Source organism: Rufibacter roseus (genome assembly GCF_001647285.1).
Taxonomy (GTDB): Bacteria; Bacteroidota; Bacteroidia; order Cytophagales; family Hymenobacteraceae; genus Nibribacter; species Nibribacter roseus.
The window spans coordinates 288,358-519,043 of sequence record NZ_LRML01000001.1 but is presented as its reverse complement, the minus strand read 5'-3'; the positions used below and the strand labels follow the sequence as shown (position 1 = coordinate 519,043).

The following is a 230,686-nucleotide window of genomic DNA, read 5'->3' as shown; positions in this document are numbered from 1 at the left end:
CTGTTTTGGGGCTGTTTTCCAGAAAACAGCCCAAAACAGCGGGACTTGGTTTTTCTAGCGGTAGCTGGTTTCCTGTTCAACACATTTCTCTACATTTGCGCCGCAATTGTCTCTCATGAACCGGATTTTCCTTTTGTACCGAAACGCGTTTGGCGGTCTCTCTAAAGAGGCTTGGTTGCTGGCGGCGGTTATGTTCATTAACCGGAGCGGGGCCATGGTGGTGCCTTTCCTGAGTGTGTACCTGACCGAATCTTTAGGTTTCACCTTAAAACAGACAGGTATTTTGCTTAGTTTGTTTGGCGCGGGTTCTATGTGCGGCACCTTTCTGGGCGGCTGGCTCACTGACCGCATCGGACATTTTAAAGTGCAGCTCTTTAGTCTGATATTTGGCGGAGCATGGTTTTTTGTGATGCTGCCCCTGCAGCGGTTTGAATTGTTTGCCGGGGGTATTTTCATCTTAAGTGTGCTCACCGAATGCCTCCGTCCAGCCAATGCCTCCTCAGTAAGTTCCTACGCCCGGCCAGAGAATGTCACCAGAGCGTTTTCGTTGAACCGGATGGCCATTAACTTGGGCTTTTCCCTAGGCCCTGCCTTGGGTGGATTATTGGCTTCGGTTTCTTATCAGTTCCTGTTCATGGCCGATGGTTTTACCTGTCTGGGCGCGGGGGTTATCTTCTACTTCTACTTCCGGAACCGAAAAGGAAATACACCTACTTCCACCGCCACGGCACCTCCACCTACCATAGGTGACTCCCGTTCGCCCTACAAAGACGGTTTGTTTATTTTATTTGTGGTGCTGTGCTGCCTTTATGCCGTGGCTTTTTTCCAGTTTTTCTCCACCATGCCCCTTTATTGGCGGCAGGTTTACCAGCTGTCAGAGCTTCAGATTGGTGCTTTATTAGCGTTTAACGGCTTAGTGGTTTTCCTGCTGGAAATGATATTGGTGTATCTGTTTGGAGAAAAATTCGCGCTCTGGAAAATGCTGGTAACTGGGCTGTTACTGTTGGCTTTGGCGTTTGCATTGTTAAACCTGGCAGAAGGGTTTATTGTGCTGGTGCTGTCTGTTTTGCTCATGAGCCTCTCTGAGATCTTCGCCATGCCGTTTATGAGCACGCTCACGGTGCAGCGGTCAGGCCCGAAGAACCGTGGGTCTTATATGGGGCTCTACAGCCTGTCCTATTCCGCTGCCCATATAATTGGACCATATGTAGGCACCTCTACTATTGCCCAGTTCGGGTTTGAGACGTTATGGTGGGGTGGAGTAGCGCTTTGTCTGGTAGGGGCCGTTGGGTTTTATATGGTCATACAGCGGCTGCAGGCATAAGTTTGCCTTCTTACCTACTGCAACCCGCTCCTTCTGAGCGTAATAAATGACTTGTTTTAAGGCTGGTTTTCAAAAAACTAGCTTAAAACAACCCAGCGTTTCAATTCTTTTTGGCATCTTCAAACATTGGTAAACCTCTACATCATGAAAGCATTAAATCTGTTTCTTCTTTTTCTGGGCATAACCCTTGCCGCCTGTACTTCCGTTAAAAAGAATGAACCAACCAAAGAACAGATGGTGTACGTAGGCACTTATGCAAAACCAGACGCTGAAAGCATTTTTGCATTCTCTTTGAATGAGAAAACTGGCGAATTGACCAAAGTTTTAGGCATAAAAGGGGGCGAGAATCCTTCTTTCTTGGCATTAGACGCTGACCGAAAGCATTTGTATGCCGTCAATGAAACCACCGAATACCAAGGTCAGAAGAGCGGCTTTATCAGCGCTTTTGCGGTAGACCAGCAAACCGGCAACCTCACCAAATTGAACGAGCAGCCAAGCCACGGCGGCGCCCCTTGCTACATCAGCCTTGACCACAGAAACAAGGTAGTGTTGGTAGCTAATTATGTGGGAGGCAACGTGGTAGCCAACTTGTTAAAAGAAGACGGCAGCCTGGGCGTCACCACCGCCTCAGACCAGCACCAAGGTTCTGGCCCAAAAAAACAGCAAGACGCCGCACACGCCCACTGCATTATTCCAGACCCCAACAACAAATTCGCCTTGGCAGTAGATCTGGGTGTGGATAAAGTGTATGCCTACGCGCTGGAAGCAGACCACACCGAATTGACCCGTACCCCTAAAATAGCCTACAGCACCAAGGCCGGAGCCGGGCCAAGGCATCTGGTATTTCACCCGAATAAGAAGTACGCGTACCTGATCAATGAGCTAAACTCTACCATGGTGGCGCTTACCTACAACTCAGAAAATGGCACGTTTACAGAGAATCATACCGTCTCTACGCTGCCAGAAGGCTTTACAGGTGAGAGTTTCTGCGCCGATGTGCATGTCTCTAAAGACGGGCGTTTTGTGTACGGCTCTAACCGCGGACACAACAGCATTGTAGTATTCGCCATTGACCAAAATACAAACAAACTAAGCCTAGTACAGCACATTGGCACCGAAGGAAATTGGCCACGTAATTTCGGGTTTTCCCCTAGCGGCAAAACCATGTTAGTGGCAACCAGCGATCTAACAACATCACTACTTACAAAGTGGACACTAACTCCGGAAAACTGACTTACACCGGCCATTCCACCGAGGTATCGCAACCGGTTTTTGTAAAGGCCATTCCGGCGTTTCCTCAATTCGGAAACAAGTAGTTACATTACTTATGCCAGTGCTGTTTTAGGCTTGTTTTTCAAAAAGCAGGCCTAAAACAGCCTTTTCTTTCTACAACTATCTCATTAAGAATTCTGACAAGATGAAAGCAGTTGTGATCACAGCTCCCGGTGAGCCAGAGGTGCTACAGATTCAGGAGCGGCCAACACCTTCCCCAGAGGCACACCAGGTACTTGTAAAAGTGTATGCCGCCGGCATTAACCGGCCTGATGTGGCCCAGCGCAAAGGCCGCTATCCCGCTCCTGCCGGTGCCCCCTCTGATATTCCAGGTCTTGAGATTGCCGGAGTAGTAGAAGCCTGTGGTGATGCCGTGAGCCAATGGAAAACCGGTGATGCCATATGTGCTCTTCTGCCCGGCGGTGGTTATGCCGAATACGCTGTGGTTGACGCCCGTCACTGCCTGCCTCTGCCCCACGGCTGGAGCTTTGAAGAAGCCGCCTCTCTGCCTGAGACGGTTTTCACCGTGTGGCACAATGTTTTTCAGCGCGGTCAGCTTAAGGCTGGCGAAACACTTTTGGTGCACGGTGGCAGCAGCGGCATAGGCATTACCGCTATTCAACTAGCCGCCGCCCTAGGAGCCCGCGTTTTTGCCACGGCAGGCAGCCAGGAGAAATGCGCCGCCTGTGAAGTCTTGGGTGCAGAGCGCTGCATCAATTACAAAACCGAAGATTTTGAGGAAGTCCTGAAGGAGGAAGGTGTAGACGTTATTTTGGACATGGTGGGCGGCGAATATATTCCCAAGAACCTGAACCTGCTCAAGCCCGACGGGCGCCTGGTGTTTATCAATGCCATGCACGGCGCCAAAGGAGAATTCAACGCACTGCAGGTGATGCAGAAGCGGCTCACTATTACGGGCAGCACCCTGCGCCCCAGAGATGGTGACTTCAAAGCTTCCCTCACCGCGGATATTCTGAAGCACGTTTGGCCACTACTAGAAGATGAAAAATTCAAGCCAATACTGTACAAAACATTCCCACTAACTGAAGCCGCCCAAGCACATACGCTCATGGAAAGCAGTCAGCACATTGGCAAAATTGTGCTGCGGGTACGGTAATTGAGTCACTTTTTCACTCCTAAAACAGAAGCGCGGCTGTTTTAAAAAGCTTATCTTTCGTTCTCTTTCCGGATTATGAAAAAGCTGCTCCAAAAATACACAGGGTTTCTGCGGACGTTGAAAGCCGTTTATGTTGCCAACAATCTGTTACACCTTAGCCAACTACAACATAACAAGCCGCTTTACCGCAAATTTGGGGTGAAGAAACCAGTCTTCGCTCCTATTTCCAGCACTGATTTTGCAAGCCTCCCGCCTCAGCCTTCGCCGTGGCTAGACCAACCTAACGCGCTTCAGAAACTGCAGAGTACTCCTGAGCTTTCAGCTTTTCCTGACCAAGTGCGGGAGCAGATTCAAGAGTGGCCCAATAATGGCTACTTGATGTTAGATAAATTTTTCTCAGAAGAAACGGTTGATGGCATCAACCAAGAAATTGACGACATGCTGCAGAGCAGGCTGGTGGATTTTAACTACACCAACCGCAAAATCATGTTCGCTTTCCGGCAGTCTGAGAAGATCAAGGAAGTGGTGTTTAACTCAGACTTGGTAAAGGTGCTGGAATTTATTCTGGGCAAAAAGGTGATACCGTTCCAGACCATCAATTTTTTGAAAGGCAGCGAGCAGAAAGCGCATTCAGACACCATTCACATGACCACCTATCCGCTGGGCAACCTCATTGCTGTCTGGATAGCGTTGGAAGATATCACTTCAGATAACGGTCCGTTGTTCTATTACCCCGGCAGCCATAAACTGCCCTACGTGCTCAACCCACAGTTTGACAATGGCGGCTCTTTCTTCCGGATTGGCGACGATGCGTACCCCAGCTATGAGAAAAAGATTGGGCAAGTGATTGAGGAAAACCAGCTGGAGCAAAAAATATTTTATGCCAAGAAAGGCGATGCTTTTGTGTGGCACGCCAACCTGCTACATGGCGGCTGCCCTATTCTTGACCCAGAAGCAACGCGTAAAAGCATGGTGATTCACTACTACGCCCAAGACGCTATCTGCTACCATGAGATCACCCAACGCCCTGCCCTTTTCCCGAAAGACCTGCAGCATCAGTTCAGCCTCCGTGATGATGATTAGAGGCTTACTACCAATTATAGCTACTAAATCTTATTAGTATATTCAAAATATCTTTCTGGATGCGCCTTCTGCTTTTTACGCTCTTTTTTCTCTTTTCCCTCACCTCTTTCGCTCAAGAGGAAAGATACTTTTCCAGAAATTTTCAGACCCATGAAAAAAAGCAGACCCCTAACAAAAGGGTTTACTATCTAGAAGATACCGGTATCAGAATAGAGGACTATGGTAATGGGAAATTAGAGCGGAAGGGATTTATAAAAGGCACCCGCTCTTTTGACCAGGCAGATGCCTATATCTGGTACACAAAGACTTGGCACACAGGCTTAGAAACTAACAAAAGGGAATACTTTCCTCAATTATCAGGCACTTTTTCTACCTATAATGCCAAAGGCAACTTGGAAGAGGAACTCTATGCGAGGGGATTTACTGTAAGAATCGGACAGCTTTGGAGCCGCGACAACACCCCGCTTCTTGAAAATGGAACAGGATCTAACCATACTTTTAGTAATAATAATACTGAGAAGGTTTACTACCTCTACAAAGACTCCATCATGGTAGCAGGTTACTCAGTCCGGCTAAAGCAGAAAGACACAATTTATGTGTATGCTGATAAAATGGCCATGCCGAAAGAAGGGATGGCTCATTTCACGACACATTTGGCCACCACTGTGCAGTACCCTGGCTTAGCGGGTATACTTGGCAAAGAAGGGGTAGTATATATTAGCTTTATTGTCAACGAAGAAGGAAAGCTGGTTGAATTTATCCCCCTGAACCGCCCAGGCTCCAATTTCCACAAGAAAGCTATCGAGAAAATGGCCGATTATCCGGCTTGGGCCCCAGCTGTAGTTAATGGCAGACCAGTCAAGATGCGGTACAGCATACCTTTCCGGTTTCAGATGGAAAGGTAAGGCAAGTATATAAAAGCAGACGCCTCTCCAAATGTTGTGGAGAGCGTCTGCTTTATTGCGGTTCTGGGGCAGTTTTAGCCAAAACAGCCTCAAAACGCATTTGAATTATTAATTCCTAATTCTCAATTCCTAATTGACTAAGAAACTCCCCCTCCGTTTACAATAGGTTTTGAAGGCTGCATGAAAGCAAGGGAACCATCGGCGTTTTCGGCCATGAGCAGCATGCCTTGGCTTTCAATTCCTTTGATCTCGCGCGGCGCCAGATTCACCAGCACGCTTACCTGCTGCCCAATAATTTCCTCCGGAGTAAAGTATTCGGCAATACCGCTCACAATGGTGCGTTGGTCAATGCCGGTATCTACTTTCAGCTTCAGAAGCTTTTTGGTTTTGGCTACTTTCTCAGCTTCCAAGATGGTACCAATCCGGATGTCTATTTTAGAGAAATCCTCAAAAGAGATGTTTTCTTTGGCTGGCGCGGCTACAGCATTAGCAAGCTCGTTTGCTTTTTTGGTATCCAGCAACTTCTGAACCTGAGCATCAATTACCGCGTCCTCTATTTTCTCAAATAACAGAGCAGCTTCACCAATAGTGTGACCAGCAGGCAGCAAATCTACTGAACCGGCCACGTCCCATTTGCCAGGGGTATACTGCAGCATGTTCGCCAACTTCTGGGCAGTCTGCGGCAGGAACGGCTCAGACAAAATGGTCAGGCTAGCCGAAATCTGCAGCGCAATGTTCATTATGGTTTCTACACGCGAGGCATCGGTTTTAATCAATTTCCAGGGCTCAGTGTCTGCCAAATACTTGTTACCGAGGCGAGCCAGGTTCATGAGTTCACCCAATGCTTCTTTGAAACGGTATTGCTCTAGTGAGGCTGCAATCTTCTCAGGGAAGCCTGCTAATTGCTGCAGCACTTCCTGATCAAAGTCGGTTAACTCCCCACGCTGCGGAACAGCGCCGTTGTAGTATTTGTGGGTAAGCACCACCGCCCGGTTTATGAAGTTACCGAAAATGGCCAGCAACTCATTGTTATTACGGGCTTGGTAATCTTTCCAGGTGAAGTCGTTGTCTTTGGTTTCTGGCGCGTTGGCACACAGCACGTAGCGTAACACATCGGCTTTACCGGGCAGATCCTGCATGTACTCGTGCAGCCACACCGCCCAGTTACGAGAGGTAGAGATTTTGTCGCCTTCCAGGTTCAGGAATTCATTGGCTGGCACGTTGTCTGGCAGCACATAATCTCCGTGGGCCTTGAGCATGGCCGGGAAAATGATGCAGTGGAACACAATATTGTCTTTGCCGATGAAGTGCACCAACTTAGAATCTTTGTCTTTCCAATAGGTTTCCCAGTCAGGAGTCAGGTCTTTGGTGGCGGAAATGTATCCGATAGGCGCATCGAACCACACGTATAATACTTTACCCTCGGCACCTTCCACCGGAACGGGCACGCCCCAGTCCAGATCTCGGGTTACGGCACGAGGCTGCAGGCCTTGGTCAATCCAGCTTTTGCACTGGCCGTACACGTTCGTTTTCCAGTCGCTTTTATGCCCTTCCACAATCCATTCGCGTAGCCAAGCCTCGTATTCATTCAGTGGCAAATACCAGTGCTTGGTTTCACGCATCACGGGTGGCTCACCGCTCAGGGTGCTTTTAGGGTTGATCAGATCGGTGGCATTGAGTGAAGTACCACAGCTCTCGCACTGGTCGCCGTAAGCATTCTCGTTGCCGCACTTGGGGCAAGTGCCTACAATGTAGCGATCGGCCAAAAACTGCTGCGCCTTCTCATCATAATACTGCTGGGTGGTCTGCTCTATGAACTTGCCCTCCTCGTAGAGTTTCTTAAAGAAACCAGAGGCAACCTCAGCGTGTGTTTTAGACGAAGTGCGTGAGTAGATATCAAAGGAGATATTGAAATCTGCGAAAGAGTTCTTGATCAACTCGTGGTACTTGTCTACAGCCTGCTGCGGCGTTATGCCCTCTTTCTTGGCCCGAATGGTAATAGGAACACCATGCTCATCTGACCCGCACACAAACTTGACATCACGCCCGCGCGAACGCAGGTAACGGGCATAAATATCGGCGGGAATGTATACACCAGCCAAATGGCCAATGTGTACGGGGCCGTTGGCGTACGGAAGCGCCGCGGTAATGGTATATCTTTTTGGATAAGTAGTCTCAGCCATGTTGTTTCTTTAAAACGCAAATATAGCGAATTGCAGACAGCTTTGGCTTTAGCTCGCTTTGATATCATGAAAGCGTTTTCAGGCTGTTTTTGTAAAAAGAGGCCAGAAACAACTAATGCCTTATTGACTTTCCCGCTTTGGAAGATGATGTTTTGAAAGATTCGTTTGATGCCTCTGAAGTATTCACAACGGCTGCTGTAGTACTGCTCTACCTATTCAAGATGGCAGCATTAACAAATTCCTGCCAAGCAAAGAAGCCATCTGCCATCAATTATTACTGATGACAGATGGCTTCTGTTTTAAGGCTACTTTTTAAAAAACAGGCTAAAAACGCCCGTTTACTCACGTCTTGTTGTGTCAGGGCGGGGGCGGCGGGTACTCACGGTGTCAACGTACAAAGGCTGACGGTTCGGCAATACCCGCTGGGTCCGTTCACCCGGTGGGCGCATGGCCGCATCGTGCGGTTGGGCCTCTATGTTTATTTTCCGGTTGACGGTACTAGACTGCTGGTTCATTTGCTCTACCGTAGGCGTGGCTCTATACACACGCACGGGTGCAGTTTCTTCCAACGCCGGATTGTCTCTTGACGAGGTACAGGCAGCACCCACACCTACCGCTACACAGCAAAAAATCGTGCTAAACGTTTTCCGCCCCTTTTTCCCAAAACTCCTCCAAAACGTTTCCATGACCGTGCTTATTCAGTATGTGAACCTTGTGTTAAGTCCTTATCATCAAGCTCCTGTACTGCCTGGTACCCGACAGGGGTCAGGCGCAGGCCGGCAGGGTCTGGAGTAGCATAGCCTTGGTTCCGCAAGTGCTCTTCGGCGCGCTTTTGCACGTCTTTATAGTGGTAGTTCTCGTCTTCCTTATGTAGAAACGGGTAAATATCAGTCCAGGCTAATACTTCCTCTGCCTGGGTGCCTTTGGCTTTGAAGGCTTTTAAGATGAGGTAGCCAGTATTTTCAATGTTCTCGCTGTTTGAGCTCAGGTTATCCATAGTCTGTCGTGTTAAGGTCTGTGCCTCTACAGTACGACAAGACTATGGCAAAAGATTTAACTTGCGGCTCTACGTTGAAAACTAGCCAGTATACTATCCCAAAGGTGCAGGCGCATTTTGTGGCAGGCTACCGCCTCTTCGCGGCATTCCTGCCATTTCTGCTCATCGTCTCCGCACAAAACAGACACCATTTGCATGGCCAGCGGGGAATGCACCTCATCGTCTAGCTGAATGTGGCGGTCCATGTAATACTGGAAAGTATCTAACGTGCCAGGGTAACGGCGGCCAATGTCACCAACCAGACACCGGAACATATCAGGAATTACGTCTTCACGGCCAAAAGTGAAGGCGGCAGCAATACGGTGCGGCTGCCCACTTTGTATGATTTGGAAGGTATGCTTTACAAAGTCCTGCACCGATGCCGGAACTGGCAGATTCTCCAGTTGCGTATAAACGGCTTTGCCATGCTGCAACCCATCCATAAAATCATGCATAAGTTTTGTGTTGGCACCACATTCCTCCATAGCCCTCATGTACAATTCAAAATGGCTGATTGGCTGCCCATCAACATCTACATCGGTTTCCTCTTCCAGCACAATCTCATTAATCAAGCGGCGGTTGGCGGGGTTTCCGTGGGGGGTCCAGGGAACTTCTACGCAGGTAAGGTAGCGCTGCAGGCTTTTGAGCAGGCTCATAAAGTCCCAGACCGCAAAAACATGATGCTCCATGAACACCCGAAGGTCAGCCAGATCATACAGGTTTTCATACAGCGGGTGCTCCATCAACTCTTTGCGGTACGGTTGAAGCTCCTTTTTAAGCCACTGAATTTTTTCTTGATTAATGGGCATAGGAATAGGTGGAATAGGTTAGGTAGTAGACCTGCCAATTAGCAGATGTTTAGGAATGAAGTATTAAATATAAAGGATTCCAGTTGGCATCCAAAAAAGTTCTTCACCACCTAAAACTTACGCTAGTTTTCCATTAAAGAATCAGCAGGGAAGAAATCATACGAAATTCAGTTTAAATCGTTTCTTCTGTTCAGGTCTTTTTTAATTGTAAGCTTCTGGCAGAGAATTGTAGAGCTTAATACACTTTGGTTAAGTATCTTTTTCCCGAAGTTAAAAATCCGCCTTTTTATTTGCCCTCTACTTCCCTCTGTCAAAAAAACTACACCCAACTTACTCTTATCCTTTTACTTAACCCTTTTACATTTCATTGTACTTTACATAACTTATCAAAGAACCCACACCATTAACCAATAAGCCTCTTTCTAAGTTTTTTCTTATTTAACATAAGAGCAATGGGTGCTAAATAAATTTAATAAAATATATAGGTCTATATTTAAATTAGTACTTATATTTATCAGAAACAGGCAAATAAGACTTAAAAACAGTGTTTATAGCCTATATTATAAGACAAATTTATAACTACAAATACTATGATAACATAATTTATATAACTAATCAAATATCAAGTTATCTCTATAAATCATTATAGTTACATGACTTATTATAAATAATACAATTTAACTGTTTGTTATAAAATTTTATCTTGAACAAATATGACTATTCTCAAACACCCCCGAGTTTGCTTAGTCTATAAGTCAACTTTAGCAACAGAAGAATTAATTCAGAAGCGGCTCCACCTGATTCTACTACGCGCGCTCAGCCTTGAATGGTAATCTTTCAGCGCACCTCATTACAGATTTGAACAGGATCAAAAACTCTTCGCATATGGAAAGAACCTTTACTCAAAAAATAACTTACGCATTTCCTCTCCTCCTACTTTGGATGCTTTATATGGCTCCATTGCAATTGCATGCGCAAGGGAACAGTGTACCGGTACATGAAGTTAACCTTACAGGTCAACCCAATGGCATCTGGAATTCAGGAGATCTAAGCCGCAATGGCAGCATTTGTGGCGCTAAAGGCAACGAAAACTGCATTCAGTTCAACATAACCCTTGACAAAAATGCGGGAGGGCTGGAGTTCAGCATTACGGGCGGACCAGTACCTTCCGGCGCCATGGCCTATCAGATAGATTGCGGACCACCCGTACCAGTAGGGCAACCCATCTGCGTATCTGGTGTTGGCCCCCATGTGCTCACCATTTGCATGCCTGGCGGTGCCAGTAATAGCTTTCAGGTAAAGTCCATTGCCGCTTTTACTCCTGTCCCAGACGTAAAAATTTCAGGTGGATGTTCTTCTGTTTTACAGGCTCCCATAGCGTTTGAAGAAGCATCCATCACCTGGACAGATATAACAGGCGGCGGTGCCTACAACAAGTATTTGAGTTGCACCTCAGGTTGCGCTACCCCAACCATAACCCCAGACGACAACGCTCCTGCGTTTGTTGACTACGTGGTGTGCGGTAGTTCAGTAGCTTCACCCTGCTCAGATCTCCCTTTTTGTGACACGGTGCGGGTTTACTTTTTCCCTGCCCCAATAGTTTCTATCAGCCCCACCCCTGCCATTATTTGCCCCGGCTCAACAGGCGTTGAGTTAACCGGAAATGTTACTGGCGGCAGCGGAAACTTCAGCTACTTCTGGACAAATAAAAGTGGGCAGCTATTGGCCACTACAAAAAACTATATAGCTCCTACGGTAGGTGAATATTTTCTCGAAGTTAGAACTGAAAACTACCCTAACTGTAAAAAGTTTGAGGCTTCTGTTACGGTTGTCACAGATTTGTCAGTGAATGCAGGTCCAGACCAATTAATTTGTACCACAAGCCCAGTGTCGTTAACAGGTTCTGTTACGGCTGCCACTGGCGGCATCTGGAGTGGGGGTGCAGGTTCTTTCTCCCCAAATAACACTTCATTGAACGCCACCTACACCCCTACTGCCAGTGAATTGGCGGCAGGCAAGGTAAAACTTACCCTCACAACCACTGTCAACGGCACCTGCTCCCCTATTTCAGATGAAGTACTGATTTCCTTTTACCAATTTAACCTTACCTTCACAGGCCCAGCAGTTATTTGCGCAGGCTCTACGGCCACCATCACAGCTGCAACTACAGGAGGGCAGGCGCCTATCACCTATCAATGGAACACCGGCGAAACCACTGCTACTGTTTCAAACAAAGCTGCCGGCACTTATACAGTGACCGCTACCGATGCGAAAGGATGCTCAATTCAGAAATCATTTACAGTAAGCGAGGAAGCAGGCCCATCAGCTGTTACAATCACCTCCACCCCTTCTACCTGTGGTAACAGCAATGGTTCACTGCAAATAAATGGTGTTACCGGAGGACGAGCTCCTTATTTGTACAGCTTGAATGGCTCAGAATTCAAAAGTGCCACTAGTTATACCGCTCTTTCTGCTGGCACCTACTCCATCAGCGTGAAAGACGCCAATGGCTGCGTGTACAGCAACACGTATATTTTACAAAATATTTCGGGCCCTACCGGTTTTACCACTTCCACCACCAGTACTACTTGCGGCAACAGCAACGGAAGCATTACTGTTTCTAACGTTATAAATGGCCAGGCACCCTTTACTTACAGCAAAGACGGCGTAACTTTCCAAAGCACTAATACTTTTTCCGGAGTAGCCTCTGGGTCTTATACTATTACAGTGAAAGATGCGAACGGCTGCCTCTTCACCAAAACAGTAGTGGTGGGCAGTGCACCAGGTCCCACTACCTTCGCTTTCAACACTTCTTCCAGCACCTGTGGCGCTAGCAATGGCGGCATCACCGTCACCTCAGTGACAGGCGGAACTGCACCTTTCACCTACAGTAAGGACGGCGTTTCTTTTCAGGAGACGGGCACTTTCACAGCGCTTGCCGCCGGCACTTATACGATCACAGTGAAAGATGCGAACGGTTGTATCACCTCCCGCTCCATAGTCATTGGTAACATAGCTGGTCCTTCTGACCTCACTGCCTCCATTACGTCTTCTACTTGCGGAAACAGCAACGGAACGCTAAGCATTGCCGCTACTGGTGGTACTGCGCCCTATACCTATAGTTTGAACGGAGGAGCATTCCAGACAGCTTCCTCTTTCCAGGCTTTAGCAGCAGGCACTTATTCTATTACTGTCAGAGACACCAACGGCTGTAGTTTCTCCAAGGCTTTTACAGTTAACAATATTGCTGGCCCTTCAGACGCTGCCCTCACTACTAAAGCCACTACTTGCGGAACCAAAAACGGAACTATAGCAGTAGCTAGCGTCACTGGCGGAACGGCACCATATACCTACAGTCTAAACGGAGCTGCCTTTCAAAGCTCTGCTTCTTTTTCCGGGTTATCCGCTGGGCAACATTTACTAACTATCAAGGACGCCAATGGGTGTACTTTTGTTAAAACAGTTTTACTGGAGAACATTGCAGGCCCTACTGAGATAAGTTTAACAGCCGCTTCATCTACCTGTGGCTCCAGTAATGGAAGCGTTACCGTCACGTCTGTAATAGGTGGCACAGCCCCTTACTCCTACAGCACCAATGGCACTACTTTTCAGGCATCGGCTACTTTAGCAGGTCTGTCTGCGGGCACTTATACTGTCACCGTAAAAGATGCGAACGGCTGTACCATTACCCGCCAGGTTTCTGTTAGGGACGTGGCAGGGCCATCGGGTTTTACCGCCAGCCTCACTCCATCAACCTGCGGCGGCAACAATGGCTCCATTAACATCGGTAATGTTTCTGGCGGGACAGCTCCTTTTAGTTACAGCAAAGATGGCATCCACTTTCAGGCTTCTGCCACTTTCACTTCCCTAAAAGCAGGATCTTACATGTTCACTGTGAAAGACGCCAACGGTTGTGTTTATGCCAAAGAAGTAAGGTTATCTGACATAGCTGGCCCAACAGCAGTAACGGCCTCTACTGCATCTGCCAGCTGCCTGAACAATGACGGGGAAATAAAAGTGACAGGAGTAACGGGTGGCTCTGCTCCTTATTCCTATTCCATAGATGGTACTGCTTTCCAAACCGGAACCGCTTTTACAGTCCTTGCTTCCGGCAACTACACCGTTACTGCAAAAGATGCCAACGGTTGTTTAGTTACCACGGCTGTTGTTGTTAAAAAGAACGTACCTACCGGCTTTACCACTTCTACAGTAGCATCTACCTGTGGCCGCAACAATGGCACTTTTACTGTTGTTTCAGTTACCGGAGGCACGGCTCCTTATTACTACAGCCAAGACGGCATAAATTTTCAAGCCTCCAGCACTTTCAGCAGTCTAGCCGCCGGCACCTACACCATCACGGTGAAAGATGCAAAAGGCTGTACGTTTACTAAATCAGTAGTTTTAAACAATGTAGCTGGCCCTACTGAGGCAAATGTTTCCACCAGCTCTTCTACCTGTGGTTACAGCAATGCAGCGCTAACAGTAACAGAGGTAACAGGCGGAACTTCTCCTTATACCTATAGCCTTGACGGAACGAACTATCAAACTTCCGCTACATTCAATCAGTTACAGGCAGGCCAGCACACAGTGGCAATTAAAGACGCCAACGGTTGCACATATACAAAATTAGTTGTTATTGAAGATGTGGCAGGCCCTCAAGGTGTAGAATCCACTGTCGTTGCCTCAACTTGCGGCGCCAGTAACGGCAGGGTGATGATTGAATCTGTCAATGGCGGAACTGCTCCCTTTACCTATAGCAAAGACGGAGTTCAGTTTCAGGCTTCAGCCACCTTTGAGAACCTCATCGCCGGCACATATTCTATCTTGGTGAAAGATGCCAATGGCTGCCTCTTTTCGAAAACCATTGAGGTAACAGATCAGGCTGGGCCACGTGACATTGCTATGTCAAACCAAGCTTCCACCTGCGGTGCCAGCAACGGGTCTATCAAAGTGGAAGGGGTAAGCGGAGGAATGGCACCCTACACCTACTCGCTCAACGGACAAGAATTCCAAACGAATGCCACCTATACGGGAGTTCCGGCAGGAGAGCACACTGTTACAGTAAAAGATGCGAATGGCTGTTCCTTTACAAAGAAAGTAAGAGTAGAAAACCTGTCTGGCCCAACCGCACTGGCTTCCACCACTGTTTCCTCCTCTTGCGGAAGAAGCAACGGTGCCTTGAGCGTGAATAGCGTTACGGGTGGCACAGCGCCTTACAGCTACAGTAAAGACGGGGTAAATTTCCAAGCTTCCGCCACCTTTACTGAACTGGCTGCTGGCACCTATACCATTTATGTTAAAGATGCCAATGCCTGCACATTTGCTCAGCAGGTTGCCGTACGAGATGTTCCAGGCCCATCAGCTATCACAGCAGTTTCTAGTTCTGCCAGCTGTTTAAATAACGACGGAAGTATTTCAATCTCCGGCGTGACAGGCGGCACTGCTCCTTACACCTACTCCATAGGCAATACAAACTTTCAGACAGAAATCATTTATGCAGGTATATCTTCAGGCACATACACCATCACCGCCAAAGATGCCAATGGATGCCTTGTTTCTACACAAGTAACGGTAGGGCAAAATGTGCCAACTGCCTTTACGTTCTCCACCACTGAAACTTCTTGCGGGCGCAATGATGGAACCATCACTGTTGGAACTGTTACCGGTGGCACCGCTCCCTATCAGTACAGCATTGATGGCGGTGTCTTCCAAAGCAACTCTACATTTACTGGTTTATTAGCTGGCACACACACCATCAGTGTTCGGGATGCGAAGGGCTGCACTTACAGCAAAGGCGTATCGGTGAGCAACACTGCTGGGCCTGCGTTTACGGTTACAGCTACTGCCAGCACCTGCGGCAATACCAATGGAGCCATTACAGTAAAAGGAGTAACAGGAGGCACCGCTCCTTATCTCTATAGCATAGACGGTACTAATTTCCAATCATCTGCCACATTCATGACAGTGGGCGCGGGTGTGTACCTGATCATGGTAAAAGATACCAAAGGCTGCTTATCATCAGAGGAAATAGAGGTAAAAGACATTGCCGGACCTTCTGATCTAACGTTGGCAGTATCTTCCTCTACCTGCGGCAGTAGCAATGGCAGCATTAACATCAGCTCAGTAGCGGGAGGCACTAGCCCATACACTTACAGCATAAACGGCGCTGCTTTCCAAAACTCTGCAGCCTTTACATCTTTACCCGCAGGCAACCACACCATCACCGTCAAAGACGCCAACGGCTGTACTTTCAACAAAGAAGTGCAACTAGAAAATATTTACGGGCCAACTGATCTGGCGTTGGCAACGGCAGCTTCTACCTGCGGCGCCAGCAACGGCACCATCACCGTAAGAGGAGTAACCGGTGGAGTAGCTCCTTATTCATTTGCACTAAATGGTGGCTCTTTCCAAAGCAGTACTGCCTTTGCCCCTATTACGGCCGGAGAACATACTGTCACTGTGAAAGACGCAAACGGTTGTGTCTTCACTAAAAAAGCTACCGTTACCAACGTAGCCGGACCTACTGACCTGACCGCTGAAATAAGCGCTTCTATCTGCGGAAACAGCAACGGTGCCCTTACCCTAACCAAAATAACAGGTGGAACTGCCCCTTATAGCTACAGCAGAGACGGAGTGAACTTCCAACCCTCTCCTACTTTTACCGCTTTAGCTGCAGGCACCCATACCTTGTTTGTGAAAGATGCGAACGGATGTACCTTTAACAAGTCATTTGTCATCAACAACATCAATGGTCCGGCAGCAGTAACAGCCAGTTCTTCTCCGGCCACCTGTGCTGACAATGACGGCAGCATTATCGTTGATACTGTAACAGGAGGCACTGCTCCTTTTGTTTATTCTCTGGATGGAGTTACTTTTCAGGAATACAACCGCTTTACAGCACTTTCAAGTGGCACGTACACAGTAACTGCTAAAGACACCAACGGATGCCTCGTCACCGCCTCTGTTAAAGTTTCTAAGAACATTCCTACTGCTTTTGACGCTACAACGGTAGCCTCTACTTGCGGCAATAGCAATGGAAGTATTACCATTCTAAATATAACTGGTGGCACGAGCCCTTATTCGTATAGCCTTGATGGTAAAAACTTCCAATCTTCTGCCACTCTTACTGGCTTGGTAGCGAGCACTTACACTATCACAGTAAAAGATGCCAATGGCTGTACTTTTGCTGGCCAAATTCAGATTACCAACACCCCTGGCCCACAAGATTTCACCTCTTCAGTACAGGCGTCAACCTGTGGCAATAGCAACGGCAGTATTTCCATTCGCAACGTTGACGGCGGCACGGTTCCTTTCACCTACTCCCTCAACGGAACTGTCTTTCAAAATTCTTCCACATTTACTGGGTTACGTTCAGGCACTTTTACTGTAACCGTGAAAGACGCTAACGGATGTTCTTTTGTGAAGCAGGTGTTACTGGAAGACATTGCCGGTCCAACTGAAGTTAGAATAGCGTCTAAACCTGCCATCTGCGGCACCAACGGACAGCTTGAAGTAAGAGAAGTAACGGGAGGAACCGCTCCGTTCAGCTATAGTGTAGATGGTGTCCAGTTCCAATCATCTGCTTCTTTCTCAGCTTTGGCTGCCAACACCTACACCCTTACCGTGAAAGATGCCAATGGCTGTACCTTTAGCCAAACAGCAGAAGTGGAATATGTGACTGGACCTGCTGCCTTAACTCTTACAAGCTCTCCTTCTACCTGCGGCGGTGCCAATGGCGGCATCACTGTAAACGGAGTGAACGGCGGCACAGCACCATACACCTATAGCATAGATGGCGTAAACTTTCAGACATCTGTCACTTTCACGGCACTTGCAGCCAATACCTACCAAGTTTATGTGAAAGACGCCAACGGTTGCACCTACACGCAGAAAGCAGAAGTTTCAAACATTGCCGGACCAACCACAATGACAACTGCTGCCCAACCTGCTAACTGCACCAACAGCGACGGCAGTATTACGGTAAGCAATGTAACCGGCGGAACTGCTCCTTTTACCTACTCTATCAATGGCTCCACTTATCAGGAGAGCGGTTCGTTCTCAGGATTGGCAGCAGGCTTGTACACCGTCACGGTGAAAGATGCCAATGGTTGTCAGTTTGCATCGGGGGTAAGAGTTGGGCAAAATGCACCAACGGCATTTACTGTTTCCACCACCGAAACAAGGTGCGGAAACAGTGACGGAACAATCACCATTCTTTCGGTTACTGGAGGAACTGGACCATATACTTATAGCCAAGATGGACAGCGCTTCCAAGCTTCTGCTACTTTTCAGAATCTGAGCGCAGGCTCGCATATCATCACAGTGAAAGATGCGAATGGCTGCACCTATTCAAAGGCAGTTGCTGTCAACAATGTTGCCGGACCAGCTTTCACCGCAACGGTAGTACCAAGCACCTGCGGAAACAGCAACGGCAAAATAACAATCGCTGAAACAAGAGGCGGCACTGCTCCTTATTCATTCAGCATAGACGGCGTTCACTTTCAAACTTCTGCTACGTTCACGGCACTCACTGCGGCAACGTATTCTATTACCGTAAAAGACTCCACTGGCTGCATGTCAACTGAGGTGGTGGTAATAGAAGACAAGGCTGGCCCTACTGACTTTATTGTCTCTGCACAAGCAAGCACGTGCGGATCTGCTAATGGACAGCTTCAGGTAGCTACTGTAACAGGAGGCACTGCTCCGTACACGTACAGCATTAACGGTTCTGTCTTTCAGGATGCTATTGTATTTACTGCCTTAACTGCAGGCACCTACACCATCACGGTTAAAGATGCCAACGGCTGCACCTTTTCCAAACAGGCTTCAGTAAATGACATTGCGAGCCCTGCTGGTTTAGAACTGGCGAGCACTACTGCTACCTGCGGAAGCAACAACGGCACCGTAATGGTAACTACAGTGAAGGGCGGAACAGCACCATTTACCTTCTCTTTAGACGGTAAAGAGTTCAAGGACGAAACCACCTTTACCGCGGTAACTGCCGGAAAACATGTGGTGACCGTGCGCGATGCCAATGGTTGCACTTATGCAGAAACCGTAACTGTAACTGATGTCACTGGACCTACTGGTATTACCGTCAGCACCCAACCTTCTACTTGCGGGGGGAACAACGGAAGTTTAACGGTAGAATTAGTAACCGGAGGCGTTGCTCCTTACACCTACAGCATTAACGGAGGACCCTTCCAACACTCTACTTCCTTTCCCGCCTTACAAGCTGGCACACACACTTTATCAGTGAAAGACGGCAACGGATGCACCTTCTCTAAAGAGATGCTTCTGCAAGACTTGGCCGGACCTACTGCGGCAACAGTAGACACCACTCCTGCCAGCTGTTCTGACAGAGATGGTGCCATTACAGTGAAAGAGGTAAGCGGAGGCTCTGCCCCTTATGCCTATTCTCTTGATGGTCTTTCTTTCCAGAGTAGCGCTTCCTTTACAGGTCTTGCTTCTGGCACCTACAGTGTAACTGTTCAAGACGCAAACGGGTGTTTAACCACGGAAGTAGCTACTGTCGCTAAAACGGCTCCGTCTGCTTTCACCACCTCCGTAGCACCTTCTACCTGTGGCAATGGCAACGGCAGCATTAGTATAACCACCATCAATGGAGGCACCGCCCCTTATAAATATTCAATAGACGGATCTACATTCACCTCTTCAGCCTCTTTTGACAATCTTTCTGCAGGCACTTACAAAGTGACCGTGCTAGATGCCAAAGGATGTGAGTTTGCAGACCAGGTGCAGGTAAAAGATTTGAAGGGCATAGAAAGCGTGGCCGCGGCGGTTACTGGTACTACCTGCAACAACAGCAACGGAACGGTAACGGTAACAGCGGTTATTGGCGGCACAGCCCCTTACACCTACAGCAAAGACGGGGTCAACTTCCAATCAAGTGCTTTCTATAGTGGCCTTACAGCAGGCGCATACGCCATTACCGTGAAAGATGCCAATGGCTGCACATACTCAACTGAAGTCACTATATCAGGTACTGAAGGGCCAACAGATATTACGCTAACTCAACTGTCCTCCTCCTGCGGACAGGCCAACGGGCAAATTACTGTAACCAATGTGGTCGCGGGCGTAGCACCTTATACCTACAGCAAAGACGGCGTTAATTTCCAAGAAACCGGCACCTTCACGGCGCTGACAGCCGGCTCCTATACCATTGTAGTGAAGGATTCCAACGGCTGCACTTACTCTAAATCCATTGAAGTAGAAAGTATTAGCGGACCAACTGATTTCGCTTACACCACTACTGCCTCCACCTGTGGCAACCGCAATGGCAGCATCAGTATTGGAGAAATAAGTGGTGGCACAGCACCCTTCATTTACTCACTTAACGGAGCAGCTTTCCAAAGCCAAACCACATTTAATGAGGTAGCGGAGGGACTTCATACCCTTACCGTGAAAGACGCCAGCGGATGTACCATCACCAAGGAAGTGTCTGTTTCCAACTTGGCAGGTGTCACCGCTATTACCACTTCAACCACACCGGCTACTTGCTCTGAGAAAGGATCTTTCAAAGTAACTTCCACTACCGGCGGCAAGGCGCCTTATGCTTATTCTCTTGATGGAGTCAGCTACCAAACCTCCAGCACCTTCACAGTTCTTTCGCCGCAGGCCTATCAGGTGTTCGTGAAAGATGCGAATGGCTGTGTGTTTACCTCTAGTGTAACTGTAACAGAAAACAAAATAACGAAGGCAACACTTTCTTCTGTTTCAGCTAACTGCGCCCAGAACAACGGATCTATCAACGTAGAATCTGTAACGGGTGGTACACTTCCACTTGCCTACAGCATCAACGGAATTAGCTTCCAATCTGCTGCGGTATTTAGCAACTTAGGTACTGGCAACTATACCATCACCATCAAAGATGCAGCAGGTTGTACCTTCACCCAAAGCCATGAAGTGAAAGGCAGCGGGGGAGCGGAAAGCTTCACCTTGACCAACACAGACGCCACTTGCGGGACTAACAATGGCACTATCATAGTTAGTCAGATAAGCGGCGGCCGAAGTCCTTACACCTTCAGTATTGATGGCAGTAACTTCCAGACTAACCCAGAGTTCACTAGGTTGGCCTCAGGCAAGCATGTGGTAACTGTAAAAGATGCCGCGGGTTGTGTGAAGACAAAGGAAATTAACCTTGGCAACAGCTCCGCCATCACGGGAGTAATCTTCACTACCCAGGCAGCAGGCTGCAGCCAGACCACCGGCCAGGTAGTTGTGAAAGAAGTAACTGGCGGCACTGCTCCTTACACGTACTCCACAGACGGCACTCGTTTCTCTGCTTCAGCTACCCTTACTGGGTTGGCACCTGGCACCTACCAACTAACGGTGAAAGACGCCAATAACTGCACCTACTCCACCTCGGTTCTGATCAAGAAAGTAGAAAGCAAAATAGCTTTAGTGCAGGATGCACTCTGCTCAGGTCAGGCCAATGGTTCCATTTCAGTAACTACCAAAGGCGGAGAAGGCAAAGCAGAATTCAGCATTGACAACGGCCGTACTTTCCTGAAAGATTCTGTGTTTACAAACTTGGCAGGCGGCAGTTATCAGGTTCTTGTCAGATTCTCTCCAGAGTGTACAGTTAACCTTGGCACAGTAGAGATCAAAGAGCCTAAGCCTATTCAAGTAAAAGTAACCGCCTTATCTAATACCGTTGCCGCCAGCTCAACAGGCAGCGCTGCGGTTACTTTTGTTGGCGGCGGTACCGCTCCTTACACCTACCAGCTAGACAAGGGAAGATTTACCACTGACTCTGTCTTTCACAACCTGAGTGAAGGTACCCACCTGCTAGTGGTGAAAGACAAAAACGGTTGTACTACTGAGGTCAACTTCACTATTGAAGCCAGCCAAGACTTTGAAATCCCTACCGGTTTCTCTCCAAACGGTGATGGTTTGAATGACCTGTGGGAAATCAAGAATATCTCCACCCTATACCCTAACTGCAAAATCACAGTGTACAACCGCTGGGGAAGCCCAGTGTTTGAATCGAAGGGATATAGGAAACCATGGGACGGAACTTACAATGGCCAGCCGTTGCCAAATGGCACCTACTACTGCACCATTGATCTGGGGAACGCCCAACCCCTGCTTAAGAAGTCAATAACCATAATGCGCTAGTTTTTTCTCAAAACACCTTAACCGCATCTTATGAAAAAGTATATATCAATCATTTTACTTCTGCTGTGTAGCCTTATGGCAACAGCCCAACAGCAGCCCTTGTACAGCCAGTACATGACCAATTATTATCTTGTTAATCCGGCGGTGGCAGGCTTTGAGAAAGACCTGAACCTAAAGGCTGGGTTCCGAAACCAATGGGTAGGATTTGAAGGAGCCCCTAAAACTTTTTACCTAAGCGCAGAAACAGCCCTGTTCCAAAACCAACGCAAGAAAGGCAGGAGAGGCGTTCAGGCATACCACGGCGCGGGCGGCTACGCGTATACTGACAACACCGGCCCCACCACCCGCACCGCTGCTCTCTTGTCTTATGCCTACCACATTCCCCTGAACCGGGAAATCTATTTTTCATCGGGTGTTTTTGCGGGGTTTCAGCAGTTCCGGTTTGATCCCAACAAAGTAGTAATGGCAGATAATTCTAATGGTATTGATCCTGTCACCAGAAATGGAGTATTAAATGCCTTCGTGCCTGACTTAAGCGTGGGCACCTATTTACACAGCAACAGGTTTTATGTGGGTATTTCCCTTTTTCAGCTCCTGGACAACAAATATGTTAGTGCCGAAAACGCTGATGCCGCAAGTTATCTTTCTAAACATTTGTTTATGTCGGGTGGCTACAACTTTGATGTGAGAAGAAACATTACCCTCACTCCCTCCGTCTTGCTCAAGTATGCGGGGCCAGCCCCGTTGCAGGCAGACCTGAACATGAAGGGCACCTACTACTTTACCAAACGACGCCGTACTGCCTATGATGACCACGTGTGGACAGCTGTTTCTTACCGCACCCAAGACGCGTTGGTAGGACTAGTTGGCTTGCAGTTTAAGGAACAGTACCAATTTTCTTACTCTTATGACATTACAGTATCACCACTAAGACACCATAGCGCTGGCTCACATGAGTTGATGCTGGGCTTCAGAATTAAGAAAACGAAAGGCTATAAGTGGCTTGGGCAGAACACGGCTTCCTCTCCTGATCAGATGTAGTTTACATTTTCACCTTCTTGAGTTATAACTCTCTAGCCGTTTTAGAGCCGTTTTTCAAAAAGCGGCTCTAAAACGGCTAGAGTTTTTTGCTTAAACGCCATCTATATTAGCTGCTCTCCTACCAAAAGCCGCGTCTGTCACTTCGTTTTCCACCTACATCAGCGTTGTGAAAATGCGGTTTAGGAACTTAGCTAAGGGGCTTTCTGTTAGCCCTTCACAATAAAATGACCGTAAGTTATTGGGTTCAAGGCTTTTTTATTATTTAACATAGAAAAGCATAAGAAAAACCCTACCTTTGCGGGCTGAAAACAACCTCTGAATGCAAAGTATCCGCAACATCGCGATTATTGCCCACGTGGACCACGGTAAAACCACGCTGGTAGACAAAATCATCCACGCCTCAAAGATATTTGACGCGCACCAACAGTTCGACGACCTTATCCTGGATAACAATGACCTGGAAAGAGAACGCGGCATCACCATCGTTTCTAAAAACGTATCGGTGCGTTACAAAGACGTTAAAATCAACATCATTGACACCCCTGGTCACGCTGACTTCGGAGGTGAAGTTGAGCGCGTTTTGAAAATGGCCGACGGCGTTCTTTTGCTGGTAGATGCCTTTGAAGGCCCTATGCCACAGACCCGCTTCGTGCTAGGAAAAGCTATCTCTTTAGGCCTTAAGCCAATTGTGGTAGTAAACAAAGTAGACAAAGAAAACTGCCGTCCGGACGAAGTACACGAAATGGTGTTCGACCTGATGTTCAACCTTGATGCTACCGAAGAACAGTTAGACTTCGTGACCATCTATGGTTCCAGCAAGCATGGCTGGATGAGCACTGACTGGCAGAAACCAACTGACAACATCATTCCGTTGTTAGACGCCATCATTGACGTAATTCCTCCGGCTCCTTCAGAAGAAGGAACACCGCAGATGCAAATTACTTCATTAGATTACTCTTCTTTTGTGGGCCGTATCGCCATTGGCCGTGTAAAACGCGGAACATTGAAAGAAGGTGCCCAAATGAGCCTTTGCAAGCGTGATGGCTCTATCAAGAAAGTAAGAATCAAAGAACTTCAGGTTTTTGAAGGCTTGGGCCGCGTAAAGGTAGAGTCTGTTTCTGCTGGCGAGATCTGCGCCGTAACCGGTATTGAAGGTTTCGAGATTGGCGATACGCTTGCCGATTTTGAAAACCCAGAGCCATTGGAGCGCATCGCCATTGATGAGCCTACCATGAACATGTTGTTCACCATCAATAACTCTCCTTTCTTCGGGAAAGAGGGCAAATTTGTAACATCTCGTCACCTGCGTGACCGCTTGTTCAAAGAGATGGAGAAAAACCTAGCTCTAAGAGTGGATGAAACCGACAAAGAAGACACCTTCTTGGTGTACGGACGTGGTATCCTTCACTTGTCAGTTTTAATTGAAACCATGCGCCGCGAGGGCTACGAATTACAGGTAGGCCAGCCGCAGGTAATCTTCAAAGAAATTGACGGACAGAAATACGAGCCGGTTGAGCACCTGGTAGTGGACGTTCCGGAAGAATCTGCCGGTAAGGTGATTGAACTGGTAACACAGCGTAAAGGTGACCTGACTATTATGGAGCCGAAAGGTGACTTGCAGCATTTGGAATTTAACATTCCAGCGCGTGGTTTGATTGGCCTTCGTAACAACGTGTTGACAGCTACTGCCGGTGAAGCTATCATGAACCACCGCTTTGTAAGCTATGAGCCGTTCAAAGGTGCTATCCCAGGTCGTATCAACGGTTCATTGATCTCTATGGAGACGGGTCCTGGTACTGCTTATTCTATTGATAAATTGCAGGACCGCGGTGTATTCTTTGTTGATCCAGGTGAGGATGTGTACATGGGCCAGGTAATTGGAGAGCACTCTCGCCAGAACGACCTGACCGTAAACATTCAGAAAGGAAAGCAGCTGACCAACATGCGTGCTTCAGGCTCTGACAACAACGTGAAGATTGTACCTAAAAAACAATTCTCGCTGGAAGAAGCCATGGAATACATCCAGAAGGATGAATTACTGGAAGTAACGCCAAAGAGCATTAGAATGCGTAAGATTTATTTAGATGAGAACGAGCGCAAGCGCTACGGAAACTCTCAAGGTTAATTCTTAGTAATTTCCATAAACAAAATAGCCCGACCAAATGGTCGGGCTATTTTGTTTATGGGTGTTTTGGAGCTGTTTTTGAAAAAATGAGGCTAAAAACAAGCTTTTATTCTTACTTCAGATTGACTTAAATATCAGAAACAGATATTTAGCGCTTCTTCCCTCTTAGTGCGTACTCCTCCAACTCCTTTAATTCATCTCGAATCTTTTTATCCCATTCCGCCTGCTTATCTTTCTTATTTGCTCCCGAGGTTTCTAAATCATACTGATCTTGAAGGTCAAATAACATTTTTTAATATCTGTTAAAAATTTCGGTGGCCACCTTTTTACCAGAATTGACTTTTTGCTGATTTATAAAGATTTTTAAGCGTTTGGCCACTAGTTCTGAAATATCGAAATGTAGTTGTTCATGGTTCAGCGTGTAATCATCTTTATATTCTTTCTTCACCCATGAATGCCTTGGAAACATAATTCCCCAGGCTGAATAGGTTGTACTCCCTGTCCAAATATTTACTTTGCCAGCTTTCATTTGAATGGTTGTAGAGATTCTTGCTCCTGCTGAATCAAATTTTGGAGGCTCCCCTTTGAAGTCTGCCCACACCAATTTCGATTCGCTCTCATAAACAAGCAAATCTTGAGCCTGCACTGAGCAAACAAAAAGAGAAAGAAAAAATAATAACGATCCTATTTTCTTCATGGCCATGTGACTATTATCCTTATTCTTCTTTTACTGTAAGCTATATAGTCTTGGTGAAATTACAATAACTGCTGCCCTTGTTAGTGTATTCACAATAAACCTGTTTAGGATTAGAAACACCATGACCCGCAGATGTGAACATCCCTCATTGCCTTTCTGGGTAGCATAGGCAGATGAGGCTGATCTTATTGAGACTGTTTTCGGTCTCCTTTTTCAAAAACAGGCAAGAAACGGCAAAGCCAGCGGGTACTCTCCGCTGGCTTTGCCGTTCAGAACAAATTTTAAAACTACTGAACCGAGAACTGATACGTGGCACTTCCTGCTTTTCCGTCATTAGTGATGCCTTGCAGTACTACCTGATAACGCCCCTTCTGGTCTGAAGAGAAAAAGCGTACCTGCTTCTTGCCATCGTCTCCTGTCTGCACATAAGGCTCCCAGTGCAAGAGCGTTCGCAAATCAGGTATTCGGCTATTTTGCTGCTCTTGGGTTTCGTAGACAGGGCTGTAGAATTCACGGTGCATCTGCAGGCCTTGGTATTCTACTAGTAAAGCTCTAGGATCTACCGGAAATCCTTTTAGGTTACCGGCATAGGTGCTGAACGAGACAATGCCATGAAAGGCCATTGGCCCCAAGTAGTATTTTCTCGCTACCACATCAAGCTTCCGAATGTTTTTAGGGTCATAGGTCATGATGGAGTCTGTGTTGAAAATAGGCACCCCATCTAGCAGCACCAGCGGCTCTTCACGATAAGATTCTTTCCGGAACTGGTCTACCACCGCAAACTGAAATCTTTTACCCCGCTTACGAACCTGTACATTTGGCACGTACTCCCGCAGCACATCTTCTACTAGCGGGAAGCGGGTAAATTCATCTAACAAAAACTGCCTGTCTGGTTGACCATAGAAAGCGACACTATCTAAAACAGGACCGGTAAAGCTATACGCCGAAGGAGGAGTATGATAGCTCTGCACCTGTAAATGAATGTTGTTTGACCCCAGTTTATGAAGCAACGAAGGCTGAAACTGTAAAGGTTGTGGCCTTAGCACCGGAGGTTCTGTAGAGAACGGGTCAATGATTTCAAACTGGTACGTGCTGTCTTGGCGGGTATCAGTTTGCAGTACTAAATCACGGGTGCCGTAAAAGTCTTTCACGTCGTAGAGCACTCTACCGTTGGCATCAGACCGCGACCCGTACAGCGCTACTTTTAAAGATGGAGCCGATAAATATGTAAGCACATTTTGCGCAGGCTGTCCTGTCTGGCGGTTCATTACTTTCGCCAATACTAAATGACCTCCAATTTCGGGCAGATGGGCTACTTGGGCGAAAGATGGTTGCAGCACATCTTGCCAGGTAAAGCGCCGCCAGCCGTGGGTGAGCATTAGATTATCTGTGGCCGTTTCTACATCAAGACTAGGAGAAGACACGTAATACTGCGGATTCTCCACCTGCCCTTTTAAGTCTGAGCTTAGGAAAAGGTAGCTAAGTATATCCTCGGCCTCCGGGGTCTGAAGAGAATCTAACCGATACACCGCCATGGATAAATTTGCCAGTGCTGGAGCTCCTTTGAAATCCTGCGCCTGTACCTCTACATTTACCTCGGTACGTGGTGAATATTGCCGCTGTGCTGTGGTAGCTTTTAAATGAAATGTCTGTTGCTGCGGGCGTTTAAAATACAACCGTTCGCTCACTGGCTGGCGCTGGTCATTAAAGACCGTGAAGTGAGAAATACCTTCTCCCAATATCTCTTTAGCCAAGGTAAAGACGGCTTGGCCATTTGCATCTACTGAAGCAGCTTGAGCCAACTTGGCATCTTGCCGCGAATGCACCAGCAGATACACCCGCTGCGTTCCAGTACCTTTTGTCTGCACATTCACCCGCACCTGCTCTGGCTCGGTGTTGGTTACCTGCATTACAGTGCCTATCTCCTGCGCGGTGGGTAAGGAGCGGGTGAAAATTTGTCCGTTGGGACCTTTAAAGATAGCACGGTAGGTACTGCCGGAGGCTGGGGTAAACAGAAAGCTACCTATACCAAACTTGTACGTATAGAACCTGGCCACCGTATCATTCTTCTGGTCTATCACAGTCCCTACAAAGCTGCCGCCCTGACCTGTTTTGTCTACCGCCTTAAACGCCACTTTGCTTTGCAGACCATTTACCAATTGCCCGCCTTCCGGGAAGAACTGAATATCATACTCCACTGATGGCTCCACCTTCTGCGCATTCAACTTCTTGAAAGTGTTGACAATAGAGAGAGGTTTCTCAAAAAAGAACCCTTCGCCGGCGTTCTTCATCCAGTTGGTATAGGCTCGTAAAACATAATTACCAGAATTCAGCGAAGTAGGCAGCTCCAGATAGCCATTTCCGGTTCCAGCTTCTACGTCAATTTTAGCCTGCGCCATAGGCACTTGCTCGTTGTTCAGCAGCTCTACATACACCACCTTGCTCAGTTCAACCGGCTGGTGATGCATGGCGTCTACTTTGTACACTTTAAACCACATGGTTTCGCCCGCCAGATAAGAAGAGCGGTCGGTGTGCAGGTAGACTTTTTCCTGCAGGTGTAGTTGCGAGTAGGTGCTAACACTTTGGGCTAGTGCCTTAGCACCCTCAGATTGACTTTGGCCCCGGAAAGAAAGTAGAAGGCAAAGCCCTAACAGGGGCAAAACTCTTCTGAATAAATTATACCTCATGTTACAGGTTTTACCAAAATGCAGGTTTCTTGCCGGTACCGCCCATCTCACGGCAATCTGAGCAACTAAAAGAAAGCATCCACGGGTTGTTCGGAGCCTTAGCCGGATTATCTTCAAATTCATCTTTCCAGTCTACTACTACATATCTGGCATGAACAAAGCTGTACAAAAAGCCTGAATCAATAACACCATCAGCTGAAATGGGCACCTTTATAAATGGACAGTCTTTCTGGAACCTGAAATTCCACTGTGCCAGTTGAGCTTTGCTAAGGAAAAAGCGTTTAGTGGTAACAGAGCGGACACTAAAATACCCAAGCACCGGCTCATTAGGGTCGTTCAGGTTGCTAACATTTCCTTTTATTTCCGATGGCTGCGCATCAAAGAGTGAGCCTACTTCTTCGGTGTTTTTTCTCAAAATTTGCCAGTATTGGTGTTCTTCACGGCTAATAGCGTGCTGTTTTACTAACATGCTGTACCGCATGCTTAGCTTCTGAGAGTTACCGTTAATGGTGGCAATTCTTACTTTGTTCACCACGGCATTCTCTAGCTGAGTGGTAGAGCCTACCAGAATGTTTGAAGATGCACCATATTTCCAGCAGTTCTGATAGGTACTGTCAGATTCAGTGCGTACTTTAAGCTTTCCGTTTTCATCCAGAATGTAGCGCGTAAAATAGGGGACGCTGTACTCGTACGTGTCTTCAAACTCCCAGCGGTAGTATCTGGCGGCGTTGGTAGGGTCATGGGTGGTTACTCTAATATTCACATTCTCGCCTTCCACATCCCAAGTGATCTCATCAATAGGCGGAGTTTTAACGGTAGACACTTCGGTAGAAGCGTATTCTTTGCCCACTTTGGTTTTGATGCGGAGCTTATACTTAGTACCATAGTCCAGAGAAAGTCCGTTGGCCGAGTACATACCGCTGCTGTTGCCCGTCAGATTTATTTTAGCGCCCTGGCCGTACTCAATCCAAACATTGGCTCCTGTTTCAGGTTTAGGGGGCGTTTTATCCGCTAAGCTTTGGCTACGGGTCAGCTTCACCTGGGCAGTACCCTCCTCCACGTTCATCCCTCCGTCTACCACCAGTAAACCTTCTCCGTTGGCGGTTTCTGGCAGCTCATATTCCTCCACACAGCTGGCCATAGCCCACAGGCTCAGGCAAAGCCATACATTCAGGCAGAAACGTTTCATCAGAATTTAAAATTATAAGTGACAGTTGGAATAGGGCGGCCAAAAACTGACATCTTGTAGCCTTTAATCACGCCTTCTTCTGATTTAAAATAGATGGAATAAGGGTTCCTGCGACCCGTCAGGTTGTACACTGCCAGTGTCCAGGAGCTGTGCGCCAGCTTTTTGGCCTTATGACCACCTTCCAGGTTCAAAGAGAAATCTACACGGTAATAATCGGGCACTCGGAATTGGTTGCGGTCTGAGTAGTAAATCCGTTTGCCGCCGCCCACTTCATAAATAGACAAGGGCAGCGTGATAGGGCGACCCGTGCTGTACACAAAATTGAGAGAGGTGCTAATTCGGCGGCTAAAGCGGTAGTTACCCACCATGGTTAAATTGTGCGGCTGGTCAAAGTTGCTGGGGTAGAAGGCTCCTTCATTTATTTTCTGCTCATACTCCGCACCATTACTTTGCAGCAAAGAACGCGAATAGGTGTAGCTTAGCCAGCCGTTGAGTTTGCCTTCCTGCTTACGGAGCATGGTTTCTATGCCATATGCTTTGCCTTTGGAGTTGATCACATCGGTTTCAATGTGGTGGTTGAGCAGCAACTGCGCTCCGCTCTTGTAGTCCAGCATGTTCTGCATGGTTTTGTGGTACACCTCCACACTCGCCTCTACGGTGTTGTTCTTGAAGTTCTTGAACAAACCTAGTGACACCTGGTCACCTATCTGCGGCTGAATGTGCGAATCACTTAGTTTCCAGATATCAGTAGGCGAAATCATGGCGGTGTTGGTGAGCATGTGCAGATATTGGCGGGTGCGGTTATATCCGGCTTTCACTGAGAAGCTTTCTGTAAAACTGAACCTGGCTGATGCCCTGTACTCTGGTCCGTGATAAGTTTTGATAACATCTCCGGCACCAAATTCTCTGGTCTCAATCTCCGTTGTTTCATCTTTCGGCACTCCCTCGGCATAGGTAGTTACGCTTTTACTACCCAAGTACTGGAAAAAGGAATAACGCAAACCAACCGACACCGAAAAGCGGGGTGAAACCTCATAGGTGTCACTCAGGTACAAAGCGCTCTCCAGCCCCTGCTCCTGCTCCACCTCGTCAGGAATCACCAATGACTCTTCGCCTAAAGGTTTATAAGAACCAGGGCTCATCTGGTGTAGCATTGTGCTGCCACCAAACTCCACCGTGTGCTGGTGGTTGTAGTTGTACGTGAAGCCAGTTTTCATGCTGACTTGCTTTTGGTCATAAGCTAACTCATAAGCGTTCACCTCATTTTTATCGCTGGTTACATTGTAGTTGTAGCCGCTGTAAGAAGCTGTCAGCACATTGTACAGTTTATCTGTGAAGGCATGCCCCCATTTAGCTACTAAACTCTGATTCTGATACTTGTAGAGCGTATCACTGGCCAGTTTAAAATTATCGTTGCTGAAGTAGCCAGTTAAACTGAGGGTGTTGTTCTCATTAATGGTATGGTTAAGGCCCAGGTTCAGGTCATAGAAAGAGGCTTTGCTTCGGCTTAGGTTTTCGTTAGGCAGTTGCGCCAGGAGCCAATCAGAATACGAAGCCCTGCCGCCAATCAAAAACGAAGTTTTGTCTTTGACGATTGGCCCCTCCAGCATCAGGCGACTGGCAATAAGACCGATTCCACCGGCTCCGGCAAACTTTTGCTTGTTGCCCTCACGGGTAGAAATATCCAGCACCGAAGCCAGTCTGCCGCCGTATTTAGCCGGAATAGTACTCTTGTACAGCTCTATACCCTTCACCACATCTGGGTTGAAAGCTGAGAAAAACCCGAACAGGTGCGAAGGGTTAAAAATGGTGGCATCGTTCAGCAGAATCAGGTTTTGGTCAGTGGCACCGCCCCGCACGTTCAGACCGGTAGAGCTCTCGCCTACTGACTTCACCCCGGGCAGCGTCAGCACCACTTTCAGCACATCGGCTTCGCCGAAGGCCGTGGGTACTTGCTTGATGGTACTTATACCCAGTTTCTCCACGCCCATGGCGGTACTCGCTACGTTACGGTCGCGGTTGCCTTTCACCAACACCTCATTCAACGACACAATGCTGCTGATCAGGTCTACCGACAGTCTGCCGTCTGAGTAAAGCATTAGTTGGCGCTTGGTCTCGCGCATTCCCACACTCCTAATCTTCAGGGTATGCCGGCCTTTGGGTAAGCTAATGGCGTAATTTCCGTTCTCATCGGTATTGGTGGCCGTGAGTGGGTTTTCAATCATGACCACCGCACCAATCACAGGCTCACCAGAAGCTGCATCACGTACAGTACCTCTCAACGTGGCATTGCCGGGAGTGATTTTATTCGTCTTGATGCCGATTTCATATAGTTTGGTCTCAGACCCCACCGCTTGCGTTTTTTGCCTGTTTCCGGAAATATAGCCCGGAATCACCTCATCTCCGGAATCCTCGCCTTCTACATTCAGAAAATCAGCCGGAAGTTTCGCCTGCAAAGGAGCACCTTTTGTAACGAAAACCCGCTGCTCCCCATCAATGGCAAAGCGATAGTCAGTGTTTCTGAACAACTGCTCCAGTACTGTTGGCAAAGGCTGCTGGTTTGCTTCTAAAGAAACGGTCAGGCTATCGGTCTGGGCAGGGTTGAAATAGAAACGATAGGTTGTCTGGGCCTCCACTTGTTTCACAAACTGCTCAAAAGAGATTTTTGAGAAACTACCAGAAACTGTTTGGGTAGCTGATGTTTGGGCAAATACTGAAGTGAATGGTAATACTAGCAGGGCCAGCATCAGGCATAGTAACGCGTACTTTCTCATTGTCCTTTCGTTAAGGAGTCGTACACCTGCGCCATGGTCACCAACGCCAACTCACGGTTCTGCCCGAAACTGATGGAGCGCTCTTTCAGGCTTTTGTTCAGTTCGGCTTTCTGGTCAGACAACACCTTCAGCACCGAACCTTTGCTTTTAACCTGATGGTATTGTCCGTCTTTGAGGATGTAATAAGTATTTTTATCTGAAAAGGAAATTTCTGCGTTCTGCTTCAGAGAAGTCTTTTCGCGGCGGGCCAAGACCTGCACGTTGCCGCTGTACAACACCTCGTAGAACCCAGATGCCAAATTCTCAGCCTTATTTACTTTCATAAACCTATGCCCTTGCAGTGTAAACTGGCTCACTCTACTGGCATCGATCTGAGTTTTGATGGGAGTGCCTTTCTCGTCGGGACGTACCACTATCAAGGCTTGGTTGACAATGTCATACATGAATGGAATGCCGCTGTAGGCAATACCATCATAGGTAACTACGGCATCTGCCCAGACATCTGAACCGAAGAACTGGTGCCCTTTGGTGCGTAGCGTGTAGCCAAAATACTCGCTGCCATTAAACACATGGGCCTGCTGCCCCATGGCAGCATGGTAAAGCGCAGCAATAGGCTGAAGTGATATTTGAGAGGAGTCTGCTGGGGGAACCGCTGGGGTACTACTTGCCTGGGAGTTGGCAGCCTCTGATATGAGCATGAGCCCTGAGACTACCAAAAGCAAGAAAAAGCCTCTGGCCATTACTTTTGACTTTTAATAATTATTCCGCAAGTTCATATAATTTTCTACAGAACCAACTCTTTATACACCCAGATAGAAAATATTTTTAATATTTTTTAATAACCTGTTTTTCTTAAAGTTAAGCATACCTCATTCCCCAATGCCTGCATAACTAACAAAGACACTACTCCTTTCTTTTTAGGTAGTATTTTTCAGGAATAAATTGCCTAGGGCAGATTATATTCTTCAACAAAGCAATGGCCTCAGATACACCACATTACTCACATGAACAACGTGGCTAATCTGAGGCCATTGCCTTGTTTTAGACCTGTTTTTAGAAAAACAAGCCTAAAACAGTTATTGGAAAACTACTCTCTTTTTCTCTTGGCTGCTCTGCATGATTAACTCCACCACCTTTATCACATTTCGGGCTTGTTCAGGCTTTACTGCCAGCGCCCCTTGCCCAGAAATTGCTTCATACACATTCCGGTAGTAGTCACGGTAGTCGCCGCGCTCGCTTTCAATTTTTCCCTCAAAATGCAGGCCTTGTAGTTCTGTATTTAAGTTACCATACATACTCTCCGGCTCTACGCCCCAACTCGGGTTCTGGTCTGGGAATTGGCCGTTCTTAAGAGCTTCTTCCTGCACATCCATGCCGTACTTTAAAAACGAACCTTTGTCGCCGTGCAAGGTGTAGCGGGGGCTAAGTTCGCGCACCAACAATCCAGCCGATAAAGTGACGGTGAGGTTGTCATAATACAAAGTGGCTTCAAATTTATCTGCAATCTGACTATTCGGCCGCTGCACCCGCACATCTGCGGAGACTTCCTGTGGCAACCCAAACAGCACCAGCGCCTGGTCAATGAGGTGCGAACCTAAATCGAAGACAATACCGGAGCCGGGAGCGTCTTCTTCTTTCCAGGTGTTTTCGCGCAGCGCCGGCCGAAAGCGATCAAAGTGGGCTTTGTATTCCACCAGTTTCCCCAGCACCTCACCCTTCACTATTTTCTGTACAGTTTTGAAATCACTGTCCCAGCGGCGGTTGTGGTACACAGTCAGTACTCTGCCCTTTTCCTGCGCCAATTGAATCAGCTCATCTGCCTGGGCTGAAGTGGCAGTGAAGGGCTTCTCCACCACCACGTGCTTGCCGGCCTCCAAGGCTCTTTTGGAAAGTTCGTAGTGCGATGCATTCGGCGTAGCCACTACCACCAAGTCAATCTGCGGATCAGAAAATATGTCTTCTACCTGGGCAGTGAAGGTGGCGTTTGGGTACCGGCTTTGAGCTAAGGCAATATTGGGCGCTCTTGATTCCCGGATTCTGGTTAGCTCCAGCCCCTCTACACTATGAATGAACGGACCATGGAAAACCTGCCCCGCCATACCATACCCAATAAGTCCTACTTTAAAAATTTTGTCTTTGCTTTCAATCATTACCTCTGGTTTGCGTCTGCCTTAAACTTACAAAAAAGGCTTGAGCCGGTCCGAAAATAACTCAGAAAAGGGTCTTTTGCCGCTGCGCCTTTTCCCTGAACAAATACGGATTTAATAACAGAGAAATACCGCATAACTCAGTTTTTATTTGAATTAATACTGATTAACAGCAGGTTACAAGGCTTTTTTTTACCTATATTTTAAAATAAATATTATGGAAAGTGTAGGCCATATGGTTTATTCCTGTACCTTTGACTATCTATTAACATCACATAATGAAAAACGGTAAAGTAAAATTCTTTAACGATTCCAAAGGTTTTGGTTTCATTAAAGACGCAGAAACAAACGAAGAGTATTTCGTACACGTAACTAATTTGGTTGACGAAATCAGAGAAAACGATGACGTAACTTTTGAGCTGAAAGAAGGCCGCAAAGGTTTGAACGCTGTAAATGTGAAACTTGCTTAAGTTTTAATATACATCAGTCCTCATGAAAGGGCCTCACTAACATGTGAGGCCCTTTTTGTTTTAGGGCTATTTTTAAAAAATCAGGCCGAAAACTGACATACGGTAATCTGTTTTTCAGTAGATTAGATGCAGGGAAAACTTCTCTGTCTCTTACTACCCTTTATCTTTCGCAGTACATGAATTTCCGCCGTTGGGCAGCACCACTGTTGGTTGCCGCATTTAGTTTCAGCTTTTCTTCCTGTTCCTCCTCAGACCAGACCGAAGCCCAAGCCGCCAAGGTAGCTTCTTCTGAGGCTACTACCGCTGCTGCGCCCCCTGAAGAAGCTACGCCCGCTCCAGAGCCTGGCCCCGAAGCACCAGTTTCCCTTACCACTGCTGATTTAGCCAACGTAACTGCGGCAACGGTGCTGGCCCGTAAGCAGGTGCCTATTCTGTGTTACCACCAGATCAGGGAGTGGACTGCCAAAGACGGCAAAGTGGGAAAAGACTACATTGTGAAGCCCGAGGAGTTCATAGCCCAGATGAAAATGCTGGCCGACAGCGGCTACCACACCATTCTGCCCGACCAACTCATGGCTTACCTGGTGAAAGGCACTCCCCTACCCTCTAAGCCTATCATGCTCACCTTTGATGACACCAAACTGGATCAGTACACCGTTGCCAAGCCTGAGCTGGACAAATATGGTTTCAAAGGCGTGTTCTTTATCATGACCGTTTCCATTGGCCGGCCCAACTACATGACTAAAGAACAAATAAAAGAACTGTCAGACCAAGGGCACGTCATTGGCTCGCACACTTATGACCACCACAACGTGAAGAAGTATCAGGGAAAAGACTGGGTACGGCAGATTGAGAAGCCCACGCAGCAACTGCAGGCCATAACTGGTCAGCCGGTAAAGTACTTCGCTTACCCGTTCGGGCTCTGGAACCCGCCTGCCATACCGGAGCTAAAAAAGAGAGGGTTTGATGCTGCCTTTATCTTAGCCACCAAACGAGACGAGCAAGATCCACTTTTTACCATCCGGCGCATAATAGCCAGCGGCTACTGGAGCACCAAAGGCTTATACAATAGTATTCAGAATAGCTTTTGATTTCAGTGTTTAGTTGGTAGTGTTTAGTGTTTAGAGAAAAGGCTGTTTTTAACCTGTTTTATAAAAAACAGATTAAAAACAGCCTTTTATGTTGAAGGAACAACCTTTGTAATGTTTAACCACCGCGGTAGGGAAAGTCACATAAGGTGCCCTTACTTTTCCAATCTCTAAAAACTAACCACTAATCATTATTAACTACCCCTTTAGCACTTCTCCAGCGCCTGCAGAATATCGTTCAGAATATCATCAGCGTACTCAAGGCCTACAGAAATACGAATTAGGCCGGGAGTAATACCGACAGCTTGGCGCTCTTCTTCGGTAAGTTTGGCATGGGTGGTGCTAGCGGGGTGCGAGGCGATACTGCGGGTGTCTCCCAAGTTAGCGGTGAGCGACATCAGCTGCAGGCTGTCCAGGAACTTACGGCCGCTCTCCAAGCCGCCTTTCAGCTCAAAGCAGAAAAGCCCGCCGCCGTTCTTCATCTGTTTCTTAGCTATCTCCACGCTGGGGTGCGTAGGCAGGAACGGATATTTCACCCAGTTCAGCTTAGCGTGGTCTTGCAGTTTGGTGGCTAGCCCCAGCGCATTTTTGGCGTGACGCTCCATGCGCACATCCAACGTCTCCAGGCTCTTGCTCAGCACCCAAGCATTGAAGGGTGATAACGCAGGGCCGGAGCTGCGGCAGAACAGGAAAATCTCCTTTACCAGTTCTTTCTTGCCCACTACCACACCGCCCAACACGCGGCCTTGCCCGTCAATCCATTTGGTGGCGGAGTGCACCACAATGTCGGCACCATATTCTATAGGGCGCTGGTTCACCGGCGTGGCGAAGCAGTTGTCTACGTTCAGGATGAGGTTATGCTTTTTAGTCAGCTTACCGGCCGCCTCCAGGTCAATGATATCTAGTCCGGGATTGGTAGGCGTTTCGAGGTAAAACATTTTGGTGTTAGGCTTAATGGCCGCCTCCCACTCCTCGGGCTTGTCTGCCGCCACGTACGTGTACTCAATGCCGTACTTGGGCAAATACTTCGTGATGATGGTATGCGTGCTCCCGAAGATGGAGTTACAAGCCAACAAGTGGTCGCCTTTCTTGAGCAGCGCCATAAAAGAAGCGAACACCGCGCTCATGCCCGAGGCCGTGGCATGCCCAGCCTCCGCTCCCTCTAAGGCACACATTTTATCCGTAAACTCCTGCACGGTTGGGTTGCTGAAGCGGCTGTAAATATTGTCATCTGTTTCATCGGCGAAGGCCGCACGCATGTCCTCGGCGTTCTCAAACATAAAGCTGCTGGTCAGGAACATGGGCGTGGAGTGCTCCATCTCACTGGTGCGTTCCGTTTGTATTCTAATAGCTTGGGTAAGCGGGTTGTATTCCATAATGTTAATGTGCTAATTTTTTTCAAGGTGCTGATGTGCTATCAATTGCTCATCAACTTTATTTTCTGTCCCTCCCTTACAAAAGAAGATACTCCCCCTTTGAAGGGGGCGAAGGGGGATGTTTACACGAGTAGATCCACTCTTTCCTGATTCCTCTCTTTTGCGGTCATCCTGAGCCTGCCGAAGGATCTAACGAAGACGCATTTCTTCTACCAGCACTTTTACTCCCGCTGTACCCCCCGCCGTTGTTGTGTGTTCTCACGGACAACCTATAATGCCTTCTGCTCCCACCACTGCTTCTGTCTTATTCCAGTCTGCCTCTCTCCTTGCTTAGGTTTGTCACTTTTCTCCTTGATGAGAAAAGTAACCAAAAGAATCAAGAAGCCCTTAAACTCGCTGCCGCTCAAACAGTAAGGGCTTCATTAAATTTACCACCTGGCCACCGTGCGCTGTTCCATAGCTTCTGTGGCTACTACTAACTAGAACCTGCGTCTCGTGCTTCCGCTAAGCGCCTGCGTGCCCTTGGCACTACGTTGCCCGCTCCCGCAGGAAACGCCAAGGAGGAGGATGTGGTCTTTATTTAATTTAAATGATTCAAGACTCGCGACTCAGAACTCAGGACTAAATCACTCTGTGATTCTCACTTCCCAAGTAATCTCCGCACCGGCTCTGCGTAAGGTCTCGGCTACGGAACAGTATTTCTCCATTGACAGCTCACAGGCGCGTTCGGCTTTGGCGGGGTCAATGTTGCCTTGCAGTTCAAACACCACGTGTACCTGCTTCCAGAGCGATGGCTCTTTGCCAGATTCGCGTTCGCCGGATATGTCCATCTTGAAGCCCAACAACTCCTGCCGTTGCTTCTTTAAAATCATCACCACATCTATACCGCTGCAGCCGCCTAAAGCCATCAACAGCATTTGCATAGGGCGTACGCCAAAGTTTTGGCCGCCGCTTTCGGGGCTGGTATCGGTACCTATCACATGTCCGTTGGCGTCTCTGGCCTCGAAGCCATAGTCGCCACCCACGCGGTTCATCTCAATTCTTATCATTTTTATTACGGTTTTACGCCTCTAGCTATTTACTTTGCAAAAGATAAAGGTACTACATGAATTATTTTCAATATACCCAGCCTTTTTTATTAGAGGGGGGGCAAACACTTCCAGAAATTACTATTGCTTACCACACGTTTGGGCAACTGAACGCAAAGAAAAGCAATGTGGTCTGGATTTGCCATGCCCTAACTGCTAATTCCAATGTGCTGGACTGGTGGGACGGTATAGTGGGGGAAAGTAAAGTCATAGACCCTGAAAAACATTTCATTGTCTGCGCCAACATTTTGGGCTCCTGCTACGGCAGCACCGGCCCCCTGAGCATAAACCCCGAGACCCAACAGCCTTATTACAATACCTTCCCGCAGGTAACCATCAGAGATATGGTGAAAGCGCATAAGTTGTTGCGCGAACATTTGGGGTTGGAGAAAATCCATATCCTGGGAGGCGGCAGCTGTGGCGGCTATCAGGTTCTGGAATGGGCCTATACCGAACCTGATGTGGCAGAGAACCTTTTCCTGTTGGCTACCTCCGCCGCAGAAAGCACTTGGGGCATAGGTATTCATACCACGCAACGCCTCATGCTGGAAGCAGATGGCACCTGGGGCGAACCTAGCCCTGCCGCCGGTAGCAAAGGCTTAAAGGCAGCCCGTGCCTTGGGTATACTCACTTACCGCAATTACCAGATCCTGGCCCAAAACCAGACCGATCCTGACCCGGAGAAGCTGGACAATTACCGCGTCTCGTCTTACCTCAATTACCAGGGAGATAAGTTGGTGGCCCGCTTCAATGCCTACAGCTATTGGTTCCTGACCAAAGCACTGGACAGCCATCACCTTGCTCGGGGCAGGGGCGGACGTTTAGAGGCTGTTTTGGAAAAAATAGCCCAGAAAACGCTCGTCATCGGTATCAGCAGTGATATTCTGTGCCCCGTACAGGAGCAGCAGTTTCTGGCCCAGCACCTCCCTAATTCTACTTACGTGGAAATTGACTCCAACTACGGGCACGACGGGTTCATTATTGAGGGCGAGGAAATCTCCAGACACTTCACCAGTTGGTTGGCCGAGGTAGAGAAACGTAATTCCGTTTCAGGCAAGTTTCTGTCTGTTTAAGCTTTTTAGTGTAGGGACAGGTGGCGTCCTGACCAAAGTTTTTGGCGCAGAAGACTGCCCCAGCTATGGAAAGATTCCATAGGCTCTCTTCCCCAGCTGAGAGGAGATTGGTTCCGGCAACCGCATCAGGACAGGTCGCGACCTGTCCCTACTTGCCTTTTAATGCCAGCTCCACCACCACCGGATAATGGTCTGAGGGCAGTTTGCCAGAGCCGTAGGTATAAGTGAGAATACCGTATTTCTTCACCTGAAACTGCTGGGTCAAGAAGATGTGGTCAATGCGCTGGTCTGAGTTACGGGTCACGTCAAAGCCATTGAATGTGCCCTTAGGGGCAAACTTAATCGGAGCCAAGTCAAAGGCGTCCTTCACAAGGACAGACTGATTCAGCAGCGCATAGTTCTCGTGGTTCTGGTCGAAGTTGAAATCACCCATCAGCACCACAGGTGTTTTAACAGCCTTTGCCTTAATCAACGCTAACAGTTGCTTGGAGCTTTCTTTTCGGGCCTCTATCCCACGATGATCAAAGTGGATGTTGTACACCAAAAAGCTTTTACCAGTAGTTTTATTTTTAAAGTGTCCCCAGGTACAGACTCTGTTCAAGGCAGCATCCCAACCCTTGCTGGGCTTTTCGGGTGTGGGCGATAGCCAGAACGTGCCCGATTCCAGCAGCTGAAATTTGTCTTTCCGGTAAAAGATGGCGGCAAACTCCCCTTTCTCTTTTCCGTCATCGCGGCCAGCACCTATATAGGCATACTTCTCCAGAGCCTTATCTAAATCCTGCAGCTGGTGGTGCAGCCCCTCCTGCGTGCCCACAATATCCAGCTCATGAAACTGAATTAAATCAGTTATGTACGGCAAGCGGTTAACCCAGGCATTTGCAGTATCGCGCTTTTCATCATACCTGATGTTGTAGGTTGCAATTTTAAGAGTTTGGGCCTGGGCAACGCCCACGGTTACAAAAAGGCAGACAAACAGTAGAAAGCAGAAGAACCGCCGAAGAGAGAGAAGATTATACATAGGTACGCAGGAGCCTTTGGTATACAATTGCCCCTAAGTTACAAATCTTCTTATTGGTGCGCGGTAAAGAAATAGTTAAAACGTCATCTGTTTGTTTTGGAGCTGTTTTGGAAAAAGCAGCCTCAAAACAAACAGACAGACCAACATCAATATGGGTGAGATACTCAGTGTGAAATTAAAACAGGCCTACCGCTTTCAGCAGAATCCTGAGGCTCCAGATGATCACCAGCGAACCTACTGCTATGAACATAGTTTTCACAGGTAATTTACCAGCCAGGCGGGCAGCTATGGGAGCCGCAATAACACCTCCTATCACCAGGCCCAGAATGATATGTAAGTGGCTCAATCCGAGCATTACAAAGAAAGTTAGGGAACTAGCCAGAGCCACAAAAAACTCAGTGATGCTAACCGATCCTATCACGAAGCGCGGAGTACGGCCTTTTGAAATAAGAGTACTAGCCACCAATGGTCCCCAACCGCCGCCGCCAAAGGAATCTAAGAATCCACCAGCGCCAGCTAGCCAGCCTGCTTTTTTAATCTTTTTACGGGCTTTGGTTTTCCGGAAGGCTGCGTAGAAAATTCTAGCCCCCAACACAAGCGTATAACTCGCTAAGAAAGGGCGCACAGAACTACCGTACTCCTCGCCCACCACACTTAGCAAATACGCGCCCAGAATAGCCCCAATCACCCCTGGAATGAGCAGCACCTTGAACAGCTTCTTGTTTACATTGCCATACTTGTAGTGGCTGTAGCCCGAAGCCCCGCTGGAAAAAACTTCAGCGGTATGGATACTCCCGCTGATGGCCGGCAAGTTCACGCCCAATGACATGAGAATGGTGGTGCTGGTAACGCCGTAGCCCATACCCAAGGCTCCATCTACCATTTGGGCCACAAAACCGGCCAAGATCATCCAGTAAAACAGTTTGTCAATGGACTTTCCGTATTCCTGGGCCTGCACCAAAACTTCCTGCACAGGCGCAAAAGAAGAGAGTACTACACCCAACAAGGTGAAGACAACAGCCAGAAAAGCATAAAAAAGAACAGATTGCTTTTTCTTTGCTGCCTTTTTCTTTTCTGGGGCAGAGGTCACTAACACTTTGGTAATATCATTTAGTTGGGTCACTTTGGAGGCGAAATCACCTTTCAGGCGGTTCCGGATTTGCTGCAGATTGTCCAGCACCTGATCTAGCTCATCGGGCAGCACCTCATTAAAAGTCTCTTTCAGGCGCTTGGCCATGGTAGGTGACTTGCCGTTGGTAGAGATGGCAATTTTCAGGTTGCCCTTGCGCACTACTGAGCTCAGGTAGAAATCGCAGAGGTCAGGAGTGTCAGCTACGTTTACCAGTTTGCCCTGCCGTTTGGCCTCTAGACTGATAGCGCGGCTAGCCTCACGGTCATTTACGGCCACTATGACTATATCAGAACCAGCCACATCTTCCGGGTTGAACGCTTTGGGCACCAGCGAAATGTTGTCGTGGTTCAGAGCCAGTTGCAGCACCGCCTCGTTGAACTGTATAGCCACAACTTTTATAGTTATAGTAGGAGAGTTTTGCAGCAGCGCCGTCAATTTCTCCAGTCCCACGTTGCCGCCGCCCACCACCAGCACACGCAGGTGCTCCAGTTTCAGGAAAACCGGAAACAGCTCATTTTGCTCTTTAATTACAGCGGCAGCAGGCATTTTAGAATGGCTGATTGTTGATTGATGATTGTTCTTTTATCAGTATGATTGAGCAAGACAGAAGCTTCTTGCCCCCTAGCGCTAAACGTTCTGTAGACCTGAGCTAGCAAAATTAATGCGCTGCTGTGTTACTATGTTTTGAGCCTGCTTTTTGTAAAACAGGCTCAAAACGCTTTTCAGAATTCTCCGTGGCTGGGGGTAAGATTTAGTTCAGCAGCACGCGGTTAGCGAAATCACCGAAGCGTTCGCCCGCCAGACGGTTCTCTTTGAAGTTGGCGAATGCCAGATCAAGCTCCTGTAGAATAGTGGCTTCGTCGATGTTCTCTCTGTAAATTCTGTTCAGGCGCTCGCCCTCATGATCACCGCCCAGGTTGAGGTTGTAGTGACCGGGAGCGGTACCAATAAAGCCAATCTCTGACAGTACCGAACGGCCGCAGCCGTTGGGGCAACCGGTCATTCTAATGATGATTTCCTCGTCTTGCAGGTCGTGTTTCGCTACTACTTCATCTACCTTAGTGATGAGCTCCGGCAGATACCGCTGGGCTTCGGCCAGGGCCAGTGGACAGGTAGGAAGCGCCACACAGGCCATGGCATTCTTACGTAGCAGAGAGGCAGCCTCAGTGTGCGGAATCACATTGTGCTTCACCAGAATCTGCTCAATTAAAGCTTTATCCTCTGGGGTGATATCGCTCAGGATCACGTTTTGGTTACAAGTAAACCTAAAGTTGGCTTTGCCCGTTTCGGCTACCTCTAAGAGGGCGGTTTTCAGTGCGGCTCCGTTCTCCAGATCCAGCACGCGACCGTTCTCCACAAACACGGTGTAATGCCAGGCCCCATTATCGGTCTGCACCCATCCGTAGTGATCTTTGCGAGTGGTCAACTGGTACGGACGAGCCTCTTCCAGCTCGAACCCGATGCGGCTTTCCAGCTCTTTCCGGTAACCCTCAACGGTCAGGTTGTCAATGGTGTATTTCACGCGGGCGCGTTTGCGGTCAGACCGGTTCCCGAAATCGCGCTGTACGGTCAGCACCTCATAAACTGTTTTAAACAGCTTTTCATCAGACTCCTCGGTGCTCACAAACCCAAGAATAGAGGCCAGACGTGCGTAGGTATCAGGGTTACCGTGGGTGAAGGAAAGTCCTCCGCCTACGGCGATGTTAAAGCCTTTCAGCTCGTTGTTCTCAATGATGGCAATTAAGCCCAAATCCTGCGCAAAAACGTCAGAATCATTATTGGGCGGAATCACCAAACCTATCTTAAACTTGCGGGGCAGGTACCGGTCTTGGTACAGCGGATCTTCCTCTTCTACTTTGTCGTAGATTTTCTCCTCGTCCAGCCACACATCATAATACGAGCGGGTTTTGGGCAGCAGGTATTCGCTGATGCGGTCGGCGTACTGGTAAATGCGCTCGTGCAACGGCGACTCCAGCGGATTGGCCGTGGCCACCACGTTGCGGTTCACATCGCCGCAGGCAGCAATAGAATCCAGCCCCACCTGGTTGAACGCCTTAATGGTAGGCTTGGTCTTCGACTTCACAATGCCGTGCAACTGCAGCGTCTGGCGCGTGGTGATTTTGATCACGCCCGTAGAATTCTCGCCGGCAATGTGGTGCGTAGCCACCCACTGCTCCGGAGTCAGGAAACCACCTGGCAGGCGCAACCGGATCATGAACGAATAAAGGCGCTCCAGTTTTTTGGCAGCTCTTTCCTCGCGGCGATCGCGGTCGTCTTGCATGTACATGCCGTGAAACTTCACCAAGTTGGTATCATCCTCGCGGATGGCGCCGGTGATTTCGTCTTTCAGGCTGTCTTTTAATGTTCCCCGTAACCCTTGGCTTGTTTCTTTGATGCGCTCTACCGGCGACAGGTTCTGTTTCTCAGTTGACATGTGAACTGGTCTTAATATGTTGGGCAGGATCTCTCCTGTTCTATTTTTATATTCTGTTTCGGGGCTATTTTTCAGAAAACAAGCCTAAAACAGGTGCTTTTGTTTTATCCCCTACCCCCTTCAAAGGGGGACGAAATGCGTGCAAAACACTACATCTCCGCTTTTCTAGTTCGCTCACAAGATCCTTTCAGGATGACAAAGCGGAGAAGAGTATAATTACTTAATACACATCTTTCAGGTAACGGCCCTCCTCTTTCAGCTGCTCTAGGTAAACGGCAGCTTCTTCAGGGCTTGAGCCGGCACCCAGGCCAATGATCTGCAGCAGGGTGTTCTCCACGTCCACGCTCATAGGTTCTTTGGCACCGCACACGTACACGTAGGCTCCTGAGTTCAGCCACTCGTAGAAGTCTTTGGCGTTCTCCAGCATTTTGTGCTGCACGTACACTTTCTCCTTTTGGTCTCTTGAGAAAGCTGCGTTGAACTTGGTCAATACGCCCGTCTCAAACCAGCTCTGTATCTCAGTTTGGTACAGGAAGTCGGTTACAAAGTGCTGGTCTCCGAAGAAGAGCCAGTTGCGGCCATCGGCACCCACGGCGTCACGCTCGGCCAGGAATGAGCGGAACGGCGCCACGCCCGTACCCGGTCCGATCATGATCACATCTTTATCAGCGGCCGGTAACTTGAATTGGCTGTTCTTGTGGATATAGAATTCCACGGCAGTTCCCTCGGGCAGCTCTGACAGGTAATCTGAGCAGTGGCCGCAAAGCAGTTCTTCGTTTATTCTGAACTCGTCCCGCGCCACGGTCACGTGTATTTCACCGGAATGGGCCTCCAGAGACGAAGAGATTGAATAAAGCCTGGGCGCAATGGGCTCCAGCACTTGCAGCACTTCTCTGAACTGAGCCGCGTCTTTGACTGGATAGATTCTCAACAGGTCCAGCAAATCAATGCGGGTAGCCGGAATGTCTTGCTCCACCACCTCGGCGTATTTCTTCACCACGCGCTCCGGCAGGTAAGTGATGTTCAGCTTGTCCTGCAGCAGCTCCTGCACCGTGGCCTCGCTGTTGCGGTGCGTCAGCTTCTCCTCGGCTGAGATGCCGGTTATTTTCAGGATGGCCTCTACCGTGGCTGGTCTGTTTTTAGGCACCACACCCAAAGCATCGCCGGGCTCGTAGGCCAAGTCTTCGGCCTCTATTTCTATGTGGTGCGTTTTTTTATTGGAGCCAACATCATTCAAAATAATGTTGGTGAGAATGGTACCGGAGTAGATTTTCTTGCCCGTTTTTTTAGCTGCAGCTGGCGCGGCAGTTGGTGCAGCTGCTGCAGAAGAACCGGCGCTGGTCAGGGTTTGCATTACGTTCTGGAACCAGGCATTGGCCTCGTCTTCGTAATCAACATCGCACTTCTGGATAGGCACCAGTGGGCTGCCGCCTAAACGCTTCAGCTGGGCGTCTACGTCTTCACCGGCTTTGCAGAACAGCGGGTATGAGGTGTCCCCCAGAGCCAGTACGCTGTATTTCAGCTTTGGCAACTGCTTATCGGTTTGGTGCACGTAATCATAGAACTTCTGGGCACCCGCTGGTGGATCTCCCTCGCCCTGCGTGCTGATCACGGTTAGGAAGTATTCTTCCTTTTCCAGGTCTGTCACCCGGTACTGGTCCAGGTTGACTACTTTGGCGTTGATGCCGGTTTTCTTCGCTTTGCTAGCCAAGTCAGTAGCCACGCGCTTGGAGTTGCCGGTCTCGGTGCCGTAGGCAATGGTAATGCGCCCCACGGCGGGCTTTGCGGCCTCAGCCACTGCTGGCGCAGCGACAGTGCCGCTCTGGTGCGCCGCAAGGCCGGCCAAGTAGCCGCTCATCCAAATCAGGTCTTCTTTAGATGACTGACTTACCAGTTCCTGTAGGGTCTTTAACTTAACTTCTGCTAACATCGCTTTGAAAAATTATTGAAGTACCAAACCTACTTGTTCAGAAATAGGCTTGAAGTAATGTTCTCTGGTTGGGTTGTTTGTGAACCACTTATATTGCTGGTGCAGGTGCACCACTTTGCCAATAATCACGAGGCTGGGCGAGACAAACGTTTTGTCACCCAGGTTCTTTTGGTAGTCGTACAAGCTGCTGGTCTGCACGTGCTGCAACGGCGTAGTAGCCTGCTCCACTACTGCCAGCTGCTTCTCTTCAGAGATGCCATGGCGGGTCAGTTTCTCAACCACCTCGCCCAGGCGCTCACTGCTCATGTAAAATACCAGCGTGTCTTCGGTCTGGGCCAGCTCCTGCCAATACTCCTCGGTGAGTTTGCTGTAGGTGTAAAAGGTAAGGAAGCGAACTGCCGTAGAATGCTGACGGGCCGTAAGCGGAATGCCCGCGTACGCCGCCGCCCCCAAGGCTGCCGTAATGCCCGGAATGATTTCGTAGGCAATCTCGTGCTTTACCAGGGTCTGCAGCTCGTCCAGCACGTTGGAGAAGATGGAGACATCTCCGCCTTTCAACCTGAGCACTTTTTTGCCAAGCAGCGCATACTCCAGTAGCAGCTCGTTTATAGTAGCCTGAGGCGTGGTGCCCTCTTTGCGGCACTGCTTGCCCACGTACACAATCTCGGCATTGGGTGAGGCATAGCTTTCCAGAATCTCCTCGCTCACTAGCCGGTCCACCAAAATCACTTCGGCCCAGCGCAAGGCTTTCACCGTCTTCACGGTAACCAAATCAGGGTCACCGGGACCGGCGCCTGCTATGATTACTTTGGCTGCTGTTTGTGCTGGGTTCATTTGATTAATGCTGTGTTCTTTCTTTTGCTGTTCGGGATTTGCAATCCCGAACTTGGGTAGCTGGGGATTTTTAATCCCTTTTGCATTGCTAACTATTTTATCAGCTATGCGTGTCGGATTGCAAATCCGACGAGTACGGTACTTCCGGATTACAAATCCGGAAGAGCGGTTTAGGGTTCATTATTTCTTTATATGATTGAGGCTTTTAATTCCTCCACCGGCTTTGTCCTCCCCCTACCCCCTCCAAAGGGGGACGAAGAAGTGACATTTTTAAATTAAACTGATGCTTTCCTAGTTCGCCCACAAGGTCCTTTCAGGATGGCAAAAGGGAGAAACGCCAAGAGGCAAAGCAGTTTATCCAAAGGCAGAAACAAACTTTACTTTCCGTTTTCAGCCTGTTTTTTAAATTTCAGGCCAAAAAGGCTTTTCTTTCGCTTCTGTGGTAATCATACAGGCGCCTACGGTTACGTTGCTGGTTTCGTCAATTAAGATGGCGCCGCCGTTAGCTCTCAGCTTTTGGTAAGTGTCAAACACCACGGGCGAAGCTGTTTTGATCACAGCTTTCACCACATCGTTCAGGCCTGCTGAAACCGGAGAAAGCTCTTTCTCCAGTGTGTTCACATTCAGTTTGTAGTGCAGTTCTTTTACCACGGCCCGCACGGTGCGGCTGTTGATTTGCAGCAAGTACTTGTTACGGGGTAACAGCGGAGTGTTACTCATCCAGCACAGTACCACTTCAAACTCCTGGGCCACCTGTACCGGCGCGTCTTGCTTAACAATCACGTCGCCGCGGCTAATGTCCACGTCATCGGCTAAGTGCAGCACCACGCTTTGCGGCGCGAAAGCTTCTTCTACTTCTTCTCCGGCTACTTCCACGGCAGAAATAGTACTCTCCACACCCGATGGCTGTACCACGACCTTATCACCTTTTTTGTAGATACCGCTGATGATTTTACCAGCGTAGCCACGGTAATCATGCAGTTCATCAGTCTGAGGGCGAATCACGTACTGCACCGGGAAACGTCCCTCGGTCAGGTTAATGTCTTCATGTACTTCTACCGTCTCCAGAACTCCTAACAAAGACTCACCCTCGTACCAAGGCATAGCCGATGATTTGTCGACAATATTGTCGCCGTTCAAGGCACTGATAGGAATGAAGGTTACGTTTTTCAGGCCTAATGACTTAGCTACCTGGGCATACTCAATCACAATATTGTTGTATACATCTTGTGAGAACTCCACCAGGTCCATTTTATTCACGGCTACTACCACGTGCGGCAGGTTCAGCAATGACACAATAATGGAGTGACGACGAGTTTGCTCTACCACCCCGTGGCGGGCATCAATCAAGATAATGGCCAAGTCTGAGTTAGACGCGCCGGTCACCATGTTACGGGTGTACTGAATGTGCCCCGGAGTATCGGCAATGATAAACTTGCGCTTCGGCGTAGAGAAGTATTTGTAGGCCACGTCTATGGTGATGCCCTGCTCCCGCTCGGCCCGTAAACCATCGGTCAGCAAAGCCAAATCTACTTTGCCTTCTTCCTTGTTCTTGGTGCTTCGCTCAATGGCTTCCAGCTGGTCCACCATGATGGATTTGCTGTCATACAACAAGCGACCAATCAGGGTACTTTTGCCATCGTCTACGCTACCGGCGGTTAAAAATCTTAGAATATCCATTTTGAAGTAGTTCTGAGTCTTGAGTTCTGAGTCCAGAGTTGTTTTTGGTGCTGTTTTTAGAAAAACAGGCGGAAAACACGTTTGGGCTCCTGTCTGAAGTACTCTTTGATATTTTATTGATTCAGGTTTCCATTCCTTTCATCTCTTCTCTCTTTTGTCATCTTGGAAAGATCTTGTGGGCGTACTAGAAAAGCTTTTTAGCAATTGCTATTACCGTTCGCTACCGAGATCTTTTCAGGATGACAAAAGAGGTAAGATTAGGGTGATAAAAAATCCTGTGTCTTAAATCTTGTGTCTAATGTCTTAGAAATACCCGTTCTTCTTGCGGTCTTCCATGGCGGCTTCTGACACGCGGTCGTCAATGCGGGTTTGTCCACGCTCGCTGGTGTTAGTAGCAATGATTTCGTTGATGATGTCGTCTAAGGTTGAAGCGGTAGACTCAACAGCGGCGGTACAGGTCATGTCGCCCACAGTACGGTAACGTACTACTTTGCGGCTCACTACATCAGTATCGATTAGCTGGATGAATTCATTCGTGGCCACCAAACGACCATCAAACTCCAGCACCTCGCGCTCATGGGCAAAGTAGATAGAAGGCAGCTCAATTTTCTCGCGGCGGATGTAGTTCCAGATATCCAGCTCAGTCCAGTTACTGATAGGGAACACGCGCACGTTTTCGCCTTTGTTTATCTTTCCGTTGTAGGTGTTCCACAACTCAGGGCGCTGCAACTTAGGATCCCAAGAGCCGAACTCGTCACGCACGGAGAAGATACGCTCTTTGGCGCGGGCTTTCTCCTCGTCACGGCGGGCACCGCCAATGCAGGCGTCAAACTCAAACTCTTCAATGGTGTCTAGAAGCGTGTAAGTCTGCAAACCGTTACGGCTAGGCAGTTTACCTTTTTGCTCAGTAAGGCCTTTGGCTTTAATGGTATCTTCTACCTTGCGCACAATCAGCTTCTCACCCAGTTTGTTGGCCAGGTAATCTCTGAAATCAAGGGCTTCCTGAAAGTTATGACCGGTATCTACGTGTACCAGCGGGAAAGGGAATTTGCCAGGTCTAAAGGCTTTCAATGCCAGATGCACCAGCACAATAGAATCTTTTCCGCCGGAGAACAACAAAGCCGGACGCTCAAACTGACCCGCAACCTCTCTAAAAATGTGAATCGCCTCTGATTCTAACTGATCTAGGTAATCTAATTTATATGAACCCATACTCGGTGTTACTATCTATACTTAATTTAAGAAGCTACTTCTGGAGCTACTGACTCCGTTACGTGCAAACCACACTCTTTTTTGCTGCTGTCTTCCCACCACCAGCGGCCGGCTCTGAAATCTTCACCCGGCTGAATGGCTCTGGTACACGGCGCACAGCCAATACTGATAAAGCCTTTGTCGTGCAGGTGGTTGTAAGGAATGTTGTGTTGCTTCACAAAAGCCCTTACCTCATCAGTTGTCCAATGCAGCACCGGGTGAAACTTGATCAACTGGTTTCCCTCGTCCCACTCAAACTTAGGCAAATCGCCACGACCCTGAGAATGCTCAGCCCGAAGGCCGGTAATCCAGATGGCCTGCCCTGCCAGTGCCCGTTTCAGAGGCTCCACTTTTCTGATGAAGCAGCAGTCTTTGCGGTTCTGCACCGACTCATAGAAAGCATTAGGGCCTCTATCCGTCACATAGTCTTCAATCAGATCAGCTTTAGGATAATAGGCCTTGATGCGGGTGTTATAGGCATCGTTGGTCTTGTTCCAGACGGAGTAAGTCTCTGGGAACAGGCGGCCAGTATCTAGCGTGAAGATGCTGATGGGGAAATTATTCTCCAGAATTTGGTGCGTGATCACCTGATCTTCAAAACTGAAGCTTGATGAGAACGTCACTTCACCGGGGTAACGGCTCAGCAGCAACGCGAAAGTTTGATCTATGGTTAAGCCTTCTGTCTCTTGTATCAATTGAGACACATGCTCTTGTTTAGAAGAGGCCATGGCAAGAAAATACGTAGTAAGAAATTTGATTTAAGAGTGCCACTAAGGGCAAAAAACAGAAATTTGTTGAAGCCAGAGGTACTAGCAACAACAGCAGCAGGTGCTGCAACAGCAGAAGCGCATTCGCATTATGTAAGAAGAGTAGACCATGTTAGTCTTTTTTCTGGCTGTTAATTAAGATGGTGCAAAGATAGGCACCATTTTTTACAAATCAAGTTTTCCTATCAAATTAGTAGAGATTTAAACTAGAAATTTGACAGCACAAACACCTGTTAGTTAACGTTCTGTTAAAGATTACACTAAAGGTTTAACGCTTTCACAACAACTGAGTTTTCATTTTCCCTCTGATTTTTAAAAAACAGGTTGAAAACAGGAAATTGTTCCCAGTCAAGACAAAAAACTAGGATTCATTCTGATAAATATTTTGACAGCACCTTCTTTACAAAAGGCGCCTATGCCCTGAGTTGCAATGCGTAGCTTTGCGGCTTCATCTTCTATAGGCTTCATGCACACGCTACACCAACTACAGTCAGGGCAGTTATCAGGCACTAAAACACTCAAACTCTCTTGCGGACTAACTAAGCTACCGGAGGAAATTTTAGAGCTAGCAGACACCTTAGAATTGCTGGATGTTTCTGGTAATCAACTTACAGACCTGCCTGAGTGGTTTGTGCAGCTCAAAAAGCTAAAGATTGCCTTTTTCTCGAACAATAACTTTGTAGAATTTCCGGCTGTTTTAGGCAAATGTCCGGCTTTGGAAATGATTGGCTTTAAGGCGTGTAAAATCAGAACCATTCCGGAAGGCGCTATTCCCTTAAACACCCGCTGGCTTATTCTCACCGATAACCAAATAGAGGCTTTACCAACCTCCATTGGAAAATGCTCCCGCATTCAGAAGTTGATGCTGGCGGGTAACAAACTAAAAATGCTTCCGGCAGAAATGGCTAATTGCCAAAACCTGGAACTGCTCAGAATATCTGCTAACCAGATAGAGCAATTCCCCCAGTGGTTACTTTCTCTTCCTCGCCTGTCTTGGCTGGCCTTCTCCGGAAACCCCTGCAGCGCCCCTACCGAATTAAAAGAAGACCTTGTAGAAATAAACTGGGCTGACCTAGAGCTAGAAGAACAGCTAGGCGAAGGCGCCTCAGGTGTAATTTCTAAAGCGCGCTGGATCAAATCCGTCTCAGAAAAGCTAACACAGGAAGTGGCGGTGAAAATTTTCAAAGGTGAGGTAACCAGCGACGGACTGCCGCAAGATGAAATGCAGGCCAGTTTAGCCGCGGGGGCCCATCCAAATCTGGTGCAGGCACTTGGGAAAATAAGCCAGCACCCAGAGCAGAAGCAGGGTTTGGTGTTTGAGCTGATTCCTGCAGGCTACCTCAACTTAGGCGGCTCACCAAGCTTTGAGACCTGCACCCGTGACACCTTTCCAATTGGCACTACTTTCTCTTTAAAAGAAGTCATCTCCATAAGTGCAGGCATTGCCTCTGCCGCCGCACACCTGCACGCCCGCTGCATTATGCACGGCGACCTGTACGCCCACAACACCCTCATAAACGATGCCGGTCACTCGCTCTTCGGCGATTTTGGAGCAGCCACTATTTACCGCACCACAACTTCTGCCCAAGCCGCGGCCTTAGAAAGAATAGAAGTGAGAGCCTTTGGCTATTTTCTAGATGATTTACTCACACATCTAGCTCCTGAAGAGGAACTTTATGCCGCTGTTTCTGCTCTTCAACAACTCAGGCAAGACTGCCTGCAGACAGAAACACTATGTAGACCTGACTTTGCAACTGTTTCCACTTCGTTGCAGAACTTACTCAGCCATACCTAACCGGTTGGGGCAACTACTTTAAATTTTTGCAACGTTACTCTTCCTAAAGTACGCAAGCCTGCTTCTGCAACAAACTGTTCTACTCACAAAAAATACCTTTAACGAGCAAGGGAAGAAAACAGCTACTGTACTTTGTTTTGGGCCTGATTTCAGGAAAACTGCCCTAAAACAGCAGCTATTCTTCTGCCTGAGTAAAAATCAGGAAACCTCTATACGTGTAATACGGTACATGTAAGTTCAGACATCTTCTGGCAATCTTGATACCGTAGAAACCGTATGGCAAAACATACTTATGACATGGGTTTGATTGGCAATTGCGCCTATCTTGCCCTTATTCACAAAGACACCAACATTGAATGGCTCTGCTGGCCCCGCTTTGACAGCTCTTTTGTGTTTGGCCCTATGATGGACCGGCAGAAAGGTGGCGAGTACTCCATAAAGCCCGACGCGGAGCATTTCACCTCAAACCAATATTATGTAGAGAATACGAATATTCTCTGCACTGAAATCTCCTCTGAAGAAGGTACTTACCGTGTAACTGATTTTGCTCCGCGTTTCAGGCAGCACCAACGGTACTATAAGCCGCTCATGCTCATCAGAAAAGTAGAGCCCCTGGCCGGTTCACCGCGAATTAAGGTAACCTGCCGCCCTGTGGGCAATTACGGACAGCTAGAATTGTCTCGTCGGCGCAGCAGCAACCACATCTCTTTCCGGGGACTTGACGAAGAAGTGCGCCTTACCACTAACGCATCGCTCAGCTACATTCTGGAAGACGAGCATTTTGTCTTGAATGAGACTATTTATCTGGTGCTTACCTATGGCGCTCCGCTAGAGGCCCGTTTAGAAAGCACCGCTGAGGAGTTCCTGAGCCAGACCACCCGCTACTGGCGCATGTGGGTAAAGAACACCAGCATCAGCAATTTTTTCCAGGAACAGGTGATCAGAAGTGCTTTGGCTCTCAAGATTCACCAGTACGAAGACACCGGAGCCATTATTGCCTCGCCTACTACCAGCTTACCGGAGCACCCAGGCAGCGGCCGTAACTGGGATTACCGCTTCTGCTGGATGCGTGACACTTATTATATTCTGAACGCGTTCAACAACATTGGCCACTTTGAAGAAATGGAGCGCTACTTCCACTTCATTGCCAACATTACGGCCAAAGACACTGAGCGCTACCAGCCGCTGTATTCTATCAGCGCGCAAAGTAAACTCACTGAATTAGAACTGGACCTTGACGGATATTTAGGCAACAAGCCTGTCCGGATTGGAAACGATGCCTACACCCACATTCAGAACGATGTATACGGTCAGATTCTGGTAGCTCTGTTGCCGCTTTACGTAGACCGCCGCTTCAACGACAGCGAACGCATTGAATCTCAGAAACTCATTTATAAGACGCTGTACAAGATTCAGCAGACCATGAATGAGCCCGATGCGGGTCTGTGGGAGTTCCGTGACTTTGCGCAATACCACTGCTATACCTACCTGTTCCATTGGGCAGGAGCCGCCGCGGCCCGCAGCGCCGCCCGCTACATGGGTGATGAACAGTTGGGACAGCTGGCCTCACAGTTGATGGGTCAGGCTGCAGCCAAGATTGAAGAATGCTTTGACCCAGCCCAAGGGGTGTACACGCAAGCCATCGGCAAAAACCACATGGACGCCAGCACACTGCAGCTGATCATGATGCACTACTTAGATCCGGCTTCAGAGCGCGCAAAAACGCACTTAGCCGCCATGGAACGTGAGCTGAAAACGCCGGAAGGCCTTTTCTATCGTTACAAACATGCCGATGATTTTGGCGTGCCGCAAAGCACCTTCCTGATCTGCGCATTCTGGTACATTGAGGCCCTGGCCTGTGTAGGTCGTGTAGATGAGGCCATCCATGAATTTGAAAATATTCTACAATATACTAATCACCTGGGGCTCCTAAGTGAAGACGTGGACTCTAAAGACGGTAGCCAGTGGGGTAACTTCCCGCAGGCATACAGTCACGTGGGGCTGCTCAACGCTGCCTATCGTATTTCAAAACGCCTGGATGTTCCTTCGTTCTTGTAAGGAAGATTAGACCTGATAAAAGGAAAGGCTCACCAGATTGGTGAGCCTTTTACTTTGTGTTTTAGCAATGATTAAAAAAACAGGTTAAAACACAAGAAATCATTCACTGGCGCTAGCGTCCGCTTGTGTCCGCACACATTCCAGATATTCCCCCTTTAAAGGGGGCGAAGGGGGATGTTTACACCTGCCGGTCCACGCATTCCTGATCTTACTCTTTTGCGGTCATCCTGAGCGCTAGCCGAAGGATCTAACGAAGACTTTTGCTTCTGCCTAGATTTTGCCTCCACCCCCGCTTTACCCTCCGCCGTTGTTGTGTGTTCTCACGGACAACCTAAACAGCTTTTGCTCCCACTGCCTTTCTTGCTAAACCTCTAGCTGCGTTTCTTTCTGCCGAGGTTTGTCACTTTTCTCCTTGATGAGAAAAGTAACCAAAAGAATCAAGAAGCCCCTGACTCGCTGCCGCTCTGACAGGAGGGGCTTCAGTTAATTTACCACTTGGCTAATGTGCGCTGTTCCATAGTCTCGGCGGATACTGCTGACTTGAACCTGTACCTCGTGCTCCCGCTAAGCGCCTGCGTGCCTTTGGCACTGCGTTGCCCGCTCCCGCATGAAACGCTAAGGAGGGTGTTGTTTTGTAGTGACAATTAGGACTGTTTTAAATGACTCGCGATTCAGAGCTTAATTCTCGTGCAGATAGCTCCCCTCCTTGGAGAGACGGGGGTGGATTCTTTTGATCCGCTAAAGCTTTTCCTCCTACTATTGATTTCATACTTACGGCAAAAGCTACTGGCACAGACACTCGCAGGTCTTGGAGACACTGAGAGGTCTTTTGAGCAGGCGTTTTTGGTTTGGTTTTCAGAAAGTAGGCTAAAAACAGGAATCCCTGAGAAGGATCTAATCTTCACAGGGATTCCTGATAAAAACAATCTTCAATAAACAATCAACAATCTAACAAAGAGACTTGAGCAGTTTGCGAACTTCTTTGGAGTTATCTAGGCTGAAGCGGGCAAGTGAACGTTCACTGCCTACTTTGATGGTGAAAGCATCTTCGGGCATAACCCGGAACATGTCTTCGTCGGTACGGTCGTCGCCAATGCAGAGGATAAAATCGTGCGGATGTCTTTCCATCCATTTGGTACTGCCAATGCCTTTATTTATTTCAATGTTCTTTACCTCCACAATTTTGTCGCCTTCCATTACCTGCAGGTTGATGTTAGAGGCCATGAACATGAGGTAGTTGCTGAGTTCACGGGCACGCAGCTCGGCCAGGGTACGGTCTACTTTGCGGTAGTGCCACACCAATGAGTAATCTTTTTCCTCAACAAAGGAACCCGGGGTTCGGCTTACGTGCAGCTCCATAACGGGGCGCACTTCTTCTTTCCAGCTGTCAGACAAGTTCTGAGACATCTCCCACTCACCGTTTCGCTCTTTAAACCAAACGCCATGTTCGGCAATAAAATCAACCGATAAATGACCCAGCCACTTTTGCAGGGTGTTCCGGTCGCGGCCGCTCACAATTACCACTCTGTTTTTGGGGTCACTGATCAGGCACTCTAACGTAGAAAGCAGCTCTGCATCGGGAAAGGCTTTGGTAGGATCTTTGGTAAAAGAGGTAAGCGTGCCATCATAATCTAAAAACAGCATACGCTGGTTCGCCTGCCGAAAACTGTTCACCAGCAAATTGCTTTCTTCTTGAGACAGGTATTCGGTGGCCATGGAGAGTTGCTTCATTTTAATAAATTCTAATCGGTTCATGAAAATTTTCACCCAGTGGTGAATATTGTAGCGCCGCACAATGTCCTGCATGTGGTCCATGCGCAGCATTTGTTCTTCCTCAGACATAAGTAGTGACGTGCGGATGGCTTGCACCATTTGCCCCAGGTCATTAGGGTTGATGAGCACCGCATCTGCCAGTTCACGTGAGGCGCCGGCCATTTCACTTAAAATCAAAACGCCTTTTTTATCTAGCTTGCTGGCTATATACTCTTTGCAAACTAAATTCATGCCGTCACGCATTGGGGTCACCAAGGCAATATCAGCGATAGAGTACATGGCCGAGAGATCTTCTAGCGGGAACGAGCGGTAAAAATACTGAATGGGGTTCCAAGTGATGGTACGGTAGGAGCTGTTGATGCGGCCCACTAATTCATCTATGGTTTCCTTGAGTTCTTTGTACTGCTCCACCTGATCACGTGAGGGAACCACTACCATAGAGAGGGTAACCCTTCCATGGAACTCTGGATTCTCTTTCAGAAACAGCTCATAGGCCAGTAACCGCTGCGGAATTCCTTTAGAATAGTCTAAGCGGTCTATAGACAAAATAATTTTTTGCTCAGGTAAAGCGTGGCGGTATTCTTCTTTTTTAGCAATGGTACCTTCTGAGGCTGCCATAGAGGCATATTTTTCATAGTCAATGCCCATCGGGAAGGCATCTACCATGATACTGCGGAACCCGTTGTCAATTACACCCTGAGATGAGTTCAAACCTACGATTCGGCTTACGGCGCTGAGGAAGTGGCGGGCATCATCATAGGTATGGAAACCGATCAGGTCAGAGCCCAGCATTCCTTTCAATATCTGCTCTCGCCATGGCAGAAGCCGGAACACCTCATAAGAAGGGAACGGGATGTGCTGGAAAAATCCGATGCTGCTGTCAGGTAGCTCCTTTCTAATCAACGAGGGCAGCAGCAGCAGTTGGTAGTCGTGCACCCAAATGGTGTCGCCGGGCTCGGCGTTCTCCATTACGGCTTTGCAGAATTTGAAGTTTACGCTTTCATACGCCTCCCAGAATTCGCTTTCGTAAATGGCGTACTGAGTAAAATAGTGAAAAGTTGGCCACAGGGTCTCGTTGCTGAAGCCTTCATAAAAATCTCTGATTTCAGCCTCGGTCAAAAAAACTGGCCTCATGCTTTGGTTAGACAGGTCTTTGCGCACTTGCTGCTGCTCAGCTTCGTCATCAAAATAAGTGCCTGGCCAGCCAATCCAGATGTTATCGCCTTCTTTGTAAATAGAGCCTAGTCCGGTGGCTAACCCTCCCTCGCTTGTCTCGTATGCTAACCCTTCTTCGGTACGCTGTACTTTAATGGGAAGTCGGTTAGATATGATAATGGTTTTGGGCATTGTTTTTTCGGAATAGTATGTTTAAAAAAAAATTGGATTTTAAATATTGAGATGCTTCCTTAGAACTCAAAGATTCTACTGGACCAGCGCTTAGCTGATTTCATCTCAGTTGTTTCAATATCTGATTATTTACTCAAAAATGACAGTTTAGGTTGGTAAATATTAGATAAGTTATATATTAAAATGTTTACCCTATCCTGTGCCTTTGCGTTGCAGGAAACATTTAATGGGTGACACAAGTAGTCTAAAACTTGCGTTTGCTTTTTTTCAAGAATAATGATTGAGAAAATAACAGAGTTAGTACAAGAGAATTTTCCGTTGGTTTTACAGGGTTTTGGGGTTGTCATTGGGGCCTTGCTCTTTGGAACAGTTTTGAAGTGGCTGCTTTTCAAGTTTTTAACACTATATAGCAACCGCTTTCCTGCTCCGTTGGTTAAGTCTATCATCAAACACCTGAGCCGCCCGCTTTCCAATTTCTTGCCTCTTTTGATTTTATCTACGGTGCTACCGTTAATACCATTATCTCCCAGACCTTTTGAGGTATTGCGCCGTATTGTGGAAATTTCACTTACTTCCTCCTTTGCTTGGCTGCTGGTAGGTTGGGTTTACGTGGCACAAAGCAGAATCCGCCAGAAATACCAACTAGACAAGGCAGACAACTTAAGAGAGCGAAAACTGTTCACTCAGTTGCAGTTCATAAAGAGGTTGGTCATCATCTTCATTGTGTTCTTTACCGTTGCTCTAATTTTAATGAGCTTCCCGACGGTACGTAAAATTGGAACTGGTTTGATTACCTCAGCGGGTATTCTAGGGGTTATAGTGGGTTTTGCGGCGCAAAGGTCATTAGCTAACCTGTTGGCTGGCTTCCAGATTGCGTTCACCCAACCCATCAGAATTGACGATGTGCTGGTGGTAGAAAACGAATGGGGCCGGGTGGAAGAAATCACCTTAACATATGTGGTACTGCGCATCTGGGACCAGCGCCGCCTGGTACTGCCCCTGAACTATTTTATTGAAAAGCCTTTCCAGAACTGGTCCCGCACCACCACTGAGCTCTTAGGTACGGTATTTATCTATTTGGATTATACCGCTCCGCTGGAAGAACTGCGCCAGGAGTTAAATCGTATACTGCCAGAAACTAAACTATGGGACGGCCGCGTGGGCATATTGCAGGTAACTGAGTCAAAAGAGCGCACCTTGGAAATAAGGATTCTGGTCAGTGCCACCGATTCTGGCAACGCCTATGACCTCCGCTGCTGGGTTCGGGAAAAGCTTATTACTTTTGTGCAGCAAAACTACCCGCACTGTCTGCCAGTTACCCGCACTGTTGGCTCCGGCGAAAGCGGCAGGTCTCCCTTTGTTCCAATGGACTCAATTTAGTTAATGGTTATTCGATGATCATTTTTGGCCTATTTTCTGGAAAGCAGGCCAAAAATGATCTTTTATAGAGTGGTTAGTGAATTTTGTTTGTCCGTCAAATTATATTTCGAATAACGAACAACAAGTAACGAGCAACGATAAAAGCTACTCCTTATACGGGTCATACACATCATCTCCGGCCATAGCTACACCCAATGGCTTTAGAGTATGCAGCACCCGGATAGTATTGCCTTGGTATTTTAGCACGTCTTCCAGTTTCTTGTAGGCTTCGGGGGCTTCATCGGCGCCGGCTCCGCGCAGTTCAATGCCTTTGGCTTTCATGCGGGCTTGAACGGCGTCAAAATCAACAATGCCTGGTTTTACCACCGTTTTACGTTTTACGCCCTTAGCGTCTCGTATCCATTTTGTTTTTCCGGCTGCGGCTCGGCGGCTCAACACTCTTCCAGCACCATGTACGGTAGAATACAGCCCCAGCACCGATAGCTCGCTTTCCACGCCTTCAATAATGACGGAGTTATCAAACATGTTTGCTCCAATAAAGCCTTTCTGCCCAGGGAAAGCAGGAGTGCAGCCCTTGCGCACAACCCAGTAATCCTCGCCTTGGTGCCGCTCAAACCATGCAAAGTTGTGGTGGTTGTGTACGGTTTCTGTGGCCTGGGCGCCTAAAATCTCCAGCACGTAGTCTACTACCACATCGCGCCCGGCGTAGGCGTATTCACCTGCCAAGGCCATGGCAGCAATGTAATCTTGACCTATTTCAGAATTGATATCGAACAAAATGGGTGGGCCATCCATAGCGCTTTCTTTGGCTTTGTCAGTGAAACCCAGCCCCTGTGAAAGCGAAATAAAGCCCGAAGCGGTTTTATGCCCGAAGCCCCTTGATCCGAAATGCACGCCAATCCAGAGATAGCCTTCTTCGTCTTCAAACAAATCAATGAAATGGTTGCCGCTGCCTACGGTGCCTAGTTGCTCCGCAGCTAGTTTTCTTAATTCCCGTTGGGGTTTGAATTCAGCCTTGGCGATATGGTCTATAACCGGATGGTCTACCCGCTTAGGATTTGGCCTGCCTACCCCGAAGCCGATGTTCTTCACGATCTGGTCCATGACGCGGGCAATTTTCACGTCTTGCGCCAGCACATTGGTACGCACTGCTTTGTTTCCGCAGCCAATATCAAACCCCACCCCCGACAGCGACACATGTTTCTTGTACGCCACCGCCCCGCCAATTGGGTGGTTATAACCGTAGTGGGCATCGGCGGTGAGCACACCAATGTCTTCTTCTGACACGCAACGTTTTATCTGGTCGATAGCGCTTTGGTCAATAATCTCTTCGCCAAAAATGGTGATGTTGTTTTCTACAGTAGCCATGGCAGCGTTGGTGGTTGGTAGCTTTTGCTATACGGAAAATGCTTTGCCGTTTCCGGCATGTTTTTGAAAAAAGGGCCTAAAAACAGAAAGGAGAGAAGCGTGTAGCCTCTCTCCTTTTCGTCTTCATGCCAATGAAAGGAAATTAAGGACGGCTGCCGCCTTCTTTCTCTCCTTCGTGGCCTTTTACTTTTACTACTTTGTTGTACAAGCCAAGCAGCAAAAATGGTGCTGGCCACTGACCCACGAACAAAGCTTCTTCGTCTTTCTTCATGATTTTCAAAGTAGCTGATACGGCCATTGAGCCTAAAGCTGCCCATAAGAACAGGTCTGAAGGCAATTTGGCGGTATACTCCTCAATGGTTCTGGCCACTGGCCCTTCTTTATGTTCTGGGTTGGCGTTGTCTGCTTTGTTTTTTAAATCTTGTGCTGTTGCCATAGTTTTATACGTTTTAAGTTTATGTGATATAAACTATGAAAACGTAATTGTGTTTCTATGGTTTACAAAAATGCAAGAAAGGTAACAAGCTGTGCTCTGCTATAACCCTAATCAGATTGCCGCTAGCACTTAATGAATTGTAAAATATCTGTCTTTTACTTTTCTCAATTCATGAGTTTGCTTCACAGTAACTGAATCACCTTCTACCGCAAAATAAGCAACTACAACAGTGAGCCGCTTTGCTTTTTTAACATCTTGAATATGAAAATAATAGGGCTTGGTTGAAACAGCTTGAGGTTGGCTTTTCTTATCAGGTAGATGTGGAACGACCTCCTTAATCCTCACCCCATTTTTCTGAAATTGGGATTTAAACTCAATGATAAGCCTATCTTCTAAATAAGCTGGAGCATAGCATTCAAAGGCGTATCCATCACCCTGCACTATGGGTTCAGCCTTGCTTTTAGCTGTTATTGGAATAAACTCATGGTTTGAAACCAGACAGCTTGAACAAATAAGCAGCATGATAGCTGAAACAAGGGCTTTGAAACTTATTATGTCATCCTTTCTCATGCTTAATTTTGATAGGCCGCTAGTTCTTTCCGTTTTTGCTCACTTTCCCAAAAACAGCTCTAAAACAGTGCTTATAACGCCTTCAAGAGAAAGTAAAGTCCAAAGCCAATTCCCATCAACCCAGCAGAAATAAGTTGCACGTTTCCATAAGAAAACCGATACCTGCTCTTCTTGTCTTTGTCTGAGAACCACATGACAAAAGACATCAGACCTATCAGAAAGAGGATTAGCCCTTCAAGTAAGCTTTCCCAATCTATTTCCACAACAATGAAGCTATAGATGCCCTATGCTAAAATCCATTCAATACTACTGACTCAGAACTAAATTTTCCCTTTCATGCCTTCCACAAAGCAATGGCGGCAGCGGGCTTCGTAACTATCGGTTTCGCCCAGCAAAACTTTCTCTTTGGAGACGGCGTTGCGGTAAGAATAAGAGGCAATTTCGCCGCATTGTACGCAAACGGCGTGTACTTTGGTCACGTACTCGGCCACACTCAGGAGCGCAGGCATAGGACCGAAAGGTTTACCCTGAAAGTCCATGTCTAGGCCAGCCACAATCACGCGCACGCCATTGTTGGCCAGTTGCACACACACCTCGGTAATGGCATCGTCGAAAAACTGGGCCTCGTCTACGCCTAACACATCGCAGCCACTGCCCAAGAGCAGCATGTCGTTGGCAAACTGAACGGGGGTGGATCGGATGGCGGTGGCATTGTGGGAGACCACGTCTTCGTCATGGTAACGGGTATCTATGGCGGGCTTGAAAATCTCTACGCGCTGTTTGGCAATTTTGGCTCGGTTAAGCCTCCTAATTAATTCCTCTGTTTTGCCGGAGAACATAGATCCGCAAATCACTTCTATCCAACCGCGCTTTTGGGCCTGCTGACGGTTTCCTACCCGGGGCTCTATGAACATATTTAATGAGTGAATGTGTGATTGAGTGAATGTGTGAATGCTTTTCAGCCAGAACACACCACTAAGATACTTGGCTCTGGCGCTTCTCTAATGCACAACTTTTCCACAAAGTTATTCTTCCCGCTGTTTATCAGAGACATATAATATTTCCACCTCAAAGTCCGCTTCCATATTCACTCAATCACTCATTCAATCCTTCACCCATTATAACTCAGGTGCGGAAGCTTTGTTTGATCAGGTACCCGACCTACCACAGGTCCTGTCATCTGGGCCTGACAGATAAGTCGCTCGTTTGGTTTAAGCCTTCCGTTATTCCGAAACCGTAGCTCAGCAGCAGTATCCGGCGCCAGATTCTCCTGACCTTGCAGCACAATAATTCTGCAGGTTGTGCAGCGGCCCTTGGCGCCGCAGGCGTGCATCCAGTCTTGGCCTACGGCTTGCAGCGCCGCTAAAATAGATTGACCGGCCTCTACATTTACCTTTAAATCTCCCAGATTCCGCACGGTTAATTCAGGCATTATTCTTTATATTTACGGGCTTATGCTTCGCTTCCAGATGAAAGACAAATATAATCAAACTAAACTTGGGCAGTACAGCCAAGAGCTGGCCCAGCGCCTTAGCCAAGACCACTATCTCCAACACGAGACGGTCACTGCCCAGCAATTGATTTCTTTTACCCCTGTAAAACAGGTGAACTTGTACATGATCCGAGAGTTGCTCACGCTCTGGAACCATGAAATGGCTAACCTGCGCAGCCCGTACTTTGATTTTGAACACCCTGAGGTAAAAGATGCTTTGGTACAGTTCATGAACGTGCTTTCTCGGAAAATCTCTATCAGGCGTCCTCATTTTGAGCCCTTGCTCCTGAAGGCAATTCAAGATACGTTCAGAGCAACTCTTGACCCCGTAGCGGTGTTTGAGGAGAAGTTTCTGCGGCTTGATGAGCTTTCTGTTGCCAAACTGCATGAAACCCTGAAATACCAGGACATTGACAAAGACTTATACCGCCGCTTCCTGGATACCCTTTCTGATGATAGCCTTGAGCGCACCAGTATTACCTCCCGTTTAGAGCAATTTTTACAACTAAACGAGCAAGAGCGCACCAGCCTGGAAGAATTGGTTTCTAGATTCAATGAGCTACAGCCTGTTACAGCGGCAGAGCTTTTACCTCAACCTACGGTTATTGCCCCTGCCCCCGCAGAACCCACTCCGGCTCCGGCTCTGGCTACTCCTCCTGTTACCCCGCCGGCTACGTACGGATCTAACGGATCTGCCGTTTCCAGTACTGAATCTGCTCCTTTCTTCAGACCAGTGATTTCAAATGAACCAAAGCTGAATGAGCGTTTTCAGACGGAGCAAAAACCAACCTTGAATGAGCGGTTAAAACAACCCGCCAACGCCTCTCTCGCTGACCGTCAGCAAGACCAGAAAATAGGCTCGCTGCGTGATGCCATCTCTATTAACCAACGCTTCTCTTTCATAAATGAGTTATTTGACGGCGATAACATGTCTTATCACGAAGCCATCAAAACGTTAGACACTTTTGACAGTGCTGACGCGGCCAAGAACTACCTGTTGCAAGAGGTGGGCAGCAAGTATAACTGGGCTCGTAAGGAAGACCACGTGCAAAAGCTCACCAAGCTTATTGAAAGAAAATACGCATAACCTGTTTTTGACCTGATTTTCAGAAAACATAGCAAAAACGCAGCCTTTGTAGAAAGGGCTGGCGTTTTTGTTATTCAGCAGAAGCAAACTCAACTCCTCTGAGGAAGAGAATTTTGCTACCTAGTAGAGGCTAATGCTAAAAGCCGGCTTATTAAGTTATAAAATGAAATTTACAGGCGAGGCAATATCAGCGCATACTCAAAGACCTAGCAGTGTCTTGCAGACCTGCTAATGTCTGTATCTTTAGCAGTGGTTATGCTCCAACTCTACTTCTGAAAAATTCTGCTTAAGTTTAATAGTTTGGAGATGCGTTACGTGCTTGCACCAAGGCTGAAATTAGCTCTTGTCGCTACAAAGGTACTTTTACTTCTACGTAGGCTAATGGCGCAGACACTAGCAGGTCTGGAAGACACTGCTAGGTCATTTGATCATGCTTCTTTACATTTTAGACCTACTTTTCAAAAACAACCCTAAAACGCCTGTCACTGATTCCTGTTTACTAATAACTGTTAACTGAAAGCCCCTACCGTCTCAAATCTAGTTTGCGGTGCGCATCAATTGCCAGTAAAATAAAGAGCAAAATGGTGAAAGACCAGAGAGAGGAGCCGCCATAACTAAAGAAAGGCAACGGAATTCCCACAACCGGGGCCAGACCAATGGTCATGCCTATGTTCACCAGAAAATGGAAGAAGATAATAGAGGCCACGCAATACCCGTACGTACGCCCGAAAACTGACCGTTGCCGCTCCGCTATGAAAACAATTCGGAGCAAAAGCCCTACAAACAGAGAAATCAGAATCAAACTGCCAATCCAACCGTGCTCCTCCCCTACAGTACAGAAAATAAAGTCGGTACTTTGTTCCGGAACGAAGTTGAATTTTGTTTGAGTACCCTCCAGAAAGCCCTTGCCCTGGAAGCCTCCAGAACCAATAGCAATCTTAGACTGCCGCACGTTCCAGCCAACCCCCTGCGGGTCAATTTCTGGGTCTACCAATACTTTGATTCGGTTCTGTTGGTGCGTTTGAAGCACTTCTTCAATGAAATAATTCACACTGAAAATCATGGCCACTATCACGGCCCATACTCCTATGAAGCTAAACAAGTAGCGTTTTACTTTATAAAAGTTAAACCACAGGTAAGCCCCCATGAGCACTGTAAAAATACCCGTGAGGTACCACTGCGGAATTATAAGGGTCAGAATAAATATAGCCACACCAGCAGCACCTATAATCAGAATCAGCGGCGACATACCTTCTCTGAAGAAAGCCAATGTAAAAGCGGCAAATACCAAGGCAGAACCAGTTTCATTCTGAAGAATGATAATGGCCGGCGGCAACAACGTAAGGGCGGCAAGTTTCGCCTGGTCTTTCCAGTTCTGCTGCTGTAAATTTATACTGCTCATGAACTTAGACACCGCCAGAGCCGTGGCAAACTTGGCAAACTCTGCGGGCTGTAACCGTATGGTTTCTGTAATCACTAACCAAGAACGGGACCCTTTTATGGGTGAGGCCAACAGCAATGTGCCTAGCAGCACCAGAATCACAAACCAGTAAATGACATAGGCTAGAGAATCATAGGCCTTGTAGTCAATCACAAACAGAATAACGATAATGATGCCGGAGGTGCCTATCCAGAACAGCTGTTTGCCAGAATTCAATGAAAAGTCAAACATACTTTTCACTTCCTCAGGGTTGTAGACAGCGGCGTAAATATTAATCCACCCAATAGTGACCATTAACGCGTAAATGCCAATGGTAATCCAGTCTATGTTGCGGGTAATGTTAAACGTGTTGCGCATTATGTAATAACTAGTTTCCCCACTTGTAGAATGCCCCACTGATCATATCTGCCTCCCAGCGCTTGCGGTTGGCGGTGGTAATAGTATCGGTAAGATATTTTTCAACAATTAAACTAGCCATAGGCGCCGCGGCAATGGCCCCGCTACCAGCATTCTCTACGTACACGGCAATGGCTATCTTAGGGTCGTCCTTCGGGGCGAAGGCAATAAACACCGAGTGGTCTTTACCATGCGGGTTCTGCACCGTACCGGTTTTCCCGGCCAACACTACTCCAATATGATTAAGTCTGGCATAACGAGCAGTACCGCTCTCCACCACGCGCTGCATGCCCTCTACAACTGGCGGAAAATGTTTGGGATCTACTGATGTATAGTGCTTCACCGAATATTCTGGCAGTGGTTTGCCTTTCTCACCCACAGATCTGACAATGTGCGGCGTGTAATAAAACCCGCGGTTGGCCAGAATAGCAGCAAAGTTCGCCATTTGCAGCGGCGTTACCCCTGTCTCTCCCTGGCCTATACTAACAGAATAAATAGTTGGGAACTTCCAACCGTTGGCGCCATATATTTTATCATAGAAAGCTGCATTGGGCATCAACCCTCTCTTTTCGTTAGGCAAGTCAATTCCCAACTGTGAGGCAAAACCAAAGCTTTTGATATGGTTGTTCCAGATATCCAAACCTAGCTTAGCATCTTGGTACACATTCCGTGACCGTCCTTTGTTTACCACAGACCGGAATACTTGATAGAAATAAGGGTTGCAAGACTGTTCTATGGCAATACCAAGGTTAGACGGATGCGCGTGGCGGTGCGAACATTTAACCAATGACCAGTTGCACGGATAGCCGGTGTTGGGGGTAAGAGTTCCCTCCTGCATAGCAATGAGCGCCTGCGCCAATTTAAAGATAGAGCCCGGCGGGTAGGTGGCCATTAGTGGGCGGTTGAACAGCGGCTTTACTGGGTCGTTCAGCAGTTTCATGTAATTGTTACCCAACTCCTTACCAGTTAGCAATGATGGGTCATAATACGGAGCAGACACCAGCGTCAGAACTTCACCGGTTTTAGGCTCTATGGCCACAATACTGCCCACTTTCCCTTCCATCATTTTCTCCGCGTACTTCTGCAGCTCTAAGTCAATTGTGCTTACCAAGTTCTGCCCAGCCACCGAAAGGGTATCATAAGCTCCATCTTTGAAAGCTCCTTTCTCTATGCCGTTTACATTCACCATTCTGAACTTCACGCCGCGCTTGCCCATGAGGAACTTCTCATACTGGCGCTCTAAACCACTTACTCCTAAGTAGTCACCCTGGCGATAACCTCGATAAGAGGTGTCTTCCAGCTGGCGGGGGCTTATCTCACCAATATAACCCAGAGCATGTGATAAACTTTGGTGCGGATAGCCCCGAACCGTACGGGCATTGATGTAAAACCCCGGAAAATCAACCAGGTTATCTTGAATAGCGGCAAACTCATGGTTTGTGAGACGCTGCAGAAAAGGAGATGATTTTACGTAGGAGTAGGTTTTGGCCGCTTTGATTTTCTCGCGGTACTCTTCCAGGGTAATGTCTACCAAACGGCAGAACTTGAGGGTGTCAATCTCCCGCGCCTCTTTGGGCACCACCATCAGGTCATACACCGGAGTGTTTTCCACCAGCAACTTACCGTCGCGGTCATACACCAACCCCCGAAAAGGGTATTGTATAATCCGACGCATGGCATTGTTTTCAGCAGCGGTTTTATAGCTGTCGTCTAATACCTGTATAAAGAAAAGTTTAATCAGATAAACCGCACCAATAGCTATGAAAATTGCCTGGATAACGTATTTGCGGTCTTCTAAGTACTTCATCTAAAACCTCTTGCCCTCTTTTCAAAAAATAACATTTGCAGAATCACCAGCACAGTTCCGGTGAACAGGGTACTGGCAATTATCTTGGCCAACGTAAAACCAATCAATTTAAATCCATTGAGCTCCAGAAAAAATAGCGTGAAGTGGTGCGCAAACAGCAATACAACGCTATAGGTCAGGTACCAACGCCAACCCATAGAAGGTAGCGCAGGGGTGTCGGTCACTTCATAGCCATCGCGGGGGGTGAGTATTTTAAGCATAGATGGCCGCAAATAGGCTACCAACACAGTAGCGGCAGCATGCACCCCGGCAGTATCATAAAACAAGTCTATGGTAATGCCTGAGATAAAGCCCAGAACCAGCAGCAGGATCTTATCAATGTCAATAGGCAGAAACAGAATAAACCCCACGTATACAAAGCAAAAACCAGTTTGCCAGAGCACCAGGTTACGCATGAGCAAAACCTGCAGGCTCATGAGCAGCACAAACTGTACAAGATGGACAAACCGGAAACTATTCATCTTCTTCTGTTATGCCGGAGGCTACTTTAAGTGAATCCAGCTCTGCCTGATTTTTGTTTTCTACCACGTACACGTAGGCGAGCTTTTCAAAATCAACGGCTAGTTGAACAGTAATGGTGAAGAAACTCTTGTCTAGCTCCCGGCGCACATCTATTACTCGACCTACCATGATGCCTTGCGGATATATGCCCCCAAACCCAGACGTAACCACCGTGTCTCCCTTCATCACTTTCTCACTTAGCGTAATATAGTGCAGACTAGCCGTGCTGGGGTTGCGGGTGTCCCATTTAATGGTACCAAAGGTGTTATTGCGCTTCAACTGTACAGACACCAGAGTCTGCGAATGCAGCAAGGAGGTAACGGTGGCGTAATTTCTGGAGACGGCTTTCACCCTGCCCACAACACCATCAGAGGTAATCACCCCCATACCGGGTTGCACTCCGTCTTGGGTACCAATATTGAGCGTTAAGTGGTTATTCAATCGCCTCACAGAATTATTGATGACACGCGCCGGCCTGTAGGTGTACACCATGGCCGGCAATGAGTCGGTGGCAATGAAAGTAGAATCCATTACCGAACCCAAGGTATCATCTAACTGCCGGCGCTGAAACTGGGTTAGCTGCGCCCGCAACTGGGCGTTTTCCTGAGCCAAAGACCGGTTAACAGAGTTAAGGTTAAAATAATCCTCTACTTCGTTTTGGAACTCCAGCACCCGCCCCACATAGTAGTTAGAAGACTGGTAAAAGGCGGCATTGTGGTAGTTGTTGCTTCGGTAGAGCAAGTACAAAGACAAACCCTCTAGCAGCAGGAACACCAGAAAAGCCCTTATCCGGAAGATAAAAATAAAAAGTTTCCGCATGGGCGCTCGCCTTTACTAGCTCAATAGCACATTTCGGAAACCTTCAATATTTTTCACCGCCGCACCGGTACCCCGCACCACGGCTCTCAATGGGTCTTCGGCAATATGAATGGGCAATTTTGTTTTGGCAGCCAACCGTTTGTCAAGCCCTCTAAGCAAGGCACCTCCACCAATCAGGTGAATTCCGTTATCATAGATATCGGCAGACAATTCTGGCGGGGCAATTTCCAGGGCTTTCAGAACAGCCTCTTCAATTTTAGACACTGATTTATCAAGAGCAATGGCAATTTCCTGATAAGTTACTTTGATCACCTTCGGGATTCCGGTCATCAAGTCACGGCCACGGATTTCAAAGTCAGCAGGAGGGTTGTCAAGTTCAGTCAGCACCGCCCCTACCTCAATTTTGATTTTTTCCGCGGAACGCTCACCAATCAGCAGGTTGTGCTGGCGGCGCATGTGGTCCAGAATATCTTTGTTAAAAACATCTCCCGCCACGCGGATAGATTGGTCGCAGACAATTCCTGAAAGAGCGATTACGGCAATTTCTGTTGTACCACCCCCTATGTCTACCACCATGGTACCCACGGGTTGCTCTACGTCAATGCCAATACCAATGGCTGCGGCCATTGGCTCCTGAATCATCCATACCTCACGGGCATCGGCGTGCTCGGCAGAGTCTTTTACCGCACGCTTCTCCACCTCGGTAATACCCGACGGAATACAAATAACCATGCGATAAGATGGCTGAAACAAACGTTTCTTTCCCTTGTCTATCATCTTGATCATGCCCCTGATCATTTGCTCGGCCGCGGTAAAGTCAGCGATCACACCATCTTTTAAAGGACGGATGGTCTTAATGTTCTCGTGGGTTTTCTCGTGCATCTGCATGGCCTCACGCCCTACGGCTAATACTTTATTCGTAGTGCGGTCAATGGCAATGATGGAGGGCTCGTCTACAACTATTTTATCGTTATGAATGATAAGGGTATTGGCTGTACCCAAATCAATCGCAATATCGGCAGTGAAAAAATTGAATAATCCCATTGGGTATCTTTATTGCACTCTGCTGAGCGAGTACTATATTATTGAAAAATAAATTCTTTACAAGGTACTACTTCCTCGCAAAATTAAGTATTTCCCGCTAATAATTTCTGTTGACGCAAAAGCAGTTCTGTTTTTAAGCTATTTTTCTGAAAGTAAGTTAAAAACAGCAAGCATCAGCAGTGTCTATCATTGATGTTTGCAACAAGTTTTCATTCTGCATATACCCCAGCAACGTCATACATTTTTGACACTCCCACTTTAAAGGGGCGAAGGGGATGTTTACACAGGAGTCCATGCATTTCTAATCCTACTCTTTTGTGGTCATCCTGAGCGCAGCCGAAGGATCTAACGAAGACGCTGTCCTTCTAACAGAATTATCACTCCCACCCCCGCTTTACCGCCTGCCGTTGTTGCGTGTTCTCACGGACAACCTCTACGGCTTTTGCTCTCACAACCGCTGCTCACTCACCTCTAGCTGCTTCTCATTCTGCTTAGGTTTGTCACTTTTCTCCTTGATGAGAAAAGTAACCAAAAGAATCAAGAAGCCCCTGACTCGCTGCCGCTCAGACAAAAGGGGCTTCATTAAATTTACCACCTGGCCAGCGTGCGAAGTTCCATAGCAAAGGCGGCTACTGCTGACTTGAACCTGCATTACTTGCTCCCGCTAAGCGCCTGCGTGCCCTTGGCACTGCGTTGCCCGCTCCCGCAGGATGGGCTAAGGAAAGTGTGGTCTTTAATTACTTCTTTTGACTCAGGACTCGCGACTCAAGACTCAGAACTCATTCAGGAGGGATGGGTACAATAGGTAAACCTCCGCTTCACTTCCTGCTCAGAGAACTTGTTTCATCCTCAGATTTGATGAGCACATCAGGCTAACGCCAAACTCGTTTTTAAGCTGTTTTTCTAAAAACAAGCTTAAAACAGAAGCCCCAGCCACACGAGGCGGCTGGGGCTTATAGTAATCAATATAGGTGAGAATTAGTGTTTGAAGTGACGCACTCCGGTCATAACCATGGCCATGTTACGGGCGTTGCAAGCGTCAATTGAATCTTGGTCCTTAATTGATCCACCAGGCTGTACCACAGCGGTAATTCCAGCTTCAGCGGCTATTTCCACACAATCTGGGAACGGGAAGAAAGCATCAGAAGCCATTACTGAACCTTGTAGATTGAACCCAAAGCTTTTGGCCTTCTCAATAGCTTGACGCAAAGCATCTACTCTTGACGTCTGCCCTACTCCACTGGCCAACAATTGATTGCCCTTGGCCAAAACAATGGTGTTAGACTTGGTGTGCTTGCAGACTTTTAAGGCAAATTCCAATCCTTCCACCTCTTCTTGGCTTGGAGCACGGTCGGTAACCGTTTTAAAATCAGCTGCGGTTTCAGTGGCAGCGTCTTTATCTTGCTCAATTACACCGTTCAACAACGTTTTGAACAGCTTGTTTGGCAACTGAAAAGGCTTTTGGCGAAGCAAAATTCGGTTTTTCTTGCCTTTCAGCAAGTCAAGAGCATCTTGATCATACGCTGGGGCTATCAGAACTTCAAAAAATAGTTTGTTCAGTTCTTCGGCGGTAGCCAAATCAACGGTTTTGTTGGTGATGATTACTCCACCAAACGCTGATACTGGGTCGCAGGCCAGTGCATTCAGGTAGGCTTGGTTCAGAGAATCAGCTACGGCTACTCCGCAGGCATTGGTGTGCTTTAAAATGGCCACGGCTGGTTGCTCAGAGAATTCTTCCATGAGCAATACGGCGGCGTCAACATCTACCAGGTTGTTGTAAGACAACTCTTTGCCATTCAGTTTATCAAACAGCTCTTCTAAATTGCCGTAGAACGTGCCGTTTTGGTGTGGGTTCTCGCCGTAGCGCAGCGTCTGGCTTTGGCGCTCACTTTGTTTAAATGCCGGGGCTAACTCCTGCTCTTGGCTTAGATAACGGAAGATGTGGGTATCATAATGTGAGGAAACGTCAAAGGCCTTGGCTGCAAAACGTTTACGGTCGGTCAGGTCAGTGCTACCTTCTTTGGCCTGAAGCAGTTCCACCACCTCACCGTATTGTTCACGCGAAGACACAATCAACACATCCTGAAAGTTCTTTGCTGCAGCACGAATAAGAGAAATACCTCCAATGTCTATTTTCTCGATAGTATCCTCCTCTGAGGCTCCGGCGGCCACTGTCTCCTCAAAAGGATAAAGGTCCACAATCACCAGATCAATGGCCGGAATTTCAAATTGCTGTACCTCCTGCTGGTCTTGCTCGTGGTTTCGACGATGCAAAATCCCCCCGAAAATTTTAGGGTGCAGGGTTTTTACGCGCCCCCCGAAAATAGAGGGATAGTCTGTCACCTTGTCAACGGCCACTACGTCAGCACCAAGGCCCTCAAGAAAGGTTTGAGTACCGCCGGTGGAGTAAAAGGTGACGCCTTGCTTCTGCAACTCACGTACCAGCGGCTCCAAACCGTCTTTGTAGTACACCGAGATAAGGGCAGATTTTATTTTAACAGAATTCATATGGGTTAAGAATGATTGGGTTCTAAAAATTCAAAGCTACTTCCTCCAAACCTCAAGCCGCTTCAGGTCCAGGTAATACACATTCTCGTGGATGAAGTCAAAATTGAGCGCGCCATCGTACAGTATTTCCTTCATCCGCACAGGAGCCACATAGGTCTTATTAGATACTACCACCAAAGGCACCTTCGGCAATTCTTCCTCTCCTGCAGTATCCGTTGTTTTAACACCCGCCACTTCCTGAGACACAATGGTTTCACCTCCACCGGTGTCACAAAGAAAACGGCAAGGCTTTCCTTGACTCTCAACATGTATAGCTTTTAGGTTAGCTACGTAAACTTCCAGTGGAATTTTGGCCTGAGAAAAAACCCGCAGGTGACACGTCAGCAGCAATAAGAGCAGAAGAAAAGGCCGTGTCAGTCGCTTCATCTTGGTGTTGGCTTAGGCAGCCGGTGTTTTAGAACTGTTTTTCTCAGACAGCAGGAGTTCTTCCACCACTCTGGGAAGGTGCCGGTGCTCCAGGGTCAACACCCGTGCCGAAAGCGTTTCACAGGTGTCATTGGGCTCAACGGGGCAACGTTCCTGGTAAATAGGCGCACCTTCATCATAATGCTCGTTCACGTAGTGAATGGTAATACCTGTCTCGGCCTCCTTCGCATCTATTACCGCTTGGTGCACGTGCTGCCCGTGCATGCCCTTGCCCCCGAACTTGGGCAACAAAGATGGGTGTATGTTGATGATTTTATCAGGGAAGGCTTGTACAAAACTAGCGGGCAAGAGCCACAGAAAACCAGCCAGCACAATCAAATCAGGTTTATACGGCAACAGCAGTTCCAGCACTTTCCCCTCGCGGAGCATGGGCCGGTCAAACACTGCGGTAGGCACACCAAACTTTTGGGCACGCTGCAGGGCAAAGGCTTCTGGGTTGTTAGAGAAAAGCGCCACCACCTGTATGTGCGGATGGTGCTCAAACTGCTCCAGCAGACGCTGGGCATTGCTTCCGGAGCCGGAAGCAAAAATCACAATATTCTTTTTATTTGAAGAGGTACCCAAAACTGCCGGTGCGTCAATGGAAGAGCAAATATACTGTTTTTGGCCTCATTTCTGAAAAGGAGGTCAAAAACGTTTTTAGTTATTGTCTGCCCATTACTTTATGCGGTGTTTTATCTTTTTTAGAGCCTCTTTTGTGGCTGTTGGAATAGACGAGGTAAGTTCTGCTTTGCATGCGTGGCCAAGTACGCTGAGGTAAAAGGATGCTCTGAAGCGGCTCCTTCTTTCATGATGTGCTGCACCTGCCACCCCTGCTCTTTCAAAACATCTGAAATATTGGCGCGGTGACAACGCCACCAAACAGCTTCAACACATATAGGCAACACGTTTCACTTCCGCCAGCTCTTTTAATTTGGTCAAAGCATTTTTGAACTCCATTGTCTCAGAGTAATCTGCATACCCTCTAAACGATTCGCTTTTCCAGACAGTGTTTTTTGAATCTGGTTTTGGTTTTCTGCGGCCGCCCAATTCCAGTGCCGGCCTGTAGGCAATTCCAACTTCTTCTAATGCCGTTTGCAGCGCTTTTACATTGTACTGAGGGTATTTCTTTGACCCCGGATAGCGCCGCACATCCACCAAAACCTCAATCTGAAATGAAAGAAGAGCGGCCAAGAAATCTTCCATGGGGTGAGTTGAATGCCCCACTGTCCAGATAGTTTGTGGTGTAGTTTCCGCCATTTGATAATCCTTTGCCAATAATACCACAGATTACCATTTGAGGTTTGCAGACACGCCACTCTTCATCCTTGGCTTAGCACTTGCAGATTAGAAGAGGTAGTTAAATATCCCTAGCAATGGCAGACTCTGCGGGAAATTGTCACAGCAAAAAAAGAATGTTTTTCAGCTCGTTTTTGAAAAAGAGGCCAAAACTAGAAATTCTCTACCCACCTAACCGGAACTGGTGCCCTGGTACTTGTTTGTTTTGAATGGGCTGGTGAGTTTGCAGACGGGGCTGCTTTTCAGTGAGGTATTTCCAGTAGCGTTTGGGCATGTGCCGCTGGTGCAATTTTTTGTTTTTACGCTCGGGTATGTTCACGTGGTCAAAATAGGCCTGCCACAGTTGCTGATACAAAGGCTCTACTTCAGTTAAAATTTCCTGGGATAACTGTCCTTTCCGGAGGCCTTGTGGCGCATTTTCTAATGATACCAACTGCACTTGCTCTTTGTCATGATAGGCACCGTACTGGCGTCGCACATCGTAAATGAGCCAGGGCTGGTCAGCGTAGCGCTTTTCAAAATGAGGAATGACCAGAGGCAGCACATTGAAATCTGGACTGATGGGAGCAACGTACAAACCATCTTGGGTGCGCTGAAAACGAATGAATGCTTCCATGCGGTGGGCTTCCCGAAACATTTGTTTGCCTACTTGCGCCATTTTCTGCACACATGGCTCAGCAAAGTTCTCTTCTATTCCCTCTTGCTTTGATGTAAATACAAGCTGTACAAACTGGAAAATTAGCATCTCAAACCCTGGCTGCTCCCAGAGATAAGCCTTGTACACGTTTTCCCAAGCAGACTTAGAAAGTTTCTTTCCTAAACCTTGCCACACCCGCGTGGCTTTAGCTTCGTCTGTTGGTATGTAATAATGCTGGGCAAAGAGACCTGCAGGTGCTTCTCCTTCTTTTCCTATCTGGCTAGGCCAAGCTTTTCGTTCAAATACCTCAAACACAACGGTCAATAAACCTTCAAAAGATCCGTCGTAAGTGTAAAAATGCATTTGAGCAGGTAAATTTCAAGAAACACAGAAAAGTTAGATAGCAGAGCCTACCTTCCACTTCTGTAAAGCTTCGTCTAACGTTTAAACTTAAGAGGCGATGCGGATATTGGACATGCGGGGCTGCATAGCTGCTGCCTGGCGCTGAGCCGACAATTGACGAAGGTAAGGCACCAACGTACTCAATTTGCAACGGAAAGAAACCGGAGCGACAGTTTGGCGGCTAGTTACATTTTTCATAGTGGTAAAGGTTTGAGTATGAATAAAAACGATTCTTTTTCTAAATGGTTTAGTACTGTATTTCAGATTCCGGCTGTTCAGCCAGCCTGCTGAAACAAATCGAGCTGGCTGCCCCACAAACTGGCGCGGCCACCCTTTTCGCCGAAAAGAATTCTTCTCCGGATAGCTTCTTCGTCCCATTCTCTCGTCTCCAAACTGCGTCCCCCGCAGGTAACAAAGTATTTGGCCCGTTTCAGCACCACTCCTATCTGGCGCAAATGCTCCCAGGTTAAGTGGGCAAAGCGGCGAGCCGCCACTATTTTCTTAGCTGATTTCAAGCCAATGCCCGGCACCCGGACAATCATTTCATAATCAGCGGTATTGATTTCAAGAGGAAACACTTGACGATTGCGCAAGGCCCACGCCAATTTTGGATCTACCTGCAGATCCAGGTGCGGCTGTTGCTCGTCTAGAAGTTCGTTTACTTTGAAACCGTACAGGCGTACCAACCAGTCGGCCTGGTACAAACGGTTCTCTCTAATGATAGGCGGTGTGCTGATCAGCGGTAAACGGGAATCAGTGGTTACGGTCACATAGCCTGAGTAATACACACGCTTTAACTCGTAATTCTGATAAAGGCCGCTGGCCAAGGTTAGAATTTGACGGTCGTTTTCGCCGGAGGCACCCACAATTAATTGTGTGCTCTGACCAGCCGGGGCAAAGGCAGGAGTAGATTTAAACAATTTCTTCTCCTCTTTCACCTGTACCAGCTGATCTTTTATATTGCCCATTGGCGTGAGCACGTCTTTGAAATTCTTTTCAGGAGCCAAGGTCTGCAGGCTCTGCTCAGAAGGCAGTTCAATGTTTACACTCAGCCTGTCGGCATACAATCCGGCTTCTTTTATCAGTTCCTCACTGGCGCCCGGTATAGTTTTCAGGTGTATATAGCCGTTGAACTTGTGCTCCTGGCGCAGTTTCTTGGCCACACGCACTAACCGTTCCATGGTATAGTCTGCATTCTTGAAAATGCCAGAGCTCAGAAACAACCCTTCAATGTAGTTGCGGCGGTAAAAGTTTATGGTCAGGTCTACCACTTCTTGCACCGTGAAAGCTGCCCGCTTTACATCGTTGCTCTTGCGTGACACGCAGTAGGCGCAGTCAAATATGCAGAAGTTGGTGAGCAGAATCTTCAGCAGTGAAACGCAACGGCCGTCTTCCGTATAGCTGTGGCAAATACCCATTCCTTCGGCGTTGCCTAAACCTTTGTTCTCGTTTTTGCGCTTACCTCCGCTAGAAGAGCAAGAGACATCATACTTAGCAGAATCGGCTAGTATACTTAGCTTTTCTAGTAAAGGAGTGGACATCTGCTATGCTAATTTTAGTTCTGAATGCGTTAGCAAGGTAGTAAGTATCTGGCTTAAAAACTAATATTTTTAGTATATTTTAATTCAAGCAGGCATCTTAAAGACTAATTTTAATAGCATTAGCACTGGCTTATATTTTAGTATCAGAATTTTGCCGTATTTGTAGGGACGGAGCATAGGGCATGACAGCAGCAAACGCATATAAAGAGCATATTGGGCGATTTCTTCTTCCGCCCCTGCTGGGGCTATTGCTCTGCTTCTGCTCTTTTGTAGCGGTGGCACAGACTGAACCGCCCACTACTCACCCAGCCCAAATTAAACCACCAGCTGATACCCTTGCCCGTGACACCACCGACCCAAAGAAGTTTCTTCAAACCCTAAGACGGATAAGCCAGAAGAAAACTATTTTCGGTAGATTGGTCAGGGAACTGATCATATTTAAGCCCAGAACAACGGGTGGTCCTTTAGACACCGAAATATTACCGCAAGACCATGAGCAGCATAATTATAAAGTAGTCAGAAAAATATATTACAAGCGGCTGGAGCCTTTCGGGTACTCCATGAACGACACCTCAAAAGTGCCTAATGACCCGTGGGAGAACTTGGGGAACGCGCTGCACATGCGTACCAAGAAAGGCAGAATCAGCAATACGCTTTTGTTTAAAGAAGGCGAATTACTAGAGCCTTTGGCTTTGTCAGAGTCAGAGCGCCTTTTGCGGCAGACCGACTATATTCTTGATGCCCGCATTCTTGTCAATGACTCCACTTCCACCCGCGACAGCATAGACATTGTGATCATTACCAGAGATGTGTTCAGCATCAGCGGGTCAGGTTCGGCAAGTACCTCGGGCACCCGCCTGTCATTACGCGACATTAATTTCATGGGCGTGGGTCACCAGATTAGAACTACTTATCGCTTTGGCTTGAATGAACCTCAACCCTGGCAGTTTCAGGGAAGTTACTTTATTGAGAACATTTCAAGAAGTTACATTTCAGCAGAAGTGGTGTACCATAACACCTACTATTACAAGCAAGAGAGTATTGGTTTCCGGCGCGATTTCTTCTCTACCAACACCAAATATGCTGGTGGCGCCACGGCTGGTTGGTACCAGACCTTACAACCTAACTATTATGTAGACGGGCCTCCTGAGCCAGGAGAGGAAATGACGTTTACCCCATTAGACTATAATATACAGGACATTTGGGTGGGCAGGGCCTTCGGCATGAAATCATATGATTTAGCGGCTGACAATCCCAGCCGACTGATTGCCGCGGGGCGCTTCATGAATGTAAAGTACACACAGGGCACCAGTCTGCCTACCATACAGAGCGCGCGGTTGTACTTGGCTGGCTTTGGGCACAGCTTCCGGCGCTATTATAAAGACCAATACCTGTTCGGGTTTGGGCGAACGGAGGATATTCCGGCCGGAAACCTTTTAGCCGTTACCGCCGGCTATGAAGATGGCTCACAGAAGAACAGGCTGTATTTAGGGGCAAAGGGCGCCTTTGGGAAGTACCGCCCTAACTTTGGCTATCTCTACGGCGGTCTGGAGTATGGCAGCTACCGATACAAAGATGCATGGGAACAGGGTGTGCTAACCGCAGAGGGTCTTTACTTCACGCCCCTGTATCGCTTTGGAAACTGGCGCTGGCGTCAGTTTCTCTGGAACAGAACCACTTTGGGGCTTACCCGCCCCGATTTATTTGCCCTGAACATTGACAACGACCAAGGAATAAGAGGCTTCAGTTCAGGCTCCATACGGGGTTACCGTAAGTTTGTGTTGAATTATGAAACCAACTTCTTCACCCCGCTTACCCTGTTTGGCTTCCGGCTGGCCCTCATAGGCTTTGCAGACATTGCCTGGATCACGGATAGGCCAAACGGCTCTCCCTTCAAGACAAAACCGTACCAAGGCTACGGGGCAGGCCTACGGTTCCGGAACGAATACCTGCCGTTCAACACCATACAAGTGCTTTTAGGGTATTACCCGCGGGTACCGCACCTGAATAACCTACAGGATCTTAAACTGTTCCAGACGGGTAGACAGTATTATGATTTCAATGATCTGCGGTTTACTCAACCACTGGTAACTGAGTTCAGATAAGCCACTGTTTGTTTTTGATCTGATTTTCAGAAAAGAGGTCGAAAACAGACTGGACCGATCAACTTGGTAACTGCACCTGCATTTCCTGGCGCAACTGCAAAAGACCTGCTACTGCAAATTACTGAAATAACTGCTAATCTATTGGTTAAAATTACTATTTTGCCATAGCTCCCGCGCAGCTTGTTTTCTTCTTGCGGCTTTCTGTTGAGGAGTGAATGTGGTCCATCTTAGCCTGTCTCCTGTGAAACCTTTCTATTACCTTAAGTTCATTTTGTCTTTTTGCCTGCTCTTGGCTTTCTCTGCTTTGGCAGCAGCACAAAATACATCAAACAAAGGTCGGGACTTCTGGATTGGATACATGGCTCACATTGAAAATGAGGTAGTTAATCCTCAGAATGGGGTATCTAGAATGAACCTCTACGTTACTTCAGATGTGAACACCACCGTTTCAGTTACGGTAGGTAGCGGGGCAGCCACATCTTATGAAGTAAAAGCTAATTTGGTCACGGTAATTTCAGTATCACCAACTTTGGCTTATGTAGGTTCAAGTGAAGTGATTGAGAAAAAAGCCATTCATGTTACTTCTTTGCATCCGGTGGTGGTGTACTCCCACATTTATCACCAAACTAAATCTGGGGCTACGTTGGTGCTGCCCACGCCTACGTTAGGTAGGTCTTATTACTCTATCAACTATAATCAAACCTATTTAGATTCTAACCCCAGAACCTCTACCTCGCAGTTTATGGTGGTGGCGCTGGAAGACAATACCGTAGTGGAAATCACTCCCACGGCTCCCACCCTGTCTGGAAATCCTGCCGGTAGAACGTTTTCGCCCACCAGGCCGCTCATGCGGGGCGAGGTGTACCAAGTGCGTTCCTACCAAGATTTAACAGGCTCAAAAATTGAGTCTGTGAGCTCAGGTTCTGACGCTTCCTGCAAACGGATTGCTGTTTTTTCAGGAAGTTCCTACACCTACATTCCGCAGCCGTTCAACTGTCCGTTCAGAGCCAGTGGTGACAATCTGTACCAACAGCTATACCCCATCACTGCCTGGGGAAAAAACTTTGTGACGGCGCCTTTTGCCAGCCGGAATTCAAGTGAGATTTACAGAGTTCTTGCATCTGAAGACAATACAGCCATCACTATTAACAACACCACCGTTACGCGCAACAAAGGGCAATTCCATGAGTTTGAAAATACTGGCACCAACTACATTTCAGCGGATAAACCAGTACAGGTAACCCAGTACACCAAAAGCCAGCACTGTGATGATGTACTCAGTGACCCCGACATGGTGTTGATTAACCCGGTAGAGCAGACCCTGAAAGATATCACGCTTTACTCCTCGCCCTACTTCCAGATTTCAAGCCATTTTATCAACGTAACCATGAAGGCGCAGGACACGGCCACTTTTAGACTTGATGGCCGCAAAGTGCCGTTCCTCACAGTTCCGCAAAACACAACTTATGCCTACTCCCAAAACCAAGTGGCAGGAGGTAATCACACCCTAACAGCAGACAGCGGTTTTAACGCCATGGCCTATGGTTTTGCCGAATACGAATCCTATGCCTATTCGGCGGGGGCTAACGTTACTAACCTGAACCAGAACATAACGGTGCTTTCTGATAGTATCTGCGATGGACGGAATCTGCGGTTCAGGGGGTTTGCAGCTTACCAACCACTGGCCTGGAAGTGGTATTTCGGAGACGGGAGCACTTCCACAGATCAGAACCCCTCTCACAAATTCGCCAACGCCGGCACCTATACCATTTCACTGGTTACCACCAAAGCCAACGCAATAGACTGTAATTCAAAAGATTCAACATATATTGAATTAGAAGTGCATGACACCCCGATAGCTAATTTTTCGTTTGTCAGTCCGTGTACCAATGACAGCACCCGTTTTACAAATGAAACCCGCTTAAATGCCCGTGAGGTAGTAACGGGCTGGCTCTGGGATTTTGGTGATGGCACCATGTCTACGGAACAGCACCCTGCTCATTTATATAAAACGCCCGGCACCTATACGGTTCGTTTGTCTGTGGTCACGGAGGCACTTTGTGTAAACGACATCACAAAATCTGTGGTCGTTACCGATCCGCCCAAACCCAGTTTTACTGTGCCTGTTGCCTGTGGCATGGCCGCTACTTTCCAGAACAGCACCCCAGTACCTAATGGAAGCACTATCAGGTGGCAATGGGACTTTGGCGACGGCACTGCCCGAAGTACTGCCCGAAATCCCAGCCACACCTACGCCGCCCCCGGCACTTATCTGGTAAAGTTAAAAGCTATAAACGCCGGCGGCTGCGCCGATTCTGTACTCACCAACATAACGGTGAATCCTAAACCGGTGGTAAGCTTTGTATTACCAGACATTTGCGTACGCGACGAAGCTGTATTTCAGAATACTTCCACTATTTCCTCTGGTACTCTAACTTATAAGTGGGATTTTGGCGATGGCGGAACTTCCACTGACCAGCATCCGCGGCACCAGTACGCCTCAGTGGGCAACTACGAGGTAAAATTGGTGGTTACCTCTGACAAAGGCTGCAGCGACAGTCTCTCCACCACCTACACTGTCAATGGTGCTACTCCCGTAGCTAATTTTTCTGCTTCTTCTTTCTGTCAGCAGGAGTCTGTTTCGTTTCAAGATGCCAGCCAGGTGCAGTTTGGTAAAATAGTACGGTGGCAATGGGACTTTGGAGACGGCACCAGCTCCACTGAGCAAAATCCGCAGCATCATTATGAGGCAGCGGGCACTTATCAGGTAACATTGCGGGTTTGGTCCGGAATTATCTGCACCGACGTCATCACCAAATCTATTGAAGTTCTTCCCAGCCCTTCTACTGGTGCTATCATCCCCTCTGCTGCCTGTACTGGCCAGCCGGTTAAGTTCATTAATACATCAACTGATAATGGCAGCGCCCCTCTCTCCTTTTTATGGACTTTTGGCGACGGCACTACCTCTACTGACACCAGCCCAACCCATACATACACCCAAACTGGCAGTTACTCAGTAACCCTTGTTGCCACCGCGGCGAACGGATGTACCCAAATAGCCATGCAAGACATCACCGTCACCACTACTCCTTTGGTAGAGGCCGGTGAGGGAGGCACCATTGTTCAGGGCGAGAATATTGCTTTAAGCGGAAGCGGCGAAGGTACGCTCTTATGGTCTCCGGCTACGGGATTAAGCGACCCTGCCATTGCCAACCCCATTGCCTCACCCATGGAAACAACAACCTATTACCTGACCGCAACCTCTGCAGAAGGCTGCAATGCAGTAGATAGCGTGGTAGTGCAAGTCATGAAACGGCTGAACATACCCAAGGCATTTTCGCCAAACCGAGATTTTGTGAATGACACGTGGGTGATTGAAGGCGTGGAGGAGTATCCGAACGTGCGGGTAGAAATCTTTAACCGTTGGGGTGAGTTGATTTACACTTCCACCGGCTACCCTACTCCTTGGGATGGCAAACGAAACGGCAAAGATTTACCCGTTGGCGCTTACTACTACATTATTGATCCACAGAACGGCAGGGCTAAATTCTCGGGCTCCGTTACCATATTAAGATAAACCATGGCTATGAAGAAAAACTTCCTTCTCGTTTGCCTGGTGTTGGCCTCTTACTTGGGCTGGGCGCAGCAAATACCGCATTACAGCAATTATATGCTGAACCCGCTGCTGCTCAACCCAGCGGTAACGGGTGTAGATAACTATCTGGATTTACGCACCGGCTACCGCAACCAATGGTCAGGGTTGGAAGGCGCGCCAGAGTCTTTTTACCTGAGTGCCCACATGCCTATTGCCCGCTTAGATTATGTGAACCCGCCTTCGTCTTACCATCAGCAACCGCAGCCCAAACGGTCTAAGTACCTGAATAACTGGCGGCCGTTCCACCGCAACACTACGCAGCAGATACCAGCCAACCATGGCCTTGGGCTATTGGTGCAGGTTGACCAAGCTGGCGGAATGAAACGCACCGATGTGCAGGCTACCTACGCCTACCACCTGCCCGTAACCGGCACCATGAAACTGGCCGCTGGCGTAGCGGCCGGCATTACCCAATACGGTCTCAACCGCGACCAGATCAGTTTCATAGACCCAAGTGACCCTGTGGTGAACGAAGAAAGTTACCACCGCATTAGGCCTAACCTATCGGTGGGTTTGGTGGCCTATGACACCCGTTTTTTTGCGGGCGTTTCTTTTGCGCAAGTGTTGCCGGCTCCCTATACCTTCCGCACCTCTGACCCAGAGGTACCTGCCCAGCAGCAGCGCCACTTTTATGGGCACGCTGGTTACCGTATCATTATCTCCAGAGATGTCAACTTTATTCCATCGGTAGTGGTGAAATACGCTGACCCTACGGCCTTGTCTTTTGATGTAAATGCTAAACTGTACCTGCGCCAGTTCCTGTGGCTAGGTGGCTCATACCGACACAATGACGCAGTCACCGCATCAGCAGGCTTCCACTGGAAAAACAAGATGCACCTCGGCTACGCCTACGACCTCACTACCTCCGCCCTAAACACCGTAAGCACCGGAAGCCATGAAATCATGCTGGGACTCACCCTGTTTAACAAGCAAGGCGTGTTCTCTAAATCTCAGTATTGGTAGGAGGCGTTTTAGAGCTTTTTTGCGAAAAGAGGGCTAAAACGGTTTTGGTTGTGTAGCTGGCGTTGTTGCGGATTGGCCGGAACGGAGTTCCTGCTGATTCACTATTAGTTTGGAGTCGCCCTTTGGAAGACTCCAAACAGCGGGGGGGAAAGTAGGGCTAAAACAGGTTTGGGTTGTATAGCTGGCGTTGTTGTGGTTTGGCCGGAATAGAGTGCGGGTTGGTTTATGGGGAGTTTGGGTTACCTTTTGGTAGACTTCAAACAGCGGGGGTTATAATTTACACCTATAACCACAAACCAACTTTAAAATAGAATCACTTTATGAAATTAAAAATTAAGTTTTTATTATTCGTTTTCCTACCTTTTGGATTGACGGCTTTGAAGTGTGGAACCCAATCTAGCAATCTAATAAATAAACTTTCAATTAAAAATGAGCAATTAATTAATATTGTTGACAGTATTCAAATGGTAGCACAACAAGGTACTTTTGTGCCAGTTAAAACTGTGTACCTTATTAAGATTAATAGGGAGGGAAATCAGTATGAAGTGAGTTTCGCTTTATTCGAGAAAAGCACTTTTGGTACTTATCTAAGCAATAAGAAAGATAAGCCGCTAGGGTATTTTAATTCAAATAATTCAAACGTTTTTGTTTTTGGCGAAATTCTAGAGCCTTTTTTCAAAGTGGAAACGGGGAAGTCGAAGCAGTTTCAATGTTTTGCAGAAGCTAAAAATGATTCAATTAATTATCCTTTAAAACAAAGCTTGCTGAAAAATAAAAATACTCCACCAATGCCACCAGTTGTAATAGGAAGAATTGTTTGGGTATATCGTTATGAAGATGGTAAGTTGAAGTTTGTAGACCAAGGCTCTTTTCCTATGCTTGAATAACAATAAATTTCACCATTCTCCCGCTGTTTGGAGTCTTCCGAAGGGTGACTCCAAACTTAAAATAGAAATGGAAGTCTTCGACTTCCTGCCGGCTACAGCAAAGACACCGGCAACATACCTTCTCCGCCGGCATAATCTAGCGCGCTGGAGTACAAGTAATGCTCTGGCTCCGCTACCAAACCGGCCACTACCGGATTCTGGTGCATGTATTGCAGCTTTTCTTCCTTGAACTTATTTGAGAGCAGCTCAATGGGATGATTGTCTTGCCGCCAAAACTGATACTGTGTATTCTTGCCATTCTTCTTCCCGGCCGACCTGAAAATCCAGAGCATCCAATTTCTGCGGCTCTCCTGCGGGTTGTTTTCGATGGCTTTAATGATTGAAGAAGACGTGAATTTCTTAAAATCGCGCAGAATGTCAGACAAGGCGAATCCTTCCTGGGCAGCGGCAATCAGGTGCAGATGATTAGACATTAGGCACCAGCCATACAGCAACAGTCCTTTTTCTTTTTGGCAGAACCGCAGACTTTCCACCACCACCTCAGCATACTCCCTCCGCGTGAACACATCTACCCACTCCACCACGGCAAAAGTCAGGAAATGAATTTCCTGCTGGTTTCGTATTTGATAGCCCGCCTGCATAGAAATTAATACGGAAAATTTTTCTTCAGTTTCCGGTCTGTTTTTGGGAAACAGGCCGGAAACAGGAGTGATGCTAGCTGCTTCGCAGAAATACTGTTCTTCCTTTTGGTTCGGAACGGAGTTCCTGCTGCTTCATTTTAAGTTTGCAGTCCTCCTGCGGAAGACTTCAAACAGCAATTTCCTTTCGGCCATTTTAGCAAACCCCATTGCTTAATTCATATTCTAGTTTTGAAAAACTTGCAGGAAACCCTGTATAAAACTATAATAAACTATAGTATTCCGCTGCTTTGAGTCTGCTGACCTCCAACTCCCAATGAACCTGCAGAAAATCCGTTCCGGGCGTACCTCAACAGAGCCAACCGTTCAAATCAAACCTATTTTCGGCCTCTTTTCCTAAAAACAGCTCCAAAACATTAATCATTGCTCATTAATCAAGGTGCCGTATAGATTTTCTACCTTTGCCGTAGAATACACAAACGCTGCACCTTATGCTCAACCTTGGCGATTATAACTATCTGGAAGTTCTCCGCGATGTGGAACACGGCCTATATTTGGGCTCTGACGACGGAGATATTCTGCTGCCCCGCAAGTATGTTCCGGAAGGTACCGCCATTGGCGACATGATCAGTGTGTTTGTATACCGCGATTCGGAAGACCGGATCATTGCCACCACCCTGGAACCCAAGGCCAAGGTAGACCAGTTTGCCTGCCTACAAGTGAAAGATGTCACCAACTTCGGGGCGTTTATGGACTGGGGCCTGGAGAAAGATTTGCTGGTGCCCCTGTCTAATCAGCACGAAGACCTGCATACTGGCCAATGGGCGCTGGTATACCTCTACTTAGACGAAAACTCAGACCGCATTGTAGGCTCTACCAAACTGGCGCCGTTCTTGAGCTACGAGCCTATTAAACTGCAAGAAGGCGATAAAGTGAATCTGCTAATTGGTCCGGAGAAGGCACTGGGCTACCAAGTGATTGTGAACAACAGTTATTTGGGAATGCTGTACCGCAACGAGGTCTTCAGGCCGCTGCAGCCGGGTGAGTTTACCCAAGGCTTCGTGAAGAAAGTACGCGAAGACGACAAGCTGGACGTAAGCCTGCAAAAGCAGGGCTACGGCGAAATAGAACACGCCGCCGACACCATTCTGCAACGCCTGAAAGCTGACAAAAACGGTTTTCTCCCGCTCACTGACAAAAGCGAGCCAGAGAAAATTTACCAGACCTTGGGCATGAGCAAGAAAACCTTCAAAAAAGCCATTGGGGCTTTGTACAAGCAAGGGGTGGTGCAGCTGCAGCCAGAGGGAATTCAACTTATCCCTGCTTCCTGATTTTAGCCAATTACAAAGCGGCTCACCCCTTTTATGAAACACCTTTTGCTTGTTGCCTTCTTGTTAGGCAGCCTTAGCACCTCTTTTGCGCAGCAAGGTGCCACCGCACCAAAGAAAACGGTAATTGCCGTCAGAACCGCAACCCCGCCTAAGTTAGATGGTTTGCCCACCGAACAGGTTTGGCAACAGGCCACGCCGGCCACTGACTTTATTCAAACCGAACCCATGAGTGGAGCACCTTCACGGCAGCGTACCGAAGTGCGTTTGCTGTATGACGATGAAGCCGTGTACGTAGGCGCCATGCTGTATGACACCGCGCCAGACTCTGTGCTCACCCAGCTAAGCCAGCGCGATGGAGGCCAGGTTAACACTGATATGTTTGGGGTGTACTTTGATACCTATTTTGATAAGCAAAACGCCTTTGGTTTTGAAGTTTCCGCCGCTGGGGTGCAAACCGATTTCAAGTCAACGAGCAACGGCGAAGACTTTGCCTGGAACGCGGTCTGGGAAAGCGTGGTGGCGCGGCATGACCAAGGTTGGTCAGTAGAATTCAAAATACCGTATTCGGCCATCCGTTTCCCGAAGCAGGACGTGCAGAAGTGGGGCATCAATTTCTGGCGCTCCACCCGCCGCTACCGCGAGGCTTCGTTCTGGAACTTTGTAGACCCCGCCTTACAGGGTTGGATCAATCAATTCGGCATAGCCGAAGGAATAACTGGTTTGAAAGCGCCGCTACGGCTGTCGCTCATGCCTTACCTATCGGCCTACGCCGACCACTTCCCGCACAACCAGGAAGGTAAGAAAAACCTCACCACCACTCTCAACGGCGGCATGGACATTAAGTACGGCATCAACGACGCGTTTACCTTAGACATGACCTTGGTACCGGATTTCGGACAAACCCAGTCAGACGCGCAGGTGCTCAACCTTTCTCCGTTTGAAGTGCGTTTTGACGAAAACCGGCAATTTTTCACAGAAGGAACCGAGCTCTTCAACAAAGCAGGACTTTTCTACTCCCGCCGCATTGGTGCTCAGCCCATCAACTATTACAATTTAGAATATGACAGGTCTCGCTACGGCGAGGGTGCCGTAGTGGTGGAAAATCCGGAAAGAACCAGCCTCATCAATGCCACTAAAGTTTCAGGCAGAACAAATCAAGGCTTGGGCATTGGGGTTTTTAACGCTGTTACCCGAAACACCTTCGCCACTCTCCGTAGCGGCACCACCAATGAGGAGTTCGAAATCCTCACCGACCCCGCCACCAATTACAATGTGCTGGTGCTGGACCAGAGCTTGCCCAACAGCTCGTACGTAACGCTTACCAACACCAATGTGACCCGGAGCCGCGGTTTTTACAATGCCAATGTGACAGGTTTCATGACCAAACTCACTAATAAAAAGAACTCCTACACGCTCAACCTGACCGGCAACCTGAGCCAACGCTACCACAAAAACGAAGTACCCGAAGGAGAAGACAAAGTAGAGTTGGGCCATGCCTATTACGCCAGCTTCGGCAAAACCAGCGGTAATTTTCAGTTCAGGCTGAATCACAGCACCGAAACGCACACCTATGACATCAATGATCTGGGCTACCTCTCCAATAACAACGTTATGGAGAACGAAGTAAGCCTCAGGTACAACATCTATAAACCTTTCTGGAAGCTGAACAGCCTTTATAACTCAATTGGTGTGGAGCACCGAATGCTCTACAAACCATTTTCTTTCAGCCGAGTGGTGTATTACCTGCAGACCAACGCCACCACCAAGAAATTTCTTTCCTTCGGCTACTCGCTCGTTTGGCTGCCTACGAATAATTACGATTATTTTGAGCCCCGCTCCTACGCAGACGGGGTGCCTAACCGCAAATTCAGGGCACCGGCTGGCGGCGAGGTAAACGGCTACATCTCCACCGATTACCGTAAGAAGTTTGCCGTTGACTTGAACGGTGGCTTTTACCGTTCCCCCGAATATGACCAAACCGATTACTGGGTGGGCTTGAGCCCCCGACTGCGCGTAAACGACAATATGCAAGTGGTGTACGGTGTCAACTACAGCCAAAATTTACGCTCCTTTGGGTATGCGGGCACCGGGCGGCAAGACAGCATTTTCTTCGGCAACCGCACTGTACATACCGTCAACAATACACTTACGGGCACCTATATTTTCAATGCCCGCACGGTGCTCAACCTGAACATGCGCCACTACTGGTCCGATGCTCGGTTCCTTGAGTATTACCAACTTCTGTCTGACGGCAATTTAAGTCCGCTGGAGTACACCCCTGCCTCCTCCTGGGCCGCTAACCGCAACTTCAATGCCTTTAATATTGACTTGGTGTACAGCTGGCGTTTCGCGCCCGGCAGCGAGTTGAGCGTAGTGTGGAAAAATGCTATCTATGACAGCCTTATACCTGAACGCACCAATTATTTCCTTAATTTAGGCAACACGCTACAAGCCAAACAATTGAACAGTTTCTCCGTTAAGGTTTTATATTATTTAGATTACCAGGAAATCAGAAAAGTGTTAAAGTCTTAACGAACCACACCCCAGAACCATGGTCTCTGCTAAAGTTGCGCTTATTGCCGGTGCCAGCGGGCTGGTAGGCAGCCATTGCCTCCAGTTGCTGCTGCAAAGCCCCAGGTACAGCAGAGTAATTGCCATGGGCCGTTCACCATTGCCAGTACAGCACCCCAAACTGCAGCAACTGATAGTAGACTTTGACCACCTGGAGAAGCACCGCCACAGCCTGGTAGCCGACGATGTGTTTTGCTGCCTGGGTACCACCATCAAAAAAGCCGGTTCCAAAGAAAACTTCTACAAAGTAGATTACACCTATGTCATGAAGCTGGCCAAGCTAACCGCCTCTCATTTTGCCACGCAGTTTCTGGTAGTGTCTGCCTTGGGTGCCGATGCCCAGTCACGCATCTTCTACAACCGTGTGAAGGGTGAAATGGAGGAGACCGTGAAAGCCATGCCCTTTACCGCCGTGCATATTTTCCAGCCCTCGCTCCTGCTGGGCGACCGTCAAGAGTTTCGCTTAGGCGAAAAGGTAGCGGCAGGTTTTGCGAAAGTGTTTGGCTTTCTGATGCAGGGTCCTCTAAAACCTTACCGCGCCATAGAAGCCAAAACTGTTGCCAAAGCCATGCTAGAAGCCGCCAAACAAGACGGCGGCGGTGTGCTGGTCCACTCCTCTGAGCAGATGCAGCAGCTTCATTAATTGTTGATTGTTATTTGCTGATTGTTGATTTTGCGTTTTAGGCTTGTTTTTGGGAAAAGAGGCTTAAAACGTTTATGGGCAGAGATGCTCGCAGGTCCTCCGGACGCTACGTGATCTTTTGAGCAGACGGTTCCGCGGTGCAAATAAAACTCACAGCCATTTTTAAGCTTGCAAAGTCTTTGCGTTTTAGGCTCTTTTTTTGAAAGTCAGCCCGAAAACGTCTTTGAAATCTATTTTGAGAAATAAGCCTTACAATATTTGAGCTCTACCCTTTGTTTCTACCAAATAAAATATTGATGCGCGCAGCGCGAGTGTCTCTACCCAGGAACTACAGAAGTAGAAAGCAACAGCCACAGTTCAAGAGCAGCACAACCAGCAGGATTGGAACCGTTACCAGCCGTGGGGATGAGCGCCTCGCTTTGAGCAGTGCCGCGGCAGCGGCAAGACCGAAGGTCTAGTGAAAAGGGCAGTGCGAATCCACAGGGCGGGGCCTCGCGGCCGTGAGCGCACAGAGCCAGAGAAACGGAGAAGACTGTCTTGTGAGACCTTGGATCAACAGAACCCACGCCAGCTCGGCAGCGGAAAGAAAGGGTAAGGCATGTCCGGTTTTAGTTGTCCGTGAGAACACGCAATAACGCCGGTGGGTAAAGCGCATAAAACTAGGCTTTGGTTTTCAAGGCTGTTAAGATCTTAGGAGAAGCGTACGGAAAAGGGTTAACCAGCCCGCTGCTGTGGCTGAATATAAACGCTAGTCTTGTAAAATCTTCGTTAGATCCTTCGGCTAGCGATCAGGATGACCGAGAGAAAAGGGAAGCATTGCTTATGAGATTAAACTCAATTCCTCGGCTACTCCCCTTCAACCCTACACCCATCAGAACCGTACAGCCTCCAAACAAAATTCCACCATGTCCGCAGCACCTCCTCAAATCAAACAGCATTTCCCCCGGAGTGTACAATATGACCCTAATTGGGTGCGAGAGCATTCTATGGGTGAGAACGTGCTGTTTAACTTAGAAAGTATCACCTCGCAAATCCCGCTGAAGAAAGGCATGCGCGTGCTGGATTTGGGTTGCGGCAAGGCAGCCAGCTCCATTTTTCTGGCCAAAGAGTTTGGGGTACAGGTTTGGGCCGTAGATGATGCCATTTCTGCCACCAGCAACTACCGCCGTGTACAGGAAGAAAAACTAGAAGACCATGTATTCGCCATTCAAGCCGATGCCCGGGCCCTGCCTTTTCCAGAGGAATTCTTCGACGTAGTGCTGGTTATTGACTCCTACACCTACTTCGGCACCGACGACAAGTACCTGCCCTACATCTGCCGTTTCCTGAAACCCGAAGGCTATATTGGCATTGTTGATGTTTGCTTTAAAGAGGAAATTGAGACGCTGGACCAGGTACCTGATTTTCTGCAGGAAGATTTTCAAGCCTACTGGTACTTCATTCATTCGGTGCCGTGGTGGCGAAAGCTTTGGGAAAAGACAGGCTTAGTGCACATTACCGTAGCTGAACACTTGCCCGCCGCAGACCTGATCAGGGAGCAATATGTGCAGGATGCCGAGAAAAACCCACGACAGAAAGACCCGTTTGCCAAAGCTTTAAAAAAAGATAAAGAGCAGAAAATCAGCTTTTTTAGGTTGGTGGGGCAGCGTACTGGCAAAGAAGCCTACCTGCAGTCTTACAAAAAATAGCTAAATTGCAGCTACTAAAGCAAGGAGCAGCCTTGTCAGGTTCCGGCTCTATTTTTTTCAGAGTCGGTAAAATAATAACAGATTCTTAGCAGTTTTGTAGGGGCAAGGAACGAAACAACTGTCTCTACAGCGTGTTCTGCTGCGGTTTTACATGAAAACCGGTATGAAACATGCACAAAAGCAAAGAATCTTTTTACTATGAAAAACAAGAGTGTTATTTTTGGGCTGGGCTTGGTACTGCTGAGTCTTAGCTTTGGAACCGCCAAAGCACAGGAATTTGGTTTGGGTGTTCGGCTTGGAGGTTATACCTCCGGCATTACTGGCAAGTACTACATGGGCAATAGCAGAGCCATTGAAGGAATTCTAGGCACTAGCTTTGGCAGAAGAGGATTTCAGCTAACCGGGCTGTATGAAATTCACGCTGATGCCCTGGGCATACAGAACCTGCAATGGTTTTATGGCGTAGGTGCTCACATTGGCTCCTTTGCCGGACGCCACTACTACAAACGCGGCCACAAATATTATCATGACTCATACCATGACCAACTCACTACGGTGGGTATAGACGGAATTGTAGGTTTGGAATATCAGATTACGGAGATTCCGATTTCGGTAGGCCTTGATTTTAAGCCATTTATCGATGTCAACCAAGACGGTCTCTTCTTGTTTCCAGATGGAGCTCTGACCATCCGGTACATTTTCTAATGCTTCCCCAAACCTACTTGAAAAGCCTGCCTCGTGCAGGCTTTTTCTATTTTTGAAGCTTCTGTTTTAGGGCTGCTTTTAGAAAAACAGCCCTAAAACAGAAGCCCGTAATTTTCAGATAACAATTAGACTAAAACTATAATAAAAGCATTACACGCAGCACTGAAGGTTTGCTGATTCTCCATAATAAATTAGGGTCTCATTAAACCCTAACATGAAAAAGCATACCCAATTAACCTCTTTGAGCCGTAGAAGCTTTCTGCGCAACTCCGTTGTTGCTGCTACCGGTGTCGCCCTGTTGCCTTCTTTTCTTGTTGGCTGCTCTACCGATGATGATGCAGGTGCCGCACCCACTGGGGAGTATGGATTCTTTGAAGGAGTAGCCAGCTTTGACCCTACCCAAGACAAAGTAATTCTTTGGACCCGCTACACACCTGCTTCCAATGAAACCGGCAAACCCGTTATTCTGCTTGATGTGGCCACTGATGCAAGTTTCTCGAGGGTGGTAGTGAGCGAATCGGTGGAGATTGATGCCGCCAGCGACAACACTGTTCATGTAGATGTAAGCAACCTGACATCCAATACCAAATACTACTACCGTTTTAGGAACGAGAAAACAGGTGCCGCCTCTGTAACAGGTGAAACCAAAACGTTACCCAAACCCGGAGAAGCCACCGAGGTGAAACTGGCGGTGGTGTCCTGCGCCAACTTTCAGGCGGGTCTGTTCAACGTGTATGGGGCAGTGGCTGACTCAAACGCAGACGTGGTGGTGCACCTAGGCGACTATATTTACGAGTACGGAGTAGGTGGTTACGGCACAACAGCCCAAACCGCAGCCCTGGGCCGCGAGCATAAACCCGCCGGAGAAATTATAGCTCTGGAAGATTACAGAGCCCGGTACCGGCAGTATAGAAGTGATGAGCAACTGCAGAGAGCTCACCAGTTAAAGCCTTTTATTTGCGTGTGGGATGACCATGAAATCACGAACGACGCGTACAAAGACGGCGCGGAAAACCACCAGCCAAACGAGGGCGACTACAACACCCGTAAAATGGCGGCCCTGCAGGTGTGGCATGAGTACTTACCAGCCCGGGTAACGGACAATGCCAAAATCTACCGGAACTTTGAAATTGCCGGTATCGTGAACTTAATGATGCTGGATACCCGCATTATAGGCAGGGACAAGCAGATTGACTATGCCAACTATTTTACTTCTACCGGCCTAAACGCACCCGCATTTCTGGCCGCCTGGCAAAACCCTTCCAGAACGCTTCTGGGTACGGAGCAAAGAACATGGCTAAGCAACAAGCTACAAACCAGTACGGCTAAATGGCAGGTGCTCGGAAGCCAGGTGTTAATGAGCAAAATTTTTATTCCGGCTGAATTATTATTGATGACAGCCCAGATTGCCGCGGGCAGCGCCACGCCAGAACTGTTGCTCCAGTTTAACACATTGGTCACGCAGCTGGCTACCATAAAAGCCAGAATTCAGCAGGGAGACCCAACGGTGACCCCACAAGAAAGAGCGCGCGTGGAGACCGTGTTACCGTACAACCTTGATGCCTGGGATGGCTATCCGGTAGAAAGAGAAATGGTGTTTGCCGCCGCCACCGGCAAAAAGCTTATTTCATTGGCCGGAGACACCCATAACGCTTGGTACGGCAGCTTGACCAATGCCGCAGGAAACGAAGTAGGCGCCGAGTTCGCCACCGCCTCTGTTTCCTCACCGGGTTTTGAAGCCATCTTCGGGAAATCACCGCAAGTTTTAGCCGGGGTAGAGCAGGCGTTTACTTTACTTGTAGATGACCTTAATTATCTGAATGCGTCGCAAAGAGGTTATGTCATGGCCACCTTTTCTAACAATAACGCTGCAGCTGACTGGAGATATGTAAGCACGGTAGAAACCAAAAGCACCGCTACCACCTCTGGAAAGACTGTTACAGAAGCATAGTTTCATTGTAGTTAATTTAAAAGGGCGAGGCTACTAAATAAATAGCCTCGCCCTCTGCTTTTCAGAAGTGTAGCAGTGCTTTTTTAAATTTCACTTTACGCACCAATTAAAATTAAAAAAAAGGAGAGCGGTATTTTCTTAGCCTCATGTCCGCAAAAAGCTTTATCATGAGACCACACCGCAGGCCTGCAACATTATTTTATGAAGTTCAACATTCTTGACAAATGGTTTTAAAAGCTCACTACCCGGCCCAACCATGGCTAGCTCTACGTAGTCAGCAGAATGATGGATGGATCCCCACCCAACAGAAGTATAATTATACTGTATTTGTGCCAGTTGACTAAATGGTAACTTCTTGGGGTTATAGATACCGGTTTCATCAAGTGCTCTTATATGTTTTAAAAGAATCTGAGCTTCATCAGAGGTAATGGCAATACTTTGGGCAGCTTCTACCCTTTCTATTAGTTGCTTAAGGCTGGAATCTCTGCTGATGCCGGTTAGTATCCAATCATTTGTATGCTTGAATTTCTGGATCTTATCAAAGTTTTCATCTGCTTTTTCATTTGAGTATAAGCCCGGGTTAGCGTTGCCATGATCTGTAGTAATTATAACCAGAGTCTCTTTGTCCTTTTCAGCAAAGTCTAACGCAACCCCAATGGCATCGTCAAAAGCAATTTGGTCATATAACAACCCACCAATATCATTGGCATGGGCGGCCCAATCTACCTTTCCGGCCTCTACTTGTAAGACAAAGCCTTTTTTGTTGTTTTTTAAATGCTTGATAGCCTGACTGGTCATTTCGGCAAGGGTGGGCATTGTTTCCTGCAGATGCTTATCCTGCGCTCTATCCAGAGTATAGGGTAATGCATTGTCATGGAATACGCCCAAGATTGGGGTTCCGACAGAGGGAGACGTAGCCATCATCTCTTTCCGGGTCCTAACCACGCTGTAACCTTGTTGAGAATATTCTCTAAATAAATCGGCTTTGTCCTTTCTCTTGTTAGATGTAAAAAATTCTGTTCCTCCGCCCATCATAACATCAAACTTCAGCGTTAGGTACTGGCGGGCGATTCCTTCCTGGTCATCTCTGGATTTGGTGGCAATGCAAAAGCCGGCTGGTGTGGCATGGGTGATAGGAACGGTAGTGACACACCCCACTGCTTTTCCGGCCGCTTTAAATTTCTGGAGTATTGGCTTATTACTTGAGCCATCTGGATTAACGTTGATGGAACCGTTATTTACGCGTACACCTCCACCCCAGGCAGAACTAGCTGCCCCAGAATCAGTCACCAGAGAGTTTGCCGAAGCTGTATCCATTAAAGCGCGGACTGCTTTGTTCTCTTCATATAGTGAAACCCACCGGCTTTTTCTTCCCTCTTTCCGGTGAAGGAGAAGGTTGGCCATGTTTAAGGTTCCGGTGCTCATGCCGTCACTCACCAAAAAAATAATGTTCTTCGCCGTCTTGCCTGCTTTTTTGTCCATGGAATGGCCAAATCCCAAAGTTGGGAGCAAGGCTGCGCCTGCTGTAGCAAGGGTGGTATTTTTAAAGAAATCTCTTCTTTTCATCGCTTCAATCTTAATACTCAACTGCTGGATTCTAATTATTCGTAGGAAATCCACCTTGCCTTATAGACCCGCATATCAGGGAAAGCAGCACATTGGTTAGGATCCATAAAATTGACATGGTAAGTCCACCAGCTCTCCTCAGCTTTGGTATAAATCAGTTGCTTGCTTACCGGGTGCTTGCCAACACTTTTAACATTTTTCATGCCCTGCAAAGGAGAGAATTCAGTAAAGCTGGAATTCTTCAGCTCAAATTCCCAAACGGTACGGGTATCGGTTACAAGTAGCTTTTCTTCTGAGGGATCTAGTTGCAGATCATGGCCTCCGGTACTGGGCAATTTCCATGACTTATCTAATTTTAGAGAAGCACCTGTTTCCCCATTTACAAGACTATACTTCCGGAGCTCATCATAGCCGAGGGCGTATAATTTCTTCTGCTTTTTATGCCAAACCACGCCATGCCCCGAGTACAGGCTGTCTTTGTAAACGGCCTTACCAGGTTGGTCAAGTTTGAAAAGTTCTACACTGTTTCCATTTTTTGCAGTTGAACCTGCCACCGCTATAATGTTTCCGGGCAGCATTTCTATAGAATGTGCGTTGGGAACAAAACCGTAGTAAAGCACTTTTTTATCTGCCTTATTGATCAAAGCAAACCCACCGGAAGAAGAAGAGATAAGTATGATACGTCCTTTCTGGTAGGCTTTACAATCATCTATTGTCTCAAAAAATTTATGCCGGTAGTCTTCAGGAAGGTCAGTGGCGTTATGGGCATCCCAACTCCAGGAAATTGCCGGAATACTGTCTTTTGTTAGGTTATAATCTACGATCAAGACTTTGCTATCACCACAAACCAAATACTCCATTGGTTTGGTTTTCTGCGCCACCCCCTTTAGGCTTAACAAGCTTAGCATGAAGAACCATGCTAAGCTTGTTAAGCGGTTATATTTGAGATAAACCATGCTAATAAACGCCAAGCTGCTCTAGATTAATAAATTGCGCCGTAGGAAGATGCGGAGAGGTTGCCACAAACTTTATGTATCTGCCTTTGGCAGGCTGCTGAAGCTTGATGGTGTGCCATTCTCCGGGATTGGTAAGGGGTATCTCTGTGGCCACCACTTTTTCCCAATTCACATTATCATCACTCACATAAAACTCAAGCCCTTTGATTGGTCCATTATTAGATGCGCGCTGCTTTAAGGCATAACCATGCATGGTCTTTGCTTCTTTCATATCTATCACTAACCAATGAGGATATGGCGTGGCTCCTCCGGCGTAATTACTATGCCAAATGGAGGTATTATCTAACAGAACATTGCCCGGAAGATTAGCCGTTGCATTTGATGTTTTGTGCATACTGCTAAAATCTATCACTTCCCAGCCTGTCCGGTCCATTATAGATTGTGGCTGCCACAGGGTATTGATCTGCAACTCCATAGAAGCTGACTTCTGCCCTAGAATTTTAGCAATCACTGGGTCACCCGAAGGATATTTCGTATCAGCCATCTCGAGCCTGACGATATTAGGGACTTGTAAATTTTTTACTTCAATTCTTCCTTCCTCATCTGTGGTTCCAGCATAAACTAATGCAAAGTCTTCACTCCCTTTTGGCTTGGCAAATACATTCACTTTCACATCGGCCAGCACATCATGGTTTTCTTTCCCCTTGAGCATTATCTCTAAATTAGCAGACGTTTCCAGGTTATCGTCTTCCCAGATATCTGCATCATCATTGCATGACAGGGTGAATACTGCTAATGCAAAAAAGGTAAAGGCAGCTTTAATTTTCTTTTTTAAGGCTATCATTTTAGTAGATTTTATTCTGTTGAAAAATTGAAACTCTTCTTCAGGGGTTATCTGAAATTCTTAGTCACATTGCCGAATCATATGATTCTCTGGGTAACTAAAATTGTTATTAACCAACCACCGGGCTTTATAAATCTTTAGGTCGTTCTGCTGAAATACTCTTCTTCCGTGTTCATCTTTTACCTCATCTGACCAGTACTGGAGCTTTGGCTGCATTAAAAGGATAGGCCAACCTGGAGGGCCAGAAGAAATGCTTTTAATGGCCCGTTGTAAAGGGGTAGGGTGCAACGAAAAACTTGCTGCCGTAATATTGAATTTGTAGACATTGGTGGTAGTAGACATCCAAAGGGCATCTTCCCCATACACCGGGAAAAGATCATGCGGATGAGTTCCCGGGCCCGGCACGGCAATTGACGTAACTTCGGTTAAACCTGGCTGGCTGCAACTGTTGTTATAGGTATAAGCTTTAAGCGTAGAATTAGAAGTAGCCCATAATCTTTGCCGCTGCCTGTCCCATACCACATTATGCCCATCTTCAATAAACATGGTCCTTCTGTATCCTTGATCAGGATAAGTGAGCGTGTCTACTTTGAACAAGGTGAGTTTATTGCCCGTGCTGGAAGAAGTTACAATGTTCCCGTCGGGGAGCAGTTCAGCCGAATGGGGATTGCCGCCTACATTTGCGTAAAACAAGGTCTTCTTGTCTTTTATACGCACCAAGGCTACGCCACCACCAGAAGCTGTCAGCAAAATGTACTTGCCACCATACACAGGTTTAGCTTCATCTGGCAAGTTAAACCATGACAAGTGGGGTGTCAGAACATTAGACTCCGCTGCTTTCCACTCCCAGATAATGTTCTTGGAATTCAAGTCAACTATGGCAACTCTGTTTTTTAATTGCTCTGCCAGCACAATACATTTTTCACAGTCATCTACACGTATCTGCTCTACCGGAGCCTTAGGTTCTTCAGGCACTTTAGGCTGCTCTATTTCATCTTTTTCACAACTGAAGAAGACCATAGGCAAGGCAACTATAAGAAACAGCCTTCTCATCACTGTTAAGTATTTACTATTAAGGCAATGCATAAAAAACCTGCTGTTGAACATGAATTAATAATTTGGATTTTGCTCAAGGGCAGGGTTTAACTCAAGCTGGCGGTCAGTGATAGGCCACCAATAATCCCGCTGAGGATTGAATGACCGAACCAAGATCGGGTTTCCGGCATGATTGTAAATAGGCCCATTCATCACTGTCTCGGCAATTCTCCAGCGGCGGATATCAGTATAATAGAGACCTTCGCCCGCTAATTCTAAGCGACGTTCTCTTCTAATGATATTCCTCATTTCTGATTTGCTGAGCCCTGATGGTAATTGCCAAGGGTTCAGTCCAGCTCTTCTACGGACAGCATGTAAGGCATCATAAATACTTTGATCAGGCGAACCCAATGCTTCATTTTGAGCCTCGGCATACATTAATAAGACATCTGCATAGCGGAGAACCATATAATTTGTCTCAGATACTGACGGCAAATTATTGTTGGATTCCCTATCATAAATGCTGTATTTCTTTTGTGTATAACCGGTATTAACATAAGTGCTGGTACTTGTAGTTGCTCCCCTGAACATTGCCCCCGGGTAAACTATAGTCTGGTCCAGCCTAGGATCACGGTTAGCATAAGGAGTTGCAGGGTTGTAGAGAGTAGATTCTTCCTTTGTTTTTCCGTCTTTCATCCAATAGGCATCTACAAGATCCCGAAGAGGGGCTACGGTGTTGTATTGCCTCAAGACTACATCAAAACCAGTTCCATACTGGGGAGCTTTGAACTGCACATCAAATATAGATTCGCTGCTGTTTTCATTTTCTTGCAGAAATAAGGCGCGGTAGTCTGGGAATAAAGCGTAACCCGTACCCTGCAATTCCATTACTGCTTTGGCAGCGTTTGCCGCCTGAGCCCATTTGTCAGTGTTACCTCCTGTATTAACAAGTGGACTTGCCTCAAATAACAGAATTCTGGCTTTAAGGGCTAGGGCAGCACCTTTGGTAGCACGCCCTACATCTGTAGCAGAGGTATATCTGGTTGGCAACACATCTGCCGCTTCATTCAAGTCTTTCAGTATCTGCTGAACTACTTCTTCTCTGGGAGCGCGCGGTAGGTTTCCCTGGGAAATATTTGGCTCATCCAAGACCAAGGGAACAGCCCCGTAATAAGTGGTAAGCAGATTATAATACAGCGCCCGAAGAAACTTTGCCTCTGCTTTCATCCTGCTCTTCAGGTTATCATCTAAGGGAGAATTGTCTACCCTGGCTATGAACGTATTGCACCGCCCTATGCCGCCATAAGCATCATTCCATCTGGCGTTGATGATAGCGGAGTTAGTGGCTGACGTATGGGTACCCAGCGCAATAACATTGAACCCGGCAGAGTTGTCATAATTATAGGCGTTTGGGGTGGCTGTTTCTTCCCACAATACGGTGGCTGTACCCCCAAATGTGCCGGTTTTGGTCAGGCTGTTGTAGCAAGCTGTCAGTGCCCCTATGGTACCTTTCTCAGATACCCAAAAATTTTCAATTGTGTAGCGGTCTGTAGGTTCGGTATCTAGCAAATCACCACAGGAGCTTAAGGTAAACGCTACTAAAGCTGTATAGAGATATCTTTTCATTTTTTCAGTTGAAGTTGATTAAAACGTTACATTTAAACCTGTGCTAAGCGTCTTCATCATTGGATAATCATAAAGGTTATCTGCTTTGATATCTTGCTCAGGATCCCATAACTTGAAATCAGTCCAGGTTACAAGGTTCTGTCCATTGACGAATAGTGCCAACTTCTTTATCTTGATTTTAGCCAACAGTTGATCAGGCAAGGAGTAACTTAATTGAATATTCTGCAGACGCAGGTAAGAAGCATCTCTTAACCAGAAGGTAGAATTCTGGAAATTTTCGGTTGCCCCTGTAGCAGTGGTTAAAAGAGGATATCTGGCGTTAGGATTTTCCGGGGTCCAGGTATTTCCAATCCAATCGCGGGTAATACCAGCTCCATTGTTAAAAGGAAAAGCAAGATTAGCGGTAGGGTAAATGCTTATGCCACTTACTCCCTGAAAATAAGAGTTGAGACTGAATCTGTTATAATTCAAGTTTATGCCAAAGCTAAACGTATAGTCTGGCATAGATTTACCTGTGATTACCCTGTCATCTCCGTCAATCTTTCCATCACGGTTTAAATCACGATACTTGATATAACCTGGTTTAACTGCATTGCTGACGGTAGCACTGTAATCTATTTCTTCTTGGTTCTGGTAATAACCATTTGCCTGTAAGAGATAATATGAATCTATAGGATACCCTTCCTTTATGATGCGGCGGCCACTAATGATGGTCTCCCCATTCAAATCAACTACTTCGTTTTTGACATAGTTAATACTAGCCATGACGTCATAGCTAAACTTGCCAACGGTATTGCGGTGGGTTAGTGTCACTTCATACCCTGTATTATCAACTACCCCAATATTCTTTTGCGGCCCTCCCAAATTTCCTATTTGGGCAGGAATACCAACTGGTCTTAAAATACCAGATGTTCTCCTTTTGAATACATCAGCTGTCATCCCTATTTTACCGTTCCATAACATTACATCTAGTCCAGCATTGTAAGAGGTAGTGGATTCCCATGAAATATCAGGGTCATTATAATTGGTAATGGCAGCACCTGGTTGAATAGTGTTTCCGAAGGCATATTGATAGGATGAACCTGTGTTAACCGTGCTTAGGTAGCTGTACAAGGGTACAGACTGATTGCCCATCTTACCCCATGATGCCCTTAGCTTCAATAGGTTAATCTGGTGAATGTTTTGAAGGAAATTCTCCTGGTGGATGTTCCAACCGGTTGATATGGCAGGAAAATAACTCCATCTGTTAGCCGGGGCAAAGCGAGAAGAACCATCATATCTTGACGTTATTTCCAACAGGTATTTATCTCTGAAAGCATAGTTCACCCGGCCAAAGTAGGAGAGTAATCTATCTTTAGTGGATTGCCCTCTAACCACCTGATTCGTTGACCCTGCATTCAGATCAGTTAATTGGTTATCAAAGAAACCCTCCGTATAAGCGTCAAAACTCCTATTGTCAAACCCTACATAACTGGAGCCAACCATGGCTGCAAAGCTGTGATTCCCTCCAAACTGGCGGCTCCAGTTCAGGGTGTGGTATAACGTTAAGTTAAGGTGGTTTGAACTCCAGTCACGAACCCGGGGTGCTGATCCGTTAAATGCTCTTTCCTCTCCTGTCTTAGGATTGTACGTGTACATCTGGGGGATAAAATCCTTGCTGAATCTATCATGTTTATCATAACCTGCATCCACATTGTAGATTAGATCAAAAGGAAGTTTATATTCAGAAAAGACTTTCACGAGGAACCGCTGGTTTTGGCGAAAGATTGTTCCTTCCTGCACTTCCATTCTGGGGTTCTCTATGTTATTTCTTCCTGGTGTAGCCAGCCAAGTGTTTCCGTAGGTGCCATTTGCTAAAGTGTCGGTAAAGATGGGCAGCCCTCGCATGATCACACTCATGACCGTACTCGCGCCGTAGCCTGGTTCATGGAACTGACGTAAATTTCCGGTAACACTTCCTCCTACTTTTAACCTATCAGTTATCTGAGTGCTTAATTTCATATCCAGGGAGTAGCGATTGGCCTTATCATTCGCGATAAAAATGCCTTTCTGATCCATGTACCCTAAGGAAATATTATATTGGGTTTTATCCACACCGCCTCTAAAGGCAAGGTTGTGTTGCTGAATAAACCCATCCTCTAATACCAAGTCAAACCAATCTGAGGCAGGATAAACAATAGGATCTGTTCTCATCCCGTTCCGGTATTCTTCTATTTGGTCATCGCTATAGTCACCTATCAATTTTCCCTCATTAAGAACCGCCTGATTCCTCATCTGCATGTACTGGATAGGATCAGTTAAAACATCAGGTAACTTAGTGGGTCTTTGAATACCAAATGAGGTGCTATAGGTAATATTATTTTCACCTACCCTCCCCATTTTTGATTTAATCAGAATGACTCCATTGGCTGCTCTTGAGCCATAAATAGCCGCTGAAGCATCTTTAAGCACAGTAATGCTTTCTATATCATTAGGGTTTATCTCACTAATAGGGTATTCTATGCCATCTAGTAATACCAGTGGATCACTGTTATTAAGCGTACCTATGCCCCTGATCCGGATGGTAGCTCCGTCTTGTCCAGGCTGTGAGCCCGCCTGATTTACCCATAACCCTGGCACTCCGTGTAAGGCCTGGCTGGCATCAGTAATAGGCTGATTAGCCTTCGTACTCATCTCTAATGTACTTAGAGCGCCAGTTGAATGGATTTTCTTCTGCGTACCATAGCCTACAACCACCACTTCGCTTAATGCCTGATTATCTACCTGCATTTTTATGTTAATAATCTCTCCACTGGCACTGGCTACTTCCTGAGATAAATAGCCCAGATAGGAAAAAACTAAAGTTGCCGCTCCGTTAGGAATTGACAAGGTGAACCGCCCCTCTACATCAGTAGATGTCCCTCTGGTAGTGCCTTTCAGCACCACGGTTACCCCCGTAAGTGGCTCGCCATTTTCATCGGTCACTTGGCCGGTTACTCTTCTTTCCTGCTGGGCTTTTGATTGTTCTTTTGCCGGCTCCGCCAGTTTCTGCAACACAATTGTGTTACTCACCTCATGGTAGCCAATCTGGTGGGGAGATAATAGCTTATCCAGCACCTGGCTCACCGGGGAATCTTTAAACGATACAACCGGCGTATAGAGCTTCTCCAGATGAAGTGTCTCCGGGTCATAAGCGAACAAGACCCCCGTTTGTTTTTTTATTTTTCTGATAGCTGACTCCAGCGTTTCCTTTTGGAAAGAAATAGTGATGCTGCGGTGAATGCTACCGTTTTTCTGCTGCTCATGGGCATAACCCGGCGCGCCAAGCACCACTGAAAGCAACAGGGTAGTAATGAGAATTGCTGACGGCAATTTGATGACCGTTCGTAACCTTCTTTTCATATCTTTGTTAATGGGATGGTGAAACTTATCTTAGACTGATAACCTACTGCCTTGGGCAGTATAAACCTTCTCCAACCGCTGTTACTGGTACTAACAGCGGTTGCTTTTTCTTTCTAGTACAAGACTACTTTTCCATTTTCTTTTCTGTGTTTTAATTGATGAATGGCGGCAATTATGGCAAGGGCTGTCTCTCCTGATAATTCTTTATCAAGCGTAAGGGTGTATTTAAACTTTTCTATTTCCTTTCTTCCCGCTGCCAGCCTAATGTTATAGAGGCTGTAATAAGCTTGGGCCAGCTCATGAAAAGTTACTCTCTCTAAATTGACCTCAGGTGTTTGCCAGGCGGTGGCGTAGTCGGGATTGATGTAGGTTAGGGTGTGTTCGGTCGTGAGGGTATCATAATTTATCTGCTTTCCTTTGTTGAGCAGAGCCAGCGTGGCTGCAGCAGAATTTACCTGCACTTTGCCTCTGGTCACGCTCACCTGTATTTCAGGATAGCTGTCAGACCTCTTTATGTTAAAGGCAGTACCTAAAACCTTGGTTTGCAGAGGACCCGAATGCACGATAAAAGGTAGGAGCTCGTTGCGTTTTACATCAAAGTAGGCCTCTCCGCTTTCCAGCCAGATTTCACGGTTTGCTTTGCCGAACTGATTAAGAACATACTTAATCTTGGTTTGTTCGTTCAGCCAAAGAGTGGAGCTATCTGGCAGCACCACTTTTAGATGTTGCCCCTTTTCTGAAGTGATGTAACTGTAAGCTGGTGACGCGTTATCACTATAAAGCTGATAGTAAGCCCCCAGTAGCATGAGTACAAACACCGCCGCTACACTAGCTACCCGCTGCCATAGTTGTAATACTTTACCTTTTCTAACTTCTTTTAGAATTGCCGCGTGCATTACCTCCCCATCTGCAGGGGTAATGTTTTTTTCGGCGGAAGAAGGTCCTAAGGAGTCAAAGGCATTGTACCATTTCTCTACCCACTCCATTTCTTTAGGAGTAGCTGTTCCTGCCTGGTATTTCCTTAGTAACTCTTGCTGTTGTTTCAGGTCCACTGTATGTAGGGGTGTTTACCTATACATCAGCTAACCCGCCCCAGCGTACCTTAGATTTTGATTAACCTTGTGTTAAGAAAAAGCCAGACTGGAAAACATTAAAATAACATGTGCGTATAATTCCGGATTTTGATGGGCTAATCTGCTTTTGAGCAGGACACGTGCGTTGGAAAGGTAGTTTTTCACCGTCTGAACAGAAAGTGAAAGTTGCGCCGCAATTTCTTTTGGCGTAAAGCCTTTGCGGTAGCTAAGCAGGAAAACTTCCTGCATCCGGTCAGGCATCTCTTCCACTGCCTCCAGAATAAGGGTCTCTAATTCTTCCAGCGCCAAACCAGACTCCGCCAGCGACACTGTTGAAACCTCCTGCTCGGCCAATTGGGCATTGGCATATTTCAGCCGCACCTGGTCTGCCTGCAGATAGTTGATAATCCGGTAGCGTAGCGCGGTGAATAAATACTCTGCGGCTTTGGCGTCTTCAGGAATGGTGGCACGCCTGGTCCAAATCTTTACGAACAGCTCCTGGACAATATCTTTTGCATCATCCTCGCTACTCATCCTTCTTAGAGCGCTAGCGTACAGCTGTTGCCAAAAGCGCTGGTACAGTTCAGAGAATGCATCTTCATCTGAGCTCTGTATCAGCACCAACAGCATCTCATCTGTATACCCCTGAAACTTCATAAGCAAACTCAATAATCTTTGAGCACAAAGAAAAAGAACAGATATTACCCCATTGTTAACGCAAGGTTACTGTTCTACAGAGCACCACTCAATCACCTATATTTCAATAACTTGAGTTATAAAAAATAAATCAATTCGATATATTCTTAAATGTCTAGCCTACTAAACCAATGAATGTCAACTGCTTTTTTGACCACCTTATGCCTTCCTGTTTTTGACCTGCTTTTCAGAAAACACACCGAAAACATCCGCACTACCAACTCAACAATCAGCATTAAACCCTTAACAATTCCACCGTTTGCACAATCCAACTTCACCGCGTACCTTTGCAGATGCTTATCAAGAAAGACGGAGGGATTAGGCCCTGTGATGTCTTAGCAACCCAATTCAGTTGGGTGCTACTTCCTACCCGCTGCACCTATGCGCCGGGGGAGATAAGTGACGGTTATTCCTGCACGCCTACCCGCCACTTTCCTCTGACTTTCTTGAAAAGCCATTACACCAGATGGTATGGAATACAAGAAGATGACCCGCATAGAGGAAGAAGTACAGAAGAGAATTTTAGTTTTAGACGGTGCCATGGGCACCATGATTCAGCGGTATAACCTCACCGAGGCCGACTACCGTGGCGAGCGGTTCAAGGACTATCACCTGGATGTGAAGGGCAACAATGATCTGCTCTCCCTCACCCAGCCGCACATCATCAAAGAAATTCATAGCCTCTACTTTGAGGCAGGCGCCGACATAGCTGAAACCAACACCTTCAGCGGCACCTCCATTGCCATGGCCGACTACGACATGCAGGAATGGGTGTATGAAATGAACTACGAATCAGCTCGTCTTGCCCGCGAAGCCGCCGACGAATGGACCGCCAGAACGCCAGACAAGCCGCGCTTTGTGGCGGGTGCTATTGGCCCCACCAACCGTACTGCGTCCTTATCACCAGACGTGAACAACCCCGGCTACCGCGCCATTACGTATGACGAGTTGGTAGAAGCATACACAGAACAAATTCGCGGCCTGGTAGATGGCGGAGTGGACTTGCTGCTCGTGGAGACCATTTTTGATACATTGAATGCCAAGGCGGCTTTGTTCGCCATTGACCAATACAGCCAGCAAACCGGTAAGCGCCTTCCGCTCATGGTGTCTGGTACTATTACCGATGCCAGTGGCCGGACTTTATCTGGCCAGACCGTGGAAGCCTTCTTGTACTCAGTATCGCACATGCCGCTGTTGAGTGTGGGCTTTAACTGTGCCTTGGGTGCCAAACAGCTGCGCCCGCACTTGCAGAGTTTGAGCAAGGCCTCTAAGTTTCACATCAGTGCGTACCCCAATGCCGGTCTGCCAAATGCCTTTGGGGCATATGACGAGACGCCGGAGCAGATGGCGCAGCACATTCGTGACTTTCTGGAGAACAACTTTGTGAACATTGTGGGCGGTTGCTGCGGTACTACGCCGCCGCACATTAAGGCCATTGCCGAAGTAGCCAAAGAGTACCCGCCGCGTCCGTTGCCGCAGTTACCAGCCGTTCCTACGTACTCTGGTCTGGAGCCGCTGACGGTGTACGAAGGCTCTAACTTCGTGAACATTGGCGAGCGCACCAACGTGACCGGCTCCAAGAAATTCGCTCGGTTAATTTTGAACGAGCAATACGAAGAAGCACTGGCTATTGCGCGCGGACAAGTAGAGAACGGCGCCCAGATTATTGACGTGAACATGGATGAAGGCATGCTGGACAGTGAGGCCGCCATGACCACTTTCCTGAACCTGATCGCCTCAGAGCCAGACATTGCTAGGGTGCCCATCATGATTGACTCCTCAAAGTGGAGCGTGATCGAAGCAGGCCTGAAGTGCGTGCAGGGAAAAGCCATTGTGAACTCTATCTCGCTTAAAGAAGGCGAAGAGGCATTTAAAGAGCGCGCCCGCAAAGTGCGCAGCTACGGAGCCGCCGTGGTGGTAATGGCATTTGACGAGGAAGGTCAGGCCGACAACTATGAGCGCCGCATTCAAATCTGTGAGCGAGCCTATAACATTCTGACCAAAGAAGTTGGCTTCCCCGCCGAAGACATCATCTTCGATCCGAACATACTGACCGTGGCGACGGGTATGGAGGAGCACAACAACTACGCCGTTGACTTTATCAACGCCACCCGCTGGATAAAAGAAAACCTGCCAGGAGCCAAAGTAAGCGGTGGCGTGAGCAACATCTCCTTCTCGTTCCGGGGAAATGACCCTGTTCGGGAGGCCATGCACTCTGTGTTCCTGTACTACGCCATAAAGGCTGGTCTGGACATGGGTATTGTGAACGCCGGTATGCTGGAGGTCTACGAGGAAATTCCGAAAGACCTGCTGGAGCGCGTGGAAGACGTATTGCTGAACCGCCGCCCAGATGCTACAGAGCGTTTGGTGGAGTTTGCCGAGACGGTGAAAAACAAGGGCAAAGAAGTAGTGCGGGATGAAGCCTGGCGACAGGAACCGGTTCAAAAGCGGTTAACCCATGCGCTAGTGAAAGGCCTTGTGGAATACATTGACCAAGACGTGGAAGAAGCCCGCCACCTATACAGCAAGCCGCTGGAAGTGATTGAAGGTCCGCTCATGGACGGCATGAACGTGGTGGGTGACCTGTTTGGCGAAGGCAAAATGTTCTTGCCGCAGGTAGTGAAAAGCGCCCGCGTGATGAAAAAGGCCGTGGCCTATTTATTGCCTTACATTGAGGAAGAGAAACTACGCGCCGCTGCCGCCGGTGATGTTTCTACCCGCCAGACCAATGGGAAAATCCTGATGGCCACGGTGAAAGGTGACGTACACGACATCGGGAAAAATATTGTAGGTGTAGTACTGGCCTGCAACAACTACGAGGTAATTGACCTGGGCGTAATGACTCCCGCCGATAAAATTCTGGATGCAGCCCGTGAGCACAATGTGGACGTGATTGGCCTTAGCGGTTTGATTACTCCATCATTAGACGAAATGGTGCACGTAGCCCGGGAAATGGAGCGGCAGAACTTCAACATTCCGTTGCTCATTGGTGGTGCCACCACCTCCCGCGCGCACACCGCCGTGAAAGTAGCGCCGTCCTATAATGGTACCGTGGTGCACGTACTAGATGCTTCGCGCAGTGTTCCTGTAGTAGGCAATTTGCTGAGCCCTGATAACAAAGAGAAATTTGCTCAAGACATTAGGGCTGAATATGATGACATGCGCGAAGGCTACCTGAGCCGCCAGAAGGAAAAGAAATATTTACCTATAGCTGAGGCGCGTGCTAATAGGCTGCCTATTGAATGGAAATCGGAAGATGTATACACACCTGCTAAGCAAGGTGTGCAGGTGTTCCAGAATTTCCCACTGGAGGAACTGGTGCCGTACATTGATTGGACACCTTTCTTCCAAGCCTGGGAATTGCATGGTCGTTTCCCTAAACTTCTGAATGATGAAGTTATTGGAGCAGAGGCTACTAAGCTTTATAACGATGCTCAAGCCCTGCTTAAGCGAATTGTAGACGAGAAGCTGCTCACCGCTAACGGTGTGGTTGGATTGTTCCCAGCCAACAGCATAGGCTATGATGACGTGGAAATCTACACCGATGAGCAGCGCACTGAGGTGTTAACGTACTTCCGCACCCTACGCCAACAAGGCCAGAAAGGCCCAAAAGTGCCTAACCTAGCCCTAGCCGATTTTGTGGCTCCTAAGGAAACCGGTCTGGCAGATTACACCGGAGGTTTCGCGGTAACGGCGGGCATAGGCTTAGATGAACTGGTAAAACAGTTTGAAGCTGACCATGACGATTACCAAAGCATTATGGCCAAAGCTCTGGCAGACCGTTTGGCAGAAGCCTTCGCGGAAAAGCTGCACGAGATTGTTCGCAAGGAAATCTGGGCTTATGAACCGGAAGAAAGCCTCTCCAATGAAGAACTAATCAAGGAGAAATACCAGGGAATCCGTCCGGCGCCAGGGTATCCGGCCTGCCCAGACCACACTGAGAAAACTACGCTTTTCCAGCTCTTGGACGTGGAGAAAAACACTGGCATTACCTTAACTGAAAGTTTGGCCATGTACCCCACCGCAGCGGTGTCTGGTATGTATTTCGCACATAAGCAATCTAGGTACTTCGGGCTGGGAAAAATTGAGAAAGACCAGGTAACCGATTACGCCCAGCGCAAAGGCATGCCCCTGGAGGAAGTGGAGCGCTGGCTGTCACCTAATTTGAATTATTAATGATTAATGAACAATGAGTAATGATTAACACCTCCTTTTAATCATTGCTCATTTCATTTTAATCATTGTTCATTAATCATTGTTCATTAACAAAAATGAAAGTTACCGAGCACTTACAGAACGCTACTAAAACCCTTTTCTCTTTTGAGATACTTCCGCCGGTAAAAGGCACCAGCATCCAGTCTATCTACGAAGGCATTGACCCGCTAATGGAGTTCAAGCCACCGTTCATCAACGTGACCTACCACCGTGAGGAGTACGTGTTCAAAGAACGGGAGAACGGGCTGCTGGAAAAAATAACTATTAGAAAACGGCCAGGTACCGTGGGTATTTGTTCCGCTATCATGAACAAGTACCATGTAGATGCAGTGCCACATATCATCTGCGGCGGCTTCAGCAAAGAGGAAACCGAGAACGCATTGATGGACCTGAACTTTTTGGGCATTGACAACGTGCTTTTGCTGCGCGGAGATGCCGTAAAAACAGAGCCTGGCTTTCGGCCACATAAAGATGGCCACGCCCACGCTTCTGACCTGATTCAGCAGGTAGTACAGCTGAACAAAGGCATTTATTTAGATGAAGACATGGCCAACCCTGTGCCGACCGACTTCTGCATTGGCGTGGCCGGATATCCAGAGAAGCACATTGACGCGCCCAACCTGACCACTGACTTGAAACACCTGAAGCACAAAGTAGATTTGGGTGCAGAATACATCATTACACAGATGTTTTTTGACAATGAAAAATTCTGTGATTTTGTCAAAGCCTGCCGCGCAATTGGGATAAAAGTTCCTATCATACCAGGTCTGAAGCCGCTGACTACCAGAACTCAGCTGAACGTGTTGCCGCGGTACTTCAACATTGATTTGCCCGAAGATTTAGTGGCCGCCGTTGAAGCTGCTAAAACACCAGCAGATGTGAAACAAGTAGGCATTGAGTGGACTATTCAGCAGTGTAAAGAATTAGTGGAGTTTGGTGTGCCGTGCCTGCACTTCTACACCATGAGTAAATCTGAAGCAACCGCTGCGGTGGCGCGAGCTATCTTTTAGGGCTGTTTTTCCAAAAACAGCCCTAAAACAGAATACAAAAAGCCTCACTGGTGCTTATACTGGTGAGGCTTTTTAGTTGTATACCATCAGCAAAAATAACTTACACCTCCGAGGAGGTAGAGCCGTTAAATTCTCCGCTGTTTGGGATTTACAATCCGTGGCTTGTGCTGTTCAAAGGCGCAGCAACGGGGATTGCAAATCTCCTTAGTACCCTCTTCCGGATTGCAAATCCGGAAGAGCAAACTCTTATAGTGAGAACTTAACACCGCCACCTCCTCAGAGGGGCGGGGGTAGGCTCCTTCATTTGGGCTAACTTCAGAGAAGCATAAACGAAAAGACTCTGTTTTAGCTGATTTTTAAAAATCAGGCCTAAAACAGAGTCTTTTAAAAATCAGAGATGAATTCTACAGAGCAATCTTGTACTTGCTGACAGTTATGCCGCCAAAGCTTCCGTAGCCGTTTTGCAAGTTGCTATGTAAGTTGAGTGGTTCCGCAAAAGGATTGTCCTCTTCATAATTTTCGCGGGAGCGCTCATACAGAAACAAATCACGGGTAATGTGTTCTAAGGTTACTTCCATTTCTACAGGCTCCATGTTTCCTACGTACGCCTCTACTTTACCCAAGAATGAAATAGTACCGTTGTTGGCCCAGCCATCGTCGAACACTTGGTATAGCCTCACTTTCTCCACTTCCTCCCCAAATATGTCTCCGTCTTCCTCTACCTGTATAAAGTAGCCTACCTGGTTTCCGTTTTGGTCTAACAGTTTAATGTGCAAGCGGTAGTAATTCTGCTGGTTGGGCAGGTCGTTGAACTGAATGCGCAATAAACCAGACAGAACAAATTCTCCGTTGCGGGAATCTGGTGTGAAGGAAGCTGTTGAAACAGGCACCGGGACAGGCATGGTCAAAGTTCCCTGTACAGTCTCAAACCCAGGTGCACTCACCGAGAGGGTGTAGTTTTGCCCAGGTACGGGTGTAAAAGAATTAGCAGGTTTGTAGTTGCCAATCTTGGGGTCGTCGGCGTGAGGTTTGAAGACAAAGCTCTGTTGCAGATTTCCATTTCCGTCTTTGATAGTAACGGTGGCATTTTGTACGCTGCCGTTGCGCCAAAGATCATTGCCAGACAAGACACTTTGGCTACGGCCTACAAACAGGCTTTGGTCAGTTATCTCATTATGTAGGTTGTACTGAAGGGCTAGTTTAGGGGTGTGCGGTTCAATATCTATCTCAACCACGGTCTCGCAACTTTGCAGAACAGAAGCCGCCAATAGGCCACCCAGCACCAAAGATCTCAAGCTGTTTTGGGGCTGTTTTCCAGAAAGCAGGGCAAAAACACGATGTAACATAAAATTAAAACTTAAAGGTTTTGCTAACAGACGGTAGAATTGGGAACAAACTGATCTGCTTGAACTTGCCCGGTTCTCCGTCATAACCACTTTGGAGGTAGATGTAATAGGGATTCTTACGGTTGTAGGCATTATAGAAACTGATGTTGTTCACTACTTCACCCCAGCTCTTCTTTTTGGTATGGCTCAGGCTGATGTCGGCGCGGTGGTAGGCGGCCATACGGTAGCCGTTACGGGAGCCATAGTCACTGTACGTTTGGGTGCCGGTATAACCATCTGGGAATGCCTCTCCTACTACATATCTGGCCTCAGGCAGCGTGATGGAGTTACCGGTACCGTACACCCAGGTAGCAGAGAGCGACAGGTTTGGTTTTAGCTGGTGAATCACCACTACCTCAAAATCATGGCGGCGGTCATAGCGGTAAGGGAATTCTTTGCCTTGGTTCAGCTCCGCGAACTGGCGGTTAGACCAAGCCAGTGTGTAGCCAATCCAGCCGTTAGTGCGGCCTACTTTCTTGTGCAGGAAGAACTCCAGACCATAAGCATCTCCTTTACCGGTGGTTACTTTGGTGTCCCAGTTGCTGGATATTCCTATAAACGAGGCTCCTTCTTTGTACTCAATCAGGTTGTGCATGGTCTTGTAATAAGCTTCCACGCTGAACTCTACTTTATCATCGGCAATGGTGCGGGTGGCACCAATGGCTACTTGGTTCGAACGCTGCGGCTTTATTTTTTCAGTGGATGGCACCCAAAGGTCGGTGGGCAGGCCAATACCGCTGTTGGTGAGCAGGTGAATGAACTGCGTCATGTTGGCGTAAGAAGCTTTCAGGCTCAGCTTATCGGTAGCAATAAACCGCACCGAGGCTCTTGGCTCAATAGAGGAATAGAACTCGCCGTTCACGCCAAAGCCATTGGCCCTCACGCCTAAGTTTACCTTTACCCGCTCCGAAAGGCGCACATCATCTTCTATATACACCCCCACTTCCTGCGCATTTGTTTTCTTTGTGTTCACATCCAGATTATCGGCTTCGCCGTCAGAATTGCTGCGCACCTGCAACGCACCGGGTTGAAACTGATGATGCACATACTGCCCTCCAAACCGGATGTAATGGTTCAGGTTAGGGATGAAGTCGAAATCTAGTTTGGCGCTCAGGTCACGGATGTTAGAGAGGTATTTGAGTCGATAATCATAGCGGTCGCCTTGGTAGGTGCTTTCTTCCTCGCTGCTAATGTCAAACTGATACTTGGTGTAGGTGAGGTGCGTGTTCAGGAACAGGCGCTGGTTGATGATGCGGTTCCAGCGGAAGGCAGATGTCAGGTTACCCCAGCCCAATCCGGCCCTGCTGTTTTGCCGCCCAGAACCATTGTCTTCCATTTTATTGTAAAACTCATCGTAGCCCGTGTATGCGCTCAGGTACAGGCGGTCTTTGGGACTTACCTTCCAGTTCAGCTTGCCGTTAAGGTCATAGAAATAATAGCCGGCCACGCCTTCTTCTTTGTTCATGAACGGCCTGGCCAGTATGTCTATATAAGTACGGCGGCCAGAGAAGATAAAGGAAGCCACATCTTTTTTTATAGGTCCACCCACAGTCAACCTGGAAGCAATCAACCCAATAGAGCCTTCGCCGTCTACTTCGTTCATGTTGCCTTCCTTCATGCTGATGTCCAGCACACTAGACAACCTTCCACCGTAACGAGCCGGAAACCCGCCTTTTACCAATTCCACGTTGTTCAAAGCTTCGGCATTAAATACTGAGAAGAACCCGAACAAGTGCGAAGCGTTGTACACAGGCGTTCCGTCTAATAAAATCAGGTTCTGGTCTGGTCCGCCGCCGCGCACGTAAAAGCCGCTGGTTCCTTCCCCACCCGACTGCACCCCCGGCAGCAACTGCAATACTTTGAGCACGTCAACCTCCCCAAAAAGGGCTGGCACTGATTTTATTTGGGCCACGCTCATATTTATAGTGCTCATGCGGGTAGTCTCACGCACATCTTCTTCGCGGGTGTTCACAATCTCCACGGCTTCTAGCTGGGTAGAGGCAGGCGTCAACAACACATTCTGCTCCATGTCTTTGTTCAGAAAAACTGACATAGTGCTACGCTCATAGCCCACGTACGAGAATACCAACTTGAGCGAGTCTTTGGGCACAGTAATGCTGTAGAACCCATAGGCATTGGTGGCAGTACCCTGGCCAGTGATGGAATTCAGAATGGCTACCCCAATTAAATTTTCGCCGGTTTTGGCATCACGCACGTAGCCACTGAGGGTAAATTTCTGAGCATAACTTGCCATTGGTAACCACACCAAAGCAAAGCCCAGCAGGACCAGCAGACGAAGTTTTTTGCCTGTTTCGCCTTTCAGAAAGAAGAAGGACATCAATAAAGGAATTTGAAGATTGTGTATCTTAAGCGCAGGTCTGGGGAAGAACTTACAACTTAATCTTTTACAAAACAGGCAGACTGCCATTTACCCCTACGCTTGGTTGAAATAATTCTGCAGAGAGTTTTTATTGTCTGTTTAGACGAATTTGTAGTTAAACCCAAGGATCATTTCACGAGCACACATTCCAGATACTCCCCTTCTGAAAGGGGCGAAGGGGAATGTTGACATCTGCCGGTCCACGCATTGCTGATCCTTCTGTTCTTTTGCCGGTCATCCCGAGCATCGCCGAGGGATCTAACGAAGACTATTGCCCCTTCTTTCGCTTTACACTCCGCCGTTGTTGCGTGTTCTCTCCAACAACTTAATGACTTTTGCTCCCACAACTGCTGCTCCTTAATCTCTAGCTGCCTCTCTTTCTGCCGGGGTTTTCACTTTTCTCCTTGATGTTCAACCTAACCAAAAGAATCAAGAAGCCCTTAAACTCGCTGCCGCTCAAACAGTAAGGGCTTCAGTAAATTTACCACTTGGCAGAAGTGCGTAGTTTCATAGCGAAAGTGGCTACTGCTAACTAGAACCTGTGTCTCGTGCGTCCGCTAAGCGCCTCGGCGCCTTCGGCTTCTGCGTTGCCCGCTCCCGCAGGAAGCGCTAAGAAGGGAGATAAATAGTAGAACCGACACTAGTAATTCTACAAGACGCTGCTGTGTCATTTGAGTGGGCGTTTTTGGCCTCCTTTTCAGAAAACAGGCCAAAAACAGCAGCAAGAATCAAGAGAATTAATACCCAATATGCAAAATGGCGTCGCCTTGGTTGACAACGGGCATGTTGTTGAGACCGATGACGTAGCCGCTCACATGTGAGGTGATGGGGTGGGTGGCGTAGCCGTACGGATCTGAGACGGCACCTACTTGCTGACCACGGCTTATAGACTGTCCGTTTTTCACGAAGCTACGGAACAAGCCTGCCCGGCGGGCTCTAATCCAGGTGGTGCTTTGGCAGATGATGGGTGGGTGTGAAACGGGCACAGCATTTTCTAGCATACCTAAATACTGCATCACGCGGTGTGTGCCTTCCATGGCCATGTTAATCCCGGTTTCATCAAACCTCAAAGATTCGCCCGTTTCATACACAATAATGGTTTTGCCTTGGCTAGCGGCTTCTTTGCGTAAGGAACCTGGGCGGTAATTCGAGTTTAGAATAAAAGGGGCTCCAAATGCTTTCGCTAAGGTTTCGCTTTCACCATCTTCCAATCTGCAACGCACCTGCGGAAAATTACACTTGCTTCGCCCACCCGTATGAAAATCAATACCATAGTCAACCAACGGAAGTATTTCTTTGGTGAACCGGGCGGCTACACGGCTGGCTAAAGACCCTTTTGGATTGCCCGGGAAGCTGCGGTTTACGTCTTTCCCGTCAGGCACTTCTCTGGAGAAGTTCAAAAAGCCATAGATATTCAAAACAGGAATGGCCAGAACAGTGCCTTTGAGCGGATGCAGCATTTCCCGCCTGATCATGCGCCGGATTAGTTCCACGCCGTTCACTTCATCGCCGTGCATACCGGCCATGAGCAGCAGTACCGGCCCTGGCTCTTCGGCTCTGAACACGTGAATAGGTATGTCTATTTCAGTACCGCTGGGCAGCCGCGAAATATTCAGCCTAATGAGCTTCTTATCTCCGGGCGCAATGGATATGTCATTGATGGTCATCTCCGCCATCAGGGGTACTTTTAGATTTCGACTTTTTAGGCTTGCCTTTAGTCACGAGTAACTCGGTGTATTCAATAATCTTTCCGGCAATGTTGGTTTGTGTAGCTTTCTCTATACCTTCCAAACCAGGCGAGGAATTCACTTCCAGAATGAGCGGACCGCGCTTGGATTGCAGCATGTCTACCCCGGCCACGTCAAGTCCCAAAGATTTAGCAGCCATTAAAGCGGCGGCTTTCTCGGCCCGGGTCAATTTGATTAAGCTGGCACTGCCGCCGCGGTGTAAATTAGAGCGAAACTCGCCTTCTTTTCCCTGACGCTTCATGGCGCCTACCACTTCGCCGTTCACCACAAACACACGTATGTCGGCTCCCTTGCTTTCGGCTATGAATTCCTGCACAATAATTCTGGCCTTCAGGTTATGAAAAGCTTCAATTACTGATTCGGCGGCTTTTTGGGTTTCAGCCAATACCACGCCCAAGCCTTGGGTACCTTCTAGTAATTTAATCACCAAAGGTGCGCCACCTACTTCTTTTATCAGTTCTTTTACTTCTTTGGAGTAGTTTGTGAAAGCGGTTTTGGGCATACCCAGTCCGGCGCGTGCCATAATCTGCAGGCTGCGTAGTTTGTCTCTGGAGCGCACAATAGATTGGCTGGCTACCACACTTTTCACCTTCATCATCTCAAACTGCCGCACCACAGCTGTTCCATAGAACGTCACCGAAGCACCAATGCGCGGAATAACGGCGTCAATACCTGTGAGTAGTTCGCCTTTGTAGAGAATGTGGGGGTCGCCTTTTTCCATGACCAGGTCACAGCGCAGGTGGTCAAGCACCACGGCCTCATGACCGCGTTCCTGGGCCGCTTCTACCAACCGGCGGGTGGAATATAATCTAGGGTTGCGAGAAAGAATCGCAATTTTCATAAGAGCAGTTGTTGGGTTAATTTCTTTTCTTGGCTTTGTTTTTTGCCTTTAAAGAAAGATTTTTCTTCGACACATCCACTATAAAGCGCCTCCGGAGGAGCACGCGGCCCAGTAATACCGGATACTTTAAATCGCTGCGGTCAGAGAGGGAAAATTCAGACTCTACCGCCTGCCCGTGAATGATTACCTTAGTACGGATAATGTAGCGTTCCTGCACATCGCCGAACGAACTTTTTATATTACGGACGGTAAAGTCTTTGAATTCAAAAGCTTTATGGTTGTAGGCTGGGTGCCCTTCGTCCAGCAGTTCAAAGTGGATGGCCCGCTGTCCGTCTGGTAAATCCACTTCTCTAATGTTGTTGCAGTGAATGGCCGACGTATAGGCGCCAGTGTCTACTTTGGCCTCTATCTCATACAGTTCCAACTCCGGGAAGTCAACCATTTCGCGGCGACCGATGATCAGTTTCTCTGAGCTTTCCTTCATGTTCAGAAATTGAAATACCTAAATGCTGCTTCAGGCCTGTTTTCCAGAATTCAGACCAAAAACAGCATGGTGCGGGGCTTAAATTTTTGAAAACTAAATATTAAACCGCTCATGGCATACGTGTGTTTCTACCACGGTAGTACAGCCGTTGCTGTCTATTTCAGTAGTAGACACGGTAGAGCACTCTTGGTGGTCGTTGGCTTTCCAGAAGAAGAACACCACCGCAACTAGTGCCAGCACGAATACAGCGCCAATTGATTTTGATCTCATTTTGCAGTTTAAAAGCACTCAGGCAATTTGCCCAGACATGTTTTCTGCTCAATTTGAGAAAAATAAGCTAAAAAAGAAATTACTTTTTGCCGGTGTAGGTAATGCGGTAAATAGCGTCGTTCATGTCGTCAGAAATTAGCAGCGATCCATCTGGCATCATTTCCACGTCTACCGGCCTGCCCCACTCTTTCTGGCCCTCCAGCCAACCTGCGGCAAAAGGGACAAAGCTGGTTCTGCCTTGAGCATCTGTCCTTACCAAACTCACACGGTAGCCAATTTTCTCAGAACGGTTCCAGGAACCGTGTTCGGCAATAAAAATTTGATTTTTATAGTTTTCAGGGAACATGTTGCCAGTGTAGAATTCCATGCCCAAGGTGCCTCCGTGCGGATTCAGCTTCTGTACCGGAGCCACGTAATCTGCACAGTTTTTTCCTTTCCCGAACTCAGGATCCAGCACTTCACCGGCGTGGCAGAACGGGTAGCCAAAGTGCATGCCTTTTTTAGGAGCACGGTTCAGCTCATCGGCAGGAGTATTGTCTCCCATCATGTCGCGACCATTGTCGGTAAACCACAATTCGTTTGTTTGGGGGTGCCAGTCAAAGCCTACCGTGTTGCGTACGCCATTGGCAAAAATTTCCAAACCAGAGCCATCGGGGTTCATGCGGGTGATAGAGGCGAACACTGGATCTTTGCTAAGGCAGATGTTACAGGGCGCCCCCACTGGTACATATAACTTACCATCGGGCCCAAAGGCAATGTATTTCCAGCCATGGTGTTTTTCTTCCGGAAACTTGTCATAAATCACCTTGGGTTGCGGCGGGTTCTTCAGGTTCTGGGCAATGTTGTCGTAGCGCAGAATACGGTTTACTTCGGCCACATATAAATTTCCGTCGCGCAAGGCCACGCCGTTGGGCATGTTCAGGCCTTTGGTCAAGGTAATGACCTCATCAGCTTTGCCGTCTTTGTTCCGGTCTGGTAGCGCATACACATTTCCTTCCTGCCGCGTGCCCACATATAAAGTACCATCTGGAGCCAGAGCCATAGAGCGGGCATTGGTAACGTCACGGGCGAAGTAGCTGATTTGAAACCCGTCTGGCAGTACAATCTTATCTAAATCGGGGTCTGTAGCGGGTTGCTCTGTTACGTTTTCAGTGAGGGTATCATTTGAGGTAGAGGACGATATTTCCCCTTCCCTTTCTGCATTTGGTTTGTCATTATTAGAAGAGCAGGCAAACATGCTGCTTAAGAATAAGGCAACTAGAACTCTAGTAGTATGTGTCATACGGTTTCGTGTCTGTGTCACAAGCAAAAAACAAATATATAAATATTAATATTTTACATAATATCTTTAACCTTACTTATAATTTTTGTGAAAGATGATATTATGTTAATATTAAGTCAATTCAGAATAAATTTATATCCTATTTATTATAAATAAGATGAAATAAACTCTTTAAATTTGTAGCAGATCGAATAGAATATTTAAATTTGGGTTACGGGCACAATGGAAGGTAAGTTCTGAAATTTTGTCCGACCTGAAAGAAATGAGAGGTTTGCAAGGCGTTGTGTAGACAGATATTAGGAGAATGGAAGATACTGCCTTAATTTGGTGGCCATACGGTCTCCGACTTTTGCTTAGACCTCAGACTATTATTAGCCAATGACTTCAACAGGGCATTGCCCATGAGGTAGAATACTATAAACGTGCCACCCCCAGGCTCGGCTTCTACCTAAGATAAACCTTTAAATAAAAGTACACCATCAATCAAAGTTAGCCTATGCCACAGGTGATCAATAAGTATTCGAAATCCAGCAAATCATTAAAAAGCTCAGTCAATAAAATCTCTTGTACAAGTAAGGAGACTACTTGACATTTGTACCAATTACTTTAAATTTCATGTTTCCTGCCAAGCTTTCCACCGCCCTTCGTATCTTTTTTTACTCTGTTGGTTTCCCGTGTATGCTGTATTCTTTTTTTAATTATGAATATTTAGGAATAACAGCAAATGTTCTGATTGGTGTTTACTTTGCTGGTCGTATTACCCGAGGCCTTAATCACCTGAAGCAGGCTTTATAACGCACCTGCTTCAAAGATGTTTCGATTTATTTCCAGCTTTATACTAAAAGCTTTCTATTTCACAGAGCGGGCACATTATTTTATTTAATATGTGCCTGCCCTGTAAAATCTCTAGTGGGTTAAATGTTGGTGATTCTTACGCAGCCAAGAGGCTACATCTTGCAACAAGTAGCTATGACCTGTCTCTAACACCACTAATTTATGTTGCTTCAAGGCTTTAAGAAAAGTTTCAAGTCTTTTCTGGGAAATGATTTGATCATACTTCCCTAGAAAGACCGCAACATGAATATTACTCTGATTCAGAAGGCGCACAATTTGGCGAGTATCAAAGGTTAACTTGCTGAAGCCGGTCCAACTGCGATACACACGAAAGCGCTTCTGAGGTGAATTCATTTGCCAGTTGGCAAACTTCACCAAGCTTGTATCTACCCAACGTTTGCGCTCCAGCCAGCTAATAGTTTTGAAAAAGCGAGTAGGCCGCAACACGATCCGTTTGAAAAGCCCCTGCAGCCAACCTGGGTAGGTGGCTAAGCTGTATAGCAGGTGCGTCTTAATGCCATCTGGTGCAATGAGATATAGGCATTCTATACGGCTATGGAATTTTTCTAAAACCGTGAGCGCGAACTTACCGCCCATACTGAACGCCATCACTGAAAACTTATCTATTTGCTCCTTCTCCAGCAGGGACTGCACAAAATCTTGAAGCTTCTTTTTGCTTAGCGGAATATCCTTTTTACTGAGGGTACTTTTGCCATGGAAGAAAAGGTCTACCGCATACACTGTATAGTCAGGATTTAGCACCCGCGACATGCCTTCAAAATAGCTACTCTCCTGCCCGTACCCATGAAATGCAAGCATAGCCTTGGGGCCTTTGCCTAACACACGGTAATGCAGTTTAGATGAATGTAATTGAATGATGGGCACTTTATCAGTTATCAGTAATTAGTGTTTAGTAAACAGTGCAAGTTAGCGGTTTAGGTGTACGTGGCGCAAGCAAAGGCGTTTTAGGGCTACTTTCTAAAAAGTAGCCCTAAAACGCCTTTGTAATCTTCGCACTTACCTATTCTCCTGAAAGCAAATCTATTCTACAGCAGCAGGCAAAGCCGTATCGCTACCTAGTTCTCTTTTATAAAAGACTAACTCTTTCTGACCAAGCTGCTGCTGAATGATGCAGTAGTACACACGTTTGACGTAGCGTCTTACCACCAATCTCTGACTTGGGTTATTCATAGCAAATACGATTGTACCTGCGGGATATATATTTTCTACCATTTTAAGTGATACGGAGAATCACCTAGACTAATCAATATTATTATTTTATTTAGGCAAACAATTTCCGCACCCAACTTCCAGTCTATTTACACTTAGCTTCAGTTGAAGAACATTTTTAGGTTAAAAGGGAAAAGTTTGCCTAACCTAAAACAGGCTACAGATTAAATATCAAGCTATTTCACCCATTTAGATTAAATATTAATGACTCATTGCCCCTAATAGCATTTTTATCTATCAAATTAAAACAGTTCATACACACATCTAAATTTTAATTTAATATTTTTTGACCTTTTCTAAGATTTAGTTAGTTTAATGACAAAAGAATCCGTATCTTTACTTAACACCAATCTCTGCGAGGCCCTATAACTCCTTTTGCCTCTCTTTTTTGACGTTCCCTTACCGCTTCTGTTTCTCCTGACACTGGAATCAATTAGCCTCTCACACTTTTGGGTTTGGTACCTTATGGCCTGCCCTTCACCTTTTAGAATTCACCTTTATGAGCATTCCCAAATTAAAAACAGGTATTGCTGCTTTTGACCTTATTTCAGCCGGCGGTTTGCCTGTTGGCCGGACTACCTTATTAGCCGGCAGTTCTGGCAGTGCCAAAACATTGTTCGGGGCCCAGTTCTTGGCCATGGGCATTCTTCTGTTCAACCAGAACGGAGTATTTGTCACCTTTGAAGAACAAGTAGATGATATCAGAAACGACCTGAAGGGTTTCGGCTGGGACATTGACCGCTGGGAAGCTGATGGAAAATGGACGTTTGTAGACGGCTCTGCCAAAGAAGAAGACGTCATTACTGTGGGCGAATTCGACTTGAGCGCTTTTAGAGTTCGCTTAGAAAGAGCTATCACAAAAAACGAAGCGCAGCGGGTGGTCATTGATTCTATCGGCAGCATTTTCACTCACTTTCCGGAGCACAACATCATCCGGCAAGAAATGTCTAAGGTGAGTATGACGCTTAGGCGCATGAAAACCACGGCCATTATCACCACTGAACGCACTGAAGAATACGGAGCCATTTCACGGTACGGGGTTGAAGAGTTTTTGACCGATAATGTTATGATTCTGCGCAACGTGCTGGTGAATGAAAGACGCCGACGCACCATTGAAATTCTCAAGTTCAGAGGCAGCAACCACGTGAAGGGCGAAAACCCTTTTACCATTGTGCCCATGAAAGCGATAGTGATTGTGCCAATTTCTGCCATGAGGCTCACCCAACACTCATCAAGCGAGCGCACTACCTCCGGGGTGGCCGAACTGGATCAGATGTGCGGCGGCGGCTTCTTCAAAGGATCTATCGTGCTCGTTTCAGGGGCTACCGGAGCTGGCAAAACCTTGCTGGCTGCAAACTTCATGAATGGCGGCACAGAGAAGAAACAGCGCTGTCTGCTCCTGGCCTTTGAAGAAAGCAAGGAACAGATTTTCAGGAATGCCAAAGGTTGGGGACAAGATCTGGAACAACAGGAGGCAGATGGTTTTCTGAAGGTAGTTTCTCTTTACCCAGAGGTTTGCTCACTGGAAGATCACCTCATTAACATTCAAGATCTTGTTAATGAATTTAAGCCAGATCGCGTGGCCATTGACAGTATTTCAGCACTGACCCGCAACCCAACAGAAAGAGGATTTCAGGAGTTTGTGGTAGCGCTCACCAGCTTTCTGAAGCACGAGGGAATCACTTCTATGTTTACCGCCACCACACACATGCTTACTGGCGGCGCCACTGTCACCGAAGGAGACATTGCCACCATTACAGACACTATTATTCTATTAAGATATGTAGAATTGACCGGAGAAATGCAACGAAGCATCACTGTGCTTAAAATGCGCGGCTCCAGACATGACGCTTCTATCCGCAGAATTCTAATAGATGAAAAAGGAATGCGAATTGGAGCACCTATTACAGGCATAAGCGGCCTGCTCTCCAACAACCCTATAGTTGCCTAGCAAAGAACTTGTAGAAACTTAGAATGGACGAAAGAAAAATGCGAAGCACCTAGAACAAATGACAATGACAAATTATTGGATACAACTCTTTATAAATAGAAACAGCGCCACCTCAGTGGGTGCTGAAGAAAATTTAAATGCTATCCTCAAAAAATACTTCCCTGGTGATTACCAGCTTGAGATAATTGATATACAGGAAGACCCAGACAAGGCTGAAGAAGCTGGCATTCTGGCCATCCCGACTTTAATTAGGAAATGGCCCCAGCCGGAGGTGCGCTTAATTGGGGCGCTAACGGTACAAACACGGGTTTTAGCGGGTTTAGGCATTGCTAACGTTGACCATTTGCAAAAACAGGGAGACAAATAAAATAATAGGTAAATTCCTTATCCCCACTAATTGCTGATTATAAATACAAAAAGCGTTTTAGACTTGTTTTTCTTTAAACAGGCCTAAAACGCTTTTTGTGTTTATTCACCTTGTAAAATCTATTTATTCTGCACAGTAGTTACCCTACTTCCTCTACCCGCGGCATCAAACACCTTCAACTTTACGGTACCTTTCTCGCTGATAGGGCCGGAGTAAACTTTGCTTTTGGAAGTTGGCTCAGAACCGTCTGTGGTGTATCGCACAGTAAAGCCCGGCAATTGTATATTAGCCACCACCTTACCGTTCTCTACCTTGGTACCCACAGTTGGAATTCGGTACTTGAAACCACCAGCATAATGACTTAGGCGCGGAAGTTCCCGCTTGCCCAGCACGTTGGTAAACTCTGACCACGCCTGCGCATAGGCTGCTTTGCTCTGTGCAGACTCAGGGTCCGTTGCCCAAGCAGGATCTGGGGCCCAGGCTCTTTCGGCTAAGCCTAGCAGCTTTGGCAGCAACATGTATTCCAACCGCTCAGGGGTCTTTACCATTTCACTCCACAGGGGAGCCTGTAAACCTACAATATTAGCGCGAGCCTCTGGCTTGAGCTGTTCCTTGTTGGCAAACACTGAAGGAGAAATAGGATCATTGTTCTCGTTTACGCGCATGCTCTTCATGTAGTCAAACGGAATAAAGCTGAACGGCTTGTCCACATCTAAATAACCGCCCCAGTTGTGGCCTAGTTCATCATATGATTTCTGGTAGGCTAAATCCATGTAAAAATGGGACACGTTAGTCAAGACTACTTTGTAGCCTGCATTGGCCATGCGGTAAGGCAAATCAATGTTTTCGCCCCGGTTATTCCAGATGTCTACATGCACGTTATCCTTCACAAAATCTGGGTTTGCCACATAACTTAATCGCCCATTTTTACGAACCTTGGTCAGTCCCACTTCTTCCCAGCCAGACAGGTAAAGGTTCCGCTGCTTTAGCATGTCTATCACCTTCCCGAAGTAATAGTACCACAAATCATCTATGTTGTTCACTTTTGAGTTTGAGGCTATCAGCTCCTGCACCGCCGGAGATCTTTCCCAAACTCCTGCCGGAACTTCATCACCGCCAAAATGAATGGTTTCAATAGGCGCACCGGCCTCTTTGTACATACTCAGCAGCTCATCGGTCACTTTCTCCAGAAAATTATAGGTAGAGGGCAACGCCACGTTCATCACGTTGTCATTGAAGTTCTGCACGGAACGGTAAACTGATTTGTCTTGCGGATCACGTAACAGGTACTGCTCGGCTTCGGTCTTTTTGCCTTCTTTCAAAAGACGCGCGTACCGAGCATCCATGGCCTTAACGGCAGCGCGGGCATGGCCAGGCGTCTCAATCTCTGGAATTACTTTAATGTGGCGATCACGGGCATACTTCAAAATCTCCACAAAATCTGCGCGGGTGTAGAAACCACTTCCGCTGAGTTTGTCTACCTCTGGCCCGGAACCATAGGCGGGCGCTAAAAACTCATTCTCATCCAGGGTATGGCCACGGCGGCCTCCTACTTGCGTCAGTTCGGGTAAGCCCGGTATTTCCAGTCGCCACCCCTCGTCATCACTAAAGTGGAAGTGGAAAACGTTTATTTTGTACAGCGCCATTAAATCCAAGACTTTCAGCACTTGTTTCTTCTCCTGAAAGTTTCGCGCCACATCCATCATGTAGGCTCGGTGCCCAAAACGGGGATTGTCTTTCACCTGCACGCCCGGTACATGTACAGAATTTTGTCTCTTGGCCAAGGCCGAAGGCGGAAGTAAAGTTTTCAATGACTGTGTTCCATAAAAAGCACCAGCCGGAGTGGTAGCTGAAATTACTACCTCCTGCGGTGTCACGGTTAATTCATAGGCTTCGGGGCCCATGCCTGCTCTTTGCTGTAGTTTTATGGCTTTGCCAGTGCCTGTTGCCTTCACCGCTGGTTTCTGCCCAAAAATGGTACCTAAGTGAGACGCCAGCAAATCTGCCTCCCTCTGAAAAGCTTTGTCCGCCACTACCGGAACGGTCTGAGTCAGGGTAAATATTTGACCTGTTTCTTGGTATTCGGCTGGCGTTGGGAAGATTTTTGTTAGTTTCTCCGCCGGTATATCTTTAATTACTTGGTTCTGGCTGTAAATGTCCTGCGGTGTTAGCCAATCAATTTTGGTATGATTGGGTCTTTGAACCTCAAGCGCTATGGGGTAGCCTTTTGTTTTATCCTGGTCCCATACCAAATAAAAATCCTGAGGTGCCCTAAACGGATTGATTACCAGCCCAGCCGATACAAACTCTATGCTTTGTGAAGCTCCTGCGGCCAAACCTTTAAAATTAGCTGTAGGCACCATCTTTAAGTAGTCACCGCTGATATGCTCCGTTTTTACTGGCGCGCCCTCTCCTGCCTTTGGTTTAAAAGATGGCGAGCCATGGAAATACAATGTCCAACCTTGGGCCGGCAAAGCTTTTTTGCCGTTGTTTTTAATGGTCAGTGCTGAGAGTGTCTGGTTTTTCCCCTGGTACTTTTCCTCCACAACTTCCCAGGTTAATCTAAGGTCTTTTGCGTCTAGCTGCTGAGCATCGGTTTTCTTCTGATTTTGAGTTTGGGGCTGCTTTTTAGTTTGGCTCTGACATGAACCGGCAAAAAAGAAAGTTAAAACCGTAACAAGGGTAGCAAGAACGTATTTCATGAAAGCTATTATTTGTGGTCTTAAATGATGAATAGGACATACAGCAAGTTGAGACAACTTCTATCCGAATATTAAATGTTGCCCTAATATAAGCCTTTCTGCTTAGGCTTCCGCCACTATTTAATTTTTATTAAAAACAATAAAGCTGTTTTAGGACTGCTTTGTATAAAACAGGCTTAAAACAGCTTTACTATTTACAGATTTAAAATTTTCGCTTTATGAACTATAGTTTAGAGACACCGCCAGATACCACAAACTTCATAACCTCGCTGCTCGGAATCTCCAGGTACGTCACATTTTCACGGTCAATCAAGAAGAGTTCACCAGAGAAGTTGTAGGAGTGTGGGAAATAGACGGCCACTTTATCAGGCAGGTTCACGGCATCCATAGAAAGTTGCGTCACGAAGCCTAGTTTATAAACATCTTTGTACTGCGTCATTTTCACCAGCACAGGTTGGTTGAATTTTTGATTTTCACCCACAAAGGCATCAAAAAGATCTTTCAGTGAAGAGTAAATCATGCTCACCAGGGGTAAGCGGTTCAAGATACGCTCTGTAAGCACGAAGAAAGGTTTCACCAGAAAGGACGAACCAATAAAACCTACCACGGTAGTTAGCAGCACAATCACCAACAGCCCAAGGCCCGGATATTCCAGAAAGAATAGTTCGTCTAACCAGTTGATGATGGCCACAATAATGTACACCGTTAAGGTGATAGGAGCCATGATCAAAAAACCGTTCAGGAAGTATCTAAAAAAGCGTTTCATAGACAGGACAGATAGAAGAAAAGCCCCGGTAGGCGGGGCTTTTAAATATACTAAATCTTAAATATTTTGTTGTGATCACGCCTCCACCAACTGGTTAGCCTGTATGGCATCTGCTACTTGTTGCATAAGCCACATTGGCGTAGAGGTAGCCCCGCAAATGCCCACAGAGGCAGCATCTTTAAACCATTCCATGTCCAGCTCCTCGGCATTTTCTACGAAATAGCTTTGCGGATTCACCCGTTGGCACACCGCATAAAGTGCTTTGCCGTTAGAGCTTTTCTTACCGCTCACAAACACCAACACATCATGCTGTGCTGCAAACTTCTCTAACTGCGGCTCACGGTTAGATACTTGACGGCAGATGCTGTCGTTGGCATCCAGCTCCTCTACCTGCTGCCCTGTTGCTTTGGCGGCGGCCACTCGCTCTTCAATCAGCTCCTTCATTTTATAGAAGCCTTTGGTGCTCTTGGTGGTTTGGCTGAAAAGCGTAATAGGGCGAGTATAATCTAGTTTATCTAAATCTTCCTCAGTAGTAATAACAATGGCTTCATTGCCCGTCTGACCTGCTAAACCTATGACCTCGGCATGACCTTGTTGCCCATACAGCACAATTTGGCCGTTTTTAACTTTGGTAGAGTCATAGGCGTGCTTCACGCGGTTCTGCAGCTTCAGCACTACAGGGCACGAGGCATCTATCAACTCCAGGTTGTTTTTAAGCGCAGTCTGATAGGTTTCAGGTGGTTCGCCGTGGGCTCTGATGAGTACCTTACAGTCGTGCAGTTCCTGCAGCTGCTCACGGTCAATAATCCGGAGACCTTTGTTGTACAGACGCTGTACTTCCATGCTATTGTGCACAATGTCACCTAAGCAATAAAGCTCTGCCACTTCCTCCAGCTCATCTTCTGCCATTTGTATGGCAAATTCTACCCCGAAGCAGTAGCCTGAATTTTGGTCTATGGTTACGTTCATTTATGCAATGATTAATAAGCAATGATTCATGACTGGAAATCAGAAACCATTGATACTGTAGAACGAAGGAAACACAAAAACTGTACCTTTTTCTATAGTGTACAACCTATTTTACTTCTTTATGATTCCTGTACAATGATTAATCATTAACCATTGTTCATTTCTTCCTGCAGAAGCGCCGAGTGCACTAAATCCAGCACAAAGTCTACCTGTTCGTCTATAGTAATATGCGAGGTGTCTAACAAATGGGCATCTTCGGCACGGCGAAGAGGGCTTTCTTCACGGGTAGAGTCTATGTGGTCCCGTTTCTGCAGGTTCTCCACAATCTCGTCATACGGCACCAGCTGCCCTTTCTCCAGCAATTCTTCCTGACGGCGCTTGGCGCGGGTCTCTACATCGGCGGTCATGAATACTTTTACCTCTGCATCAGGGAAAACAGCGGTTCCAATGTCGCGGCCGTCCATGACTATACCGCGGCGCTTGCCCATCTTCTTCTGTTCGGCAACCATGGCATGGCGCACAGGAGCCAGCACGCTCACTTCGCTCACCTTGTTAGAGATGTACATCTTCCGGATTTCATCTTCAACATTGAGTCCGTTCAGAAATACTTCGTTACGAGCTGTTTTAGCATTCCGGTGGAAGGTAACTTCTATGTTATCTAGCGCCTCCTGTACCTTTTTAGGGTTGGTGAGGTCTATGTAATGCTCCAGAAAATAGAGGGTAACAGCCCGGTACATGGCGCCGGTGTCTATGTAGGCGTAGCCCAGTTCTTGTGCCACTTTTTTGGCGGTTGTGCTTTTACCGCACGAAGAGTGCCCGTCAAGAGCCACTACAATCTTCTTCATACCAGTGCCTAAGGGTAAGTTTGAATTAGCAATCTTTGGTTGGGCAAGGAATTCCCTTACCAGAGCGCATTTTGCGCTGGTAACTTTTGGTCTTCTTGCTCAATGAGGTTGATTTTTGGGTACAAGCTGGGCTTACTGTTCCCAGCAAAAGGCACCATACTAACCCAAGGGAAAAAAACTTTCTCAAAACCATTAACTTTGACTGCAAAGATACACGTTATCTATCGGAACGCCACCTGAATTTCTTCTGGTGTGTGTTTCGGGCCTATTTTTCTCAAAACAGCGCAAAAACAACCCATGACTACTCCCCGATTCTTCAAAATAAGCGGCAACATCATTGATATTCTCAACAAAGAAATTTTCCAGGGCACGCTGGAAATTGCCGATGGCCAAATCATGAAGATTACCCGGGAATCTGTGGCCGAAACACATTTTATCTTGCCTGGGTTCATAGACGCGCATGTGCACGTAGAAAGTTCTATGCTGGTGCCCTCTGAATTTGCCCGCCTGGCCGTACCGCACGGTACCGTGGCCACCGTATCTGACCCGCACGAAATTGGCAACGTACTTGGACTGAAGGGGGTGGAATACATGCTGGAGAATGGGCAGAAAGTCCCTTTCAAGTTTTTCTTCGGGGCTCCCTCCTGCGTGCCCGCCACATCTTTTGAAACCGCTGGCGCTGAAATCACTCCCGAAGACATTGAAGAGCTGTTTCTGCGGCCTGAGGTGAAGTATTTAGCCGAAATGATGAACTGGCCCGGCGTGCTGAACGGCGACGAGCTGGTGATGCAGAAAATTACCCTCGCCCAAAAGTTTGATAAACAGATTGATGGCCACGCCCCTGGCCTGCGGGGCGAGCAGGCTTTCTCCTACACCGCCGCTGGCATGACCACCGACCACGAATGCTTCACCGCCGAGGAAGCGCGCGACAAACTGGCCGCCGGCATGAAAATCTTGATACGGGAAGGCAGTGCCGCCAAAAACTTTGAAGCCTTGATTGAGCTGCTTTCCGAATTCCCTGACCGCATTATGTTCTGCTCAGATGATAAGCACCCTGACAACTTGGTGGAAAGCCACATCAACGAACTGGTGAAACGCGCTTTAGCCAAAGGCCATGACCTGTTCCACGTGCTGCAGGCTGCCTGTGTGAATCCGGTACAGCATTACAAACTGGAGGTGGGCCTACTGCAGGAAAAAGACCCCGCCGATTTCATTGTCATTGACAACCCAGAGAACTTCAACATCCTGAAGACCTATATTAACGGGCAACTCGTGGCAATAGACGGGAAAACTCAAATTGAATTCACTCCCAGTGAAGTGATCAACAACTTCCACGCCGAACCCAAAACTGTGCAACAATTCAAGCTACCGGCTCAGGAGGCCAATAAAATCAGGGTAATTGAACCTTATGACGGGCAATTGATTACAGGCACACTATTATTAGACCCAAAAATTGAAAATGGCAATGTGGTGAGTGATGTGGCGCAGGATGTATTAAAGATGGCCGTAGTGAACCGCTACCAAAATACTGAACCTGCCATTGCGTTCATCAAGAACTTCGGGCTGAACCGCGGAGCCATTGCCTCTAGCGTGGGTCATGACTCGCACAACATCATAGCCGTGGGTTGTGACGATGAAAGCCTGTGCCGTGCCGTCAACCTCTTGATTGAAGCCAAAGGCGGAATTTCAGCGGTGTATGAAGACACCGAAGAAGTGCTGCCTCTGCCCGTTGCTGGTATTATGTCTGCCGAGGATGGATATTGGGTAGCCGACCAATATGCTAAGTTAGACCGCACCGCCAAAGAAATGGGCAGCACCCTCATCTCCCCTTTCATGACGCTTTCGTTCATGGCCCTGCTAGTGATTCCTGCCCTTAAGCTCTCTGATAAAGGTTTATTTGACGGACAGAACTTTCAGTTTGTAGATGTGCTGGTGCGAGAGTAAACTAAGTTGTTAGTGATTAGTGGTTAGGGTTGAGGCATTTGGGAGTAACGGTATATTCTTGTACTGTTGAGAGTATAAAGATTGCCAACTAACAATGATAGGCAGCCTCTGACTCCCTTCGCTGTGCAGATAGCTACTCTATGACAATGCACTTAGCCAGTTACAAACTGGCGCCATTGGTAGCCACAAGTTACGCTGGCGCTAAACTTGCGGCAGGCAAGACTGTTTTAGGCCTAGTTTCTGAAAAATAGCTCCAAAACGTGTGAAGTGGAGAGCCATCTTCACTATAAAGAGAGGTTGGAGTAAGGCTGAAACTTTCTATATACCCATGGTCTTCAATTACGTACTTTGTAGTCTTAATTAAAGCATTCACCTTGCTAACCGAGATACTCATTTTTTTTGCCGGAGTTATTGTCAGTGCCTTTGGCACTATGATAGGTTTCGGCGGTGGAGTGTTCATGGTGCCAATCCTCATCATCTTCTTTCAATTCCCGATCGAGCTGGCCATTGGGTCGGCTATGTGCGCGTTGCTCCCCTCTGCCCTAATTTCTTCCATCTTTAACTACCGCGAAAAAAGCATTGATTATGTGGTAGCCTCGCTGCTGCAGCTACCTTCCATGATAGGCACAGTGATTGGAGCCTTTCTGGTGGCATATATACCGGTGCTGCAAATGCAGGCGTTTTTTGCGTTGTTCGTGATTGCCACCGGAATTTACATGCTGGCCACATACAAGAAAAAGCAGAAGCGCAAGCAAGGCATGATGTACCGCCTCAACCGCATGCCCACCTCCTTCATCCGTAAATTCCATACCAAGCACAAAGCGTACAGGTTAAACGGAAGCCTAATGGCTTTTTTCGGGCTCTGCACGGGTACATTGGCGGGATTGTTCGGGATAGGCGGCGGATTTTTGCAAACCCCTATCATGATCAGGGCTTTTAAAATTCCCTCCCAAATTGCCATTTCCACTTCGCTTTTCATTTTAGTAGTTACCAGCCTCTCGGGCATTTCATCGCACTATTGGCTAGGCCACATTGACTGGCGCAAAAGCCTACCCCTAATGCTGGCTTTTGCTGTAGGGGCTATGTTAGGTCGATTTTTAAAGAAGGAAGATCAGTCTAGCCAGCATACCTCAGAGAAAATGATTGGCATTGGTTTGCTTTTGGCCGGTGTTAGTGTGGTAGTGCACATCTTCCTGAAGTACGAGTTTTAGAGGTCCACTACTGACTCGGCTCTTTTAATGGCGCAAGCGTCCGCTTGTGTCCTTACGCTTATTTGAGTTGGGGCAGTTTTTAGTTGTTGTTGATAACACCAACAACGGCGGAGGGTAAAGCCGCTGCAGACAGGATAAGCCTGAAGACAGTTTATTTCCGCAATGCGTACGGACACAAGCGGACGCTTGCGCCATGACCAATTGCCATACGTTGCACTATAAACAAGCAAATTTCATTTTCAGCCTTATTCTCCTGAAACAGGCCTAAAACAAAAAGCGGCTGACTAGATTTCTCCAGTTAGCCGCTTTATATAATCTTAAAGCTGTCTTTTAGTCAATGTAGCCTTGCTCGCGCATCCAGTTGTCGTTGTAGATTTTGCCCAGGTAGCGGGTGCCGTGGTCTGGAAGTACAATTACCATCACGTCATTTTCGGTTAAGTGCTCTTTGGCATACTCCAGTGCCCCGTAAACCGCTGAGCCGCTAGACCAACCTACAAACAGTCCTTCTTCCTTGGCTAACCGGCGGGTCATAACGGCTCCGTCTTTGTCGCTTACTTTAATAAAGGTGTCAATGAGGCTGAAGTCTACGTTCTTGGGGAGAATGTCTTCGCCAATACCCTCGGTTTTGTAAGGGTAAATCTCGTTCTCGTCAAAAATACCGGTCTCTTTGTACTTCTTGAAAACAGAGCCATAGGTGTCAATACCCACAGACATCAGCTCTTTGTTCTGCTCTTTCAGGAATTTGGTGATACCGCAGATAGTTCCGCCGGTACCCACGCCCGCCGCGAAGCAGGTGATTTTACCGTCGGTCTGTTGCCAGATTTCAGGACCAGTGGTGTCATAATGAGCCGCGGTGTTAGAAAGGTTGTCGTACTGGTTTGGGTAAAACGAGTTCGGGATTTCCTGGTTCAGGCGCTTGGCCACTGAGTAGTAAGAATCTGGGTGCTCTGGCGCAACGTCAGTAGGACAAACCCGTACTTCAGCGCCAACCGCTTTCAGAATATCAATCTTCTCCTGGCTCTGCTTGTCAGACATAGTGAAAATACACTTATAACCTTTAGCAATAGCTGCCAACGCCAAACCCATGCCCGTGTTACCGGAGGTTCCTTCAATAATGGTTCCGCCAGGTTTCAAAATTCCAGCCTTCTCAGCGTCTTCAATCATGCGCAGCGCCATACGGTCTTTCACCGAGTTGCCTGGGTTAAAGTATTCTACTTTGGCCAGCACAGTGGCCTTGACACCTTGGGTAACGCTATTCAGTTTTACAAGCGGCGTGTTACCAATGGCTTCAATGATATTGTTCAAGTGCATATTTTAAAGACAGAATGAATAATTGACCAACAGAGGGAATGCCAAAATAAGTCACTCACCTTCTGTTTTAAAATAAAATAAATCTATACGTACTGATTCTGAGAATCAAGGACAAAGGTAACCAAAAATATTCGCCTAACGGATGTTTGGAGCCCAGCTGGGGTCATAAAAGCTGGTGGTGTCTCTAAAAAAGCGGTTATACCGGATGCGGGCCTGACGAATAGAGTCTTGTTGCAGCATTATGCGCTCTAGCGCTTTCTGCCGCTCCCGTTCTGCAATAAGTTGGGCTATGCGGCTACGCTGCCGCCCTTCTTTAGAGAACTGCTCATACAGGAAACTAAGCGGATTTAAGATAGGATTGATAGGCTCTGGCGGCCCCTCTGGAATAATGATGATGGGCACCGTCGGATTGATGCGGGGCTTGGGCGGCTCAGGGCGGGGCTTCATGTTCCGAAGCACCCGGTCTACTTTTTCTGCGCTGGCCATGGGTGACACCTTTACCTCTTTAAGCTGCACACTTTCTTCCTCCAATAGAATATTTACCCGCAGCTCGGTTACACTGCGCAAGGAGGGCACATAGTACTTTTGCTTATACCCTAAAAAACGGAACACCAATGTGTCTGAAGAAGGCATTTGAATCCGGAACCGGCCCTGCTCATCAGTAGCTAGGCCTTCACCAGTGCTTTTGCGGTACACAGAAACGCCGGCTATAGGTGTCTTATCTTTTTCCTGCAGCACCTGGCCGCTCACCCAGAGCATGTGCCCCGGCGTCTGAGCCTTTACACCAAACACCGCCCCCACCAATGCCCACAGGAAAAAAAGATACCGAAACTGTTTTGCCATACGCCGAAAAGCACATCTTGATGCTACAAAAGAAAAGGCTTGCCTTTCTAACGGGCAAGCCTTTCAAAATTAATCAGAGAACGGTTAATTCTCGACTTTTATTTTAGAATTATCGGTCTTGATTTTCATCTCATCGCCTTCCTTCTTTATTTTAAGATCATCTGTTTTCAGCTTTGACTCGTCGCCTTCGCGCTTGATCTTAACATCATCTGATTTGTATTTATACTCATCCCCTTCACGCTTTATCTTCACGTCATCGGTTTTAAGTTTTGCTTCCTCACCATCAATTTTCAATTTTCCACCGTTCTCGGCTTTAAACTTCATGTCTGCCTCGTAATATTTCTGACGGTTTGCCTGGTAAAGTTTAAATTGATCTGAAGTTAAAAAACCTCTCACCTCAGTGTCTACGGTGCTGTTAATGCTTTCCAACTCATTGTAGTAGTTGTCAGGGTAACTTGCCGTAGCCCCAGTAGCATTCATATTGGCATCCATTGATGCATCAGCCCCTATTGTCATGTCACCGCTATCTGCGGCAAAACCACCGCTACGGTTGGTGCTGCTGAAACGGGTTTCCAATTCGTCTATCTGCCGTGCTCGGTTATAGTACACTGTCCGCAGACGGGCTTGCGCTGAAGTATCTAAATCAAGATCCTGCGACACTTGGCTAACCATACGGTTAGCCCTGTCGCGGTATTCTTCGTCAAAGTTATATTCCTTTAAAGAAGAAGTGGTGTTGTCGCTAGGCCCAGCGGCGTTGTCTGGAGTGCTGCTGTCGTTTTCGTTGGTTTCTCTGGTGGTGCCTGCGTCTTCGCGGCAAGCGGAGAACACTAAAGCCCCAGCTGCCATCAGCATCAAAAATTGCTTTTTCATATTTTTCAGATGTCAGTTTAAAAATATGCTTATGCCACATTGGCCAAGCCCCTCATTGTACGCTCAGCAAAACCTCAGGTTACTTCATTATTGCACTTATCTAACACATCCTAAACAAAACTATCATTCACATATTTACCCAATTGAATTAAAAAAAGCTGTTTCAGGGCTAATTTCGTAAAAACAGCCCTGAAACAGCTTTTGCACTGTCTCACAAAATAAGTTTTAAAATTTTGAAGTTTAGGTTTAACTGCGCTTAAACTCGAACACAGTTATTTCCGGCAAAAAGCCCACGCGCCCGTGATAGCCCAAAAAGCCCAGCCCCACGTTCACGTACAGGTGCTGCCTTCCTTTTTTATACAGCCCAGCCCATTGTTTGTATACATATTGCACGGGACTCCATTTAAAACCCGGAATGTTTACCCCAAACTGCATGCCATGGGTGTGGCCAGAGAGGGTAAGGTCAATGTCAGGGTATTTCACGTTCACTTCGCCGTCCCAGTGTGAGGGGTCATGTGACAACAACACTTTGAATGGCAGTTCTTCAGTACCGGCATAGGCTTTGCCCAATTTACCGTATTTAGGAAACCGCATTTGCGCGCCCCAATTCTCCACTCCAAGAATTGCAATTTTCTGCCCATTTCGCTCCAGCACCTGGTGCTCATTTAAAAGCACTTTCCAGCCAGCCCGGCGCTGGTGCTGTATTAGCGTTTGAATGTTTTGAAGCTGCGCGTCCGGGCTGGGCCACTCCACGTAATCGCCGTAGTCATGGTTTCCTAAAATAGAGTACACGCCGTTAGGGGCCTTCACCTGAGCCAGAACATCAACGTACGGTTCTACCTCAGAGGCCAGGTTGTTCACCATGTCGCCGGTAAACACCACCACATCGGCTGCCTGTTTATTAATCAGCGCCACCGCTTCTTTAAGAGGCTCCGCAGAATGGAAACTTCCAGCGTGCATATCGGTAATCTGCAGCATTCTGAACCCGTCAAACGCTTGAGGCAGGTTCGGAAATTTCAGCGTCACTTTTTTCACCTGGTAAGCATAGGCACCACGTACCATTCCCCAAATAAGCGTGCCCAACGGAATAGCGCCCATCACCAAAGCCAGCTGGCTCATGAACTTGTGCCTTGAAAGGTCAAACTTCTCCTTTTCTGCCCCCCTAAAGTTGTTTGACAGCCACTGCGTAAGCCGCACCAGGTCATCCAGGAGCAGAAACAGCACCACCACCAACTTAGAGATAAACAAGATGAACAGCACATTGGCCACCTGCATGCGGGCAGGATTAGGTGCCGAACCTCTAGTTAGCAGTGCCAGCAATAGGGTGCCAAGGGTAAAGAGGCTGATTGCCCAGTAAATGACATAAACCGCCTTTTTTCCTCCTGAGGTGAGTCCCTCAGACACAGTGCGCACGGCTTGGAAAACATAAAGATCAATTAGAAATACCAGCAGTAGGGTAATGATCAAACGAACCATAGGTCTTATAAAGCATTAAAATGCGGCAAATATATGTCGCTACAACGAAGGGTTTACGGTAAATCGTTACCCACCGCTGAACTATTTCTTCGGCTTTAGAATTCTATTGGCAATTTCAGATTGATTTCAGAAAAAGAAGCTTAAAACACATGTCTACCGTGTACGCCGCCGCCCCTCTCTCTATCAAATCATGGGCCGAAGAAGACCGCCCCCGCGAAAAACTCCTGCTTAAAGGCCGCGCCGCCCTCTCAGATGCCGAATTGATTGGTATTCTCATAGGCTCCGGCACCGCCAAGTTGAGTGCGGTAGATGTGGCAAAGTTGATTTTACAGGCCGTAGACAACGACCTAAACGCCCTAGCCCGCCTTACAGTAAAGGAACTGCAGAAGCATAAAGGTATTGGCGAGGCCAAAGCCATTTCTATTGTGGCCGCGCTGGAACTGGGCCGAAGACGCAAAGAAGCCGCCCCCACCGTAAAAACCCGCATCACCTGCTCCACCGACATTTACGAGTACATCCGTCCGCATTTACTGGATTTGCCGCACGAGGAGTTTTGGATTATCTTGCTCAACCGCGCCAACACCATCATGAAGAAGATCCAGATCAGCAGCGGCGGGGTGGCCGGCACCGTGGCCGACCCGAAGCTGATTTTCAAGCACGCTCTGGAGAATTTGGCCAGTGCCATCATTCTGGTACACAACCACCCATCGGGACAGTTAAAACCTAGCGCCGCTGATATTTCTCTAACCAAAAAGCTGCAGGAGGCCGGAAAAGTGTTAGATCTGCCAATTTTGGATCATTTAATTTTTACGGACAGCAGCTATTACAGCTTTGCTGATGAAGACCTTCTTTAGGAATAGTTGATTGCTGGTTGTTGATTGTTTAACAGAAAAAGCAGTCACTAAAAAGTGGCTGCCTTTTCTGTTTTTGACCTCTTTTTAAGAAAACAAGCCCAAAACGTAACTTTAGAATCACTTCATACTTGGGAAGTGGAGGTTTCCACTTTTCTTTCCGAACTTGCGCGCTCAACCTGCCTTAGTTCATGAAAGGAATAAAATACATCATCATTCTGGGCGTGCTGCTCATCTTCGGTTATTTGGTCAAAGACCTGTTCTTCAACGATGAGAGCTATGTACAAGCTGTTCAGAGGTTTCGGGAAAACAAAGACCTGAACTTCCATAGCGTCACCAATTCTCCGCTGCCAGACTCCATCCGTCGCACCTTCAGAGGCTTGAATTATTACACCCCATCCCGCGACTATGAAATAACTGCTGACTTCAAGGCCGAAGAGCGGCCGGAGCCAGTAGCAATGCCCATGACTACTGGCACGCAGGAACCTTACTACGTGAAAGGCAAAGCCACCTTTGAACTTGAAGGCCAGGAGCACACCCTCACCCTTTACCAAAAAGCCGGCACCACCTCAGATTCGCTTTTCATTCCGTTCACCGACCAAACCAATGGCTTCGAGACCTACGGCGGTGGCCGCTATTTAGACGCCATTCCAAACGGCAGCAATATTGTACTGGATTTTAACAGAGCCTACAACCCGTTCTGCGCTTACAATCCTGATTTCGCCTGCCCCATGCCCCCGGCTGAAAACCGGCTAAAGGTGAAAATTCCTGCAGGCGAGAAGAATTATGCCAAGTGAAACTTGGCAAGTCTTGAGTCGCGAGTCCTGAGTCCCGAGTCAGAAGAAGTAAAGCCTAGCAAGCTCCAATGAACTCGCAGTGTCTTCCAGACCTGCGAGCGCTTTTGCCAGTTGCCATTCAGAACGCAGCAACTTCAACCAGAAAGGCAAAATAACATGCTGACTCAAAACTCGCGACTCAGAACTCACGACTCCAAAAACATTTTATTCCATGTTTACCAGTTTTTGGTAATTTTGAAAATTGTAGCCCGAAAACGGCTGGTGGTGCGGCGTGGCTGCACCCGTCATAAACAGAGAACACAATACCATGCGCATATCACTTGATTGGCTCAAGACTTTAATATCTATCAATAAACCCGCCCAGGAAGTTGGCAAACTCCTCACTGATGCCGGCTTGGAGGTAGAAGGCATTGACACCGTAGAGGTTGTACCCGGCGGCCTGAAAGGCATGGTCATTGGCGAGGTACTCACCTGCGCCAAACACCCCGATGCCGACAAACTAAGTGTAACCACCGTTGACATAGGCGAAGGCGACCCGAAACACATTGTCTGTGGTGCCCCTAATGTGGCAGCCGGTCAAAAAGTAGTGGTGGCTACCGTGGGAGCCACTTTGTACCCAGCAGGCGGTGAACCTTTCCAAATCAAAAAGTCAAAGATCAGAGGAGCCGTATCGGAGGGTATGATTTGCGCCGAAGATGAGATTGGCCTTGGCACCGACCACGGCGGCATCATGGTGTTGGACACGGATTTACCCAACGGTACTCCGGCTGCACAGTACTTCGGCTTGGCCTCAGATGAAGTGTTTGAAATTGGCCTCACCCCGAACCGCGCCGACGCCGCTTCGCATTTGGGCGTGGCGCGTGACCTGCAGGCCCTACTTAAAACGCCTTACCAACTGCCCGACCTGAGCGGCTTCAAGGTTGCCAATACCAACCTGCCTATTTCAGTGGAGATTGAAAACGTAGAGGCTTGCCCGCGCTATGCCGGAGTAACGGTTTCTGGAGTGAAAGTGCAGGAGTCACCAAAGTGGTTGCAGCAGCGTTTACGCGCCATTGGCCTGTCGCCTATCAACAACGTGGTGGATGTTACAAATTACGTGTTGCACGAGCTGGGCCAACCGCTGCATGCTTTTGACGCTGCCAAAATCAAGGGCGGCAAAATCATTGTGAAGAATGCTGCCGAAGGCGCTAAATTCACCACGCTTGACAGTGTGGAGCGGACGCTTCGTGCGGAAGACTTGACCATCAGCAACGCAGAGGAGCCGATGGTGTTAGCGGGTGTTTTCGGAGGCTTGAACTCAGGAGTAACCGAAGAAACGCAGAACATTTTCATCGAGAGCGCTTACTTCTCCCCTGCCGGCATCAGAAAAACAAGCCAGACGCACGGCATTAAAACTGATTCTTCGTTCCGTTTTGAGCGCGGCACTGACCCTAACATGGTCATCACAGCTCTTAAGCGGGCTGCCCTTCTTATACAGGAAGTAGCCGGTGGCGAGATTTCTTCTGAAATTGTAGACGTGTACCCTACTCCGGTAGAGCCTACCCAAATTCAGGTGAGCTACGCCAGAATAAACCAACTGATTGGCCAAAACATCGGTGAAGACAGAATCAAAGAAATTCTGACAGACTTGGGCATTGAAGTGGCCGAGGAAACGGCAGAAGGTTTGCTGCTGACCGTGCCACCTTACAAAGTTGACGTGACCCGTGAGGCTGATGTGGTGGAGGAAGTGCTGCGTATCTATGGCTACAACAACATTACGCTGAGCGAGAATTTGGCGGCCAGCTACTTGGCACAGTTCCCGAACCCAGACCCTGAGGTAATCACCAAGCGCATAGCGGATTCTCTGGCGGCCAATGGGTATTTGGAGATGATTACCAACTCGCTCACGAACTCCAACTACTACAAAGACTCTGAAGGAAACACGCCGTCAGAACTGGTACCTATTTTGAACTACAACTCTGAGGACCTTGACGCTATGCGCTTAACTCTGGTGTACTCAGGACTGGAAGTTCTGCGCCACAACATTAACCGCCGCCAGCGTGACCTGAAGGTTTTTGAAATTGGTAAAGTATACCGCAAAGACGGCGAAAAATTCAAAGAGAACAACTATCTTGCTCTGTTCCTGACTGGCAACAAAGCTTCTGAAAGCTGGCAACAAGCCACTAGCAAAGGTTCTTTCCATGATTTGGCAGGTCAGATACAGCAAGTGCTTACGCTTTGCCGCCAGCCTAACTATACCACCAAACCAAGTGAACACCCTTACTTGGCCGGTGGCGTGGTTTACCAGAAGGGCGATGTCACGCTAGGCCATGTAGGCTTGCTGAAAGACAGCGTGTGCAAACAGGTTGACGTGAAAGAGCAAGTGTGGTACGCAGAGCTCAATTGGGATTACCTGCTACGCAACTACAAAGACAAGCTGGTGTTTGAGGAATTATCTAAGTTCCCTGAGGTGCGCCGTGACCTGAGTCTGGTGCTGGACAAAACCGTTACCTTTGACCAGATAAAGCAAGTGGCTCAGCGCGTGGAAAGAAAATTATTGCAAGACGTGAACGTGTTTGACGTGTATGAGGGCGATAAAATTGAAAGTGGTAAAAAAGCCATTGCCATCAGTTTCACGCTGCAAGACAAAAGCCAGACCCTGACCGACAAGGTAATTGATTCAACCATGAACCGGTTGATGCAACAGTTTGAGCACCAATTAGGAGCCGTAATCCGGAAGTAAAATGCCTAACCAAAGCTACCTTCAGCAGATACAGTCCATTGAGGGCAAAGTACACCAACTGGTACAGAAATACCAGGCTGGGCAGGAACAGCTACAGGCCGCTCACCGCGAAATTGAGCGTTTGCAACAGGTCATTCAGGAAAAAGACTCTGAGATAAAAAATTTTCAGAATCAAGATAATATTAGTAAAATTGTACAAACCATAGCAGTAGACACTACCAGTTCAACGGAACTGAAGCTGAAAATAAACGAGTACCTGAGAGAAATCGACAAGTGCATCGCTTATTTAAGGGAATAGGAGAACGGGCTGTCTGGTTGCGAATGTTATTTGTTCTCTCTTTACGCGTGATTACACGCTTTTTTACAATAAAGAACCTTAGGATTGAGATGCGGCATTTTTACACCTGTAGTACATCGCACTGCAACCTGATAACAGACCAACGCGCCACGGCAGCACAATACAGCATCTGGAAATGAGTGAGTTATCTATACGAATCAAGATAGCCGACCGCGAGTATCCGATGCGGGTAAACGAGGACGAGGAAGAAAGGCTACGGCAAGCGGGTAAGTACCTGAACGAACGCATCCGTTTATTCAGGGAGCAGTTTGGCATACATGACAAGCAAGATTTGCTGGCCATGATTGCCCTTGAAACCGCCGCCGATAAGATAAAGACGGAAGACGACGCCGTACAGACCCAACTTACGTTGGAGCAGAAACTCTCTTCGCTGAATCAATTGCTCTCTTCTCTGCAGCTCGGATAACCCTATCCACTGGCTAAGTGTCATTGCTATAACAGAACCCTTTAACGTTATAGTCATGACTATTTATATCATTTTAGCAGCGGTAGTAGGCGCTGGCATAGGTTTCTATGTCGGGCGGGTGCTGCTGATGAAGCTCTTTAAAGAGCAGGAAGAACAAGCCAACGAGCGCGCCAAACTCATCATCCGCGAAGCGGAAGCAAAAGCAGAAAGCCAGAAGAAAGAAAAAATGCTGGAAGCTAAGGAACATTTCCTTAAGCTGAAAGCTGAGCACGAGGAGCAGGCCAACCATAAGAAAAACATCATCATCCAGAATGAGAACAAGGTAAAGCAGCGTGAGCAACTGGTGGCCAAGCAGCAGGAAGACCTGAAGAAAAAAGAGCAGGAAACCGATTCGCTTCAGAACAAACTAAACCAGCAGCTGGAAGGCTTTAACAAGCGCAAAGAAGACCTGGAGGCCCAATACAAAGATAAGCTGGCCAAGGTTGAAAAAGACCACCACGAGATTCTGAGCCGTCTGGAGCGCATTGCCAACTTAAGCGCAGAAGAAGCCCGTGAGCAACTGGTGGAGAACCTGAAATCTGAAGCCTCTACCCGCGCCTCTTCTTACATCAAAGACATTGTGGCCGAGGCCAAACTCACCGCTACGAAAGAAGCCAAAAAGGTAGTGATTGAGACCATTCAGCGCACCGCCGCTGAACACGCTATTGAGAACTGCGTGTCCATCTTCAACATTGAGTCAGACGACATTAAAGGTAAGATCATCGGTCGTGAAGGCCGTAACATCCGTGCTTTGGAAGCTGCTACTGGCGTTGAAATTATTGTGGATGACACTCCAGAAGCCATCATCATTTCTGGTTTTGACCCCGTTAGACGTGAGATTGCCCGCCTCTCTCTGCACCGTTTAGTAGCTGACGGACGTATTCATCCAGCCCGCATTGAGGAAGTGGTGGCCAAAACGAAGAAAAGCATTGACGAGGAAATCATCGAGATTGGTGAGCGTACCGCCATTGACTTAGGCATTCACGGTCTGCACCCAGAACTGATTAGAATGGTAGGCCGCATGCGCTTCCGTTCTTCGTACGGTCAGAACTTGCTGCAGCACTCTCGTGAAGTAGCCAATCTTTGCGCCACCATGGCCGCTGAACTTGGCCTAAACGTAAAGCACGCCAAACGTGCCGGCTTACTCCACGACATTGGAAAAGTAACCACAGAAGAACCAGAATTGCCACACGCCATTATTGGCATGCAGCTGGCCCAGAAGTACAAAGAGCACCCAGACGTGTGCAACGCCATCGGTGCTCACCACGATGAGATTGAGATGACCGCTATGATTTCGCCAATCATCCAGTCATGCGATGCTATCTCCGGCTCCCGCCCTGGTGCCCGCCGCGAGATCATGGAGTCTTACATCAAGCGTCTGAAGGAACTGGAAGAAACTGCTCACTCCTTTGAAGGCGTGAATCAGTGTTACGCCATTCAAGCCGGCCGTGAGCTCCGCGTGATGGTAGACGCCGACAACGTCACCGACGAACGCGCCTCCCAGCTGTCTTTCGACATCTCGCAGAAGATTGAGAAAGAAATGCAGTACCCTGGCCAGATTAAAATCACCGTGATTAGGGAAATGCGCTCGGTGGCTTACGCCAAGTAAGTTTCATCGATAGTTATTCATCACTAGTTGTTTGTTTTCAGTTCCGTTTTCGAACTAATTTCTGAATAATAAGCCTAAAACGCCTTCTGCTGAAAAGTGGAAGGCGTTTTTATTTTAAGCTTAGGGGAAACTTCTGTTCTGGTTTCATCTGGCGCAAGCGTCCGCTTGTGTCCGCACGCATTCCAGATACTCCCCCTTTGAAGGGGGCGAAAGGGGATGTTTACAAAGGAGTGTCCACGCATTGCTGATAACCTATTTGGAGGGGCAGGGCTAGATAGCCTCTTGTTCGGTCATCCCGAGCGGCGACGAGGGATCTAACGAAGACATCTTATAGCAGAATGTAATGCGGCGGCCACCGCAGCGGACAGGTCAAGCCCTGTCCGTACATTATATTATCTGGCATGCCGAATCCGGCTGGTGTAAACATCCCCCTGCCCCCTTCAAAGGGGGAGTTTCTACTGGAGTAGCAAATGCACAATTAAAAGGCTTTTACAGCAACCAGCAGACCGGCCATAAACGCTTGCTGAAAATACGTTGTGGTGTTTTTCAGACCTACCAGTGTTTCCGGCCTGCTTTTCAAAAACAAGTCAATACAGATAATAAAAGAAAACCGCGAAAGCTTTTCAGCTCTCGCGGTTTCTTGGCCCACTGCCGCTTTCACGGCAGTGGGATGTATTATATAAAAGTGAAGAAGCTTAACGGATAACTTTGCTCACACCCACCACCACGGCAGCAATGCGCACGGCATCAAAAATACGCTGCTCAGAGGCACCAAGTTTACGTACCGAATCCTCGTGAGAGGTAACGCAGCGCTCACAGCCGTTGATGGCGGAGATGGCCAAACTTACCAACTCGAAGAACTCTTTACCACCCACTGGGTTCATCATGATGTTCATTTTCACTTTTGCCGGAGCCGACTCATAAAAGTCGGTGTGCATGAAGTGTTTGAAACGGTACAGGATGTTGTTCGTGCTCAGCAGTGAGGTAACTGCTACGGCCTCGGCCAACTCGGCTTCAGAGGCTCCGTTGGCGGCTGCCAGTTCGCGGAAAGCATTAGTGAGGGCGTTGTTCTCTTCATTCACCGCTGCTGATAAGGCAACTAAATAAGCCTCTTTCAGGGTCAGGGTTTCTGCCTGCAGCGACGTTTTAAGGTTGATGCGCAGGTCCTTCAGGTACTTTGACTCGCCTTGCACCAATTGGTCTAAACGGGCGAAGTTATGGTCAGAAAGGCCAAGGTCTTTCAGGAAATCTTGTTGGGTCTCTTGTATTACAGAAAGCATGATATTAATTGCTTATTGTTGATGGTTGAATGTTTTGTAGAAAGGAGAATTAGTTATTAAGCCTGTCAGAGAATCTGCACTTGGAGTAGTTGTGCGTGAGGGATAGCAGCGGAAAGCCCACAGGGCAAGGCACGTAGCCCGAGGACTTGCAGCGGATAGCCCGACCCTTTAGGGGCACGCCAGAAAAGAGTCTCTGAGACTTGAGTTCTGAGTCGCGAGTCTGGGAATAAAGAAATTTACGGCAGCTGTTTTAGGACTACTTTTTGAAAAACAGGCTAATAACAGGAGGTAAACTTTCTTCTTCTGTTGGCAAAAAACACCAGCTTGGAAAAGGATCTTTTCTCCATCAGCCTTTCTTAAAGCTTAAAATACCTGATCGCTTTTCCCTCGAAAACTAAGAACGAGTAATCAGCAGCTAATTTGTTTGCGAGGGCCGGAAACCTCTGTCAGTAGCTCCCGGCCCGTCGCAAACTCCCTTTAAAACAAATTCTTCAGGTTGAAATTTATGCGGATAAGGTAGCTTCGCCTTTTTTCCAGTTACAAGGGCACAGCTCATCAGTTTGCAGGGCGTCCAGCACGCGTAGTACTTCGGCCACGTTACGGCCTACGCTTAAGCCGTTCACGCTCACCCACTGAATGATACCTTGTGGATCAACAATATAAGTAACACGGTACGCTACTTTTTCTTCGGCGTCTAGGATGCCAAGTTCTTCGGCTAAAGACTTTGAAGTGTCAGCCAGCATCGGGAAACGAAGGCCACGCAGATCATCGTGGTCGCGGCGCCAGGCGGCGTGCACGAACTCTGAATCGGTAGAGGCACCAATCAATTGGGCATCACGGTCACGGAACTCGTCGTAGTTTTTGTTGAACTCGGCAATTTCAGTAGGGCAAACAAAGGTGAAATCCTTAGGCCACCAGAACATCACCAACCACTGGTCTTTGGCGCGGTGCTCTTGCTCGGTGATGGTTCTAAACTCTTGGTCTTTTTCTAAAGACACAACAGCTTTTTTAGAAAAGGCAGGGAACTCTGCCCCAACAGATAATACTCGGTTTTGGTACATGATAAATATATAGCTAGTAAAAAATTAACAAAGGGTTCAGTAGGGCTGGCGCTGTTTATTTGGCTAAGAAGGCATTTAGCATCCAAAGCGTTTTCTCCAGTGTGTTCAGGTCATCTGAGATCAAGCCTTGTGTGCCTTCATCATCTAAGTCAGATGCCAAAGTCAATACCTCACGCTCCAGCTGAATAATTTGTCCAATGTTTTGAACAGTGGTACTTACTGTTTCCTGATCTGAAGTAAGATTATGAGCTTCTTTGATAGAAGAGTGTTGCAAATACTCAGAGAAGCTGTGCAGCGGGGTATGGCGAAGGGTTAAAATTCGCTCGGCTATTTCATCGATTTTCTCGATGGCCGCCGTATAGAGTTCTTCAAACTTTTCGTGCAACTGGAAGAAGTTTGGGCCTTTTATGTTCCAGTGGAAGGCTCTGAGGTTTTGGTAGTACACATGGTAATTGGCCAGTAACTCATTCAGTTTTACAGCCAGCTCTTTGGTGTCTTTACGCTCCAAGCCCAATTGGTTTGTCGTTTCCATAGTTTTTAAGATTAGTTGGTGTGACAATTACTATTGTCTAACCTTACGACAAAGGTGAGGGAAACGGTTTTATAGATCAAATTAATAAATACTATGAGTATATAGCTTAAAACTATCATATATACGTTCTCTATATAATCAATTTATTATCATATACTTATGAAGAAAAACTAAGCTTTATATTTTAATTGTATAATATTTATACCTAATCTTACATGGAAATTTGCCTTAAAAACAATCTCCCATAAGCGCTGTTACTCTCTTTTTTAGATTATATAAATGACAATCACCCAATTAGAGTATTTACTGGCTGTAGACACTTACCGGCACTTTGCAACTGCCGCTGAAAAGTGCTTTGTTACCCAGCCAACTCTTAGTATGCAGCTCCAGAAAATGGAAGAGGAGCTGGGGGTGCAGCTGTTTGACCGTAGCCGGGTGCCGGTACGACCAACTGAATTGGGAAAAGAAGTCATCACCCAAGCTCGGATTGCCGTAGCCGAATTCAAAAAGATAGAGGAGATTGTTCAGGTGCAGCGAGATGGTGTGAGTGGTGAATTGCGTGTAGGAGTCATCCCTACCCTAGCTCCATACCTTATCCCGCTCTTTATTACTGATTTTATCAAGAAGTACCCGCAAGTACATGTTACCATACAGGAAATGGTAACCAGCAGTATTGTAGAAAAGCTACGCCTGGAGTTGATTGATGTGGGCTTGCTGGTAACTCCTCTGCAAGACAAATCTATTTTTGAGATACCTCTCTTTTACGAAGCTTTTGTTGGCTACCTGCACCAAGACCACCCGCTGGCGGAGCAAAAGGAAATTACTCCAGACAATATTGACTCTTCAGACCTGTGGCTACTGAACGAGGGCCACTGTTTCCGTAGCCAGGTACTGCAACTATGCAACCGCGCCAAGAGCTCTAAAAACATGCATCTGGACTATGAGAGCGGCTCATTAGAAACCCTTAAGCGCATTGTGGAAACCCAGAGCGGCATGACGCTGCTGCCGGAGCTCTCTGTGCTAGACTTGCCTCAGAATAAAAAAGCGGTGATACGCCCGTTTGCTGAACCACAGCCACTGCGTGAGGTGAGCTTGGTGGTGCACCGGAGTTTCCTGAAGAAAAAGATGATTGAGTCTCTCCGCGAGGAAATACTTTCTCACTTGCCAGACGGGCTGCGCGAGCGGAACCCCGTGCGGGTAGTGAAGATAAAGTAATGGCGTTTTATGGCTGATTTTAAGAAAATAGCCATAAAACGAGAAATGTAAAGTTGTGAGAAGTCAGCCTTTAAACAATCGTTACTTTTACCCCCATTCCTTGTAAACTTTTAAAGGTGTGGTCTGAAATTCCTTTATCTGTAATAATCTGGTCAATTTCATCAAAGCCACAAATTTTCCCAAAGCCCCGTTTCCCAAACTTAGAGGAATCTGCCAACACAATGGCTTTCTGTGAAATATTGATCATTTGTCTGTTCAAATGTGCTTCCATCACGTTGGTTGTGGTTAAACCAAACTCCAAGTCAATTCCATCCACACCCAAAAACAACTTGCTGCAGGAGAAATCAGCCAATACACTTTCAGCATAAGGACCAGTTACAGAAGAGGAGCTTCTTCTTAAAATGCCGCCTAACTGAATTACCTCTACCTCAGGGTGGTGAAGCAACTCAAGAGCAACATTTAAAGCCGAAGTTATGACTGTAAGGTTTTTAAGTAAACTTGGTTGAATAAGTTTGGCCAGCGCCAGCACGGTAGTACCAGAAGCAATCAAAATAGAATCATTTGGCTCTATCAAACCTGCCGCTGCCAGCGCTATACGGTTCTTTTCACTTGCCTGTAAATTCTCCTTCTCATTTACAGGCAAGTCAATTGTGTAAGGGTTATATTGGGTAGCCCCCCCATGCGTCCTAAACAGCAACCCCTTATCTTCTAACAGCTTCAGGTCTTTTCTGATAGTAACAGATGATACCCTTAACTCATCACACAAATCTATTACTGCCACCTGCCCTTTCTGCTGGAGCTTATTTATTATATGCTGATGCCTTTCGGTTAAATTTATCATTGGTGACACATCAAGTAATTAACAATAAAACGAAACAACTTGTAATATTCAGCCATTTATATACAATATTTAATTCTTTCTTACTAAATCCAAACCGCCTAAATAAATCAGCACCCAAAATAAACTTACCTGCAACACCACCTATTGGCTACACCACAATGTATAGCTGCTTTCATTCTATAGATATAACCCTGTTCTTCAGATAATATTATGCAAAAATGAGGCTCCCCATAAATATTTAGTTTTGTTTAAAATACCAATGCTTGCTTATGCTTGACAGACTGAATCACCTTCTTTATCTGGAAGAATGGAAAACAAACTAATGTAGCACGCTTTACTTTCAGCCAACTTAAGATATTGCCATTCTTTCAAAAAAACTCATGTACCATATAATAAAATTATTTTATTTCTTTTGGTTTTAATAAATAACTAACATACTTTTAATACGGAAGCATATGAAAGCACTTTATATAAATTACAACACAAGTGAAACAAAAAGAACGCAAAATTTTACATTTCAACAGAGAATCGTTCTTAGAGCAAGTTAAAAACCATGACACTCCATGGGACATGATTGTAATTGGCGGCGGCGCCACAGGACTGGGAGTAGCGCTGGATGCAGCTTCAAGAGGCTTTAAGACCTTACTGCTAGAACAGGCAGACTATGCAAAAGGAACCTCCAGCAGGAGTACCAAATTAGTACATGGAGGTGTCCGTTATTTGGCTCAGGGGGACATAAAGTTAGTATATGAGGCTCTTTATGAAAGAGGGCTTTTACTGCAGAATGCGCCTCACCTGGTAAACATACAGTCTTTTGTGATACCTAACTACAGCTGGTGGAACGAACTATTGTATGGAGTGGGGCTAACGGTCTATGATCTAATGGCTGGCAAGTACCGCTTAGACAAAACCTCTGTTTTGTCTGGTAAAAAAGTAGCTAAACTATTGCCTAACATACAGTCCGCGGGGCTAAAAGGTGGCGTTCAATACTTTGACGGCCAGTTTGACGATGCCCGGCTCGCCCTAAACCTTGCCCAAACCTGTGCCGAGCAGGGCGGTGCCCTAATCAATTACATGCCTGTAGTGGATCTTTTGAAAGATGCACAGGGCAAAGTTAATGGGGTGAAAGCAATGGATTTAGAATCGGGGAAGGAGTATCTGCTACCATCAAAAACAGTAGTAAATGCCACAGGCGTTTTTGTTGATGAGATCCTGCAGATGAATGCGCCAGAGCAGCAGCCATTGGTAAGGCCAAGCCAGGGGGTGCACGTGGTGCTCGATAGTTCTTTTTTAGAGGGCAACCATGCCTTAATGATTCCCAAAACTCCAGATGGACGGGTTCTATTTATAGTACCCTGGCACCAGCACCTTCTGGTAGGCACTACCGACACTCCTCTTGACCAAAGCAGCTTAGAACCAAGACCACTAGATCAGGAAATAGATTTTATTTTAGAGACCGCTGGCAAATACTTGGTGCGCAAACCCGGCAAGGCAGATGTTTTAAGTGTTTTTGCCGGCTTGCGTCCGCTAGCAGCCCCTAAAAAGGACACGAACAGCACCAAAGAGATTTCCAGAAGCCACAAACTTCTGGTAGACTCTTCGGGCCTCTTGACAATTACCGGAGGCAAATGGACCACTTACCGGAAAATGGCGCAGGACACAGTAGACAAAGCCATTGAAATTGGACTTCTGCCTAAAAAAAACTGCATTACCTCCAACCTTAAAATTCATGGATACGCGGCTCCGCAGGAATACTCTGAATATTTAGACATTTATGGGTCTGACAAGGCCTCTATACTTAAACTTGCCACTGAATTTCCAGAATTAGCTAAGCCTTTACATGCGCGGTTCCCTAACATAGCTGCAGAAGTAGTTTGGTCTGTTCAGAATGAAATGGCCAGAACTGTAGAGGATGTCTTAGCCAGAAGAATGAGAATCTTGTTCTTAGATGCCAAGGCTGCCATAGAAATGGTTCCTGAAGTGGCAAGGCTTATGGCACAGGAGTTACGTCATGGCCATGAATGGCAACAGCAGCAGACCAAGGCTTTTTTCTCTCTTGCCTCCCGCTATTTATTAACACCATTATCACCTGAACATTCAATGGCACCATCCTTCAGATAACCATCAGAAACTATGGCTAAATATATACTCTCTTTTGACCAAGGCACCACAAGCTCTCGTGCAATAGTTTTTAACAAACAAGGAAATATTGTATCGCTAGCACAGAAAGAATTCACTCAAATTTACCCTGAACCTGGTTGGGTAGAGCATGATTCCAGTGAAATATGGTCAACTCAGGTTGGAGTTGCCGCAGAGGCTGTCTCTAAGGCTGGCTTAAGGGCAGAAGACATTGCCGCTATAGGCATCACAAATCAACGGGAAACTACAGTGGTCTGGGACCGCAGAACCGGATCAGCTATCTGCAACGCCATTGTCTGGCAAGACCGCCGCACCGCCTCCTACTGTGACAGCCTAAAGGCACAAGGCCTGGAAGACATGATACAGCAGAAAACTGGTTTGGTGATAGATGCCTACTTTTCAGCCACTAAAATTAAGTGGATGCTGGAAAATGTACCCGGTGCCAGAGAAAAGGCAGACGAAGGCCAGCTGGCTTTCGGGACAATAGACTCTTGGCTTATCTGGAACTTGACCAGAGGGAAAGTACACGCAACAGATGTCACTAACGCGTCTCGCACACTTCTCTATAACATTCACACTTTAGATTGGGATAATGATTTGCTGTCTCTTTTTGATATACCCCACAGCATGCTGCCCCAAGTAAAGTCTTCCAGCGAAATAGTAGGCGAGACTTCCGGCTCATTGTTTGCCACCTCAATTCCCATTGCGGGTATTGCAGGAGATCAACACGCCGCGCTGTTTGGGCAAATGTGTACAAAGCCAGGCATGGTGAAAAACACCTACGGCACCGGTTGCTTCATGCTAATGAACATTGGCGAGAAACCTATTCTTTCCACAAACAAACTAGTCACCACCATTGCCTGGAAAATAGGAGACCAGATCCAATACGCCTTAGAAGGCAGCATCTTTATAGCCGGGGCAGTGGTTCAATGGCTCCGCGATGGCCTTGGTATTATCTCCCACTCCGCCCAGGTAGAGGAGCTTGCCCAGAAGGCAACCAGTAGCGAGGGTGTTTACATGGTACCTGCATTTGCCGGGTTAGGTGCGCCGCATTGGAACCAGCATGCCCGTGGCACCATAGTGGGCATGACCCGTGGCACAACATCTGCTCATCTTGCAAGAGCCGCCCTGGAGAGTATCGCCTTCCAAACCAGAGAAGTTTTAAAAGCCATGGAGGCCGATTCTGGCATATCCATAAAAGAACTGCGAGTAGACGGAGGAGCGACAGAAAACAACCTTCTCATGCAATTTCAGGCGGACATTCTTAATGCCTCTGTAGTACAGCCTGCTATAACCGAAGTGACCGCCATTGGAGCCGCCTATCTTGCCGGGCTTGCCACTGGCTTCTGGGAGAACGTGGAAGAAATACAGGAGCAATGGGAAATCAAGAAAAGCTTCAAAGCCAACCATGAATTTCCAACCGAGGTGCTAGTAGAGGGTTGGGAAAGAGCCGTAAGAGCCGCTAAGGTATGGGCGGAAGATAGTAAAGCAGAAACTGTAACTTCTTTAACATAAGATCTTATGTCAGCATTTACTGCCGAAGTTATAGGTACTTTGTTCCTGATCTTATTAGGAGGAGGCGTTGTGGCCAACGTAGTGCTGAAGGGCACCAAAGGACACAATAGCGGTTGGATTGTCATTACAACCGGTTGGGCTCTCTCTGTTTTTGCTGGTGTGGTCATTGCAGGCCCTTATAGTGGCGCTCACCTCAATCCGGCAGTCAGCATAGGATTAGCCATTGTAGGGAAATTTGAGTGGAGCCTAGTTGGCTGGTATGTTTTAGCACAGCTAATAGGAGCCATTACAGGAGCCCTTCTTGTTTGGCTTCTATATAGACCACATTTCGACTCTACCGAAGACCCCCAGTTGCATTTGGCTGTCTTTAGCACAGGCCCAGCTATTCGGCACCCAGTGTCAAACTTCTTCAGTGAAGCAGTAGGCACCTTTGTTTTGATTTTTGTTATCCTTTACATCACAAACCCGGAAATGGGCGACGAGAAAACACCTATAGGCATGGGGTCTTTAGGAGCGCTGCCAGTGACATTTCTAGTCTGGGGAATTGGTTTATCACTTGGTGGAACTACTGGTTATGCTATTAACCCCGCACGCGATTTAGGACCACGCATAGTGCATAGCTTGGTGCCAATAAAGAATAAATGCCATAGCGACTGGCGGTATGCTTGGGTGCCGATAGTGGGGCCCATTTTCGGTGCAAGCACTGCTGCATGTTTATATCTATTTCTGCAATAAATCACAGCCATGGCACCTAAAGCGACTATTACAGCCCAAAGATTAAGCTTTTGTAAAGTCTTTCTAACAATGCGCAACAAAAGCATATACGCGGCTACTTTTGACAAAAAATTTAAAAACTCACCCACACCATTTCAAGTCCTCCCCCTGTGAAAGTATTGAATAAACAGTCTACATCCGTTAACGGAAAGTCAAGGAAAAACCTCTTTTCGCCCCCTCCGCATAAAGAGGAACTACCCGTGCAGCGAATTGACCCAGAATACAAAAGGCTTCGCCTGCAGGTGTTCATGGGTATTTTCATTGGGTATGCAGGCTATTATTTGGTTCGGAAGAACTTTTCAATGGTCATGCCAGATCTGATTGCCCAAGGATTTTCAAAGGCTGACCTTGGCTTTGCCTTGTCTGGGGTGTCTATTGCTTACGGGCTGAGCAAGTTCTTAATGGGCAGCTTATCAGACCGCAGCAATGCCCGTATTTTTTTGAGCGTTGGTCTGTTGCTTTCTGCCCTTACCACTATTCTGATGGGGGTGGCAACTTGGGCCACCAGTTCCATTTTGATCATGTTTGCGCTCCTGTTCCTGAACGGTTGGTTTCAAGGCATGGGTTGGCCGCCTTGCGGTAGGGTAATGGTACACTGGTTCTCTACTAAGGAACGAGGCACCAAAATGTCTATCTGGAACGTGGCGCACAACATCGGTGGCGGACTAGTGGGTCCTTTAACCATTGCCGCTGTAGCCATATTTGGTACCTGGCAAAGTAAATTCTATTTCCCAGGCATGATTGCAGTTGGTGTAGCGGCCATTGTCTACCTGCTTGTTCGTGACACTCCTCAATCATGTGGGTTGCCAGCTATTGAAAAGTACAGAAACGATTATCCAAAAGATTATTCTGAACAGCACGAGCAGGAACTCACTGCACGGCAGATATTCTTCAATTTTGTATTCAACAACAGAGTACTCTGGTACATTGCTTTTGCCAATGCCTTTGTCTATCTGGTTCGTTATGGAATTTTAGATTGGGCACCTACTTATTTAGAAGAAGCGAAAGGCTTTTCTGTAAAAGAAACGGGTTGGGCGTACTTCGCTTACGAATATGCCGGCATACCAGGAACTCTACTTTGCGGCTGGATTAGTGACAAGGTGTTCAAGGGTCGTAGAGCTCCTGCCACTATAATCTATATGGCTTTAGTTCTGGTAGCCGTGCTGGTGTACTGGAAGAACCCGGCAGGTAACCTCTGGATAGACAACTTAGCCTTAGTAGCTATCGGCTTTTTAATCTACGGCCCAGTCATGCTTATAGGCGTGCAGGCACTAGATCTTGTCCCTAAAAAAGCAGCGGGTACCGCAGCAGGTTTAACAGGTTTGTTCGGGTATCTGGGCGGTGCATTATTTGCCAACATTGCCATGGGCTTTATTGTAGACGCCTGGGGTTGGGACGGTGGATTTAGCATGCTGGTTGCCGCCTGCCTTTTGGCCATTGGTTTTTCTGCCCTTACCTGGAAGCGCGAGAAGCAATATCTCAATGTTCAGTAACCTTCACCATTAAATTTAGCGAAACCACTAACCCTATCTTTATATGAAAACATTTTTACAATTACTGCCACGCAGGTACAGCCTGGGGAGAGGTATTTTACTTAGCTCCTGTCTCCTGCTCCTTGGCTCAGAAATGCTCGCAAGTCCCGCCGGGTATGTAGCGCAGGTTTCTCAGCAAACTGAAAAAGTTCGGATCTCTGGTACTGTCACCTCGGCTGAAATGGGAAGTATGCCTGGTGTGGTAATTACAGCTAATCGAATAGCTTTAGGAGCCACTAACAGCGACGGAACCTTCTCTATAGAAGTGCCCAAAGGAGCAGAAGTTGTTTTCTCCTTTGTAGGTTTCTCGTCTCTCAGAAGATCTTTCACTCAGAATGAGGCAAACGTGACCATCACCATGTCACAGGATAATCAGCAACTTTCTGAAGTGGTAGTAACTGCCTTGGGTATTGAGCGGGAAGAAAAAGCATTGGGTTATGCCGTAACTGAAGTGCAAGGTGATGAATTGACGAATGCTTTGCCTAACAACTGGTCTGATGCCTTAGCTGGTAGAGTAGCAGGCCTAAACTTAATTAAGTCTGGCGGCGGGCCTAGCGGCTCAAACAGGATAATACTGAGGGGTGAAAATGATTTAGGAGGACAAAGCGAGGCGCTGATAGTAGTAGACGGTGTGGTGTTAGGTGGTACTTCACGCCAAACTGGTACTGGTAGCTCTGCTTATTTGCAGAGTGAGTCTCCCGTAGATTTCGGAACTGGTCTCAATGACATCAACCCTGAGGACATAGAAAGTGTAAGTGTGTTGAAAGGCCCTGGTGCAACGGCGTTATATGGTGCCCGTGGCGCGAATGGAGCCATCATCATTACCACCAAGTCAGGTACATCCCGTGACAGAGGTATTGGGGTAACCATTAATTCTAACACTGCCTTTGAAACCATTTCACGCTGGCCAGATTACCAGTACGAATATGGCCAGGGTTTAAACGGTGCTAATTACTACTCTTTCCTGAACACGGAAGACGGCCCCAGTACCCGGAGCACCAGTTCTGCATGGGGGCCTAAGTTTGATGGCCAAATGTTCTACCAGTATGATCCGGAAACACGTACTACCGGGGCTGTCAGAACGCCGTGGGTACCCTACAAGAACAACCGGGAAGATTTTTTCCAGACTGGCAAAACCTTTACCAACAGTATCACGCTTGACGGCGGTACCGACCGCACCACGGCTCGCTTCTCTTATACCAATCTTCAGAATTCCTGGATTATTCCAAACACCGGGTACAACCGTAATACCGTTGCATTGTCTGTTAACCAGAAAGTAACAGATAAGCTGAGAATAGGCACAAAGATCAACTATACAAACAAGTACGCAGACAATCTGCCCTCTACTGGCTACAACAACCAATCGCTTATGTATTGGCTCATGTTCCAGGTGCCTAATGCCGACCTTAACTGGCTGAAACAATATTGGCAGCCTGGCATGGAAGGCGTTGTGCAAAATTACCCGTTCAGCAGCTTGGTAGACAACCCTTACCTGATTGCTAATGAAATGATTAACAGGTCTAACCGGCACTCCATTACTGGTAATGTACAAGCCACCTATGACTTCACAAAGAACCTGAGCTTGATGATCCGCACTGCTCTTGACTATTCATATGAATCTCGTTCACAGCAACGGCCAATGGACACTGAGAAATTTAAACAGGGGATGTACCGTACCCAGAACATCTTCTCTCAAGAAACTACCAGTGACTTCCTATTAAGATATGGACGTGAAGTCGGGGACAGATTTGACTTTAGTGTTTCAGTGGGTGGTAGCAGAATGACGAATCGTTATAACAGAGATGAACTCAGGGCAGATCAGCTGTCTTACCCTAACATCTTCACATTCGCCAACAGTGCCGTGGTGCCCCTAGCCTACCCGTACCGCGCAGAATTTGCGGTAAATAGTATCTACGGCCTTGCCACCTTTGGATACAACGAATGGCTTTTCTTAGACCTGACAGCCAGACAAGACTGGGCTAGTACGTTGGCTACTCCAGGTATGGACAAAGAGTTAGGCTTCTTCTACCCGTCTGTAAGTGTTAGCACTATCATTTCTGAATTAATTCCATTGCCAGAGGCTGTCTCTTTTGTAAAATTAAGAGGATCAGTGGCCGCAGTAGGAAGTGGTTCTACAAGACCTTACCAGACATCTTTTACCTACGCCACCGAACAAGGTTTTCCAGGAGGTTTGTCTAACCCCAGCACTATTGCCAACCCTAACCTGAACTTCATGAACACCCAAAGTTTTGAAGTGGGCGCTGACCTAAGGTTTTTCAATAGAAGAGTAGGCTTAGATGTCTCTTTATACCGCAGCAGAACCTTTGACCAAATCTTACCCGTGCCTATTGATCCTTCCTCTGGATACAGATATGCAACTTTAAATGCAGGCGAGGTGCAAAACCAAGGTATCGAGATTCAAGCTAATGCTGCACCTTTCAGAAACGGGCAAGGCTTCAGCTGGGACATTTTTGGCACATTCACTGCCAACCGCAATAAGGTGGTGGAACTGGCAGACAGCCTACTTACCTATCAGCTGCAAAGAGGACCAGGTGGTCGTGGATCAGTGGAAGCAAGACCAGGTGGCACCATGGGTGACATTTACGGGAGAGGTTACCTTCGGGCTCCAGATGGACAAATCATTTATGAAGATGGCTACCCTCTGTTAGGAGATGAAATGATTCTTTTAGGTAATGCCATGCCAAAATGGAGAGCTAGCTTGGGGAACCAGTTCCGGTACAAGCAGTTTAGCATGAACATTTTGTTCGACGCGCAATTTGGCGCCAAAGCATATTCTTTGACACATGCTGTATTGGCTGAGGGAGGCAAGTTGCAAAAAACAGTACCAGGTCGTTATAACGGTATAATAGGCAATGGGGTTATTCGCACACCAGATGGGAGTTACAGACCAAACGATGTCATTGCGGAACATGCCTGGACCTATTATACTGCGCATTTTGGCCGTGACAATGTAGAAGGCAACCTGTTCAGCACAGACTTTATAAAATTACGTGAAACACGCCTTGACTATAACTTACCAACAAATGTTGTAAAAAGGTTTAAGCTACAGAAAGCTTCTATTGGGGTATACGGCAGAGACCTTTTCATATTCAGCTACTGGCCAGCCTTTGACCCTGAATTCGGAACTATGAACAACGGTACCATTGACGCTGGTTTTGAATTAGGGCAGTTCCCGGCTACCAGAACCATGGGCATTAACCTTACCATTGGTATTTAGACAAAAGACTTAAAGTAAAGAAAATGAAAAGAATAAAGATATTCAGCCTAAGCCTTCTGATTACTTGTTGCTTAGGACTTGCTTTCTCCTGCACCGAGGGGTTTGAGGAAATGAACGAAAACCCCAACCAAAGTGCCAGAGCGTTACCTGAGAATTTGCTGGCACCCGCCATCACAGACATAGTGAAAAGAAATCTGGACCGGGCTATGCGTCTCACCAACGAACTTATGCAGGTGCACGTTACCACGGTAAATTCAGATGAAATTCACCGCTACGTAATTAGAACCGCCGAAGCTGACTACATGTGGACCAACTGGTACATGCAGTTGACCAACATCAGAGACATGTACGTAGGAGCTGAAGAAACAGGTAGTACCGCCTTTATGGGAATTTCTCTGATTCTGGATGCTTGGGTGAATTCATTGATTACAGATACCTATGGTGATGTACCTTACACAGAGGCCATTCAGGGTAAGACTGGGCAGTATATGCCTAAGTTTGACAAGCAGGAGGTAATCTATGCTGACCTATTCCGGAAATTAGACTCTGCCAACGCATTATTAAAAAGAAGCAGTAACCTAACAGCGGTGCAGTCAGAGAAAGACCCTTTGTACAAAGGCAACGTAGCCCTTTGGCGCAAATTCGGCAACTCTCTGTATTTGCGTCTTCTCTTAAGAGTTTCTGGTAAATCAGAACCTATTGCCGGTGGAAAAACAGCCGCAGAAAAAATAAGGGAAATTGTACAGGAAAAACCAGCCGAATACCCCATCATGGCCTCTAATATGGAATCAGCAGTTCTCATGTTCACGGGCGCTGTTCCTTACCAGTCTACTTTTCATACCTGGCGGGCCTTTGACTTTAACGGTTCTTCTTCTCTAAGTCAGTTTTTCGTGAACAACTTGTTGCAATGGGAAGATCCTAGGCTGCCGCTGTGGGCAACCGTTTGGGAAAGTTTCTATTCAGGAATACCAAGCGGCTACCCTGTCACCAACGTACCAGAAGCTCAGTCAAGATACCTTCCAGCTTTGGCCACTGAGCCACGGTTAGGCAATATTCTGAATTACGCTGAGCTGCAGTTCATTCTGGCAGAGGCAGCCCTGAGAGGCTTCATTTCCGGAGACCCTAAAACCTACTATGAAAACGGTGTTACCAGCGCTATTACCTTTTGGGAAGTTCCCGTGCCAGACAATTACTTGGAAAAGGCTGAGGTAAAATGGAACGAAAACCAAGACTTTGAAACCAAACTAGAGCAAATCCATCTGCAGAAGTATTACACTTTGTTTTTCACAGACTTTCAGCAGTGGTTTGAATTCCGCAGGACAGGACACCCTGTTCTACCAAAAGGGCCGGGACTTCAAAATGGAGGCGTAATGCCAGCGCGTTTAAACTACCCACTGTTTGTGCAGACTCTAAACCAGGAAAACTACCGGGCTGCGGTAGCAGACCAAGGGCCAGACAACATAAACACCAAAGTTTGGTGGCAAGAATAACGGGTTAGCCTAATTCATAAGTTTAGATTTTTTAATAAGAAATCATGAAAAATAAAATATTCACGCTATTGAGCCTCTTGTTGAGTGCTCTGGCTTTTACCAGTTGTTTGGAAGAGGACGTAAACAATGCCATTGGCACACCTAGCCCTTATATTTCACTGGAAGATATACGGGCTATGTATAAAGGGAATGATGTAGCCCTTAGCACAGATCAGTTAATGGGTGCTCAGCAAATTTTAGGGGTAGTCATTTCTGATCCTGCGGGTCAGAATGTCCCGGGTGGAAATAACAACATAGTTGTTCAAAGCCACAGAAGAGGCCAGATCAGAGGTATTTCCCTTAATCTGGAAGGAGGAAACACATCAGCTTTTAAGGTAGGCGACTCAGTGGTGGTAAACTTGACAGGGTCTACCCTTACGCAGCGCAACGGTGTTTTGCAGATTACCGGATTATCTACGGATAGAGTGGTGAAAGTATCTGAAAATGCAAAAGTGCACCTGCGGGAGGTAAGCCTTGAACAGTTGGTTACCAGACCTGAGTTGTATGAGGGCACATTGGTGAAGCTAGTGGCCGGTAACGTAACGCCTACCCCTACAGCTTCTACCACTTTTAGCGGCGATAAAACTCTAACAGACGGCGGAGCAAATACAGCCATTTTGCACACAGAGCCAACCGCTGCCTTTGCCAACCGCAGGGTATATGCCAGCGCCTCTTACACCGGCATACCGGTAATAAAGAGAGACGGTGCAAATGGTCCAGAGGCACAACTTTGGGTAAGAAATATAACAGACGTACAAGATCCAAGCGGACCTATATATCCAGGTTTCCCGGAAAGTTTTGAGGGCATTCCTCAAACAACAAAGCCAAGCTACAACATGGTCAACGGAGACAGAGGAATCTGGGACAACACCGTAGAATTTAGCACCGGCCCTTGGAAACTGTATCAAGCCATCATTGGCAACACTGCTGGTCGTGATAGATTCACAGGAGAGCAAGGAGTCAGAATGCAACAGCAATTGGACTATGACACCTATGTTGAAATGCTTTTTGATGTCCCGAATGGAGCGTCTAAAGTAACTATGCTATACGGCTCTTATTATAACGACGCGTCCAGTACCTGGAGATTAGAGTTCTCACAGGACCAGGGAAGTACCTGGACCCAAATTGGACCTACTATTTCAGATGCCAGCAAAGTAGAAAAAACAGCTGTATTCTTGATGGATGTTACTGGCCCAGTTAGGTTCAGAGTCCTTAAATTAGGCTTAGGTAGAAACTCGGCAACAGTAGATAATGGTCGATTAGGCTTAGATGACTTTGCCATATACCAAAATTAAAAACTGTTTAACGGCTGTTCCCCTCAGAGGCTGCAGCGTTGAACATGTTCTTTCAATTTCCAGAGATGAAGCAGAGTTTTCCTTGCTTCATCTCTGGATTAAATGACCCCTTAATTGATTAGGTAACTTAAGTACCTATATCGGTTCCGTTGCAGGCAAGTTAAAACTATCTTCTTGCCACTCTATTTACAGTTTTGGCTTATTTCCTAAAAATTAAGCCAAAATGGTATTGGTTTAAAAAGTACTGTTTATGACTTAATTCATGCAGTCTACATCTTTAACGCCATTATGTTTAAGACAAAATTTTTATTTCTTCTGTTTCTCCTCGCTTTTTCTAGCTGTAAAACAGAAGAAACTCCCCCTAAAAACGACACTACCATTCCCCTGGAGTCGTCGGTGAATGACCTTATTTTCACCCAGTTAACCCATATTGGTAATTCAGTTGCTTCTCCTGTAATCATGGACAGGTTGATTTCCATGATAGACGCATCTCCTGAAGCATCTTCTCTGCACCTTAGCATATTTGGTTTTACCCATGAAGGAGTCATCAGCGCCTTAAGAAGAGCCAGCGACCGGGGCGTAAATCTGCACCTAATGGTAGACATGAGCCGAGCCGAAACCCAGGCTGAGAATGCGCCTACTATTTCAGAACTCAGGAGCTTTATCAAACCAAACTCAGAGGTGGTAGTGGTAGACAATGATGCCGGCAATACTTCTATTAACCACAACAAATTCGTGATTTTCTCTGAACTCAAGACACCAGACGGGAAAGCGGAGAAGATTGTATTTCAGACCTCGCACAATTTTACTGAAGGCGATTCAAAGAAGATTCAGGAAGCTACCGTACTTTCTAACCCGGGGCTTTACGACGCCTATCTTACTTATTGGAATGACATGAAGGCAAAAGCCTCCAGCGGTATGAAGAATTTTGAGTACAGGGAGTTTGAAGACCCTGCTGCCGGTCTTACTGCTTACTTTTTCCCTAAAAGAAGAAACGGCAGAAATTACGGCACAGACCCCATCATTGATATCTTAAACCAAATCACCGAGCCTTCTTCGGCCTTGATAAGGGTTGGCATGTCTGACTGGACTGCCGCCCGCATAAACGTAGTACAAAAATTAAAAAGCCTGCATGAGCAGGGTGCTACCGTAGAGGTAATAGCCAAAAGCACAGCCGCACCAGAGATTATATCCGCGCTCGATGATTTACATCAGCAGGGTGCCTACGTTAAAATATACAACCTGACTCTCTCTAACCAGCGCAAGATTAACAACCACGCCAAGTTCATGCTCATTAAAGGTAAGCTGAACGGAGAGCAATCTACCTTACTGATTACTGGCACCCACAACTACACCGGCAATGCCGTTTATTACAATAATGAGGTCATGCTCTTGTTCAAGAACCACGCTACGTTCTTTGATTCTTTCATGAGCTACTATGACCAAATGAAAAAGCTTCCGGGTATGGTACGGTAAAGCAGGAGATAATTACTTAACAATCTTTAGTTGCCCGCGTTTTGAAGCTCCTTTTTGGAAATCAGCGCAAAAACAGGATTCAAGGCTTAGGTTTACTATACATATAACTGCCATTACTACCGAACAATGAAAATAATATATAAATACTCCCTCTATTTGATTGCAATTCTATGTGCCATGCAAGGCGCTATAGCCGGCAATACAGGTTCCGGCAAGGCAGTTCTTGATGCGCAGGAGAAAGCGGCCTATGCCTTAATCAAACGTGTGCTCCCCAAACATGCCAATCAGTTTCAGGTAGCAATTATTCCCAGTGATGGTGAAAATGATGTGTTTGAAGTGGAGGGCAAAAGAGGAAAGATTGTACTGCGTGGCAATAATGGCGTGTCAGTAGCCAGTGCGTTAAATCATTACCTGAAAACGTACACCAATTCCCATATTTCCTGGAACGGCTCTACTCTTAACCTGCCTAAAAAACTGCCTGCGGTAACGCAAAAAGACAGAAAAGTCTCCCCTTACAAATACCGGTACTACCTTAATTACTGCACCTTCAACTACACCATGAGCTGGTGGGACTGGGAGCGGTGGCAGAAAGAGATTGACTGGATGGCCATGAACGGCATTAACATGCCTTTGGCCGTAACCGGACAAAACGCCATCTGGGACCGGGTCTACAAAAAACTGGGCTTTACAGACAAAGACTTAGCTAGTTTTTACAGCGGCCCCGCCTATTTTAACTGGTTCTGGATGGGCAACCTTGATGGCTGGGGCGGTCCGCTGCCCCAAAGCTTTATGAAAAGCCATGAAGAACTGCAGAAAAAGATTCTGGAGCAGGAGCGCGCTTTAGGCATGACCCCTATCCTACCCGCTTTTACCGGACACGTCCCCCCCGCTTTCAAAGACAAATTCCCTGAGGCCAAACTAAAGAAAACCCGGTGGCAAGGCTTTGACGAAGTATATATTCTTGACCCTGATGACCCTATGTTCACAACTGTAGGGAAAGAATTCCTGCAGGAGGAAATCAATACCTTCGGCACAGACCATTACTACTCAGCCGACACTTTCAATGAGAACACCCCGCCCACCAATGATTCTACTTACCTGAACGACATCAGTAAGAAAGTGTACCAGTCTATGGCCTCGGTAGACCCAAAAGCCACCTGGATTATGCAGGGCTGGATGTTCTCCTACTCCGCTAAATTCTGGCAGCCTACCCAGATACAGGCCTTGCTCAATGCCGTACCTAATGACAAAATGATAGTACTGGACCTGTACAGCGAGAGTAAACCTGTATGGAGCAGAACCGATGCCTACTACGGCAAACCCTGGATATGGTGCATGCTTCACAACTTTGGCGGAAATGTGAGCATGTACGGCCGCATGAACAGCGTTGCCAACGGTCCGGCCACTGCTTTGCAAGACCCCAGCTCCAGAAACATGGTAGGCATAGGGCTAACGCCCGAAGCTATTGAGCAAAACCCGGTCATGTATGAACTCATGCTGGAAAACGTTTGGCGCAGCACTCCCATCAGTTTGGATACCTGGCTCCCAAATTATGTTCAAAGGCGTTATGGCCAGCAAAATGCATCCGCAGAAAAAGCGTGGGAAATATTGCGCCACACCGTGTACGATGGAGCTATAAAATCTGGCGGGCCAGAGTCTATTATAACCGGCAGACCTACCTTTAACAAGAAAAACCGCTGGACCGACACAGACAAAGCGTACCGCCCTGCCGATTTGATTCCAGCCTGGGAAGGATTATTAGCCGCCTCTAAGGACTTGAAGAACAGTGAGGGTTTCAGGTATGACTTGGTAGATGTAACCCGCCAGGTACTGGCTAATTATGCCGACACCTTGCAACAGCAGTTTGCCATGGATTACCAAAGAGAAGACACTGCCGCATTTAGAAAGCGGAGTCAGCAGTTCTTGGCGGTGATAGAAGACATGGACCGGCTATTGGCCACGCACCACCAGTTTCTTTTGGGCCGCTGGCTTAACTCTGCCAAAGCATGGGGAAAAAATCAAGCAGAGAAAGATTTGTACGAGAAAAACGCCCGCAACCTGATTACCCTCTGGGGAGACAAAGACAGCAGGCTGCATGATTACTCGTGCCGGCAATGGTCTGGTATGCTAACCGGCTTTTACAAGCCCCGTTGGAGCCAGTTTTTTGACTATGTCAACACCTCAATGGCACAGGGCAAACCCATGGATCAAAAGGAGTTTGATAAAAAAATAAAGGACTGGGAATGGCAATGGGTGAATAGTCATGAGCCCTACTCTGATCAGACTAAAGGTAATTCAATAGAAGAAGCCAGAAGCCTCTATCAGAAATATAAACCTTTGTTGGCAAACCAGTATGCCCTTCAATAACCGCCTGCATAAACATTTACAAATGCCTTTAAGTAGGGCATGCGGTCAAATTCTGTTATAGAACTGTTTTATTAAAAGTAGGCCTAAAACAGAACTGAATATCAAGGGCAAACTAGTAGACGGAGTAGTCTTTCTTATATCAGCTACTTCTTTTACCACGGGTAGACCGATATTACTCGTGCACCATAGGCCTATAAAATGATATTATGTTTTCTGTTTTTGGCTTGTTTTTAAAAAAGCATGCCAAAAACAGAAGGCAAACAGCAATATAGAAGTTATAACAAGCACCCTCGCTTAAGTAAAATGAAAAGAAGATTTTTCCTCCAGAGCTTGTTCATCTTTTCCGGAGGCCTAATTATGGCCGGGCCTGGGGTTTTAGCTCAGAGCAAAAAAGTAAAAAGAACTATCAGCGGAACTGTACAGGCGCAGGGTAAAAAACTGGCAAATGTAATCGTCTCAGATGGTTCTGCAGTCGTGACAACAAACAAACGGGGGCGTTTCAAACTTCCCTGCAACCCAAAGGCCAATTTTGTTTTTGTATCAGTCCCCTCAGGCTATGCTTTCCCTACTGAAAATGGCGTTGCCAAACACTACCTTCCGCTTATCCCTGACAAAGACAATCATTATGACTTTGACTTGGTACCCCTTTCAAAAGATGACAGTCAGCACTCGTTTATCATTTGGGCAGATCCACAAGTAAAGAACAAACAAGATGTAGCCTTAATGATGCAGCATTCTGTGCCAGATGTGCAGAAACTGGTGCAAAATATGGGGCCTGACGCACTGGTACATGGCATTGGCGTGGGTGACTTAGTATGGGACAACCACCGGCTTTTTCCGCAGTACAATAAAGCGGTAGCGGCCATGGGCATACCGTTTTTTCAAGCGCTCGGCAATCATGACATGGACTACCGACAAGGAGGAGACGAGACCTCAGACATTACCTTCCAGAAAGTGTTTGGCCCAACCTATTACTCATTCAACCGGGGCAAGGCACACTATGTTGTGCTGGATGATGTGCGGTACCTGGGCAAAGAAAGAGAGTACGATGGTTTTATTACGGCGCAGCAGTTAGACTGGCTCAAAGAAGACCTAAAGCATGTTTCAAAAAACAAGCTAATTATTTTATGCGCCCATATTCCGGTTGCAAGGGTAAAGAATAATGAAGAATTGTATTCGCTGTTGCAGGGTTATCAGGTACACATTATGACGGGCCACACCCATACTAATTACAATACAGCCAGAGAAGGAATATTTGAACACGTACACGGCACCGTAAGCGGTGCCTGGTGGACAGGCCCTATCTGTACAGACGGAACCCCTAATGGCTATGGTGTGTACCAGGTAGACGGCAACCAACTGAAGTGGTACTACAAATCTACCGGTCATGATCCATCGCACCAGCTAAGCATTGACGTCCAACAGCTCACAGACCAGAAACGATTTATTGCTAATGTGTGGAATTGGGACCCGGCTTGGAAAGTAGAATGGTATGCTGACGGCAATTACATGGGCGCATTGGAAAACAACAAAGGATTTGACCCAGTTGCCGTACGCACCATGCGTGGTGATCAATTACCAACCCGCCGGCCCTTTGCCGAGCCTTCCCGAACGGAGCATTTGTTTACAGGACATGTGAAACCAGAGGTAAAACAAATTAAAGTAGTAGCCACCGATCGTTTCGGCAATAAGTATGAAAGTACGGCAGGTTAACCTGGTTAAGCAAAATTACCTGAACGCCTATAACTCATATTTCACCCTTTAGAAGTAGAGAAAATCCATGAACAAAGCACTTACCGCTATACTTCTCAGTGCTACTCTGCTGGCAGGCTGTAAAAGCAGCAAGAATATAGCGCAACAGAACATGCCAGATTTACCCACTTTTGACACCCAGGGGCACCGCGGCGCGCGTGGGCTTCTGCCAGAGAACAGCATACCCGCCATGCGTATGGCCTTAGACGTAGGGGTAACTACCCTTGAGATGGACACCCACATCACCAGAGATGACCAGGTGGTGGTGACCCATGACCCACACATTAACGCTAACTACGCGCGGCTGCCTAACGGCCAAGAGATAGCCAAAGAAGATGCAAAGAAACACGTAGTTTACCAAATGAATTATGACCAGGTGCGGGATTTTGAGCTAGGAACTAAACCATACAAGAACTTTCCGGAGCAGCAGCAGGTCAAGACCTATATTCCCAGGCTGGCAGAACTGATTGACTCAGTACAGTCTTACCTAAGAGCAAAGAACCTGCCCCAGGTTTTCTATAACATAGAAACCAAGTCTAAGCCCGCCGGAGACAACAAATTACACCCAGCCCCCGATGCCTTTGTGGCCATGCTCAGGGAGGTGGTGGAAGAGAAAAAAATCGTTCCTTACGTCACTATCCAGTCCTTTGACCCGCGCACGTTACAGGTTCTGCACCAGAAATATCCGCAGGTGCGCACCGCCCTGCTGGTAGATAACAAGAAATCTTTTGAAGAAAACTTGCAGCAACTAGGCTATACCCCCACCATTTACAGCCCCAACTACAAATTGGTGACTCCAGAATTGCTCCAGAAATGCCACCTGCAAAACATCAAAGTAATTCCTTGGACTGTGAATACCCTTGAAGACATGGAGCGCCTGAAAGAAATGGGCGTAGACGGCATTATCTCAGACTACCCCAACCTGTTCCAGCAATTGAAATAGACATGGTTACCTGTTTCTGGCTTACTTTTTCAAAAACAGGCCTGAAACAATAATCTCAAACAAGCAAACAACAGCACCCATGAAAAAAATTAAAATAGCCTTTCTATTTGCGCTTACGGCACTTATTTCATCGGCTCAAGCCCAAACTCAAACTGCCAAGTGGGACAGCACCTACCGTCCATCGGCCTATGATCTGAAAGTAAACCAGTTCAAATTTTTCCCTAACTCTACCAAAGACATTATTTTCTTGGGGAACAGCATTACCGCAGGCACTGATTGGAGCGAACTTCTGCAACTGCCTAACGCCAGAAACCGTGGTATTTCCGGTGACATAACATTTGGCGTGTTAGAGCGGCTAGATGAAGTAATTGAAGGCCAACCCGCCAAAGTGTTTATTCTGATTGGCGTCAATGACATTTCGCGAAATATCCCAGATCAGGTTATCTTAGATAATTTCCAGAAAATGGTTTCGCGAATCAAAGCGGGATCTCCCAAAACTAAAATTTACCTGCAAACGCTGTTACCTACAAACAACACCTTTGACAAGTTCAAGAACCACTACAACAAAGACGAGCACATTGCTTTTGTGAACCGCGGGCTCAGAGAATTGGCAACCCGAGAGAATGTTACGCTGATAGACCTGCACCCACACTTTCTGGACAGTGAGAAACGTCTGATCAAAGAATACACACACGACGGTCTGCACTTAACCCTTGAAGGTTACCAGAAATGGGCAGAGGTGTTAAAGAAAGGTAATTATCTTAAATAAGCTCCGGCAGGAATGACCACTCAGGAAAGTATTGTTTTGGGGCAAATTTTACCAAAACAGCTCTAAAACATATCCTCAGTTTTCATTCTAATAAGCACCAAACAAAGCTTCAGGAAAACCTATAATTTAAGTTAATCGATTAAACAAGATCTATCTCGGTTGAGACTTTGGCATCTACATTTTTAGATGTCTTAAAATAGCCCTTTAAGTAAGAGTATTTTTTAAAGTTTGCTCTTAGCCATAGTAGCGTTGCTAAACAGAGACTGCGGCAAGAGAGCTTAATGATTGAAAGAAACTTAAATAATCCACCTGAAGAAATTTTACCCCCAGAAAAAAAACGAGGCCAAGAGCTTTCTGTACAAGATTCTTGCTGAATCTAAATTCAAGTAGCATGAAAAAAAATAATAACCGTAGGTCGTTTCTAAAGCAAGTAGGAATTGGAGGAATTGGGGCAACCATACTTCCTACCACTTTGCTCGCTAACCCAGGTCTTGGCCAGAGTGAGACAAATAATAAAGCCGCGCAAACAAAAGAGGCTGGCAAAGAGAAAGAGAGAAACGGCCGCAAGTACAATACTCCCTATACCGGCGAAAACCTGCGACGAGTGGCTTTCCCAATTGGGGGCATTGGGGCGGGCATGTTTTGTTTGGAGGGCGGCGGCGCCATTTCGCATATGTCAGTCCATAATAAGCCAAACATGTTTCATGAACCTACCATGTTTGGGGCCATTACCATAAAAGGTGAGAAAAATGTTGCCCGAGTGATAGAAGGGCCGGTTCCGGAGTGGAAGCTTTTTGGACAACCTAATAATGCCAATGGCTCGGGTGGTGCCATTTACGGTTTACCACGGTTCAATCAGGTTGAATTCGTTGCCCAATTTCCTTTCGGCATTATAAACCTGGCAGATGAAGCTGTTCCCGTTAAAGTGCAGCTAACAGGCTGGAGCCCGTTTATTCCAACTGATGAAGATAACTCTAGCCTACCGGTAGGCGCGCTGGAATACAAGTTCACGAACCAAAGCAAAGAAGCCATAGAGGCCGTATTTTCTTATAACGCCCGCAACTTTGTAGTGCAAGATCCTAAGGCCAGCGTAAAGAAAACTTCTCCGCTGGGCATGATCAAGAAAATGAAGAATGGCTTTTTACTAGCTCAGAATGGCACCAAAAAGCAACCGCACCTACAGAGCAACTTCGCTATTTATACAGATGAGGCTAGCACCGTGGTAGACCACACATGGTTTCGGGGTGGCTGGTGGGATCCCCTGTCTATGGCCTGGAACAACATCAAAGAAGGCAATGTAAAAGCTGTTGAACCAGTTGAGTCTGGTGCGCCGGGCGCCTCTCTGTATGTACCTTTCAGGCTGAAGCCGGGTGAAGAAAAAACCGTAAAGGTTATGATGGCTTGGTACATGCCAAATTCTGATGTGCGTTTTGGTAAAATAGGCGAAGAAAGTGAAGCCACGGCCAGCAACTGTATTACCCCAGACCAGAAAGACCTGGAGAATACGAAGAGCTATGACAGCAAAACCTACAAACCTTGGTACAGCAGTAAGTTTAAAAACGTAGACGAGGTAGTTAACTACTGGCTATCCAACTATCAGGACCTACGTCAGAAATCGGGTCTCTTCCGTGATGCGTTTTATTCCAGCACCCTGCCTCCTGAAGTCATTGAGGCCGTGGCGGCAAACCTTACCATTATCAAGTCACCTACCGTTCTGCGGCAGTATGACGGGCGCCTCTGGAACTGGGAAGGCTGCACCGATGTAAAAGGCTGTTGCGCAGGTAGCTGTACCCACGTCTGGAACTACGCACAGGCCATTCCGCATCTCTTCCCTTCTCTGGAGCGAAGCCTGCGCCACACTGAGTTTTGCGAAAACCAAAACGCCGACGGCCACCAGGGCTTCCGGGCAAACCTGCCTATTACCCCGTTGGTGCATGATTTCCACGCCGCCGCCGACGGTCAGCTTGGAACCATCATGAAAGTGCACCGCGAGTGGCGCATCAGCGGAGATACCACTTGGTTGAAAAAGATGTACCCCATGGTGAAAACCAGCCTTGACTGGTGCATTGACACTTGGGACCCGCGGCGCGCAGGCATTATAGAAGAGCCTCACCACAACACTTATGACATAGAGTTCTGGGGACCCAATGGTATGATTACCAGTTTTTACCTGGGTGCGCTACAAGCTATGGTAGAAATGGGGAAAGCCCTGAAGCAGGATGTATCAGAATACAAAAAGCTCTACGCCCAGGGCAAGAAATACATTGAAACCGAACTGTACGACGGGGAATATTTCATCCAGAAAATTAAGTGGACAGGCCTAAAAGCTCCGGACCCGGTGAAAGCCTCTGAAATATCAATCGGCGGCGGCTACTCTGAAGAGGCATTGGCCTTGCTTCAACAAGAAGGACCCAAGTACCAATACGGCACGGGTTGTTTGTCTGACGGCATTTTAGGTGGTTGGATAGCTCGCATGTGCGCGTTAGAAGAGCCCGTTGACCCTCATAAAACCCAAAGCCACTTACTGGCGGTGCATAAATACAACCTTAAGAAAGACCTTACTGAGCATGCCAATCCACAACGTCCAACCTATGCCGCGGGCAACGAGGGCGGACTCCTGATCTGTACCTGGCCCAAGGGAGGTAAGTTGTCTCTGCCTTTTGTGTACAGCGACGAAGTCTGGACCGGTATTGAGTACCAAGTAGCATCGCATCTAATGTTACACGGGCAGGTAGACAAAGGTCTGGAAATAGTGAGAACCTGCCGTGACCGGTATGATGGTAAGGTAAGAAATCCTTTCAACGAGTACGAATGCGGCCACTGGTATGGCAGAGCCCAAGCCAGCTACGGTTTCTTAGAGAGTCTTACCGGCGTTCGGTTTGACGCCGTAGACGGCACTCTGCACATAGACTCCAAAGTAGGCGATTTCACCTCTTTCATTTCTACCGAGAAAGGCTTTGGTACAGTTACTTTAAAAGGAGGCAAGCCGTCACTGCAAGTAGCTTACGGCAGCATTCCGGTGAAGAAGGTGTTAGTGTCTGGCAAGAAAGCTAAGCTTTCTTGAAAAGGCTAAGAGTAACCATAATAGGCTTTTATTTTCAACAATTACTTTGCTGAGGAACCTGTAACAGTTTCTCTTATTGCTTTGAAAAGCTATTGTAGGGCTATTTTCTACAAAACAGCATCAAAACAGCAAGCTATCCCCCCTGCACAGGCCAACATAGATGGACTGTTTTCTAAGAATTTAATCTGATTAAAGAACCTTCAACCTCAAATGAATACTCATGAGAAAAATAATCTTTACCCTAATTTCCATCTTCCTGTTCACCTTTGCCCAAGCCCAGAACAAAGGCAAGTTCAATGGCTTAGACCTGAACATGGGCAATCTTTCCAAGTTATCAGATGCCAAAACCCGCTCCATTAGCCCAGAAAACTTCACGGGTGCAAAAGGCAAAGGTGGCATGGCTGATCCGGTAAAAGACAAGGGCAAACGTAACGTCGCCAATGCTGCTGTCAACGCCTCAGAATTAGGCCAAGGCTGGAAAGTAAACCCCTACGTCATCATAAAAGCTGGGGAAACCCTTACCATAGCCGAGATGGAAGGCCCCGGCGCCATTCAGCAAATCTGGATGACTCCTACCGGCAACTGGCGCTACACCATTATGCGCATTTACTGGGATGATGAAAAGGATCCCTCAGTAGAAGTACCGGTTGGCGACTTCTTTGGCATGGGCTGGGGAGTGTATGCCCCGTTGAATTCACTGGCCATAACTGTAAACCCCGGCAGTTCCTTTAACAGCTATTGGAAAATGCCCTTCCGTAAAAAGTGTAAAATTACGATGGAAAACACCAATACTGATGCGGAAATGCGCCTGTATTACCAGGTGAACTACGTTCTTACAGACATACCTGAGGATGAAGGTTATTTTCATGCTCAATTCCGCCGGAGCAACCCCACTACCAACTCACTGCACACGTTAGTAGATGGTATCAAAGGCAAAGGACATTATGTAGGGACCTACATGGCTTTCGGGGCCAACAACAATGGCTGGTGGGGCGAAGGTGAGATGAAATTCTATATGGATGGCGACAAAGATTTCGCCACCATTGTAGGCACTGGCACTGAGGATTATTTCAACGGCTCCTACAATTTTGAGAACAAAGCCACAAAACAATATGAGGAGTACTCCACCGCGTATGCCGGTTTGCACCAGGTAATCAGGCCAGATGGCTTATACAAATCTCAACAACGTTTCGGAATGTACCGCTGGCACATATTGGATCCTATTCGGTTTGAGAAAGACTTAAAAGTTATCGTGCAGGATTTAGGTTACCGTGGGCGCCCTAGGCCTTATTTGCCGCAGAAATCAGACATAGCCACCGTTTCTTACTGGTACCAGACCGAGCCACATGCGCCCTTCCCTAAGTTACCGAGCAAGAATGATCTGGAAGTAAACTAACCAAAGTATGATGGAAGAAGGATTAAAAACATCCCATCTTCAGCTATGATGTTTGTTTATGGCCATCTACCCGATCAAACAACTCCTGAGTAGCGTTTGGAAGGTCGTTCACATTCATGACCATAAAGCCGTCCAGGGAATCTGAGAACAGCGGATCAATGTTAAACCCAATGATGCGCGCATTCTGCATGAGGTACTTCTTAAGAAGAGGCGGTACACCCGTGTGCTGTGGCTCAATCTCCTTAATTAGTATGTCTAGGCTTTGCAGTTCCTGCGTTTGGGAGAGCAGATGCACATGGTCTGTTAGTTGAAGCTTGGCTTTAAATGCTTTTCTGGGTTTAACAAAGCAGGCAAGGCTGTGGTCAAAGTAATGGTCTTTGATAAACCGCACAATCAATGACTGTGAGAGGTTACTAAAATAGCTGCTTATGCTCACTGGTCCAATTAAATATTTACACTCAGGCCTCTGTTCCAGATAGAGACTCAACCCTTTCCATAGCAACAGCAGGGGCAGGTTCTTGCGCTGGTATTCTGGCCTGACAAAAGACCGCCCCAGCTCCAACGACTGTTTCAGGAGCGGGGTAAGCTCTTTCTTGATTTTGAAGAGTGAGTGCAGGTAGAACCCCCTCTTGCCTTGTTTCTTCCAAATCTCCTTGCCTCTGCCCACCCGGTACGCCCCTACAATCTGGCGCGCCTCCCTATCATACAGAAAGAGATGTTGGTAGTGGTGGTCATATTGGTCTAAATCCAGAGGCTGTCGGGTTCCCTCGCCCACTTGCCTGAACGTTATTTCCCGAAGCCGCCCAATTTCACGCAACGCCTGCGGAATTTGGGCAGCCCTGGCCAAAAAAACATCATACTGCAGATGACTCACAATTTTACGGTGCGCCGGCAACTGCTGTATTTCCTGCCATATTGCTTGCGGGTCAGTTTCTGGGGCAATAGCCGGTTCTTCTATGGCCTCTGCTTTGCGGCTGACCGGAAGCACCGCCAAAGAGTATGTTTTAGCCCGCACAAAGGCAAGCAGCTCTGACTTTGGGATTGCCAGAAGTTCTTGGGTTTTAATCTGTCTGCCTATCCTGATTTGCACATGATGGCCTTTTTTGTTTAACAGCTCCGCGGGCAACCGGGCAGTCTGCAACTTGGGGTGCACCAAACTCATGAGCTGAAAAGCTAGGCTGTTGTGCCCACTGAAATGAATAGGGACCACCGGAACATTGGCCTTTGCCAGCAATTTTCCAATAGAAGGAGACCATGGCCGGTCCACAATCTTTTGGGTTTCCATTTGCCAGGTAGAAACTTCACCGGCCGGAAAAATGCCCAACGGACTGCCTGCCTGCACATGCTCCAGCGCCTGTCGCATGCCTGATATATTTTTTTTGGCTTTAGCGTCAAATGGATTTACAGGTAAGAAAACGGGGGCCAGATTAGGGATAGAGGCAAGCAGGTCATTGGCCATTAGCTTGGCGTCTGGTCTGCGCTGTTTCAAAATCTCCAGCAACAGCAAACCGTCTAAAGCGCCGTAAGGATGGTTCGCCACCACAATGAAGGAGCCAGAGGCAGGTAAATTTGACAGCTCTTTAGCGTCAAGAGTATACGTAATACCTAGTTGCTGCAGCAAGGCACTTACAAAATCAAGACCATGTAGTGCTTCGTTTCTCTTAAAAAGAGCATCAATCTGCGTGAGCTTAAGCAGATGCAGCAGTAAGCGTCCTCCGGCAGAGTGCTGAAACTGCTGTAGCAAGGGGAGAGAAATGGGCGGCGATGGCGCAAGAATATCCTTTATCGGGTACAAGGGCTATAGCTTTAGAGCTTAACTACTTAATCTCTTACAAAGCTATCTTCTGTATATTACCTTATATTTACTTTAAAATTACCTCTTCGTAAAGAATATGCACTAAATAGAAAAGGCTGCCCTTTGCAGGGCAGCCTTTTCTATTTATCTGGTATGCTAAGCTTATGCGTTAGCAGCTTCGCCTTTCAGTACTCTTACCATAGTTTCACCAATCTCAGCTGGAGAATCTACCACATGAATACCGTTCTCGCGCATGATGCGCATTTTAGCGGCAGCGGTATCATCGGCTCCGCCAATGATAGCACCGGCGTGGCCCATTCTGCGTCCGGCCGGAGCGGTCTGGCCAGCAATGAAACCAACTACTGGCTTTTTGTTACCGGTTGATTTGATGTACTCAGCAGCAACGGCCTCGTAGTTACCACCAATCTCACCAATCATGACAATGGCGTCGGTCTCTGGGTCTTCCATCAACAGCTCCACTGCGTTTTTGGTTGGCGTACCAATGATAGGGTCACCACCAATACCAATAGCGGTAGAAATACCCAAACCGGCTTTCACAATTTGGTCAGCGGCCTCATAGGTCAACGTACCTGATTTAGACACGATGCCAATTCTACCTGGCTTAAATACGAAACCTGGCATGATACCTACTTTAGCCTCACCTGGCGTGATCACACCTGGACAGTTTGGTCCAATTAAGGTTACTGACTTGTTTTTGATGTAGTTTTTAGCAGCAACCATGTCTTTCACCGGAATACCTTCGGTAATGGCCACAATTACTTTAATACCGGCATCGGCGGCTTCCATAATGGCATCAGCGGCAAACGCCGGCGGCACGAAAATGATAGACACGTTAGCGCCAGCCTTTTCAACGGCCTCGGCTACGGTATTGAACACCGGACGGTCTAAGTGGGTAGAACCACCTTTGCCCGGAGTTACACCACCTACCACGTTGGTGCCATATTCAATCATTTGCTGTGCGTGGAAAGAACCCTCTGAGCCAGTGAAGCCCTGCACAATCACTTTGGAATCTTTATTTACTAAAACACTCATGTGTAGTGGATTATGTGAAAGATGAACGGTCTGTTTAAAAACTGTACGCAAAAATAGGCTTTTTTGCTGCCCATCCAAAAGAAGAATATGGAATAAGCATGCAAGTTGCATCTATTGTTGACAAAGGCGTTTTAGACTTATTTTCTGAGAATCAGCCTTAAAACGCAAGCCCACCGCTTTCTTGGGAATCAGCTTATTCTTGCTATCTTAAACTGTTAAACAACCTTTGCCATGCCCCTGCCCCGCCGCCTGCCCTTTCAACTGCTCCTGCTTTCATGCTGCCTGTTCTTTGCCTTTAGCGCCTATGGTCAGCAAAATTTGGCGAACAGCCGCACCACCAGCTACTTCACTTACGTCTATAAAATTACCGACGCTGAGGCGAAGACCCTGTATAAGAAGGGTGTGCAGGCGACAAAGCAGAGCTATTTCCATACGGCAATTGATTCGTTCCCCACGCATCAAATATATTCTAAACCGCTAGCACAGGGGCATTACCTTTTCACTTATGCCTCGGGCCCTGAACTGGTATTTGAATTGCGCTCGCAGAGCAATCTGGAAATGAAGCTTCTGCAGAACCAAATAGATTTGGCTGTGGTGGTACATGACAGCCAGGGCAATCTGATTTCTGACGCCAACGTGTGGGTGAAAAAGAAAAGAATTCCTTTTGACAAGGCTACCCAAACCTACCGCCTGGCCAAAGCCAAGAAAGAAGGGCTACTGGCAGTGGAGCACCAAGGCTTCACCTTTTACCAACCCCTAGACCGAAATTCGCAAACTCCCCCACTCTACCGGAAGATTCTGTATTACGTGCCGGTTTACTACCTCTACAAGCCTTTTCAGGATATTATCAGGAGCTTAGACAACCATGAACCCACAGGCGTGGTGCGCACCGTTTTCTCCCTATTTGAGGATGATTACAAACGTGAAGGCGATGAGAAGTACAAAGGGTTTCTGATCTTCAACAAGCCCATGTACCAACCTGGCGACACCGTGCGCTATAAAGCTTTCATCCTGAAGAAAAACAACAACAAGCTTTACAAGAAGCCGCTTGTTGCCTCCATTTACACCTCCGAAAAAACCAAAATAGTAGGCCGACTTACTCCATACCGACCTGGCGCCTATGAGGGCTCCTTTGTGCTACATGATTCTCTGCAACTAAAGCTGGATAGCTATGTTTACCTGAATCTGGAGCAGGAGCGGAAATGGTATGACCTGGAGGTAATGGACGGCTCATTCCGGTATGAGGAGTATGAACTAAAAGAGAACAACTTCGAGCTCCGGCTGAAACACCAGGAACATACTACCGGCAAAACCAATCAGGTTATCATGCAGGGGAAAGATGCCAACGGCCTCAACTTGCCAGATGCACGGGTGGAGTTAACGGTGCTCAGCTCACAAGTAATCAAGACAGACCAAGCCTCCGTTTTTGTACCAGATACTCTCTGGACGCATTCCCAGCCTCTAAACGCCACCGGTGAAACCACCCTTGACTTGCCGCCCAGCATCTTCCCGAAAGCCAGCATGAAATATCAAATTCATGCCGCTTTCCTGAACTCCAGCAATGAGCGCAGCACCAAAAATGTAAGTGGCATTTATCTCTACCAAAAAGGACAGCTGCAACTCTCCCTTCTGCAAGACAGCTTGAAAGCCAATTATTTGGAAGGAGATTCAACAGTAACGAAAGAGGCTGTTCTTACATTACTTAACAAAGAAGGGCAAAGGCTTCAGGAAAAAAAGGTAACGCTACCCACTAAATTCCCGCTGCACCCTTACGCCAGCATCTATGAACTACGGTCGGGGGAATTACTGACAGCTTTGAATGCGGCAGACAAAGGCGCCAACATAAATTTCATGGCTGACCGCAGCCAAGACTCTATTTATTTCTCTCTGCAGAACCCCAGAAAGCTGCCGTTCTGGTATTTTGTGTACCGCAAAAACAACCTCATTGCCCGTGGCCAAGACACCACAGCCCAGTGGTCTTTTACCCGCAAACTTCAGGGCGATGAAACTTATCATGTGTCGCTGCAATACGTTTGGGCTGGTGAGGTGAAGCAGGAAGAATATGGCAATCCGTACCGTGAAAAAGAATTGGACGTGGCTGTTATGGTGCCCCCAACGGTGTATCCGGGGCAGCAGACGCAAGTAACGGTAGCAGTAACCGATGCCAAGGGCAAACCCGCTCCAAAAGTAGACCTCACCGCCTATGCCATCACGTCTAAATTCAAAAATACCTCGCCACCCACAGTACCTTTCTTTGGCTATTACAAAGGCAGAAAAGCCCGGAGCAAGTTCAAGCTAGACAACATTAAAACCAGGGAAGAGCAGAAACTGAACTGGGAACACTGGAGCCGTGAAATGGGTCTGGACACTTTGGCGTATTACCAACTCCTATACCCACCCACGGGCTTTTTCACCAATTATAGCCCCGCCCCCGACAGCCTCACCCAATTTGCCCCTTTTGTGGTAGACTCAGGAAGAGTAGCTGACGTGCATGTGGTGTATGTAGATGAAGTGCCCGTTTATTTCTCTGGCACCGATGTAAAACCCGCCTACTCCTTCCCTGCCGACAGCGGCTACCACACCATTAAACTCCGCACAGACCAATACCTGATTACGCTGGACAGCGTTTTCTTTATGGCCAAGCAGAAGCTGGTTTTGAGCGTTGACCAAAATAAAATGTACCAGTGGCGGGCGAATGCTGAGAAGCATCAGCTTTCAACTCAGGAGCGCAAGAATTTGAGTAATTACTTACTGCCGGTAGAACAGAATTTTTACGGCGGAATAATCTATCTGCACCAAGGAAACCGGGTACAGCTTTTACCAGCCCGCCCTGACTACTACCGAACCAATACTTCCAGAACCCAACGCTATCCTACTTTATTGGCGGGCCCTTTTCGCCCCGACAGTCTGTACTTCCGCCACTTGGGCAACTTCACCACTGGGTTTGTTCCGGAGCCTAATTATACCCACCGTTTTGAGCCTTGTTTGCTGAAAATGCGTGAAAAACAGACACTGCCAGACCATGTCTACCTTTCCCGCTACTCAAAAGATAAGCTTACCCCGGCAGATTTCACACAAACTCTATTAACCGATTCTACTCTAAGAAAACTATGGCTGGCGCAGGACGAACTCAGGTGGCTTAATGAGGTTTCTTACCCCACCAGTCGTCATACCTCAGCTCAAGGCTTAGGTCGGCTGTCCTGGCAGTTAGACTCGACGTTCAAACAGGCGCCAACATATGCTTTTTTGTACCAGCCGCAGCAGCCCACAGATTCAGTTAAGATTTTTAGAGGGGATACCCGCTCCGTCTCTCACCTCATGCCTGGCACGTACCGTTTCCTCCTCATTTTCCCGGATGAAAAGCAGCTTTCTACGCAGGTTGCCATTCAGGCCGACGGAGTGCTACATATAAACTTCTCTTCTGCCCAATTAAAGGACGCTGATGTACAAAGCCGGGCACTAACAAAGCTGGTACAGCAGAAAATACTAGCCACTAAAGCCATGGTCTTAGAAGCTCAGAAACCGAAACCTATTGCACCACCCAAAGTCACCCCTCTAACCAGTGGCGCAGGCCTTTATAACCACACTATTATAGGCACCGTGACAGACGCCGAAACCAGAGAAGCCCTGCCCGGTGTAACTGTTGTTTTAAAAGGAACCACTATTGGTGCCGCCACTGACCTTTCGGGGCAGTACACTATAAACGCCCCCGCCAACGGCACCCTAGTTTTTTCTTACATCGGCTACATGCCTCATGAAGTAGCCATTCAGGGGAAAAGCGCCATTCATGCAAAATTAATGGCCGATGTTATGGCTTTACAAGAAGTAGTGGTGGTGGGATATGGAACTGTAGAAAGAAAGTCCTTGACCGGCTCTATTACTACAGTAAACCTAAGCGGCACCGTAGCAGGTGTAGCAGTTGGTCAGCCGGGCGCTAATATCAACATCAGGGGAATTTCTTCTATTGATGCTACTAAACAACCGCTTCTTATTGTAGATGGTGTGCCTTTCAGCGGTAACTTAGATGACTTAAAGCCAAATGATTTGGCATCTGTCTCTGTGCTGAAAGATGCAGCTGCCACCGCAATTTATGGGGCGGCTGGTGCCAACGGTGTCATCATCATCACCACCCAAAAAGGAAAAGAGCAGGCAGAGCAGGCCTTAGCACAAACCGGCGACACAGACCCTGCCAATTCTATCCGCAGCTATTTCTCTGACTACGCTTTCTGGCAGCCCCGCCTCACCACCGACAAGCAAGGTAAAGCCACTTTCCCAGTCACTTTTCCAGGTGATGTCACGAGCTGGAAAGCGAATGTCTTGGCTATGGACGGAAATAAACGCAGCGGCCAGACCAGCACCGAAATCCGTTCTTTCAAAGCCATGATGGCCACGCTCAGTGGCCCCCGCTTCTTGATTGAGGGAGACAAAGCACAGATCATCGGCAAGGCTGTGAATTATTTTCCAGACACCGCTGCGGTTAAGACTACATTCGCCTTTAACGGTAGCACCCTACGTGAGCAGCAGTTAAAACTAGACAGAGTTTATGCAGATACTTTTATGATTCAGGCGCCAGCCGTAGCGCCAGATTCGGTGGAGCTCATGTTCATGCTTCGGCAAGGCAACGGTTTCTCTGACGGCGAGCGGCGGCATATTGGCGTGTATAAAAAAGGCGTGGTAGAGCGGCAGGGCCAATTTTTAAATTTACACTCAGACACCACCGTCACCCTTACATTTGACCCGGCCAAAGGCCCGGTGCATTTCTACGCGCAAGACAATCTGCTACAGGTAATGCTCAATGAAATTGACTACCTGCACCGCTACGAGTACTGGTGCAATGAGCAAGCTGCCTCTAAGTTGATTGGACTGTTGTGGGAGAAACGCATACGGGAAAACCTAGGGCAGCCGTTTGAACATGACCGCATGGTGCGTCGCCTTATAAAGTTTCTGGAGAAGACTCAGAAGCAAGACGGTACCTGGAGCTGGTGGGCCACCGGCCCCGCCTATATCTGGATAAGCCACCATGTCACCGAGGCTCTGGTCATGGCTCAAGCAGATGGCTACAACACCAGCTTCAAAAAACCACAGCTGATAGAGTACCTGACCTACGAACTAGAAAAGAAAGACGCACAGGACAAAGTCAGAGCTCTGGAGATACTGCAGCAGCTGGAAGCTAAAGTAGATTTTCCGGCTTACGTTTCTAAACTAGAGAAGCAGACAGAACTAACGCTGGAAGAGCAGCTTCGCTTAACCCGCCTCCGGCAACAGCTGAAACTTCCTGCCCCGCTAGACACCCTCCAGAAGCACCGCCAGCGAACCATGCAAGGCGGCTTGTTCTGGGGCGAAGAGAAAAGTAATCTCATCAACAACCACATCTCCAACACCTTGCTGGCGTATGACATTCTGAAAGCCGCCGGCGGCCACGAGCAGGAACTGCGCCAGATACTGGCTTACCTCCTCAGCGAGCGTAAAACTGGTCACTGGCGCAACACCTATGAATCAGCCAGAATTCTAGAAACGCTCCTGCCCGATGTAATGCAGGACAATAGCTCCACGCCCGAAAACGCGCTGGTATTAACCGGAGACCTGAACACCACTCTCAGCCGCTTCCCAGCAGACACTACCTTTACGCCAACTCAACCACTCACGCTCCGCAAGCAGGGGTCGCTGCCGCTGTACCTCACCGCGTACCAAAATGAGTGGGTAGCCCAACCAACGCGGGTAGAGAAAGACTTTGTTGTGCGCACTTCCTTTGCAAACTTTACACAAGCCAAGGCTGCCTTAGACGCCGGCAAACCGGTTGATCTGGTAGTGGAGGTAGAAGTAAAAGCCGATGCCTCTTTCGTGATGATTGAAGTGCCCATTCCGGCGGGCTGCACTTATGACAGCAAGTCCACTTGGGGACCAAACGAAGCTCACCGTGAGTACTTCCGGAACAAAGTGAGCATTTTCTCCAATCACCTGAGCAAAGGCCACTATACCTTTACCATTAAGCTCCTTCCCCGCTACAAAGGCACCTACACCTTAAACCCAGCCAGGGCAGAACTGATGTATTTCCCAACTTTCTTCGGAAGAGAGGCGGCAAAAGAAGTGGAGGTGAAATAGGAGTTCTGAGTCGTGAGCTCTGAGTCTTGAGTCTTAAAATAAGCAATGGCTACTGGCACAGACGCTCGCAGGTCTTGGAGACACTGCGAGGTCTCCTGTTGCAGAATGACTATTGTTTTGAGGCTGTTTTCACAAAAACAGCCCTAAAACACTTTCAGCCACTCCTAAACTCTCCCTCACCTCATTCGTTTATAAAACCCTAAACCTTTGGCCGCCCCGCTGGTTTACCTCACCTAAACCCGAAGAACATGAAAATTGGCTATCCTTGCGTAAATGAATCTCTGGACTGCAGCTCGTCAGGCACGTTTAGGCTAGCGTCTTATTCAGACGAAAAGCTAGTGCAAATGGTGGAGAAGAACCTGGCCTGCCTGCGCCGTATTCTGGAGTACAACCTGGAGCATGGCTTTCTGTTCTTCAGGATGAGTTCTGGCTTGGTGCCGTTTGCCTCGCACGAAGTTTGCAACTACAATTGGCAGGAGCACTTCAAAATGACGTTTCGCCGCCTAGGTGATTTCATTAAAAGGCACGACATGCGTATTTCCATGCACCCTGACCAGTTTGTTGTGCTCAACTCACCAGATGAACGCATTGTGCGCAACAGCATCAATGAGCTTATTTACCAGGGCAGCGTAATGGACTTGATGGGGCTCGATTCTACGGCTAAACTCCAGATTCATGCCGGCGGCGTGTACGGCGACAAACCGGCCGCGCTCAAACGATTTATTCACACGTACCACACCATGCTGCCCGAGGCGGTAAAGGCAAGGCTGGTGGTAGAGAACGATGACCGCCTCTACAGTCTCCGCGATTGCCTGGAGCTTAACGCCGAGACGGGCATTCCTATTTTGTTCGATAATTTTCACCACGAATGCCTGAACCACGGTGAGTCTATGGCCGAAGCTTTACAACTGGCGGCAGGAACCTGGCACCCCACGCAAGACGGTGTGCTCATGATGGACTACAGTTCCCAATCGCCGGGAGAGCGAAAAGGCAAGCACGTGACCAGCATAGACACTGACTTGTTTCGGGAGTTTATAGGCCACCTCAACGGGCTGGACGTGGACATTATGCTGGAAATAAAAGACAAGGAAGCCAGCTGTATCAGGGCGCGTCAGGTGCTGGAAGAACTGGCATTGGTATAAGGCTGTTTTAGAGCTTATTTTCAGAAAATAGGTTAAAAACGCATCAGATAGTTCGCTGTATTTTCGGCAAAATTCTGCTGGGGCACGTTTATAGGAACTGAACCAACGGTTCTTTCCATTATGCAAAGATTATACGCTCTGGTACAGTTCAGTATTTTTATCTCCATGACTGCCTTTTTCTCCGCCTGCCAAACCCCATCAGAATCTTCTCCGTCCCCACCCAAGGCTGTTATTCAAGAGAAGATGACGCTAGAGGGCATACCATCAGCCTCAGGCATTGAGAAAATAGGCAATCGCTACTACGTCATAGGCGATGACTCTCCTTACCTGTTCACGCTAGACGAAGAGTTCAAAATCGTAAACAAAACCACCTTAACGGCTACTACTTCTATGAGCCAGGGGCGGATTCCTAAACCAATGAAGCCAGATTTTGAAGCCATCACCTCCTTGGAGTTAGAGGGGCAGCATTTCCTGTTTATCATTGGCTCCGGCTCAACCGAAAAGCGAAACATAGGTTTTCTGGTGCCTGTGAACCGTACAGGACCCGGCAAGCCAATTCAGGTACCTCTGCAAGAGCTGTACGGACAACTGGCAAAAGACCAGAAAGTAGTAGGCAAGGCTCTATTGAATATTGAAGGATTGGCAGCCGACGAAGAATATGTGTATCTGTTGCAACGGTTCGCGCCAGGCGGTCAGAATGTATTGATAACCTACAGCCTGCACAGCCTTACCCCTTTTCTATTGGGCAGAGCAGCAGCCCCTGCACCAATGGAGATTAAACCGTTTGCGCTACCTGAGCTGGAGAATATCAGTACCGGCTTTTCTGGGGTTACTTCTGCTTTGAGAGGCCGCCTTCTATTTACCGCCTCCGCCGAAGAAACACCCAACGCCGTACTTGATGGGGAAGTATACGGCAGCATGGTAGGTTGGATTCACGCCCACCGCCTCCCCGGAGGCCCCCTGAGCAACCCCACGGTGGTAGTACCTATCACTGATAAAACCGGAATGCCCTACAAAGGCAAAATTGAGTCTATCTGCATCTTAAAAGATACTGATGGCTTGGTAGAGGCCGTAGCGGTGACAGATAGTGACGATGGTTTATCTGAGCTGGTAGTGCTTCATTTCACATGGTAACTTACTGCTTCAACCACACGAAAATATCCTGTCTATAAACAGAAAGCCCTGCCTTGTAAACAAAGCAGAGCTTTCTGTTTATAAATCTTTGGCTTGGCAAAAGCTTACTTACAGCCGAACGCGTAATTTTTTCCAATATACCGTGGTGGGCGTCTTTACTTCTACTAAGTAGATACCTGCCCCTAATTTCCCAAGCCTCATAGGTGGGGCTAGTGTATGATCACCGGCAGTGACAGGTTTGGTAAATAACACCTTGCCCGATGCGTTTTTGAATTCAAGCACACCGTCTTCCTTCAGATCTTGCTGAAAAGAAAGCATGAAAACATTATCGGTCTTTTTCAGGGGGTACAGATCTATTCCAGACAGGGTCTCGCGTCTTACCGGAGTTTCAGTGCCTGTCTCCATTGCGATCGTATCTTTAGATAAGTTGGCTGCGGAGTTAACCTGCGCAGGGGCGGGCATCATTGCCATGGCTACCAGAGCGGGGGCTAGTAGCGCCGTTAAATAGTTTTTTCTCAACTTCATACGTCCAACTGTTTAGTGTTACATAACCGCTACTGAGGCGGCTACAACTGCTATTACACATTCCGTTCCAATTTGTTCTGCGGCACAAAAAAAATTTAAGCCAGAACATAAAAAAGGCCATGAAAACCTCTTTCCATGGCCTTTTTCCTCAAAATTTTTATGAGCTTATTCTGAAATTAATCCGCCAGAATAGTTTTGGCTAAAGGAAGAACCCGCTCAGCCCACTTCTCATACATGCTACCACTGTAGTGCAGGCCATCTGAGGCCAGTAAGGTTGGCGTTGTACTTGCTTGCAGCGACAGATCGTTCACATTACCTACGGCTATGCCCATTTTACCGGATTCGTCATATATAACATCATTAAACTGTTTAATCTGCACACTTATTTGCGTTTTGTTTTGGCTTGCGGCAAAGGGTGTTGCTCCCCAATCTGGAATGGTAAGCACCAGCACATTTTTTGCATTGTTCTGCGCATGGTTCTTACTAACGGTTAGCAGCGCCCTGAATTCACGGCGGAACTCTTCAATGCTACGTCCCTGGTATTGATTATTGACTCCAATCTGCAGAGAGACCATGCTATAATCATTAGGCAGGCTCATGTTCTTCAACTGTCTCAGCAAGTCACCGGTAGTCCAACCGGTTTGGGCAATAATAAGCGGCTCACCCACCCCTACTCCGCCTTGGCTTAGTTGATTTGAAAGGTGCATTGGCCACGTTTGATTAGACGAAACGCCCTGCCCTATGGTATAAGAATCACCGAGCGCTAAGTACTTGGCAGAATCTGGAAGAGGAATGGCGGCAATTTCTTCTTCAATATCAGAAGTCTGGCAAGAGAAGCCAACAAAGCAAAGGAGTAGGAGAATTAAAGAGGAAAAACGCATATCTGTAAGAAATTATGTAACCTTCTTGTAGAGCACCCGTATTAGGCTGTCTTGATTCGCTAACAGAGCCTCTGCCGGAATTGTTCAATATCTGTTGTTTATCACTTACAACAATACTGCCATCTTTCTCTATCTCACTGCTTCTGTTTTAGGGTTATTTTCTGGAAAAGAGGCCAAAAAATCCGCTCTAGCGGCCTCTAAGGCCTGTATTAAATTAGTTCGCTGCTGCAGTAATTGTTGCAGCACGGTGGAGCGGCGGTAAAACAATGAAAAGAAAATCCAATGCCGGCGTGCTACCTCAATGCGGTGCCAATAATGCAGCACGAAGAAACCGGTGATGGGCAACGCCATTATATACCCCACCAAAGCCCAGCCAGACAACCCTAGCCAGGCATGTACTCCAAAGCCAATCAGCGCATAGAACATAGGGAAGGTAAACATACCAATGGTCATCATCATGGGCGCGTAAAACTCTACGTCTTTGGTGAGAGCCCTCGCAATTTTGGAGGGCAGCAGATAAGGCAGATAATTATGAATTACTCCGAACAGGTAAAAAGGCAAACCAAGCACCAAATACAATATAGTTTCTACCGTACCCCACGCCACACGGCTTCGTTTGGGAGCATTTCTGACTCCGTCAGGGGCCAAACCTAAACTGCTGAGGTGCTGCAAGTAGTCTTGCAGTTCTGCTGTGAGGGCGTGCACACGCTGCGGGTCTTTGGCTTCAAAATATTTGATGCTCTGCACAATTCCCTTTGTGATCAAAAACTTCTCTTTGGGCTCAGAATCTGCTAAATCTAGCTCCTTCACCAGCTTGTCTTGGTAAACAGCCTCTACCTGCCTGGCCAGGGCATCTTCTTCGTCGGTCTCGGTATGAATCACCAGATCCTGCAGGCGATCTTTCAGATGGTCTGTGAGCGCATGGGCCGTTTTGAACGGATCTTCAGCAAAGGCAGCCTCAAAATCTTTCACGGCAATGGGTTCGCCAACGTTCACAAAAACCTCACTCCTGAACCTGGACGGGTCAGAATAATTGAGCCCCACGGGCAAAATGCGCAGCCCCAGCTCAAAATTATTCTGCGCCTCGGCGCCTAAGGCAATACGCGCGGTACCGGTTTTAAGCGGGCGCAGGCGGCGCTGCATAAAACTGTTGCCTTCCGGAAAAACCATGAGCGTGCCTCCCTTGCCCAAAAATTCATAGCACTTGGCAAAAGTGGCGTCATTTTGGGCAGTGCCGCTGGCTCCCACGTCTTCGCGGCGGTACACGGGTATCATGAACAACTGATGGAAAAGCCATGCCTGAATACCGGGTTTGAAGAAACTGCTTTTGGCCAGAAAGTGGATTTTCTGCTTCATGAGCGAAGCCGTGACCACAGGGTCCATGAGCGTGTTGGGGTGGTTAGATACCACGATCAACGGCCCATCCGCTTGAAGAAAATGTCGGTTGTCCACCGTAAAGCGCCTGAAAAACACGCGCAGGGCAATCTGAAAAAGGGTTTTTAGCAGGAAATACAGCATACGGCTCTGGAATAACGTAGGAAGCTACGCATTTTTAGCCTGTTTTCTGAAAAACAAGCCAAAAACAACACAAGGAATCAGGCTAAACTAAGAGCAAATCACAGAACCAGAAGCCTGTATCATAGGCCGGCGGGGCCGAGGCAAAGCAATTATCTTCTGTATTTTCAGTAACTGGGGCATAGCTTTTATACACCACCTCCCCTACCTGCACGGGCACTGGCTGTTTGAAGTTTGGGCCATCATACACAAAAGAATGATACTCCCCGTTTTCGCCGCAGGGGTCAACGGGGGCAGGTAGCCCCTGAATAAACGCATCATCCAATTCTCTTCCCACAAAGGAGGAATCTAAATGTTTCCCGTTTACGCACACAACTTTTGCTTTAAAGCCTGCTTGCCAAAATTCCTGCAACAAGCGCTCCGGCGAATCTCCCCACAGCGGGAGCTCTGCCGTCACACCTACTTCCTTTAGTTGCCCCTCTCTATATTTCCGCAAGTCCTCCAGATAAATATCTCCGAAATGCGCATTCGTTACTCCTTCAGATTTAAAGTTTGCCCACGCCTCAGCCATCGTCTCATTGTACTCACTCATGCTGGCATTCTCAGGCAGGAAAACGGGCTTCCAAGGCAAAGACAATGCTTCTGCCTGCGCACGCATCAGTTCTTCGCGTACTCCGTGCATGGTTACTCTTTGGTGGGCTTGGCTCAGGGTGGTGAACAGACTGTGCAGCTGCCATTTCTGCTGCTGTTGCACCCTATACAAGGCAAGCGCAGAGTCTTTGCCGCCGCTCCAGTTAAAGACAGAAAGAGGTTTCATGTGGGCAAGTTAGATATTAGCGCTTGCTACAGCAACCGCTCAAGAATGGCGCACCTGAAATTCGCAAAACTGCAAAAGGAGTTACACAATCTTCTGATGCAGTGTTAGAAATACATGCTTTTCTTATAAAGCATTAATTAATAAGATTTTTAACATTTTAATTTTATTTAAAATGAAAGTTACATATATTTAACAAATCAATTAAAGCATCTTTAGTTTTAATTATATAACGCACCAGTTAAGAGCCTGAAGAGTGTCTTCCTTTGGAAACAGCCTTTACTTTCCCGTTTCTCGCTTATAACTCCTGTAATAGAGTTTGAAGAAAACAGCTTTTACTATGGTCATTCGTGCCACCTGCTTCATTCAGCATTGACTGCATCACTATATTGTCTATGGGTTATGACACATCCAGAAACCGTTCTTTCTTACTTATGAAAAACAAACTACACAAACTACAGCTAACGCTTCTCTGCTTCGCACTAGGCTGTTCTATGGTCAGTGCCACGGCTTCGCCTGCCAAAGAGGGTACTAATATCTCTTCCAGAGCCATTAACTCTTGGGTTTCTGAACATAACAAAGGCTCACTGGCTGCCCGTGTAGCTACTGAAATCACTGGTAAAGTAACGTCAGCTTCTGGAGAGCCACTGCCAGGGGTAACGGTGTCATTAAAAGGCACAACCATTGCTACCTCTACCAATGAAAAAGGAATTTTCAGCCTAACCCTACCAGAGGCTTCAGGCACATTAGTATTTACCTACATTGGGTATACCACCCGCGAGGTTAAAGTTACCAATGCCACGGTCTATAATGTAAAGATGTCTGAAGACGCCCAGACCCTGGAGGAAATAAAGGTAGTAAACATTGGCTATGGCGAGGCCAGAAGGGCTGACGTAACCGGTGCTATTGGGTCAGTTGCCATGGAAGATCTGGTCAAGGCTCCCGTAAAATCCTTTGACGAGGCACTGGCGGGAAGGGTAGCAGGGGTTCAAGTGACTTCTTCAGAAGGCCAACCCGGTTCTCCCATCAGCATTATTATCAGGGGGGCCAACTCTCTTACTCAAGACAACTCTCCGTTATACGTGATAGATGGCTTCCCTAGTGAAGACGCTTTTGCAAATGCCATCAACCCTGAAGAGATTGAGTCAATTGATATTTTAAAAGACGCCTCTGCCACGGCTATCTACGGCGCCCGTGGCGCTAATGGCGTAGTGCTTATTACCACCAAGCGCGGTCGCAAAGGTGACCCTGTCATTACGTACAATGGCTATTATGGCTTACAGGAGAGCCGTAAAAGAATGGAAGTACTCAGCCCCTATGAGTATGTTAAACTACAGTATGAACTATCTCCCTCCCGAACCACCAGTCTTTTCTTAGAGAACCGTGGACCAAACGGCGAAGATTTAACCATAGAAGATTACAGGAACCGGAAAGGTTTTAACTGGGAAGACCAGGTAATGCGTGTAGCACCCATCCAAAACCATTCATTGGCGTTGCGTGGCGGCTCTGATAAAACCCTTTACAGTGTTTCGGCCTCTTACATGGATCAGGAAGGCATCATGATCAGATCTGGTTTTAATCGCTTCCAAACAAGATTAACCCTTGACCAGGAAATATCCAGCAAACTGAAAGCAGGTGTAAACACAACCTTCTCCACCTACAAAACCTACGGCACCCCCTCTTCTGCCAATGCAGGTTCTGCCCAATCAAACCTACTCTTCAATGTTTGGGCCTTCAGACCTGTTACCGGTGACCCAACACTTAATCCGTTAGACCTTTTAGAAAATGCCGAAACAGACCAGGACAGAAGTGACAACCACACATTTAACCCTGTCATGACGGTTAACAATGAAATAAGGGACAACAATTTTGAAACACTGATAGGCAATGGGTACTTAGAATACAAGGTCCTAAAAGAACTTACCTTGAAAGTGACAGGAGGCGTTACCCGGAGCAACAGAGAGTACAATATCTTTAACGGCCCCAACACCTTAAGCGCCCAATTCAACAACAGAGTAAACGGCGGCATCACTACTTTTAAATCGAACACCTGGACAAACGAGAACACCCTTACCTATATTAAGCGTTTTGCTACAGACCATTTAGTCAATGCAGTGGCAGGCTTTACCTCACAGGGTAGCAAGAGCTCTGGTTTTGGGGCATACGCCATTCAGCTCCCAAATGATAACTTGGGCTTAAGCGGTTTGAATGAGGGAGTTCCTAACTCCATCAGTTCAAGTTCCTCAGAATGGACCATGAGTTCGTTTTTAGGCCGTGTAAATTACAATTACAAATCAAAGTACTTTTTAACCGCTTCATTTAGGGCAGACGGTTCCTCTAAATTCAGCAAGAACAACAGGTGGAGCTATTTCCCGTCAACGGCAGTTTCATGGAGGTTAGATGATGAAGAATTCATGAAAAGTCTGCCCTTTGTTTCTACTGCTAAATTAAGAGCCAGCTGGGGTATTACGGGTAATAACAGGGTTGGTGATTTTGCCTACTTGCCTAAAATTACCTTACCGCAAAATGCCGGCTACTATTTCAACAACACACCAAACGTAGGTAGCTACGCCAGCGACTTAGGCAATGAGGATCTTAGATGGGAAAGCACTGAGGCTACAGACTTTGGTGTAGACCTTGCGTTTTTTAACCACCGCTTGTCTGTGACAGTAGACTTTTATCGTAAGACCACCTTTGATCTTCTGCTCTACGCTAATCTTCCTACTTCAACCGGATACAGCCGCGGCCTCAAGAACGTGGGTAAAACCAGAAACCAAGGTGTTGAATTAGCGCTAGGCTTTGAACCCATAAGAGGAAAAGAGTTTACCTGGAGCACGGATTTTAACATTACTTTCAATAGAAGCAGAGTACTGGCTTTAGCCCAGAATGAAGAAAGAATCTTCTCCTTGATCCCGTTTGATTACGCCTGGCAGGACATACCGGCTTATGTGGCAAAATTGAATGAACCTGTGGCCCAGATCTATGGTTTAATTTGGGATGGCGTCTACCATTATGAAGATTTTGACATGTCTCCTTCCGGCGCCTATGTGTTAAAAGAAACAGTACCTACCAATGGTGCTCCGAGAGCTAACATCAGACCCGGCGATATTAAATACAAAGACATTAACGGCGACGGCATCATCAGCATTACAGACAAAACCGTTATAGGCGACCCTAACCCTGTGCATTTTGGGGGCTTGTCCAACAACTTCTCCTACAAAGGGTTTGACCTGCACCTGTTCTTCCAGTGGTCTTACGGAAACGATATTATCAATGCAAACAGGGTTTATCTGGAATCTGGATGGCGCTATGGCATGAACCAGTTTGCCACCTTTGCTGACAGGTGGACCCCCGAGAACTCTGAGTCAAATATTCCAAGGGCAAACGGACAAACCGGTATTACCAGCTACTCTTCCCGCTTTGTGGAAGATGGTTCTTTCCTCAGATTCAAAACGACCCAGTTGACCTATACTATTCCAAGGCACCTTACGGAGCGAATTAAGATTAATACCTTGAAAGTGTATGTAGCTGCTCAGAACCTCTACACCTGGACAAATTACACCGGCTATGACCCAGAGGTTTCTGTTAGACCCGGAGCCCTAACCCCAGGCTTTGACTACTCAGCCTACCCAAGGGCCAGAACTACTACCTTAGGTGTAAACGTAACGTTTTAAGTTATTTTAGAAAATCATGAAAAAGTTTCTTTATAGCACTTTATTCTTCATTTCCGCAGGCTTATTCTCCTGTCAGGACTTTCTTGAAACAACACCATCAGACTTTATTTCACCAGGTAATTATTTCCGGAATGAGAGCGATATAAATACTGTCTTAAATGGAGTCTATGATCCTTTAGGCAGAATGTATTCAAGAATTCTGTGGTTTGACTCAGATGTGGCAGATCAGGTTTTTGATATGCGTTCCTGGGTACAGGTAGATATGTCATTCAATAACTATGATGCCTCTGATGTAAAAGTGGCCGCTCTGTGGGACAACCTATACGACGGCATCAACAGAGCCAATGTGCTGCTGGCCAACCTAGACAAGGCAGACATGAGCCAAGAGAAAAAAACAGTGGTACGCGGTGAGGCAAAATTCTTGCGGGCTTACTACTATTTTCTGCTGGTCACTTATTGGGGAGATGTTCCTTTCAGAACAGAACCTACTTCCTCTGTAAACGATGTCAATATTCCGCGTACCCCAGCCAAGGAGATATTTGCCTTCATCACCAAAGAAATGGAGGAAGCAGAAGCAATGGTTAACCCTATTACCGCTTACAGCTTTAATAGCCGTGTTACAAAATCTGTGGTGCAGGGTATCTTAGCCCGGGTATATTTAAAAATGGCAGGCGAACCCCTAAACGACAAATCTAAATATGCAGAGGCATTAAATTGGGCTCTTAAAGTGCGTGACAATGGCGCTGGCCATAGCCTAAACCCAAATTATGCGAACATCTTCATCAACCAGGCAAGAGACGTGTATGATTTGAAGGAAGTGATTTGGGAAGTTGAATATAATAAAGGTCCCTCTGGGCGAGTAGACGAAGAAGGCAACCTGGGAAACACCAACGGGCTTGGCACCTCTAATGAAGAAATTGGCTATAGCTATTCTATCATAAATGTACTAAAGAGCCATTTTGATTTATACCTACCTGCCTTCACCATTGACAGCATCAATGCCGATGGCTCAGTCAACCCGTTTAAAATACTTTATACCCCTGACACCCGCCGCGACTGGAACATTGCCCCTTATACCTATGTCAGCAATGCAGGTACAGCCAAAAGAAGGTACACCTCCACTCAGATCTATAACCGTAAAAATGCCAAGTGGAGAAGAGAGTATGAAACGGCTCAGCCTAAAGCATTGAACACTACCTCCATTAATTTCCCTATTCTCCGTTTTGCTGATGTCTTGCTCATGATTGCTGAGGCTGAAAATGAAGTTAATGGCCCAACTCCCCTGGCGCATGAAGCCATTAACTTGGTAAGACGTAGAGCATTTGGTAAATTAAGGCCAGGGGCTACAAACGTAGAAGAGTACGATCTTAAAGACCTTGATGTGTCAGCCATGCGCTTAGCCATTATGGACGAGCGCTCCAAAGAGCTTTTCTCAGAAGGGTTGCGTAAGTTTGACCTGGTACGGTGGGGCGAGTACTTAGTTAGAATGAGAAACGTTCAAATGGAAGTAACCGCAGATCCGTTTGACGCTTCACTTAAAGCAGCTGCACTAAAAGCCGCTATCAATACCTCAGAACGAAATTTACTGCTCCCCATCCCGTTACGGGAATTAAGCTTGAACAGCAGTATCACCCAGAATAACCCTGGCTGGTAATATTCTTCAGTTGTTATGATTGAATCATTTGTAAAAATTACCACAATGAAAGCAAAATACCTGTACCTGCTCCTGCTCTTAGGCATACTTAGCTCCTGCGAAGACCAAGAAGTGGAAGCTCCCAACTTTAATGTATCTGTAGTTGATGCAGAAGTACAAATAGGAGATTCAGCACGCTTCAGTTTTTCGGGTGACCCGGATATTATCACGTTTTACTCCGGCGAAAATGGCAATGAATATAAGAACCGCGAGAGAACAGAACTGACTGGTGGCAAGTTAGAGCTGGAATTTATAAACCAAGTACTGTACGGTACCCAGGTAAACAACCTTCGTTTAGTTGCCTCCACAGACTTCTCAGGCACTTATACCCCTGAAGAAGTGGCTAAGGCCACATGGGTAGATATTAGTGACCGGTTTACCTGGAGCACGGGCTCCGGACTTGGCCCCATTGTAAATTCTGGTAAAAAAGACATAACAGACCTGTTGGTGAGTGGAAAACCAATTTATTTAGCCTTCAAATATGTTGGGGAAAAACCTGCAGGCACATCTCCTACCCAACGCACCTGGAGAATTCACGCATTTAACGTTACAAATTCTTTTGAGAATGGATCTACCGCACCCGTGGCAACGTTAACTACCGCCGGGTGGACAAGTGTAGATTTTTTAAACCCTGCCAGCAAATGGGTTTACACTTCTACATTGGTATACTTTAACCCTTTTTCAACCTTAGAGGCGTCAGAAGAATGGGCTATATCAAAGCCCCTGAACCCAAATAAAGTTAGCCCGGACCGCGGAACCCCTATAAAGGAATATACGCTTAGCAAACCAACCCACAGCTATGCCTATAGTGCTCCAGGCACCTACACCGCCACTTTTGTGGCTTCTAATGTACACATTAACGGACAGAAGACGGTGGTAAAAGAAGTGGAGGTAACTGTTTTACCATAGTTAATTTAGATACCTATTAAAGCGGAAGGGCAGGTTGAGAATCTCAACCTGCCCTTCCGCTTTAATATTGTAACCCTTACTGTTTTCCCATAATGTCAATTTTCTCGCCGCCTTTCTGAGCATTGGCCGTGGTAGTCACCTTAATGTTATCGGCATCTGGGCAGCGCATATCGGTATAGCGGGCTTGGTTCATGTGTAGTTCCTGGTCACCTTTAAAAAGAGAGGTAAACAACCACTCACCACCCGTCACTCTGGCCGCTGTGGGCTGCACCGGCTTGCCTTCATTTCTTACTTGGTCAATGGCATTAACACGCTTAAACTGGCGCGGCTGTTCAGCAGTAAAGCCTTCGGCGTCAAAATCTACCTCAAACTTTTTAAATGGCTGGGCACCTGCATCGGCAATAATCATGCGTAACTTCTGAGGAGCTACCATTTTCACGGTCATTTGGATGGTATCGCCAGGATGCCATGTGTATTGCTCTACATTAGGCGGATTGCTCCAGACTTTGGTACGCCAGAAGGGACGCCAGGCTATCCGCTCTTTACTGGTATTCCCGGTGGCCTTGTCCACTGAAAAGGTCCAGGTCATACCCGCATCTACCTCGTAATGGCCGCCGGCGTTGCCTCCCATATAAATAGAGAAGTTATCTAGTGGCAGGTTGTTCCGCTGTGAATCTAGCCTGTTGGGGTCGGTGGTAGGGTGGCCTAACACCACTATGCCAGTTATGCCCGTCCAATCGTCAAAGCTACTGACTACTTTTCTGTAATAAGCGCCAGGGAAACAGGGGATAGTGGCGGCAGGCGGCACTTCATTAGTAAGACTAGCGGTTTCCCCGCCTTGGCTAGAAACTTCTGAAGAGATACTACTTTTACAGCCTATGGTGGTAAGCGCTACCATACCCAGAACTGTATTTTTGAAATAAGGAGGAATTGAGATCATTTTGAGCGGTAAACGGTAAGGGTTTTACTGAAGAGATTAAAAGTGTCGGGGAATAATTACATGTGGCGGTGTCACTTCTGTAAAACTCGGCTATTAGAAGTGAGGGGGGTACAAGAAACCTCATCTTGAAGGCTTTACTTTTTGAAAACCCAGCTAAGAATCTAGTGGAAAAAAAATTAGAAGGAGCAGCTGTTTTAGGCCTGTTTTTGTAAAAACAAGCCTAAAACAGCACGAATAAACCTGCCTTTACTTTACCAGCTCTTTTTCTGGCTCCCGTTTTCTGGCAGAGGCTTTGTACAAGGTAAAGAGCAGCAACGCCAGCGCAGTGCCCACTCCCGCCGTATAGGCAATTTCAGTGGATAGTTGGAAGCCTTCCGGAGCCACCAGAATGTAAGAAGTAGCCACGGCCGTCATAAAAACAGCCGGCACCAGGGTAACCCAATATGACTTTCTTTCTTTCATCAGAAAAGCGGTAATCACCCACAGCACTATGGTAGCCAAAGACTGGTTTGTCCAGGCGAAATAGCGCCACACCACGGCAAAGTCAATGAGGGTTAATCCATAGCCCGCCGCAAATAATGGAATGCTGATGAGCAGACGATTCTTTAACGGCCCTTGGTTTGACTTCATGAAATCAGCCACGATAAGGCGGGCACTACGGAAAGCAGTATCGCCGGAGGTAATAGGGGCAGCCACTACACCTAAGAGCGCCAGAACACCGCCCACTTTACCCAAAAGTGAATTAGAAATCTCGCTTACGGCCCAAGCTGCGTTGCCACCATGTTCAGTCATGGCCTCGTTTAAACCTCCCACGCTCCCGAAGAAACTCATACTGATTGCAGCCCATATTAAAGCTACCACCCCTTCGGTCACCATGGCACCAAAAAATACGGGTCTGCCCTGGCGTTCATTGGTGATACACCGGGCCATCATTGGCGACTGAGAGGAGTGGAAACCAGAGATGGCACCACAGGCCACGGTCACAAACAACATGGGGAAAAGCGGGAATTTTTCAGGGCTGCTGTGTTGGTTTGTAAGATTGTCCCAAGTTATTTCCGGTATTGCCAGCCCTCTGGAAATCATAATCACTGAAATGCCCAACGCCATAAATAAAAGCGCCACCCCAAACACCGGATACAGCTTACCTATCACTTTATCAATGGGCAATACGGTGGAGAGCACATAGTACGCAAAGATGATCCAGACCCACATAGACACACTGCCAACACCCTGCATCATACCATCTAAAATCTTGGCTGGCCCTATAATAAATACAGCTCCCAGCATTACCAGCAGGATAATTGTAAACACCCGCATGAACTGTTTCATGAAGCCGCCCAGATAACGCCCAGTGGTTTCGGTAATACTTTCGCCTCCGTTACGAACAGAGAGCATACCAGAAAAGTAGTCATGCACTCCTCCGGCAAAAATAGAACCCAGCACAATCCAGAGGAAAGCAGATGGCCCCCACATAGCTCCGGCTACCGCCCCGAAAATTGGCCCCAGACCTGCTATGTTCAGAAACTGGATCAGGAAAATTTTCCATTGAGGCATGGCTACGTAATCCATGCCGTCTGCCATGGTAAGGGCGGGAGTGGGCCGGTGAACGTCTGCCCCAAAAATTCGCTCTACCACCTTTGAGTAAACCATGTAACCCACCACCAGGGCAATTACAGATACAAAAAATGAAATCATATGTTTTGTTTAGCTTGGCTGGGAAGTAAAGAAAGGGAAAGACAACAGAAAGAGCAGCTTTTTATATGTTTTTCACCTGTTTTTGTAAAAACAAGCCAAAATCGCGGCAATAAAAAAACGCCTGCACCTAAACCCTTATTTTATCTAGGAGTCAGCGCAGGCGTTCTTCAGGAAATATTATCTGGCGCCTAACTTTTCAGCTTGAGCTACCTCCATCTTACAATTTTCCAGAGTACTGTACACTTGGTACAAAGCACGAGGCACATGGAAACAGCCTTTCCACTTACCGCCTTTCAAGGGGAGCAGCACTTCGCCGCGGCGGTTCAGGTAACCGAACCATTCACTGTACTGGTCATCTCTGAAGTGGTTCCAAGTATAGTCATGTAGCTTCTCAAACCACCGCTGGCAACGCTCATCACCGGTAACGGCGTAGGCTTTTGCCATACATACCAATGCCTCTACGTGTACCCACCATAGCTTCTGATCCCACTCCAATTGCTGAACCGGATGGCCTTTAATGTCTTGGAAGTACAAAATACCGCCAAACTCATTGTCCCAGCCAGATTCAAGGGTGCGCAGGGCAATTTCTACCGTTCTGTTGATCAGAGCTTGATCTTTCAGGCGCACTGCCAGATCCATGATAAACCACATGGCTTCAATAATGTGGCCAGGGTTGAGCAGTCGGCCCTCAAAACAATCAGCAAAGGAGCCGTCTTCGTAAACATTCTCCAGAATCAGGCCGCTCTCTTCATGGTAAAATACCTCCATTACCTCATGTATGATCTCCTGCATGAGCGAATCTACCAGACTTTTGTCAAGCAGGTGCTCCATCTCCAAAGACAGGTTGCTCAGGATCATGGGCAGTGAGAAGTTGCGCAGATTACGCGTGCCTGGGTAGGCCTTGCTATACTTGCCTTTAGGGTTTTCGCGACGGTTAAGGATATTCTGGAATGTCTTGCGGGCTATGTCTGCGTACTCATCTTCTGGCTTTACTTTGTAGAGGGCACCAAAGCCCATGGCTGCAAAGCAGTCTGAGAAAATGTTGTAGGGCTGAACAAGCGGCTGGCCCTGCTTGGTAAGGGAGAAATAGAAATTGCCTTCAGCGTCACGGCCATGTTTCTTTAAAAAATCGGCGCCGTGCACGGCCATGTCTAACCATTCTTGCTTGGGCGCTACCTTGTCATACAGCATGGAGAACATCCATGTTTCACGGCCCTGTAGCCAAATAAACTTATCGGTGTCAAACACCTTCCCGAATTGGTCTAAGCAAGTATAAAAACCGCCATGCTCTTCATCCTTGGAATGCTTCATCCAGAACGGAATAACATTCTCTAACAACTCCTGCTTGTACAGCGTAGAATAATGGTTCATAAAATATGTGATTAGCGTAAGCTCTGTAAATACTCTTTATACCTGTTATACAAATGGCCCGCCTGCAGGTACGCACTCTGCGGACTCATGAAATGTGAAAACTCAAACGTTATGGCTTTATCATATCCTGCCTTACGGGCGGCCTCTAACTTCAACCTTAGTTTCTCGAACTTGATGGGCAAGAACTTGATGGGCATGTCGCGGTCAAAGCTCTCGGCGTTGGTCCAGCACTGCAGGCCAAACTTGTCGGCCATTTTTTTATTGATGCCGAAAAAGTCTTCCAGTTCATGGTAGTCAATGTGCCCGTCCTGGAACGCCACGGCGTCTACTGAACCGTGCAGGCCCGAGAAGATTTCGCTCCACTCCTCTTCGTGTTGGCGCAACGAAACCGCGTCTTCTTTAGACAATTGCGACGTGGCTGCCATCACGGCTTTTTTACCGTCTATCCAGGGCGAAATGAACGTAGGCAAGCCGCCGCTCACGTCTTTGCACTGTTGCCCCAGGGTTCTAAATGCCTCGGTGGCGCCCTTGGTTTTACGGCTGATTTCCATGCTCAGGTACCAGCCGCCAAAGCTTTTGAAATGGCCGTATTTCTGCCACACTTCGTCAATCACAAAGCGGTTGGCGTCAATTTCGTCTTGCAGGTTGCCGGTGTCCCAATAGTGCCCGCTGTCATATAGCCCGAAGTAAAATTTGAGGCCATGCTTCTCGGCTAATTCCAGGTACATCTGCACTAAGTCTACCGGTGGTTCATAGCACCCGTAATTCTTCTGTAAATACTGCGACGGGTACGTGATGAACCGGCGGTAGCCGCTCCTGATCATGATAACGGTGTCAATGCCTACGGCTTTCATGTACCCGAAATCACGGTCCCACTCTTCGCGCCCCCAGTTCTGGTGCGGAATATCATGGGAGATTTCGTCTATAAAGGTTCCGGTTATTTGCATGGGTATGTATTCAAAAAGAGTCACTGGCCAGTGCAGTTCTCTTAAGTTTCAATTTCTGTTTACAGGTATTTTTTATCTTTTAAGTACTGCACCCACACCGGGTACGCCGCATCGGTGACGTGAATGCCGTCTAACGAGTACTCTTTCTTAAGCTGGCCGCTGGCATCTGCAAAGACCGGGTGCAGGTTAATGTAGGTGAGCTTATGTTTTTTGGCAAAGGCCTGTAGCTTTGTGTTAAGGCTGGTCACGGCCGGGTTTAGGTTTTTGAGGTACGCGGGTTGCAGCATATCATCTAACAGCGGCAACACGCTCTGCACGTACAGCTTAGTCTTAGGCGATTTCTGTTTTACGCGCTGCACCAGTTGCTCATATTTCTGCATGATGACTTCTTCCGGGAACCGGCGCGACAAATCATTGATACCGATGAGAAGGAAAATCTTCTTCGGCTTGGCCGCTAAGATGTCATCTAAACGGGCCAGAACACCATGCGTAATGTCACCGCCGATGCCGCGGTTGACCACGGGCATACCGGGCAGTAACTCGGCCCATTTGCCGCGCGCCGTAATGCTGTTGCCTAAAAACACAACGGCGTTTTTAGGAATGGGCTGCGCGCTGAACTCCTTCAACCGCATTTCATAGTGGGGGTTCACATAGTTGCTGTCTAGCTTGGCCGTTTGGGCAAAACCAGTGAAAGTCCACAACATGCCCCCAAGCACCGCCAGGCTACCTTTCAGCATTTGTTTACACACTTTACGTAGTAATCTCATCTATCTCAATTTCTGTTTTCAGGCTATTTTCAGGAAAACAGCCTGAAAACACGTATTTCTTTTTTAGCCACTCCAAGTCTACTGATGGGCCGAGTCCAAGCTTTTTTCTCTATTCCTGTTTTGTGCCTGTTTTTCAGAAAACACACCAAAAACGGCTTACAGAACCTTTTCTTTTCTCAGGTACTCTACCCATTTTATGTAGGCCACCGTTTTAAGGTGCAGCCCATCAGTTGACAATCCTTTTTCTAATTGCCCGGTACTATCAGCAAAAGTTGGATGCAGGTTAATGAAGGTTACATTTCCATACTCCCCTGCCAATACCTGAAGCCGTTTGTTCAATTCCACTATTAGAGCATTATTAATGTTCTTATAGTTTATAGCCAGCATATCTTCGTTTACTGGCAGCACACTCTGCAGAATCACTTTGGTTTTGGGTGAATACCGCTCTATTTGCGCCAGAATTCTCCGGTGGTTAGCTGAAATGATTTCAGTTGATATTCCTCGCTTTAAATCATTTACTCCAATAAGCAAGAAAATCTTGGCTGGTTTAGAGGCCAACACTTCGTCTAACCGGGCTAAAACTCCCCACGTCACGTCGCCACTAATGCCGCGGTTGACTACCGGTTTGCATGGCACCAGCTCCTGCCACTCTCCCGCCTCGGTAATGCTGTTGCCCAGAAAGACAATTTCCTTTTTCAGGTTGGGCATTTGCCTGAAAAAATCCAGCCGCATGCGGTAATGCGAGTTGGCATAGCTACTGTCAATCTTGGCGGCTTCCTGCGCCCAAGCCATGCCACTAAAAAGGAGCACGGCTATTAAGAGCATGAATAGGTTTTTCTTCCTGATCATCAGTTAGCCTACTTTTACCAGCTTCTCTTTTCTATCTTTCTCATACGTAGGCTCCACATCTGATTCCTCTAGCTTATCCCACCAGTTCTTCTTAAGAATAATCGTGGTAATCAACAGCACTATAGACCAGCCTAAAGCGTAGTAATTTTCTCTGATCATGAAATAGATCGGAATCACGACTTGTGAGAACTGCCAGGCAATGCCTACTACAATATTGGTCCAGTCACGGCCGGCGTGTTGGTTGGGCACAAAGTCAGGGTTCTCAGCCATCACCTCACGCTTGATAGGGCCCCAGAAACCCCAGGGACGAGTTTCGCGGTAATAGTTTTTCACGGCCTCGCGGTTAGGCAGCGGGCTCATGTAGGTCCCGATCATGCAACCGGCCAGCGAAAAGGCGAAGATGATAGGGAACACATAGATGTCTACAATCTCCGGGAACACGAACAGCTTAATGGTGGAGGCAATTAACCCGAAGAGCATGCCGTAGAAATAGCCATAGCCGGTGAAGCGCCACCACACCCATTTCAGGAAGTTGGCCGCCACGTAGCCACCGTACAGGGCCGAGGTAATCCAGAGCGTAAGCTTGTTCAAAGAACCAGCGTTAAACCCGAAGATGATACCCGCTATTACCAACAGGATGGACGAAACAATACTCATCCGGACATACTTTTTGTCAGAGGCGTTGGGGTTGATGTACTTCTTGTAAATGTCATTCACAATATACGCCGGGGCCGAATTGACAAAGGCTGAGAATGTACCCATGAAAGCGGCCAAAAGACCGGCCAACAATAAGCCTCTGAAACCATTTGGTACAAACTTGTTAATGGCCAGCGGCAGAATTTGCTCAAAGTCCATGTTAGCCCCCATGCCACTGATCTCCGGCACCAGATAAACCAGCGCCAGCACCGCAAAGCCTGCCACCATTAAATAGCGCGGAATATACATTACCCAAATAGTGGTGAAACTCATTTTGGCCGCCTCTGAAGGAGTACGCGCCGCCAGCACCCGCTGCATGTCATAAGACGGCACCGGGCCGGCAATAGAAGCAAATATGCCTTTGAAAAGCATCATCATGAACAGAGCTCCGAACAGGCTGAAGCCATCGGTTTCCAGTTTCTGGTTGACCGCCGGGAAAGCGGTTTGGCTCCAGTCCATGTCCAATGTCCAGCCGAAGGTGAGGTCTTTCCAGCCGGGTGGAATAGCCGCGCTGATCTGTTCGCCGGTTACCGAGGTATAGGCTACGTAGCCAATCACGAAGCAAGAGATGGTCATGATAATAAACTGAAGAATCTCGGTGGCCACCACGCTGTACATACCGCCTTTCACGGTGTAAATGGTAGTGATCAGGCAGATCAACAGCGCATAGCCGCGTTCAGAAGAAACAGCCCATTCGCCAATGGTAAAGCTCAGGTCCCAGGGCAGAATGATGGTACACAGTTTACCTATTCCTTCAAAAAAGTAGGCAATAAACCCTAACACACTTATGATGGCGAAGGCCACAATAATGATGTGTGAGAGCTTGGCGCCTTTGCCGTCGCCGAAGCGGAAGGTGATCCACTGCGCGCCCGTCATTACTTTGGAGCGGCGCATCCAGATGGCAAGAAACACGAAGATGAATACCTGGTTCCACACTGGCCACAGCCATGGAATCCAGGCGCTTTTGAGGCCGTAGACAAACAGGATCATAACAGTCCACATAGTGCCCGACACGTCAAACATACCTGAGGCGTTGCTTAGACCCAAGTAGTACCACTTCATGGTGTTGCCACCTAAAAAGTAGCTTTGCATGTCTTTAGAGGCTCTTTTGGAGATATAAAAGCCAATACCCAAAATGCCCACTATATAGGCGATGATGATGCCGATGTCTAATCCGCTTAAACTCATTCTATTATTTTAAAGCAATCTGTTTGTGTTCGTATTATTTGTAATCGTAATAAAATCAGGTACGCCAGAACCACCCCTTTCGGGTAGTGTAGACCGTTACTGCCACTACCAACCCGGCAATGACAAAGGCCTTGACAATACCCAGGTAAACATTAATTTCACGCAGAGTTTCCAGCACCTCAGAAAAGTGGGTGAGCGCCAACAGCGGTGACACCAAAAAGGCTGTGCCCACATAGGCCACCATGGGGTTCTGCCCACTTTGAATAATGGATTTCCAGAACAGATTTTTATGGAAACGTTGGGAAAGAATATCGCAAAGAATATAAGTGAAGAACGCCAGCCCAGAAGTCAGAAACCAATAACTGAAGGAGGAAGGGTCTTTTTTGATACCGCCTTCAAGAGGCTCAAACGCTAACCCCAGCCACAACAGAAACACGCCCCATCCAAAGACCTGTCGCCACAGTTGTTCTTGCTTCGTAATGGTTTTGTGCAATAAGCAAAAACCTACCAGGCAAAGCACAGCATCTACGGCCAGCGTGAGGTAAATCTGGCGTGTGTACAGCCCGTACAAGTTTATGATGACCAATGCCAAACAAAGGCTACCCAGTAACAGCTTAGAAATGGAGCCTTTTCCAGTGGTTTCACCAACGGTTCTGTACTTAAGCATCAGGTCACCCAATATTGAACCGGGTAGCACTATGCACAAATACTTCAGAAACCTAAACTGATACATCCAATTCAGGGACGGGTGAAAGTTATAGATGGCACTTGTCCAGCTGCCTTCTATTTCATGGGTAAGCCAAACGGCGGCAAACAAAGCCAACACGCCCATTCTGAGAAGAATATTTCCGCGGGTAAGCAACCATATTACAGAGCCAACCACCGCCATATTCGCCAATACCACTATAATGATGTCGTTGTTACTTTTGGAGAATTCAAAAGCGGTGAAGCTATCATGCGCCCATACCAATCCAGCTATCACTATAAAGCCAATCAACTTTACCAGCACTTCCTGGCTCCCTTTTAGCGAAGTGAACCGCATGAATACCAGAAAAAAGCATGCAAAAGTGATCAGTGAGGTCAGTTGGTTTACCCAGCCAGGCCCCTGCAAACCAAACCAGTTCAGATTGCGTATGACAATTGCGAAAAAGACCAGCAACGCTCCCCGCTTTAGAACATTCAGGAGAACCTCGCCCGTTTGCCCCTGACCAATTTTTCGGCTCATGGCCAACGGAAAGGCAGCCCCCATGGAGAACAGGAAAAACGGAAACACCAGGTCTACCCAGGTAATGCCCGGTACGGTTGGGGTATAGGTAAAATCCGGAGGCCCTACCTGGGCATGGAACATCCACCCCGGCCATGGGCTTTCATGCGGAAACACCCCGGAAAACACCATTCCTATAATGGCCAGCCCGCGTAAAGCATCTAGTCCGAACGCGCGCGCAGGTGCAGTTACAGAAGCCAAATGCTTCTGCACCTCTACCGGGGCGGCTTCCAAAACCTGTGATGTTACTACGGTCATGCTTTTTGAGGTCTCTCTTTATCTCCTACTCTGAGCTTGTTTGTATTCTGTTTTGGGGCTGTTTTTAGAAAAACAGCCCCAAAACAACTTTTCTATTCTGTAAGGCCTCTTTTCAGTTCATTCCACCAGCCCTTATTGATCACGTGCACAATGTCAAAGACCATAGCCCCGTCTGACTTGGCCCGGCACATTTTCAAGGCTTTCACAAACTGTTCGCGGTCATCTTCATATTGTTCTACATAAATCCCGGCATAAACTGGCACCTTACCTTTGGTAATTTTCATGGCCATTTCAGCGGAGCCTTCTACGGTGTACCAGTCATCCGTGCCTTTGTCCTGGCCGGCCTCCGTTCTGTTCACGGTATTGGGGTCTATGTTTTTGGCCTCTTTCTTCTCTACCTCAAAGTAGTAGCTGCCGGTAGTGTACAGATCCAGGGCTTCGGCATAGCCGAAGTTCTTGTAGTTCTTGGAGGCCCAGTCAAACTTCTCTGAAGGGTCATATTCTTTGCTGGCCCAGTTCACCCCTACCTCATAGTAAGTAGGATACCAGGAACCGGTATAATCACCGAAGATCAGATTCGGATTGATTTTCTTCAGTTCTGCCCTGGCCTCATAGATAAAATCATGGATAACCTTGGCCCGCCACTCAATCCATTGATTGAACAATGGCCCCCGTACGCGCTCGGGCTTGCCGTCTTTGTTTTTGGCAGTGGTGGAATAGGTGTAGATATCTGCGGGGAAGTTCGTCACCTTCTGCCCGATGTACTGCTCAAACATTTTTCGGGATGCCTCAGAGAAATCTGCCTCTATGCCATCATACCGAACACGGTCCAGCACAATGCCGTCAAGCTTAGGGTACATGGTGATTAATTCTTTTAAGACAGACAACTCATACTGCCGCACCTCTGGCAAGGCAGGGTTTGTCATGGCCGAGTATTTGGTTTTGATCTGGGTAATAGGAGTCATACCCTTGGGCAGGTAATTCAATGATTGCCAATGCTTTTTTGTAGGATCATTGTACACAACACCACGGTCAAAATAGTTATGGCCAGCCACAAAGGTGTTGGTAGAGGCATGCACCGTCATCCCTAGCTTATGCGCCTCCTCAATGAACACGGTAAGTAAGTCAAAGCCCCCTGGCTTGGTAAATCCAGACCACTCGTTCATTACTGGAGCTATTTTACTAGGGTAAAGCACTTCCCCGGTAATTGGTTTTACATCAACAATCACGTCGGTTACGCCGGCATCTTTAGACTTGGCCAAATAGTATTTTATGGAATCTTGGTAAGCAAAACGCTTAAAATTTGCCGTAGCGTCAAAATAAAGGAGGTTCCGTTTCTGTGTCGTCTGTTTCTGAGTACTTCCGGCAGTAGAGGAGACGGTATTTGGTCTGCCGCACATAGAAAATAGCGCCAGCAGAAGTACAAGTACAGGAAGGGTAGGCTTGTTCATTTAAGATTATGTATTAGGGGAAACTGTGATTCTATTTAAATTGGTTGGGTAATGCCCACACGGGTCACACAGAGAAGGAATTCCTGTCTTTGCCCATCTCCACACCATGAAAGGCAGGGGGAACAAATTAATTGAGGGGTATGGTTATACTTACTTCTTCCCGATTCCTTCTTTGATTTCTTCCCATAGTGGCTCCTTAAACTGGTTCCATTGGGGCGCATATACATGGCAGACATCAAAAAGCATTATTCCGTCTGAGTTTTGGATGATATGCTGAATGGCGCGGGTGATGTCTTCTTTCTTGTCCCAAGTAACGTTGCCCATATCAATGCTTCCTAAGAGCGGCACTTTACCCTTCGTAAGATATTTACCAGCATTCAAAGACCCTTCTATACTCCACCAGTGGTATTGGTTTGTGGCGGAAGGAACATCTGCCAGCTTTACATATTTAAAGTAGTTGCCCGTCATGAGTAGATCCAGTTCATCACCGTATCCATAGTCATTGTACCCTGGATAAGCCCAGTCAAACCGTATAGTGGGGTCATTAAATGGGTCATACGTCTTGCTGGCCCAATTCACCCCTACCTGATAGTAGCTGGTGTACCAAGAACCCACATAGGCCCCGAACTTGATATTTGGCTTGATTTTCTTCACCTCTTCTTTGGTACTTTTCACAAAGTCGTAGATGGTTTTAGCTCTAAACATGAGCCATTTTTTATAGTACTTACCAGTAGAGGCAGGCACTACTTGTCCGCTGGTGGTTCTCCATGAAGAAACTATGTCAGTAGGGAAAACCATTGCTTTGGCCATGTTGTCCTGGAACTTTTGCTCTAAGAATTCAATAAACTTTTCTTTACTGAAATCTGAAAAGTCACCGTTTATGTCATTATAGCGGCAGTAATCCAGCATGATTCCGTCAATGTTGTACCGGCTTACTACTTCTTTTACTATGCTCTGCTCATAAGCCTGTACCTCTGGGCGGGCCGGGTTTACAAAGCCATTGGCTCCTGTAGAAGTGATAGGAACCCGGTTACCGTTTACATCACAGACGATGTTCTGGTAAACATTTTTGAAGGTAGGGTCGTCAAACACTTTCCCTAGTTTTCTATAATTGTCACCTTCCACAAATACGCCTACTGAAGCATATACTTTCAGATTCCGCTTGTGCCCTTCAGTAATTAAATAATCTAGATAATCAACTTCCTGTGGCAGAGTACGACCCTCTAAAGTGGTTAATTGGCGAGCTATGGTGCTTGGGTATATAGTATATCCATTAATTCCTTTTACATCAACCACCATCCCTGTTACCCCAACGTTTTGCAGAGAATCAAGCACTTCCAAGATGGTTTCAGTTTTATTGAATTTACCATAAGTCCCAAATATATTGGCCCTTGCCTCAATCCATACTAACACTTCCTTGTCTTTTTCTTCAACAGGAACCTCTGGCTCAGGTTTAGGAGTTACCTCCTCTTCTGGACTGCTTTCACAGGCTGCCAGAAAAAGGCAGCTTGCTAGAAGAAAGTACTTGATTTTATTGAACATCATCATCTGCATTTAAAATTATTGAACCACTTAAAAGACCCCACCCATTCTTACCACACCCAAAGGCTATCAGTACAGGTGAGTCTGTTCAAACACCTGTACTGATAGTTTTTGCCAGCTTCTAATTATGTTTCTTAATTAGGATCATAATTGGTTAGTTCATAGCCAATGATACCACCGTTGGTGAGTAACAGATAGGCCCAAGCTTTTTCACCGTCCGGAGATACCATTACCTCAATGTCAGCCGTACCGTTAGGGTTTGCGGTACCAGAAACCTGATCTGAAGTAAACACCTTTGTTGCTGCGGATGCACCATTAATATTGGCTGGGTCTGTTACATCAAAAACTGCAATTCTTGCCTGATCCAGTGTGGAGGTTAGATATTCTGCTATTCCAATATACTTAGCGTTATTAAACTCAAAGTAATCTATTGGCATGTGGAACACACCTACCAGGGCTGGGGTATTAGGAATTGCTGAGATACGTCTGCCGGTAGTACCGCTTACTAAAGCTATCTCACTGGCATAATTCAAGAAGAAGTCTGTATTAGGAGAAGCCGAAATAGGCTGTGCATCTGAGACGAATGGCCAGGCACCTATTGGGTCACCGTAAGTGATTTTCTCTGGAGTCTGGCTCACCAACTGTCCGCCAGTTACTACCCACTTCAGAATCACCGGGTTTCTAGACTCAGTGGCCATGATCACTGCATTAGTATTCAGGTTGCCATACACACTCAACCTTCTGCCAAGCGCTCCGTCTGTTGCTGCATTAGACTCATTTTTATAAGTAATAAGCAGCTCAGGTGTCTGATCCATGGCATTGTCCCATTTATAGATCAGGAAGTTTGAGTTCTTAGGGGTGTAAGAAGAGCCAATGATATGTCCTTCTTCATCACTTACCATAGAGAAAGAGCGGAAAGAGGCACTTGGCATAGTCATATCCCCTACAAGCGCGCCAGTGAATCTGTTAAGAATGCGGTATCTTGACGGAGTGGTGTTTGTGCCAATTATTAGGTGATCTCCACTAACAGACATGCTTGTTTCTGTATGCGCGCCAAAACCACCTATTTCTGATCCTATTTTAATAAATAGCTTTCTAGTGATACCAATACCGTAATTTAACTTCTGCGGAGGCACCGCCATGAGTGTATAGGTTTTGGTAGTGCCATCTACACCTGTAATGGTTACCGGAACCGGATTTGTCAAATCTATTTTTGAACCAGAAGGAAGTGAAGAAGTGGAGTGACGACTAATTCCTATGTTCAAAGTAGCATTAGACACATCTACCCCAGGAACCACATAGAAAATCAGTTCGCCATTGCGTTCAAATCCATTGATTTCTTGACCATCTACTTCTATGCTTACAGTTTTTACTGATAGGTCTGCTACTTTTTTTACTTCTACCCAGTAAGATTTCACCGCCCCTGTACCCGAGGCAATGTCAATTTTAATTGGTTCGGTCAGATCCATTGGATTACCCAAGGCAGGGCTGATTCTGGCATCTACCGGAATATTGGCTCTTAAAACCAAATTTTTCAGGTCCACCTGATTATCAGATTCAGCTGGGAAGAAATGGGGTATTTCAAAAGTGATCGTTTCTCCGTTAGCACTGTAGGTGCCATTAAAGCGAGCATCTTTCTGCCCTGGAATGGTGAGCCAAATATCTGACAACTGGTTGTTATCATTATTTTCAAAAGGCTCTGGTGTCTCACAGCCCGCTAGAAACAGCAGGCTAAAAAGAAACACAGTATAGCTATAGAAATTTCTTTTCATTTCAAACAGTTTAGATGTTACCAACCTTGTATTTGGGTTAATGCCCGGTTATTTGCAATTTCTCCCTGCGGAAGCGGGATGTAATACATCTGAGACAAGAATCTGCGGTCCTGCTTGTCAGCATCTACTCTCTGATATTGTAAGTCTCCAGCAGCGTTTTTAGTGATTTTATCACCATGCACGCGCAGGTTGTTAAGAACTGTGTGGGCTTTTCTCCAGCGGCGTAGATCCCAGTACCTATGTCCTTCAAACGCTAACTCTACAATACGCTCATGTTCTATGGCCTCCATGAGGTCAGCTGCCGTCTGGGCTTGGGTATTTGGCAAGTCTGCTCTTCCTCTTACCTGATTGATAGCATTTCTAGCCTCAGATAAGTTGCCGAGTTTCAACTGCGCCTCTGCATAGATAAGTAGCACTTCAGCGTAGCGTATCACCATCCAAGATTGGGCAGATCTATTTTGGGCGAAAGTGGTATTGGTTGGATCTAAATATTTGCGTACATAGTAGCCAGTAACTGTATTACTTGGGTTAGCATCTGTGCCATACTCTACAAAACCTACATTTCCGCCTACAAATGTTTCAAGGGTTCGTCCTTGCCAAACGGCACCATTGTAAAGAACGGTACCATAAAATCTTGGATCCCGATTAGCATATGGGGCAGCGGCATGGGCTGGATTAGACCAGGAGAACTCTTCCCCATTGGCCATTTCAAACTCCTCTACCAGCTCCGCGGTAGGTACACCCTCAGCTCGGTTACTTGCGGCGGCAACGGGCGGAGAGAATCTGCTGTCATAGGTGTGGGTCACCCCTGGGCGTTGGTAATCTACTGAGAAAATGGCCTCACTGTTATTAGGGTTGGTGAACATGCCGGTAAAATCCTTAGGAAGGCTGTACCCCATTTTCATTACCTCACCGGCCGCATCGGCAGCTATTTGGTAATATTCGTTCTTTTTGGCAGCAGGAACACCAGTTAATGGGTCATTGTTAAACTGCTTATTATCATATTCGGCAATAGAGCCAGCATACAAGGCCGCTCTGGCCATTAAGGCATAGGCAGCATCTTTTGTGGCCCGTCCTCTCCAAGCAGCACCACCCTCAGCCTTGGTAGGCAAATGCTCTGCAGCAAAAGCAAAATCTGCCAGTACAAAATTCCAACTTTCCTCTTCACTTGCCCTTGGGTTATTTGGCTCTGATGTAAGCTCAGGTAATAAAACCACGCTTCCGTGAAGCTTTACCAACCAGAAATACACATACCCCCTGATAAACCTTGCTTCTGCCTCATAAAGCGTTTTCTGTTCCGCAGTAAGCCCGTCTGCATAGTTATTGATACCATACATTAGCTCATTGAGCCTGCGTATGCGGTTATAACCAGAATTCCAGTAATTAAAGTTAGGGCTTGCTGCACTTACCCGCTGCGGCTCAAAGGCTAGTCTGTTCACACTTCCATTTCCCTCTGCAGAGGAAGTGTATTTCATTATGTCTGTCAAGCCATCTGTGGCATTGTCATACCCAATAGGGAATTGCCCGAACTTAAATGTGTGAAACTCATTGTACATGCCCGCCATGTACAAGTCAATGCTTTCCGGATTCTGATAGATTGTCAGTTCAGTGTATCTATCGTCTAACTCCAAGTCTATTTCACAGCCTTGGGAGGCTACCAGTAGTCCACCTACTAACAGACATTTTAAAGTTGAATATATTCGCTTCATGATTTTCTAGAAAGTTATGTTAGTACCTACTGTCACTACTCTTTGCTGCGGATAGAAACCATTGCTCACGTTTGGCATTTCCGGATCAAGGTACTTCAGACGGTCATCTGAGATGGTGAAAATGTTAGAGCCAGCAACATAGAACCTCCACTGCTCTACTTTTAGCTTATTCAGGAAGGCTTTGTTAATACTGTACCCTACTTGTACAGACTTAAGACGCAGGTAAGATCCATCTACCACAAAATGAGAGTTGGGGTGGCCATTGTGATTTGGCGCTCCGCTTCTGTTAGCCTGTAATCTTGGATAATAGGCACCTGGGTTTTCTGGAGTCCAGGAATTCTCTACTATGTAATAAGGTGAGTTCCCTAGGTTATAGAAAGAGCGGGTAAACGGTGTATTATCTGCCACCCCTGATACCCCAGCGGCTCCTTCATACGTACCGCCCAAAGCCACATCTCTTCTGGCTGCCCCCTGAAACAAGGCAGAAAAGTCAAAAGGTCCGTACTGGGCATCTAAGTTTAAGCCATACATTATCTCTGGCACATTGCTAAGCCCTATATAGGTTTGGTCACTGGCGTTGATCTGACCATCTCCGTTCAAATCTCTGTACTTAACAAACCCTGGAGCAGCTTGTCCGCTGGGAGAACTTGCCCAGTTGTTAACTTCTTCCCATGATTGGAAAAGACCTTCAGAAATAAAACCGTACTTCCCGCCCATTGGCCTGCCAATTTGATTTTGCCATTCAGCAATATTGGCGGCTTGATCATATTCCAGAATTCTGTTCTTTGCGTAGTTGAAGTTACCGGTAACCCCGTAGCTAAATTTATTGATAGAATTACGGTGTCTAATCTGTAAGTCTACCCCTCTATTGTCAACCACCGCTGAATTATTCGTACTTGGGAAGAAACCTCCAATTGATGGAGGATAGATACCTGACACTCCCTGAAGGATGTCACGGGTCACCTTGTAAAAGAAATCTACCTCTACATCTAATAAGCCTCTCCAGAAGGAAGTTTCTAACCCAACGTTAGATATGGTAGTAGTTTCCCAAGTCAAATTCAGGTTGGCGGGGCTACCTGTGTAAAGTGCAGCAATTGGCTTACCCCCTATTACTACAACTGGAGCAGTTGTTAAAGCGAAAGTATTCAGGTAGGCAAAAGAGTTTGAAGCTCTGTCATTTCCTACTTTTCCGTAAGAGCCTCTAAGCTTTAAGAAGTTAACGGAAGAAGAGAAATCTTTAAAAAAGGGTTCATTACTTACTACCCAACCCACTGATGCTCCAGGGAAGAATCCGGCTCTATTATGTTTTGGGAAGTTACTGGATTCATCATAACGGGCAGAGAATTCAAGTAAATACTTTCCTTGAAACCCATAGTTCAACCTTGTAACATAGCCACCTCTAGACGTTAGCGAAGATGCACCACCCGGACGAACGAAATCTTCTGTTGCCGATCCTCCAAAATTTAGTTCCGGTATATTGGTCAAAGGGAAGTTTCTTGCCCCAGCCGTCATATTCTTATTTTCAAACTGGCTGAATTCGTATAATAACAAAGCAGAAACGGTATGGTCGTTACCAACGGTAGTAGAATAGTTAATACTTGGTTGGAACATGGTGTGGCTTCTTTGTGTGTACCCCTGAGACAGCACAGTGGTAGTGGCAGTAGGAGCTAAACTTCTGCTCCACACAAAACCAGTATTTGTTATTTGTCTGGTAGACAAATAGTAGGGAGTGAGCCAATTCTTAGACTCTGTCAGAATCTTATCATAGGCTCCCTGTACCTTCATTTCCAGCCCTTTTACACCAGGAACCTTGAAAACGAGAGAAAGGTTAGTTTGGAAAACGTCGGTCTCAGATCTTTGAAAACCAGAATTTTCAACTGCGGCAATTGGGTTTACCCCACCACCACTTCTCCAACCCGCAGCAGGAAGACCATCATAGGTAGCCGGAATGTTGGGCAATGCTCTTACCGCTTGGTAAAAGGGGCTCATCCAAACAGAGTTGTCTGCCACAACCCCTGGGTTCTCTCTGTCCTCACGGCGCGCGCCCAACGTGATGATGGAAGAGAGATAATCATTGAAAGTCACATCCAGGTTAGTTCTGAAATTGTAACGGGTAAAATTGGTGTTCTTTACCACCCCATTTTGGTCAAAGTACCCCAGGCTGGTAAAATACCTCATTTTATCTGTTCCCCCGCTTATAGAAACGTTGTGGTATTGTGAAGTAGAAACGTTGTCCACTAAGTCACCTACCCAGTCTGTGTTTCCGAAATCGGCGGTGTGGGTACCATTTCTTAATGCCTGAATCTGATCTTCTGTGTAGGTAAGCGGAAGTGGATCTCCGCCAGTGTTCATCAGATAATCATTATCCATTTCCTCCCCTCTCTTGATCCACTGCATATAATCAGGGCCATTCAGGAACTTAGGGAATCTGGTATTTGAGTTTAAGGCAAATGAAGTGTTATAAGTAATAGCAGGTTTACCTACTTTACCACGCTTGGTCGTGATCAAAATCACCCCGTTTGAGGCCTGCACCCCATACACCGCTGCCGAAGCGTCTTTCAGAATAGAGATAGTTTCCACTTCACTAGGATCAAGGTTTTGGAAGTTATCTCTAGGGACGCCATCTACAATAATCAGAGGTCCTTGGGCAGCTCCATTGGTGGTACTTAACCCCCTAACCAATAAGGCAGAATTATCTGCCCCAGGTCTACCGGAGTTCTGCACCGCCACCAAACCAGGTAAACGACCCGCTAACACGTTGGAGAGGTTCATTGGAGGTGCCTGTGTGATCTCCTTGTTCCCAATCTGAGCTACAGAACCAGTCATGGTGGTTCTTTTCTGAGTACCGTACCCCACTACCAACACCTCATCTATAGCACTGGCTGAATTTTGCAGCTTTACTGAAATTTCACTTCCGGCCTGCGCACTCAACTCCTGGGATTCATACCCAATGTAACTAAATACCAATGTGTTTGCCCCTGCAGAAACTGGAATTTGGAATTCTCCGTTGATATCTGTTGAGGTACCCGAAGTGGTTCCTTTGATTACCACAGAAACACCTGGCAATGCCTCCCCGGCATTGTCAGTGACCTTTCCTTTTATTGTTTGCGCCTGAGCTAGCACCGTGTTTTGCCAACACGCGAGCATGACCAGTAGAAGAGCTAATGAGCACAACCTGAGTTGCTGCCTAGCCATTTGTAAAAGCTTTGTCATAGGTTTAGTGAGGATTTAGTGAGAATGAAATTTTGGAAGCGTAATAAAAAGGTATCAAAGCAGTTGACCGTTAAAATCAACAGGTTTGGCAAACGGATTCAGCAGCTGGTCTACCATTACCGCCGCCTGCCTCCTATTCAACTCTACCTCTGGCGCTGCTTGTTCTCCTAATTGTAACTTTACCCATTCTGCCGCAACCTTTTCATAAGTCAGAGCTGGATCAATGGCACTTAGCACTTCAGCAAAAACTTTAAGAGTCAGGTTCTGACCCGAAGCCTGAAAAGCTTTTAATTCTTCATAGTAAAGTTTAAGACCCGACACCAGCTCATATTCACTAATGGGGCGCTCAGGGTAAAACCACGTTTGGTTTGCCCATTTATATGGCAAGCCTACTCCTTTCAATATGCCGGTGGCACCAATGCGCTGTATAGCCTGAAAGTGCGGATCTTGGGGTTTCACATCTATATAAGGCATCAAGTAAGCCTTAGAATCAAGCAAAACCTGCTGCACTTCTCTGATGCTCACTTCACGGGGCTCTACATTGTTCTTCAAGGCAACACCAGCTAAAGCACCTGCAGCCTGGCCTATGCCTAAAACAACCGGCTGTAGGCGCGTGGCTCCATTCACAATATTGGTGACGCTAATACTCTTTTCTGCCACTATCAAGTCTTCCACTCCCTTAGGTATAAGGGAACCCAATGGAACATTGTAAGAAGGTACCTTTATTTTTACGAAATCAATATCTGGCGCCTCCGGGTTTTTAAGGTGATGGTGGTCAATGGTATAATCGCCCACGGCAATACCGGTACGGTAGTAAGCTTCTTTCTGGTCAAATGGTTTAGCTACATGCTGCAGGGCAAACCGGGCTAAACCGTCTACCCGTCTTGATTCACGGTGGTACGGAATCATTGGCAGCTTGTCAGCGGTAGGGAATTCATCATCTGCGATGCCTAGGTTTTTAAACCCAAGCTCTGTCTGCAGGTAATACAGAAAACGGAGCGTATGAAGCTTGGCTTCTTTCAAAGCCTCCGCCCGCTCTTCCGGAGATTTTTCTATAATGTTTAGGTAGATATCATTTCCGCATTTTGGCCAGTTTATCATGTATTTGTTATTCGGCAATTTACCGTAGCCCATCATTTCAAGACAGTTCTCATTTGGGCCTCCATCAGCAGCTGGGTCAGACACGTCACAGGCGCAGTCAAATTCCTTAGGGTTGTATCCGGCAGGCTTTTTAATGGTTTTGTCTTTCCCTTTTCCGTAATCTTTCAATACCACTACATAGGTCATGTCTTGGATGATGTCATTGGCTTTTTCAGGCGCAAACTCCTCACCGGTTTCATATCGGCTGTCCATGCCAATGTCATAGGTGGCTCCAGCCTTGGCCATCACATCACCCAGTTCAGTAGCATCTATAATCAATTTGGCCTCAACAGCTCTCTTTTTTTTGCCTTGCCGAACGGTTACTTTCCAGCCATATTCAGTTTTTTTGAGGTCTTCCCACTTGGTATTGTACCAAATGGTCAGATTCTTTTCCTGAGCTAGCTCTTTCAGCAATTTATTGCCCACAGACGGTTCAAAAAGTGTATTGCTTACCCAACCAGTTTCTACTGCAGCCGGTCCGCCATAATAGTTGTAAAGCTTTTGCCGGAACTCTCCCCACAGGCCAGAGGGCATCTGGTGGTTGCCATCAATGGCTGACACACCTGCTGAGGTAAGCATACCTCCTAGCCATTGGGTTTCTTCAATAATCAATACGTTGGTGCCCATGCGGGCAGCCTGCACCCCGGCAGTAGTACCACTGGCTCCACCTCCTATGATCAATAGTTCAGTTTTGACTGTTTGGGCAATAGCCGGAACTTTGGCTGCTACCAGCCAAAACAGAAGAAAAAAGCAGCTCTTTTTAATCAATGCCATATTAAATTATTGTTCAACACTAAAGTAGCAATAACCTTTAAAAACAACAAGAAATTATTAATTATTTTTATTAAGTTTTTAAAAAAGACATCCGTTCCTTCAAAAGAAATGATACTTTTTATCTTGAAAGCACCCCAACTGCTGTAAGCACTGAAATTTTAGAGATGAAAGAAGGGGAAGTTGACTCTGTTGTGTAGATGCCTAATCAAGAAAGGTCAGTTCCAATAGCCTCCTATCCTGCCTTAGCTAACTAATTGTAAGGTTTTAGGAGTTTGCTTATTCATAAACTTCCAGTAATGGCTTGTATTTTAATAACTTTTATGACTGAGTCAATAAGAATAGGAAACCTTCTTATAGATAAGGCATTTTTTTGCCCTCTTCGATAATCAACACCAAACTACCTATTAGTCTTTTGAGATTATAAGATAGAATGATCTTCACCAGTCTACAGTTAGCCTTACATTGATTTTAAGGAATTCATATCTACAGGTAGTAGAGACTCTCATATTGATATACCAATGTAAGGGCTTAATCACACTGTTTAGGAGGTCTAACTTACTTATACAATTTTTTGAATTACTTAACTCACTCTTTGATTTAAGCTATATCAAATATAAAAGCAGCTTAACTTTTATAATATGCAGCAGTTTCCATTAAAAGATTTTTAAAAAAGAATAAATTTGAACTAACTCTATTGAATGCATCATCCTCCTAAATACCATACTGAAAAAAAAATGACAACTAACTTTTTTACAGATATAAACAGCGAAAACGCCACTGGTGTGGCTTATAAAAATGTGAATCTCAAAAAGAAAGTTATTTCTTATTTTGCTAATGTTGGAAATGCCACCATTGCTGAAATAGGGAAAGAACTTAGCTTAAGCATACCCAAAGTTACTAGTCTGGTGAATGAACTTATTCAAGATGGATTAGTGCAGGACCATGGCAAAGTAGACTCCACAGGTGGGCGAAAGCCTAATGTCTATGGTTTGGCCCCAGAATCTGGTTTCTTTTTGGGTATTGATGTTAAAAAGCACCACATCAACATTGGCTTGGCTGATTTTCAAAAAAATTTGGCCAGTAGCTTTGAGCAATACCCCTACCGCTTAACCAATAATGAAGAATCCTTACGGGAACTCTGCCAGATTATTAAAAATTTCATCAACAAACTCACCATTCCCCGTGAAAAGATATTAGGCATTGGCATTAACCTGTCTGGCCGGATTAACTATGCCAAAGGTTACAGTTACAGTTTTTTTCACTTTTACGAAGATCCGCTAAGCAAAATTATTGAGTCAGAAGTAGGCATAAAGGTGTTTCTGGAGAATGACTCCAGAGCCATGGCCTATGGTGAGTTTTGCGCTGGCGTGGTGAACGGCGAAAAAGATGTACTGTTCCTCAACTTGGACTACGGTATCGGCATGGGCATGATGATAGACAGCCAATTGTACTACGGCAAGTCAGGTTACTCTGGGGAGTTTGGCCACATTCCTATTTTCCAGAACGAAATTATCTGTAAATGCGGCAAGAAAGGCTGCCTGGAAACAGAGGCTTCTGGCTGGGCATTGGTTGAAATGTTCAAAGAAAGCCTACAGGCCGGCACCTCTACCCTCATTACCCGAGAAAACATAAAGCCTGAAGATCTTAAATTAGAAGACATCATCAGAGCAGCCCACAACGATGATATCTTGGCTATTGAACTGATTGCCCAAATTGGCGAAAAGATTGGCAAAGGCATTGCTCTTTTGATCAATATCTTCAATCCGGAATTGGTAATATTGGGGGGCAGTCTTTCTTCTACTGAAGAGTACATCTTGTTACCAATAAAAAGCGCTATAAACAAATATTCCCTTAGTCTTGTCAATACTGATACGCAGCTTAAGGTATCTAAACTTGGCGAGCAGGCAGGCGTGATTGGAGCGTGCCTCTTAGTGCGCAGCAGACTGCTCACCTTAGACCAGATATAACATATACCAGTTCAAAATAAAGTAGGGCTCCTGTTTTAGGGCTGTTTTTAAGAAAACAGCCCTAAAACAGGAGCCCTAGCAATGTAAATTAATTGAGATTAGTTCTTCACCACACGCTTCACCACCTTGCCCTCAGGAGATTCCAGCACTACCAGGTATATGCCGGCAGGCACGGAACCTAAATCTAATCCCACAGAATTAGACGCTATGTTTTGTTTCTTCACTACAGTTGCACCAATTAAATTCACTACATACACGCTTCCCTGCTTACGCAAAGCATCTGGCACATTAACAGTAAGCAAGCCACTGGTTGGCACCGGATACACATTCACACTGCGAGCCAATACATCTGCTTTTGAGGAAGAGAGAGTTCCTACTTTCTGTAGTTTGATGGCGTCAGCGGTTATAAAGGTGGTAGTAGAAGCCATTGTAGCGGCATCGGTAATTACCAATGAATCATTTGCAGTGAGATTAAAAGTTCCCAACAATTTAAACTTTGAATTAATGGCCGCGTCTGATTGGTCAACCCTAATTACTGGCTGAGCCACCCCATTGTGGTAAAAAGTGAATGGTGTATCTTTTGAGCGGTTACTTGCAGCTACTGTCCAGGTACTTACTTCGTATTGACCAGGCTCTATTCCGGAAAAAATAAACTTAGCAACTTTGCTACCAGTTCCCCCTACCTCTACAATACGAGCCGGAGAGGCTCCATAATAACCAGCGTTGCCTGTATTCCGCCAGTTTCCACCTCTTTCAAAATACTTGTCTGTCATTTCTGTATCAAAGATGATTGGCTCTGGAGCACGTTGCTTTAATATAATAGCGGTTGGCATAGCACGCTCTCTGCCTTCTGCATCTGAAGGCCTAATAGTACCCGTACCCTTTACCACCATGGCAGAAGATCCTCCTCCGTCTAGGTTCATGGCTTCCACAGCACCCAAACTTACCATTATATCAGCCAATTCACTTAAAGTCACCCCTTCGCTTTCACCGGCATTACCACCCTCTACTACTAACATGATTACTTTTTTATCTGCAGTGTACCCTATGGCCGTACGGGCACGGCGCGAGGTGTTATCTACTTTGATGAGTTCATGGGCATCTGTTATCTGCTTTACCCCATTCTGCACCAAAACAGGGGCTCCTCCTACCGCAGTTACAGGGTTCCACAGCGTTCCACCGGATGGAAAAGTTGCAGTAGGCTGCGCCTGAGGCTCCTCTCCCTCAATATTGGGGCTAGGCGAAGGATAGCTATACATAATATTTCCCGGGCCTACATTGTAGATCCAGGCTACATCCAATTCATTGTTAGGCAGTATTCCAAAGGCGCTTCTGGTAGGATAATACGGAGTTGGAGTGCCACTATATTCACGGTTGAAGTTTCTGATATTAGGCGCAATGATAGCTCCATTTTGCACCACCAGGCTTAAAGGAGCAGCACCTGCGAAGAAACCGGCATTCAGCGCCACGTAAGCAGGCTCCCTAGTTTCTGCTGCCAAAAACTGACTAGGAGTTTTAACATCAGAGTCATAGGCAACCTTAAGCTCTAATTGCTGGTCAGTTAGATCGGCAATTGTATAGTACGCCTTGGTAGGTACGCCTTCCACTATTGGAGTGGTAGAAGTAAACACTTCTACTGATGCGGGTAGACCTGTGTTTAGATTAGCAGGTTTTGTCCATGTCATTTGGGCGTACCCTGCCTGCACTAACAACATAAGCGCGCTTACTCCTACTAGCTTTTTAAAATTGAGTAGAGTTTTATTCATGTTTTTAAATAGTTTAGGTAAAATGAGCTTTAATATTTGATATAAATTTATTCTAATTAAATAAATTTCAAAACTTTTAATAGATTATTATTTATAAAACATTCTACCTGCTTGAGAAGGCGCTGCTAAAATGCAAAAAGCACCTTGGCAGAACTCTCGCTCTTACCAAAGCAGCTTCTTTACCGAAGTCGCAACCTATTAAAAACAGTAGCTAATAAGTATCGGGGAGTTTATTGGATAATCACTCTTCTTTTGTACACTACGCCCTCCCGCCGAACCAGTAATATATATACTCCTGGCTTCAGGTTAGAAGATGCAAGGGACAACACCTGCGTTTGCGCATTAAAAGCAGAAGAAGAAATAGAAACTGCTCTGCCATTTAATTCTACCAAAGAAATGTTCTCCACTTTTTTAGAGTTGGTAGAGAAAGTAATTTTGAAACTTCTGCCAGAAGGATTGGGGAATATATTCATCCCTTCCTCTTGCCCCTCAATAAGGTTACCGGCACCCAGAGGTGAGGAAGAATCTAAGCGTCGGTTACGGATGATCATGATCGCATCGGCACTTATATATTTGCCGGCTTCCACATTCTCATTCGTGAGCCTTATAACTTTATGACGGCCTTGGGTAAGATAGAAATCACCTAACTTGTTCCAACCCGCTAACCGAGCATTTGTTTGGTCTAATGTCTTTTCAGTTGAGAGACCGGCATGGTCAATAACTTGATAAGTTGCATTGGCTGTTCTATTAGAGGCAGCAATATTATAAACATAAACTTCATAATAGGCATTGGCCGGCACATTGAAAAAGTACTCTATAGCAGCGGCGGCACCATTTACTCCCCCATAAATACTTTTTCCCTGATATCCGTCAGAGCTGCTGGTAGCCCAGGAGCCGGTTTTTACTACATCAGCTGAATTTTCATGAGTGGTAATGCTTTTATGTTCTCGCCAATCTGCCGAGGCATAAGGCGGATGCATGGCTGTTGTAAACCTGTTCTGCCGCAGATAATGGAATTTACCCACCAGATCATCATAAAACCACATAGCAGCCCCGTTGAACCCTTGCGCTATAGTCACATTATAATAATCTATCACTTCCTGGGGTGTTAGATTAGTAGACCCCGGATTTACTGCAAACGAAGGATAGATACGCTCATAGTTACTAATAGAGTTCTTGGTGTAGTTATTCCAGTTCTGGTAAGTATTGATATTTGAGCTATAACTCTGCATCTGCAGGTTGTCTACCTTATTGTTGCTGATCCACCACTTCCAGTCTTGGAGTAGGTTTTCATAGGCGGTGTAAGTAGATGATCCCATTTGGCTTGGCGCACTAGATACATTTACTTTAGGGTTTTCAGCTTTTATAGCATCATATAACTTTGCCACAAAAAGATTGATCTTATCAGCGCGCCACCTCATCCAGTTGGCATCAGCTCCGTCTGCAGGTGGGTCTGCCCCATTGTGCTCGCTCTTATACAAATTTACCGTATAGGGGTCATAACCATAGGCTTTGCTAGAGTACCGGATACGGTCCATCTCTATACCATCTACATCATAGTTCTTCACTATTTCAAGCGCCAAATCAATCAGAAAATCCTGCACATCCGGGTGGCTTTGCACCATCCAATAAAAGTTACTGCCATCCTTCTCAACTCCTTCCTGCGTACGAGCCACCCAGTCAGGGTGTGCCTCAAAAATAGGGCCTTTAGATGTAGTTCCCCCAGGCGCATACCCAGCCACGAAACCGTATTCAAACCAAGCTTCTACATGAAGCCCTACCCTGTGTCCTTCGGCAATTGCTTCGGCCAAAATATCACGGCCGCTATAGGTGGGGTCAATGGCTACGCCTGTATGCTGCTTAAACACATTGCTTTGCCACAAAGGGTACCCCCTGCTCCAGACATTCACATAGACCACATTGAAATTCGCAGCCGCCAGACTGTCCATTTGTGAGGCAATTTTAGCTTTGCTGGTAAAAGAACTTCTAGCTAGCCAAATGCCTCTTAGCTCTTGGGCGTTTACCTCCAAAAATGGCAACAACAACAATATGAGGGCGAGTAATGCGGTGTGTTTTTTCATATCTTCTACTTTACAATAATTTCATCAGCCATCAGAAAGGCAGCCCCTCCGGCCCCAGGGTGTCCAGGAGGACAAACTCCCACGTTTTTGGCTTTTACTTTTATGTATCTTACTTTGTCATTTCCTCCTTTCAGTGAGAAAGCTTTCACCACTGCTTTCTCCTGCAGCATTGGTACCTGATGCGTGGCCACAGACATTCTTTTGAACTCCTTGCTCTCCCCCGCTACCCACAGCTCAACTAAAGTTGGAAGAAAAATCCACGAATTTGCGTCTTGCAGAAATCTGGTGGCCACTTCTTTTACCATTTCCTCTTGGCCTAAATCAATGACCACCTCCAGATCTTCTTTTTCAAAGCCTTGCCAGAAACCTTTTCTATAGTCCTCATCGCCTAAAATACCGTCAGTGAGCGCCAATGCACCACCGCCCGAGTAGGAAGCATGGTAAGGATTTTCCAATTCCGACTTTTTGTGCAACGCCTGGTGCCTCACAAAAACTGCTTCAACTGGGGCATGCCATGGTTGCTGCCCTTTGAAAGGCACAACTTTCAAGGTAGCTGAGGAAGAAAATTGTATTGGTTTACCAGTATAAACCGGAGCGTGTAGAGTAGGAACGGTTCCGTCTAGTGTGTAATGCAACTGCACATTTGGCAAACTCGGCTGCAACATCACCTCAAACTGATTACTATCAACCACATAAGACGGCTTTACTTTAACCGGCATTTCTTCAAACCCATAGCGCACGCCCCATTTCTCTAAGTAGCCATAATGAGTTTGTAAGCGGGACTGAAACTCCGGATAAGGCCGCCCATGACTTTCTGTCCACACATTTTCGGCAAAAGCCAAAAGACGTGGGAATACCATGGCATCTACTTTATTTTCTGGTGTTTCTTCCGTCCAGAGGGCAGCTTCAGCACCAAGCACTAATTTCGTCCCAGCTTCTGGGAGGCTTGTTGGCACAACAGGGGTAGCATACACTTTCTCAGTGGTGGTAATGCCGCTGTTCAAATCAAAGTAAAAGCTACTACGTGGTGAAACCACCACCTTTGCTCCTTTTTCCACAGCTTCTTTAACTGCATCAACTCCATGCCATGCTTGAATCACGGCGCCTGTGTCTACCCCTCCTTGCATTACCTCGTCCCAAGCAACTGCTTTTTTGCGGTTCTGCTGCAACAGGTTTACTATTCTTTGGGTGAAGTATCCCTGCAACTCCTCTTCATTAGCCAGCCCCTGGCGTTTCATGAGTTGTTGGCATTTAGCACAGGTCTTCCACCTTTGCTTAGGCGCCTCGTCACCGCCAATGTGCAAATACTGCCCTGGGAAAAGAGCCGCTACTTCCGCAAAGACATCAGAAAGAAACGTGTAGGTTTTCTCATTGCCGGCACATAAAATATCCGGATGCACCCCTGCCTTGTTAGAAACGGCAAAAGGACCGCCAGTGCAGCTTAATTCAGGATATGCCGCCAGTATGGCTTGAGTATGCCCTGGCACATCAATTTCCGGAATCAAAGTTACTTGGCGCACCTGCGCATAAGCCACCAGCTCCTGTATGTCAGAGGCAGTGTAATAGCCTCCATGACGACTCCCGTCTGGCTCTTTCCGCCAAGCACCCACCGTCGTCAAATTTGGATAAGCCGGAATTTCCAAGCGCCACCCTTGGTCATCGGACAGGTGCAAGTGCAGCGTGTTGAGTTTGTAAAAAGATATGTGGTCTATGTAGCGCTTTAAGATCTCTTTGGAAAGAAAATGCCGGCTCACATCTAGCATAAGGCCTCGCCAGCCAAAACTTGGGGCATCCTGAATCTCCACCACTGGGAGCTTAATGTTAGTTAATTGGCCATTCTGAAAATCTGCACTCTGAAGCAACACCATTTGCCGCAAGGTTTGTACCGCCCAAAACAACCCTTGTGGGCTGATGGCCTCGGCTACCACACCTGTTGGTTGCACAGAGAGCACATAACCTTCAGACCCAACGGCAAGCAACGGGTTAATTTTTAAAAGAATGGTGTTGGCAGGTGTAGCCTCCTGTTGCTTTACCTCCAACCCCAAGGAGGTTGCCTCTTGTAGAGCCTGCGCCAAAAACTGAGCTGTGTTTAGAACCTCAGCAGAGCTCTCTTTCTCAATATGAATGCAGGTTTGGGCATTCAGGAGAAATGTGCCCTTGCCCTGCTGCATTTGGCGGGGTTGTGGAATCAGCTTTAAGGCATTCCCCACCCATGCATCATCTTGCAGAACTTGTGTAGAGGAGGAACAGCCCATGGCCCAGCAAAGTATCATTATCGCCCACGCGCCTAACCCCTTCTTATGCAGCAGGCCTTTTACCATAGTTTCTATTTGCGCAGATACGGTTGTACAATTTGCCTCCACAACTCATAGCCCGCAGGGGTCATATGCAAACCATCGCCCACAAACAATTCTGGCTTTGGTTTTCCGTCTGAACCCAACATGGCAGAACTAACATCTACAAATTTTACATTTGAGTGCCAAAAGGCATAGCGCTTGATCTTTTTGTTGGCCTTCTCCATTTCAGGGTATAGGTTCCACCGGGCTAGGCTGGGTTTAATAGACAGATATACCAACTCCGCCTTTGGCAGCTCCTTCTTCATTTTCTTGGCAAATGCCTTGAACTGCTCAAAAGTCATCTCAGCATTTTTGCCACTGGCTATGTCGTTGTCTCCAGAATAAAGAAATACTTGCTTGGGCTGGTATTTCTTGACAATGCGGTCGAAGTAAAAGGTAGCATCATTTATCCGGGATCCTCCGAACCCACGCATGATGATAGGATAATCAGGAAAATCTTGCGGTAAACTGCGCCAGCCTCTAATGGAAGAGCTACCTGTAAAAACAATGCCGCCAGGGGCTGGCATGTTAGCGCTGTCTAATTTTTCAAAAGCTTGTATCTCCTTTTCCCAAATAGCGGAATTATCTGGTTTTTGAGCCAACGCTGGCGAAACCAAAAACAGGATATAGAAGCTTATGGCTGTAATGAATGTTAGTTGTTTCATGGTGAAGGGTTAAAGATTTAATTGGAACTGAATCCCGCTGTTTTGGGGCTATTTTTCTAAAAACAGCCCCAAAACAGCGGAAAAGCACCTATGGCAGCTTTACTTTTTTATCTATTCTTTTTATTTCTTTCGCTAACTCATTAGCTAAGTGGGCGAATCCCAAATCGGTTAAATGAATACCATCTACCGTTCCCTCTCCGCTGGACACCATCAGGTTTTTGTTGTCAAGGTAGAAGAGGTTCTTTACTCCTTCTGACTGTAACTCTTTATAAGCCTGCTGTAGGTGCTTGTTCTTAGTCTGCACTAAGTTTGATACCCTTTGGTTTGCCCAACTATGAGCATAGTTTATATTTTCTACTAATAGAATAGGCGTATTCGGCTTAGCGGCCCGCAGCATTCTCACCACGGCCAAAGTGCGGGGAAGCACTTCCTCTGGTTGCAAATTCGGTAAGCAGTCTAACACAAACAAAGCAGGATCTAACTCCGTCAGCAGATTCGCCATTCCCTCATCCATTTTGCCATTTCCGGAGAATCCTAGATTGACGGTTTCACGGTTAAGGCAGCGCCCAATGATAGCAGGGTACGCCATTCCCGGACGAGACGCGCAGGCTCCTTGGGTAATGGAGGTTCCGTAAAAAACGATAGGTTTCTTCTGAGGCTCCGTCAAACCACTGATGGTTGAACCGTTTTCTACCCCAATAGCCACTGAATCTACTCCATCATAGAGAGGCAAATAAAGCATGAACTCCTTCTGCCCCGAGGGCAAATTGGTCGCAATTTCATCTTCGTTCTTTTTGCCTGATGGCTTACCCACTCCAACCCAGCGCCAGTTCTGCCCCTCTCTGGCGTAAAGGTCTACCCCTTTCACAACTGTTGGCGCCATGTGGCTGAAACTGTTGTTGGCCCGAACACTCCATTTCACCTTAATGGTAGTTGAGTTAGTGGCAAACTGCACGTAAAGACCCGCAGAGTGTTGGCTAAGTTTCCAAACCGCAGGAGAAACTACTCCTTGGGCTTTGGCAGGCAGACGGGTAAAGGTTTCTTGCAATTCTTGCCAGCCTAAGCCCCGGATGCCAAACTTGTTCACTGGGTGCCATTCTATTTTCTCAGGGCTAGCGGCTGCTTTTACGTTTACCTGGGCTTCCTTTTGTTTTCCTTCCGTGGCGGAATACGCAAACAGCAAGAAGGCCAGCAGAATTTGAATAGACGTTGTATGCTTCATTAGGCAGAGCCTCTATTGTATCAATACTTTGCGTTACTTCATGTCTACCGGCACAAAAATGAGCGGCGTAGGCAAGCAAGATGCTCCAGGAGGTGAATAAGTGAATTTAATGGTTTGCACCTCTCCGTTTGGAGCTGGCGGATAAATCTGTATAAGAATAGCTTCAGGGTCTTTTTTAGTATTTAGTCGGTCACTAGGCAACTGAACAATACCGCCTTCATATTTACCTTTGTCCATGACCATGGTAGTGGCCATTCCACCGCACCATTTGTTATCATCGGCGCGGGAGTTCCAAGTCACTAGCGCTAAACCTTTGCTGTCAGTGCTTTTCCACTTCAACTCCACTTCATACATCACTCCGTAGTTCCCAGCCAAACTTGCCACTTCGCCTCTGGAGCTTTCGTAGCCCTGCACCCATGGATCCTTCTTGCCATCCGCCAAAATTAACTCGGCGGCACCGTTTTTAGTATCAAGTATGGTGTCAGTCAAAACGCGGTAGTTGCTCACGCCAAATACACCACGCCCAGCTCCACTATGCCCTTTAGGCGGCAACACGTCTTTTATTCTTTTCAAGGCTGCAGGGCCAGAGGTTTTTAAATCTGTTTGGATCACGCTCACCTGACCAGGCTGATCAATGACAAATTCATAGAAACCATGCACCAGCTCGTCATATTTCACAACGTTCTTTTCCAACTTTTCATCTATGGCAATAGCCTGACCGGGTTTAATGGTTCTTATTTTTTCTTCCGGCTTAGAGGCAAAATAATCAGCCAGACCCTCTTTACCTGATTTGAAGTAGTTTGTGGTAGGCTTCTGCGAAGAATACTTGAGCATGCGCAAGTGCATATCAGAAGTTCCGGTATTCTTAATGACTGCTGTGATTTTACGGTCAATTTTAGATGGCTCTTGCACCCCATTCACATTGTACACATAAAGCCGTACTGCGCCAGGCTGCACCGGCTCTTGAAAAGCAATGGCTTCAGGTACTCTAATGTATTCTGGATCGTCAGAAATAAGATACTGCGGCCCTGGCTGTACTATTTTATGGTATTCAATAGAAGGGAAATTCTGTTTTAGAAACCCAGGAAGTTCCACAATAGATCCTTGCTTTGTTTGCAGTAAAGCTTGGTTGAGTTTTGGGTCTAAAGATTGGCCATACGCAAACCCACTCACAGTTAACAAGAGAAGCAGTTGAGACAGTTTTTTCATAAGGAGGAAATAACAGATGGTATGTTGGTTGCACGCTTTCACCTATAGCTCTTACCAATAGGCGGAATAAATATAGAATAAATTTCTTATTAAATAAAATTAAAATTTAGATATTCTTTTTAAATTTTAAATTAACAGATCGTCTCTTTTTTAAATTATAAGCAGATCTAATGATATAATAAAACTAACGCTCATGAAAGAACTTTCCGAAAGAAGTTCCTCCATGAGGCGTTAGTTGCAAAAGAAAAATGAGTTAGATAAGCTCAGGGCTAAGAACTGAAGAACAATATAAAAGTTGAGTACAAGGTAAATGTACTGAATTAGCATGCAGAGCAGTTTACCCTGCTCACAATAGCAAAGGCAATACCAACGTAGAGTAAAAATCTGCACCCAGGGGAGAAAAGACTGCTACAGAGATAAAGACTACCTATTTTAAGGTGCTAATAAAATTGTTTCAAGAACCTTACCATAAAGATGGCGCTTCTTACCACATGGAAGAAGCCCAGCCCCATAAAAGTTCAACTAATTTCCAGACCACGTATATGAGTAGAGCAAACAACAGTAGAAAAGCCACCAACACTCCAACCATAAAACCAGTACCCTTTCCTTGGTATTTGCCCTCTTGGTAGTGACGGCGCAGCAGGTTCATATTACGCTGATTCGCTTTGTAGGTAAAGTCAAAAATCCAGCCTATTATAGGGATTGCCCCAATTACTGCATCAAGGAAGATATTGAACAACATCCGCAAAACTAAATAGCGACTGGCGCCATGTTTTGCCATGGTCATAACCAATACGCCTGACATGGCAAATGAACCGAGATCACCTACCACCGGTATTAAACCTATTATAGGATCCAACCCAAAGCGAAACTTAGTACCAGGCAGGCGGAACTGATTATCTAATAATCGGGAGACAGAATCCACCCATTTCAGGCGTTCATCTATTGGCGGCGATGGTCTGTTATTCATAAATTTTGGTTTTGTTTCCTCTTACGAAATACTGTACAGTAAGATCATATACGGAGCTTCTCAAGCCCCTAATCTTAAATTCTTCTGCCAACATATTCATGAACGAGGGCGTCCTTTTGTGCCATCAAAAAGAAATGTTCTTTGACCTGCTGCAGCCCCAATTAGATATTACACCTTTCAGTTTTGGGCTTGATAAGTAAAGCGATAATAGATCATAGCTCTCCTTCTATTAGCAAATAACTTTTTAATAATTCAACCTGCAGCCTTTCCAATCAATATAAACACTCTACTCAACCACGCCTATTTTTTATTTTTTTTAGTCATTCATCTTGATTTTATTTAAAAAGTTTTATAATTGCGTAACTATAAAATCATACTAATTAAATTTATGACTGAAGCCCTCGCAAAAAAAACAAAAAAGGCTAAAACCTTCATAGAGGAAATTAACAGCGACATTCCGCCTGGGGTAGCGTTTAAAAATGTAAATCTTAAGAAGAAGGTTATATCTTATTTTGCCAACATAGGCAACGCAACTATTGCAGAACTGGGCAAAGAACTCAATTTAAGCGTTCCTAAAATCACCAGCATTTTAAACGATTTAATTAGTGAGGGCTTGGTACAGGACCATGGTAAAGTTGACTCTACCGGGGGGCGTAAACCAAATGTATATGGCTTAGTACCTGACTCAGGCTTTTTCTTGGGTATTGATGTCAAAACCCACCACATCAATATAGGTCTGACGGATTTTCAGAAGAACCTGATTAGCAACATAAATAATTACCCTTACCGCCTTAGCAACTCTGAAGAGTCACTAGAGGAGCTTTGCGCCATTATCACCAAATTTATTGAGGAGCTTCCGGTGCCTAAGTCTAAAATATTGGGCATAGGCATTAACCTTTACGGCCGTATCAACTACGCCAAAGGGTATAACTACAATGTATTCCATTTTAATGATGACCCGCTCAGCAAGATTATAGAAGAGCACGTGGGTATAAAGGTGTTTCTTGAAAATGATTCGCGCGCCATGGCCTACGGCGAGTTCTGTTCTGGCGTAGTAGAAAAAGAGAAAGATGTATTGTTCCTGAACCTTGACTATGGAATTGGTATGGGTGTTATGATTAACAACCAACTCTACTACGGCAAGTCAGGGTACTCTGGTGAGTTTGGCCACATTCCGGTTTTCCAGAACGAAATTATCTGTAAATGCGGCAAGAAAGGCTGCCTGGAAACAGAGGCTTCAGGCTGGGCCCTGATCAAAATGTTCAAGGAACGGTTGCAGGCCGGTGCTTCTACTCTAATTGATCTGAAAGACGGGGAGTTGGAAGACCTGAAACTGGATGACATCATCGCGGCCGCGCAGAACGATGACGTGCTAGCAATTGAGTTGATTGCCAAAGTGGGCAAAAAGATTGGCAAGGGCATTGCCTTGCTCATTAACATTTTCAATCCTGAGCTGATAATTCTTGGGGGCAGCCTATCTTCTACTGAAGATTACATTCTCCTGCCCATTAAGAGCGCCATCAACAAGTACTCTCTGAGTCTGGTAAACAATGATACTCAAATCAGAATATCTGCCTTAGGAGAACAAGCGGGAGTTATTGGCGCTTGCCTATTGGTAAGACAAAAGATGTTTGCTCTGGAGCACAACATATATGTATAGGCCTTAAGTTGTTTACCTTCTAACCCTTTTGAAGGTAACTTAAAAGCGAAGAAATAACATCACCCGAAAGCTGCGGTGTTTTGGCCCTACTTTTCTGAAAAGCAGGGCAAAAACTCCGCAGCTTTTTGTTTAACAGAAGTTAGTAGTCTACTATAGAATATACTTAAATTTAAAATTTCTGCTTAGCCATTGAACACTACTTAACTCAGAAGTTGATACAGACTCAACTGAAAATAAATAAGGGCTAAACTATTGATAATAAATAAAATTATTATGTAATTAATCCTTTCAAATTATAATCAAAAATAACTGCTACGCTCAATTGGCCGCCACTCAAGGCCAGACATTGACTGCACATGACAAAGTATTGGTTTTGAAGTTTTATGCCCCCTATATGAACTTTACTTGTAGCTTCTCCCTTACATTTTTATGATCAAGGCTCAGCCGCTATCATAACCCACACAACCTTAGCACCTTTATATCAAACCAACATGACTAAACATATACCATCACTTTTAACATTGCTAGCTTTTTTCGGTTTTACCGGAGCGGCCTATTCCCAGCAAGGGGTGGTAAAATCCACCACTATAGCAGTTCAACCTGCAAACTCTTATCAAGTTGAGGCTAACTCGGCAGAAGCTGTTGGCTTAAAATGCGAGTCTTGTGTAATGGAACAAGCCTATTTTGTAGTGGGGCAAGACACAGTAAAAGTAACGCAAGATGCTCACGCTGACATGGCGGCGCTGGTGTTTCTGCCCTCCAAGCAGAAAACAGTTACTTTTTATAGCGGCACGATTAAAGGCGACTTAAGCCTTAATTTTATGAATGGCACGCCTACTAAACCCATTGCCAAGAAAGGGGTGACCTTGCGCACCGGAGACGGTAACTGTTCTTTTGAAGTAGTACCGCCATCTGTTTGGAGAGCCGGCTTAAATCAGCCAAGCTATACACCAGGCTTTTCCACTACCAATGTAATTGCGGTGCACCATGGCGCCTCAGCTAATACCGCCCCCACTTACGAGGAATCTTTGCGCGTTTTAAGGAGTTATTATACTTACCACACTACCCCAAAAGCTAATGGAGGTAACGGTTGGTCTGATATTGGCTACAACTACCTGATTGGCCCAGACGGTACCATCTTTTTGGGAAGAGAGAAATTAAGTTGGCAAACCAGAGACTCTGATGAAATAATTGGAGCTCACCTTTGTGCAATGAATACTAACACTATGGGTATTTGCATGATTGGAGATTATTCCAATCAGATGCCCACAGCCAAAGCTTTAGAATCTTTGTACAAGCTGATCAAATGGAAAGCCGAAAAAAGCAACATCGATCTTGATTCCAGAGTTTTACACCCTGCTGACCCAAATAGAACACAAAATAATATTCCAAGATTGATTGGTCACCGCGAGGGACCTTGCTCTACCACTTGCCCTGGAGAGCTCTTCTACAAAAACCATTTTATTAGCCCAGCCAATCACCCTGACCGCCCTATTCGCAATGAGGTGGGGAATGTTTGCGAGGTCCCGCTTGGTTTTACTAATGAAGAAATGAACCAGATTGTGGTAGTATACCCTAACCCCACCAATGGCAGCGAGCTTAAAGCTAACTTTGAATACAGAACCGTAGCGGTGCACGCTCTAGATGGAAAAGTAATTCGGCCTGCCACTAAAAAGTCCGGTGAAAGTATTTCTACCTCAGACTTGGCCAAAGGCATTTACTTTTTACATTTTGATACGCCAGATTATGGCAGAGTAGTAAGAAGGGTTGTCATCAACTAACAGAACCTTATTCATAACAAATCAATACAAGGAGCCCGCTTTTACCATGTCGGGCTCCTTGTTTTTTTACTATAGTTATTTTCACTTCAACTTATATCACCACCTAACCAACATGAAAAAACTTTACTCGCTCCTCTCTCTGTCACTGATTACCTTCTCAGTGCCTGCTCTGGCACAAAACGGTCTTGCCGGAGAAACTGAGCTGAACGTCTCCCCTAATCAGTCTTACCAACTGGAAGCTTTCTCAGCAGATGCTGTGGGTATAAAATGCGAATCTTGCGTGTTTGACAACAGCTACCTGCTAGTAGGCAAAGACACCGTGAAGCTGAAAGCCGACGAACACTCTGACATAATTGTGGCGCTGGCTTCGTTGCCCTCTAAACAAGAAACCGTAAGCTTTTACAGCGGCAGCATTAAGGGCCAGATTTCATTTGATTTTTTCAGCACAGGCAACATAAAAATACCAGAACGGAAAACGGCGGCCCTGCGTACCGGCGATGGTGATTGTACCTTTGACGTGATTCCTACCTCGGTTTGGCGAGCAGGTTTGGCAGAGCCTACTTGGGGAACC

At 47.0% G+C, this 230,686-nt stretch carries 159 protein-coding genes, 2 pseudogenes and 1 riboswitch (1 of these 162 cut by a window edge); of the genes and pseudogenes, 65 read left to right on the top strand and 96 right to left on the bottom strand.

Annotated features, from left to right (window positions below; translation table 11 throughout):
- Nucleotides 1-115 precede the first annotated feature (115 nt).
- The 5 genes and pseudogenes from A8O23_RS01710 (at nt 116) to A8O23_RS01690 (ending at nt 5,701) form a co-directional block, all read left to right on the top strand.
- The gene (locus A8O23_RS01710; RefSeq protein ID WP_066615715.1) at nt 116-1,324 is read left to right on the top strand and encodes an MFS transporter; all 1,209 of its coding nucleotides are present in this window, start codon (nt 116-118) and stop codon (nt 1,322-1,324) included.
- A 144-nt stretch (nt 1,325-1,468) separates the two neighbouring features.
- Nucleotides 1,469-2,640: pseudogene (locus A8O23_RS01705) on the top strand (lactonase family protein).
- Nucleotides 2,641-2,741: 101 nt separating this feature from the next.
- Nucleotides 2,742-3,713, top strand: a complete 972-nt coding sequence (locus A8O23_RS01700; protein ID WP_066615713.1) for an NAD(P)H-quinone oxidoreductase — start codon at nt 2,742-2,744, stop codon at nt 3,711-3,713.
- A gap of 75 nt (nt 3,714-3,788) precedes the next feature.
- The gene (locus tag A8O23_RS01695) at nt 3,789-4,796 is read left to right on the top strand and encodes a phytanoyl-CoA dioxygenase family protein (RefSeq protein ID WP_066615711.1); all 1,008 of its coding nucleotides are present in this window, start codon (nt 3,789-3,791) and stop codon (nt 4,794-4,796) included.
- Between the two features lie 59 nt (nt 4,797-4,855).
- Nucleotides 4,856-5,701 (top strand): energy transducer TonB, encoded by an 846-nt coding sequence (locus tag A8O23_RS01690; RefSeq protein WP_066615701.1) that lies wholly within the window; start codon nt 4,856-4,858, stop codon nt 5,699-5,701.
- Between the two features lie 137 nt (nt 5,702-5,838).
- Here A8O23_RS01690 and metG read toward each other — a convergent pair whose 3' ends face one another.
- The 4 genes from metG to A8O23_RS01670 all read right to left on the bottom strand — a co-directional run bounded on the left by metG (nt 5,839) and on the right by A8O23_RS01670 (nt 9,729).
- Nucleotides 5,839-7,884, bottom strand: a complete 2,046-nt coding sequence (gene metG / locus A8O23_RS01685) for a methionine--tRNA ligase (protein WP_066615694.1) — start codon at nt 7,882-7,884, stop codon at nt 5,839-5,841.
- Between the two features lie 338 nt (nt 7,885-8,222).
- Nucleotides 8,223-8,570, bottom strand: coding sequence for a hypothetical protein (locus A8O23_RS01680; protein ID WP_153042037.1), 348 nt, complete (start codon nt 8,568-8,570; stop codon nt 8,223-8,225).
- A gap of 8 nt (nt 8,571-8,578) precedes the next feature.
- Nucleotides 8,579-8,881 (bottom strand): hypothetical protein, encoded by a 303-nt coding sequence (locus tag A8O23_RS01675; protein ID WP_066615685.1) that lies wholly within the window; start codon nt 8,879-8,881, stop codon nt 8,579-8,581.
- Between the two features lie 56 nt (nt 8,882-8,937).
- A complete protein-coding gene (locus A8O23_RS01670) occupies nt 8,938-9,729 on the bottom strand; it encodes a DUF3050 domain-containing protein (RefSeq protein ID WP_066615683.1) in 792 nt (263 codons plus the stop codon).
- 885 nt (nt 9,730-10,614) lie between these two features.
- Here A8O23_RS01670 and A8O23_RS21380 point away from each other — a divergent pair.
- From A8O23_RS21380 to typA, 3 genes are all read left to right on the top strand, one after another.
- Nucleotides 10,615-21,870 carry a T9SS type B sorting domain-containing protein gene (locus A8O23_RS21380; RefSeq protein WP_153042036.1) on the top strand — a complete coding sequence of 3,752 codons (11,256 nt, stop codon included), beginning with the start codon at nt 10,615-10,617 and terminating at the stop codon, nt 21,868-21,870.
- Nucleotides 21,871-21,900: 30 nt separating this feature from the next.
- Nucleotides 21,901-22,911, top strand: coding sequence for a PorP/SprF family type IX secretion system membrane protein (locus tag A8O23_RS01660; protein WP_066615676.1), 1,011 nt, complete (start codon nt 21,901-21,903; stop codon nt 22,909-22,911).
- A gap of 319 nt (nt 22,912-23,230) precedes the next feature.
- The gene (typA, locus tag A8O23_RS01655; RefSeq protein WP_066615675.1) at nt 23,231-25,036 is read left to right on the top strand and encodes a translational GTPase TypA; all 1,806 of its coding nucleotides are present in this window, start codon (nt 23,231-23,233) and stop codon (nt 25,034-25,036) included.
- A 148-nt stretch (nt 25,037-25,184) separates the two neighbouring features.
- Here the strand turns inward: typA and A8O23_RS21525 are convergent, their stop codons facing one another.
- From A8O23_RS21525 to A8O23_RS01625, 7 genes are all read right to left on the bottom strand, one after another.
- On the bottom strand, nt 25,185-25,325 hold the full coding sequence (locus A8O23_RS21525) for a hypothetical protein (RefSeq protein ID WP_161486678.1): 141 nt from the start codon (nt 25,323-25,325) through the stop codon (nt 25,185-25,187).
- Nucleotides 25,326-25,328: 3 nt separating this feature from the next.
- Nucleotides 25,329-25,733, bottom strand: a complete 405-nt coding sequence (locus A8O23_RS01650; protein WP_153042035.1) for a hypothetical protein — start codon at nt 25,731-25,733, stop codon at nt 25,329-25,331.
- 287 nt (nt 25,734-26,020) lie between these two features.
- Nucleotides 26,021-28,420, bottom strand: a complete 2,400-nt coding sequence (locus A8O23_RS01645) for a hypothetical protein (protein ID WP_066615672.1) — start codon at nt 28,418-28,420, stop codon at nt 26,021-26,023.
- Nucleotides 28,421-28,430: 10 nt separating this feature from the next.
- The gene (locus tag A8O23_RS01640; protein ID WP_066615671.1) at nt 28,431-29,609 is read right to left on the bottom strand and encodes a DUF4249 domain-containing protein; all 1,179 of its coding nucleotides are present in this window, start codon (nt 29,607-29,609) and stop codon (nt 28,431-28,433) included.
- Nucleotides 29,609-32,383, bottom strand: a complete 2,775-nt coding sequence (locus A8O23_RS01635) for a TonB-dependent receptor (RefSeq protein WP_066615669.1) — start codon at nt 32,381-32,383, stop codon at nt 29,609-29,611. Before A8O23_RS01635 ends, A8O23_RS01640 begins: the two co-directional genes overlap by 1 nt.
- Complete coding sequence (locus A8O23_RS01630) at nt 32,380-33,123, bottom strand: hypothetical protein (protein WP_066615668.1); 744 nt, start codon at nt 33,121-33,123, stop codon at nt 32,380-32,382. Before A8O23_RS01630 ends, A8O23_RS01635 begins: the two co-directional genes overlap by 4 nt.
- Before the next feature lie 336 nt (nt 33,124-33,459).
- On the bottom strand, nt 33,460-34,533 hold the full coding sequence (locus A8O23_RS01625) for an oxidoreductase (protein ID WP_066615667.1): 1,074 nt from the start codon (nt 34,531-34,533) through the stop codon (nt 33,460-33,462).
- A gap of 275 nt (nt 34,534-34,808) precedes the next feature.
- Between A8O23_RS01625 and A8O23_RS01620 the strand changes: the two genes are divergently transcribed.
- Nucleotides 34,809-35,000 (top strand): cold-shock protein, encoded by a 192-nt coding sequence (locus tag A8O23_RS01620; RefSeq protein ID WP_066615664.1) that lies wholly within the window; start codon nt 34,809-34,811, stop codon nt 34,998-35,000.
- Nucleotides 35,001-35,176: 176 nt separating this feature from the next.
- Complete coding sequence (locus tag A8O23_RS01615) at nt 35,177-36,091, top strand: polysaccharide deacetylase family protein (RefSeq protein ID WP_066615659.1); 915 nt, start codon at nt 35,177-35,179, stop codon at nt 36,089-36,091.
- A gap of 203 nt (nt 36,092-36,294) precedes the next feature.
- Here A8O23_RS01615 and A8O23_RS01610 read toward each other — a convergent pair whose 3' ends face one another.
- A complete protein-coding gene (locus A8O23_RS01610) occupies nt 36,295-37,464 on the bottom strand; it encodes a trans-sulfuration enzyme family protein (protein ID WP_066615657.1) in 1,170 nt (389 codons plus the stop codon).
- A 626-nt stretch (nt 37,465-38,090) separates the two neighbouring features.
- A complete protein-coding gene (locus tag A8O23_RS01605; protein ID WP_066615656.1) occupies nt 38,091-38,513 on the bottom strand; it encodes an OsmC family protein in 423 nt (140 codons plus the stop codon).
- A 56-nt stretch (nt 38,514-38,569) separates the two neighbouring features.
- Here A8O23_RS01605 and metX point away from each other — a divergent pair, with 56 nt between their 5' ends.
- Nucleotides 38,570-39,625 carry a homoserine O-acetyltransferase MetX gene (metX, locus tag A8O23_RS01600; protein WP_066615654.1) on the top strand — a complete coding sequence of 352 codons (1,056 nt, stop codon included), beginning with the start codon at nt 38,570-38,572 and terminating at the stop codon, nt 39,623-39,625.
- A 148-nt stretch (nt 39,626-39,773) separates the two neighbouring features.
- Here the strand turns inward: metX and A8O23_RS01595 are convergent, their stop codons facing one another.
- The 8 genes from A8O23_RS01595 to A8O23_RS01560 all read right to left on the bottom strand — a co-directional run bounded on the left by A8O23_RS01595 (nt 39,774) and on the right by A8O23_RS01560 (nt 50,632).
- Nucleotides 39,774-40,643: an endonuclease/exonuclease/phosphatase family protein gene (locus A8O23_RS01595; protein WP_066615652.1), complete on the bottom strand. Its 870-nt coding sequence runs from the start codon at nt 40,641-40,643 to the stop codon at nt 39,774-39,776.
- A 175-nt stretch (nt 40,644-40,818) separates the two neighbouring features.
- Nucleotides 40,819-42,321, bottom strand: coding sequence for a TSUP family transporter (locus A8O23_RS22035; protein WP_066615650.1), 1,503 nt, complete (start codon nt 42,319-42,321; stop codon nt 40,819-40,821).
- Nucleotides 42,322-42,526: 205 nt separating this feature from the next.
- Nucleotides 42,527-44,209, bottom strand: a complete 1,683-nt coding sequence (cysI, locus tag A8O23_RS01585; protein WP_066615648.1) for an assimilatory sulfite reductase (NADPH) hemoprotein subunit — start codon at nt 44,207-44,209, stop codon at nt 42,527-42,529.
- A gap of 220 nt (nt 44,210-44,429) precedes the next feature.
- Nucleotides 44,430-46,139, bottom strand: coding sequence for a diflavin oxidoreductase (locus A8O23_RS01580; protein ID WP_066615646.1), 1,710 nt, complete (start codon nt 46,137-46,139; stop codon nt 44,430-44,432).
- Nucleotides 46,140-46,151: 12 nt separating this feature from the next.
- Nucleotides 46,152-46,973: a uroporphyrinogen-III C-methyltransferase gene (gene cobA, locus A8O23_RS01575; protein ID WP_066615644.1), complete on the bottom strand. Its 822-nt coding sequence runs from the start codon at nt 46,971-46,973 to the stop codon at nt 46,152-46,154.
- Between the two features lie 402 nt (nt 46,974-47,375).
- The gene (locus A8O23_RS01570; protein WP_066615642.1) at nt 47,376-48,653 is read right to left on the bottom strand and encodes a sulfate adenylyltransferase subunit 1; all 1,278 of its coding nucleotides are present in this window, start codon (nt 48,651-48,653) and stop codon (nt 47,376-47,378) included.
- A gap of 303 nt (nt 48,654-48,956) precedes the next feature.
- Nucleotides 48,957-49,865, bottom strand: coding sequence for a sulfate adenylyltransferase subunit CysD (cysD, locus tag A8O23_RS01565; protein ID WP_066615635.1), 909 nt, complete (start codon nt 49,863-49,865; stop codon nt 48,957-48,959).
- Nucleotides 49,866-49,891: 26 nt separating this feature from the next.
- Nucleotides 49,892-50,632 carry a phosphoadenylyl-sulfate reductase gene (locus A8O23_RS01560; RefSeq protein ID WP_066615634.1) on the bottom strand — a complete coding sequence of 247 codons (741 nt, stop codon included), beginning with the start codon at nt 50,630-50,632 and terminating at the stop codon, nt 49,892-49,894.
- A 505-nt stretch (nt 50,633-51,137) separates the two neighbouring features.
- On the opposite strand from A8O23_RS01560, the gene A8O23_RS01555 reads away from it, so the two are divergent.
- The 3 genes from A8O23_RS01555 (at nt 51,138) to A8O23_RS01545 (ending at nt 55,460) form a co-directional block, all read left to right on the top strand.
- A complete protein-coding gene (locus tag A8O23_RS01555) occupies nt 51,138-52,466 on the top strand; it encodes a leucine-rich repeat-containing protein kinase family protein (protein ID WP_066615903.1) in 1,329 nt (442 codons plus the stop codon).
- A gap of 276 nt (nt 52,467-52,742) precedes the next feature.
- On the top strand, nt 52,743-54,524 hold the full coding sequence (locus A8O23_RS01550) for a glycoside hydrolase family 15 protein (protein WP_066615633.1): 1,782 nt from the start codon (nt 52,743-52,745) through the stop codon (nt 54,522-54,524).
- Between the two features lie 687 nt (nt 54,525-55,211).
- Nucleotides 55,212-55,460 (top strand): hypothetical protein, encoded by a 249-nt coding sequence (locus A8O23_RS01545; RefSeq protein ID WP_066615632.1) that lies wholly within the window; start codon nt 55,212-55,214, stop codon nt 55,458-55,460.
- A gap of 12 nt (nt 55,461-55,472) precedes the next feature.
- Here the strand turns inward: A8O23_RS01545 and A8O23_RS01540 are convergent, their stop codons facing one another.
- Nucleotides 55,473-57,644 (bottom strand): bifunctional alpha,alpha-trehalose-phosphate synthase (UDP-forming)/trehalose-phosphatase, encoded by a 2,172-nt coding sequence (locus tag A8O23_RS01540; RefSeq protein WP_066615630.1) that lies wholly within the window; start codon nt 57,642-57,644, stop codon nt 55,473-55,475.
- 276 nt (nt 57,645-57,920) lie between these two features.
- Between A8O23_RS01540 and A8O23_RS01535 the strand changes: the two genes are divergently transcribed.
- Nucleotides 57,921-59,024: a mechanosensitive ion channel family protein gene (locus A8O23_RS01535; protein WP_082882838.1), complete on the top strand. Its 1,104-nt coding sequence runs from the start codon at nt 57,921-57,923 to the stop codon at nt 59,022-59,024.
- Nucleotides 59,025-59,168: 144 nt separating this feature from the next.
- Here the strand turns inward: A8O23_RS01535 and A8O23_RS01530 are convergent, their stop codons facing one another.
- From A8O23_RS01530 to A8O23_RS01505, 5 genes are all read right to left on the bottom strand, one after another.
- Complete coding sequence (locus A8O23_RS01530; RefSeq protein WP_066615628.1) at nt 59,169-60,392, bottom strand: RtcB family protein; 1,224 nt, start codon at nt 60,390-60,392, stop codon at nt 59,169-59,171.
- A gap of 142 nt (nt 60,393-60,534) precedes the next feature.
- Nucleotides 60,535-60,828 carry a hypothetical protein gene (locus A8O23_RS01525; RefSeq protein ID WP_066615626.1) on the bottom strand — a complete coding sequence of 98 codons (294 nt, stop codon included), beginning with the start codon at nt 60,826-60,828 and terminating at the stop codon, nt 60,535-60,537.
- A gap of 129 nt (nt 60,829-60,957) precedes the next feature.
- Nucleotides 60,958-61,398: a hypothetical protein gene (locus A8O23_RS01520; protein ID WP_066615624.1), complete on the bottom strand. Its 441-nt coding sequence runs from the start codon at nt 61,396-61,398 to the stop codon at nt 60,958-60,960.
- A gap of 320 nt (nt 61,399-61,718) precedes the next feature.
- A complete protein-coding gene (locus A8O23_RS01510; RefSeq protein ID WP_066615620.1) occupies nt 61,719-62,312 on the bottom strand; it encodes a thymidine kinase in 594 nt (197 codons plus the stop codon).
- 197 nt (nt 62,313-62,509) lie between these two features.
- Nucleotides 62,510-62,830 (bottom strand): 2Fe-2S iron-sulfur cluster-binding protein, encoded by a 321-nt coding sequence (locus tag A8O23_RS01505; protein WP_066615618.1) that lies wholly within the window; start codon nt 62,828-62,830, stop codon nt 62,510-62,512.
- Between the two features lie 37 nt (nt 62,831-62,867).
- On the opposite strand from A8O23_RS01505, the gene A8O23_RS01500 reads away from it, so the two are divergent.
- Nucleotides 62,868-63,977, top strand: coding sequence for a hypothetical protein (locus tag A8O23_RS01500; protein WP_066615615.1), 1,110 nt, complete (start codon nt 62,868-62,870; stop codon nt 63,975-63,977).
- 523 nt (nt 63,978-64,500) lie between these two features.
- On the opposite strand, the gene rodA is transcribed toward A8O23_RS01500, so the two are convergent.
- From rodA to A8O23_RS01475, 5 genes are read right to left on the bottom strand one after another with little or no spacing between them, the layout of a single operon-like run.
- Entirely contained in the window at nt 64,501-65,775 is a 1,275-nt protein-coding gene (gene rodA / locus A8O23_RS01495) for a rod shape-determining protein RodA (RefSeq protein ID WP_066615613.1), read from the bottom strand.
- 10 nt (nt 65,776-65,785) lie between these two features.
- Complete coding sequence (gene mrdA, locus A8O23_RS01490) at nt 65,786-67,621, bottom strand: penicillin-binding protein 2 (RefSeq protein WP_066615612.1); 1,836 nt, start codon at nt 67,619-67,621, stop codon at nt 65,786-65,788.
- A complete protein-coding gene (locus A8O23_RS01485) occupies nt 67,618-68,142 on the bottom strand; it encodes a hypothetical protein (protein WP_066615611.1) in 525 nt (174 codons plus the stop codon). Before A8O23_RS01485 ends, mrdA begins: the two co-directional genes overlap by 4 nt.
- Nucleotides 68,135-69,001 carry a rod shape-determining protein MreC gene (gene mreC, locus A8O23_RS01480; RefSeq protein WP_066615610.1) on the bottom strand — a complete coding sequence of 289 codons (867 nt, stop codon included), beginning with the start codon at nt 68,999-69,001 and terminating at the stop codon, nt 68,135-68,137. Before mreC ends, A8O23_RS01485 begins: the two co-directional genes overlap by 8 nt.
- Nucleotides 69,002-69,016: 15 nt before the next feature.
- Nucleotides 69,017-70,045 (bottom strand): rod shape-determining protein, encoded by a 1,029-nt coding sequence (locus A8O23_RS01475; RefSeq protein WP_066615607.1) that lies wholly within the window; start codon nt 70,043-70,045, stop codon nt 69,017-69,019.
- Between the two features lie 604 nt (nt 70,046-70,649).
- Here A8O23_RS01475 and A8O23_RS21375 point away from each other — a divergent pair.
- Nucleotides 70,650-70,850 carry a hypothetical protein gene (locus A8O23_RS21375; RefSeq protein ID WP_153042034.1) on the top strand — a complete coding sequence of 67 codons (201 nt, stop codon included), beginning with the start codon at nt 70,650-70,652 and terminating at the stop codon, nt 70,848-70,850.
- Nucleotides 70,851-71,023: 173 nt separating this feature from the next.
- Here A8O23_RS21375 and purH read toward each other — a convergent pair whose 3' ends face one another.
- The 7 genes from purH to A8O23_RS01440 all read right to left on the bottom strand — a co-directional run bounded on the left by purH (nt 71,024) and on the right by A8O23_RS01440 (nt 76,897).
- A complete protein-coding gene (gene purH, locus A8O23_RS01465) occupies nt 71,024-72,553 on the bottom strand; it encodes a bifunctional phosphoribosylaminoimidazolecarboxamide formyltransferase/IMP cyclohydrolase (RefSeq protein WP_066615601.1) in 1,530 nt (509 codons plus the stop codon).
- Nucleotides 72,554-72,589: 36 nt separating this feature from the next.
- Nucleotides 72,590-72,979: a pepsin/retropepsin-like aspartic protease family protein gene (locus tag A8O23_RS01460; RefSeq protein ID WP_153042033.1), complete on the bottom strand. Its 390-nt coding sequence runs from the start codon at nt 72,977-72,979 to the stop codon at nt 72,590-72,592.
- A gap of 12 nt (nt 72,980-72,991) precedes the next feature.
- Entirely contained in the window at nt 72,992-73,573 is a 582-nt protein-coding gene (gene purN, locus A8O23_RS01455) for a phosphoribosylglycinamide formyltransferase (RefSeq protein ID WP_239693303.1), read from the bottom strand.
- Between the two features lie 333 nt (nt 73,574-73,906).
- The gene (locus A8O23_RS01450; protein ID WP_239693302.1) at nt 73,907-74,278 is read right to left on the bottom strand and encodes a DUF488 domain-containing protein; all 372 of its coding nucleotides are present in this window, start codon (nt 74,276-74,278) and stop codon (nt 73,907-73,909) included.
- A gap of 202 nt (nt 74,279-74,480) precedes the next feature.
- Nucleotides 74,481-75,317, bottom strand: coding sequence for a TIGR03915 family putative DNA repair protein (locus tag A8O23_RS01445; protein ID WP_066615596.1), 837 nt, complete (start codon nt 75,315-75,317; stop codon nt 74,481-74,483).
- A gap of 87 nt (nt 75,318-75,404) precedes the next feature.
- Nucleotides 75,405-75,554, bottom strand: coding sequence for a hypothetical protein (locus tag A8O23_RS21520; RefSeq protein ID WP_161486677.1), 150 nt, complete (start codon nt 75,552-75,554; stop codon nt 75,405-75,407).
- A 77-nt stretch (nt 75,555-75,631) separates the two neighbouring features.
- The gene (locus A8O23_RS01440) at nt 75,632-76,897 is read right to left on the bottom strand and encodes a putative DNA modification/repair radical SAM protein (protein ID WP_066615594.1); all 1,266 of its coding nucleotides are present in this window, start codon (nt 76,895-76,897) and stop codon (nt 75,632-75,634) included.
- Between the two features lie 182 nt (nt 76,898-77,079).
- On the opposite strand from A8O23_RS01440, the gene A8O23_RS01435 reads away from it, so the two are divergent.
- From A8O23_RS01435 to A8O23_RS01420, 4 genes are all read left to right on the top strand, one after another.
- Nucleotides 77,080-79,002, top strand: coding sequence for a BamA/TamA family outer membrane protein (locus A8O23_RS01435; protein WP_066615592.1), 1,923 nt, complete (start codon nt 77,080-77,082; stop codon nt 79,000-79,002).
- A 241-nt stretch (nt 79,003-79,243) separates the two neighbouring features.
- On the top strand, nt 79,244-82,579 hold the full coding sequence (locus A8O23_RS22030) for a PKD domain-containing protein (RefSeq protein ID WP_153042032.1): 3,336 nt from the start codon (nt 79,244-79,246) through the stop codon (nt 82,577-82,579).
- Nucleotides 82,580-82,588: 9 nt separating this feature from the next.
- Entirely contained in the window at nt 82,589-83,620 is a 1,032-nt protein-coding gene (locus A8O23_RS01425) for a PorP/SprF family type IX secretion system membrane protein (protein WP_066615896.1), read from the top strand.
- A gap of 320 nt (nt 83,621-83,940) precedes the next feature.
- Nucleotides 83,941-84,507 carry a hypothetical protein gene (locus A8O23_RS01420; protein WP_066615589.1) on the top strand — a complete coding sequence of 189 codons (567 nt, stop codon included), beginning with the start codon at nt 83,941-83,943 and terminating at the stop codon, nt 84,505-84,507.
- Between the two features lie 92 nt (nt 84,508-84,599).
- On the opposite strand, the gene A8O23_RS01415 is transcribed toward A8O23_RS01420, so the two are convergent.
- A complete protein-coding gene (locus tag A8O23_RS01415) occupies nt 84,600-85,148 on the bottom strand; it encodes an REP-associated tyrosine transposase (protein ID WP_066615587.1) in 549 nt (182 codons plus the stop codon).
- Between the two features lie 488 nt (nt 85,149-85,636).
- Here A8O23_RS01415 and A8O23_RS01410 point away from each other — a divergent pair, with 488 nt between their 5' ends.
- The 6 genes from A8O23_RS01410 (at nt 85,637) to A8O23_RS01385 (ending at nt 94,034) form a co-directional block, all read left to right on the top strand.
- Nucleotides 85,637-86,476: a CvfB family protein gene (locus tag A8O23_RS01410; RefSeq protein ID WP_066615581.1), complete on the top strand. Its 840-nt coding sequence runs from the start codon at nt 85,637-85,639 to the stop codon at nt 86,474-86,476.
- A gap of 33 nt (nt 86,477-86,509) precedes the next feature.
- Nucleotides 86,510-89,008 carry a DUF5916 domain-containing protein gene (locus A8O23_RS01405; protein WP_066615579.1) on the top strand — a complete coding sequence of 833 codons (2,499 nt, stop codon included), beginning with the start codon at nt 86,510-86,512 and terminating at the stop codon, nt 89,006-89,008.
- Between the two features lie 19 nt (nt 89,009-89,027).
- Nucleotides 89,028-89,690, top strand: a complete 663-nt coding sequence (locus A8O23_RS01400) for an oxidoreductase (RefSeq protein WP_066615577.1) — start codon at nt 89,028-89,030, stop codon at nt 89,688-89,690.
- A 905-nt stretch (nt 89,691-90,595) separates the two neighbouring features.
- Complete coding sequence (locus A8O23_RS01395; RefSeq protein WP_066615571.1) at nt 90,596-91,378, top strand: SAM-dependent methyltransferase; 783 nt, start codon at nt 90,596-90,598, stop codon at nt 91,376-91,378.
- Between the two features lie 198 nt (nt 91,379-91,576).
- Nucleotides 91,577-92,083, top strand: a complete 507-nt coding sequence (locus A8O23_RS01390; RefSeq protein WP_066615570.1) for a hypothetical protein — start codon at nt 91,577-91,579, stop codon at nt 92,081-92,083.
- 214 nt (nt 92,084-92,297) lie between these two features.
- Nucleotides 92,298-94,034: an alkaline phosphatase D family protein gene (locus A8O23_RS01385; RefSeq protein ID WP_066615568.1), complete on the top strand. Its 1,737-nt coding sequence runs from the start codon at nt 92,298-92,300 to the stop codon at nt 94,032-94,034.
- Nucleotides 94,035-94,199: 165 nt separating this feature from the next.
- On the opposite strand, the gene A8O23_RS01380 is transcribed toward A8O23_RS01385, so the two are convergent.
- The 8 genes from A8O23_RS01380 to A8O23_RS01345 all read right to left on the bottom strand — a co-directional run bounded on the left by A8O23_RS01380 (nt 94,200) and on the right by A8O23_RS01345 (nt 105,172).
- Nucleotides 94,200-95,600, bottom strand: coding sequence for an alkaline phosphatase (locus tag A8O23_RS01380; protein WP_066615566.1), 1,401 nt, complete (start codon nt 95,598-95,600; stop codon nt 94,200-94,202).
- 35 nt (nt 95,601-95,635) lie between these two features.
- Nucleotides 95,636-96,508, bottom strand: coding sequence for a DUF6528 family protein (locus A8O23_RS01375; protein ID WP_074988290.1), 873 nt, complete (start codon nt 96,506-96,508; stop codon nt 95,636-95,638).
- A 49-nt stretch (nt 96,509-96,557) separates the two neighbouring features.
- Complete coding sequence (locus tag A8O23_RS01370) at nt 96,558-97,400, bottom strand: discoidin domain-containing protein (protein ID WP_066615558.1); 843 nt, start codon at nt 97,398-97,400, stop codon at nt 96,558-96,560.
- Nucleotides 97,401-97,460: 60 nt separating this feature from the next.
- On the bottom strand, nt 97,461-98,453 hold the full coding sequence (locus tag A8O23_RS01365) for a DUF6528 family protein (RefSeq protein ID WP_082882836.1): 993 nt from the start codon (nt 98,451-98,453) through the stop codon (nt 97,461-97,463).
- A gap of 57 nt (nt 98,454-98,510) precedes the next feature.
- Complete coding sequence (locus A8O23_RS01360) at nt 98,511-100,061, bottom strand: RagB/SusD family nutrient uptake outer membrane protein (protein ID WP_066615557.1); 1,551 nt, start codon at nt 100,059-100,061, stop codon at nt 98,511-98,513.
- Nucleotides 100,062-100,079: 18 nt separating this feature from the next.
- A complete protein-coding gene (locus A8O23_RS01355; protein WP_082882835.1) occupies nt 100,080-103,442 on the bottom strand; it encodes a TonB-dependent receptor in 3,363 nt (1,120 codons plus the stop codon).
- Nucleotides 103,443-103,555: 113 nt separating this feature from the next.
- A complete protein-coding gene (locus tag A8O23_RS01350) occupies nt 103,556-104,494 on the bottom strand; it encodes a FecR family protein (RefSeq protein WP_066615556.1) in 939 nt (312 codons plus the stop codon).
- A gap of 72 nt (nt 104,495-104,566) precedes the next feature.
- The gene (locus A8O23_RS01345; protein WP_066615555.1) at nt 104,567-105,172 is read right to left on the bottom strand and encodes an RNA polymerase sigma factor; all 606 of its coding nucleotides are present in this window, start codon (nt 105,170-105,172) and stop codon (nt 104,567-104,569) included.
- A gap of 333 nt (nt 105,173-105,505) precedes the next feature.
- A riboswitch (SAM riboswitch) is annotated at nt 105,506-105,613 on the top strand.
- An 84-nt stretch (nt 105,614-105,697) separates the two neighbouring features.
- On the opposite strand from A8O23_RS01345, the gene metH reads away from it, so the two are divergent.
- Together metH and metF are read left to right on the top strand one after the other, a co-directional pair.
- Complete coding sequence (gene metH / locus A8O23_RS01340; protein WP_066615893.1) at nt 105,698-109,387, top strand: methionine synthase; 3,690 nt, start codon at nt 105,698-105,700, stop codon at nt 109,385-109,387.
- Nucleotides 109,388-109,482: 95 nt separating this feature from the next.
- Entirely contained in the window at nt 109,483-110,436 is a 954-nt protein-coding gene (metF, locus tag A8O23_RS01335; protein WP_066615553.1) for a methylenetetrahydrofolate reductase [NAD(P)H], read from the top strand.
- A gap of 404 nt (nt 110,437-110,840) precedes the next feature.
- Here the strand turns inward: metF and A8O23_RS01330 are convergent, their stop codons facing one another.
- From A8O23_RS01330 to A8O23_RS01290, 9 genes are all read right to left on the bottom strand, one after another.
- Nucleotides 110,841-111,782 (bottom strand): DUF4249 domain-containing protein, encoded by a 942-nt coding sequence (locus A8O23_RS01330; RefSeq protein WP_066615551.1) that lies wholly within the window; start codon nt 111,780-111,782, stop codon nt 110,841-110,843.
- Nucleotides 111,783-111,786: 4 nt separating this feature from the next.
- A complete protein-coding gene (locus A8O23_RS01325; protein WP_066615549.1) occupies nt 111,787-114,159 on the bottom strand; it encodes a TonB-dependent receptor in 2,373 nt (790 codons plus the stop codon).
- A gap of 779 nt (nt 114,160-114,938) precedes the next feature.
- Complete coding sequence (locus A8O23_RS01320; RefSeq protein ID WP_066615547.1) at nt 114,939-115,877, bottom strand: succinylglutamate desuccinylase/aspartoacylase family protein; 939 nt, start codon at nt 115,875-115,877, stop codon at nt 114,939-114,941.
- The gene (gene rimK / locus A8O23_RS01315) at nt 115,855-116,790 is read right to left on the bottom strand and encodes a 30S ribosomal protein S6--L-glutamate ligase (RefSeq protein ID WP_066615545.1); all 936 of its coding nucleotides are present in this window, start codon (nt 116,788-116,790) and stop codon (nt 115,855-115,857) included. Before rimK ends, A8O23_RS01320 begins: the two co-directional genes overlap by 23 nt.
- 16 nt (nt 116,791-116,806) lie before the next feature.
- Nucleotides 116,807-117,274, bottom strand: coding sequence for an ATP-dependent zinc protease family protein (locus A8O23_RS01310; protein WP_066615543.1), 468 nt, complete (start codon nt 117,272-117,274; stop codon nt 116,807-116,809).
- A 93-nt stretch (nt 117,275-117,367) separates the two neighbouring features.
- Entirely contained in the window at nt 117,368-117,544 is a 177-nt protein-coding gene (locus A8O23_RS21515; protein ID WP_161486676.1) for a hypothetical protein, read from the bottom strand.
- 79 nt (nt 117,545-117,623) lie between these two features.
- On the bottom strand, nt 117,624-118,826 hold the full coding sequence (locus tag A8O23_RS01305; RefSeq protein ID WP_239693300.1) for a PQQ-dependent sugar dehydrogenase: 1,203 nt from the start codon (nt 118,824-118,826) through the stop codon (nt 117,624-117,626).
- A 906-nt stretch (nt 118,827-119,732) separates the two neighbouring features.
- Nucleotides 119,733-120,479, bottom strand: coding sequence for an alpha/beta fold hydrolase (locus A8O23_RS01295; RefSeq protein ID WP_082882851.1), 747 nt, complete (start codon nt 120,477-120,479; stop codon nt 119,733-119,735).
- Nucleotides 120,480-120,701: 222 nt separating this feature from the next.
- Nucleotides 120,702-120,851: a hypothetical protein gene (locus A8O23_RS01290; protein WP_239693299.1), complete on the bottom strand. Its 150-nt coding sequence runs from the start codon at nt 120,849-120,851 to the stop codon at nt 120,702-120,704.
- Between the two features lie 538 nt (nt 120,852-121,389).
- On the opposite strand from A8O23_RS01290, the gene kaiC reads away from it, so the two are divergent.
- Nucleotides 121,390-122,841, top strand: a complete 1,452-nt coding sequence (gene kaiC / locus A8O23_RS01285) for a circadian clock protein KaiC (protein ID WP_066615535.1) — start codon at nt 121,390-121,392, stop codon at nt 122,839-122,841.
- 64 nt (nt 122,842-122,905) lie between these two features.
- The gene (locus tag A8O23_RS01280; RefSeq protein ID WP_161486675.1) at nt 122,906-123,208 is read left to right on the top strand and encodes a circadian clock KaiB family protein; all 303 of its coding nucleotides are present in this window, start codon (nt 122,906-122,908) and stop codon (nt 123,206-123,208) included.
- A 119-nt stretch (nt 123,209-123,327) separates the two neighbouring features.
- On the opposite strand, the gene A8O23_RS01275 is transcribed toward A8O23_RS01280, so the two are convergent.
- The 4 genes from A8O23_RS01275 to cmk all read right to left on the bottom strand — a co-directional run bounded on the left by A8O23_RS01275 (nt 123,328) and on the right by cmk (nt 128,490).
- A complete protein-coding gene (locus A8O23_RS01275) occupies nt 123,328-125,910 on the bottom strand; it encodes a family 20 glycosylhydrolase (protein ID WP_074988282.1) in 2,583 nt (860 codons plus the stop codon).
- Nucleotides 125,911-126,133: 223 nt separating this feature from the next.
- A complete protein-coding gene (locus tag A8O23_RS01270) occupies nt 126,134-126,676 on the bottom strand; it encodes a DUF502 domain-containing protein (RefSeq protein WP_066615532.1) in 543 nt (180 codons plus the stop codon).
- Between the two features lie 75 nt (nt 126,677-126,751).
- Nucleotides 126,752-127,645, bottom strand: a complete 894-nt coding sequence (locus tag A8O23_RS01265; protein ID WP_066615530.1) for a 4-hydroxy-3-methylbut-2-enyl diphosphate reductase — start codon at nt 127,643-127,645, stop codon at nt 126,752-126,754.
- Nucleotides 127,646-127,791: 146 nt separating this feature from the next.
- Complete coding sequence (cmk, locus tag A8O23_RS01260) at nt 127,792-128,490, bottom strand: (d)CMP kinase (RefSeq protein ID WP_066615528.1); 699 nt, start codon at nt 128,488-128,490, stop codon at nt 127,792-127,794.
- A 297-nt stretch (nt 128,491-128,787) separates the two neighbouring features.
- On the opposite strand from cmk, the gene ade reads away from it, so the two are divergent.
- Both ade and A8O23_RS01250 read left to right on the top strand, forming a co-directional pair.
- Nucleotides 128,788-130,434 (top strand): adenine deaminase, encoded by a 1,647-nt coding sequence (ade, locus tag A8O23_RS01255; protein ID WP_066615527.1) that lies wholly within the window; start codon nt 128,788-128,790, stop codon nt 130,432-130,434.
- 374 nt (nt 130,435-130,808) lie between these two features.
- Nucleotides 130,809-131,645 (top strand): sulfite exporter TauE/SafE family protein, encoded by an 837-nt coding sequence (locus A8O23_RS01250; protein ID WP_239693298.1) that lies wholly within the window; start codon nt 130,809-130,811, stop codon nt 131,643-131,645.
- A 333-nt stretch (nt 131,646-131,978) separates the two neighbouring features.
- Here the strand turns inward: A8O23_RS01250 and A8O23_RS01245 are convergent.
- From A8O23_RS01245 to A8O23_RS01230, 4 genes and pseudogenes are all read right to left on the bottom strand, one after another.
- Nucleotides 131,979-132,956 (bottom strand): annotated as a pseudogene (locus tag A8O23_RS01245) (PLP-dependent cysteine synthase family protein); the annotation flags it as partial.
- Between the two features lie 135 nt (nt 132,957-133,091).
- Entirely contained in the window at nt 133,092-133,799 is a 708-nt protein-coding gene (locus tag A8O23_RS01240; RefSeq protein WP_066615525.1) for a carboxypeptidase-like regulatory domain-containing protein, read from the bottom strand.
- Between the two features lie 84 nt (nt 133,800-133,883).
- Complete coding sequence (locus A8O23_RS01235) at nt 133,884-134,669, bottom strand: hypothetical protein (RefSeq protein WP_066615524.1); 786 nt, start codon at nt 134,667-134,669, stop codon at nt 133,884-133,886.
- Nucleotides 134,670-134,915: 246 nt separating this feature from the next.
- Nucleotides 134,916-136,145: a metallophosphoesterase gene (locus A8O23_RS01230; protein ID WP_066615522.1), complete on the bottom strand. Its 1,230-nt coding sequence runs from the start codon at nt 136,143-136,145 to the stop codon at nt 134,916-134,918.
- Nucleotides 136,146-136,294: 149 nt separating this feature from the next.
- On the opposite strand from A8O23_RS01230, the gene radC reads away from it, so the two are divergent.
- The 7 genes from radC (at nt 136,295) to A8O23_RS21370 (ending at nt 143,633) form a co-directional block, all read left to right on the top strand.
- Nucleotides 136,295-136,999 carry a RadC family protein gene (gene radC / locus A8O23_RS01225; RefSeq protein WP_066615518.1) on the top strand — a complete coding sequence of 235 codons (705 nt, stop codon included), beginning with the start codon at nt 136,295-136,297 and terminating at the stop codon, nt 136,997-136,999.
- Between the two features lie 188 nt (nt 137,000-137,187).
- Nucleotides 137,188-137,793 (top strand): DUF1684 domain-containing protein, encoded by a 606-nt coding sequence (locus A8O23_RS01220; protein WP_066615514.1) that lies wholly within the window; start codon nt 137,188-137,190, stop codon nt 137,791-137,793.
- Nucleotides 137,794-138,100: 307 nt separating this feature from the next.
- Entirely contained in the window at nt 138,101-140,515 is a 2,415-nt protein-coding gene (gene pheT, locus A8O23_RS01215) for a phenylalanine--tRNA ligase subunit beta (RefSeq protein WP_066615882.1), read from the top strand.
- 1 nt (nt 140,516) lies between these two features.
- Complete coding sequence (locus tag A8O23_RS01210) at nt 140,517-140,813, top strand: hypothetical protein (protein WP_066615513.1); 297 nt, start codon at nt 140,517-140,519, stop codon at nt 140,811-140,813.
- A 175-nt stretch (nt 140,814-140,988) separates the two neighbouring features.
- Complete coding sequence (locus tag A8O23_RS01205) at nt 140,989-141,279, top strand: cell division protein ZapA (RefSeq protein WP_066615512.1); 291 nt, start codon at nt 140,989-140,991, stop codon at nt 141,277-141,279.
- Nucleotides 141,280-141,334: 55 nt separating this feature from the next.
- Nucleotides 141,335-142,927 (top strand): ribonuclease Y, encoded by a 1,593-nt coding sequence (gene rny / locus A8O23_RS01200; protein WP_066615511.1) that lies wholly within the window; start codon nt 141,335-141,337, stop codon nt 142,925-142,927.
- 343 nt (nt 142,928-143,270) lie between these two features.
- The gene (locus A8O23_RS21370) at nt 143,271-143,633 is read left to right on the top strand and encodes a hypothetical protein (protein WP_153042029.1); all 363 of its coding nucleotides are present in this window, start codon (nt 143,271-143,273) and stop codon (nt 143,631-143,633) included.
- Here A8O23_RS21370 and A8O23_RS01190 read toward each other — a convergent pair.
- The 3 genes from A8O23_RS01190 to A8O23_RS01180 all read right to left on the bottom strand — a co-directional run bounded on the left by A8O23_RS01190 (nt 143,623) and on the right by A8O23_RS01180 (nt 145,800).
- On the bottom strand, nt 143,623-144,207 hold the full coding sequence (locus tag A8O23_RS01190) for a carboxymuconolactone decarboxylase family protein (protein ID WP_066615508.1): 585 nt from the start codon (nt 144,205-144,207) through the stop codon (nt 143,623-143,625). The genes A8O23_RS21370 and A8O23_RS01190 overlap by 11 nt on opposite strands.
- Nucleotides 144,208-144,710: 503 nt before the next feature.
- Nucleotides 144,711-145,268, bottom strand: a complete 558-nt coding sequence (locus A8O23_RS01185) for a peroxiredoxin (RefSeq protein WP_066615507.1) — start codon at nt 145,266-145,268, stop codon at nt 144,711-144,713.
- A gap of 55 nt (nt 145,269-145,323) precedes the next feature.
- On the bottom strand, nt 145,324-145,800 hold the full coding sequence (locus A8O23_RS01180; RefSeq protein ID WP_066615506.1) for a Dps family protein: 477 nt from the start codon (nt 145,798-145,800) through the stop codon (nt 145,324-145,326).
- Between the two features lie 279 nt (nt 145,801-146,079).
- Here A8O23_RS01180 and A8O23_RS01175 point away from each other — a divergent pair, with 279 nt between their 5' ends.
- On the top strand, nt 146,080-147,015 hold the full coding sequence (locus A8O23_RS01175; protein WP_066615503.1) for a hydrogen peroxide-inducible genes activator: 936 nt from the start codon (nt 146,080-146,082) through the stop codon (nt 147,013-147,015).
- A gap of 70 nt (nt 147,016-147,085) precedes the next feature.
- On the opposite strand, the gene A8O23_RS01170 is transcribed toward A8O23_RS01175, so the two are convergent.
- Nucleotides 147,086-147,856 carry a DeoR/GlpR family DNA-binding transcription regulator gene (locus A8O23_RS01170; protein WP_066615500.1) on the bottom strand — a complete coding sequence of 257 codons (771 nt, stop codon included), beginning with the start codon at nt 147,854-147,856 and terminating at the stop codon, nt 147,086-147,088.
- A gap of 486 nt (nt 147,857-148,342) precedes the next feature.
- Between A8O23_RS01170 and A8O23_RS01165 the strand changes: the two genes are divergently transcribed.
- The 14 genes from A8O23_RS01165 to A8O23_RS01100 all read left to right on the top strand — a co-directional run bounded on the left by A8O23_RS01165 (nt 148,343) and on the right by A8O23_RS01100 (nt 171,645).
- Complete coding sequence (locus A8O23_RS01165) at nt 148,343-149,977, top strand: glycerol-3-phosphate dehydrogenase/oxidase (RefSeq protein WP_317039502.1); 1,635 nt, start codon at nt 148,343-148,345, stop codon at nt 149,975-149,977.
- A 12-nt stretch (nt 149,978-149,989) separates the two neighbouring features.
- Nucleotides 149,990-151,510 (top strand): glycerol kinase GlpK, encoded by a 1,521-nt coding sequence (gene glpK / locus A8O23_RS01160; RefSeq protein ID WP_066615499.1) that lies wholly within the window; start codon nt 149,990-149,992, stop codon nt 151,508-151,510.
- 6 nt (nt 151,511-151,516) lie between these two features.
- Entirely contained in the window at nt 151,517-152,245 is a 729-nt protein-coding gene (locus A8O23_RS01155; protein ID WP_066615498.1) for an MIP/aquaporin family protein, read from the top strand.
- Between the two features lie 149 nt (nt 152,246-152,394).
- Nucleotides 152,395-153,777, top strand: coding sequence for a glycerol-3-phosphate transporter (glpT, locus tag A8O23_RS01150; RefSeq protein ID WP_239693297.1), 1,383 nt, complete (start codon nt 152,395-152,397; stop codon nt 153,775-153,777).
- Between the two features lie 43 nt (nt 153,778-153,820).
- Nucleotides 153,821-157,054 (top strand): SusC/RagA family TonB-linked outer membrane protein, encoded by a 3,234-nt coding sequence (locus tag A8O23_RS01145; RefSeq protein WP_082882833.1) that lies wholly within the window; start codon nt 153,821-153,823, stop codon nt 157,052-157,054.
- Between the two features lie 23 nt (nt 157,055-157,077).
- Nucleotides 157,078-158,544: a SusD/RagB family nutrient-binding outer membrane lipoprotein gene (locus A8O23_RS01140; RefSeq protein WP_066615496.1), complete on the top strand. Its 1,467-nt coding sequence runs from the start codon at nt 157,078-157,080 to the stop codon at nt 158,542-158,544.
- A 44-nt stretch (nt 158,545-158,588) separates the two neighbouring features.
- Nucleotides 158,589-159,878 carry a DUF5689 domain-containing protein gene (locus A8O23_RS01135; RefSeq protein ID WP_066615492.1) on the top strand — a complete coding sequence of 430 codons (1,290 nt, stop codon included), beginning with the start codon at nt 158,589-158,591 and terminating at the stop codon, nt 159,876-159,878.
- 288 nt (nt 159,879-160,166) lie between these two features.
- A complete protein-coding gene (locus A8O23_RS01130) occupies nt 160,167-161,354 on the top strand; it encodes a phospholipase D-like domain-containing protein (protein ID WP_066615489.1) in 1,188 nt (395 codons plus the stop codon).
- Nucleotides 161,355-161,480: 126 nt separating this feature from the next.
- A complete protein-coding gene (locus A8O23_RS01125; RefSeq protein ID WP_239693296.1) occupies nt 161,481-163,721 on the top strand; it encodes an alpha-N-acetylglucosaminidase in 2,241 nt (746 codons plus the stop codon).
- Nucleotides 163,722-164,024: 303 nt separating this feature from the next.
- Nucleotides 164,025-165,434, top strand: coding sequence for a calcineurin-like phosphoesterase C-terminal domain-containing protein (locus tag A8O23_RS01120; protein WP_066615875.1), 1,410 nt, complete (start codon nt 164,025-164,027; stop codon nt 165,432-165,434).
- Nucleotides 165,435-165,501: 67 nt separating this feature from the next.
- Complete coding sequence (locus A8O23_RS01115) at nt 165,502-166,416, top strand: glycerophosphodiester phosphodiesterase family protein (protein ID WP_066615484.1); 915 nt, start codon at nt 165,502-165,504, stop codon at nt 166,414-166,416.
- Between the two features lie 79 nt (nt 166,417-166,495).
- Nucleotides 166,496-167,185 (top strand): GDSL-type esterase/lipase family protein, encoded by a 690-nt coding sequence (locus A8O23_RS01110; protein WP_066615482.1) that lies wholly within the window; start codon nt 166,496-166,498, stop codon nt 167,183-167,185.
- A 391-nt stretch (nt 167,186-167,576) separates the two neighbouring features.
- Nucleotides 167,577-170,249: a GH116 family glycosyl hydrolase gene (locus tag A8O23_RS01105; RefSeq protein ID WP_066615480.1), complete on the top strand. Its 2,673-nt coding sequence runs from the start codon at nt 167,577-167,579 to the stop codon at nt 170,247-170,249.
- A gap of 220 nt (nt 170,250-170,469) precedes the next feature.
- Entirely contained in the window at nt 170,470-171,645 is a 1,176-nt protein-coding gene (locus A8O23_RS01100; protein WP_066615478.1) for a glycoside hydrolase family 172 protein, read from the top strand.
- A 43-nt stretch (nt 171,646-171,688) separates the two neighbouring features.
- Here A8O23_RS01100 and A8O23_RS01095 read toward each other — a convergent pair whose 3' ends face one another.
- Together A8O23_RS01095 and sucD are read right to left on the bottom strand one after the other, a co-directional pair.
- Complete coding sequence (locus A8O23_RS01095; protein WP_066615477.1) at nt 171,689-173,440, bottom strand: lysophospholipid acyltransferase family protein; 1,752 nt, start codon at nt 173,438-173,440, stop codon at nt 171,689-171,691.
- A 162-nt stretch (nt 173,441-173,602) separates the two neighbouring features.
- Nucleotides 173,603-174,493 carry a succinate--CoA ligase subunit alpha gene (gene sucD, locus A8O23_RS01090; protein WP_066615474.1) on the bottom strand — a complete coding sequence of 297 codons (891 nt, stop codon included), beginning with the start codon at nt 174,491-174,493 and terminating at the stop codon, nt 173,603-173,605.
- Nucleotides 174,494-174,724: 231 nt separating this feature from the next.
- On the opposite strand from sucD, the gene A8O23_RS01085 reads away from it, so the two are divergent.
- From A8O23_RS01085 to A8O23_RS01075, 3 genes are all read left to right on the top strand, one after another.
- Nucleotides 174,725-180,595, top strand: coding sequence for a carboxypeptidase-like regulatory domain-containing protein (locus tag A8O23_RS01085; RefSeq protein ID WP_066615472.1), 5,871 nt, complete (start codon nt 174,725-174,727; stop codon nt 180,593-180,595).
- A 248-nt stretch (nt 180,596-180,843) separates the two neighbouring features.
- Nucleotides 180,844-181,737 carry a UV DNA damage repair endonuclease UvsE gene (gene uvsE, locus A8O23_RS01080; RefSeq protein WP_066615470.1) on the top strand — a complete coding sequence of 298 codons (894 nt, stop codon included), beginning with the start codon at nt 180,844-180,846 and terminating at the stop codon, nt 181,735-181,737.
- Between the two features lie 120 nt (nt 181,738-181,857).
- On the top strand, nt 181,858-182,871 hold the full coding sequence (locus A8O23_RS01075; protein ID WP_082882832.1) for a DUF6929 family protein: 1,014 nt from the start codon (nt 181,858-181,860) through the stop codon (nt 182,869-182,871).
- 108 nt (nt 182,872-182,979) lie between these two features.
- On the opposite strand, the gene A8O23_RS01070 is transcribed toward A8O23_RS01075, so the two are convergent.
- From A8O23_RS01070 to A8O23_RS01055, 4 genes are all read right to left on the bottom strand, one after another.
- Complete coding sequence (locus tag A8O23_RS01070; RefSeq protein WP_066615468.1) at nt 182,980-183,396, bottom strand: T9SS type A sorting domain-containing protein; 417 nt, start codon at nt 183,394-183,396, stop codon at nt 182,980-182,982.
- Nucleotides 183,397-183,572: 176 nt separating this feature from the next.
- Nucleotides 183,573-184,277, bottom strand: coding sequence for an SGNH/GDSL hydrolase family protein (locus A8O23_RS01065; protein WP_066615466.1), 705 nt, complete (start codon nt 184,275-184,277; stop codon nt 183,573-183,575).
- A 129-nt stretch (nt 184,278-184,406) separates the two neighbouring features.
- On the bottom strand, nt 184,407-185,795 hold the full coding sequence (locus tag A8O23_RS01060) for a lysophospholipid acyltransferase family protein (RefSeq protein ID WP_066615464.1): 1,389 nt from the start codon (nt 185,793-185,795) through the stop codon (nt 184,407-184,409).
- Nucleotides 185,796-185,877: 82 nt separating this feature from the next.
- Nucleotides 185,878-186,609, bottom strand: coding sequence for a Dph6-related ATP pyrophosphatase (locus A8O23_RS01055; protein WP_066615462.1), 732 nt, complete (start codon nt 186,607-186,609; stop codon nt 185,878-185,880).
- A 431-nt stretch (nt 186,610-187,040) separates the two neighbouring features.
- Here A8O23_RS01055 and A8O23_RS01050 point away from each other — a divergent pair, with 431 nt between their 5' ends.
- From A8O23_RS01050 to A8O23_RS01040, 3 genes are read left to right on the top strand one after another with little or no spacing between them, the layout of a single operon-like run.
- Nucleotides 187,041-190,280: a SusC/RagA family TonB-linked outer membrane protein gene (locus A8O23_RS01050; RefSeq protein ID WP_204377662.1), complete on the top strand. Its 3,240-nt coding sequence runs from the start codon at nt 187,041-187,043 to the stop codon at nt 190,278-190,280.
- A 16-nt stretch (nt 190,281-190,296) separates the two neighbouring features.
- On the top strand, nt 190,297-191,934 hold the full coding sequence (locus A8O23_RS01045; RefSeq protein WP_066615458.1) for a RagB/SusD family nutrient uptake outer membrane protein: 1,638 nt from the start codon (nt 190,297-190,299) through the stop codon (nt 191,932-191,934).
- A 45-nt stretch (nt 191,935-191,979) separates the two neighbouring features.
- Nucleotides 191,980-192,882 carry a DUF5017 domain-containing protein gene (locus A8O23_RS01040; protein WP_161486674.1) on the top strand — a complete coding sequence of 301 codons (903 nt, stop codon included), beginning with the start codon at nt 191,980-191,982 and terminating at the stop codon, nt 192,880-192,882.
- Nucleotides 192,883-192,958: 76 nt separating this feature from the next.
- Here the strand turns inward: A8O23_RS01040 and A8O23_RS01035 are convergent, their stop codons facing one another.
- From A8O23_RS01035 to A8O23_RS00970, 14 genes are all read right to left on the bottom strand, one after another.
- A complete protein-coding gene (locus A8O23_RS01035) occupies nt 192,959-193,822 on the bottom strand; it encodes a hypothetical protein (protein ID WP_066615454.1) in 864 nt (287 codons plus the stop codon).
- Nucleotides 193,823-194,068: 246 nt separating this feature from the next.
- On the bottom strand, nt 194,069-195,517 hold the full coding sequence (locus tag A8O23_RS01030; protein ID WP_066615452.1) for a carbon starvation CstA family protein: 1,449 nt from the start codon (nt 195,515-195,517) through the stop codon (nt 194,069-194,071).
- Between the two features lie 177 nt (nt 195,518-195,694).
- Nucleotides 195,695-196,888: an AGE family epimerase/isomerase gene (locus A8O23_RS01025; protein WP_066615448.1), complete on the bottom strand. Its 1,194-nt coding sequence runs from the start codon at nt 196,886-196,888 to the stop codon at nt 195,695-195,697.
- An 11-nt stretch (nt 196,889-196,899) separates the two neighbouring features.
- Nucleotides 196,900-197,835 carry a DUF4434 domain-containing protein gene (locus tag A8O23_RS01020; RefSeq protein ID WP_066615447.1) on the bottom strand — a complete coding sequence of 312 codons (936 nt, stop codon included), beginning with the start codon at nt 197,833-197,835 and terminating at the stop codon, nt 196,900-196,902.
- A 59-nt stretch (nt 197,836-197,894) separates the two neighbouring features.
- Nucleotides 197,895-198,572, bottom strand: a complete 678-nt coding sequence (locus tag A8O23_RS01015) for a GDSL-type esterase/lipase family protein (RefSeq protein WP_066615444.1) — start codon at nt 198,570-198,572, stop codon at nt 197,895-197,897.
- A gap of 186 nt (nt 198,573-198,758) precedes the next feature.
- Nucleotides 198,759-199,427 carry a GDSL-type esterase/lipase family protein gene (locus tag A8O23_RS01010; protein ID WP_204377661.1) on the bottom strand — a complete coding sequence of 223 codons (669 nt, stop codon included), beginning with the start codon at nt 199,425-199,427 and terminating at the stop codon, nt 198,759-198,761.
- Nucleotides 199,428-199,454: 27 nt separating this feature from the next.
- A complete protein-coding gene (locus A8O23_RS01005; RefSeq protein WP_066615439.1) occupies nt 199,455-201,335 on the bottom strand; it encodes a sodium:solute symporter family protein in 1,881 nt (626 codons plus the stop codon).
- Between the two features lie 55 nt (nt 201,336-201,390).
- On the bottom strand, nt 201,391-202,857 hold the full coding sequence (locus tag A8O23_RS01000) for a DUF5009 domain-containing protein (protein WP_082882829.1): 1,467 nt from the start codon (nt 202,855-202,857) through the stop codon (nt 201,391-201,393).
- Between the two features lie 92 nt (nt 202,858-202,949).
- Nucleotides 202,950-204,308 (bottom strand): alpha amylase family protein, encoded by a 1,359-nt coding sequence (locus A8O23_RS00995; RefSeq protein ID WP_082882828.1) that lies wholly within the window; start codon nt 204,306-204,308, stop codon nt 202,950-202,952.
- A 150-nt stretch (nt 204,309-204,458) separates the two neighbouring features.
- Nucleotides 204,459-205,856, bottom strand: coding sequence for an alpha amylase family protein (locus A8O23_RS00990; RefSeq protein WP_161486673.1), 1,398 nt, complete (start codon nt 205,854-205,856; stop codon nt 204,459-204,461).
- Between the two features lie 128 nt (nt 205,857-205,984).
- Complete coding sequence (locus A8O23_RS00985) at nt 205,985-207,622, bottom strand: DUF5018 domain-containing protein (protein WP_153042028.1); 1,638 nt, start codon at nt 207,620-207,622, stop codon at nt 205,985-205,987.
- Between the two features lie 17 nt (nt 207,623-207,639).
- On the bottom strand, nt 207,640-209,331 hold the full coding sequence (locus tag A8O23_RS00980) for a RagB/SusD family nutrient uptake outer membrane protein (protein WP_066615433.1): 1,692 nt from the start codon (nt 209,329-209,331) through the stop codon (nt 207,640-207,642).
- Nucleotides 209,332-209,337: 6 nt separating this feature from the next.
- A complete protein-coding gene (locus A8O23_RS00975; RefSeq protein ID WP_082882827.1) occupies nt 209,338-212,544 on the bottom strand; it encodes a SusC/RagA family TonB-linked outer membrane protein in 3,207 nt (1,068 codons plus the stop codon).
- Nucleotides 212,545-212,598: 54 nt separating this feature from the next.
- Entirely contained in the window at nt 212,599-214,458 is a 1,860-nt protein-coding gene (locus tag A8O23_RS00970) for an FAD-dependent oxidoreductase (protein WP_066615429.1), read from the bottom strand.
- 734 nt (nt 214,459-215,192) lie between these two features.
- Between A8O23_RS00970 and A8O23_RS00965 the strand changes: the two genes are divergently transcribed.
- On the top strand, nt 215,193-216,425 hold the full coding sequence (locus A8O23_RS00965; RefSeq protein ID WP_066615864.1) for an ROK family transcriptional regulator: 1,233 nt from the start codon (nt 215,193-215,195) through the stop codon (nt 216,423-216,425).
- A gap of 98 nt (nt 216,426-216,523) precedes the next feature.
- On the opposite strand, the gene A8O23_RS00960 is transcribed toward A8O23_RS00965, so the two are convergent.
- The 7 genes from A8O23_RS00960 to A8O23_RS00930 all read right to left on the bottom strand — a co-directional run bounded on the left by A8O23_RS00960 (nt 216,524) and on the right by A8O23_RS00930 (nt 226,674).
- Nucleotides 216,524-218,191, bottom strand: a complete 1,668-nt coding sequence (locus A8O23_RS00960) for a phosphodiester glycosidase family protein (protein WP_066615426.1) — start codon at nt 218,189-218,191, stop codon at nt 216,524-216,526.
- Between the two features lie 230 nt (nt 218,192-218,421).
- A complete protein-coding gene (locus tag A8O23_RS00955; protein ID WP_066615425.1) occupies nt 218,422-220,272 on the bottom strand; it encodes a family 10 glycosylhydrolase in 1,851 nt (616 codons plus the stop codon).
- A 5-nt stretch (nt 220,273-220,277) separates the two neighbouring features.
- Nucleotides 220,278-222,593, bottom strand: a complete 2,316-nt coding sequence (locus A8O23_RS00950; protein WP_066615423.1) for a beta-N-acetylhexosaminidase — start codon at nt 222,591-222,593, stop codon at nt 220,278-220,280.
- 5 nt (nt 222,594-222,598) lie between these two features.
- A complete protein-coding gene (locus A8O23_RS00945; protein WP_066615421.1) occupies nt 222,599-223,273 on the bottom strand; it encodes an SGNH/GDSL hydrolase family protein in 675 nt (224 codons plus the stop codon).
- 88 nt (nt 223,274-223,361) lie between these two features.
- On the bottom strand, nt 223,362-224,495 hold the full coding sequence (locus A8O23_RS00940; protein ID WP_066615419.1) for an SGNH/GDSL hydrolase family protein: 1,134 nt from the start codon (nt 224,493-224,495) through the stop codon (nt 223,362-223,364).
- Between the two features lie 33 nt (nt 224,496-224,528).
- Nucleotides 224,529-225,704 carry a copper amine oxidase gene (locus A8O23_RS00935; protein ID WP_066615416.1) on the bottom strand — a complete coding sequence of 392 codons (1,176 nt, stop codon included), beginning with the start codon at nt 225,702-225,704 and terminating at the stop codon, nt 224,529-224,531.
- Nucleotides 225,705-226,188: 484 nt separating this feature from the next.
- On the bottom strand, nt 226,189-226,674 hold the full coding sequence (locus A8O23_RS00930; RefSeq protein WP_066615415.1) for a DUF4112 domain-containing protein: 486 nt from the start codon (nt 226,672-226,674) through the stop codon (nt 226,189-226,191).
- Nucleotides 226,675-227,062: 388 nt separating this feature from the next.
- Here A8O23_RS00930 and A8O23_RS00925 point away from each other — a divergent pair, with 388 nt between their 5' ends.
- From A8O23_RS00925 to A8O23_RS00915, 3 genes are all read left to right on the top strand, one after another.
- Entirely contained in the window at nt 227,063-228,334 is a 1,272-nt protein-coding gene (locus tag A8O23_RS00925) for an ROK family protein (RefSeq protein WP_066615412.1), read from the top strand.
- Nucleotides 228,335-228,825: 491 nt separating this feature from the next.
- On the top strand, nt 228,826-230,115 hold the full coding sequence (locus A8O23_RS00920) for an N-acetylmuramoyl-L-alanine amidase (protein WP_082882826.1): 1,290 nt from the start codon (nt 228,826-228,828) through the stop codon (nt 230,113-230,115).
- A gap of 112 nt (nt 230,116-230,227) precedes the next feature.
- Nucleotides 230,228-230,686, top strand: partial view of an N-acetylmuramoyl-L-alanine amidase gene (locus tag A8O23_RS00915; RefSeq protein ID WP_161486672.1) — the 5' portion only. It continues 813 nt past the right edge of the window; 459 of the gene's 1,272 nt are visible here — the first part of the coding sequence; it begins with the start codon at nt 230,228-230,230; the stop codon falls past the right edge of the window.

Excerpts from the sequence above, each read along its gene's own strand:
- A8O23_RS01710 (WP_066615715.1), top strand. The coding sequence starts at position 116 with ATGAACCGGATTTTCCTTTTGTACCGAAACGCGTTTGGCGGTCTCTCT.
- A8O23_RS01700 (WP_066615713.1), top strand. The coding sequence starts at position 2,742 with ATGAAAGCAGTTGTGATCACAGCTCCCGGTGAGCCAGAGGTGCTACAG.
- A8O23_RS01695 (WP_066615711.1), top strand. The coding sequence starts at position 3,789 with ATGAAAAAGCTGCTCCAAAAATACACAGGGTTTCTGCGGACGTTGAAA.
- A8O23_RS01690 (WP_066615701.1), top strand. The coding sequence starts at position 4,856 with ATGCGCCTTCTGCTTTTTACGCTCTTTTTTCTCTTTTCCCTCACCTCT.
- metG (WP_066615694.1), bottom strand. The coding sequence starts at position 7,884 with ATGGCTGAGACTACTTATCCAAAAAGATATACCATTACCGCGGCGCTT.
- A8O23_RS01680 (WP_153042037.1), bottom strand. The coding sequence starts at position 8,570 with ATGGAAACGTTTTGGAGGAGTTTTGGGAAAAAGGGGCGGAAAACGTTT.
- A8O23_RS01675 (WP_066615685.1), bottom strand. The coding sequence starts at position 8,881 with ATGGATAACCTGAGCTCAAACAGCGAGAACATTGAAAATACTGGCTAC.
- A8O23_RS01670 (WP_066615683.1), bottom strand. The coding sequence starts at position 9,729 with ATGCCCATTAATCAAGAAAAAATTCAGTGGCTTAAAAAGGAGCTTCAA.
- A8O23_RS21380 (WP_153042036.1), top strand. The coding sequence starts at position 10,615 with ATGGAAAGAACCTTTACTCAAAAAATAACTTACGCATTTCCTCTCCTC.
- A8O23_RS01660 (WP_066615676.1), top strand. The coding sequence starts at position 21,901 with ATGAAAAAGTATATATCAATCATTTTACTTCTGCTGTGTAGCCTTATG.
- typA (WP_066615675.1), top strand. The coding sequence starts at position 23,231 with ATGCAAAGTATCCGCAACATCGCGATTATTGCCCACGTGGACCACGGT.
- A8O23_RS21525 (WP_161486678.1), bottom strand. The coding sequence starts at position 25,325 with ATGTTATTTGACCTTCAAGATCAGTATGATTTAGAAACCTCGGGAGCA.
- A8O23_RS01650 (WP_153042035.1), bottom strand. The coding sequence starts at position 25,733 with ATGAAGAAAATAGGATCGTTATTATTTTTTCTTTCTCTTTTTGTTTGC.
- A8O23_RS01645 (WP_066615672.1), bottom strand. The coding sequence starts at position 28,420 with ATGAGGTATAATTTATTCAGAAGAGTTTTGCCCCTGTTAGGGCTTTGC.
- A8O23_RS01640 (WP_066615671.1), bottom strand. The coding sequence starts at position 29,609 with ATGAAACGTTTCTGCCTGAATGTATGGCTTTGCCTGAGCCTGTGGGCT.
- A8O23_RS01635 (WP_066615669.1), bottom strand. The coding sequence starts at position 32,383 with ATGAGAAAGTACGCGTTACTATGCCTGATGCTGGCCCTGCTAGTATTA.
- A8O23_RS01630 (WP_066615668.1), bottom strand. The coding sequence starts at position 33,123 with ATGGCCAGAGGCTTTTTCTTGCTTTTGGTAGTCTCAGGGCTCATGCTC.
- A8O23_RS01625 (WP_066615667.1), bottom strand. The coding sequence starts at position 34,533 with ATGATTGAAAGCAAAGACAAAATTTTTAAAGTAGGACTTATTGGGTAT.
- A8O23_RS01620 (WP_066615664.1), top strand. The coding sequence starts at position 34,809 with ATGAAAAACGGTAAAGTAAAATTCTTTAACGATTCCAAAGGTTTTGGT.
- A8O23_RS01615 (WP_066615659.1), top strand. The coding sequence starts at position 35,177 with ATGAATTTCCGCCGTTGGGCAGCACCACTGTTGGTTGCCGCATTTAGT.
- A8O23_RS01610 (WP_066615657.1), bottom strand. The coding sequence starts at position 37,464 with ATGGAATACAACCCGCTTACCCAAGCTATTAGAATACAAACGGAACGC.
- A8O23_RS01605 (WP_066615656.1), bottom strand. The coding sequence starts at position 38,513 with ATGATAAGAATTGAGATGAACCGCGTGGGTGGCGACTATGGCTTCGAG.
- metX (WP_066615654.1), top strand. The coding sequence starts at position 38,570 with ATGAATTATTTTCAATATACCCAGCCTTTTTTATTAGAGGGGGGGCAA.
- A8O23_RS01595 (WP_066615652.1), bottom strand. The coding sequence starts at position 40,643 with ATGTATAATCTTCTCTCTCTTCGGCGGTTCTTCTGCTTTCTACTGTTT.
- A8O23_RS22035 (WP_066615650.1), bottom strand. The coding sequence starts at position 42,321 with ATGCCTGCTGCCGCTGTAATTAAAGAGCAAAATGAGCTGTTTCCGGTT.
- cysI (WP_066615648.1), bottom strand. The coding sequence starts at position 44,209 with ATGTCAACTGAGAAACAGAACCTGTCGCCGGTAGAGCGCATCAAAGAA.
- A8O23_RS01580 (WP_066615646.1), bottom strand. The coding sequence starts at position 46,139 with ATGTTAGCAGAAGTTAAGTTAAAGACCCTACAGGAACTGGTAAGTCAG.
- cobA (WP_066615644.1), bottom strand. The coding sequence starts at position 46,973 with ATGAACCCAGCACAAACAGCAGCCAAAGTAATCATAGCAGGCGCCGGT.
- A8O23_RS01570 (WP_066615642.1), bottom strand. The coding sequence starts at position 48,653 with ATGGATATTCTAAGATTTTTAACCGCCGGTAGCGTAGACGATGGCAAA.
- cysD (WP_066615635.1), bottom strand. The coding sequence starts at position 49,865 with ATGGGTTCATATAAATTAGATTACCTAGATCAGTTAGAATCAGAGGCG.
- A8O23_RS01560 (WP_066615634.1), bottom strand. The coding sequence starts at position 50,632 with ATGGCCTCTTCTAAACAAGAGCATGTGTCTCAATTGATACAAGAGACA.
- A8O23_RS01555 (WP_066615903.1), top strand. The coding sequence starts at position 51,138 with ATGCACACGCTACACCAACTACAGTCAGGGCAGTTATCAGGCACTAAA.
- A8O23_RS01550 (WP_066615633.1), top strand. The coding sequence starts at position 52,743 with ATGGCAAAACATACTTATGACATGGGTTTGATTGGCAATTGCGCCTAT.
- A8O23_RS01540 (WP_066615630.1), bottom strand. The coding sequence starts at position 57,644 with ATGCCCAAAACCATTATCATATCTAACCGACTTCCCATTAAAGTACAG.
- A8O23_RS01535 (WP_082882838.1), top strand. The coding sequence starts at position 57,921 with ATGATTGAGAAAATAACAGAGTTAGTACAAGAGAATTTTCCGTTGGTT.
- A8O23_RS01530 (WP_066615628.1), bottom strand. The coding sequence starts at position 60,392 with ATGGCTACTGTAGAAAACAACATCACCATTTTTGGCGAAGAGATTATT.
- A8O23_RS01525 (WP_066615626.1), bottom strand. The coding sequence starts at position 60,828 with ATGGCAACAGCACAAGATTTAAAAAACAAAGCAGACAACGCCAACCCA.
- A8O23_RS01520 (WP_066615624.1), bottom strand. The coding sequence starts at position 61,398 with ATGAGAAAGGATGACATAATAAGTTTCAAAGCCCTTGTTTCAGCTATC.
- A8O23_RS01510 (WP_066615620.1), bottom strand. The coding sequence starts at position 62,312 with ATGTTCATAGAGCCCCGGGTAGGAAACCGTCAGCAGGCCCAAAAGCGC.
- A8O23_RS01505 (WP_066615618.1), bottom strand. The coding sequence starts at position 62,830 with ATGCCTGAATTAACCGTGCGGAATCTGGGAGATTTAAAGGTAAATGTA.
- A8O23_RS01500 (WP_066615615.1), top strand. The coding sequence starts at position 62,868 with ATGAAAGACAAATATAATCAAACTAAACTTGGGCAGTACAGCCAAGAG.
- rodA (WP_066615613.1), bottom strand. The coding sequence starts at position 65,775 with ATGCGCAACACGTTTAACATTACCCGCAACATAGACTGGATTACCATT.
- mrdA (WP_066615612.1), bottom strand. The coding sequence starts at position 67,621 with ATGAAGTACTTAGAAGACCGCAAATACGTTATCCAGGCAATTTTCATA.
- A8O23_RS01485 (WP_066615611.1), bottom strand. The coding sequence starts at position 68,142 with ATGAATAGTTTCCGGTTTGTCCATCTTGTACAGTTTGTGCTGCTCATG.
- mreC (WP_066615610.1), bottom strand. The coding sequence starts at position 69,001 with ATGCGGAAACTTTTTATTTTTATCTTCCGGATAAGGGCTTTTCTGGTG.
- A8O23_RS01475 (WP_066615607.1), bottom strand. The coding sequence starts at position 70,045 with ATGGGATTATTCAATTTTTTCACTGCCGATATTGCGATTGATTTGGGT.
- purH (WP_066615601.1), bottom strand. The coding sequence starts at position 72,553 with ATGAATTCTGTTAAAATAAAATCTGCCCTTATCTCGGTGTACTACAAA.
- A8O23_RS01460 (WP_153042033.1), bottom strand. The coding sequence starts at position 72,979 with ATGAAGCGACTGACACGGCCTTTTCTTCTGCTCTTATTGCTGCTGACG.
- A8O23_RS01450 (WP_239693302.1), bottom strand. The coding sequence starts at position 74,278 with ATGGCGGAAACTACACCACAAACTATCTGGACAGTGGGGCATTCAACT.
- A8O23_RS01445 (WP_066615596.1), bottom strand. The coding sequence starts at position 75,317 with ATGCATTTTTACACTTACGACGGATCTTTTGAAGGTTTATTGACCGTT.
- A8O23_RS21520 (WP_161486677.1), bottom strand. The coding sequence starts at position 75,554 with ATGAAAAATGTAACTAGCCGCCAAACTGTCGCTCCGGTTTCTTTCCGT.
- A8O23_RS01440 (WP_066615594.1), bottom strand. The coding sequence starts at position 76,897 with ATGTCCACTCCTTTACTAGAAAAGCTAAGTATACTAGCCGATTCTGCT.
- A8O23_RS01435 (WP_066615592.1), top strand. The coding sequence starts at position 77,080 with ATGACAGCAGCAAACGCATATAAAGAGCATATTGGGCGATTTCTTCTT.
- A8O23_RS01425 (WP_066615896.1), top strand. The coding sequence starts at position 82,589 with ATGAAGAAAAACTTCCTTCTCGTTTGCCTGGTGTTGGCCTCTTACTTG.
- A8O23_RS01420 (WP_066615589.1), top strand. The coding sequence starts at position 83,941 with ATGAAATTAAAAATTAAGTTTTTATTATTCGTTTTCCTACCTTTTGGA.
- A8O23_RS01415 (WP_066615587.1), bottom strand. The coding sequence starts at position 85,148 with ATGCAGGCGGGCTATCAAATACGAAACCAGCAGGAAATTCATTTCCTG.
- A8O23_RS01410 (WP_066615581.1), top strand. The coding sequence starts at position 85,637 with ATGCTCAACCTTGGCGATTATAACTATCTGGAAGTTCTCCGCGATGTG.
- A8O23_RS01405 (WP_066615579.1), top strand. The coding sequence starts at position 86,510 with ATGAAACACCTTTTGCTTGTTGCCTTCTTGTTAGGCAGCCTTAGCACC.
- A8O23_RS01400 (WP_066615577.1), top strand. The coding sequence starts at position 89,028 with ATGGTCTCTGCTAAAGTTGCGCTTATTGCCGGTGCCAGCGGGCTGGTA.
- A8O23_RS01395 (WP_066615571.1), top strand. The coding sequence starts at position 90,596 with ATGTCCGCAGCACCTCCTCAAATCAAACAGCATTTCCCCCGGAGTGTA.
- A8O23_RS01390 (WP_066615570.1), top strand. The coding sequence starts at position 91,577 with ATGAAAAACAAGAGTGTTATTTTTGGGCTGGGCTTGGTACTGCTGAGT.
- A8O23_RS01385 (WP_066615568.1), top strand. The coding sequence starts at position 92,298 with ATGAAAAAGCATACCCAATTAACCTCTTTGAGCCGTAGAAGCTTTCTG.
- A8O23_RS01380 (WP_066615566.1), bottom strand. The coding sequence starts at position 95,600 with ATGAAAAGAAGAGATTTCTTTAAAAATACCACCCTTGCTACAGCAGGC.
- A8O23_RS01375 (WP_074988290.1), bottom strand. The coding sequence starts at position 96,508 with ATGCTAAGCTTGTTAAGCCTAAAGGGGGTGGCGCAGAAAACCAAACCA.
- A8O23_RS01370 (WP_066615558.1), bottom strand. The coding sequence starts at position 97,400 with ATGATAGCCTTAAAAAAGAAAATTAAAGCTGCCTTTACCTTTTTTGCA.
- A8O23_RS01365 (WP_082882836.1), bottom strand. The coding sequence starts at position 98,453 with ATGAGAAGGCTGTTTCTTATAGTTGCCTTGCCTATGGTCTTCTTCAGT.
- A8O23_RS01360 (WP_066615557.1), bottom strand. The coding sequence starts at position 100,061 with ATGAAAAGATATCTCTATACAGCTTTAGTAGCGTTTACCTTAAGCTCC.
- A8O23_RS01355 (WP_082882835.1), bottom strand. The coding sequence starts at position 103,442 with ATGAAAAGAAGGTTACGAACGGTCATCAAATTGCCGTCAGCAATTCTC.
- A8O23_RS01345 (WP_066615555.1), bottom strand. The coding sequence starts at position 105,172 with ATGAAGTTTCAGGGGTATACAGATGAGATGCTGTTGGTGCTGATACAG.
- metH (WP_066615893.1), top strand. The coding sequence starts at position 105,698 with ATGACCCGCATAGAGGAAGAAGTACAGAAGAGAATTTTAGTTTTAGAC.
- metF (WP_066615553.1), top strand. The coding sequence starts at position 109,483 with ATGAAAGTTACCGAGCACTTACAGAACGCTACTAAAACCCTTTTCTCT.
- A8O23_RS01330 (WP_066615551.1), bottom strand. The coding sequence starts at position 111,782 with ATGTTACATCGTGTTTTTGCCCTGCTTTCTGGAAAACAGCCCCAAAAC.
- A8O23_RS01325 (WP_066615549.1), bottom strand. The coding sequence starts at position 114,159 with ATGTCCTTCTTCTTTCTGAAAGGCGAAACAGGCAAAAAACTTCGTCTG.
- A8O23_RS01320 (WP_066615547.1), bottom strand. The coding sequence starts at position 115,877 with ATGGCGGAGATGACCATCAATGACATATCCATTGCGCCCGGAGATAAG.
- rimK (WP_066615545.1), bottom strand. The coding sequence starts at position 116,790 with ATGAAAATTGCGATTCTTTCTCGCAACCCTAGATTATATTCCACCCGC.
- A8O23_RS01310 (WP_066615543.1), bottom strand. The coding sequence starts at position 117,274 with ATGAAGGAAAGCTCAGAGAAACTGATCATCGGTCGCCGCGAAATGGTT.
- A8O23_RS21515 (WP_161486676.1), bottom strand. The coding sequence starts at position 117,544 with ATGAGATCAAAATCAATTGGCGCTGTATTCGTGCTGGCACTAGTTGCG.
- A8O23_RS01305 (WP_239693300.1), bottom strand. The coding sequence starts at position 118,826 with ATGACACATACTACTAGAGTTCTAGTTGCCTTATTCTTAAGCAGCATG.
- A8O23_RS01295 (WP_082882851.1), bottom strand. The coding sequence starts at position 120,479 with ATGCTTGCATTTCATGGGTACGGGCAGGAGAGTAGCTATTTTGAAGGC.
- A8O23_RS01290 (WP_239693299.1), bottom strand. The coding sequence starts at position 120,851 with ATGAATAACCCAAGTCAGAGATTGGTGGTAAGACGCTACGTCAAACGT.
- kaiC (WP_066615535.1), top strand. The coding sequence starts at position 121,390 with ATGAGCATTCCCAAATTAAAAACAGGTATTGCTGCTTTTGACCTTATT.
- A8O23_RS01280 (WP_161486675.1), top strand. The coding sequence starts at position 122,906 with ATGACAAATTATTGGATACAACTCTTTATAAATAGAAACAGCGCCACC.
- A8O23_RS01275 (WP_074988282.1), bottom strand. The coding sequence starts at position 125,910 with ATGAAATACGTTCTTGCTACCCTTGTTACGGTTTTAACTTTCTTTTTT.
- A8O23_RS01270 (WP_066615532.1), bottom strand. The coding sequence starts at position 126,676 with ATGAAACGCTTTTTTAGATACTTCCTGAACGGTTTTTTGATCATGGCT.
- A8O23_RS01265 (WP_066615530.1), bottom strand. The coding sequence starts at position 127,645 with ATGAACGTAACCATAGACCAAAATTCAGGCTACTGCTTCGGGGTAGAA.
- cmk (WP_066615528.1), bottom strand. The coding sequence starts at position 128,490 with ATGAAGAAGATTGTAGTGGCTCTTGACGGGCACTCTTCGTGCGGTAAA.
- ade (WP_066615527.1), top strand. The coding sequence starts at position 128,788 with ATGACTACTCCCCGATTCTTCAAAATAAGCGGCAACATCATTGATATT.
- A8O23_RS01240 (WP_066615525.1), bottom strand. The coding sequence starts at position 133,799 with ATGGCAAAACAGTTTCGGTATCTTTTTTTCCTGTGGGCATTGGTGGGG.
- A8O23_RS01235 (WP_066615524.1), bottom strand. The coding sequence starts at position 134,669 with ATGAAAAAGCAATTTTTGATGCTGATGGCAGCTGGGGCTTTAGTGTTC.
- A8O23_RS01230 (WP_066615522.1), bottom strand. The coding sequence starts at position 136,145 with ATGGTTCGTTTGATCATTACCCTACTGCTGGTATTTCTAATTGATCTT.
- radC (WP_066615518.1), top strand. The coding sequence starts at position 136,295 with ATGTCTACCGTGTACGCCGCCGCCCCTCTCTCTATCAAATCATGGGCC.
- A8O23_RS01220 (WP_066615514.1), top strand. The coding sequence starts at position 137,188 with ATGAAAGGAATAAAATACATCATCATTCTGGGCGTGCTGCTCATCTTC.
- pheT (WP_066615882.1), top strand. The coding sequence starts at position 138,101 with ATGCGCATATCACTTGATTGGCTCAAGACTTTAATATCTATCAATAAA.
- A8O23_RS01210 (WP_066615513.1), top strand. The coding sequence starts at position 140,517 with ATGCCTAACCAAAGCTACCTTCAGCAGATACAGTCCATTGAGGGCAAA.
- A8O23_RS01205 (WP_066615512.1), top strand. The coding sequence starts at position 140,989 with ATGAGTGAGTTATCTATACGAATCAAGATAGCCGACCGCGAGTATCCG.
- rny (WP_066615511.1), top strand. The coding sequence starts at position 141,335 with ATGACTATTTATATCATTTTAGCAGCGGTAGTAGGCGCTGGCATAGGT.
- A8O23_RS21370 (WP_153042029.1), top strand. The coding sequence starts at position 143,271 with ATGCGGCGGCCACCGCAGCGGACAGGTCAAGCCCTGTCCGTACATTAT.
- A8O23_RS01190 (WP_066615508.1), bottom strand. The coding sequence starts at position 144,207 with ATGCTTTCTGTAATACAAGAGACCCAACAAGATTTCCTGAAAGACCTT.
- A8O23_RS01185 (WP_066615507.1), bottom strand. The coding sequence starts at position 145,268 with ATGTACCAAAACCGAGTATTATCTGTTGGGGCAGAGTTCCCTGCCTTT.
- A8O23_RS01180 (WP_066615506.1), bottom strand. The coding sequence starts at position 145,800 with ATGGAAACGACAAACCAATTGGGCTTGGAGCGTAAAGACACCAAAGAG.
- A8O23_RS01175 (WP_066615503.1), top strand. The coding sequence starts at position 146,080 with ATGACAATCACCCAATTAGAGTATTTACTGGCTGTAGACACTTACCGG.
- A8O23_RS01170 (WP_066615500.1), bottom strand. The coding sequence starts at position 147,856 with ATGATAAATTTAACCGAAAGGCATCAGCATATAATAAATAAGCTCCAG.
- glpK (WP_066615499.1), top strand. The coding sequence starts at position 149,990 with ATGGCTAAATATATACTCTCTTTTGACCAAGGCACCACAAGCTCTCGT.
- A8O23_RS01155 (WP_066615498.1), top strand. The coding sequence starts at position 151,517 with ATGTCAGCATTTACTGCCGAAGTTATAGGTACTTTGTTCCTGATCTTA.
- A8O23_RS01145 (WP_082882833.1), top strand. The coding sequence starts at position 153,821 with ATGAAAACATTTTTACAATTACTGCCACGCAGGTACAGCCTGGGGAGA.
- A8O23_RS01140 (WP_066615496.1), top strand. The coding sequence starts at position 157,078 with ATGAAAAGAATAAAGATATTCAGCCTAAGCCTTCTGATTACTTGTTGC.
- A8O23_RS01135 (WP_066615492.1), top strand. The coding sequence starts at position 158,589 with ATGAAAAATAAAATATTCACGCTATTGAGCCTCTTGTTGAGTGCTCTG.
- A8O23_RS01130 (WP_066615489.1), top strand. The coding sequence starts at position 160,167 with ATGTTTAAGACAAAATTTTTATTTCTTCTGTTTCTCCTCGCTTTTTCT.
- A8O23_RS01125 (WP_239693296.1), top strand. The coding sequence starts at position 161,481 with ATGAAAATAATATATAAATACTCCCTCTATTTGATTGCAATTCTATGT.
- A8O23_RS01120 (WP_066615875.1), top strand. The coding sequence starts at position 164,025 with ATGAAAAGAAGATTTTTCCTCCAGAGCTTGTTCATCTTTTCCGGAGGC.
- A8O23_RS01115 (WP_066615484.1), top strand. The coding sequence starts at position 165,502 with ATGAACAAAGCACTTACCGCTATACTTCTCAGTGCTACTCTGCTGGCA.
- A8O23_RS01110 (WP_066615482.1), top strand. The coding sequence starts at position 166,496 with ATGAAAAAAATTAAAATAGCCTTTCTATTTGCGCTTACGGCACTTATT.
- A8O23_RS01105 (WP_066615480.1), top strand. The coding sequence starts at position 167,577 with ATGAAAAAAAATAATAACCGTAGGTCGTTTCTAAAGCAAGTAGGAATT.
- A8O23_RS01100 (WP_066615478.1), top strand. The coding sequence starts at position 170,470 with ATGAGAAAAATAATCTTTACCCTAATTTCCATCTTCCTGTTCACCTTT.
- sucD (WP_066615474.1), bottom strand. The coding sequence starts at position 174,493 with ATGAGTGTTTTAGTAAATAAAGATTCCAAAGTGATTGTGCAGGGCTTC.
- A8O23_RS01085 (WP_066615472.1), top strand. The coding sequence starts at position 174,725 with ATGCCCCTGCCCCGCCGCCTGCCCTTTCAACTGCTCCTGCTTTCATGC.
- uvsE (WP_066615470.1), top strand. The coding sequence starts at position 180,844 with ATGAAAATTGGCTATCCTTGCGTAAATGAATCTCTGGACTGCAGCTCG.
- A8O23_RS01075 (WP_082882832.1), top strand. The coding sequence starts at position 181,858 with ATGCAAAGATTATACGCTCTGGTACAGTTCAGTATTTTTATCTCCATG.
- A8O23_RS01070 (WP_066615468.1), bottom strand. The coding sequence starts at position 183,396 with ATGAAGTTGAGAAAAAACTATTTAACGGCGCTACTAGCCCCCGCTCTG.
- A8O23_RS01065 (WP_066615466.1), bottom strand. The coding sequence starts at position 184,277 with ATGCGTTTTTCCTCTTTAATTCTCCTACTCCTTTGCTTTGTTGGCTTC.
- A8O23_RS01060 (WP_066615464.1), bottom strand. The coding sequence starts at position 185,795 with ATGCTGTATTTCCTGCTAAAAACCCTTTTTCAGATTGCCCTGCGCGTG.
- A8O23_RS01055 (WP_066615462.1), bottom strand. The coding sequence starts at position 186,609 with ATGAAACCTCTTTCTGTCTTTAACTGGAGCGGCGGCAAAGACTCTGCG.
- A8O23_RS01050 (WP_204377662.1), top strand. The coding sequence starts at position 187,041 with ATGAAAAACAAACTACACAAACTACAGCTAACGCTTCTCTGCTTCGCA.
- A8O23_RS01045 (WP_066615458.1), top strand. The coding sequence starts at position 190,297 with ATGAAAAAGTTTCTTTATAGCACTTTATTCTTCATTTCCGCAGGCTTA.
- A8O23_RS01040 (WP_161486674.1), top strand. The coding sequence starts at position 191,980 with ATGAAAGCAAAATACCTGTACCTGCTCCTGCTCTTAGGCATACTTAGC.
- A8O23_RS01035 (WP_066615454.1), bottom strand. The coding sequence starts at position 193,822 with ATGATCTCAATTCCTCCTTATTTCAAAAATACAGTTCTGGGTATGGTA.
- A8O23_RS01030 (WP_066615452.1), bottom strand. The coding sequence starts at position 195,517 with ATGATTTCATTTTTTGTATCTGTAATTGCCCTGGTGGTGGGTTACATG.
- A8O23_RS01025 (WP_066615448.1), bottom strand. The coding sequence starts at position 196,888 with ATGAACCATTATTCTACGCTGTACAAGCAGGAGTTGTTAGAGAATGTT.
- A8O23_RS01020 (WP_066615447.1), bottom strand. The coding sequence starts at position 197,835 with ATGCAAATAACCGGAACCTTTATAGACGAAATCTCCCATGATATTCCG.
- A8O23_RS01015 (WP_066615444.1), bottom strand. The coding sequence starts at position 198,572 with ATGCTGAAAGGTAGCCTGGCGGTGCTTGGGGGCATGTTGTGGACTTTC.
- A8O23_RS01010 (WP_204377661.1), bottom strand. The coding sequence starts at position 199,427 with ATGCTCTTAATAGCCGTGCTCCTTTTTAGTGGCATGGCTTGGGCGCAG.
- A8O23_RS01005 (WP_066615439.1), bottom strand. The coding sequence starts at position 201,335 with ATGAGTTTAAGCGGATTAGACATCGGCATCATCATCGCCTATATAGTG.
- A8O23_RS01000 (WP_082882829.1), bottom strand. The coding sequence starts at position 202,857 with ATGACCGTAGTAACATCACAGGTTTTGGAAGCCGCCCCGGTAGAGGTG.
- A8O23_RS00995 (WP_082882828.1), bottom strand. The coding sequence starts at position 204,308 with ATGAACAAGCCTACCCTTCCTGTACTTGTACTTCTGCTGGCGCTATTT.
- A8O23_RS00990 (WP_161486673.1), bottom strand. The coding sequence starts at position 205,856 with ATGATGATGTTCAATAAAATCAAGTACTTTCTTCTAGCAAGCTGCCTT.
- A8O23_RS00985 (WP_153042028.1), bottom strand. The coding sequence starts at position 207,622 with ATGAAAAGAAATTTCTATAGCTATACTGTGTTTCTTTTTAGCCTGCTG.
- A8O23_RS00980 (WP_066615433.1), bottom strand. The coding sequence starts at position 209,331 with ATGAAGCGAATATATTCAACTTTAAAATGTCTGTTAGTAGGTGGACTA.
- A8O23_RS00975 (WP_082882827.1), bottom strand. The coding sequence starts at position 212,544 with ATGACAAAGCTTTTACAAATGGCTAGGCAGCAACTCAGGTTGTGCTCA.
- A8O23_RS00970 (WP_066615429.1), bottom strand. The coding sequence starts at position 214,458 with ATGGCATTGATTAAAAAGAGCTGCTTTTTTCTTCTGTTTTGGCTGGTA.
- A8O23_RS00965 (WP_066615864.1), top strand. The coding sequence starts at position 215,193 with ATGACAACTAACTTTTTTACAGATATAAACAGCGAAAACGCCACTGGT.
- A8O23_RS00960 (WP_066615426.1), bottom strand. The coding sequence starts at position 218,191 with ATGAATAAAACTCTACTCAATTTTAAAAAGCTAGTAGGAGTAAGCGCG.
- A8O23_RS00955 (WP_066615425.1), bottom strand. The coding sequence starts at position 220,272 with ATGAAAAAACACACCGCATTACTCGCCCTCATATTGTTGTTGTTGCCA.
- A8O23_RS00950 (WP_066615423.1), bottom strand. The coding sequence starts at position 222,593 with ATGGTAAAAGGCCTGCTGCATAAGAAGGGGTTAGGCGCGTGGGCGATA.
- A8O23_RS00945 (WP_066615421.1), bottom strand. The coding sequence starts at position 223,273 with ATGAAACAACTAACATTCATTACAGCCATAAGCTTCTATATCCTGTTT.
- A8O23_RS00940 (WP_066615419.1), bottom strand. The coding sequence starts at position 224,495 with ATGAAGCATACAACGTCTATTCAAATTCTGCTGGCCTTCTTGCTGTTT.
- A8O23_RS00935 (WP_066615416.1), bottom strand. The coding sequence starts at position 225,704 with ATGAAAAAACTGTCTCAACTGCTTCTCTTGTTAACTGTGAGTGGGTTT.
- A8O23_RS00930 (WP_066615415.1), bottom strand. The coding sequence starts at position 226,674 with ATGAATAACAGACCATCGCCGCCAATAGATGAACGCCTGAAATGGGTG.
- A8O23_RS00925 (WP_066615412.1), top strand. The coding sequence starts at position 227,063 with ATGACTGAAGCCCTCGCAAAAAAAACAAAAAAGGCTAAAACCTTCATA.
- A8O23_RS00920 (WP_082882826.1), top strand. The coding sequence starts at position 228,826 with ATGACTAAACATATACCATCACTTTTAACATTGCTAGCTTTTTTCGGT.